198 protein-coding genes, 10 tRNA genes and 26 pseudogenes (1 of these 234 cut by a window edge) are annotated in these 230,686 nt (G+C 43.9%); 115 read left to right on the forward strand and 119 right to left on the reverse strand.

What is annotated here, in order from left to right; genetic code table 11:
• Positions 1-5: 5 nt before the first annotated feature.
• Complete coding sequence (locus V6N89_RS07515) at positions 6-674, reverse strand: cytochrome b/b6 domain-containing protein (protein ID WP_338517018.1); 669 nt, start codon at positions 672-674, stop codon at positions 6-8.
• Positions 675-903: 229 nt separating this feature from the next.
• On the opposite strand from V6N89_RS07515, the gene dapB reads away from it, so the two are divergent.
• From dapB to V6N89_RS07555, 8 genes and pseudogenes are all read left to right on the forward strand, one after another.
• Complete coding sequence (gene dapB / locus V6N89_RS07520; RefSeq protein WP_338517019.1) at positions 904-1,707, forward strand: 4-hydroxy-tetrahydrodipicolinate reductase; 804 nt, start codon at positions 904-906, stop codon at positions 1,705-1,707.
• A 364-nt stretch (positions 1,708-2,071) separates the two neighbouring features.
• Positions 2,072-3,202, forward strand: coding sequence for a glutamine-hydrolyzing carbamoyl-phosphate synthase small subunit (carA, locus tag V6N89_RS07525; protein ID WP_346993606.1), 1,131 nt, complete (start codon positions 2,072-2,074; stop codon positions 3,200-3,202).
• 13 nt (positions 3,203-3,215) lie between these two features.
• A pseudogene (carB, locus tag V6N89_RS07530) lies at positions 3,216-6,439 on the forward strand (carbamoyl-phosphate synthase large subunit).
• Between the two features lie 118 nt (positions 6,440-6,557).
• The gene (gene greA, locus V6N89_RS07535; protein WP_338517020.1) at positions 6,558-7,034 is read left to right on the forward strand and encodes a transcription elongation factor GreA; all 477 of its coding nucleotides are present in this window, start codon (positions 6,558-6,560) and stop codon (positions 7,032-7,034) included.
• Positions 7,035-7,405: 371 nt separating this feature from the next.
• Positions 7,406-8,845 carry a methyl-accepting chemotaxis protein gene (locus V6N89_RS07540; protein WP_338520238.1) on the forward strand — a complete coding sequence of 480 codons (1,440 nt, stop codon included), beginning with the start codon at positions 7,406-7,408 and terminating at the stop codon, positions 8,843-8,845.
• 53 nt (positions 8,846-8,898) lie between these two features.
• Positions 8,899-9,390 (forward strand): annotated as a pseudogene (locus V6N89_RS07545) (methyl-accepting chemotaxis protein); the annotation flags it as partial.
• A 175-nt stretch (positions 9,391-9,565) separates the two neighbouring features.
• Positions 9,566-10,105, forward strand: coding sequence for an NUDIX hydrolase (locus V6N89_RS07550; protein ID WP_338517022.1), 540 nt, complete (start codon positions 9,566-9,568; stop codon positions 10,103-10,105).
• A 76-nt stretch (positions 10,106-10,181) separates the two neighbouring features.
• Positions 10,182-10,568, forward strand: a complete 387-nt coding sequence (locus tag V6N89_RS07555; RefSeq protein WP_338517023.1) for a DUF3224 domain-containing protein — start codon at positions 10,182-10,184, stop codon at positions 10,566-10,568.
• A gap of 101 nt (positions 10,569-10,669) precedes the next feature.
• On the opposite strand, the gene V6N89_RS07560 is transcribed toward V6N89_RS07555, so the two are convergent.
• Positions 10,670-11,113 (reverse strand): Hsp20 family protein, encoded by a 444-nt coding sequence (locus V6N89_RS07560; protein ID WP_338517024.1) that lies wholly within the window; start codon positions 11,111-11,113, stop codon positions 10,670-10,672.
• A gap of 499 nt (positions 11,114-11,612) precedes the next feature.
• Between V6N89_RS07560 and V6N89_RS07565 the strand changes: the two are divergent.
• Both V6N89_RS07565 and pta read left to right on the forward strand, forming a co-directional pair.
• Positions 11,613-12,796 (forward strand): annotated as a pseudogene (locus V6N89_RS07565) (acetate kinase).
• Between the two features lie 58 nt (positions 12,797-12,854).
• The gene (pta, locus tag V6N89_RS07570) at positions 12,855-14,993 is read left to right on the forward strand and encodes a phosphate acetyltransferase (protein WP_346993608.1); all 2,139 of its coding nucleotides are present in this window, start codon (positions 12,855-12,857) and stop codon (positions 14,991-14,993) included.
• Positions 14,994-15,016: 23 nt separating this feature from the next.
• On the opposite strand, the gene lnt is transcribed toward pta, so the two are convergent.
• From lnt to miaB, 5 genes and pseudogenes are all read right to left on the reverse strand, one after another.
• Complete coding sequence (lnt, locus tag V6N89_RS07575) at positions 15,017-16,519, reverse strand: apolipoprotein N-acyltransferase (protein ID WP_338517026.1); 1,503 nt, start codon at positions 16,517-16,519, stop codon at positions 15,017-15,019.
• 138 nt (positions 16,520-16,657) lie between these two features.
• On the reverse strand, positions 16,658-17,515 hold the full coding sequence (corC, locus tag V6N89_RS07580; RefSeq protein ID WP_338517027.1) for a CNNM family magnesium/cobalt transport protein CorC: 858 nt from the start codon (positions 17,513-17,515) through the stop codon (positions 16,658-16,660).
• 122 nt (positions 17,516-17,637) lie between these two features.
• Positions 17,638-18,108: an rRNA maturation RNase YbeY gene (gene ybeY / locus V6N89_RS07585; protein ID WP_338517028.1), complete on the reverse strand. Its 471-nt coding sequence runs from the start codon at positions 18,106-18,108 to the stop codon at positions 17,638-17,640.
• Positions 18,105-19,225 (reverse strand): annotated as a pseudogene (locus V6N89_RS07590) (PhoH family protein). Before V6N89_RS07590 ends, ybeY begins: the two are co-directional and overlap by 4 nt.
• Positions 19,226-19,260: 35 nt before the next feature.
• Positions 19,261-20,693: pseudogene (miaB, locus tag V6N89_RS07595) on the reverse strand (tRNA (N6-isopentenyl adenosine(37)-C2)-methylthiotransferase MiaB).
• Between the two features lie 256 nt (positions 20,694-20,949).
• Between miaB and V6N89_RS07600 the strand changes: the two are divergent.
• Together V6N89_RS07600 and V6N89_RS07605 are read left to right on the forward strand one after the other, a co-directional pair.
• Positions 20,950-22,125 (forward strand): FAD-dependent monooxygenase, encoded by a 1,176-nt coding sequence (locus V6N89_RS07600; RefSeq protein ID WP_338517030.1) that lies wholly within the window; start codon positions 20,950-20,952, stop codon positions 22,123-22,125.
• Positions 22,125-22,301, forward strand: coding sequence for a hypothetical protein (locus tag V6N89_RS07605; protein ID WP_338517031.1), 177 nt, complete (start codon positions 22,125-22,127; stop codon positions 22,299-22,301). Before V6N89_RS07600 ends, V6N89_RS07605 begins: the two co-directional genes overlap by 1 nt.
• An 82-nt stretch (positions 22,302-22,383) precedes the next feature.
• Here the strand turns inward: V6N89_RS07605 and V6N89_RS07610 are convergent, their stop codons facing one another.
• The 6 genes and pseudogenes from V6N89_RS07610 to V6N89_RS07635 form a co-directional block, all read right to left on the reverse strand.
• Positions 22,384-23,637 (reverse strand): GGDEF domain-containing protein, encoded by a 1,254-nt coding sequence (locus V6N89_RS07610; RefSeq protein ID WP_338517032.1) that lies wholly within the window; start codon positions 23,635-23,637, stop codon positions 22,384-22,386.
• Complete coding sequence (locus V6N89_RS07615) at positions 23,630-24,433, reverse strand: tetratricopeptide repeat protein (protein ID WP_346993609.1); 804 nt, start codon at positions 24,431-24,433, stop codon at positions 23,630-23,632. Before V6N89_RS07615 ends, V6N89_RS07610 begins: the two co-directional genes overlap by 8 nt.
• A 218-nt stretch (positions 24,434-24,651) precedes the next feature.
• Positions 24,652-27,739 (reverse strand): annotated as a pseudogene (locus V6N89_RS07620) (efflux RND transporter permease subunit).
• Between the two features lie 2 nt (positions 27,740-27,741).
• Positions 27,742-28,245 (reverse strand): efflux RND transporter periplasmic adaptor subunit, encoded by a 504-nt coding sequence (locus tag V6N89_RS07625; protein ID WP_346993610.1) that lies wholly within the window; start codon positions 28,243-28,245, stop codon positions 27,742-27,744.
• The gene (locus V6N89_RS07630) at positions 28,181-28,840 is read right to left on the reverse strand and encodes an efflux RND transporter periplasmic adaptor subunit (RefSeq protein WP_346993611.1); all 660 of its coding nucleotides are present in this window, start codon (positions 28,838-28,840) and stop codon (positions 28,181-28,183) included. The genes V6N89_RS07625 and V6N89_RS07630 overlap by 65 nt, the downstream gene beginning before the upstream one ends.
• 14 nt (positions 28,841-28,854) lie before the next feature.
• On the reverse strand, positions 28,855-29,580 hold the full coding sequence (locus V6N89_RS07635) for a TetR/AcrR family transcriptional regulator (RefSeq protein WP_338517036.1): 726 nt from the start codon (positions 29,578-29,580) through the stop codon (positions 28,855-28,857).
• A gap of 283 nt (positions 29,581-29,863) precedes the next feature.
• Between V6N89_RS07635 and V6N89_RS07640 the strand changes: the two genes are divergently transcribed.
• Complete coding sequence (locus V6N89_RS07640) at positions 29,864-30,007, forward strand: hypothetical protein (RefSeq protein ID WP_338517037.1); 144 nt, start codon at positions 29,864-29,866, stop codon at positions 30,005-30,007.
• A 31-nt stretch (positions 30,008-30,038) separates the two neighbouring features.
• Positions 30,039-30,497, forward strand: a complete 459-nt coding sequence (locus V6N89_RS07645) for a hypothetical protein (RefSeq protein WP_338517038.1) — start codon at positions 30,039-30,041, stop codon at positions 30,495-30,497.
• Positions 30,498-30,620: 123 nt separating this feature from the next.
• Here V6N89_RS07645 and V6N89_RS07650 read toward each other — a convergent pair whose 3' ends face one another.
• The 3 genes from V6N89_RS07650 to V6N89_RS07660 are packed head-to-tail and all read right to left on the reverse strand — an operon-like array spanning position 30,621 to position 33,793.
• A complete protein-coding gene (locus tag V6N89_RS07650; RefSeq protein WP_338517039.1) occupies positions 30,621-32,402 on the reverse strand; it encodes an alpha-amylase family glycosyl hydrolase in 1,782 nt (593 codons plus the stop codon).
• 3 nt (positions 32,403-32,405) lie between these two features.
• Positions 32,406-32,828 carry a GlcG/HbpS family heme-binding protein gene (locus V6N89_RS07655; RefSeq protein ID WP_338517040.1) on the reverse strand — a complete coding sequence of 141 codons (423 nt, stop codon included), beginning with the start codon at positions 32,826-32,828 and terminating at the stop codon, positions 32,406-32,408.
• Positions 32,825-33,793, reverse strand: coding sequence for an aldo/keto reductase (locus V6N89_RS07660; RefSeq protein ID WP_338517041.1), 969 nt, complete (start codon positions 33,791-33,793; stop codon positions 32,825-32,827). Before V6N89_RS07660 ends, V6N89_RS07655 begins: the two co-directional genes overlap by 4 nt.
• A 134-nt stretch (positions 33,794-33,927) precedes the next feature.
• Here V6N89_RS07660 and V6N89_RS07665 point away from each other — a divergent pair, with 134 nt between their 5' ends.
• On the forward strand, positions 33,928-34,824 hold the full coding sequence (locus V6N89_RS07665; RefSeq protein WP_338517042.1) for a LysR family transcriptional regulator: 897 nt from the start codon (positions 33,928-33,930) through the stop codon (positions 34,822-34,824).
• Here V6N89_RS07665 and V6N89_RS07670 read toward each other — a convergent pair.
• A complete protein-coding gene (locus V6N89_RS07670) occupies positions 34,821-35,402 on the reverse strand; it encodes a TetR/AcrR family transcriptional regulator (RefSeq protein ID WP_338517043.1) in 582 nt (193 codons plus the stop codon). The two genes, V6N89_RS07665 and V6N89_RS07670, sit on opposite strands and share 4 nt — an antisense overlap.
• A 175-nt stretch (positions 35,403-35,577) precedes the next feature.
• Here V6N89_RS07670 and V6N89_RS07675 point away from each other — a divergent pair, with 175 nt between their 5' ends.
• Entirely contained in the window at positions 35,578-36,129 is a 552-nt protein-coding gene (locus tag V6N89_RS07675) for a carboxymuconolactone decarboxylase family protein (RefSeq protein WP_338517044.1), read from the forward strand.
• A gap of 46 nt (positions 36,130-36,175) precedes the next feature.
• Here the strand turns inward: V6N89_RS07675 and V6N89_RS07680 are convergent, their stop codons facing one another.
• Both V6N89_RS07680 and V6N89_RS07685 read right to left on the reverse strand, forming a co-directional pair.
• Positions 36,176-36,598, reverse strand: coding sequence for a hypothetical protein (locus tag V6N89_RS07680; RefSeq protein WP_346993612.1), 423 nt, complete (start codon positions 36,596-36,598; stop codon positions 36,176-36,178).
• A gap of 18 nt (positions 36,599-36,616) precedes the next feature.
• The gene (locus V6N89_RS07685) at positions 36,617-36,802 is read right to left on the reverse strand and encodes a hypothetical protein (RefSeq protein WP_338517046.1); all 186 of its coding nucleotides are present in this window, start codon (positions 36,800-36,802) and stop codon (positions 36,617-36,619) included.
• A 181-nt stretch (positions 36,803-36,983) separates the two neighbouring features.
• On the opposite strand from V6N89_RS07685, the gene V6N89_RS07690 reads away from it, so the two are divergent.
• On the forward strand, positions 36,984-37,157 hold the full coding sequence (locus V6N89_RS07690; protein ID WP_338517047.1) for a hypothetical protein: 174 nt from the start codon (positions 36,984-36,986) through the stop codon (positions 37,155-37,157).
• Positions 37,158-37,435: 278 nt separating this feature from the next.
• Here V6N89_RS07690 and V6N89_RS07695 read toward each other — a convergent pair whose 3' ends face one another.
• On the reverse strand, positions 37,436-38,479 hold the full coding sequence (locus V6N89_RS07695; RefSeq protein WP_346993613.1) for a hypothetical protein: 1,044 nt from the start codon (positions 38,477-38,479) through the stop codon (positions 37,436-37,438).
• A 284-nt stretch (positions 38,480-38,763) separates the two neighbouring features.
• Between V6N89_RS07695 and V6N89_RS07700 the strand changes: the two are divergent.
• A pseudogene (locus tag V6N89_RS07700) lies at positions 38,764-41,326 on the forward strand (TonB-dependent receptor plug domain-containing protein).
• Positions 41,327-41,603: 277 nt separating this feature from the next.
• Entirely contained in the window at positions 41,604-42,224 is a 621-nt protein-coding gene (locus V6N89_RS07705) for a flavin reductase family protein (RefSeq protein WP_346993614.1), read from the forward strand.
• A 24-nt stretch (positions 42,225-42,248) separates the two neighbouring features.
• Here the strand turns inward: V6N89_RS07705 and V6N89_RS07710 are convergent, their stop codons facing one another.
• A complete protein-coding gene (locus V6N89_RS07710; protein ID WP_338517049.1) occupies positions 42,249-42,596 on the reverse strand; it encodes a winged helix-turn-helix transcriptional regulator in 348 nt (115 codons plus the stop codon).
• A gap of 105 nt (positions 42,597-42,701) precedes the next feature.
• On the opposite strand from V6N89_RS07710, the gene V6N89_RS07715 reads away from it, so the two are divergent.
• Positions 42,702-43,490, forward strand: coding sequence for an SDR family NAD(P)-dependent oxidoreductase (locus V6N89_RS07715; RefSeq protein ID WP_346993615.1), 789 nt, complete (start codon positions 42,702-42,704; stop codon positions 43,488-43,490).
• Positions 43,491-43,513: 23 nt separating this feature from the next.
• Positions 43,514-44,170 (forward strand): cupin domain-containing protein, encoded by a 657-nt coding sequence (locus V6N89_RS07720; RefSeq protein WP_338517051.1) that lies wholly within the window; start codon positions 43,514-43,516, stop codon positions 44,168-44,170.
• Between the two features lie 80 nt (positions 44,171-44,250).
• Here the strand turns inward: V6N89_RS07720 and V6N89_RS07725 are convergent, their stop codons facing one another.
• The 19 genes from V6N89_RS07725 to lolB form a co-directional block, all read right to left on the reverse strand.
• Positions 44,251-45,657, reverse strand: a complete 1,407-nt coding sequence (locus V6N89_RS07725) for an alanine/glycine:cation symporter family protein (RefSeq protein WP_346993616.1) — start codon at positions 45,655-45,657, stop codon at positions 44,251-44,253.
• Positions 45,658-45,914: 257 nt separating this feature from the next.
• Positions 45,915-45,990: transfer RNA gene (locus V6N89_RS07730), tRNA-Gln, on the reverse strand.
• Between the two features lie 4 nt (positions 45,991-45,994).
• Positions 45,995-46,079, reverse strand: a tRNA-Leu gene (locus V6N89_RS07735).
• A gap of 35 nt (positions 46,080-46,114) precedes the next feature.
• Positions 46,115-46,191: transfer RNA gene (locus V6N89_RS07740), tRNA-Met, on the reverse strand.
• A 53-nt stretch (positions 46,192-46,244) separates the two neighbouring features.
• Positions 46,245-46,320 (reverse strand) — tRNA-Gln (locus V6N89_RS07745).
• Positions 46,321-46,322: 2 nt separating this feature from the next.
• A tRNA-Leu gene (locus V6N89_RS07750) sits at positions 46,323-46,407 on the reverse strand.
• A gap of 35 nt (positions 46,408-46,442) precedes the next feature.
• Positions 46,443-46,518: transfer RNA gene (locus V6N89_RS07755), tRNA-Gln, on the reverse strand.
• Between the two features lie 4 nt (positions 46,519-46,522).
• Positions 46,523-46,607 (reverse strand) — tRNA-Leu (locus tag V6N89_RS07760).
• A gap of 33 nt (positions 46,608-46,640) precedes the next feature.
• Positions 46,641-46,717, reverse strand: a tRNA-Met gene (locus tag V6N89_RS07765).
• A gap of 334 nt (positions 46,718-47,051) precedes the next feature.
• Positions 47,052-48,002: a peptidylprolyl isomerase gene (locus tag V6N89_RS07770; protein ID WP_338517052.1), complete on the reverse strand. Its 951-nt coding sequence runs from the start codon at positions 48,000-48,002 to the stop codon at positions 47,052-47,054.
• A gap of 139 nt (positions 48,003-48,141) precedes the next feature.
• Positions 48,142-49,233, reverse strand: a complete 1,092-nt coding sequence (gene ychF / locus V6N89_RS07775; protein WP_346993617.1) for a redox-regulated ATPase YchF — start codon at positions 49,231-49,233, stop codon at positions 48,142-48,144.
• A 41-nt stretch (positions 49,234-49,274) separates the two neighbouring features.
• Positions 49,275-49,856, reverse strand: a complete 582-nt coding sequence (gene pth / locus V6N89_RS07780) for an aminoacyl-tRNA hydrolase (RefSeq protein ID WP_346993618.1) — start codon at positions 49,854-49,856, stop codon at positions 49,275-49,277.
• 5 nt (positions 49,857-49,861) lie between these two features.
• On the reverse strand, positions 49,862-50,488 hold the full coding sequence (locus V6N89_RS07785) for a 50S ribosomal protein L25/general stress protein Ctc (protein ID WP_338517053.1): 627 nt from the start codon (positions 50,486-50,488) through the stop codon (positions 49,862-49,864).
• Between the two features lie 189 nt (positions 50,489-50,677).
• Entirely contained in the window at positions 50,678-50,944 is a 267-nt protein-coding gene (locus V6N89_RS07790) for a hypothetical protein (RefSeq protein WP_338517054.1), read from the reverse strand.
• Positions 50,931-51,149: a hypothetical protein gene (locus V6N89_RS07795; RefSeq protein ID WP_346993619.1), complete on the reverse strand. Its 219-nt coding sequence runs from the start codon at positions 51,147-51,149 to the stop codon at positions 50,931-50,933. The genes V6N89_RS07790 and V6N89_RS07795 overlap by 14 nt, the downstream gene beginning before the upstream one ends.
• 172 nt (positions 51,150-51,321) lie before the next feature.
• Positions 51,322-52,269, reverse strand: coding sequence for a ribose-phosphate pyrophosphokinase (locus V6N89_RS07800; RefSeq protein WP_338517056.1), 948 nt, complete (start codon positions 52,267-52,269; stop codon positions 51,322-51,324).
• Positions 52,270-52,302: 33 nt separating this feature from the next.
• A tRNA-Gln gene (locus V6N89_RS07805) sits at positions 52,303-52,378 on the reverse strand.
• Between the two features lie 33 nt (positions 52,379-52,411).
• Positions 52,412-53,284: a 4-(cytidine 5'-diphospho)-2-C-methyl-D-erythritol kinase gene (gene ispE, locus V6N89_RS07810; RefSeq protein WP_338517057.1), complete on the reverse strand. Its 873-nt coding sequence runs from the start codon at positions 53,282-53,284 to the stop codon at positions 52,412-52,414.
• Positions 53,269-53,898, reverse strand: coding sequence for a lipoprotein insertase outer membrane protein LolB (lolB, locus tag V6N89_RS07815; RefSeq protein ID WP_338517058.1), 630 nt, complete (start codon positions 53,896-53,898; stop codon positions 53,269-53,271). The genes ispE and lolB overlap by 16 nt, the downstream gene beginning before the upstream one ends.
• 143 nt (positions 53,899-54,041) lie before the next feature.
• Here lolB and hemA point away from each other — a divergent pair, with 143 nt between their 5' ends.
• The 6 genes and pseudogenes from hemA to kdsA all read left to right on the forward strand — a co-directional run bounded on the left by hemA (position 54,042) and on the right by kdsA (position 60,344).
• Positions 54,042-55,316 (forward strand): glutamyl-tRNA reductase, encoded by a 1,275-nt coding sequence (gene hemA, locus V6N89_RS07820; RefSeq protein ID WP_338517059.1) that lies wholly within the window; start codon positions 54,042-54,044, stop codon positions 55,314-55,316.
• Between the two features lie 15 nt (positions 55,317-55,331).
• On the forward strand, positions 55,332-56,417 hold the full coding sequence (gene prfA, locus V6N89_RS07825; protein ID WP_338517060.1) for a peptide chain release factor 1: 1,086 nt from the start codon (positions 55,332-55,334) through the stop codon (positions 56,415-56,417).
• Between the two features lie 2 nt (positions 56,418-56,419).
• Complete coding sequence (gene prmC, locus V6N89_RS07830; RefSeq protein ID WP_338517061.1) at positions 56,420-57,274, forward strand: peptide chain release factor N(5)-glutamine methyltransferase; 855 nt, start codon at positions 56,420-56,422, stop codon at positions 57,272-57,274.
• 105 nt (positions 57,275-57,379) lie between these two features.
• Positions 57,380-58,954, forward strand: a pseudogene (locus V6N89_RS07835) (DUF3369 domain-containing protein).
• A gap of 145 nt (positions 58,955-59,099) precedes the next feature.
• Entirely contained in the window at positions 59,100-59,471 is a 372-nt protein-coding gene (locus tag V6N89_RS07840) for a SirB2 family protein (protein ID WP_338517062.1), read from the forward strand.
• Positions 59,472-59,489: 18 nt separating this feature from the next.
• Entirely contained in the window at positions 59,490-60,344 is an 855-nt protein-coding gene (kdsA, locus tag V6N89_RS07845) for a 3-deoxy-8-phosphooctulonate synthase (protein WP_338517063.1), read from the forward strand.
• A 79-nt stretch (positions 60,345-60,423) separates the two neighbouring features.
• On the opposite strand, the gene V6N89_RS07850 is transcribed toward kdsA, so the two are convergent.
• Complete coding sequence (locus V6N89_RS07850; RefSeq protein WP_338517064.1) at positions 60,424-60,702, reverse strand: hypothetical protein; 279 nt, start codon at positions 60,700-60,702, stop codon at positions 60,424-60,426.
• 216 nt (positions 60,703-60,918) lie between these two features.
• Here V6N89_RS07850 and V6N89_RS07855 point away from each other — a divergent pair, with 216 nt between their 5' ends.
• The 6 genes and pseudogenes from V6N89_RS07855 to V6N89_RS07880 all read left to right on the forward strand — a co-directional run bounded on the left by V6N89_RS07855 (position 60,919) and on the right by V6N89_RS07880 (position 67,125).
• On the forward strand, positions 60,919-61,818 hold the full coding sequence (locus V6N89_RS07855) for a transcriptional regulator GcvA (protein ID WP_338517065.1): 900 nt from the start codon (positions 60,919-60,921) through the stop codon (positions 61,816-61,818).
• Positions 61,811-62,449 carry an alpha/beta family hydrolase gene (locus V6N89_RS07860; RefSeq protein ID WP_338517066.1) on the forward strand — a complete coding sequence of 213 codons (639 nt, stop codon included), beginning with the start codon at positions 61,811-61,813 and terminating at the stop codon, positions 62,447-62,449. Before V6N89_RS07855 ends, V6N89_RS07860 begins: the two co-directional genes overlap by 8 nt.
• Positions 62,450-62,519: 70 nt before the next feature.
• Positions 62,520-62,948: a DUF423 domain-containing protein gene (locus tag V6N89_RS07865; protein ID WP_338517067.1), complete on the forward strand. Its 429-nt coding sequence runs from the start codon at positions 62,520-62,522 to the stop codon at positions 62,946-62,948.
• Positions 62,935-64,031, forward strand: a pseudogene (gene rlmM / locus V6N89_RS07870) (23S rRNA (cytidine(2498)-2'-O)-methyltransferase RlmM). The gene V6N89_RS07865 and the pseudogene rlmM overlap by 14 nt, the downstream one beginning before the upstream one ends.
• A gap of 183 nt (positions 64,032-64,214) precedes the next feature.
• Entirely contained in the window at positions 64,215-66,302 is a 2,088-nt protein-coding gene (gene fusA / locus V6N89_RS07875; RefSeq protein WP_338517068.1) for an elongation factor G, read from the forward strand.
• A gap of 142 nt (positions 66,303-66,444) precedes the next feature.
• The gene (locus tag V6N89_RS07880; protein WP_338517069.1) at positions 66,445-67,125 is read left to right on the forward strand and encodes a hypothetical protein; all 681 of its coding nucleotides are present in this window, start codon (positions 66,445-66,447) and stop codon (positions 67,123-67,125) included.
• Between the two features lie 53 nt (positions 67,126-67,178).
• Here the strand turns inward: V6N89_RS07880 and V6N89_RS07885 are convergent, their stop codons facing one another.
• From V6N89_RS07885 to V6N89_RS07915, 8 genes and pseudogenes are all read right to left on the reverse strand, one after another.
• Positions 67,179-68,696, reverse strand: coding sequence for a S41 family peptidase (locus V6N89_RS07885; RefSeq protein ID WP_338517070.1), 1,518 nt, complete (start codon positions 68,694-68,696; stop codon positions 67,179-67,181).
• Between the two features lie 165 nt (positions 68,697-68,861).
• Positions 68,862-69,311 carry a cyanase gene (cynS, locus tag V6N89_RS07890; protein ID WP_338517071.1) on the reverse strand — a complete coding sequence of 150 codons (450 nt, stop codon included), beginning with the start codon at positions 69,309-69,311 and terminating at the stop codon, positions 68,862-68,864.
• 18 nt (positions 69,312-69,329) lie between these two features.
• Complete coding sequence (locus V6N89_RS07895; protein WP_346993620.1) at positions 69,330-70,571, reverse strand: serine/threonine protein kinase; 1,242 nt, start codon at positions 70,569-70,571, stop codon at positions 69,330-69,332.
• Positions 70,572-70,595: 24 nt separating this feature from the next.
• Positions 70,596-71,015, reverse strand: a pseudogene (locus V6N89_RS21725) (protein phosphatase 2C domain-containing protein); the annotation flags it as partial.
• A 278-nt stretch (positions 71,016-71,293) separates the two neighbouring features.
• Positions 71,294-72,146: pseudogene (locus V6N89_RS07900) on the reverse strand (formate/nitrite transporter family protein).
• 327 nt (positions 72,147-72,473) lie between these two features.
• Positions 72,474-74,513, reverse strand: coding sequence for a DUF3488 and transglutaminase-like domain-containing protein (locus tag V6N89_RS07905; protein WP_346993621.1), 2,040 nt, complete (start codon positions 74,511-74,513; stop codon positions 72,474-72,476).
• Positions 74,513-75,658: a DUF58 domain-containing protein gene (locus tag V6N89_RS07910; RefSeq protein ID WP_338517073.1), complete on the reverse strand. Its 1,146-nt coding sequence runs from the start codon at positions 75,656-75,658 to the stop codon at positions 74,513-74,515. The genes V6N89_RS07905 and V6N89_RS07910 overlap by 1 nt, the downstream gene beginning before the upstream one ends.
• A 41-nt stretch (positions 75,659-75,699) precedes the next feature.
• Positions 75,700-76,650, reverse strand: a complete 951-nt coding sequence (locus tag V6N89_RS07915; protein WP_346993622.1) for an AAA family ATPase — start codon at positions 76,648-76,650, stop codon at positions 75,700-75,702.
• 356 nt (positions 76,651-77,006) lie between these two features.
• On the opposite strand from V6N89_RS07915, the gene seqA reads away from it, so the two are divergent.
• The 11 genes and pseudogenes from seqA to V6N89_RS07970 all read left to right on the forward strand — a co-directional run bounded on the left by seqA (position 77,007) and on the right by V6N89_RS07970 (position 89,393).
• Positions 77,007-77,789 (forward strand): replication initiation negative regulator SeqA, encoded by a 783-nt coding sequence (gene seqA, locus V6N89_RS07920; RefSeq protein ID WP_338517075.1) that lies wholly within the window; start codon positions 77,007-77,009, stop codon positions 77,787-77,789.
• A 28-nt stretch (positions 77,790-77,817) separates the two neighbouring features.
• Positions 77,818-79,471, forward strand: a pseudogene (gene pgm, locus V6N89_RS07925) (phosphoglucomutase (alpha-D-glucose-1,6-bisphosphate-dependent)).
• Positions 79,472-79,689: 218 nt separating this feature from the next.
• The gene (locus tag V6N89_RS07930) at positions 79,690-82,167 is read left to right on the forward strand and encodes a glycogen/starch/alpha-glucan phosphorylase (RefSeq protein ID WP_338517076.1); all 2,478 of its coding nucleotides are present in this window, start codon (positions 79,690-79,692) and stop codon (positions 82,165-82,167) included.
• 297 nt (positions 82,168-82,464) lie between these two features.
• Positions 82,465-83,772, forward strand: coding sequence for a putative bifunctional diguanylate cyclase/phosphodiesterase (locus tag V6N89_RS07935; RefSeq protein ID WP_338517077.1), 1,308 nt, complete (start codon positions 82,465-82,467; stop codon positions 83,770-83,772).
• A 113-nt stretch (positions 83,773-83,885) separates the two neighbouring features.
• A pseudogene (gene astE, locus V6N89_RS07940) lies at positions 83,886-84,919 on the forward strand (succinylglutamate desuccinylase).
• Positions 84,912-85,313 (forward strand): HIT family protein, encoded by a 402-nt coding sequence (locus tag V6N89_RS07945; protein ID WP_338517078.1) that lies wholly within the window; start codon positions 84,912-84,914, stop codon positions 85,311-85,313. Before astE ends, V6N89_RS07945 begins: the two are co-directional and overlap by 8 nt.
• 12 nt (positions 85,314-85,325) lie before the next feature.
• Entirely contained in the window at positions 85,326-85,652 is a 327-nt protein-coding gene (locus tag V6N89_RS07950) for a heavy metal-binding domain-containing protein (protein ID WP_014949040.1), read from the forward strand.
• 159 nt (positions 85,653-85,811) lie between these two features.
• The gene (locus tag V6N89_RS07955; RefSeq protein ID WP_346993623.1) at positions 85,812-86,855 is read left to right on the forward strand and encodes a hypothetical protein; all 1,044 of its coding nucleotides are present in this window, start codon (positions 85,812-85,814) and stop codon (positions 86,853-86,855) included.
• A complete protein-coding gene (locus tag V6N89_RS07960; protein WP_346993624.1) occupies positions 86,777-88,225 on the forward strand; it encodes an alpha/beta hydrolase family protein in 1,449 nt (482 codons plus the stop codon). The genes V6N89_RS07955 and V6N89_RS07960 overlap by 79 nt, the downstream gene beginning before the upstream one ends.
• 136 nt (positions 88,226-88,361) lie before the next feature.
• Positions 88,362-88,817: a hypothetical protein gene (locus tag V6N89_RS07965; protein ID WP_338517081.1), complete on the forward strand. Its 456-nt coding sequence runs from the start codon at positions 88,362-88,364 to the stop codon at positions 88,815-88,817.
• A 120-nt stretch (positions 88,818-88,937) separates the two neighbouring features.
• The gene (locus V6N89_RS07970) at positions 88,938-89,393 is read left to right on the forward strand and encodes an energy transducer TonB (protein ID WP_338517082.1); all 456 of its coding nucleotides are present in this window, start codon (positions 88,938-88,940) and stop codon (positions 89,391-89,393) included.
• A 12-nt stretch (positions 89,394-89,405) separates the two neighbouring features.
• On the opposite strand, the gene V6N89_RS07975 is transcribed toward V6N89_RS07970, so the two are convergent.
• The 6 genes and pseudogenes from V6N89_RS07975 to V6N89_RS08000 all read right to left on the reverse strand — a co-directional run bounded on the left by V6N89_RS07975 (position 89,406) and on the right by V6N89_RS08000 (position 92,835).
• Complete coding sequence (locus V6N89_RS07975) at positions 89,406-89,600, reverse strand: DUF2897 family protein (RefSeq protein WP_338517083.1); 195 nt, start codon at positions 89,598-89,600, stop codon at positions 89,406-89,408.
• A gap of 33 nt (positions 89,601-89,633) precedes the next feature.
• Positions 89,634-90,326, reverse strand: coding sequence for a M15 family metallopeptidase (locus V6N89_RS07980; RefSeq protein WP_338517084.1), 693 nt, complete (start codon positions 90,324-90,326; stop codon positions 89,634-89,636).
• Positions 90,326-91,464 (reverse strand): annotated as a pseudogene (dapE, locus tag V6N89_RS07985) (succinyl-diaminopimelate desuccinylase). Before dapE ends, V6N89_RS07980 begins: the two are co-directional and overlap by 1 nt.
• A complete protein-coding gene (locus V6N89_RS07990; protein ID WP_338517085.1) occupies positions 91,458-91,805 on the reverse strand; it encodes an ArsC family reductase in 348 nt (115 codons plus the stop codon). Before V6N89_RS07990 ends, dapE begins: the two are co-directional and overlap by 7 nt.
• 137 nt (positions 91,806-91,942) lie before the next feature.
• Positions 91,943-92,440, reverse strand: coding sequence for a PTS sugar transporter subunit IIA (locus tag V6N89_RS07995; protein ID WP_338517086.1), 498 nt, complete (start codon positions 92,438-92,440; stop codon positions 91,943-91,945).
• A 5-nt stretch (positions 92,441-92,445) separates the two neighbouring features.
• Entirely contained in the window at positions 92,446-92,835 is a 390-nt protein-coding gene (locus V6N89_RS08000; protein ID WP_338517087.1) for an ACT domain-containing protein, read from the reverse strand.
• Positions 92,836-93,254: 419 nt separating this feature from the next.
• Between V6N89_RS08000 and V6N89_RS08005 the strand changes: the two genes are divergently transcribed.
• The gene (locus V6N89_RS08005) at positions 93,255-93,620 is read left to right on the forward strand and encodes a VOC family protein (RefSeq protein WP_338517088.1); all 366 of its coding nucleotides are present in this window, start codon (positions 93,255-93,257) and stop codon (positions 93,618-93,620) included.
• Positions 93,621-93,658: 38 nt separating this feature from the next.
• Here the strand turns inward: V6N89_RS08005 and hppD are convergent, their stop codons facing one another.
• Positions 93,659-94,732, reverse strand: a complete 1,074-nt coding sequence (gene hppD, locus V6N89_RS08010) for a 4-hydroxyphenylpyruvate dioxygenase (protein ID WP_338517089.1) — start codon at positions 94,730-94,732, stop codon at positions 93,659-93,661.
• Positions 94,733-95,062: 330 nt separating this feature from the next.
• A pseudogene (hmgA, locus tag V6N89_RS08015) lies at positions 95,063-96,356 on the reverse strand (homogentisate 1,2-dioxygenase).
• Positions 96,357-96,543: 187 nt separating this feature from the next.
• Here hmgA and V6N89_RS08020 point away from each other — a divergent pair.
• The 7 genes and pseudogenes from V6N89_RS08020 (at position 96,544) to V6N89_RS08050 (ending at position 105,271) form a co-directional block, all read left to right on the forward strand.
• The gene (locus V6N89_RS08020) at positions 96,544-97,029 is read left to right on the forward strand and encodes a MarR family winged helix-turn-helix transcriptional regulator (RefSeq protein ID WP_338517091.1); all 486 of its coding nucleotides are present in this window, start codon (positions 96,544-96,546) and stop codon (positions 97,027-97,029) included.
• A 118-nt stretch (positions 97,030-97,147) separates the two neighbouring features.
• Positions 97,148-98,225: pseudogene (locus tag V6N89_RS08025) on the forward strand (patatin-like phospholipase family protein).
• A gap of 200 nt (positions 98,226-98,425) precedes the next feature.
• Positions 98,426-98,502 (forward strand) — tRNA-Val (locus V6N89_RS08030).
• A gap of 1,202 nt (positions 98,503-99,704) precedes the next feature.
• Positions 99,705-100,574, forward strand: coding sequence for an alpha/beta hydrolase (locus tag V6N89_RS08035; RefSeq protein ID WP_338517092.1), 870 nt, complete (start codon positions 99,705-99,707; stop codon positions 100,572-100,574).
• Positions 100,575-101,325: 751 nt separating this feature from the next.
• Positions 101,326-102,792: a methyl-accepting chemotaxis protein gene (locus tag V6N89_RS08040; protein WP_338517093.1), complete on the forward strand. Its 1,467-nt coding sequence runs from the start codon at positions 101,326-101,328 to the stop codon at positions 102,790-102,792.
• A gap of 5 nt (positions 102,793-102,797) precedes the next feature.
• Positions 102,798-103,301 carry a DUF6436 domain-containing protein gene (locus V6N89_RS08045; RefSeq protein WP_338517094.1) on the forward strand — a complete coding sequence of 168 codons (504 nt, stop codon included), beginning with the start codon at positions 102,798-102,800 and terminating at the stop codon, positions 103,299-103,301.
• A gap of 11 nt (positions 103,302-103,312) precedes the next feature.
• A complete protein-coding gene (locus tag V6N89_RS08050; RefSeq protein ID WP_338517095.1) occupies positions 103,313-105,271 on the forward strand; it encodes an MHYT domain-containing protein in 1,959 nt (652 codons plus the stop codon).
• A gap of 532 nt (positions 105,272-105,803) precedes the next feature.
• Here V6N89_RS08050 and hmpA read toward each other — a convergent pair.
• Genes hmpA through V6N89_RS08070 form a run of 4 tightly spaced genes read right to left on the reverse strand, consistent with a single transcriptional unit; the run spans position 105,804 to position 108,555 of the window.
• Positions 105,804-106,988, reverse strand: a complete 1,185-nt coding sequence (hmpA, locus tag V6N89_RS08055; RefSeq protein WP_338520242.1) for an NO-inducible flavohemoprotein — start codon at positions 106,986-106,988, stop codon at positions 105,804-105,806.
• 25 nt (positions 106,989-107,013) lie between these two features.
• Complete coding sequence (locus V6N89_RS08060; RefSeq protein ID WP_346993793.1) at positions 107,014-107,709, reverse strand: NnrS family protein; 696 nt, start codon at positions 107,707-107,709, stop codon at positions 107,014-107,016.
• Complete coding sequence (locus V6N89_RS08065; RefSeq protein ID WP_346993625.1) at positions 107,654-108,256, reverse strand: NnrS family protein; 603 nt, start codon at positions 108,254-108,256, stop codon at positions 107,654-107,656. The genes V6N89_RS08060 and V6N89_RS08065 overlap by 56 nt, the downstream gene beginning before the upstream one ends.
• A gap of 14 nt (positions 108,257-108,270) precedes the next feature.
• Positions 108,271-108,555, reverse strand: coding sequence for a hypothetical protein (locus tag V6N89_RS08070; RefSeq protein ID WP_338517097.1), 285 nt, complete (start codon positions 108,553-108,555; stop codon positions 108,271-108,273).
• A 180-nt stretch (positions 108,556-108,735) separates the two neighbouring features.
• Between V6N89_RS08070 and norR the strand changes: the two are divergent.
• The 5 genes and pseudogenes from norR to V6N89_RS08100 all read left to right on the forward strand — a co-directional run bounded on the left by norR (position 108,736) and on the right by V6N89_RS08100 (position 113,157).
• Positions 108,736-110,321, forward strand: a pseudogene (norR, locus tag V6N89_RS08080) (nitric oxide reductase transcriptional regulator NorR).
• A 753-nt stretch (positions 110,322-111,074) separates the two neighbouring features.
• Positions 111,075-111,443 carry a response regulator transcription factor gene (locus tag V6N89_RS08085; RefSeq protein ID WP_338517099.1) on the forward strand — a complete coding sequence of 123 codons (369 nt, stop codon included), beginning with the start codon at positions 111,075-111,077 and terminating at the stop codon, positions 111,441-111,443.
• Positions 111,403-111,663 carry a helix-turn-helix domain-containing protein gene (locus V6N89_RS08090; protein WP_338517100.1) on the forward strand — a complete coding sequence of 87 codons (261 nt, stop codon included), beginning with the start codon at positions 111,403-111,405 and terminating at the stop codon, positions 111,661-111,663. The genes V6N89_RS08085 and V6N89_RS08090 overlap by 41 nt, the downstream gene beginning before the upstream one ends.
• A gap of 94 nt (positions 111,664-111,757) precedes the next feature.
• A complete protein-coding gene (locus V6N89_RS08095; protein ID WP_338517101.1) occupies positions 111,758-112,633 on the forward strand; it encodes a GGDEF domain-containing protein in 876 nt (291 codons plus the stop codon).
• A gap of 233 nt (positions 112,634-112,866) precedes the next feature.
• Complete coding sequence (locus V6N89_RS08100) at positions 112,867-113,157, forward strand: hypothetical protein (RefSeq protein WP_338517102.1); 291 nt, start codon at positions 112,867-112,869, stop codon at positions 113,155-113,157.
• An 88-nt stretch (positions 113,158-113,245) separates the two neighbouring features.
• Here the strand turns inward: V6N89_RS08100 and V6N89_RS08105 are convergent, their stop codons facing one another.
• Positions 113,246-114,193, reverse strand: coding sequence for a LysR family transcriptional regulator (locus tag V6N89_RS08105; protein ID WP_338517103.1), 948 nt, complete (start codon positions 114,191-114,193; stop codon positions 113,246-113,248).
• A gap of 171 nt (positions 114,194-114,364) precedes the next feature.
• Between V6N89_RS08105 and V6N89_RS08110 the strand changes: the two genes are divergently transcribed.
• A complete protein-coding gene (locus V6N89_RS08110) occupies positions 114,365-115,276 on the forward strand; it encodes an MBL fold metallo-hydrolase (RefSeq protein WP_338517104.1) in 912 nt (303 codons plus the stop codon).
• A gap of 84 nt (positions 115,277-115,360) precedes the next feature.
• Positions 115,361-116,596: an FG-GAP repeat protein gene (locus V6N89_RS08115; protein ID WP_338517105.1), complete on the forward strand. Its 1,236-nt coding sequence runs from the start codon at positions 115,361-115,363 to the stop codon at positions 116,594-116,596.
• A gap of 232 nt (positions 116,597-116,828) precedes the next feature.
• On the opposite strand, the gene V6N89_RS08120 is transcribed toward V6N89_RS08115, so the two are convergent.
• Complete coding sequence (locus V6N89_RS08120; protein WP_338517106.1) at positions 116,829-117,701, reverse strand: LysR family transcriptional regulator; 873 nt, start codon at positions 117,699-117,701, stop codon at positions 116,829-116,831.
• 134 nt (positions 117,702-117,835) lie between these two features.
• On the opposite strand from V6N89_RS08120, the gene V6N89_RS08125 reads away from it, so the two are divergent.
• From V6N89_RS08125 to V6N89_RS08155, 7 genes are all read left to right on the forward strand, one after another.
• On the forward strand, positions 117,836-118,300 hold the full coding sequence (locus V6N89_RS08125; RefSeq protein WP_346993626.1) for a class I SAM-dependent methyltransferase: 465 nt from the start codon (positions 117,836-117,838) through the stop codon (positions 118,298-118,300).
• A gap of 8 nt (positions 118,301-118,308) precedes the next feature.
• Entirely contained in the window at positions 118,309-118,473 is a 165-nt protein-coding gene (locus V6N89_RS08130; protein WP_346993627.1) for a hypothetical protein, read from the forward strand.
• Positions 118,474-118,903: 430 nt separating this feature from the next.
• Positions 118,904-120,424: an ISNCY family transposase gene (locus tag V6N89_RS08135; RefSeq protein WP_346993628.1), complete on the forward strand. Its 1,521-nt coding sequence runs from the start codon at positions 118,904-118,906 to the stop codon at positions 120,422-120,424.
• A gap of 252 nt (positions 120,425-120,676) precedes the next feature.
• Positions 120,677-121,027, forward strand: coding sequence for a DUF6249 domain-containing protein (locus tag V6N89_RS08140; RefSeq protein WP_338517108.1), 351 nt, complete (start codon positions 120,677-120,679; stop codon positions 121,025-121,027).
• 93 nt (positions 121,028-121,120) lie between these two features.
• The gene (locus tag V6N89_RS08145) at positions 121,121-121,558 is read left to right on the forward strand and encodes an RNA polymerase sigma factor (RefSeq protein WP_338517109.1); all 438 of its coding nucleotides are present in this window, start codon (positions 121,121-121,123) and stop codon (positions 121,556-121,558) included.
• Complete coding sequence (locus V6N89_RS08150) at positions 121,555-121,854, forward strand: hypothetical protein (protein WP_338517110.1); 300 nt, start codon at positions 121,555-121,557, stop codon at positions 121,852-121,854. Before V6N89_RS08145 ends, V6N89_RS08150 begins: the two co-directional genes overlap by 4 nt.
• Before the next feature lie 66 nt (positions 121,855-121,920).
• Positions 121,921-123,411, forward strand: coding sequence for a serine hydrolase domain-containing protein (locus tag V6N89_RS08155; RefSeq protein WP_338517111.1), 1,491 nt, complete (start codon positions 121,921-121,923; stop codon positions 123,409-123,411).
• A gap of 576 nt (positions 123,412-123,987) precedes the next feature.
• On the opposite strand, the gene V6N89_RS08160 is transcribed toward V6N89_RS08155, so the two are convergent.
• Positions 123,988-124,590: a glutathione S-transferase family protein gene (locus V6N89_RS08160; protein ID WP_338517112.1), complete on the reverse strand. Its 603-nt coding sequence runs from the start codon at positions 124,588-124,590 to the stop codon at positions 123,988-123,990.
• A gap of 138 nt (positions 124,591-124,728) precedes the next feature.
• On the opposite strand from V6N89_RS08160, the gene V6N89_RS08165 reads away from it, so the two are divergent.
• The 11 genes from V6N89_RS08165 to V6N89_RS08210 all read left to right on the forward strand — a co-directional run bounded on the left by V6N89_RS08165 (position 124,729) and on the right by V6N89_RS08210 (position 131,931).
• Complete coding sequence (locus tag V6N89_RS08165) at positions 124,729-125,307, forward strand: helix-turn-helix transcriptional regulator (RefSeq protein ID WP_346993629.1); 579 nt, start codon at positions 124,729-124,731, stop codon at positions 125,305-125,307.
• A gap of 12 nt (positions 125,308-125,319) precedes the next feature.
• Positions 125,320-125,463: a WYL domain-containing protein gene (locus V6N89_RS21730; protein WP_431189793.1), complete on the forward strand. Its 144-nt coding sequence runs from the start codon at positions 125,320-125,322 to the stop codon at positions 125,461-125,463.
• A gap of 291 nt (positions 125,464-125,754) precedes the next feature.
• Entirely contained in the window at positions 125,755-126,969 is a 1,215-nt protein-coding gene (locus tag V6N89_RS08170) for a serine hydrolase domain-containing protein (RefSeq protein WP_338517114.1), read from the forward strand.
• 50 nt (positions 126,970-127,019) lie between these two features.
• Entirely contained in the window at positions 127,020-127,250 is a 231-nt protein-coding gene (locus V6N89_RS08175; RefSeq protein ID WP_338517115.1) for a tetratricopeptide repeat protein, read from the forward strand.
• 157 nt (positions 127,251-127,407) lie between these two features.
• Complete coding sequence (locus V6N89_RS08180) at positions 127,408-128,214, forward strand: hypothetical protein (RefSeq protein WP_346993630.1); 807 nt, start codon at positions 127,408-127,410, stop codon at positions 128,212-128,214.
• Positions 128,215-128,262: 48 nt separating this feature from the next.
• The gene (locus V6N89_RS08185; protein WP_346993631.1) at positions 128,263-128,565 is read left to right on the forward strand and encodes an antibiotic biosynthesis monooxygenase family protein; all 303 of its coding nucleotides are present in this window, start codon (positions 128,263-128,265) and stop codon (positions 128,563-128,565) included.
• A gap of 169 nt (positions 128,566-128,734) precedes the next feature.
• A complete protein-coding gene (locus V6N89_RS08190; protein ID WP_338517118.1) occupies positions 128,735-129,415 on the forward strand; it encodes a DsbA family oxidoreductase in 681 nt (226 codons plus the stop codon).
• A gap of 32 nt (positions 129,416-129,447) precedes the next feature.
• Positions 129,448-129,825: a hypothetical protein gene (locus V6N89_RS08195; protein ID WP_346993632.1), complete on the forward strand. Its 378-nt coding sequence runs from the start codon at positions 129,448-129,450 to the stop codon at positions 129,823-129,825.
• Positions 129,826-129,829: 4 nt separating this feature from the next.
• A complete protein-coding gene (locus tag V6N89_RS08200) occupies positions 129,830-130,534 on the forward strand; it encodes a hypothetical protein (RefSeq protein WP_346993633.1) in 705 nt (234 codons plus the stop codon).
• 27 nt (positions 130,535-130,561) lie between these two features.
• Positions 130,562-130,969 (forward strand): hypothetical protein, encoded by a 408-nt coding sequence (locus tag V6N89_RS08205; protein ID WP_338517120.1) that lies wholly within the window; start codon positions 130,562-130,564, stop codon positions 130,967-130,969.
• A gap of 200 nt (positions 130,970-131,169) precedes the next feature.
• The gene (locus V6N89_RS08210; protein WP_338517121.1) at positions 131,170-131,931 is read left to right on the forward strand and encodes a type 1 glutamine amidotransferase domain-containing protein; all 762 of its coding nucleotides are present in this window, start codon (positions 131,170-131,172) and stop codon (positions 131,929-131,931) included.
• 293 nt (positions 131,932-132,224) lie between these two features.
• Here the strand turns inward: V6N89_RS08210 and V6N89_RS08215 are convergent, their stop codons facing one another.
• From V6N89_RS08215 to V6N89_RS08225, 3 genes are all read right to left on the reverse strand, one after another.
• On the reverse strand, positions 132,225-132,725 hold the full coding sequence (locus V6N89_RS08215) for a hypothetical protein (RefSeq protein WP_346993634.1): 501 nt from the start codon (positions 132,723-132,725) through the stop codon (positions 132,225-132,227).
• 95 nt (positions 132,726-132,820) lie between these two features.
• Positions 132,821-133,852, reverse strand: coding sequence for a threonine aldolase family protein (locus V6N89_RS08220; RefSeq protein WP_338517124.1), 1,032 nt, complete (start codon positions 133,850-133,852; stop codon positions 132,821-132,823).
• A 124-nt stretch (positions 133,853-133,976) separates the two neighbouring features.
• The gene (locus V6N89_RS08225; protein ID WP_346993635.1) at positions 133,977-135,071 is read right to left on the reverse strand and encodes an alpha/beta hydrolase; all 1,095 of its coding nucleotides are present in this window, start codon (positions 135,069-135,071) and stop codon (positions 133,977-133,979) included.
• Positions 135,072-135,237: 166 nt separating this feature from the next.
• Between V6N89_RS08225 and V6N89_RS08230 the strand changes: the two genes are divergently transcribed.
• Positions 135,238-136,455 (forward strand): serine hydrolase domain-containing protein, encoded by a 1,218-nt coding sequence (locus V6N89_RS08230; protein ID WP_338517127.1) that lies wholly within the window; start codon positions 135,238-135,240, stop codon positions 136,453-136,455.
• Between the two features lie 67 nt (positions 136,456-136,522).
• Here V6N89_RS08230 and V6N89_RS08235 read toward each other — a convergent pair whose 3' ends face one another.
• The 6 genes from V6N89_RS08235 to V6N89_RS08260 form a co-directional block, all read right to left on the reverse strand.
• Complete coding sequence (locus tag V6N89_RS08235; protein WP_338517128.1) at positions 136,523-137,413, reverse strand: LysR family transcriptional regulator; 891 nt, start codon at positions 137,411-137,413, stop codon at positions 136,523-136,525.
• 159 nt (positions 137,414-137,572) lie between these two features.
• On the reverse strand, positions 137,573-138,199 hold the full coding sequence (locus tag V6N89_RS08240) for an NAD(P)H-dependent oxidoreductase (RefSeq protein ID WP_338517129.1): 627 nt from the start codon (positions 138,197-138,199) through the stop codon (positions 137,573-137,575).
• 93 nt (positions 138,200-138,292) lie between these two features.
• Entirely contained in the window at positions 138,293-138,892 is a 600-nt protein-coding gene (locus V6N89_RS08245) for a DsbA family oxidoreductase (RefSeq protein ID WP_338517130.1), read from the reverse strand.
• Positions 138,893-139,283: 391 nt separating this feature from the next.
• Positions 139,284-140,495, reverse strand: a complete 1,212-nt coding sequence (locus V6N89_RS08250) for a saccharopine dehydrogenase family protein (RefSeq protein ID WP_338517131.1) — start codon at positions 140,493-140,495, stop codon at positions 139,284-139,286.
• Between the two features lie 132 nt (positions 140,496-140,627).
• Positions 140,628-140,972, reverse strand: a complete 345-nt coding sequence (locus tag V6N89_RS08255) for a helix-turn-helix transcriptional regulator (protein WP_338517132.1) — start codon at positions 140,970-140,972, stop codon at positions 140,628-140,630.
• Positions 140,936-141,667, reverse strand: a complete 732-nt coding sequence (locus tag V6N89_RS08260; RefSeq protein ID WP_338517134.1) for an AraC family transcriptional regulator ligand-binding domain-containing protein — start codon at positions 141,665-141,667, stop codon at positions 140,936-140,938. The genes V6N89_RS08255 and V6N89_RS08260 overlap by 37 nt, the downstream gene beginning before the upstream one ends.
• A 122-nt stretch (positions 141,668-141,789) precedes the next feature.
• Between V6N89_RS08260 and V6N89_RS08265 the strand changes: the two genes are divergently transcribed.
• The 6 genes from V6N89_RS08265 to V6N89_RS08290 all read left to right on the forward strand — a co-directional run bounded on the left by V6N89_RS08265 (position 141,790) and on the right by V6N89_RS08290 (position 145,712).
• Complete coding sequence (locus V6N89_RS08265) at positions 141,790-143,331, forward strand: flavin-containing monooxygenase (RefSeq protein WP_338517136.1); 1,542 nt, start codon at positions 141,790-141,792, stop codon at positions 143,329-143,331.
• A complete protein-coding gene (locus V6N89_RS08270; protein ID WP_346993636.1) occupies positions 143,328-143,906 on the forward strand; it encodes an alpha/beta hydrolase in 579 nt (192 codons plus the stop codon). The genes V6N89_RS08265 and V6N89_RS08270 overlap by 4 nt, the downstream gene beginning before the upstream one ends.
• Positions 143,857-144,102 carry an alpha/beta hydrolase gene (locus tag V6N89_RS08275; protein ID WP_346993637.1) on the forward strand — a complete coding sequence of 82 codons (246 nt, stop codon included), beginning with the start codon at positions 143,857-143,859 and terminating at the stop codon, positions 144,100-144,102. The genes V6N89_RS08270 and V6N89_RS08275 overlap by 50 nt, the downstream gene beginning before the upstream one ends.
• Positions 144,095-144,910 (forward strand): SDR family NAD(P)-dependent oxidoreductase, encoded by an 816-nt coding sequence (locus V6N89_RS08280; RefSeq protein ID WP_338517139.1) that lies wholly within the window; start codon positions 144,095-144,097, stop codon positions 144,908-144,910. The genes V6N89_RS08275 and V6N89_RS08280 overlap by 8 nt, the downstream gene beginning before the upstream one ends.
• Positions 144,911-145,214: 304 nt before the next feature.
• Entirely contained in the window at positions 145,215-145,430 is a 216-nt protein-coding gene (locus tag V6N89_RS08285; RefSeq protein WP_338517141.1) for a hypothetical protein, read from the forward strand.
• Between the two features lie 72 nt (positions 145,431-145,502).
• Positions 145,503-145,712, forward strand: coding sequence for a hypothetical protein (locus V6N89_RS08290; protein ID WP_338517143.1), 210 nt, complete (start codon positions 145,503-145,505; stop codon positions 145,710-145,712).
• A 40-nt stretch (positions 145,713-145,752) separates the two neighbouring features.
• Here V6N89_RS08290 and V6N89_RS08295 read toward each other — a convergent pair whose 3' ends face one another.
• A complete protein-coding gene (locus V6N89_RS08295) occupies positions 145,753-146,709 on the reverse strand; it encodes a GGDEF domain-containing protein (RefSeq protein WP_338517144.1) in 957 nt (318 codons plus the stop codon).
• 265 nt (positions 146,710-146,974) lie between these two features.
• Between V6N89_RS08295 and V6N89_RS08300 the strand changes: the two genes are divergently transcribed.
• Together V6N89_RS08300 and V6N89_RS08305 are read left to right on the forward strand one after the other, a co-directional pair.
• On the forward strand, positions 146,975-148,696 hold the full coding sequence (locus tag V6N89_RS08300; protein ID WP_338517145.1) for a sensor domain-containing protein: 1,722 nt from the start codon (positions 146,975-146,977) through the stop codon (positions 148,694-148,696).
• Between the two features lie 131 nt (positions 148,697-148,827).
• Positions 148,828-149,118 (forward strand): hypothetical protein, encoded by a 291-nt coding sequence (locus tag V6N89_RS08305; protein ID WP_338517146.1) that lies wholly within the window; start codon positions 148,828-148,830, stop codon positions 149,116-149,118.
• 5 nt (positions 149,119-149,123) lie between these two features.
• On the opposite strand, the gene V6N89_RS08310 is transcribed toward V6N89_RS08305, so the two are convergent.
• The 5 genes from V6N89_RS08310 to V6N89_RS08330 all read right to left on the reverse strand — a co-directional run bounded on the left by V6N89_RS08310 (position 149,124) and on the right by V6N89_RS08330 (position 155,192).
• Entirely contained in the window at positions 149,124-151,052 is a 1,929-nt protein-coding gene (locus tag V6N89_RS08310) for an EAL domain-containing protein (RefSeq protein WP_346993638.1), read from the reverse strand.
• Between the two features lie 223 nt (positions 151,053-151,275).
• Entirely contained in the window at positions 151,276-152,337 is a 1,062-nt protein-coding gene (locus V6N89_RS08315; RefSeq protein WP_338517149.1) for an MBL fold metallo-hydrolase, read from the reverse strand.
• 100 nt (positions 152,338-152,437) lie between these two features.
• On the reverse strand, positions 152,438-153,664 hold the full coding sequence (locus tag V6N89_RS08320) for an NAD(P)/FAD-dependent oxidoreductase (protein ID WP_338517150.1): 1,227 nt from the start codon (positions 153,662-153,664) through the stop codon (positions 152,438-152,440).
• Between the two features lie 53 nt (positions 153,665-153,717).
• On the reverse strand, positions 153,718-153,969 hold the full coding sequence (locus tag V6N89_RS08325) for a rubredoxin (RefSeq protein ID WP_431189774.1): 252 nt from the start codon (positions 153,967-153,969) through the stop codon (positions 153,718-153,720).
• A gap of 68 nt (positions 153,970-154,037) precedes the next feature.
• Positions 154,038-155,192 carry an aromatic ring-hydroxylating oxygenase subunit alpha gene (locus V6N89_RS08330; RefSeq protein WP_346993639.1) on the reverse strand — a complete coding sequence of 385 codons (1,155 nt, stop codon included), beginning with the start codon at positions 155,190-155,192 and terminating at the stop codon, positions 154,038-154,040.
• Positions 155,193-155,348: 156 nt separating this feature from the next.
• Between V6N89_RS08330 and V6N89_RS08335 the strand changes: the two genes are divergently transcribed.
• On the forward strand, positions 155,349-155,933 hold the full coding sequence (locus V6N89_RS08335; protein WP_338517154.1) for a TetR/AcrR family transcriptional regulator: 585 nt from the start codon (positions 155,349-155,351) through the stop codon (positions 155,931-155,933).
• 24 nt (positions 155,934-155,957) lie between these two features.
• On the opposite strand, the gene V6N89_RS08340 is transcribed toward V6N89_RS08335, so the two are convergent.
• A complete protein-coding gene (locus V6N89_RS08340; RefSeq protein ID WP_346993640.1) occupies positions 155,958-156,773 on the reverse strand; it encodes a LysR family transcriptional regulator in 816 nt (271 codons plus the stop codon).
• A 165-nt stretch (positions 156,774-156,938) separates the two neighbouring features.
• Here V6N89_RS08340 and V6N89_RS08345 point away from each other — a divergent pair, with 165 nt between their 5' ends.
• The 4 genes from V6N89_RS08345 (at position 156,939) to V6N89_RS08360 (ending at position 160,575) form a co-directional block, all read left to right on the forward strand.
• On the forward strand, positions 156,939-157,742 hold the full coding sequence (locus V6N89_RS08345) for a CmcJ/NvfI family oxidoreductase (RefSeq protein ID WP_346993641.1): 804 nt from the start codon (positions 156,939-156,941) through the stop codon (positions 157,740-157,742).
• The gene (locus V6N89_RS08350) at positions 157,735-159,072 is read left to right on the forward strand and encodes an aldehyde dehydrogenase family protein (RefSeq protein WP_338517159.1); all 1,338 of its coding nucleotides are present in this window, start codon (positions 157,735-157,737) and stop codon (positions 159,070-159,072) included. Before V6N89_RS08345 ends, V6N89_RS08350 begins: the two co-directional genes overlap by 8 nt.
• Positions 159,073-159,082: 10 nt before the next feature.
• A complete protein-coding gene (locus tag V6N89_RS08355; protein ID WP_338517161.1) occupies positions 159,083-159,907 on the forward strand; it encodes an oxidoreductase in 825 nt (274 codons plus the stop codon).
• A gap of 134 nt (positions 159,908-160,041) precedes the next feature.
• Positions 160,042-160,575: a peroxiredoxin family protein gene (locus V6N89_RS08360; protein WP_338517162.1), complete on the forward strand. Its 534-nt coding sequence runs from the start codon at positions 160,042-160,044 to the stop codon at positions 160,573-160,575.
• Between the two features lie 95 nt (positions 160,576-160,670).
• On the opposite strand, the gene V6N89_RS08365 is transcribed toward V6N89_RS08360, so the two are convergent.
• From V6N89_RS08365 to V6N89_RS08385, 5 genes are all read right to left on the reverse strand, one after another.
• Complete coding sequence (locus V6N89_RS08365) at positions 160,671-161,096, reverse strand: hypothetical protein (RefSeq protein WP_338517163.1); 426 nt, start codon at positions 161,094-161,096, stop codon at positions 160,671-160,673.
• 145 nt (positions 161,097-161,241) lie between these two features.
• Entirely contained in the window at positions 161,242-164,289 is a 3,048-nt protein-coding gene (locus tag V6N89_RS08370; protein ID WP_346993642.1) for an efflux RND transporter permease subunit, read from the reverse strand.
• A gap of 2 nt (positions 164,290-164,291) precedes the next feature.
• Complete coding sequence (locus V6N89_RS08375) at positions 164,292-165,425, reverse strand: efflux RND transporter periplasmic adaptor subunit (protein ID WP_346993643.1); 1,134 nt, start codon at positions 165,423-165,425, stop codon at positions 164,292-164,294.
• A gap of 135 nt (positions 165,426-165,560) precedes the next feature.
• Complete coding sequence (locus tag V6N89_RS08380; protein ID WP_346993644.1) at positions 165,561-167,492, reverse strand: monovalent cation:proton antiporter-2 (CPA2) family protein; 1,932 nt, start codon at positions 167,490-167,492, stop codon at positions 165,561-165,563.
• Between the two features lies 1 nt (position 167,493).
• Positions 167,494-168,138 carry an NAD(P)H-dependent oxidoreductase gene (locus V6N89_RS08385; protein WP_338517165.1) on the reverse strand — a complete coding sequence of 215 codons (645 nt, stop codon included), beginning with the start codon at positions 168,136-168,138 and terminating at the stop codon, positions 167,494-167,496.
• A gap of 217 nt (positions 168,139-168,355) precedes the next feature.
• On the opposite strand from V6N89_RS08385, the gene V6N89_RS08390 reads away from it, so the two are divergent.
• Positions 168,356-168,850 (forward strand): acyloxyacyl hydrolase, encoded by a 495-nt coding sequence (locus V6N89_RS08390; protein WP_338517166.1) that lies wholly within the window; start codon positions 168,356-168,358, stop codon positions 168,848-168,850.
• 68 nt (positions 168,851-168,918) lie between these two features.
• On the opposite strand, the gene V6N89_RS08395 is transcribed toward V6N89_RS08390, so the two are convergent.
• From V6N89_RS08395 to V6N89_RS08405, 3 genes are read right to left on the reverse strand one after another with little or no spacing between them, the layout of a single operon-like run.
• Positions 168,919-169,680 carry a hypothetical protein gene (locus V6N89_RS08395; protein ID WP_346993645.1) on the reverse strand — a complete coding sequence of 254 codons (762 nt, stop codon included), beginning with the start codon at positions 169,678-169,680 and terminating at the stop codon, positions 168,919-168,921.
• A gap of 12 nt (positions 169,681-169,692) precedes the next feature.
• On the reverse strand, positions 169,693-171,990 hold the full coding sequence (locus V6N89_RS08400) for a xanthine dehydrogenase family protein molybdopterin-binding subunit (protein ID WP_338517169.1): 2,298 nt from the start codon (positions 171,988-171,990) through the stop codon (positions 169,693-169,695).
• Positions 171,987-172,478, reverse strand: coding sequence for a (2Fe-2S)-binding protein (locus V6N89_RS08405; RefSeq protein ID WP_202265032.1), 492 nt, complete (start codon positions 172,476-172,478; stop codon positions 171,987-171,989). The genes V6N89_RS08400 and V6N89_RS08405 overlap by 4 nt, the downstream gene beginning before the upstream one ends.
• 250 nt (positions 172,479-172,728) lie before the next feature.
• On the opposite strand from V6N89_RS08405, the gene V6N89_RS08410 reads away from it, so the two are divergent.
• Positions 172,729-173,097 (forward strand): winged helix-turn-helix transcriptional regulator, encoded by a 369-nt coding sequence (locus tag V6N89_RS08410; RefSeq protein WP_338517170.1) that lies wholly within the window; start codon positions 172,729-172,731, stop codon positions 173,095-173,097.
• Positions 173,098-173,244: 147 nt separating this feature from the next.
• Here the strand turns inward: V6N89_RS08410 and V6N89_RS08415 are convergent, their stop codons facing one another.
• Both V6N89_RS08415 and V6N89_RS08420 read right to left on the reverse strand, forming a co-directional pair.
• Positions 173,245-173,517, reverse strand: coding sequence for a putative quinol monooxygenase (locus tag V6N89_RS08415; RefSeq protein WP_338517171.1), 273 nt, complete (start codon positions 173,515-173,517; stop codon positions 173,245-173,247).
• A gap of 121 nt (positions 173,518-173,638) precedes the next feature.
• On the reverse strand, positions 173,639-174,223 hold the full coding sequence (locus V6N89_RS08420) for an NAD(P)H-dependent oxidoreductase (RefSeq protein WP_338517172.1): 585 nt from the start codon (positions 174,221-174,223) through the stop codon (positions 173,639-173,641).
• Positions 174,224-174,713: 490 nt separating this feature from the next.
• On the opposite strand from V6N89_RS08420, the gene V6N89_RS08425 reads away from it, so the two are divergent.
• Positions 174,714-176,027, forward strand: coding sequence for a diguanylate cyclase (locus V6N89_RS08425; protein ID WP_346993646.1), 1,314 nt, complete (start codon positions 174,714-174,716; stop codon positions 176,025-176,027).
• A gap of 7 nt (positions 176,028-176,034) precedes the next feature.
• Here V6N89_RS08425 and V6N89_RS08430 read toward each other — a convergent pair whose 3' ends face one another.
• From V6N89_RS08430 to xdhA, 7 genes and pseudogenes are all read right to left on the reverse strand, one after another.
• Entirely contained in the window at positions 176,035-177,279 is a 1,245-nt protein-coding gene (locus tag V6N89_RS08430) for a urate hydroxylase PuuD (protein ID WP_338517174.1), read from the reverse strand.
• A gap of 15 nt (positions 177,280-177,294) precedes the next feature.
• Complete coding sequence (gene guaD / locus V6N89_RS08435) at positions 177,295-178,590, reverse strand: guanine deaminase (protein WP_338517175.1); 1,296 nt, start codon at positions 178,588-178,590, stop codon at positions 177,295-177,297.
• Between the two features lie 5 nt (positions 178,591-178,595).
• Complete coding sequence (uraH, locus tag V6N89_RS08440) at positions 178,596-178,928, reverse strand: hydroxyisourate hydrolase (protein ID WP_338517176.1); 333 nt, start codon at positions 178,926-178,928, stop codon at positions 178,596-178,598.
• A gap of 17 nt (positions 178,929-178,945) precedes the next feature.
• Positions 178,946-179,449: a 2-oxo-4-hydroxy-4-carboxy-5-ureidoimidazoline decarboxylase gene (uraD, locus tag V6N89_RS08445; protein WP_346993647.1), complete on the reverse strand. Its 504-nt coding sequence runs from the start codon at positions 179,447-179,449 to the stop codon at positions 178,946-178,948.
• Entirely contained in the window at positions 179,436-180,305 is an 870-nt protein-coding gene (gene xdhC, locus V6N89_RS08450; protein ID WP_338517177.1) for a xanthine dehydrogenase accessory protein XdhC, read from the reverse strand. The genes uraD and xdhC overlap by 14 nt, the downstream gene beginning before the upstream one ends.
• Positions 180,295-182,665: pseudogene (gene xdhB, locus V6N89_RS08455) on the reverse strand (xanthine dehydrogenase molybdopterin binding subunit). Before xdhB ends, xdhC begins: the two are co-directional and overlap by 11 nt.
• Positions 182,658-184,098: pseudogene (xdhA, locus tag V6N89_RS08460) on the reverse strand (xanthine dehydrogenase small subunit). Before xdhA ends, xdhB begins: the two co-directional pseudogenes overlap by 8 nt.
• A 520-nt stretch (positions 184,099-184,618) precedes the next feature.
• Here xdhA and V6N89_RS08465 point away from each other — a divergent pair.
• From V6N89_RS08465 to V6N89_RS08475, 3 genes are read left to right on the forward strand one after another with little or no spacing between them, the layout of a single operon-like run.
• Positions 184,619-185,263 (forward strand): TetR/AcrR family transcriptional regulator, encoded by a 645-nt coding sequence (locus V6N89_RS08465; protein ID WP_338517178.1) that lies wholly within the window; start codon positions 184,619-184,621, stop codon positions 185,261-185,263.
• Between the two features lies 1 nt (position 185,264).
• Positions 185,265-186,194, forward strand: a complete 930-nt coding sequence (gene puuE, locus V6N89_RS08470) for an allantoinase PuuE (protein WP_338517179.1) — start codon at positions 185,265-185,267, stop codon at positions 186,192-186,194.
• A 33-nt stretch (positions 186,195-186,227) separates the two neighbouring features.
• A complete protein-coding gene (locus tag V6N89_RS08475; protein WP_338517180.1) occupies positions 186,228-186,485 on the forward strand; it encodes a DUF3862 domain-containing protein in 258 nt (85 codons plus the stop codon).
• Between the two features lie 77 nt (positions 186,486-186,562).
• Here the strand turns inward: V6N89_RS08475 and V6N89_RS08480 are convergent, their stop codons facing one another.
• Positions 186,563-187,894, reverse strand: a complete 1,332-nt coding sequence (locus tag V6N89_RS08480) for an NCS2 family permease (RefSeq protein ID WP_338517181.1) — start codon at positions 187,892-187,894, stop codon at positions 186,563-186,565.
• A 281-nt stretch (positions 187,895-188,175) separates the two neighbouring features.
• Between V6N89_RS08480 and V6N89_RS08485 the strand changes: the two genes are divergently transcribed.
• Positions 188,176-189,174, forward strand: coding sequence for an adenosine deaminase (locus V6N89_RS08485; protein ID WP_338517182.1), 999 nt, complete (start codon positions 188,176-188,178; stop codon positions 189,172-189,174).
• A 117-nt stretch (positions 189,175-189,291) separates the two neighbouring features.
• On the opposite strand, the gene V6N89_RS08490 is transcribed toward V6N89_RS08485, so the two are convergent.
• The gene (locus tag V6N89_RS08490; RefSeq protein ID WP_338517183.1) at positions 189,292-189,654 is read right to left on the reverse strand and encodes an Hpt domain-containing protein; all 363 of its coding nucleotides are present in this window, start codon (positions 189,652-189,654) and stop codon (positions 189,292-189,294) included.
• Between the two features lie 184 nt (positions 189,655-189,838).
• Here V6N89_RS08490 and V6N89_RS08495 point away from each other — a divergent pair, with 184 nt between their 5' ends.
• The 5 genes from V6N89_RS08495 to V6N89_RS08515 all read left to right on the forward strand — a co-directional run bounded on the left by V6N89_RS08495 (position 189,839) and on the right by V6N89_RS08515 (position 195,265).
• Complete coding sequence (locus tag V6N89_RS08495) at positions 189,839-190,369, forward strand: response regulator (protein WP_346993648.1); 531 nt, start codon at positions 189,839-189,841, stop codon at positions 190,367-190,369.
• 43 nt (positions 190,370-190,412) lie between these two features.
• Positions 190,413-191,957 carry a putative bifunctional diguanylate cyclase/phosphodiesterase gene (locus tag V6N89_RS08500; RefSeq protein WP_338517185.1) on the forward strand — a complete coding sequence of 515 codons (1,545 nt, stop codon included), beginning with the start codon at positions 190,413-190,415 and terminating at the stop codon, positions 191,955-191,957.
• Positions 191,958-192,206: 249 nt separating this feature from the next.
• A complete protein-coding gene (locus V6N89_RS08505; RefSeq protein WP_338517186.1) occupies positions 192,207-193,127 on the forward strand; it encodes a GGDEF domain-containing response regulator in 921 nt (306 codons plus the stop codon).
• 132 nt (positions 193,128-193,259) lie between these two features.
• On the forward strand, positions 193,260-194,618 hold the full coding sequence (locus V6N89_RS08510) for a sensor histidine kinase (RefSeq protein WP_338517187.1): 1,359 nt from the start codon (positions 193,260-193,262) through the stop codon (positions 194,616-194,618).
• 8 nt (positions 194,619-194,626) lie between these two features.
• Positions 194,627-195,265: an ATP-binding response regulator gene (locus V6N89_RS08515; RefSeq protein WP_338517188.1), complete on the forward strand. Its 639-nt coding sequence runs from the start codon at positions 194,627-194,629 to the stop codon at positions 195,263-195,265.
• A gap of 47 nt (positions 195,266-195,312) precedes the next feature.
• Here the strand turns inward: V6N89_RS08515 and V6N89_RS08520 are convergent, their stop codons facing one another.
• The 11 genes and pseudogenes from V6N89_RS08520 to V6N89_RS08570 form a co-directional block, all read right to left on the reverse strand.
• Positions 195,313-196,398, reverse strand: coding sequence for a purine nucleoside permease (locus V6N89_RS08520; protein ID WP_346993649.1), 1,086 nt, complete (start codon positions 196,396-196,398; stop codon positions 195,313-195,315).
• A 71-nt stretch (positions 196,399-196,469) separates the two neighbouring features.
• Complete coding sequence (locus V6N89_RS08525) at positions 196,470-198,896, reverse strand: TonB-dependent siderophore receptor (RefSeq protein WP_338517190.1); 2,427 nt, start codon at positions 198,894-198,896, stop codon at positions 196,470-196,472.
• A 216-nt stretch (positions 198,897-199,112) separates the two neighbouring features.
• A complete protein-coding gene (locus tag V6N89_RS08530; RefSeq protein ID WP_338517191.1) occupies positions 199,113-200,555 on the reverse strand; it encodes a uracil-xanthine permease family protein in 1,443 nt (480 codons plus the stop codon).
• A gap of 252 nt (positions 200,556-200,807) precedes the next feature.
• Positions 200,808-201,173: an AraC family ligand binding domain-containing protein gene (locus tag V6N89_RS08535; RefSeq protein WP_338517192.1), complete on the reverse strand. Its 366-nt coding sequence runs from the start codon at positions 201,171-201,173 to the stop codon at positions 200,808-200,810.
• A 16-nt stretch (positions 201,174-201,189) separates the two neighbouring features.
• A pseudogene (locus V6N89_RS08540) lies at positions 201,190-202,424 on the reverse strand (allantoate amidohydrolase).
• Complete coding sequence (locus V6N89_RS08545) at positions 202,417-203,667, reverse strand: pyridoxal-phosphate-dependent aminotransferase family protein (protein ID WP_338517193.1); 1,251 nt, start codon at positions 203,665-203,667, stop codon at positions 202,417-202,419. The pseudogene V6N89_RS08540 and the gene V6N89_RS08545 overlap by 8 nt, the downstream one beginning before the upstream one ends.
• A gap of 10 nt (positions 203,668-203,677) precedes the next feature.
• Positions 203,678-204,498: pseudogene (locus V6N89_RS08550) on the reverse strand (sulfite exporter TauE/SafE family protein).
• Between the two features lie 66 nt (positions 204,499-204,564).
• Positions 204,565-206,146, reverse strand: a pseudogene (locus V6N89_RS08555) (gamma-glutamyltransferase family protein).
• 64 nt (positions 206,147-206,210) lie between these two features.
• A pseudogene (locus tag V6N89_RS08560) lies at positions 206,211-207,382 on the reverse strand (amidase).
• Between the two features lie 323 nt (positions 207,383-207,705).
• On the reverse strand, positions 207,706-208,269 hold the full coding sequence (locus V6N89_RS08565; protein WP_338517194.1) for a DUF924 family protein: 564 nt from the start codon (positions 208,267-208,269) through the stop codon (positions 207,706-207,708).
• Between the two features lie 156 nt (positions 208,270-208,425).
• On the reverse strand, positions 208,426-209,259 hold the full coding sequence (locus V6N89_RS08570) for a MurR/RpiR family transcriptional regulator (protein WP_346993650.1): 834 nt from the start codon (positions 209,257-209,259) through the stop codon (positions 208,426-208,428).
• Between the two features lie 368 nt (positions 209,260-209,627).
• On the opposite strand from V6N89_RS08570, the gene V6N89_RS08575 reads away from it, so the two are divergent.
• Positions 209,628-210,254: a CPBP family intramembrane glutamic endopeptidase gene (locus V6N89_RS08575; protein ID WP_338517197.1), complete on the forward strand. Its 627-nt coding sequence runs from the start codon at positions 209,628-209,630 to the stop codon at positions 210,252-210,254.
• Positions 210,255-210,310: 56 nt separating this feature from the next.
• Positions 210,311-211,435 carry a mechanosensitive ion channel family protein gene (locus V6N89_RS08580; RefSeq protein WP_338517198.1) on the forward strand — a complete coding sequence of 375 codons (1,125 nt, stop codon included), beginning with the start codon at positions 210,311-210,313 and terminating at the stop codon, positions 211,433-211,435.
• On the opposite strand, the gene V6N89_RS08585 is transcribed toward V6N89_RS08580, so the two are convergent.
• The 4 genes from V6N89_RS08585 to V6N89_RS08600 form a co-directional block, all read right to left on the reverse strand.
• Entirely contained in the window at positions 211,432-212,487 is a 1,056-nt protein-coding gene (locus tag V6N89_RS08585) for a DUF3080 family protein (RefSeq protein WP_338517199.1), read from the reverse strand. The two genes, V6N89_RS08580 and V6N89_RS08585, sit on opposite strands and share 4 nt — an antisense overlap.
• A 30-nt stretch (positions 212,488-212,517) precedes the next feature.
• Positions 212,518-213,267, reverse strand: a complete 750-nt coding sequence (locus tag V6N89_RS08590) for a pteridine reductase (protein ID WP_338517200.1) — start codon at positions 213,265-213,267, stop codon at positions 212,518-212,520.
• 90 nt (positions 213,268-213,357) lie between these two features.
• Positions 213,358-213,552 (reverse strand): fructosamine kinase family protein, encoded by a 195-nt coding sequence (locus V6N89_RS08595; RefSeq protein ID WP_338517201.1) that lies wholly within the window; start codon positions 213,550-213,552, stop codon positions 213,358-213,360.
• Positions 213,553-213,592: 40 nt separating this feature from the next.
• Complete coding sequence (locus tag V6N89_RS08600) at positions 213,593-214,246, reverse strand: fructosamine kinase family protein (RefSeq protein ID WP_338517203.1); 654 nt, start codon at positions 214,244-214,246, stop codon at positions 213,593-213,595.
• Positions 214,247-214,616: 370 nt separating this feature from the next.
• On the opposite strand from V6N89_RS08600, the pseudogene thrS reads away from it, so the two are divergent.
• The 4 genes and pseudogenes from thrS (at position 214,617) to rplT (ending at position 217,885) form a co-directional block, all read left to right on the forward strand.
• A pseudogene (gene thrS, locus V6N89_RS08605) lies at positions 214,617-216,534 on the forward strand (threonine--tRNA ligase).
• 121 nt (positions 216,535-216,655) lie between these two features.
• Positions 216,656-217,195: a translation initiation factor IF-3 gene (infC, locus tag V6N89_RS08610; protein ID WP_071814473.1), complete on the forward strand. Its 540-nt coding sequence runs from the start codon at positions 216,656-216,658 to the stop codon at positions 217,193-217,195.
• A 117-nt stretch (positions 217,196-217,312) separates the two neighbouring features.
• Positions 217,313-217,510: a 50S ribosomal protein L35 gene (gene rpmI, locus V6N89_RS08615; RefSeq protein ID WP_012518091.1), complete on the forward strand. Its 198-nt coding sequence runs from the start codon at positions 217,313-217,315 to the stop codon at positions 217,508-217,510.
• Between the two features lie 18 nt (positions 217,511-217,528).
• Positions 217,529-217,885 (forward strand): 50S ribosomal protein L20, encoded by a 357-nt coding sequence (gene rplT / locus V6N89_RS08620; protein WP_070174515.1) that lies wholly within the window; start codon positions 217,529-217,531, stop codon positions 217,883-217,885.
• 254 nt (positions 217,886-218,139) lie between these two features.
• On the opposite strand, the gene V6N89_RS08625 is transcribed toward rplT, so the two are convergent.
• Positions 218,140-219,549 carry a mannose-1-phosphate guanylyltransferase/mannose-6-phosphate isomerase gene (locus V6N89_RS08625; RefSeq protein ID WP_346993651.1) on the reverse strand — a complete coding sequence of 470 codons (1,410 nt, stop codon included), beginning with the start codon at positions 219,547-219,549 and terminating at the stop codon, positions 218,140-218,142.
• Positions 219,550-219,940: 391 nt separating this feature from the next.
• Here V6N89_RS08625 and pheS point away from each other — a divergent pair, with 391 nt between their 5' ends.
• The 5 genes from pheS to V6N89_RS08650 all read left to right on the forward strand — a co-directional run bounded on the left by pheS (position 219,941) and on the right by V6N89_RS08650 (position 225,269).
• The gene (gene pheS / locus V6N89_RS08630; RefSeq protein WP_338520246.1) at positions 219,941-220,921 is read left to right on the forward strand and encodes a phenylalanine--tRNA ligase subunit alpha; all 981 of its coding nucleotides are present in this window, start codon (positions 219,941-219,943) and stop codon (positions 220,919-220,921) included.
• Positions 220,922-220,935: 14 nt separating this feature from the next.
• Entirely contained in the window at positions 220,936-223,323 is a 2,388-nt protein-coding gene (gene pheT, locus V6N89_RS08635; RefSeq protein ID WP_346993652.1) for a phenylalanine--tRNA ligase subunit beta, read from the forward strand.
• A gap of 3 nt (positions 223,324-223,326) precedes the next feature.
• Entirely contained in the window at positions 223,327-223,626 is a 300-nt protein-coding gene (gene ihfA, locus V6N89_RS08640; RefSeq protein ID WP_131094149.1) for an integration host factor subunit alpha, read from the forward strand.
• Positions 223,627-223,740: 114 nt separating this feature from the next.
• Entirely contained in the window at positions 223,741-224,295 is a 555-nt protein-coding gene (locus tag V6N89_RS08645; protein WP_338517204.1) for a hypothetical protein, read from the forward strand.
• A 242-nt stretch (positions 224,296-224,537) separates the two neighbouring features.
• Positions 224,538-225,269 (forward strand): Npun_F0296 family exosortase-dependent surface protein, encoded by a 732-nt coding sequence (locus tag V6N89_RS08650; RefSeq protein ID WP_346993653.1) that lies wholly within the window; start codon positions 224,538-224,540, stop codon positions 225,267-225,269.
• Between the two features lie 15 nt (positions 225,270-225,284).
• Here the strand turns inward: V6N89_RS08650 and ybaK are convergent, their stop codons facing one another.
• Both ybaK and V6N89_RS21735 read right to left on the reverse strand, forming a co-directional pair.
• Entirely contained in the window at positions 225,285-225,752 is a 468-nt protein-coding gene (ybaK, locus tag V6N89_RS08655) for a Cys-tRNA(Pro) deacylase (RefSeq protein ID WP_338517206.1), read from the reverse strand.
• Positions 225,749-228,071: pseudogene (locus V6N89_RS21735) on the reverse strand (penicillin acylase family protein). Before V6N89_RS21735 ends, ybaK begins: the two are co-directional and overlap by 4 nt.
• 98 nt (positions 228,072-228,169) lie before the next feature.
• Here V6N89_RS21735 and nagZ point away from each other — a divergent pair.
• Positions 228,170-229,179: pseudogene (nagZ, locus tag V6N89_RS08675) on the forward strand (beta-N-acetylhexosaminidase).
• Between the two features lie 88 nt (positions 229,180-229,267).
• On the opposite strand, the gene V6N89_RS08680 reads toward nagZ, so the two are convergent.
• Together V6N89_RS08680 and V6N89_RS08685 are read right to left on the reverse strand one after the other, a co-directional pair.
• The gene (locus V6N89_RS08680; protein ID WP_338517211.1) at positions 229,268-229,783 is read right to left on the reverse strand and encodes a cob(I)yrinic acid a,c-diamide adenosyltransferase; all 516 of its coding nucleotides are present in this window, start codon (positions 229,781-229,783) and stop codon (positions 229,268-229,270) included.
• Between the two features lie 15 nt (positions 229,784-229,798).
• A protein-coding gene (locus tag V6N89_RS08685) for a CsiV family protein (protein WP_346993657.1) crosses the window boundary here: on the reverse strand, positions 229,799-230,686 show its 3' portion. Its footprint extends 108 nt past the window's final position; only the last 888 of its 996 coding nucleotides appear in the window; the start codon falls outside the window, past its right edge; the stop codon is at positions 229,799-229,801.

A 230,686-nucleotide genomic window follows, 5' to 3' on the forward strand; every position in this document is an offset into this window, starting at 1 on the left:
CTCACCTAAGCATCAGGTGTCGGTGGGTATACTTCTATTGCTACATATACCAATACCGCCGCAATAATGGCGACAATGAGCGCCAAGCGCACGCGAGAATGAAAAATGCCTAAGTCACGGGTTTCCTTGCCACCATCTATCATTGGTTGAACAAGGTTTTGCTTTTTATAAACGCCATAAAAGCTGATAGCCAGTATGTGTAGGCCAATAACATAAAGCAAAACGTCAAAAGCCAGGTGATGTATGGTATTCATCCATTCAAGTACATCTTCACTAGCAAGTTGTCTGTAAGGACCGTCAAGAAATACATCGTCGGTCATAAATAGGCCAGAAACAGCCTGAACGGCGACTAACGCTAGCATCACGATAACAAACCATCCGCCTAAAGGGTTGTGTCCGAGCGATGGGGGCGTATCGCGACGAAACAATGTTTTGGCGTATTGAAATACTGCTTTAGGGCCTTTAACAAAGCTAGAAAACTTCGCGTGCTGCGTGCCTACTAGCCCCCAAAGCACTCTAAATACAATGAGAAATAATGTGAAGTAGCCAATGTAAAAATGCCATTCAATAGCATTATCTAACCATTCGGCTGTAACATACTGAGCAAATAGGCTCAGCACTAATAACCAGTGAAAAAAACGAGTGGGTAAATCCCAAATAAGCACCTTATCCATAGCGAAATCTAACTTCTTAATATTACTTTTTAATAACCTTTATAGTACTTCAGAGTGCGCCAAAGTGCGCTGCAAGTAAACTGGTTTTACGAGCAGGTCTTCTCATTGTTTTATCGGTTTCCTGGGAAGCCGTGCGTCGCCCCAGGCAAATCATATATTCATTGCAATAGTTAACGTATTTGGCACAATGCCCTCAAGTTTGAAGGTTATATATAGTGTAAGAACAATAATGAAAGTAGGATTATTTGGCGCCAATGGGCGTATGGGAAGAGTGCTGATTGAAGCACTAGATTTAAGCGACAATGCCGAATTGAGCGTTGCTACTGTTCGTGATGATTCGCCTTGGGTTGGAATGAACGTTGGTGAATTAGCAGGAATTGGCAAAAAAACGGTCGATTGTAGCGCCGTGTCATCACTTTCTGGCAGTGATGCAGATGTGATGATTGATTTTACGCTACCTTCTGTGATTGAAAGCAATCTAGCTTGGTGTGTTGAAAACAATATGCCAGTGGTTATAGGCACAACGGGTTTAAATGAAGCGCAGCTAGCTGCACTTGATGAGGCCGCAAAACACATTCCCATTGTTTTTGCAGCAAACTACAGTGTAGGCGTTAACTTGATGCTATCTCTTGTGCGTCAAGCCGCAAGCGTACTGGGTAATACTGCCGACATCGAGATTACCGAAGCGCATCACAGATTCAAGCAAGACGCACCTTCAGGCACTGCAATGGCAATTGGTGAAGCTATTGCTGATGAGCTTGGCAGAGATCTTAAGACGTGTGCAGTCTATGGAAGAGAAGGTAAAGAGCCTGAGCGAGATCAAGGCACTATAGGTTTTGCTACTGTGCGCGCAGGTGACATTGTGGGTGAGCATACAGCACTTTTCGCCGACATTGGTGAACGACTAGAAATAACACACAAGGCATCAAGTCGATTAACTTTCGCAAAAGGTGCGGTTCATGCCGCACAGTGGTTGTATGGTAAGGAACCTGGTCTATACTCCATGGTGGATGTACTCAACTTAAAGGTGTAATGCGTGAACGTTTAAGACCTATAGACGGTGTCGAGAGCATGCTGTTCGATTTGGACTTAAACTAAAGTTGCACTATTAATGAGCAATAAGCCGTACTTTCGATGGTTCTGAGCAAAAAAGGTGATAAAAGCGTTATTTTGATAAATTATTGCAAATAAATTTGCCATTTTCGATGAGTGATGTATACTCGCCGGAATTTGCCAGAATTTCGTATTCTTAAGCCTTAAAAATGGCTGAAGAGTGCGGTTTTATTAGCTGCAAAGATCGTAAAACGGGATGTGTTGTTATCAATAACTCCCGTTTTTTGTGGGGTTTGTGCAAAAAACTGCACAAACACATAGTTATCCTTAATCTGGAGGTTGACTTGGCTAATTCTGCCCTTTTGGTGTTAGAGGATGGTTCTGTTTTTAAAGGTACGGCGATAGGCGCTACAGGCTCCGCCGTCGGGGAAGTCGTTTTTAATACTTCCATGACTGGCTATCAAGAAATTCTCACCGACCCATCCTACGCTGAACAAATCATCACCCTTACTTATCCACACATTGGCAACACCTGCACTAACGACGAAGACGTTGAAGCAGATAAAATCTGGTCAAAAGGTCTTATCATTCGTGACCTACCTCTTGTTGCTAGTAACTTTCGTCAACAGCAAACATTGTCTGAATACCTAAAAGCGAAAGGCGTTGTGGGTATTGCTGATATAGATACACGTCGTTTAACGCGTATCTTACGAGACAAAGGTGCACAAAATGGCTGCATCATTTGTACTGATGAATTAGACGAGTCGAGCGCATTAGCGCAAGCAAAAGCTTTCCCTGGCCTTAAAGGCATGGACTTGGCAAAAGTAGTTAGCATTACTGAGCCAAAAACATGGACTGAAGGTAGCTGGGAACTTGGTAAAGGTTATGTCACGCCAAGTGAAACAAAATACCACGTTGTAGCTTACGATTTTGGTGTTAAAAACAACATTCTTCGCATGCTTGCTGACCGCGGTTGTAAAGTAACTTTGGTACCTGCACAAACGCCTGCTGAAGATGTGTTAGCCATGAACCCAGATGGCGTATTCCTATCAAATGGCCCGGGCGACCCTGAGCCTTGTGATTACGCGATTAAGGCTATTAAAACCATTGTTGAGACTGGCATTCCTGTTTTCGGAATCTGTCTTGGTCACCAGCTACTTGCACTAGCAAGTGGTGCAACAACAGTGAAAATGAAATTCGGTCACCATGGTGCAAACCACCCGGTTAAAGACCTCAAGCGTAATGTAGTTATGATCACCAGCCAAAACCACGGTTTCGCTGTTGATGAGTCTAGCCTGCCAGATAACCTAGAAGTAACTCACATTTCGTTGTTCGACAAGTCGTTGCAAGGTATTCACCGCACCGACAAGCCTGCGTTTAGCTTCCAAGGTCACCCTGAAGCCAGCCCAGGTCCACATGAAGCGGCACCGTTATTCGACCACTTCATTGAACTCATTGAACAACACAAGCAGTAGGAATTAGCCCGCTATGCCAAAACGTACCGACATAAAAAGTATTCTTATCATTGGTGCTGGCCCTATTGTTATTGGCCAGGCTTGTGAATTTGACTATTCAGGCGCGCAAGCGTGTAAAGCCCTTCGCGAAGAAGGCTACCGTGTTATTTTGGTGAACTCTAATCCAGCCACCATTATGACCGACCCAGAAATGGCAGATGCAACGTACATCGAGCCAATTCACTGGGAAGTAGTGCGCAAGATTATTGAAAAAGAACGTCCAGACGCGATCCTTCCAACTATGGGTGGTCAAACGGCACTTAACTGTGCGTTAGACTTAGACAAACATGGTGTTTTGGAAGAATTCGGTTGTGAGCTTATCGGTGCGACGGCAGATGCTATCGATAAAGCGGAAAACCGCGAGCGTTTTGACCAAGCGATGAAAAACATCGGCCTTGAATGTCCACGTGCAGAAATTGCGCACAGCATGGATGAAGCCCATGATGTTCTTAGCCGCATTGGTTTCCCTTGTATTATTCGCCCGTCTTTCACTATGGGCGGAACCTATGGCGGTATTGCTTATAACATTGATGAATTCAATGAAATTTGCCACCGCGGCCTTGACCTTTCTCCTACCAGCGAACTGCTTATTGATGAGTCGTTACTAGGCTGGAAAGAATACGAAATGGAAGTAGTACGCGACAAAGCAGACAACTGCATTATTGTATGTACTATTGAAAACTTTGACCCTATGGGTGTTCACACCGGTGACTCTATCACCGTGGCACCAGCACAGACGCTAACCGACAAAGAATTCCAAATTATGCGTAATGCCGCCATGGCAGTATTGCGTGAAATTGGTGTTGAAACCTATGGTTCAAACGTGCAGTTTGGTGTAGACCCTAAATCAGGTCGCATGGTGATTATCGAGATGAACCCGCGTGTATCGCGTTCATCTGCGCTAGCGTCTAAAGCGACGGGTTTCCCAATTGCAAAAGTGGCAGCTAAGCTTGCGGTAGGCTACACGCTAGATGAGCTAGCTAATGACATCACTGGGGGTCTAACTCCAGCATCGTTCGAGCCGTCAATTGATTACGTAGTCACTAAGATTCCACGCTTCAACTTTGAGAAGTTCGCTTAGTGCTAACGACCGTCTTACTACCCAAATGAAGTCGGTAGGCGAGGTTATGGCAATTGGTCGTAACCAGCAAGAGTCTTTGCAAAAAGCCCTTCGCGGCCTAGAAGTAGGCGCAACGGGTCTTAACCCAATGGTTGACCTTGACGACCCGGAGTCGCGTAATAAAGTTGTTTACGAGCTACGCCAGCCTGGCGCAGAGCGTATTTGGTATATTGGCGATGCGTTCCGCATGGGTATGACGGTTGAAGAAGTATTCAACCTTACCAACATCGACCGTTGGTACTTGGTACAGCTTGAAGACCTTATCCTTCTTGAAGCTAAAGTGGCCGAACTTGGTTTACCGGGCATCGATGCAGACCTAATGCGTTCGCTTAAGCGTAAAGGTTTCTCTGATGCGCGTCTTGCTGAACTTACCAAAGTAGCAGAAAGTGATGTACGTGAAACGCGCCGTGGCTTTGGCATTTCACCAGTGTACAAGCGAGTTGATACCTGTGCGGCAGAGTTTTCGACCAGCACGGCTTACATGTACTCAACGTATGACGAAGAGTGTGAAGCAGCGCCAACAGACAATGACAAAATTATGGTATTGGGCGGTGGTCCAAACCGTATCGGTCAGGGTATCGAATTCGATTACTGCTGCGTACACGCGGCGCTATCTATGCGCGAAGACGGCTACGAAACTATCATGGTTAACTGTAACCCTGAGACGGTTTCAACTGACTATGACACGTCAGATCGTCTATACTTCGAACCCGTAACCCTTGAAGACGTGCTTGAGATTGTAGCGAAAGAAAATCCGAAAGGCGTTATCGTGCAGTACGGTGGTCAAACACCACTTAAACTAGCACGCGCACTTGAAGCGGCTGGCGTACCAATTATTGGTACCTCACCGGAAGCCATTGACCGTGCTGAGGACCGTGAGCGCTTCCAGCAAATGGTGAACAAGCTTAACCTTAAGCAGCCAGCTAACGCGACGGTGACTAACGTTGAGCAAGCCCTTGCGATGGCTGAAGAAATTGGCTTCCCGCTAGTTGTTCGCCCAAGTTACGTACTAGGTGGTCGCGCGATGGAAATCGTGTACGACATTAAAGACCTTAAGCGTTACTTAAACGAAGCGGTAAAAGTGTCTAACGACGCCCCTGTATTACTTGACCGTTTCCTAGACGATGCTATTGAAGTTGATATCGACGCGATTTGCGACGGTAAAGAAGTGGTTATCGGCGGAATTATGGAGCACATCGAACAAGCGGGTGTTCACTCTGGTGATTCTGCATGTTCACTGCCTCCGCACTCTCTGTCTAAAGAGATTCAGGACGTAATGCGCGAGCAAGTGAAAGCCATGGCGCTTGAGCTTGGCGTGGTTGGCTTAATGAATACACAGTTCGCTATTAAAGATGGTGAAGTGTATCTAATTGAAGTAAACCCGCGCGCTGCGCGTACTGTTCCGTTTGTGTCTAAAGCGACGGGTATTCCTCTTGCGAAAGTTGCGGCACGCGCAATGGCAGGGGTTAGCTTGGCAGAGCAGGGCTTGACCGAAGAAGTGATACCGCCTTTCTACTCTGTAAAAGAAGTGGTACTACCGTTCGCTAAGTTCCAAGGCGTTGACCCACTACTAGGCCCAGAAATGCGCTCTACGGGTGAGGTTATGGGTGTGGGCGATACATTTGAAGAAGCGTATGCTAAAGCTAACTTAGGCGCTAGGTGCTCCGCTTCCTAAAGAGGGTAAGGCTCTTATCTCGGTTCGTGATAATGACAAACCTCGTATGATTGAACTGGCTAAAGCACTTGTAGATGCTGGCTTCAAAATTGAAGCGACACGCGGTACAGCAACTACGCTATATGATGCAGGCATCATGAGCACTGTTGTGAATAAAATGTCTGAAGGTCGTCCAAACATAGTTGATGCAATCAAAAACGGTGAATACGCATACTTGATTAACACAACAGAAGGTCGACAAGCCATTACCGATTCGGTGTACATTCGTCGTGAAGCGTTACTTAATAAAGTAACCTACACAACAACCATGAACGCTGCATTTGCGACTATTCGTGCAAAATCGGCTGATGACCGCAATAAAGTGGCGTCTGTTCAAGAACTGCACGCCAGAATCAAACACTGATGACATACGCTAGGATACGAGGTATCCTAGTTGTATTACATTTATGTGAATGAATAAAAAGTGCGCCTACGCGGCGCACTTTTCAGTTTAAAATAACTAGCTAGGCGAGACTGTATTCATGAGTCAGTATCCAATGACTGCGCGTGGCGCTCAAATGCTGCGTGACGAACTAAACGAACTTAAAACTAAAACCCGTCCGCGTATTATCGAATCTATTGCTGAAGCGCGCGAGCACGGTGACCTTAAAGAAAATGCTGAGTACCATGCAGCTAGAGAGCAGCAAAGCTTCTGTGAAGGTCGAATTCAAGATATTGAAGGCAAGCTTTCTAATGCCCAAATCATCGACGTCACCAAGATGGAAAATACAGGTAAGGTCATCTTCGGTACAACTGTAACTATCCTAAATGTTGATACAGAAGAAGAAACAACGTATCGCATAGTTGGCGATGATGAAGCTGATATTAAGAACAACCTCATTTCTGTTAATTCGCCGATTGCACGCGGCTTAATTGGAAAAGAGCTTGATGATATGGTGAACATCCAAACCCCGGCAGGGACAGTAGAAGTTGAGATAATTGAAGTAGAATATATCTAATTCCACCACAACGTAACTTCATGCAAAAAACGCCACTAATTCACTATTAGTGGCGTTTTTTTATATTTATACCTAAATAAAATAATAATTTAATCATTCCATATCTCTCTTTTTAAATTACCGCCTATACTTTTTTAGTGACAAATAAGTGGGTTATCAACCGACTTACACACTTGGCGCTTCGTATTTGATGTGACAGGGAAAAATGAAAATAAATAACGAGAGCTTGGTGTTGATAGGTATACCCAGCAGTTATACCTAGCACATCGTCGAGCTTCTTGCGCATACAGCAGTTACTACTTTTTAGCCGTGCTCAACAGAGTCATCTAGATAACTTGCGCTTAGTCGAACAAAGGGAGGAGTATATTTTGATGCTCATTAATCGACTTTCTGTCGTCCAATTAACACTGCTTGGCACGGGGACGTTGTTTCTTTCTATTGCTTTTTTAGCATTCAAAGATATCAATCAATCAAGATATGAAATGGTTAATGCGCAGTTAGATACTGAACTGGTATCACTGGTATCTGCCGTAGAGCGCGTTGCTCATCACCATGCCGTTGAGCGGGGGTTAACAGCAGGTTTCCTAGGCAATCCTACTGAGGCATCCCGTTCAAAAGTAGCGCAACAACGGCAAAAAGCCGACGAGTCGATAAACACGTTGCGTGCGCTGGCTAGACAAGAATGGCCTGAAGAGCTTCAAATAAACAACATACTTAGCCCACTGAATAAATGGGAAAGCGAGAAGGGAAATGTTCGAGCACAAGTTGATGACCTCAATGGTAAGAAAGCGTTCGCCTATTACAGCGGGCTTAATAGCCGTGCATTGAATGCTGCAAATTCGTTTACTTTGTTGGTGTCTGACAGCAGCGCCAAACGCTACTTAACACAAGGCTTGTTACTTGCTCAAATGAAAGAGAAGTTGGGGCAGCGAAGAGGGAAGATGAATGCGGTACTGTCAAAGCGCGCCATCAGTGAAGCGGTGAGAGATGAAATAGAAAGCTATAGCCGTGATATTACTTACCTTACGGATAAATTATTGCTGAACCTAGAAGGTGCTCTACTTTCTCAACTCAATTCTCTCTCAACAAGCAGTGTGTCCACGCAAATTAATAATATAACTGATAGTGCGCTTCAGGATACGCCAGATTTTGATGCACTTCCTACAAGTGCGCAGTGGTTTGCGTTGGCCACAGAGCAGATTGGTCAAGTCGCCAAAATATTGGGCAGCGTTTTTGAACAAGTTAAGACTGATGCGGATGAAAAGGCTAATAACGCGTATACAGCACTGATCGTAACTATTGCAATGGTTATAGTGGTAGTGATCTTCATTGGTGTTATTTACAAGGCACTGATTGGTATTATTACTAATCAGTTGAGGGTCTTAGTGACAAACCTAGATAAAATTGCGGCGCAAGGCGACTTAACTATAGATGTAAGCATGAGCACCAGTAATGAGTTAGGTGAGATATCCCGTTCGGTTAATACCACCATTCTCGCTTTGCGTGATCTTGTGAAAGGCTTAGGCACATCAATAGCGACAAGTACGCGTTTATCAGGCCAGCTTGAAAAAGCCAGTAGTGAAATGCTAGGTGACGCTGGCCGAACACAACAATTGACGGCCAATATTGCTTCTGCCATTGAAGAAGTCGCGGTCACCAGCCGTGAGATTGCACGATCGTCGCTAGAAACGCTCAGCGCGAGTAAGCAGTTAGATGTATTGGCTAATCAATCGCTGAAAGCGAATGAAAACATAAGAAACAGCATGGAGATGCTCTCTGATGACATAAAGGGCGTGCAGCGAAATGCTTAAGCGAAATGGAAATGAAGGTTGGAGAAATTACCACCATACTAGAAACCATCAATACACTGTCTGATCAAACAAATTTACTTGCCTTAAATGCTGCCATTGAAGCGGCTAGGGCGGGAGAGCACGGACGGGGCTTTGCTGTAGTAGCAGACGAGGTACGTAAACTTGCTCAAAGCAGCCGAGAGTCATCAGATAAAATTTCAACATTACTTTCGAGTTTACGAGAAGCTAGCGTAGTAGTTGTCAATGACATCAATAAAAACGTTGAATCAATTACCAACTCAATGGAAACAACCGCCGAAGGCCGTAAGACCGCAGAACAAGTCAAAGAGGCTGCTGGAAACGTGGAAGATATGGCAAACAATATGTCTTCCGCTGCGGAGCAACAATCCGTTACCACAGAAGAAATTGCCAAAGAGTTGGTGACCGTTGAAGAAGCGGCCCGTCATGAAGTGGATATTGCACAGAACCTTTCAAACCTGTCTGGAGAGATGCAAGCGAATAATCAACTATTGCAACATACAATAGATGGATTTAAAGCCGACTAAGTTTACCGGGAGAGCGTGTTAACCTTTGCGTTAGCGTAGCGACAGTACTCTCTTGGGATTATTGAAACGTGCACAGAGAATGTCGACATGCTCTTAATGTGATACTAAGAAAGTATCGCATATCGTCTCATAATTCGTTAAAAATAGGGAAAGAGTTAATAGGGTTTGCAATAACATGGCTGATATCGAGACGTTAGAATCGAAGGTGGTATATCAAAATAAATGGCTAACTGTTCGGGAAGACAAAATACGCCGTAAAAGCGGTGCTGAAGGTATTTATGGCGTGGTAGAAAAGCCTGACTTTGCCATCATTTTACCAGTCGATAACGATACGGTGTACATGGTAGAACAATATCGCTACACCATTTCAGAACGCCAGCTTGAACTGCCCCAAGGCGCTTGGGAAAGCAATCCAGACGCAGATCCAGCCTTGTTAGCTGCGGGAGAGTTAAAAGAAGAAACCGGAATGACTGCACAAGAAATGATTTATGTAGGGTTTCAATATCTTGCCTATGGCTTTTGCAATCAGGGGTATCATATTTATGTAGCTAAAGGATTGAGTCAAGGTGAGCAACAGTTAGACGCTGAAGAAGAAGATTTGCGCATAGTGCCAGTACCGCTTGACGAACTTCGTGAGAAGATTATAAATGGAGATATAAAAGATGCGAGTACCTGTAATGCGTTCGGTCTAGCGTCACTAAAAGGAGTAATTTGAATATTCCTTTACACTTTTGGGTCTTTGCATTGTTTCAAAAGCAGGGTAGCATGGAGAAAAACTCAGGAGTTAAGTTGTGGAATATAAAGGACAATTTCTTGTTACAGGTTGGGATGAAAACACACTTTCAGAAAAAACTGATGGTGTTAAAACATCTCATGCATCCGTTTCACAGGCTTACTCTGGTGATATGGCTGGTGAGTCCAGCGTCGAATTTCTCATGAGCTATCAATCTCAAACTCAGGCAACTTTTGTTGGTTTTGAGTCGTTTGTAGGGGCGATTAATGGGTTACGTGGAACGGTAACGCTTCAACATAGCGGACAGTTTGTTAATGGTGTTGCAAGTAGTGAGTTTGTTGCTGTTGCATCGTCTGCCACGGGTGAATTAGTGGGTAAGGTTATTGCTGGCCATTTTCAGTCTGGTGAAAGTGGTAAAGCAAACTATACGCTTACACTTTCTTAGTGCTCTTAGAGGTAGAAAACATCTGCTTTGGCAGCACACAAAAATACGGCGCCTGTGAGGCGCCGCAAAAAGTTGGGAAACAATCCAAGAATATTCAGTTATTAGCTTTCAATTAGTCGAGAGCCTATTTCTATTTGACGTGGTTTCTTGGCTTCCGGAATGACTCGCTCCATATCGATGTGTAATAAGCCATTTTCCATATCAGCCGCCAGCACTTTTACGTGATCGCCAAGCTGGAATTTACGTTCAAAATTACGTTCAGAAATTCCTTTATGTAAGAACTTTCGTTCTGCACCTTCTTTTTCTTCAGCTTTCTTTGAACCCGTGATAGTTAACGTGTTCTCTTCAACCTGAATCGATACATCATCTTTGCTAAAGCCAGCAATGGCCATAGTAACGCGATATTTGTCATCGCCTAATAATTCGATGTTGTAAGGTGGATAGGTGCTTTGCTTCTCTGCGCGAGATGCAGCGTCAATAAGTGAAGCAAGGTGGTCTGAACCGATGAAAGAACGGTAAAGTGGAGATAGATCGATAGTACGCATAGTCATATCCTCAAAATAAAGCAATATGTTAAAAATAATGTGCCCCGACATTGCGGCGGCGTTTTTGTCGACCTGACCTTTCAGCGCCGACAAAGTATATATAGGACTGACAATTTTCTTTTCAATGTTAATTTCTTAAAAAAATGACAAAAAGAACGGTAAAAAATTTATGTCATTGATTTTATTTTGTTTTTGTTGGTCTAATTTTTTGTTTGCTATTGAAAAGGCTTTTGAACCACAAAGCTGCGGCACGTGAACGGGATTAAGACATGTTGTTAAATGCGCCTAAGCTAGCTTGAACTATTATAAAAAAAATGGTGCGACTGCAGATTACAAGAGGGAGCGAAAAGCCGCTCGGAAAGTGACAAAGACCTTAACAAAAACAAGTGTATGCGATGTTTTTTATAGAATATTTAGCATAACGTTAACCAACGTCTCTGATTATAAATGCTACAATTTAAAGCAAGAATATGTCTTAACACTTTGTTTAAACAGCCAAATGAAAAAAGAAGTTATCGTTTTAAATTGCGGCAGCTCGTCAGTGAAGTTCGCCATCATCGATGCAGACAATGGCGAGGCCTAGGTCTGTCAGGTATTGCTGAAAGTTTGGGAAACTCAGATGCAAGTGTTTCCTATAAGATTAACGGTGAAAAAGTAACACAGCCGTTGGGCGAAAACGCGGGCCACACTCAGGCGCTCGATGCCATTCAGCAAATCATTGCTAAAACGGGGGTGTCGCCTATCGCAATTGGACACCGCGTTGTTCACGGTGGCGAGAAGTTCAAGCAAGCCGCCTTAGTAAATGATGAAGTTCTCAGCGCGATAGAGGACTACGCTAGCATGGCGCCACTTCATAATATGGCTAACTTAAGTGGCATTGTGACTGCGCAAGCGGCTTATCCCGATCTGCCGCACGTTGCCGTGTTTGATACATCCTTTTTCCAAAGTATGCCGAAAAAAGCATTTGTCTATGCTCTGCCTATTTCGCTATACGAAGACCATGGAATCCGCCGTTATGGTTTTCACGGCACTAGCCACAAATTTATTCTCGATAGTACAGCGTCGCTATTAAACAAGCCTGTATCGCAAACAAGTATTATTAGTGCTCACCTTGGTAATGGTTGCAGTGTTTCTGCTATTGAGCAAGGTAAAGCGGTTGATACGAGCCTCGGTTTTACGCCCCTTGAAGGATTGGTGATGGGCACGCGCTGTGGTGATTTAGACCCTTCATTACCTGGTACGCTGCAAAAAAAGCTGGGTAAGACGGCGGAAGAAATAAACGACCTTCTTAATAAACAATCTGGCCTGCTGGGGATTTCTAACCTAAGTAATGACTGCCGGACGCTCGAAGAGGCAGCGCTTAACGGGCATGACGGCGCGAAGCTGGCTATTGAGATATTTTGTTATCGGTTAGCAAAATACATCTCAAGCTACATGATAAGTGTGCCAAGTCTTGATGCAATTGTGTTTACAGGTGGGATTGGTGAGAACTCTTCGCTTATTCGTGAAACGACAATGGCGTACTTTGCACATTTTGGTATTGGGTTAGACGAACAGTTGAACCTTGACGCGCGCTTTGGCAAAGGCGGTAAAATTTCGACTACCTCATCACCTACGTCAATCTTTGTTGTGCCTACCAATGAAGAATGGGTAATTGCGGCTGAAGCAGCTACGTTCGCTTAAATCTTTTAATACACTTTACGTGCCGTCTGCATTTCGCGCGGCACACGCAGGAGTAACTATGTCTCGCAGAATAATGCTGATACCTGTTGGTACTAGTGTCGGGCTAACTACGGTCAGCATGGGCCTTGTTCGCGCCATTGAAGAACAGGGTATTAAGCTAAACTTCTATAAACCTGTCGCCCAGCCAAGAAAAGGGGACAATGGAGAAGAGCGCTCAACGGCGATTATTTCACATCATGCGAGCGTGTCGCCAATCACGCCATTCTCTCTCGATTACGTAGAACGAATGATCAGCGGTGATAATACCGACGAGCTTCTTGAAGAAATCATTGAAAGGTTCGAGGCAAACAGCGAGCAAGAAGCGGTTACGATCATTGAGGGCCTTGTAACAACGCGGCACCACCCTTATGCCGAGCGCTTGAACTTAGAGATCAGTCGCGCGCTTGACGCTGATATTGTGTTTGTCGCAGTTCCTGGAAACGACAGCATCACTGACTTAAACCATCGTCTTGAAATTGTTGTCGATACATACGGCGGACATAAAAGTAAGAAAGTCGTTGGCTGTATCTTCAATAAAGTGAATGCTCCTTTTGATGAGCACGGGCGACTGCGCGCTGATATTGGTGCCATTGAATCTCCAGAACACGACGAAGCAAGAACACAAGCGCTTCGTGAACTGCCAATATTCAAGAAAGGTTTGAGCCTTTTGGGGACCATTGACTGGAGTGCAGACTTAGTCTCTCCAAGGGCGGCTGACGTCGCTAAGCATTTGAATGCGACATTGCTTAATGAAGGTGATTTAGCCGTTCGTCGCTTGAGCAGTGTTTCATTTTGTGCTCGTGAAATTCATAACATGACGCATACCCTAAAACCAGGGGCGCTGCTGGTAATGTCAGGCGACAGAGGGGACGTCTTCGTGTCTTGCTGCCTTGCGGCACTTAACGGTACAAAGCTTGGCGCCTTGCTGTTGACTGGTGGTTATGAGCCCGACGAAAACATTATGGCACTATGTAGCCAAGCTATGGAAACCGGGCTGCCTGTCATGCTTGTTAACACGAATACATGGCAAACTGCGCAGAGCCTGCATGCATTTAACCAAGAAGTCCCGGTTGACGATAGCCAGCGTATCGAAAAAGTAATGGTTCACACTGCCGAAAGCTTGGATGCTAGCTGGGTAACATCACTCACGCAAAAAGTGTCGCGCCAGAAAAAATTGTCACCTTCGGCATTTCGTTTCTACTTGACGAATCGCGCTAGACAGGTCAATAAACGCATTGTTTTACCTGAAGGTAATGAGCCCCGTACTGTTGTGGCCGCTTCTATTTGTGCAAATCGCGGGCTGGCACGTCCGGTCTTGTTGGGTGATGAAGTTGAAATTCGCCGAGTGGCTGAGCAACAAGGTGTTGTGTTGGGTGAGGGCGTCGAAATCTTATCACCGGACAATATCAAGCAAGATTATGTTGCTGGCTTGGTGAAGCTTCGTGGCCACAAAGGAGTGACAGAAGTGGTTGCCAACGAATTGTTGGCCGACAATGTTACCCTTGGCACTATGATGCTTCAGCAAGATGATGTCGATGGACTGGTTTCAGGTGCAGTAAATACTACAGCCAACACTATTCGACCTGCGTTGCAATTAATTAAAACTGCACACAATGCTTCGCTGGTGTCTTCAGTATTTTTTATGCTGTTGCCTGATCAAGTGTTGGTTTACGGTGACTGTGCTATTAATCCTGACCCTGACGCAAAACAGCTCGCTGACATTGCTATACAATCAGCCACTTCTGCTCAGATGTTTGGTATTGAACCTCGTGTAGCGATGATTAGTTACAGTACGGGTACGTCCGGAGCGGGGAGCGATGTTGAAAAAGTACGCGAAGCAACCAAAATTGCTCAGCAGCTTCGCCCTGATTTATTAATAGACGGGCCGCTTCAGTATGACGCTGCTGCTATTGAAAGTGTTGGCAAAAGTAAAGCGCCAAACAGCCCAGTAGCAGGCAAAGCCAACGTGTTTGTGTTTCCTGACCTTAACACGGGTAACACAACATACAAAGCCGTACAAAGAAGCTTTGACTTAGTTTGTATAGGTCCTATGCTGCAAGGTATGAGAAAACCAGTTAACGACTTGAGCCGCGGGGCCCTAGTTGATGATATTGTATTTACTATTGCCTTGACCGCGATACAAGCTGTAGGTGCATAGACCTTATGGCAGCTTTTTGGCTATTATGATTGGCGGCGTATAAAGAGGGCGCCGCCAAACAAAGCAATGACAAGCAACCACACACCTAAATCCTGAAGGTGGTAGTAAGGCGTAAGGCCAGTGGTTGCAACCACTGGTGCCGTTATGCTGCCCACTTCAAATTGAGGAAGCACATCAGTCACGTTTCCTTTGTAGTCAATAAAAGCTGTTATGCCGTTATTGGTCGCTCTTAACACTGGTCGTCCTAGTTCAAGCGCACGCATTTGTGCTATCTGAAGGTGCTGGCCAGGACCATGAGAGCGGCCAAACCAAGCATCATTACTGACAGTGATAATCATGTCTGTATCACTGTATACATTTGCCAGAACCTGTCTTGGAAAAGCAATTTCAAAACAAATTGCTGGGGCAAGCTTTATGCCGTTCGCCTCTAAATTTGGTTGAACAAACTTACCCCGTGAAAACGAAGACATGGGTAAGTCAAACAACGGAGCCAACGGCCGTAGCCAATCTTCAAAAGGTACAAACTCGCCGACTGGGAGTAGGTGGTGTTTGGAAAAGCGATTGTTATGAAAGTACTGATAGTCAGGGTAAGCGGCATCAGAACTGCGTTTACCCAGAACAATAAGGTTATTCCAAGCCTCATCGGTTTCCCAATTGTAATTAACAATTCCAGTTATAAGAGCGGTGTTCTCGTTGAAAGCTCGCTCGTTTACTTTGGCCAAAAAAGGCTGAGCAAGGGGCTCTAATTTCGGCACCGCCGCTTCTGGCCATATTATCAAATCATTGTCCCAGAGGCTTTCTGTCAAATTCCAGTAGGTTTGCATTGTCGGGGCATCTTGTTCTGGCACCCATCGCAGGCTTTGCGCAATATTTCCCTGAGCCATACCCACGGAGTAGGTGTGTTTTGGTACAACCCAAGCGTGCTGTTTAAGCACGAAACCTGCGACAAACAGACAGGTAGTGACAAGGGCTGCATTAAACAACGTGCGTTTAGTATGAGCTATTGCAAACAATGTGGCGCTTATAACAAGCAAGGCTGTAATTCCCGTCTCCCCTATAATCGGAGCAAACCCACTCAATGGGCTTTCAAATTGGCTATAGCCAAGGGAGAGCCAAGGAAAACCAGACAGCATCCAGCTTCTTAGCCACTCGGCTAACGTCCAAAAGAAAGGTAGCGCTAGGGGCCATAACTGTGGCGCAAAATACCTTGCTGTCAACTTGGTGGCTAGCGCAGGATAAAGCGCCAGATAGCCACACAGCAGTGCCATAAGGCCAATTGATGCAATGAGCGGTAATCCACCGAAGTCAGCAATGCTGACATGTACCCAGCTTACACCTGCACCAAACCAACCCGCGCCAAACAGCCAACCTGCCATAAAAGGCTTGTGCTTTAGCTTTAATACTTGGCGAAGCGCCAAAGCCAGAGCTGGGATAGTGAGCAGCCAGAGATTGAAAGGCGCAAATGCAAGGGTAAGGCTGGCACCACTCAAAATAAGAAGTAGGTGAGGAATAAAGCGTTTCAACATGATGGTAGGCACATACCTGTGTTTTGGGCGTTAAAAACGAGCCGAGTATAGATACGCAGTTAATGTAATATTTGTCTGGCAAAGACAACCCGCAATCACACTAAGCCGTGCACCTACTTGTTGTCTTGCCACAAATGATCACTCTAACGATGGTACAGATACTTTTAATTGAATAAGCCTGCGCTTGTCTGAGTTTGTCACCTTAAACTGAATATCGTTAATTGTAATCTCGTCGTTAGTCTCTGGCATATGACCAAACGCTTTCAGAACGATACCGCCTATGGTGTCGGCTTCTTCTTCGCTAAATGTACTTTCAAAAAACTCGTTAAAGTCGTCTACTGGCGTTAGCGCTTTTACTGAGTACGTTGACTTATTAAGAGGGCGGATGTCATCAGTGCCGTCTTCTTCTGTATCGTATTCATCTTCGATTTCGCCGACGATTAGCTCAAGAATATCTTCAATGGTGACAAGCCCTGATACGCCACCATACTCATCAACGACTATTGCCATATGGTAGCGCTGTTGGCGAAATTCCTTAAGAAGTACGTCTACGCGTTTGCTCTCAGGGACAATAACAGCGGGTCGCAAAATATCGCGAAGGTTGAACTCTTTTTCGGCGTTAAACGCAAACGACAAAAGATCTTTCGCAAGTAAAATGCCTTCAATATGGTCTTTGTCTTCACTGATTACAGGAAAACGAGAATGGGCAGATTCAAGCATAACAGGTAAAAATTCTTCTACCTTTTGCTCTATATCGATGGTGGTCATTTGAGCGCGAGGGATCATGATATCTCTCACTCGCATTTCATTTACCCCAATTACCCCTTCAATCATTTCACGGGTTTGTGGGTCAATGATTTCGTTTTGCTCGGCATCAGTGATCACTGATACCAACTCTTCTTTACTTCTCGGCTCGCCAGAAATTGAATTCTTTAGTTTATCTAACCAACTCTTGCCTGATGAGCCGTTGGTAGAGTGAGGATTATCGTCGCTCATAATGTCCGTTTATTTGTTAGGTCAACGCCAACGTTAAAATGCTTCGTGCTGGTCGTCAATAATTTATTGTTATTAAGTGTAAAACAACTTGTGATACAAAGAGTTATAAACTTTTGTAACACTCATATTTCATAGGGGTTATCTATACCCAACTGCGCGAGGATAGCAATTTCTTTGCTCTCCATTTCTTGTGCTTCGGCATCTTCCATGTGGTCATAACCCAATAAATGCAACACCCCGTGCACCGTCATGTGAGCATAATGGTCACGCACTTGCTTGCCCTGTTCCTTCGCTTCGCGGCTAATAACAGGCGCACAAATTACGAGATCTCCTAGTAAGTTCATTTCAATACCGGGAGGCGCTTCAAAGGGAAATGACAGAACATTTGTGGGCTTGTCTTTCCCTCTATACTCACTATTTAAACTTTGGCTTTCGTCTTCGTTGGTAAAGCGAACAGTGACTTCTTGATCGCTAATTCCTTCGTGAGATAGCACCGCATTTGCCCATGCTTCAACTTCAGCAGGCAAAGGAATTGCGTCTGCAATGTCCTGTTCGCCTTCGAACGCTTGTTGGTAATCTACAATCGCGCTCACGATGGTTTATCGTCTTTCTTAATTGTGTTGGCACTTTCAGCAGCGGGTTGTGCAGAAGCTTCTCGCGCGGCGTCACCTTCAGTCTGTTCGCGTTGTGCAAGCAATGCTTGTTCCTTGCGTTCTCTACGAAGGCGCTCTTGTTCAGCATCATGTATTTCATACGCACGTACAATACGCGCAACTACAGGGTGACGCACAACGTCTTCAGCTTTAAAGAAATTAAATGAAATGTCGTCTACGTCGCTAAGTACTTCAATTACGTGGCGAAGGCCAGACTTCACTCCACGAGGTAAGTCAACCTGCGTAATATCACCTGTGATCACAGCCTTAGAGTTAAAGCCAATACGGGTCAGGAACATTTTCATCTGTTCAACCGTGGTATTTTGGCTCTCATCCAAGATGATGAAGGCATCATTAAGTGTACGACCACGCATGTAAGCTAGCGGTGCAACTTCAATTACGTTGCGTTCCATTAGCTTTTCAACTTTTTCGAAACCGAGCATTTCAAAGAGAGCGTCGTAAAGTGGGCGTAAGTAGGGGTCAACTTTTTGCGACAAATCCCCAGGTAAAAAGCCGAGCTTTTCGTAAGCCTCTACCGCAGGGCGCGTCAGCAAAATACGTCGAATTTCTTGTCGCTCAAGTGCGTCAACGGCTGCTGCTACGGCGAGATAAGTCTTACCTGTACCAGCAGGTCCAATACCAAATGTAATGTCGTGATTGACTATGTTGGCCACATATTGTGCTTGGTTTGGATTGCGCGGCTTAATCACACCGCGCTTTGTCTTGATGTTCACTTCTTTGCCATACCCGCCACTCGCATCTTTTTCGATGACACGGGCCTCTTGTATAGCAAGGTGTACCTGTTCGGCTTCAAGCTCGGGAACACGGCCTTTAATTGGCTGTGTTTCAATATAAAGAAGCTTGAGAAGTTCAGTAGCACTTTTTATTTGCTGCGGTTCGCCCAATACTTTGAACGCGTTGTTGCGGTAAGTGATTTCAACACCAAGCCTGCGTTCTATTTGTTTGATGTTGTCATCAAAGGGGCCACATAAACTCGACAAACGTTTGGTATCTGCTTAGGTTCTAAATCAAATTCATTACTTACCAATGTACTCAAGCTACTTTATTCCTCGCTTTACTTATTTTGTGATTTTAGGCTGGGTTAAACTGACCCACGCCCAAGTCGTCTGGCAGATCTGCCTGATGCTTTGCCATAATAGATTGGGGCGAAACTGCTACACGCAAGCCCATCTCGTTTTCTCTGCGCACAACTTCACCACGCAACGAATTTGTAAACACATCTGTGATGTTTACGTCAACGAACTCACCAATCATGTCAGGTGTACCTTCGAAATTCACTACGCGGTTGTTTTCAGTACGCCCAGACAGTTCCATTGGGTTTTTCTTCGATGGACCTTCAACCAAAATGCGCTGTTCAGTGCCAACCATATGGCGAGCAATGCGCAATGCTTGTTGCGTAATGCGCTGTTGAAGCAGGTGTAGTCGCTGCTTCTTGGTCTCTTCACTTACATCATCAACGGCGTCGGCCGCAGGCGTACCTGGGCGAGCGCTGTAGATAAAGCTAAAGCTCAAGTCATAGTCAACGGCTTGAATAAGATCCATTGTGGCTTCAAAATCAGCATCTGTTTCACCTGGGAAGCCGATAATAAAGTCACTCGACAAACTGATGTTTGGACGAATTTTTTCAATTTGCGCATCTTTGACTTGTACTCAAGTGCCGTATGGCCACGCTTCATCAGGTTCAATATGCGGTCTGAACCACTTTGAATGGGAAGATGTAAGTGGTCGACAAGCTCAGGAATAGAGGCATAGGCGTCAATAATGTCGTCTGTAAATTCCACAGGGTGAGATGTGGTGTAGCGAATACGGTCAATACCGTCGATAGCCGCAACCAACTCAAGCAATTCAGAGAAGCGGCAGATAGTGCCGTCGTAATGCTCGCCCCTAAATGCGTTCACGTTCTGGCCTAGTAGGTTCACTTCACGAACCCCTTGACCTGCTAGCTGAGCAATCTCAAGTAATACGTCATCTACCGGACGGCTTACTTCTTCGCCTCGAGTATAGGGTACAACGCAGAACGTACAATACTTCGAGCAACCTTCCATAATTGAAACAAACGCTGTTGGGCCTTCAGCGCGAGGCTCTGGCAAGCGGTCGAATTTTTCAATCTCGGGGAAGCTTACGTCAATAACCGACTTCGCGCCGCCTTGCAATTCATTGATCATTTCTGGCAGGCGGTGCAGCGTTTGTGGACCGAAAACCAAATCAACAAACGGCGCGCGTTGGCGAATAGTGTCGCCTTCCTGTGAGGCTACACATCCACCCACACCAATAATGAGTTCTGGCTTGTCTTGCTTAAGCGTTTTCCAGCGTCCAAGCTGGTGAAACACTTTTTCCTGCGCTTTCTCGCGAATAGAGCAAGTGTTAAGCAAAATTACGTCGGCTTCCTCAGCGCTTTCTGCAGCACTGTAGCCATGTGTTGAGTCAAGTAAGTCTGCCATTTTTTCTGAGTCATACTCGTTCATTTGGCAGCCCCAGGTTTTGATATACAGCTTTTTAGTCATAACAACTATTCGTTAACCTGATTGAGTTCCAAGTAAGTGGCGGCACAGTATTTGATAGCTTACGCCGATTATCGCGCAGCGCTTATTACCGGAAGATGTTCAAAATAGCCGCATATTTTACCTGTAATACACTCATATTCCCAGTGTATTGCGATGATTCATTGATATTTGATCTGAGGCAACCCTATTCCACGTTTTACTTCACACGGCGCAAGGTTTTGCGACATAATGCAAGTGCGTGATTTAAGGAGTGTAAATGGTCGATTTTTGTATCAACGGCGGCGGTATGGTAGGCGCAGCATTAGCATTAGGTCTTGCCCAACAGCAATACAATGTTGTGGTGATAGAACCGTTTTTGCCAAAACCGTTTCACGAAAATGATGGTCCAGACCTTCGTGTCTCGGCAATAAGTGATGCGTCAGTTACCTTATTGAAGGCACTAGGTGCATGGCCGCACATCGAAACAATGCGGGTTAAGCCCTACGTGGGATTGAGCGTATGGGAAGACCCTCAGCATCGTACCGATTTTACCGCAGACAGTATTGCGGTTTCGCAGTTGGGCTTTTTTGTTGAAAACAGGTTGTTGCAGCTTGGGTGTTTGGAAGCGTTAAAGCACTACGACAATGTTAAGGTGATTTCTGGCACTCGCGTGGATAGCATATCGTTAGGCAGTAGTGCACATGTACAGTTAGCTGACGGTAGTGACGTAAAAGCAAAGTGGTTAGTTGGTGCTGATGGCGCGAATTCTCAAGTCCGGCAAGCGGCAGGTATTGGCAGCACAGGGTGGCAATACGCGCAGCAAGCGATGGGTATTACCATACAAACGGAGAAAGCCGTTGAAGCCATAACGTGGCAGCAATTTACGCCTAGCGGACCAAAAGCCTTTTTGCCTATGTATGACAATTATGCCTCATTGGTGTGGTACAACAATACCGATGAGCTTAAGCGACTTAAAGGGTTAAACAATACGCAGTTGGAGCAGGAAATCGTTCATGCGTTTCCTGAGGAGTTAAACCAAAATGGCAATAGGTTTTCAGTTGTTGATAAAGCAATATTTCCTTTAACTCGCTCACATGCGCATCACTACGTTAAAGGTTGTTGCGTCATTTTAGGTGACGCTGCACATACTATTAACCCTCTTGCTGGACAGGGCGTTAATCTAGGATTCAAGGACGTAGAAGCTTTTCTATCGGTTACGTCAAAACAGACTTCGTTGGCGTCTGAGGACTTTAAAACGGCATTGAAACAAGATTTCGAAAAGCCGCGACGTCGTGATAATGCCATTATGATGACGGCCATGGATGGGTTCTATACCTTGTTTAGTAATCGTATTGCCCCCATTAAATGGATAAGAAATCAGCTTCTTTCTACTGCACAACGCATTGAGCCTGCAAAGAAAGAAGTGCTTAAATATGCGATAGGGATGCGATAATGGAAGTACTTATTTTACTGGCCGTGTTGTTTGGTGCTCTGGCACTCATAGTGCCGCTTATTGAACGTTCTAAAATGCGTATAAGTAATGAAGACGCCTCAAAATGGGCGAAGTGGATTTGGCCATTGATGATCATTTTGATTGTTGCGCAATTGCTTAGGCTGGCATTTTCATAATGGTCAGCCAGGCGATTTCCATTCGCCGTTGAAGCCTGGTAATGACATCATTTCCGTGTTTAAGAGTCTAACACGCCAACCGCTAAGGTTTGTACGACAGCACTATCTTGTCTTCTTTTGATAGTGCTTTCAGTTCATCAAGTGTCGTGGGAAGCGGCAAAATACTGCTGTCACTAATATCAAGGGAGCCTACCCACTGATTGCGACCAGCAGCCTTGGCTGCATAGAGACAATGGTCGGCGACATTGAAAATAGTAGACATATTGCTCTCTTTTACAGCACCTTTTGAGAAGGGAAAGCAGGTAAATCCAACACTACAGGTTACGGTGTATTTTTCTTTGTCGTTAAGTAAAAACGGCGTATTTTGTATATCATCGACAATGCGTTTAGCCAGCAAATCAGCATTTTCTCTACTGATAAAGCGCGCTAAAGCAACAAACTCTTCACCACCCCAACGCACGACATAATCAGATTCACGAAAAATAGCCTTTAAACGATTTGCCGTTTGCTGGAGCACACTATCGCCTGAAGCATGGCCAAAATTATCATTGATGTGTTTAAAGTAATCTAAATCGATGACAAAAAGGCATAAATCGGATTCTTTTAGCTCATTCGCATTTTGCGCCTGTCGGTGTTTCCGTACAACGCTGGCGATGTCTGCATCGATATGGCTCTCAATAAATCGTCTGTTTTTTAACTCAGTTAGCTTGTCGGTGAGGCTTAACGCTGACAACTCTTCATTCACCCGCTCCAACTGAACAGTTCGCGCTCTCACCTCACGTTCAAGATTTTTTGTGTATTTTGATTGAGCTCGGCGAGCGTAAATTAAAAAGCCAATTAACAATAGAAATACAAAACCAAACAACGCGTTTCTTCGTTGCTCACGCTCATTGTCTGATTGAATTTCTTGAAGTGCTTTGTGTTGCTCTAGCAACTCAATTTGGTTGGCGCGCCTTACAAACTCAGTTTGCGCTTGTGTCGATGCAATAGCATCAAGCCTGTTTTGGTCAAAAAGTAATTCATCAAGTTGTTTTTGATGCTTAAGCGCTTCGAATGCACCTGCTATGTCGTCAATACTCTCTAACGCCTGAACTTTGAGTGCAAGTAGTTGCGATACTTTATGGCGCTCGTTCATATCTTTAGAAAGCGTAATTGCATCGTCTATAACCGCCAGCGCGTCCTCATAGCGTTCCTTTTCAAGTTGAATATCGATAAGGGTTTGATAAGCATCTAATAGTAAACTCTTATACCCATTTTTTTTAGTTCTTGGGATGATATCCGTTATCATGGCTTCAGCTTTAGACAATCGCCCTTGTTGAAATGCTAAATCAGCCAAGTTTAGTGAGTGCCCAATCAATATCTCGCTTAGCGCCAATTTCCACAAAAAGTGCGTGTGCGCGCTGCATATACTTTTCAGCAATAGCGTAGTTGCCTATGCTCATATTGACGTAGCCTACTTTGTAGCAGCTATAAGCGATATTTTTTCTGTTGCCGCTTGCTTCATCAATGACAAGCGCCTGCTCAAAGTAATCGAGTGCTAGGGCATAATCACCAAGCAGTCGGCGAATATCTGCTAGGTTGTACAGGTCAGAAGCTATGCCTGTTGCATCACTAAGTTCATAATGAACTTCGAGCGATTGTTGGTGATAGTGCGCGGCATCATTAAATTGCCCCATCTTTTCGAGTACGACACCAATACCACCGTGAATTGAGGCGTTATCGCTTTTAGTTCCTTTAGTTTGGAAAATAGCGAGGGCTTTATAAAGGTACTCAAGTGCCGTTGGGTAATCGGATTGATAGCGATAGACAGCGCCAATTTCGCGATATGTTCTGGCTATCGACAGTTCGTCGCCTAGCGCTTGATAAACTGTATTGGCTTGAGAAAAATACTGGTGGGCATTAGGATATTCATTGCGCTCCATCGCATTGCGACCCAGTTCATAAAGCGTATCTGCTCTTAGTGCGGCATCATTTTTTTCGATAGAAAACCGTAGAAGTGTTTTCGCTTTTTCTTCTGCTTTCGCTAGGTCTCCAGCATTGCGCAAGCTAACAATGTCGTCGATGGGTGACGCTGACGCAACCATCGAGCCAATCATCCAAAAACACACAAAAATGAGGGGGCGTAGAAACAACGTTATTCCATCAATAAAAACTAATTGGATTAAGTATAAGGCGAATGGAATGACTTAACTACTTTTTGCGCTGACTTTATATTGAAGAGCTCAAGGTGAAGTAGCAAGAGCAAGCATGTCTTTAAAGGGCTGCCACTCACTCACACGCAAATAGACATTGTTTTTACTATATACTCCGTATCGGAGCGTTTTCCTTTTTTAATCAGTGTAGCCGTTAGCTATGCTGCGTGTTGCAGGGGCTCTTCTACAGCGTGAGGTGGCACTCTATGGTTAGATGCTAGTTTTTCATAAAGTAGTGGCAGCACAATGAGCGTGAAAAATGTACCTATCAGCATGCCCGCAACAAGAATAATACCAATGCTATTTCTTGCCTCAGCGCCTGCACCGCTTACCAACACCAGTGGGAAATGCCCTAGCACGGTTGCGCCTGTTGTCATAAGAATAGGGCGTAGACGCGTTGCTGCCGCTTCTTTTACCGCCTCTAGTTTGTTTTTGCCTGAAAGCTGAAGCTGGTTGGCAAATTCAACAATCAAAATCCCGTTTTTTGCAATCAAACCAATTAATGTAACCAGTCCAATTTGGCTGTATATATTAATGGTGGTGAGGGATACAAAGGGAAGCATAAGTGCACCCGCAAGCGCGAGTGGTGCGCACCCAAGAAGCACGACAAGCGGATCTCTAAAGCTATTAAACTGAATGGTTAACAGAAAGTAGACAATGATCAAAGCAACACCGAGTACGCCTAGCATGGTGTTACCTTCTTTACGCAGCTGTCTTGATTCACCTGCATAATCCACAGAGTAGGTTGCGGGTAACACGTCACCTGCAATTGCCTCAATTGTGCTTAGCCCTTGCTCTTTCGTGATATGGGGCAAAACACCCGCTAAGATCCTAAATGAACTTTGCTGGTTAAACGAGCCAAGCACTCGTGGGCTGGTAAACGTATCAAGCGTGGCAAACGATGACACCGGAACTAAGTCGCCCGAATCGGTGCGAATTTTCATATCTAAGACTGCTTCGGGGTTGTAACGGCTGTCATCATTCACAATAGGTATCACGCGATAGGCTTTACCTTCTTTATTGAAATAGTTAACAAAGTTAGTCGACATCAACACGCTAAGCTGATTGTTCACCTCTTGTACCGTTAGTCCCAAATCGGCCAGCTGTGCTTTGTTAATATTTAGCTCAGCTTGAGGTAAGTCTATCTTTAAGTCTGTATTCACAAACATATAGTTGCCAGAAGCATTCGCTTTTTGAATGATTTCGTCGGCATACTTTTTCATCGTTACTGGATCATCTGTGGTACGAAAAACCACTTCTACGTCAAATTGCCCAGCGGTGGGTAATGAAGCAGGTAGCACAGGAAATAGGGTAAGTCCTGTAACACTGCCAAGACGCGCGTAAAGGTCGTAAATCATATCGTGGACCGATTGATCGCGTTTTTCAAACGGAACAAGTTCTACACCACCAAATCCCGCAGAGGAGGTCAGTATTTGCCAAGTAAATTTCGCACCTTCAGATGCATTGAGTACTGCAACCGTGTCGTTCATTTTTTCAGACGTATAGGCTTGAGAAGACTCTGGAGGCGCTTCTACGACAACGTTAATTGAGCTCTGGTCTTCGGTTGGAGCCAGCTCTTTTTGAGAAAATAGGTAAAAAGGTACGCTCAAAAGCGAGAATACAACGGCGATAACGGCAATTTGTGCGCGCCACTCAAAACAACGGGCAAGCCCCCGTTGATAGGTAAGCTGTAGCTTGTCAAAATAGCGGTTTACGCGGCGGGTGAAAGGGCCTTCCTTACCGCCCTCTGGGTTCACATAGGCACTCATAATAGGCGACAGTGTGACCGCAACAACGCCGGATATAAGCACTGCTATTGCAAGAGTGAATGCAAACTCTCTAAAAAGAAAACCTGTAAGCCCTTTTAGAAAACCAATAGGGGCGTACACAGCCGCCAACGTCAGCGTCATGGCGATAACCAAGCACCAGGAGTTGCCTTGAGCTAATAAGCGCCGCCTTTAGGCGTGGCTTGCCTTCTCGCATATGTCTTGCAACGTTTTCTACCACTACGATGGCGTCATCGACTACCAGTCCCACAGACAAAACAATGGCCAAAATGGTAAGAAGATTAAGTGAAAATCCGATCACAGATATTACGGCAATGGCACCTAAAACAGAGATCGGGATAGTGACTAGGGGCACAAGAGCGGTGCGAAAAGACCCCATCATCAGTAAGATAACAATGCCAACTAACAGAACGGTTTCTATGAGCGTAGTGAAAATTTCTTTGATGGAGTCTCGCATGTAAAGGGTACCATCGTATCCAGTGGTGATGTGCATCCCTTCCGGTAGCGTTGCATTTACTGCGTCCAGTTTCTCGTATAACGCGTCGCCAATATCAATCTCATTGGCGCCGGGTAATGCCCATACAGCTAAAAAGACGGTGGTTCTGTCATCTAAGCGGGCAGTGACAATGCCTTCTGCTTCTCCCAATGTGATATCTGCAACGTCGGCTAGCGTTAACTGACTGCCAGCATCGTCGCGAATAATCAATTGCTCAAAATCAGCCACTGTGGCAAGGTTAGTATTTGCCATTAGGTCAATGCGCTGGCGATTGTTTTCGCTGTACCCCAGCGTCGCTATGGTATTGTTTGACTGCAGTGCGCTAAACACATCAGTGGCGCTTAATCCGTAGACAGCAAGCTTTTTGGGGTCAAGTAAAATGCGCATTGCAGGGTTACGTCCGCCTTCTAGCGTAACTTTTTGCACCCCATTTATATCGTTCAGTACAGGTACTACATTGCGGATGAGATAATCGCTCACTTCACTGCGCGTATCATTTTTCGCCTCAACGTCGAGATAAAACACTGCGTAGGGGCTATCGGCCCTGACAATATCAATGGCCGGGTCTTCAGCACCTGTGGGGAGCTCAAATTTTATTTGATTCAGCTTTGTCGTCAAATCTGCCAGGGCGTCGGTTGTATCGTGATTTAGTTCTAACCATGCCGTCACTTTGCTCAATCCAGCCGTAGTGACTGAATCGACATAATCAACACCGGGTACGGTTGATGTCACCCGCTCGATAGGCTCAGTAACATAACCCTTAACGACTTCTGCAGACGCGCCAGTATAAACGGTATTAATGACAAGAGATGCACTCTTGATTTTTGGGTACTGCTGCACCGAGATATTGTTTGCAGCATTCAGGCCTGCGAGCAAAATCAAAACTGAAAGTACAATCGCGAGCACGGGCCTGGTTACAAAAGCATCCATAATCGATGGCTTGTTATCATTAGGCATACTCATGACTACTCTCCATTTTCGCGAGATACGCTAGGGCTTTGCGTATACACGAGTAAACCTTCAGAAAGCTTAAACGCGCCTTCAGTCGCGATAAGCTCGTCACCCTGTAAGCCACTTTTAATAACTTGATTGTCTTTTTCTCGTTTGCCTAACGTGACTTTAATTGGATGCGCACGCCAATTGTCTTGGTCATCGCGTTTTAACTCATAAACGTAATCGCCAGTATGGTCGCGATAAATAGCATTGGTAGGCACAATGATTTGAGCGCTATTTGGGCCGTCAACGGTTACTCCAACCATTTGATTTGGGCTAATAAGGCCTTCTTTATTTGATAATGAAGCGCGATACCTTATTTGTCGTGAGGTACTTTCAACAAGTGGGTTGCGAGCGATTATAGTTGCTGTTAATGCTTTAGAGGACTGTCCAATTAATGTAACTCCGATGCTATCGCCAATGGTAGGTTTGCAACGCTGTCTGTGGCAAGGCAAAATCAATCCAGATTTCGTCATTGGTTCCGACTATCTGCGTTACTAACGTGTTGGCATCTAGCATTTGACCTGTTTGATAATCTTCTAAGCCTACTGTGCCATTAAAAGGCGCTATCAAGGTCTTCTTTTGAATAACCGATGACAGATTTTCCACTTCTGCTGCGGCGACCGACATCTCTGCTTGCGCTATATCAACTTCATTTTGACTAGTACGCTGCTGTTTAACGAGTGTTACCTGCCTTTCATATTGTGCCTCAGCAAGTTTTAAACGCGCTTTTGCCGCATTAAGGTTTGCCTTCTCTATTGCGATATCTTGACGCAACAAAACTTGACCTGCGGTTACGGTATCGCCAGGTGCAAAGCCAACGTAAGTTATGGGACCCGCATACTCCGTTGTTAACGGAAGCAGTTTAACGGCCTTAGCCTCACCAATAACTTCAATGCGATTGGGCAATTGTGTGGTTTCTACCACGGTACTTTTGACACTACCTGAAGGCTCGGGAAAGGACTCGCCAAAAGCAATAGCAGCTTGAATTTGTTGAAATTTCACGAAGCCTAGCGATGCAATGACAACAAAGATAAGTGCAATACTAATAACCCAGCGTTTAATATTCATGGTAATGGTCTCAATTAGCGAAAGTGTAGTTCGGTGAGCAACGACACGATGCGCGCTAGCGCCTGCTGTGTCAGCGGATTACGCCATGGGTAACTGTTTATAAGTCTTACCATGCTGCGGATAAGTGGGTCAGTCACATCAAGTGGTGCCAAGATTGAAGCTGTGCCCTCAATGATTTGGCGTGACTGCTGTACGCGCAACACCTGCTCGTAGCCAACGTTCATAGCCCAACCGCTGACCGTTATTTCTTCAATAAACTCGTCGACATTGACCACTTCACTAAATTCGTCAGCGGTGATACCGCTCGATAATCTTGCTTTAAATGTTGCCTCGCAGTGGGCTCCAGCTTCTATCATTTGTTGCGTCCAACGCGGCGATGCTTTGCGTATGACCGCGCCATTGGTTGCAAAAGACTCAAGTTCGTTTGCAAACGGAAAGCACTGCAGCTTTTGTGGAGACAAAAGGCAAATGGCAATCACTTTCTCAGGCGTTGTTAGTGCCAAGCTAAGTACACGCTCGAAAATAGACGATATATGAGAAAAAGATTGGTGCGCAAGCGCCATAACAATGTCTTCTTTACATTGAAAGTGCTTATAAACAGAGCCCATAGAAAGCTCTGCCTTTGACGCGACCTTGGCCATAGTAAAGCTAGTAACTGAAGAATCTAAAATACATTTTATTGCAGCATCTAGAATTCTTACTTGCTCTTCTTCATGGCTGTACTTAGGGGCTGGAGGCATACAATATCCCAAAAATAGTTTTTTGAATCTTATTCGAATGTTATTCGAATGAGATTCGTAAAGTATAGAGCATCTTTTTATAAAGTCACTTAAATTTTAATTTAATGTGCTGATAAGGTATGTAAACGCGGTCGGTTTAGAGAGCAAATACACTTTCAAGTGATGCTGGAAGTAATTAGGAAATTCCTAGCAGGTTTCAAATTTTATTTTTCTTAGTGCAAAGCTGGAGCACAAATTGCTATGCATACTGCTAAGTGGCAGTACGTTTAACATTGAAAAAATAATGAATATTTCATCATCACTAAGCTTATTAGATTACCTCAACAACCCTGAAAAAGGGCGAACCTTTTTAGAAAGTCAGACCTCTCGTGCGCTAGGTTCAGGCTGGCCTGCAGGAAGAGATTTCGCAGTTTTCTTCACATATTGATACTTCTGACATAGATGCACTCATTGAAAAAATGGAACGAGGAGAGTCTTCTCTTTCGTTGTCAACGTTGACCAATATGCGCGACTATTATGCACAGAAAATAAACAAAGAGATGCAAACTCTTGCCGCTCGTTTCAATGTCAGTTTGCCCGTTGAGTTAAATGTAACAGACAGTGAGTGGAGTGCTGAACCATCTGATGCAAATGATGAGCGTTCTAGGCTAGATTCCTATCTCTCAAAGGATCAACGTTTGAGTAACATGCTGTCCCAATTTATGCGCGTTTCAGATACGGTAGAAGTGAGCAAATCGAGAGAATTCGCTAATCAGCTAAAAGCTGAATCAACAGACGATGAAACAATTGTGAACTACTTACAGGGCGTTAAAAACGCCGTATCCAATAACTCTTCGTTGAGAATTGCAAACGAAGGAATTCAATCAACAACATATGACGTGGCAAGCACTGCATTTAAAGAAGCTACGTCTGACTAAACAGCATAGACAGTAGCAAGCATGAAAATTGAAATGACGACTCTAAAATGATGAGTTTCCTACCTTCTGCTGAGCGTTTGGTGGAAACTCATCAAATGTGAATAGCGGCAATTGTCTATCGGATTAGGTTTTATCGAATATACCAAAGCTGAGTGCTGGAAGCATGATTGTCGTGCCGTCTGTCGTTGTTTCTACGACAGCTTCTCCAAATTGTAAGGTATATCCATCGTATATGGCATCTAAGGTTACCGTTTGCGCTTTGTTCGATAGGTTAAACGCAACAAAAAGCGGTGGTTTGTGCTCACTTCCTGAGCGTGTAAATGAAAATATCTGTTTTTCATCATCCACATAAGCCGTCTTCATTTCACCGAATTGAAGTCGTGGATGTTGGCGTCTAACTTCGGCGTAAGATGCGATAGCGGTATACAAAGGGTGTCCACTGTTAAAGTTGTCCTTTGCCGTTGTTGCGTCTGAACCTAACAATGTGTTGTCGTTGTAGCTGTCAACTGCCGACGGCATCATGTCTTCTCTAGCATCGACATCGTAGCCATCCCCTGTAAAACCTTGTTCGTCGCCATAGTAGACTACTGGCACGCCGCGCGAAAAGAACATAAATGCATGGGCAAGTATGCTTCGCTTTAATTTTTCAGCGCGTGTTTTATTGGGAAGCGAGGTATTGATGAAATATCCCGGCCTGCCCATATCGTGGTTACCTAAGAAGGTCAGTAGTTGATTAACATGACTGTCATCGTCATTGTAAAAATGGTCTTGCTTAAATAACGCGGTTAGTTTGTTTACGTTGTCGCTATCGAAAAAGACATGGCGTACCGCGTCCTGAAAGCCAAAGTCTAACACTGAGGGGAGTTTACCTTCAGTGGTATATCGGCTAAGCGCAGCGGGAGAAGGGTCATATACTTCACCAAAGATATGAAAGTTGGGAATACCTTGTTGTTGAGCGTGTGCCAAGATGGCAGGCGAGAAAGTCTGCCAGAATGGGAGCTGCACATGCCGTACAGTATCTATTCGAAAGCCGTCTGGTTTAAATTCAGTGATAAGGTTTTTATAGATATCAACCATACCTGACACCACAAATGGGTCTTCTGTATTGATATCATCAAGTCCATTAAAGTCGCCAAAAAGACTGTTCTCGCCCTCAAACGTCGTGTCTCCTTGATTGTGGTAGTAGGCTGGGTCATTTAACCATTCTGGCGATTTGGCACTAGACTCGCTATTAAGTACAAATGGCGAGTATGTGCCATTTTGCGCTACGTTTTTGAGCGTGCGATAGGCGCAACGGGTTAGGCCTTCGCGGTGTATACCCGCACTGTCGTGACATTCCTCGTATTTTATAACATCGGCTGTATGGTTGGTTATGATGTCAAAGAACACCTTGATATTACGTTGATGCGCTGCACGTATAAATTGCTTCAACGATTGATTGCTGCCAAAGTGTGGGTCAATTTCTGTGAAATCTACTATCCAGTAACCGTGATGAGCGACGCCATCTCCTTGAATGGCTTTATTTCTGAGTATAGGCGTCATCCAAATAGCGGTAATTCCAAGGTCTTCCAAATAAGATAGTTTTTGCTGTATCCCAACAATGTCACCCCCGTGAAAGGCCCATTTGGACGTTGGGTCATAACCGCCGTGAGAAATAGAGCCTGCAGGGGCACCTGCATCATTGGTGGTGTCACCATTATGAAATCTATCAGGCATCACAAAGTAGAAAATGTCTTCTTCAATGCTTCGCTGCAGATATGGTGTTGAGGTTGACGGTGTTTTTATTGTGTTATTGACGACAGTCGTACGTTGACTGCCATTAGTATTGAGTAGCACTTGCCAAGCGCCAATGCATGCGGCAAAGCCAGCAAAGGCAATAACATAAAAAGTTGTACGGCTTTTCACGACTCAGTTCTCCCTGCGTGATGACAAAACGTATTCAATAGAGCGTTGAGCTAATTTTTCATCTTCAAACTCATCCATTCCGCTAATGCCAAGCCCTCCGATAACCAGCGATTTAGCATCTGCTATCGGTACGCCTCCAGCCATGCCGGTAATGCGCGCATCGGTCCAGAAATTAATCGTTTTATTCGTGCTCAAGGCCCACTTGGCGAGGTCACTTGTTTTTTGCCGATCACGCGCGGCAGTGTAGGCTTTGTTTTGGGCCAGCAAGCAAGTTTGCGGGCTACTCGCGTCCATTCGATTAAACGCAATTAGTTCACCTGCAGCGTCGACCACGGCTACCGCAATCGTTTTTTCATTGGTAGTTGCCCAATTGATGGCATAGTTAATTAACGACTGCGCATCATTGAGTGAGAGTGTTGAAATCATGGCAGCTCAGCTTCTCTTGCTAGGACGTAAAGCGAATACCAGTCTTCGCGAGACATCTGAATGGTTGTTGATTGCGCTGCACCTTTAATACGAGATGGGTTGGCAGAGCCCACAATGGGCTGAAGCTGGGGGTTAAATCGCATCAGCCAAGCAAGGACAACAGCGTCAGCTGAGACGCCGTATTTTTCAGAAAGCACGCTTACAAAGTGCTTGGTTTTCTGTTGCTTTGTCGAAAGCGAAGATGGCGCGCCTGAGAATTTTCCTTGGCTTGCGCTTCCCCATGATTGCATTTGAATACCATGCTGTTTGGCGTACTCAAGTGTGCCGGGTGTGAAGTTTACAGAAGCACCCTCAGGGTTACCTACTAACACACCTTCTTCTATGAATTGTAAATTGGTGAGACTCATCTCTATTTGATTAATAATAAGCGGTCTGTCTGAGTAGTGCTGTAAGTGATTAAGTTGATGCGCGTTCATATTCGATACACCAAAGTGTTTGACCTTTCCGCTGGTGTGGAGTATGTCTATCGCTAGTGCTATTTCACTGGCATCCATTAATGGGTCTGGTCTATGAAGCAGTAATATATCTAGATAGTCAGTGTTTAACCGCTTAAGTGAATTTTCCACACTAGCAAGGATCCATGTCTTTGAAAGATCGTAGCGCTTAGGCCCGTTGTCGTCTTCAAACCTGATCCCACATTTTGATTGGATGACCATGTCGTCGCGAAGTGATGGTGTATTTGCCAAGACTTTTGAAAAGGCCTGTTCTGCCTTGCCCATTTTATAGATGTCGGCGTGATCAAATACAGTAATGCCAGCCTCGAGAGCAGTATTGACGGCTAATTCGGCGTGAAGTTGCTCTTCATTTGATAGTGGTGACAAATCCCATTGACCACCAATTGCCATACAGCCATACACTAATTGACTGGCGTGTGGAAAATACTGCTGAATTGGAAGTGTTTGCATACGTTAACTCGTTGTTGGTTTCTGTATGCAGTTTATCTTTCATTGTTGGTTGTATCAGCGCGCTTAAGTGAAATCATTATGTGGTATAGTGAATAATGTTTTTTGATATAGACAGTTATTTGGTGTCACGTACAATGAAACAACATAAGAAACTAGAACGTTTGATTTTGTTTAATGCTGTTGCCGAAACATTAAATTATGGTGTTGCAGCGGAGCGCCTTGATATTTCAAGAGGATATTTGTCTGAACAAATAAAAGCGTTAGAGAGCGCACTGGGCACTAAACTATTGCAACGTTCTACCAGACATGTGCATCTCACGTCTGAAGGCCAGAGAGTGTATGCGGATACTCAAAAGATAGTTCGATCGCTTGTGTCCATCGAGCAAAACTTAATAAAGGAGCAAAGTCAGTTAAAAGGCAAAATCTCATTGACTGCACCAAACCTCTTTGCGCATTTTGTGCTTGGTGAATGCTGTTATGCGTTTATACAAAACAACCCTGAAGTATTGATGCATATTGATACTAGTTATCAACGTCACGATTTGAATAAAGGGCATTTTGATATTGCTTTTCGCGCTACCAGTAACCCGCCACAAGACATGGTGGCGAAGCCTCTATTTAACTACTCTCACGTTATCGTAGCATCGCCTGACTATAGACGTAGCAAAGGCGTGGTAAACGAAATAAACGACTTTACGAATCACGCGTGCTTTATGGGACCAGATCAAGAAAGTTGGACACTCAATAAAAAGCGCGTGCCCGTTTCTGGCGCACTTAAATTGAATGATAACTTATCGCTAATTGAACACGTGCTAAAGGGGAGGGGCGTTTGTCGGTTACCAACGTACGCGGCTGCGAAATATATAAAAGAAGGAGCGCTTGAAGTCATTTTTAAAGAAGAACAGCCTGCGCGCCATACACTCTACATCATTCATCCTCAACGATTACACCAGTCGATGCGCATGAGAGCATTTATCGATACGCTCGCTTCGCTTGACGTTGACGGCTGCGAGAATTTGTTTTCCCACTAGGTTGGCCAGTTGTGCTTCAAATCCAGTAGTACTTTGTCAATCATCTTACGGATGCTGTTGGCGTCATCGTGCATTAGTGCGAACGTGCGTAAACCCACAAATTGGTTCTGTAGCCAATCTGCTGCAAGTTGCTTAGGCGTTGTGTCGGGCAACTCGTTCTTATCAATTGCGGCACTAACAATATGTTCAAAACACGTGTTTAATTTCTGCATACCGTCAATTACCGATTGTTTTGCCACGGTACCTATTTGGTCAAGCTCGGTCATTGATTTGATAAGCAAACATTGTCGCATAAAACGCTGATCGTTTGGGTGCATAAGTGCTTCTTCAAAAAAAGCCCCTAGCGCTTTAAGTGGAGATTCCGCTTCAATGACATGTGTCAATCGCTGCTGACTATTGTCGGCATATTTATCGACGACCAATTTAAACAGCCCCTCTTTGCTTTGAAATCGAGCATAGATGCTGCCAGGTCTCATGTCTAAGGCTTGCTGAATATCACGCATCCCCGCACCTTGAAAGCCTCGCTGCCAAAAAAGGGCAGTGGCTTTATCTATTACTTTGTCGCGATCATATTTCATTGGCGTATACCTTATGCACGAATGTTTTGAACACTTGTTCAATTATGTCTTGAACGATCGTTCAAGTAAACCTATTATGATATCAAGCTAGCTTGAGAGAGGTAGCACGACTTTACAATTTTGTAGATTTTTAATTCGTCTTGCAGTTTTTTGTTCACACCCATAGGAGAGTGACATGAGCGATTTTACGTTACACACCAAAGAAACAGCCCCTGAGGCAGCAAAGCCTCTATTAGATAATTCACAAAAAGCGTTTGGCATGATCCCAAACCTACACGCAGTGATGGCTGAGGCGCCTAGCTTACTTGAAGGTTATCAAGTGCTACATAAATTAGCGCAAGACACATCATTCAATGCCGAGGAACTGACCGTAGTATGGCAAACCGTAAACGTGGAGCATGCCTGCCATTATTGCGTTCCAGCACATACGGGAATTGCAAAAAGCATGAACGTACGTGATGACCTAATCGAAGAACTACGCAATGACGAAGTATTGTCAGATGAGAAATTAAATACGCTTAAAAACACCGTGCTCGCTGTAACACGTGGAAGAGGCCACATTGAAGATGCGCAATTGGATGCATTCTACGCTGCTGGATATTCGCACCAACAGTTGCTAGAAATTATTCTTATTCTGGCGCAGAAAGTAATGAGTAATTACACCAACCACGTTGCTCATACTCCGCTTGATGAACCATTCAAAAAGTTTGATTGGTCGCCGAAGTAAGCTCGCAATTATTGCTATAAAAAACGGAAGCTTAGGCTTCCGTTTTTTATGTGTTTCTCTTTGACGAAGCGGATGCGACTTGTTGCAGTACCCACGATTTAGCTTCTGCCACATCATCGAAAAATGCCACGTTGTCGTAAACCTGTTGATAAATACTGCCAATATGATTTTTAGCGAAAGTGGGGGAGTCACATAAACCGATGACTAGCGCTGACGCAACGCGCCCATTTTTGATGTCGTGTTTGACAAGGTCGATAAGACGGCCTTCAGCATCAGGGACATGAATGGGTTCGCCATAAACAACCATAACCACCGCCCACGGCTGGCCATAAAGATCTCGTAAAATATGCTCAGCAGCCTGCTCTGAACGCTTAACTGCCTCCAAATTCCACGGACCACGACCTTCAATAACCATGGTTCTGCCTTCACGGGTTACGGAAACTTCACCGTGAGGAACAAATTGTGTCACTACGTACTCCTTGGGTTTTTACTGCTGTACCCAATTCAGCTGAGAACGTAATTCATTAACAGTATCGACAGTCACCATATCTTCGTATCCCTTTTCTTGAAGCAAGGTTTTAAGGTCTTCACTGCTAGTGCAGTGAACGTGTTTCGCAATGGCGATAGCTTCAATAAAACAAGATAGGTGAGATGAAGAGTCGGAATTGATCATAAAAAACTTCTTTAACTGCTTATTAGGTTTTCACTTTGGCTAATCCAAAAGACAAATGCATTACATCAATATTACGTTTTTATGAATATCGGAAACAGTTTGAAAAATCAATACTTGATTTGTATATACATTAGCTATACTTTTTATATACAGGGTGAAGGGTTGTCAGCAGAGGTCTTTGATGTCTGAGAAAAATAACAAAAAGAAGAAAAAGAATAGTCAGATGATTATTCGTATTAACGACCAAGAGCGGGCCCAGTTTATTGAGCTGTGTGAAGAGCTTGATACGTCTGCGGCACGCGAGGTGAGACGCTTTATCCGAGAGTTTATTGCTAAACACAATGAACAAGAGTAACGATAAATTTAGAACAACGTAAAATAGAAGGAAGAGACAATGGCGAAAGTTAAAAAGCTAAAGAAAGAAATTAAAGTAGCGAAAGCAAAAATCTCTAAGCAAGAAAACAAGCTGAAAAAGCTTAAGAAGAAACTTAAAAAAGCGAAATAGAACATTATTTTGTATCGAAAAAAAGAGAGTGCAAATGCACTCTCTTTTTTTCGATGACGATGGCTAGCCCACCTTTTTGTTAGCTTACGCTAAGACTCGCGAAAAATTCCTTAGCCAAGTATGCTCAGTTAACACGGTTTGCTGACCTTTGGCGACGGCATCTTTGTATGCTGCATCGCTGACATTGGGCAAGGCACTATCAAAACTAAACACGCCTGCATTGGCAAATGCGGCTTCGGCAAAATGTGCATCATAGGACAAGACGCGGTGCCTGAGGAAAGTGAATACACCACGCGCTCATGCAGTCCTTGCTCAAATCCAGGAGATTGATGTAGTACAAAATTAGACTGAGACATCAACAATAGTAGTTCTGGAAAAGGAACACTTTCACTGTAGTGATGAAAATCGCATAGGGTCTGATAGCGAGCAACGTCACGTCCTATAACGGTGAGTTTATAGTCCCGCGTTGCGCAGTCGAGAAGGCACGTTTCACGCGCTTTAGCACGCAAATATTTGTCTACCACTGCCGCTATTCGCAAAATCATTTCATTCAGCTGTGTCCTTGCTGGCCCGGCTTCAGATGGCATAACGCCAATTCGCTGCAAAAAGTCGGTGACATTGCGGCTGGCCTCGATTACGGGCCCAAGTTTCTGCCAAACGGGTGCCAGTTCCTTCATGAAGACATGTTTATCAATAAATGAAACAGGAAATAAAATAGAAGTAGCTGCTTCCTGGTGACTGCTGCCTTTTTGCGGCATTGCCCAGTTTGAAGATACCGCGTGAGGGAAGTAGTGTGCTTCCACCCCACAGGCGCGTAAAAAGGTAACGTGTTCTTGTGCAACGCATAATAGTTTCACGGGGTGCCCGAAAAACCTGAGCATGAGATGCAGTGGATTGTCCACACAAAATACGAAAAGTGGTTTCTGCTTAGCATATTCCAGTGTATTCATCTCATCGGACAAGGGCCCTAAACCTACCGCATTAAAGCTCAATATCATGGCGTAATCATCAAGTTTGCCTATGCGAGTGAGGCCGTCTTTAATATTGGCTACATTTTCTACGTTGAGGAAATCAACATCGTAGCCAAGAACGGTGAGATCATGGGCAATGCCATCTAGAAAATGAGAAACAACCTGATATTGGTTTTGCCCGGTTAGCACTAATGCTTTCATTTATTACCCAACGTTAAGATTTTATTACAACTTTAGTATTGTATCTGCAAATTCATTTATGGTTAACTGCGGCTTGGCTGCTAGTTACTACTCTCTTCTAACAATAATAAGTCTATTCAGACACGTCTAGCACAAAGCATATTCCATCGACAGAAAGTTAAAGACCCTTGGTTTGGCTTTTTTACGCGTAAAGCTCTAAGTGTTTTCGCTAAAACCAAGCTTTTCAGGCACACACGCGCTCGTGCGCTGGTGCAAATGAACACTCAACATTCAGGAACATCACAATGCAACAGGCAAAATTCAACGCTTCTGTTTTCAAGTTTTCCTTAATTGCTAGTGCAATGGCGGGAATGCCGTTTTCTTCTTCTGTTTTTGCTCAAGAGCAAGCTAGTCTAGACGAACAAGATGTTGAACAAATTCAAATTGTTGGTTCTCGTCGCGTCGGGCGCACTGTTAATGATTCCCCGGTACCTATCGATATCATTGATGCGTCCTCAATAGAGGCAACGGGTCTTACTGAAACAAACATGATCCTTAACACCTTGCTGCCTAGTTTTAACTTTCCTCAACCGTCTATAACCGATGGTACGGACCACGTGCGACCAGCCCAACTTAGAGGGCTTGCGCCTGATCACACGCTCGTACTGGTAAACGGAAAACGCAGACATACGTCGGCGCTACTCAACCTAAACGGCTCTGTTGGACGCGGCTCTTCTGCGGTTGACCTTAACGCTATTCCAGCCAATGCAATAAAACGCATTGAAGTATTGCGTGACGGCGCGGCGGCACAATATGGCTCAGACGCCATAGCTGGCGTTATCAATATTGTCTTAAAAGATACCAGTGAAGGCGGCGATGTTTCAGTAACTTATGGTGCAAACGTGACTACCATGGACGGCGTGCCAAGCCTAAACGGAGTTAGCGTCGGTGCTGACGGCAATCTTGCGTTTGATACAGGTGCCGACCGTGAGTTAACTGACGGACAGACACTTACGCTACGCGGTAATATGGGGCTAGAGTGGGGCGATGACGGCTACGTTAATGTCTCTGCTGAATATAGAGACCGCGGTCAAGCTAATAGGGCAGACTTTGACCCGCGAGAAAATTATGCTCGAGACGAAAACGGCGCTATCGACCAGCGCGAGTTAACCATAAACCGATATAGCCACGTTTTCGGTAACGGTGAAGTTGAAGACTACGCATTGTTTATCAATGCGGGCAAATCGGTGTCAAACAGCACCGAGCTCTATGCAACTGCCGGGTTCAGTTCACGCGATTCATTGGGCGGCGGCTTTTACCGCCGCGCAAGAGATAGTCGCAATGTGATTTCTATTTACCCTGATGGTTTCCTACCAAGCATTCAAACTGATATCACCGACATGTCTCTTATTGCTTGGTATAAAAGGCTATGGCGATGTATGGAACTACGATTTATCTGTCACTCATGGTGGCAACGAGCTTGAGTATAGCGTGGTCAACAGTTTGAACACGTCATTGGGCCCAACTAGCCCGACACGTTTCGATGCAGGCACACTGGAGTACACGACAACGTTGGTAAATGCTGATGCCTCAAGACTGGTTGATACTGGCCTATTTTTTGGCGAAATGAATTTTGCAATGGGCGCTGAATATCGTCGAGAAAGCTACGAAATTACGGCTGGCGAAGAAAGCTCATACATACGCGGTACGTTTGGCCCAGGCGGCGCGGTAACTGACCCTGTAAATGGCCCTTTTGGTGCCGCGGGTGCACAGGTGTTCCCAGGGTTCACACCAGCGTCGGCAGGCGATAATAGCCGCCACAATTATAGTGCATATGTAGATCTTGAAGCCGATGTTGTAGAAAATTGGAATGTCGCTGTTGCTGTGCGCTATGAAGACTACTCTGATTTTGGCAGTACCTTTAACTGGAAAATGTCACATCGCGTAACAATTACCGATGCGCTAGCGCTACGTGCCTCGGTATCGACAGGCTTTAGAGCACCTTCACTACAGCAGCAATACTTTACGTCTATTGCGACGGTATTTGTTGATGCCGTTCCCACAGAAACAGGCACCTTTGCGCCATCCAGCGATGTTGCTCAAGCATTGGGAAGCCCTGGACTAGATGCGGAAGAGTCAGATAACTTCAGCGCAGGTTTTACTTATTCTCCTACCGCAGACTTTAACCTAACGGTTGATTTCTATCGCATTGATATTGACGATCGAATTGTACTGTCAAACAACCTTTCTGGTGATGCCATCGAAGCATTGTTGGCGGGTACTGGTGCTAACCGTGCTCGCTTCTTCCTAAACGCAATTAATTCGCGTACTGAAGGGGTAGACATTGTTTCAACGTATACGCTAAACACATCAGACTATGGTGCATTTAACTTTAATGCAGGTGTTAACTTCAATGATAACGAGGTGACCGATATCCTTGAAGCGCCAGAGGTGTTAAGAGGGGCTGGGTTTGACCAAAGCAACCTGTTTAATGATGTCGAACTGCGTCGCTTTGAGACAGCTTCGCCCGAAAGCAAAGTTAATTTGGGCGTAACCTGGTCATATGATCGCTATAACGCTACCTTGCGCACAACCCGTTATGGTGAAGTAGAAGACCCAAGCTCTATTGAAGCACGCAACGAGATTATTCCTTCTGAGTGGATCACGGATCTTGACGTTCGAGTGGCTATCACGGATGGATTAAGCGTATCGGTTGGTGCAAACAATGTCTTTGATGTATATCCAAAAGCGACGCGAAATTCGGTCGATGAAGTGACAACCTTTTCAAACATTTTCCCTTACTCAGGTTTCTCCCCCTATGGTTTTACAGGGCGATTTGTTTACGGAAAAGTGAGCTACACTTTCTAATCAACACGAGCAATAAGCAAAAGGCCGATACCTTCTATCGGCCTTTTTCATTATGCGCTAGCGAAAGAGGGGACCATGAGCTCGGTAAGACGAGTTCGTGAAAATGCGACGGTTCTTGCGTTCATTGATCTCCTTGAATTTAAATGAATTAGCGTACATATAAGTTCAGTATAGTATTACAGTAAGCACGACATGCGATATGTTTGCAAATAACGTAAAACGCAAATTGACGACCTCGCATCTTATTTTTTGGTGCATTTATCAGTAAGGAGTTTTCTTGGCTAATTTTCACTTTTATGAACCGCAGCTTGGACACGGATTAGCCCATGATCCATTCAATGCCATCATTGCGCCGCGTCCAATTGGCTGGATTTCAACACAGTCCAAAGCAGGCGTGCTTAACCTGGCGCCATACAGTTTTTTTAATGCCCTTAATTACACGCCTCCCCTGATTGGCTTTTCCTGTGTGGGAGGAAGAAAGGACTCTTTAGTCAATGCACAAGAAACCTATGAGTTTTGTTGGAACTTGGTGTCAAAGCCTCTGGCAAGCGCAATGAATCAAACAAGCAAGCCCTTACCCCCTGAAGAAAGTGAATTTTCAATATCTGGGCTTAAAACAGTTAACAGCAGGGTCGTATCTGTACCCCGCGTAAAAGAGAGCCTTGTTAGCATGGAATGTAAGTTGACCGACATTGTTCAGCTAAAAAATGCGCAAGGTGAGGCTGTAAATAGCTGGTTTATCATGGGCGAAGTAGTGGGCGTGCATATCGATAAATCGCTGATTGAAAATGGCGTGTATAAAACACTAAAAGGCGAGCCCGTAATGCGCGGTGGTGGTGCAGGTGACTACTATACCATCAGTGAAGCAGATTACTTCGAAATGCTTCGGCCACAATAGTGGCGTAACACTTGGCAAAGATAGTTAATTCTCGGCAGTACTTGTGAGGTCTTCTTGTAAGGCCTCAATCTGTTCTAGTACTGATAAAAAACGTTCACCAAAAGGCGTAACCTCATATTCCACTCTAGGTGGTAACTCGTGGTAGACCTGCTTTTTAAGAATGCCAAAATCAATATTGCGCTTTAAACACTGATTTAGCACTTTTGTACTTAGCCCTTCAACCGAGCGGACCATTTCCCCTGGCCGATTGACGCCATTAGCCAACAATTGATATACCGTAAGCGACCATTTGCAGCCGTAAATGGTTTCGACCATGCGCGCGCTATCTTGTGGCGGCAACTTTCTTTCAATTTGTTTTTCTTTAGTATTCATAAAGATGTACCAAAAAGTACCTACCGTACCAAATTATACTTACTATTCATTGGCTTATCTGAAGCGTAAGGTTACCACGAATTTTCAAATTGAAGGACAGTTATTATGACGTTTTCATTCAGTGGTAAAGCTTTAATTGTAGGTGGTTCAAGTGGTATTGGTTTAGCCACAGCTGTCAGCTTAGTTAGCAGCGGTGTAAGTGTGACCATTGTAGGTAAAAATACCGAAAAGCTTCAGCGTGCTGTCGCAAAGCTCAAAGACGCAGTTCAAGATAGTCGAGTACATGTAGACTCATTGAGCGCCGATTTATATAAAGAAAGCGATGTAGAAGCGTTAATTTCACATGTAAAAGCGCAAGCCACACCGTATCAGTATTTGGTTAATGCAGCTGGCTATTTTAATCCTACCGCCTTTGCGCAACATACGCCAAGTGACTATGATCAATACCATACACTTAATAAAAGCGTGTTTTTCATTACGCAAGCGGTGGCTATTGCAATGCAAAATGCGGGTGGCGGCAATATCGTTAATGTAGGCTCTATGTGGGCAAAGCAAGCGGTTAAGGCTACGCCATCGTCTGCGTACTCAATGGCAAAAGCAGGTTTGCATGCGATGACGCAACACCTTGCTATGGAGCTCGCTGAGCACAATATTCGAGTTAACGCTGTTTCGCCAGCGGTGGTAAAAACGCCCATTTACAATGCCTTTATTCCAGAAAATGAAACAGATGAAGTACTCGCTTCTTTTGACGCTTTTCATCCAATTGGACGTATAGGTACACCAGACGATGTCGCCAGCAGTATTGCTTTTCTATTGTCTGACCGAGCAAGTTGGACGACAGGCGCCATTATCGATGTAGATGGCGGCGTGATGGTAAGAGAAATTAAGTATTAACAAGTTAAACGAGAAGGTAGCTTATGCTAAACATGAATTTTGACATACGACTCGCTATTGAAACACAAAGTGAGTCATGGCAGGCGTCGCCGTCAAGTACGGTTTGGCGTAAGCCCCTTGAGCGCGAAGCGAAAGAATCAGGCCATACAACTAGCGTAGTAAAGTACGAAGCAGGTGCCAGTTTTAAACAACACAGCCACCCGTTAGGGGAAGAGATTTTTGTGCTTGAAGGCGTGTTTTCTGACGAACATGGAGACTATCCCGCAGGGACTTATATTCGCAACCCTCCTGGTAGCAAGCACAGCCCTTTTAGTAAAGAAGGGTGCGTAATATTGGTGAAGCTTAATCAGTTTGATAAGCGCGATCTTGAAGAGGTAAGAGTCAATACCAATACGACACCATGGCTTCAGGGGCAGGGTGGTTTACAGGTGATGCCTTTGCATCAGTTTGAAAATGAAAGTGTAGCGTTGGTAAAATGGCCAGCGAATGAAGTGTTTAAACCTCACCGTCATTTTGGTGGCGAAGAAATCTTTGTGCTGTCTGGCACGTTTAAAGATGAACATGGTAGCTACCCTCAAGGTACGTGGCTTCGAAGCCCACATATGAGTCAGCACCACCCCTTTGTTGAGGAAGAAACGGTTATTTTGGTTAAGACTGGGCACTTGCCAGTCGCGCTGTAAACTTCCGCCTTTTTTAGACGATAAGTCCTGAAACAAAAAAGGAGGCGTTTGCCTCCTTTTCTCGTCTTTACCAAACCGTGTTAATCCCACACCCCGTCTTCAGACTTACCTTGAATGTCACAATCGCCCGCTTTGTATTCCACTTTCTCGCCACTGTCTTTTTTCTTGAAGTAGTCTTTACTGATAGAAACAATCGTGGGCGTCATCCACACAATAGCGATAATATTAATCACCGTCATTAAGCCTAGCGCCATATCTGCCATTGCCCATACTTGTGGAAGCGCTGCCTGCGCACCCCAGTAAATCATTCCTAAATAACCAATGGTGTACGCAGCGCGTCCAGCGCGGTTATCTAGCTTAAACATGTGCAGGTTACTTTCGCCATATGCGTAGTTGGCTACCACAGAAGTAAACGCAAATAAGCTGATGGCAGCGGCAACAAAATCTGTTCCGCCTTCACCCAAATGGCTGCTCATGGCGTCTTGCGTAAGGCGAATACCTTCCATTTGCTCTGAACTTGAGCCGCCAGCAAGTAAAATAATAAATGCAGTGGCGGTACAAAGCACCATGGTGTCCAAAAATACGCCTAGCATTTGAATATAACCCTGAGAAACAGGGTGGTTAGGGTTAGGCACTGCACTTGCTGCAGCATGAGGTACAGAGCCGCTTCCGGCTTCGTTAGAGTACAAACCGCGCTGAATACCATTTTTAATCGCCGCGCCAAGCGCACCAGCGCCAGCTTCTTGTAAACCAAATGCTGATTTAACAATATCGAGAAGCATAGCTGGCAGCTCTGATATATTGATAAACGTGATAGCAAGTGCCACTAACACGTAACCTATACCCATGAAAGGCACAACGAATTCGGCGAAGCGCGCGATACCGCGTAAACCGCCTACAACGATAAGTGCTGCCAAGGCAATAATAGCGACACCTACATATTCACTTGGAAATGCATAGGCGTTGTTAAGTGCATCTGTAATGGTATTAGCCTGTACAGCGCTAAATACAAATCCATAGCCGAAGAAAAGGCACAAAGAAAATGCGACAGCAAGCCAGGTTTTATTTAAGCCTTGTTTGATGTAATAAGCAGGACCGCCACGAAATTCACCGTTTTCATCGCGCACTTTATAAAGCTGGCCTAGCACACTTTCGGCAAAGCCCGTTGCCATACCTAAAAGTGCAATCATCCACATCCAAAAAATAGCGCCAGAGCCACCTAAAGATATGGCAACGGCAACATAAGCTAAGTTACTGGTTCCAACCCGAGCGGATAGGCTTGTACAAAGCGCTTGAAATGAGCTAATGCCGTCTTTTGTTGCTGTATTACTGCCTTTTAGCAGAGAAAACATATGGCCAAAGTGTCGCAGCTGCACGCCGCCAAGCTTTACCGTAAACCAAATACCACACGCCAGAAGCATGATAATGAGTACTTGGCCGTCTCCCCACAAAACGTTATTTACAATAGAAACGAGTTCGTTGATCACGCATTTTCCTTTGTTATTGTTATTAGGACTCAGACAACACATCGCAGCAAATTAATACTGTCGTACCTGCACGGTAGGTTCGTGTAGTTAAATTGCCGATCTGGTATAGAAAAGAGTAGGTCCATCAGTCATAAAAGCTCAATACTAGCATGACATTATCAAAAATGGGGGAAGAAAAAAGCGAGTGGCTATTAAGTTTTGAACTTGTTTATAGCAAAAAATAAAAAACCGCTCAAAAGAGCGGCTTTTCGAGAATATGGCTGGGGTAACAGGACTCGAACCTATGAATGGCGGGATCAAAACCCGCTGCCTTACCAACTTGGCTATACCCCAATATTGGTGCGGAAGGAGAGACTTGAACTCTCACGCCGTGAAGCACTGGAACCTAAATCCAGCGTGTCTACCAATTCCACCACTTCCGCGTATGTAGACTTTCCAATTAAGGAAATATAAAAGTTGGTGGCTACGGCGAGATTCGAACTTGCGACCCCATCATTATGAGTGATGTGCTCTAACCAACTGAGCTACGTAGCCTTACACTTTTATTTTCAATAAAAAACCGCTCTATGAGCGGTTTCTCAAGAATTTGGCTGGGGTAACAGGACTCGAACCTATGAATGGCGGGATCAAAACCCGCTGCCTTACCAACTTGGCTATACCCCAATTGGTGCGGAAGGAGAGACTTGAACTCTCACGCCGTGAAGCACTGGAACCTAAATCCAGCGTGTCTACCAATTCCACCACTTCCGCATAGACATTAACTGCAATATTCTTTTAAAAAAGAATGGCTGGGGTAACAGGACTCGAACCTATGAATGGCGGGATCAAAACCCGCTGCCTTACCAACTTGGCTATACCCCAGTCGTGGTGCGGAAGGAGAGACTTGAACTCTCACGCCGTGAAGCACTGGAACCTAAATCCAGCGTGTCTACCAATTCCACCACTTCCGCGCAGCTAATCTTTCCTAAGATTATCGAGAAATATGGTGGCTACGGCGAGATTCGAACTTGCGACCCCATCATTATGAGTGATGTGCTCTAACCAACTGAGCTACGTAGCCTCTTTATTTCTCTTCCCTCTCAGGAAGTGGCGCGTATTATGCGTATATGACTGGCAACCGTCAACCCCTTTTTTACTAACTTTTTCTAAATGCTTATTAAGTGTTCGCTGGGGTACGAATAACACTCAAAAAGTGGCGAATTTGAACAACTTGAGAGATTCTTACCGCATAGCATTACGGTTTGTCATTTGCTAAAAGCGCAGTGGTTGGCAGCACCAATAAAGCACGGTGGACAAGTTTTATACAATGTTTTAATGCTAAACCGCGATGTACAAATACGGCCTCGTACTTTTGAAACCGTATTTTAATTCCATGCCAATCAAAATAATTGAGTTTATGGTGTCGTCGTCGCTTTGGTTTGGTGATAGCACACGTCGATTGGGCGAGGGCCATAACTGTTATCGTGAAAAAACGGGTTGTCCAGCGTTCTACCTATGTGAATGCGCTGTTTAAACTCTTCATTGTTGGTAGTCTGTATAAAGTACGGGGTATCTTGGGGCTTATGTACTTTTGCGCTAACAATAGTGCTGTTTTCAACCAGTGTATCGAGTACACCGCCATTCGCAAGATTTCCTCTCGGTAGTTTTTGTAATATATCCATGCCTTTAACAACACGGCCGACCACAGACATATTTCGGTCTAAGTGTCGCGGCGCTTGACCAATCACAATATAAAACTCAGTACTCGCGGTGTCTTTTTCGCTGTTACGCGCAAAAGCAACCACACCTGGACAATGTAACCCCCACATTTGTTGTTTATCTTTGTCGATGCCCACAGCAAACCCGTCCAAAAAACCGGTCTCAGGGGCAAACATATCTTTGTTTTCAATTGATACAACGTTCCCAGAAAGTGGCAGCGTAAATTCAGCGTCAATATTGGACAAAAGTGCAGGCTCGAATTTAGTAGCATCATGGCTGTCATTACTTCCTGCTTGTGCGACAAAACCATCAACAACGCGGTAAAAATGTTGATTATCGTAAAATTTAGCATTAATCAACGCTTTAAACCGAGCGACATGTTTAGGTGCAAGGGCTGGGTGTAGCGCGATAACCACATCACCTAATGGTGTAGTAAACGTGACGGTTTGTTGTTGAGCTACTTCAAACCATTTATCGGTGTTACTGTTTACAGTGGATTGGCTTGTTTTTGCCAACTTCTCGCTAGGTTCAGAAGCAAGCGCAGGTAGCGTTGCTATTGGCACGCCCAACGACATCAGAATAAGTGTTTTTAGCGTAAAACGCTTAATGGTGGCTGCTTTTTTGTCAGATACGGTGTTTCTACTCATTTCGCTTCCGTTGATGAGACGTGAAAACACTTTTATATCAGGGTGTTTAGGTTTGCTCAAACTTAAAACAAAAAAGCCACCTGAACAGGTGGCTTTAAGCATAGTTTGTCATTGATGCTCACACATCAAGGTAACGCTTTTATACATTAAAACGGAAGTGGATAACGTCGCCGTCTTTTACAATGTAGTCTTTACCTTCTAAACGCCATTTACCCGCGTCCTTCGCACCTTGTTCGCCATTAAACTCTACATAATGGTCGTAACTTACGATTTCTGCACGAATAAAGCCTTTTTCGAAGTCGGTATGAATTTTACCTGCAGCCTGAGGTGCTGTAGAGCCTTCAGGGAATGTCCATGCGCGCACCTCTTTTACACCAGCAGTAAAGTAGGTTTGCAGAGTCAGAAGACTGTAACCTGCACGAATAACGCGGTTAAGGCCTGGCTCTTCTAAGCCCATGTCTTGCATGAATTCTTCACGCTCATCATCTTCAAGCTCAGCAATGTCTGCTTCAATAGCAGCACACACTGCCACTACCGTTGCATTTTCATAAGCGGCAATCTCGCGCACTTGATCAAGATATGGGTTGTTTTCAAAACCGTCTTCGTTAACGTTCGCGACATACATGGTAGGCTTAAGCGTAAGCATGTTCATGTAGCTAATTGCAGCAAGTTCTTCTTTGGTTAGTTCAAGTGAACGCAGAAGTAAGCCTTCATCTAGGTGCGGCTTAATTTTCTCAAGTACTTTCATTTCGTACTTGGCGTCAGCGTCACCACCTTTAGCACGTTTTGCTACACGGTGAAGGGCTTTTTCAGTCGTTTCAAGGTCAGCAAGTGCTAACTCGGTATTGATAACGTCAATGTCGTCCTTCGGACTAACGCGACCAGCAACGTGCACGATGTTTTCATCGTCAAAGCAGCGAACTACGTGGCCAATTGCGTCAGTTTCACGAATGTTAGCCAAGAATTTGTTACCAAGACCTTCACCTTTAGACGCGCCTTCAACTAGCCCCGCAATGTCTACGAATTCCATGGTGGTAGGAATAACGCGCTGAGGATTCACAATTTCAGCTAGCTTGTCCAAACGAAGGTCTGGCACAGGTACTACACCAGTGTTCGGTTCGATGGTACAGAAGGGAAAGTTAGCCGCTTCAATACCCGCTTTAGTTAATGCATTGAAAAGTGTTGATTTACCTACGTTCGGTAGGCCAACAATACCGCATTTAAAACCCATGGTATGGATCCTTGTCTGGAAAAGTAATCACTGTTAATCGGTTACGCTTTATGCGAGTGTAACCTGTTCTGCGCTTGCTTTAGGTCTTCTTTAAGCAGAATTTCGGTGCAGCGAACCGCTTCATCAATCGCGCTTTCAATTGCTGCTTTTTCATCTGCAGGTGGTTTACCTAGCACGTGCCCTGTTACACGGCTTTTGTGGCCAGGATGCCCAATGCCTATACGCAAACGTAAAAAATTCTTGTTGTTACCCATTTTAGCCACAATGTCACGCACGCCGTTCTGACTAGAGCTGCCACCCACCTTGTATTTTGCTACACCTGGAGGTAAATCGAGCTCGTCAAACGCAACTAATATTTGTTCTGGTTCAATTCGGTAGAAGTTAGCAAGTGCTGCAACCGCTTGACCACTCTTATTCATAAAGGTGGTGGGGTAGAGCAATCGAATGTCTTTGCCTGCAATTGTAATGCGAGCCGTTTTACCGAAGAATTTTGTTTCTGGTTTTAGCGGGGCGTTATAGGTGTCGGCAAGTTGGTTTAGAAACCATTCACCTACATTGTGTCGGGTATTGTCGTATTCGGGGCCTGGATTACCCAGACCCACGATAAGGCGAATATCAGCCAAGAGGATTATTCCTCAGTAGCTTCTTCTTCGCTGTCTTCAGCTGCTGCGCCTTTAGCAGGCTTAACAGTTACAACCGCTAGGTCGTGTGCTTCGTCGTTCTTAGCAAGTTCAACAGAAGCTACACCAGCTGGAAGTGTTAGGTCAGACAAGTGTAGTGTTTGACCCATTTCAACGCCTGCCATGTCTACTTCGATGAACTCTGGTAGATCTTTAGGCTGACAAGTCACTTCGATTTCTGTTAGGTGATGCTCAGCAACACCGCCAGCTTTAACCGCTGCAGATGACTCTTCGTTGATGAAGTGTACTGGAACGTTAGTGTGTACAGCTTGACCAGCGATTACACGTTGGAAATCGATGTGCATGATCTTTGGCTTGTACGGGTGACGTTGCATATCTTTAACAAGAACTTCAACTGCTTTACCGTCTACGTTCAAAGTAAGAACGTGAGAGTAAAACGCTTCAAATTCAGAAGCTTGAAATACTTTGTTATGAGCAAGAGTGATAGAAACTGGCGCTTCTTCACCACCGTAAATGATACCTGGAAGCTTATCTTCGCGACGTAGGCGGCGGCTCGCACCTTTCCCTAGGTCTGAACGAACAGATGCGTCTAGGTTAAAAATTGCTTCAGACATTGTCTGTCTCCAATTATAAAGTCTAATGGTGTAGGTTTTTGCGACCAAAACCTACTGTTAAATCGTGTTAGTCCGTGATAAAAAAGCACGTCTTTACACCACCCCGAATTTCAAGGGCGGCGAATTCTAACACCACAGCATCAAACATACAATTGATAGTGAGCAAAAAACGCCAACCGAGAGCTGGCATTAATGTGTGGGTTTGTTCTCTATAACCTTACTGGAATCGAGTACTTTTATGTCTTTAACTTGCAAGACGGTGCCAAATTGAGTGAAGGTCATCACATCAGGCTTGGTTACGCCATTCACTTCGACAATTAAGCCGTTTCTCTGGTGCGATTCATCCAGACCGTGAAGCGTGTAGCGATCGCCATTTTCTGCAATAAACGCAAAAAAGCCGCCTTCTAAATCTTTATAGATAATGCTTCCTGTTAGCGTAACTTCATTTTTTTCCATAGATTCTGTCGCCGCTGCTTGTTCTACTAGGTTCCGCAATTAACGTTTTAGGCATTTCTTGATCAGGTGATGTTTGTGCTTCTTGGGCTGACATCGCCTCTTTGTCCACTTGCTCGCTTGTGGGTGTTTCATCATTGTCACTACATGCGCAAAGTAGTAAAGATGTGGCTAGGGTGGTAAGTAAGTAGCGCTTTTTTGTTTTCATTTTTCGTCCTTAATACTAGGTGTCCGAGCCTGTCAACACAGTGTTGTGTGACGCACAATCGATAAAAGACGAGTATAACGCGAATTTGAGAGATGGGAAGTTGCTTACGATTGGGCAAGCAGACAAATAAAAAAGGTGAGCATGAAGCTCACCTTTTTCTTTAGCATTTATTTTAGTATTCAAACATGGCCGAGATAGATTCTTCGTTACTGATACGTCGAATCGTTTCTGCCAGCATTTCAGATAAAGTAAGCTGCTTTACTTTACCCATTTTCTGCATGTCGGCGCTTAGCGGTATTGAATCTGTCACGATGATTTCATCAATCACAGATTCTTTTAAATTGTTTACCGCGTTACCTGAGAAAATAGCGTGTGTTGCATAAGCGTAGACTTTACGAGCACCATGTGCTTTTAACGCTTCTGCCGCTTTTGCTAACGTACCACCAGTATCAATCATGTCGTCAACAATAATACAATCACGGTCTTTCACATCACCAATAATGTTCATCACCTGAGCAACATTGGCTTTAGGGCGACGCTTGTCGATAATGGCTAAATCAGTATCGTTTAACAATTTGGCCGTTGCGCGAGCTCGTACAACACCACCAATGTCAGGCGACACAACAACCGGGTCCACAAAGTCTCTTCTTACCATATCAGCAAGAAGGATAGGTGTTCCGAACGCATTATCAACAGGAACATCAAAGAACCCTTGAATCTGCTCGGCGTGTAGGTCGATGGTAAGAACGCGGTCAACACCAACATTAGATAGGAAATCTGCCACTACTTTCGCAGTGATAGGCACCCTAGCTGAACGAACACGACGGTCTTGACGTGCATAACCAAAATAGGGAATAACCGCCGTAATACGACCAGCAGATGCTCGACGCAGTGCGTCGATCATCACGATCATTTCCATTAGGTTATCGTTAGTAGGCGCACAGGTAGACTGGATAATAAAAACGTCCGAGCCACGGACGTTTTCATGAATTTCTACGCTGATTTCACCGTCACTGAAACGGCCAACTTTGGCATTTCCAAGTTTGGTATAGAGGCGATCGGCAACTTTCTGGGCAAGTTCTGGTACGGCATTACCTGCAAAGAGCTTCATATCTGGCACAAGTGGTTCCTCAGTGCGTTGATAAAAGAGGTTTGGCTGGGGTAGCAGGACTCGAACCTACGAATGGCGGGATCAAAACCCGCTGCCTTACCAACTTGGCTATACCCCAATTTTTAAGTTCTTGTCCGATGTGGCGTACACGCTATTTTTGTTGTTCTAATTTATCTAATAGTGGTGAGCGGTTTACACCTTTTGCAACAAAACCCTGCCAATTGTCAGGCATTTCAGCCTGAACTTGTTCAGCAACAGCGCGGTCGGAAAAAGTGGCAAACACGCAGGCACCTGTGCCCGTCATTCGCGACGGTGCGTAGTGTACCAACCACTGTAATAATTTTGCAACTTCGGGATAGCGATTCGCGACTAATTGCTGACAATCGTTGTGAGTTTTTTCGAATTTATAGTCTTGCCACTGAATTGCAGGCGTATTTCTTGGCAGCTCAGGTGCTGTGAACACTTCCGCCGTACTCACATGTACATTGGGGTTGGCAACTAAATAGTACATTTCAGGTTGTGGCGCGGGGCTAATCTCCTCTCCAACACCGCCAGCAAATGCCGTTAAACCGCGCACAAAAATAGGCACATCGGCACCAAGTGACAACCCCAATGCTGCCAGCTCATCTTCACTTAAACCCGTGTTCCATAGGTGATTAAGGGCCACTAAGGTAGTTGCTGCATTTGAAGAACCGCCACCTATTCCTCCCCCCATAGGGAGGCATTTATCAAGAGTTATCGTCGCGCCAAGCGTACATTGTGTCTTTTCGGCCAGTAAACGTGCTGCTTTTATAATGAGATTGTCGTCATCGGCTACGCCAGAAAGCGGTGCGCTCATTTTAATGGTCGAATTTTGTTCTATTGTAAAGGCTAGTTGATCGCCATGGTCGAGCATTTGAAACAAGCTTTGAAGCTGATGGTAGCCATTGTCGTATCGCCCAAGAATATGAAGAAACAAGTTAAGCTTGGCCGGAGATGGCCACCAATCAAATGTTGGGTTTAGGGTTTTCACTGAAGTGTCCATTCGTAAATTTTTATTTTTAATTGAGTTTTCGGCGTTTCAGATGTTTCAGGCTGAGTGAGTGTAATATTGTGCGGTAGCCATACACTCTCGCCATTGCTGGTTTCCACACTGCCGTAATTGCCATAGCTCACGCGCCAGTTTCGGCAAAGTGCGCATTGGCTTTTAAGTGTATTCACCAGCCCCTTTTCCGTAAGCGTATAGGTATCGTCTCGAAGAGGAAGCCCTTTAACCCAAGAGAGCAATGAATTCACGGGAATAATCATGCCAGTAATTTGATATATCAGTGGTTCAGGTTCGGCATCTATATAGGTGTTTCCGTCAGCCTCTAGCACGGATTGCGAGGCATCGACGTTTAAATCCACCATGCTTACCCCAAGAAAATTCGCTAATCGAAATTCAAAATTACCGGAATCGTTTTTCCATACTAGATTTAGACTTGCTGCCTCTTTACCCTGTCTAAATGCAATCTTGCCGCGCATTTGCCATTTTTGAACTTGTGCTACTTTTTGTAGTTGTGAAGTTAGATTAACCGCAGTGTCAGGCCCAGTAGGTAGGGAGGTACATGCGCCTAATGCAAGGGCGATGGTTGTACAAAACAGGAAAATACGAATCATTTCAGTGGTTTTACCTAATAGTAAAATGAATGTAACGAGAGCTTAATGTTTAATGACAATATGGGAACACAGTTTCACCAACACTTTCAATCATTTTGGCTTTTTCGTACAATGCCGCTCCGACGTTGCCAGCACAGATTTTAATGACTTTACTCGCCCTTGGTATTAACCACAAAACAGCCCCAGTCGCATTGCGTGAAAAAGTGGCCTTTACACCAGACTCTTTGGTGGAAGCACTTGCGAGCTTAAAAAAGTTAGACGGGATTGACGAGTCGGTTATTGTTTCAACCTGCAATCGCACAGAGTTGTATGTCAATACTCAAGATGAAAGTGGACAGAAGTTACTTCAATGGCTGAGTGACTTTCATCATCTCGATGTGACGGAAATAGCCAATAATAGCTATGTACTGGCCCAAGACGATGCGGTTAAGCATATAATGCGTGTAGCCAGTGGCTTAGATTCTTTGATACTAGGTGAACCTCAGATATTAGGACAAGTTAAGCAGGCCTACGGTGATGCTAAGCATTCGGGAATGATAAACAGCGAATTTGACAAACTGTTTCAACATACATTTTCGGTGGCAAAGCGGGTTCGAAGCGAAACTGATATTGGTGCAAATGCTGTCAGTGTTGCATACGCAGCAGTACAATTGGCAAAACATATCTTTGCCGAGCTACCTAAACGCTCGGTCTTGCTCGTTGGTGCGGGGGAAACTATAGAATTAGTGGCACAGCACCTAAAAGAGCAAGGTGTTGATAAAATTGCGGTCGCCAATAGAACGGTCGCACGAGCTGAAACTCTCGCTGAAACCCTGGGTGCTACAGTCTATACACTCTCTCAAGTGCCTGAGCACTTAAAAGACTTTGATATTGTGATCAGTTCTACCGCCAGTCAGCTACCCTTAATAGGAAAGGGCATGGTAGAGAAGGCGTTAAAACAGCGCAAGAACATGCCCATGTTCTTAGTCGATTTGGCTGTGCCGCGAGACATAGAATCAGAAGTTAACGAGTTAGGTGATGCCTATCTATACACTGTTGATGATTTGCAGCACATCGTACAGAAAAATTTAGAAAATCGAGAGCAAGCCGCTATTGAAGCTGAAAAGCTTATTGATAGGCAAGCTGGCGATTACATGACATGGAAGCAGTCACAACAATCCATTGATTTAGTAAGGCAATACCGTCAAAAAGGCATGGCGCAGCGTGACGATATTGTCGAAAAAGCCAAAACACAGTTGGCTGAAGGTAAAAATGCCGAAGCGGTATTAGAAGAAATGGCGTATAAATTAACTAATGCGCTATTACATCCAACCACGTTGGCGTTGCGCGAAGCAGCCATGCACGATGACCCCGCGTTAAGTCGCTGGATGGGGCAAGCATTAGCATTGTCTGACCATACGTCAGAAAATAATAAATAAGGTAAAAAGACGAATATGAAAGAGTCGGTAGTAAGAAAGCTCGAGCACCTCGTTGAGCGTTTCGAAGAAGTTCAGGCCCTGCTTGGTGATCCTGAAGTTATCGGCGATCAAGAAAAGTTTCGCAATCTGTCAAAAGAGTTTAGCCAATTAGAAGACGTTGTAGCAGGGTTCAATGCCTATCAACAGGCACAAGAAAACCTATCATCTGCTCTTGAAATGCTAAACGAAGACGATGCAGAAATGCGTGAAATGGCGCAAGAGGAAATGAAGGAAGCCAAGGCGGACATCGAACGTCTTGAGACTGAGCTTCAGGTACTCCTATTGCCGAAAGACCCTAATGACGATAACAACTGTTTCTTAGAAATCCGTGCTGGAGCGGGTGGCGATGAAGCCGCTATCTTCGCTGGTGACTTATTCAGAATGTATAGCCGTTATGCTGAAAGCCGAGGCTGGCGCGTCGAACTTGTGAATGCCAACGAAGGCGAACACGGGGGCTACAAAGAAGTTATCGCCAACATAAGTGGTGATGGTGTTTATGGTGTTATGAAATTTGAATCTGGCGGTCACCGCGTTCAACGTGTGCCAGAGACTGAGTCACAAGGCCGTATTCACACCTCAGCGTGTACTGTGGCGGTATTACCAGAAATTCCAGAGTCAGAAGCCATTGAGATAAACCCGGCTGAGCTTCGCATTGACACATTCCGTGCTTCTGGTGCGGGTGGTCAGCACGTTAACAAAACGGACTCGGCTATTCGTATAACTCACTTGCCTTCAGGCTTGGTAGTTGAATGTCAGGATGAGCGTTCACAGCATAAAAACAGAGCAAAGGCGATGTCTGTTTTGCAAGCGCGACTGAACCAGATTGAAGAAGAAAAGCGAGCCGCTGAAGAGGCTTCTACCCGTAAAAGTTTGGTGGGTAGTGGTGACCGTTCAGAGCGCATCCGCACATACAACTTTCCTCAAGGTCGCGTAACAGACCATCGTATTAACCTTACTATCTATCGCTTAGATGAGGTGGTTGAGGGTGACTTGAAACAGCTTATCGATCCTATTTTACAGGAGCACCAAGCCGACCTTCTTGCCTCGCTTTCTGACGAGTAAAGATGCGTATCGACACCGCCCTTGGCTGGGCAATCTCTCAACTTGAGGGCGGTGAGTCGCCCTCGGTTGACGCTAAAGTCTTGTTGGCACATATTCTCAATCAGTCCCAGACATACCTATTTACATGGCCAGATAAAACACTCTCGCCGCAGCAACAGCAACAATTCGAGCACGCCGTTAAAGAAAGGCAAGCAGGTAAGCCCGTTGCTTACATTATTGGCCAACGAGATTTCTGGACACTGTCGCTTGGCACATCGCCACATACCTTGATTCCTCGTCCGGATACCGAAGTTCTTGTTGAGCGTGCACTAGCCTGGTTGCAACAACCCAGTCAGTCGCACTTAAACCATGAGCTTGAAATATGTGATTTGGGCACTGGCACTGGTGCAATTGCATTATCACTTGCTGCTGAACTGCCAAAATGTAGAGTCATTGGTGTCGATTTTCTTGACGAAGCTGTTCATCTCGCGACGTCCAATGCTAAGCGCAACAGCATAACAAACGCGACCTTCATACAAAGCGATTGGTTCAGTGCGCTCGATGGATATAAATTTGATGCCATTGTGTCAAATCCTCCGTATATAGAAACAACAAGCCCCTATTTGTTGGAAGGTGACGTGAGGTTTGAACCATCGTCAGCCCTGACCTCTGGTGTGGACGGTTTGGACGATATTAGGCACATTATTCATAGCGCCCCTAGCTTTTTAAAGGCTAGTGGGATGTTAGCGTTCGAACATGGCTTCGACCAAGCTGAGCAAGTCCAGCAACTTTTGCGTCAAGCTGGATTTATTGATGTGGTGTCCTATAAGGATTATGGCGGTAATGATCGAGTGACCCTTGGACAAATTAGTGGTTGAAAAATGTGCGAGCTTGCTTATATTGTGTAAAGCGTAAAGATTCAACGCTCGATAAAAACAAAAAGTGTAAAGCTAAACAATCTCTTACCTTACAGGATGTATTAGATGAACGATGATTTTCTATTCGCAGACGATGACGATGACAAAGAAATAGATGATCTGGGTAGCTGGAAAGTTCTCATCGTTGACGATGAGCCAGAAGTACATGCCGTCACTAAACTTGCACTCAATGACTTTAGTTTGAATGGCAAAACACTCGAATTTGTAAGTGCATATAGTGGAGAAGAAGCACGTCAGTGTTTCCAAGATCACGACGATATCTCGGTCGTGCTACTTGATGTTGTGATGGAAACTGACGATGCAGGCCTTCGGGTTGCTGAGTTTATTCGCAATGAAATGGACAATCACTTTACAAGAATTATTTTACGTACTGGCCAACCAGGGCAGGCGCCTGAAAAAGACGTTATTATCAATTACGATATTAACGACTATAAATCAAAAACCGAACTTACAGCACAAAAGCTTTTCACCGTAATCATTGCTGCCTTGCGTTCCTATCGCGATATTATTGTTATTGAAGAAAATCGCCGTGGTCTTGAAAAGATTATCGATGCATCGGTAGATTTGTTTTCTTCTCGCTCGCTTGAAAAATTCATGCAGGGAATTATCCAGCAGCTCGCCTCTATTTTGGGGTGCTCGAAAGATGCGGCCTATATCACTACCGCTGTGGCGACAACGTCAAGGACGCTAAATAATTTTAATAGTGCTATGGGCAAAGATGAACTTTATGTCTTTGCTGGCAATGGCGAATATGCCAACAAAGAAGGCAAAGCACTAAAAGAAGCAATCAGTGCTGAAGAATATGCGCTTTGCGCTCAGGCTATGCGTGACAAGCGAATCGTGTATGCCGAGGATCACGTGGTAGCATACTGTAATAGTAAGTCGCATAAAGGGGCGCTACTTTATTTGTCGGGCCTTCCACGTCGGATTGGTGAAAGTGACAGGCACCTCGTTAAGCGCTTTTCAGACAGTGTACAGCTTGCTTTCGATAACGTGTTAAAAACCGTGGATGTTGAGGCTACACAGCGTGAAATTATCGAACGCTTAGGAAAAGTGTTAGAGCACGATACTGAGTCATCAAATCATATCAAACGTATGGTTGAAATGTCGGCTCTGTTAGGACAGAAAGCTAGCTTGAACGAAAAAGAAGTCAATGCGCTTAAGCTTGCTATCCCGCTTCATGATATTGGGACATCGGTCGTTCCAAAGTCGATTCTTCATAAATCTACTCCACTTACCGAGGACGAAATTTTTGAGATTCGTAAGCATGCAGAGTTTGGTTATCAAATTTTAAAAAGTTCTAGTAGGCCAACCATTCAGTTGGCAGCAACGCTCGCAAAGGAACATCACGAGCGCTGGGACGGTAAAGGCTATCCCGATGGAAAGGCTGCAATGGGAATAAAAGTTGAAAGCCGAATAGCGACTTTGGTAGACGTGTTTGATGCCCTTATAAACGCACGTCCGTATAAGTAGGCGTGGACGATAGATAAAGTAGAGTCGGTCATACAAGAAGAAAGCGGAAAGCACTTTGACCCCGAACTGGTTTCGCTATTACTTAATGACCTTCCGGCATTTTTGGCCATACAAGCGCGTTATCCTGATGATGAAAAGCAGGCGTAGTTGGCAACCCTGTTTGATAATCATACAAACAGAGCAGAAACTGAAGAAAAGCGTAACGCGATGCGCTTAAATTGACGATAATTACAGGTGCATTTGCACCTGTATTTTTTTATATAAAACAACAAACAAAAATAGGACATTTTCCATGTATATAATGGCGAAACATCTTCACTTGACGGCAGTTGCACTGAGTATTCTATTTTTCATTTTTAGGTTTATATGGTCACAGTTTAATGCTGAGGCTTTGTCGAAAAAATGGGTGAAAGTACTGCCGCACATCATTGACACCGTTTTACTTGCCAGCGCAATTTGGCTTTGTGTTATTCTTTCACAATACCCATTCGTAAACGCTTGGTTGACTTTTAAAGTCATTGGCGTGGTTTTATATATTGTGTTTGGTTTGTTCGCGCTCAAAAAAGCCAAAACAGCGATAGGTCGCTGGAGCTTCTTTGTAGCAGCGCTTGCAGTGTTGATGGCGACTGCTATGGTTGCCGTCACCAAACAGCCTCTTTTTTAGATAATTTTGGATACAAACATGTCTGAATCTCAACAGATTATTCGCGTTGGTGACGTAGAAGTTGCTAACCATTTGCCATTTGTACTTTTCGGTGGCATGAACGTACTGGAGTCTCGTGATTTAGCAATGCGTATTGCTGAGCACTACGTTGAAGTAACGCAAAAATTGAATATTCCCTATGTATTCAAAGCGTCATTCGATAAAGCAAATCGCTCGTCAGTGACCTCATATCGCGGGCCCGGTATGGAAGAAGGGCTGCGCATTTTTGAAGAGATAAAATCTACCTTCAATGTTCCACTTATTACCGATGTACACGAGCCTCATCAAGCGGCACCTGTTGCAGAGGTGGTTGACGTAATTCAACTACCCGCGTTCTTGGCGCGTCAAACTGATCTCGTTGTTGCTATGGCCAAAACGGGCAATGTGATTAACGTTAAGAAACCTCAGTTTTTAGCACCACATGAAATGCGCCATATCATTGGTAAGCTTGGTGAAGCAGGCAATGACAATGTTATTTTATGTGAGCGCGGCAGTTGCTTTGGGTATAACAATCTCGTGGTTGATATGCTAGGTATGGATGCCATGAAGGCCTATGCGCCTGTTATTTTTGACGCTACACATGCACTGCAAATGCCTGGTGGTCGTGCTACATCTGCTGACGGTCGTCGTGCGCAAGCAGCGCAATTAGCGCGAAGCGGAATGGCGTTAGGTTTGGCTGGTTTGTTTATTGAAGCACATCCAAATCCAGATGAAGCTAAATGCGATGGTCCTTGTGCTTTACCGCTGGCAAAACTTGAACCTTATTTACAACAAATGAAAGCGTTAGATGAACTTGTGAAAGGGTTTGAAGCGTTAGATACAAGCAATACGTAATGTATATTAAATATGGCGGATAAATTGATGGCGTATCTTAGGTGCAAGCATAAGCATCCGTATCAGGTGTGAGAGTGGCTTATTCGCTTTCGGCGACGTTGACGCTCTCTTCACGCTTGCGCATAGCAAGAAGGTTTTCGTGTAACTTCACCTGTGTTGCTTCTGCTAATATTGCTTTAGATTGCTTTTTTACAAGAATATGTGCGTCGTTTTCAGGAAGCACGTCTGCCATTTTTACACTCGTCATGGCAGTGTTGATTAGTGATTGAAGATTGATCTTTTCTGGTTGTGCGTTAGCATTTGCAGCGGCACTTGCGAATGCCATTACAGACACGCTAGCTAGTAGTAATTTTTTCATTTTCACACCTAATAAAAATAATTAAAAATATGTTTTAAATTGTTAAAATGTTTAACAATTGAGCTGTATAAAACTCTGAAATTCAATGCTCTTTTTAAATTTCGAGCAAATAGTAGTCAGTATTGGTGTAAAAATAAAACGAGTTAAAGTATGGGTGGTCATTAGAAAAACTAATGATTATATCATGCGACGGTCACATTGGATTAAAAAATAATTATGCACCGACGTTTACCCCCACTAAATGCGCTGAAAGCCTTTGAAGCTGCTGCCCGACACTTGAGTTTTACAAAGGCTGCGGATGAGCTTTTTGTTACGCAGGCTGCGGTGAGTCACCAAATAAAAGCGTTAGAAGATTTCTTATCAATGAAATTGTTTCTACGTCGTAACCGCACTTTGCTTCTAACCGAAGAGGGTCAGGCGTACTTTCTCGAATTGAAAGATATTTTTAAACACCTTCAGGAAGCGACGGAAAGGTTGTTAGCAAAAGGCAGTAAAGGCGCCATTACAGTAGCCATGCCGCCTAGTTTTGCGAGCCAGTGGCTAGTGCCGCGTATACACAAATTTAGTTTGGCTCATCCTGATATCGATGTGCGTATCAAAGCCGTAGACTTTGATGAGGGTTTTTTAGAAGACGATGTAGATGTCGCTATCTATTATGGAAAAGGCCGATGGAGTGGTCTACAGGCCGACCAGCTTCATAGAGAGTTCTTGACCCCGTTGTGCTCGCCATTGTTATTTCAAGGCCCCAAACCTTTGTCTGACTTGTCAGACTTGCGTCATCATGTACTTCTACATGACTTAAGTCGCGCGGCGTGGAAAAACTGGCTTAAAACGGTTGGCGTCGCGGGCGTGAATGTAAATCAGGGGCCGGTTTTTAGTCACTCAATGTTAGTGCTTCAAGCTGCTGCACTGGGGCAGGGTATTGCCCTGGGCAACACTGTGCTTGCGCGTCCTGAGATTGAAGCTGGGCGACTCGTAATGCCGTTTGAAGAGCGTGTAGAAAGTAGGGATGCTTTCTATTTAGTGTGCGAGGAATCACAAGCAGAGTTGGGCAAAATTGCTGCCTTTAGAGATTGGATTTTAGCGTTAGTCGAGGAAGAGCAAGACGATGTTTGATGTTGAAGTGCACAATGCCACCAACCCAGTGGCTAGGCTCATATTGGCTCATGGTGCGGGTGCGGGCAAAGAGCATGAGTTTATGCAAACGGTGGCACAAGCGTTAAATGCACATAGTATCGAGGTTGTTTTGTTTAACTTTCCCTATATGCAAGTTATTAACGAGACAGGGAAACGTCGACCACCGGACAAAGTTGAAAAGCTGCTTGCGCATTTTTCAGACGTTGTTGCTCATGTTTCCCAGACGTGTGAATCACTGCCTACTTTTATCGGTGGGAAGTCGATGGGTGGGCGGATGGCCACAATGTTGGTAGACGACGTTGAAAGCGTGAAAGGTGCGGCAGTTCTTGGCTACCCTTTTCATCCGCCAGGAAAACCCGAAAAGACAAGAACAGACCACCTTGAAGCTATAGCGAAACCCGTACTTATTGTACAAGGAGAGCGCGATACGTTTGGTACACGAAGGGAAGTAGAGGCCTATGCGCTTTCATCATCAATTCGTTGTGAGTTTCTTGTTGACGGTGATCACAGTCTTAAACCGCGAAAGGCTAGTGGAAAAACGCATCAAGAACATATCGAGCATGCTTCGACACTGATAGAAGCCTTTATCAAAAATACGATTCAACGCTAACGCAGTAATCGCGTTACAACATCAAGCGCTACCGAGCAAACGTTAGCAAACAGTGCTAAAAGAGTGTCAAATGAGTTTAGAAAATTACAATAAGTCGTCCATGGCCCCCATGTTGCTTGCCGCTGGCGCTATAATTGCCGGAACAAGTGTTGTGCTTGGCGCATTTGGTGCTCATGGCCTAAAAAGCTTTCTATCTGCGCAGATGCTAAATACTTTTGAGGTTGGCGTTCGTTACCAGATGTACCATGGCCTTGCTATTTTACTACTTCCAGTTTTGTCCACTTATGCAGAAGTGAAATGGCTTAACCGCGCAGCAATGTGTTTTGTGGTGGGGTGCATTTTGTTTTCGGGAAGTTTGTATGCGTTGGTACTCACAGGCATAAAATGGTTTGGACCGATTACGCCTTTGGGCGGCCTATTCTTCATTATGGGGTGGGCAGTGCTTGCGTTCACTCTAGTACGTGGCCAGCGCGCCATTAAGGTAAATAATGACAACTAGTATTTTAGCTTATTGTAGGCCGGGTTATGAGAATGACACCGCCAATGAATTAACAACGCGTTATGGTGAAGCAGGGTACTATGGTTACCCAGTATCGAAGAAAAACAATGGTTATGTTAATTATCATCTCTACGATGCTTCACAATTAGAAGCTACCATTACGCAGTTCGCGGTTAGCGAGAGCATTTTCCCTCGCCAACTGATAGCTGTGTTTGCAAACATGGTGGACATCGAAAAAGAGGATAGAGTGGGGCAGGTATTAGATGCGCTTAGTGACATAGAAAAGCCGTTTGCATTATTTGGCGCAGTCGATGTTGAATATCCTGATACCGAAGAAGGGAAGACCCTAGCAAAGTTCTGTAGAAAGTTTACTGTTCCTTTGCGACAAGCGCTTCGCAAAGCTAATTGGCTTAGCGCGAAAGAAAACGCAGGAAAGCCCAAACTACATATTTTCTTTGAATCATTTGAAATTTGCCATATTGGCTATACATTGCCCAATTACGCAAGTGCCGATCATTTGGGGATTTGTCGTCTAAAATTCCCAAGCGATGCGCCAAGTCGTTCAACGCTAAAACTCGAAGACGCATTAGTGAACATGCTGAGTGCAAAACAGCAGGAACAAGTGCTTCGAACGGGCGGCCGAGCAGTTGATTTAGGGGCATGTCCGGGGGGTGGACATATCAACTCGTTAAGCGCGGAATGTACGTCGAGGCTATCGATAATGGTCTTGTAGCAGACAGCTTAATGAATACAGGGTTAGTAGAGCATCATGCTGCAGACGGATTTACGTATCGACCACAATTTGGTCGTGTAGATTTGCTTGTATGTGATATGATAGAGCAACCCGATAGGGTAGCAAAGTTGATGGGGGATTGGCTGGTCAAGCACTGGGCGACCCACGCCATTTTTAACTTAAAGCTACCTATGAAACAACGCTATGAAACTGTAGTCGAAGCCATGGCGTTGCTAAAGAGCCGTTTAAATGCCTTAGATGATGCATTCGCGGTTAAGGTTAGGCATCTCTACCACGACAGAGATGAAGTTACAGTAACAATTGTTCGCACTTCAGCTGATGAGGTGTGATTTTGTTATTTTTCAAAAAAGTGTCATAACATATTAAGTTGTTGATACTTATAGAAAAGAATTGATGCTGGCGCGGATTTTGACAAGCGAATTTGAGGTTTATGCTAAAAAAGGTGTAAATCTGGTATAGAAATCCTTTATAATCCGGCCGTTTTTTTACTCTGAACCAATGAAAGTGAACTAATGTCAGACTTATCTTTATACAGAAACATTGGTATTTTCGCCCACGTAGACGCGGGTAAAACTACCACAACAGAACGTATCTTGAAGCTTACTGGTAAAATCCATAAAACTGGTGAGGTTCACGATGGTGAATCAACAACTGACTTCATGGAGCAGGAAGCTGAGCGTGGTATTACTATCCAGTCAGCGGCAACAACCTGTTTCTGGAAAGATCATCGCATGAACATCATCGATACTCCGGGACACGTTGACTTTACAGTTGAAGTATATCGCTCACTTAAAGTACTAGACGGCGGTATCGGTGTATTCTGTGGTTCTGGCGGTGTTGAGCCTCAGTCAGAAACTAACTGGCGTTATGCTAACGAATCTGGCGTTGCTCGCTGTATTTTCGTTAACAAACTAGACCGTATGGGTGCAGACTTCTACCGTGTTGTTGGCCAAGTTAAGAAAGTACTTGCTGCTAACCCACTAGTAATGACGCTTCCAATCGGTATCGAAGACGACTTCAAAGGTGTTGTTAACCTTCTAGACATGAAAGCGTACATCTGGGACGATTCAGGTCTTCCTGAGAACTACGAAGTTGTAGATATCCCAGCGGACATGGTTGACAAAGCGAACGAGTACCGTGAGCAACTAATCGAAACTGCTGTTGAGCAAGACGACGACCTAATGATGGCTTACATGGATGGCGAAGAGCCGTCTCTAGAAGACATCAAGCGTTGTATCCGTAAGGGTACTCGTGACCTAGCGTTCTTCCCAACGTACTGTGGTTCTGCATTTAAGAACAAAGGTATTCAGCTAGTTCTTGACGCAGTTGTTGACTTCCTACCTTCTCCAACAGAAGTAGATCCTCAGCCACTAACTGACGAAGAAACTGGTGAGCCTACTGGCGAAGTAGCAACAGTATCTGTTGACGAGCCGTTCCGTGCACTTGCGTTCAAAATCATGGACGACCGTTTCGGTGCCCTTACGTTTATCCGTATTTACTCTGGTAAACTAAACAAAGGCGACACTATTCTAAACAGTGCAACAGGTAAAACTGAGCGTATCGGCCGTATGGTTGAAATGCACGCTGACGAACGTAGTGAACTTACTTCTGCACAAGCTGGTGATATCCTAGCTGTTGTAGGTATGAAGAACGTTCAAACTGGTCACACGCTATGTGATCCGAAGAGCCCTTGTACACTAGAGCCAATGATCTTCCCTGAGCCAGTAATCTCGATTGCTGTTAAGCCAAAAGACAAAGGCGCTAACGAAAAGATGTCTATCGCTATCGGTAAGCTAGTGTCTGAAGATCCATCTTTCCAAGTTGAAACTGACGAAGATTCAGGCGAAACCATCCTTAAAGGTATGGGTGAGCTTCACCTTGACATCAAAGTAGACATCTTGAAGCGTACTTATGGCGTTGAGCTAGAAGTTGGTCAGCCTCAGGTTGCATACCGTGAAACTATCACGCTACCTGTTGAAGACAGCTACACGCACAAGAAGCAGTCTGGTGGTTCTGGTCAGTTCGGTAAGATCGATTACCGCATCAAGCCAGGCGAAACTAACTCTGGCTTCAAGTTCACATCTACTGTTGTGGGCGGTAACGTACCTAAAGAATTCTTCCCTGCAATCGAAAAAGGTTTCGCAGGTATGATGGAAGTAGGTCCTCTAGCTGGTTACCCAGTACTAGACGTTGAAGTTGAGCTATACGACGGTGGTTTCCACGCAGTTGACTCATCAGCAATCGCGTTCGAAATTGCAGCGAAAGGTGCATTCCGTCAGTCAATGCCAAAAGCAGGTCCTCAGATTCTTGAGCCTGTGATGAAAGTTGACGTATTCAGCCCAGAAGACAACGTTGGTGACGTAATCGGTGACCTTAACCGTCGTCGTGGTATGATCAAAGACCAAGAAGCTGGCGCTACTGGCGTTCGCATCAAGGCTGACGTACCTCTATCTGAGATGTTTGGTTACATCGGTCACCTACGTACTATTACATCTGGTCGTGGTCAGTTCTCTATGGAATTCAGCCACTACTCAGCATGTCCTCAGAACGTAGCTGATAAAGTAATTGAAGAAGCAAAAGCACGTAAAGACGCTAAGTAATTGGCACAAGCGTGACTGTTAGTTAACTAACAGCTTTAACATTTAAAAGCCAGTCTTTGTGACTAAGCTTTTTTGTATTTATGGTTTACGCATAGCATTAATGTGCTAATAAAGGTTTACTCTGATATGGCGAGGCAACTGCTTGATAACTAGGAATGCCGGAGTTCGCGGCGGTATCTATGCACTTATATGTGCTTCGTGCTTTTTGCTGGGCGTGGTTACGCTGAAATGGCTAGCGCCAGACATTTATGACTTTCCGGATGGGCGCTTGCGCATCATCATGGAGTACGGTTGGTGGTTGCACCTGTGGCACTTCATTGTCTTCCCGCTTTTAGGCCTATGTGTGTTTTTATTAAATCGGGTTCTCACAAGACAAGACCGAAGTAAATTTGAAGGCTTAGTTATACTGTGCACTATTGTAAGCTTCTTAACGCTATCCCACGACACAACGATTTTTATTATTGAGATCATGTCTAATGAATTAATCATTCGGCAAGAATTTGATAGTAACTACGAACAAGCTCAGCTAACGTTGGAAGTGTATGCGATATTAAACAAGTTAAGAGCAAGCACAGAGTGGGGGATTGATTTGTGGATTTGTCTTATCAGTGTCTTGTTGTTTTTACGCGGTCGCTATCATGTGCTCATGCATGCATTAGGTTTCAGCGTGGGTGTGCTAGGCATCGTAGTTTTGAATGACGACTTTCACCATCTGTCCTTCGTTTACTTGTATGCAATGATAGCGTGGTTTTTCATTACAGGGTTCGCATTGCTTATTGAGGCTAAAAATAGGCCCAAATTGCATGAAGGGGTTTACCAATAGTATGCCGCCACGCAAGCATTAACTATGCGTGGCGACGACAGAGTTGAATCATCTTAATTGAGCAAATGTGCCGCTGCCGCTTCAATGCCCAAATCAATACCTTGTTCACGTTGCTCTCTGGTGAAAAATGGCACTTCAATATCGACAGGAATGCCTGTTCCTTCGTACCATTCGCCGTCAGGTGTAAGGTAAAACTCATTTGACATACCTATATTGAAACCGTTGGGAAGCGTCCACTCCAACACGTTTGATAACGCACCGTGTGTAGCTTCACCAATGAGCGTAACGTTTGGCATTTCGTTCATGATCATGGTAAAAGTTTCTGCAGCCGATACGGTACTCGAGCTTGTCAAAACAACGATTGGACCCACATAGTTTATCTCTGAGCGAGGCGCGATATTGACGTCCAATAGTTCAGTTCTGCTGTTACCATCTCGGGCTTGCTTGCTAAATGCATGAAACTCTTCTTGAGCAAAGCGACTGGCGATAGCCATGCTAACGTAATCGAATCCACCGTCATTGGTTCTCACGTCAATGATAAGGCCGTCCACATTTTGCAAATCGAGCAAAGCTTCATCAAGCGCTGCATCTACTGCTGCTAGCGTGTTACGACTAAAAGTCAGTTCATCTTGTGCACTTTCAGCATAGCCCAGCATGGTGCCGATGAACAGGTAGCCCAACCCGTCGTTTTCAAACCAACGTATTGCGTCATTAGCCGTAGATTTAATGTCATCGACCTCTTGTGCATAACTAGTCACAATTTGCCATTGCAGCGACAGATTATCTAACAAAAAGCCTTCTAGCTGAGCAATGAGCGTTGGCGTCACTACATCGCCGGAAATGGGAAAGTCTAAGTTATTGTCCTGTGCAAAATCTTCCACTAAACGCTCAAGCATTGTTGGCTTAGTGGTCACCTTGTATTCTAAGCCCTCTGGTGAAGTAACGTAGTTATGCCCATCTGCTAATGGCTCAAGTGCAAAGGCCATGGCCTCAAATAATGCTTCACTGCTTGAGTTAGCAGTAAGCTCTGCTCCAGTGCTTTGCACTACATCAGACCAGTTTACGTTCATTCGCTCGAAATCAACGTAGTACTCATCAAATATTTGAGCATACATATCAAATAGTTCAGTGGTGTCGAAGTCATTGTCGAACGTGGGAGAGATTGATATCGGGTTTTGTTCACAAGACGCGGGTAATGAGGACATCTTGTCAAAACGGTAGCCTGGAGGGCCAAAGGTATCCGTTCCTGTACCTGTATACCATTCAAGAGTGTCTATGCTATCAGTCAAGCGAACGATACGCTCCAAAGATGTAGTGTCGACATCGGTTTCGTCGGTCATAACGAAACAATAATCACTGGTATATTGATACAGCGTAACTGTGCTTGCACCCACTTCTAAACTTAATCCATACCCAGGCGCCTGCCAATAACCTTGATAGTCGGCTGAGATAGCATCCGCTATTGGAAGCGGAGAGATGCCGTTATTGCTGTCATTATTTGAACCACAACCCACCAGAACTGAGGCTGCCAATATAGACAGCCCAAATGTAATTACCTTTTTCTTTTTCATAAATCCCCCTCACAGTAAAAGTTAAGTAGCTAAACAAGTGTGAGCGAGATAGTAGACGAAGAAAGGTGAACGAAAGGTGAAGGAATAATGAAGGCAAAGATAAGCTTTACCTTTGCATTATTCCTTTGTGAAATAGCATTAGCAGTAACAGTGTTACTGTTATTGCTAGTACATTTTGTAGGGCAAAAACTTTCCAGACATGACTACGCTCACTCGGTCGCCTTTTGGATCATTTTCACGTTGTAAGTCCATGGAAAAGTCTATTGCGCTCATGATACCGTCACCGAATTCTTCGTGAATTAACTCTTTAAGCGTTGTGCCATAGACATTCACTAATTCGTACCAACGATAAATAAGCGGGTCGGTAGGCACTTCTGTAGGCAGTGAACCTTTATATGGCGCTACTTGAAGCCATGCTATTGCTTCGTCAGACAGTGCTAATAATTCGCCTACATCTTCTGCCTGCGCTTTTGTCATGGCCATTTGTCCAAGACAGGCCGCGGTGCTCCATTCCTTAGATTGCCCGACAACTTCGGCGATTTGTCGCCACGTGATGCCCTTAAGTATTTTTGCTGATTGAATCATTTCAGTAACTTGTGTGCGTGATGTAATCATGATGATTCCTTGGTTGGGTTAAAGAAGTAATAGGGCGGTCATTACGTTGGTAAACGTAAGAATAAGCGCTAGTGTTTTATAAAAAGCGAGAGGGTGACGCTTTACTAATGGTAAAGGTTGCGCATATTGATGTGGTGTCGGGTAGCGAAGTGCATAAATAAACTCGGATAGCGCTGTGAAGCGCTTTTCCGGATTGATGTGCAGCGCGCGTTTTAACGCTCCATCCAGCCATAGTGGGATATGCGTATTCCCATCAATTGCACTTTGATACTTGAGTTTTTGCTGGTTTGCGCGGGTGTGACAGTGGGCAAGCTTGGTACCGTAAGGATGGCGTCCGCACAACAGCGTGTAGCACAGTACTGCCAGCGAAAACTGGTCCGATTGTTCTGTGCCTACATCGCCAATAAAGTATTCCGGTGCGGCGTATAATAAGTCTCCGGGGATTGGCGTGTTATTATAAAGTCCCGGCGCATCTATTAGACCTGCGGCACCTAAGTCGATGATGGTGCAATGCTCTTCATCATTGATCATAATGTTTTCTGGTCGTATATCTCGATGCAAAATTCCCTGTCGATGCATAGCCTGAAGGCCCGCAGCAACCTGCTCAACAATGCAGCGGACTTTTTCAAGGGGAGGCAAAGGGTTATCAGTTATCCATTGCGCTAACGTTTGCCCCTCTAGATATTCAGTTAAGCAATAGGCTGCACTTGGTAAATGTGACAACCCAAGGCTAGAAAGTGTGGGATACCTTACGACGTGTTCAGACTGTATGCGCCGCGCTAGCCAAGTTTCCGTATATTGTCTCGTATTGTCTTGAGCATAATCTCGCTCATCGGAAGATAGTAAGTCGGTGGCGAGGACTTTTAATGCCAATGTGTTACCGCTACACGTTTGTTGACCTGACGAGGATATGTCTTTAGGTTTGGCGATATATATATGGCTTCGCGCTGATGCGTAGAGTTGTCGCTTCAAGGTTAGTCCGTCAATCACATCACCAACTCGCATTAGTGAGTGGCCATCGAAGGGGGCGGTTACAGAAGTGTTTTTTTGTACGGGTTTAACCGTGGTGGTACTATTCTGGTGATTACCTTGTTGGGGCGTTAGCTTTATTAAGATAAGCGTTAGGTTATCATCACTACCGTTATTGAGCGCCTGGAACACGTATTTTTGCGCAGTGTCACTTAATAATGCACTACTGCTGCGTATATCTGTTAGTACTTCAGTCATATTGATAAAGTCATGAACTCCGTCTGAGCTCATCGCGATAGTATATGGCGCGTCTAAAGTGTGTTCGGTATGGTCGATATTGATATCTGCAGTTACGCCAAGAGCATTAGTAAGATAGGAATGCCGAGGCTGCTCGTCGCATGCTTGACGATGCGCTTGAGTAAGACACGCATTGAATGTCGTACTACTCAGTCTTACTTCACAATCTCCAACGTGAAAAACATGAAGTCTATCGCCATAAATGATAAGTACCGTGAACGTGCATACATACCCTTTTTCAGGCGTATAACAAAATACACTTTGCTGATTTCGCGTGTAGAGAAGCGCGTTGATCTCCTTAATAAGTACCGATGCGGTTCGCTTTATGTCCCACTGTTCAGGTGCGAGCTCAAACAGTGTTACGAACCTCGCAGTGGCAAAGTCACTAGCAACTTGACTTACCGTGCTGCTACTTACGCCATCAGCAATAACAAAAATACTGGCGTTGCTTAAGCAGTGCTATGCGCTTTTGGCGTCAAAGGAACGTCGTGGTGTGTTGAAATGCGGTAATCAAAAGCATCCTGATTAATGCTCTTTCTTCCGGATGTCGAGTAGGCGCTTATGTCTAAACACAGGCTTTCATATGAAAAACAAGGTGTGTCAATTGGCTTATTCATAAGCATCCACTTTGCCCTCATTACCTACCAATAGATACGAAGGTTGATGTTAATGGCGCTATAGACTCTACGAGCCGCTAGCGCCAATGAGCGTCAACATTAAACAGGAAGCGTTTCTGTCGCTGCTGTTTTGTTTACTGGAATAGTGCGCTTTGGTAACGTTTTAACATGCGTGGTGTAAAGCGTAAGGCCAGTGAAGGCCAAGCCACCGACGAGGTTACCCAGTGCGGTGGGGATTTCATTCCAAATGAAGTAATCCATAATAGAAAAATCACCGCCCATGATAAGACCGAAAGGGAATAAGAACATATTAACTACAGAGTGTTCGAAACCCATGAAGAAGAACAGCATAATGGGCATCCACATTGCGAAGACTTTGCCGCTTACATGCGTTGATATCATTGCACCTACTACGCCAAGTGATACCATCCAGTTACACAACATGCCGCGAATGAATATTGTTATCCAACCTAAGCAGCACCATGTTCGGCATAACCAAGCGTTCTCGCTTCACCAATACTCGCAACTTTAGTCGCAATGGCGCCACCGTCTACGTTGTAGCCCATGGTGAAAATGAATGACATCATAAAGGCCACCGTGAGTGCGCCGCCGAAATTGCCTAAAAACACTAACCCCCAGTTACGTAAGATTTGTTTAGGCGTTACACCAGGTCGTTTTGCTAGCCAAGCGAGTGGCGTTAAAACAAATACGCCAGTTAATAAATCGAACCCCATAAGATACAACATACAGAAACCGACAGGAAACAAGACTGCGCCAATTAAGAACACCCCTGTTTGAACTGCGATAGTGACGGCAAAAACTGCAGCCAGCGCTAATATGGCACCTGCCATGTATGCTCGAATAAGCGTATCGCGTGTAGACATATATATTTTTGCTTCACCTAAGCATCTACCATTTTGGTAGCGAACTCGGCGGGTAGTAGATAAGCCATGGTTTCACCCCTTGTTGTAATAATAACGTTGAGTCGTCATGCAATCTAAATGATCAAAAAAAGGCGTCCGCAGCGCTCTTGTGAAAAAGTGCTGGGGACGCCTTTGTCCAAATCTTTCAAATTGTCTATGACGCTTTTGATAGTGCCAACAACCCGAACTATCAAAATATGCATTGCATCGTCATCAAAGCGAGAAAAGTGCCAAGTCTTGCTGCTGTTTACTATGTATCTGTTTGTATTGGTTTATTTTATGTTTTCGGTGTTGTTAAGGCATTTCGACTGAGCGCTACCTTTGATGTGCATTGCACACAAACGGGCAACGTCGCACTATTTAAGTGAGCGTTTCAGAGATTTGTAGCCTTGTTTCATTTTGTTGTTTGTCTCTTTTTCATTGGCTTTCTCTTGGTAACTGCGTGCGGCGTATGCCTGGTGCATGTCGTTGATTATGCTAAGTGACGCATAAGATAGTTGGCTTGACACCCGTGTCGTGAAGGAAAGCGGGCTCTCGTTGCCTCGCAGTGAGTGCGTTTGTTTCTCTATTAACGCCAGTGACTTGATGTAGTAGCGTTGATAAGGGGAAAGCGTACGAAGTGGGTTTGAAGGAAAGAAATAGACCAACAGCATAACGCTGATTATGCCGAGCACACTCAAAAAGACCAGCGTCATTTTTTGCGTGCTAAGCTCGCCAAGAAGCTTTTCAAGCATATCGCTTTGGCTGTTGGCATCGAAACCTAAAACCCATTTACTCCATGAGTAGTCCAGCTGACGTAACCAGCTTTGAACTTGGGTAAAAAATGCAACCTGACTTAGATCATTAAACAAACCTTCATCGCGACGCTCGCCAAAATCTAGCAATGCTTGTTCTAACCCATAGGCTAATCGAGATGGCGCAACCATGCTAGTTGGATCAAAACGAACCCACTCATCTGCTATCAGAGCCTCTACCCAAGCATGTGCGTCGTACTGCCTCACTTGAAGTACATTGTCATTCAGTGCCTCACCTCCGTGATAACCTGTCACCATACGCGCGGGTATATCTGCTGCTCTTAACGCATAGGCCATCGCTGAAGCATAATGCGCACAAAAGCCTGCTTTCTCTTCAAACAAAAATGTATCTATAGGGTCCGCTGGCATTGCATTAGGCTCAAGCGTGTAGCGAAAAGACGTATTGGCAAAGTGCTGCATTATCGCTTTTGCTATATCTTGAGGCGACGAATATCGCGCCTTGAGAGATGCAGCCCACGCTTGCGTTCGTGAGTTACTGCCTATGGCAATACCAAGGTTTAGGCTACGTTCAAAACCAGCAATACTATTGGTGATAGGTTGTGATGGAAGATACCTTAAATGGAAGACCTTTTTACTGGTAAGCGGTATGTCTGTCCTCATGGTATGGTCAAATTGGGTTCTCACAGGGAGTGTATTAATCGCGTTATTCGGCGACGACGCCTCTAGACCAAAAAGCCAAGTTTGATGCGTCGGTTCGACAATCATTTCATAGGGAACGGCGTTGTCACGCGACGATAGCGAAGAGAGCGGCGCTAGTTTATTCATAATATAGAGCTGTCTTTCTGCTAAGCGCCGTTTGTTGCTAATAGACCATGTTTTTCCATCAAAGTCCTCCATGACCATGGCTCGCCAATAGCGCGCAGTAATGGGAGGAACATCTTGCGCGTCTCTAAACGTTGCGGTAAAAGCCAGCTCTGATGATTTTGCCAGTGAAGCAATGTCACCAGGCGTCACAGATTCTGATAGTCCCGTTTGAGATGACTTCGACGTTGGCATTTGCCATAACGGTGGAAGTTGGGGCAAAACCAGAAATAAGAGAGCGGCAATAGGTAAGCCTTGGAGAACAAGCAACACAACGAACTTAACGTTTTGCTTAATCGGTAAATTTACGCCGTGATACGCAACCGTTGCTAAAAGCAAAAGCATTAACACACCTAAATAGCCAAACCACGCTAGAATGCTTAGTGACGAAATAAAGCCACAGCCAATCAAAAACAAACAGGTGCAAATCAGTAGGTGAAAATCTCTTTTCTTTTCGACCAGCATTAGCTTGAGTGCGCATGCAATTGCTAAAAGATTGATCATGCTATCTAGCAGGCCAACGGTTAGTCCGAACCAGGTCAAGGCAAATACCGCTAAGACGGCAAGTAAATTTACAGTTCGAGCCTTGGGTAAACTGTACTGTTGTTTGAGGGCGACAATTCTTACTGTGCAAGCACAAAGACCGAGTACCAATACCCACGCCATGAGTGCATCGGTCAGGGTAAACAGTAATATTGAATAAGCAAAAGCCAGCAACAATATAGGTATTTGTTTAATACGCGTCACAGACTTCAGTGCGCTGTCAAGAAGGGCCGCCATCACCGCACCCCATGTGGAAGGTCAGACTGACTCACAGTATCGCCATCGATATTGGCAGTACTTCTATAAGCGCTTTTAGAACCCCGCACTATATGCGGGGTTTCTGCTGAATTGCGATTTTCAACAACGGCGAGTGCTTCAAGGCAAGCTAATAAGTGTGCGCGACCGTTACTAGGAGGAATATCGATAGAGCGATATTTGATCCCATAGGTTTTTTGTTGACCATGAAGCAATAGTACTTGATGCGTCAGGATCGAAACTGCCTCTTCCACATTAAAGCTTGGTGGTACTGAAACGATGTGGTTGTCACTCAATGAGGTTGTAAACTGTTTTATAACCCAACTTCCGTTCTTTGCGACTTGTTTCCACGCGACTCTGTTGAGTGGCTGTCCAACTTCATAATCGGTTAGGGCGTAAAAGTCGGCGGTGCCTGACAACGATGGCGCTAATAACGATTGCTCACCATCGGCTTCTTGTTGGGCCACGTTAACACGGCCTTCCAACGGTTCGGGATAAACCGTTACCCAGGCTTTAAAGTCAAGGTGCGTCCAACATTTAAAAAGGCCTAAAGGAAAGTCGCAAGCGATAGTGAGACGAGGTAAATAATATTTGCCTCGATGCGCGATCGACAAAGGTATATCTAAGGTGTCGCGCTGCCCATTACTTCTACTCACATCACCGTTGAGTGGAAATTCATAGTAAATTTTTTTAGCGTTTGGCGCTTGGCTTGTTGATAGCAGCCACGATATTTGCAAAGTACCATAACAGCATTTACCTGGATGCTCATTGTGCGAAACAACCTGTAGAGGAAACTCGCCTTGCTCATTGCAATGAAAACCTTTTATATGCTGAACTTTTAAGGCCAATCGTGCAAAGTTTTGGTGACTGTAAAAGAGAGCCAGAAGCATGATAGCCAGCATAAGATAACACAGTAGCAGCATAAGGTTGTTTTGATAGTTGGTCCCCAATAGGAATAGGCAAAATGCCATTACGATAAATGACCATCCAAACCCTGTCGGCAATATAAAGATGGAGTTTAATGACAATTGCACAGATTCATCAGGAGGAATGCGTTTATCTAACCATGTCATCCAACGACGTTTATAACGTTGTTTGAACCATGCAAGCGGAGACCTGTTTACCACGTTTACTCCTTAAGCATTCAGCCTAAACAAAAAAGTCGGGTCTACGCTGCAAGTGGGTCAATGCTATTGAGCAACTGCTTACTTAACGCTTCACCAGCGAGTAGCTGGCTGTGCGTGCTGCTAGCAGCAGCCCCTGAATCGGAAGACACCAACCGGTGTGCGGTAATCGCCACAAATACCGCCTGAACGTCTTCTGGTGTCACAAAGCCCCTCGCATTGATGAATGCCCAAGCTCGAGCTCCTTGTAATAGTGCTCTGGTTGCCCTTGGCGAAAGTGGGTTGGGGTATTCGCCGCTATTTCTGCTTTCACTGACTAGGCTAAGAATGTAATTGATAATTGCATCACTGGCATGGACGTCATTGACTTTACGCTGCATATACAGAAGCTGAGATTCCTGAATAAGCGTCGGCAGAACACTGGTTACATCTTTCTGCAGTAGCATGGCTTTCTCCGCTTCCCATGCAGGATATCCGAGCGATATGCGCATGAAAAATCGGTCTAGCTGAGACTCAGGTAGTGGGTACGTACCAGACTGGTAACTTGGGTTTTGTGTGGCGATAACGAAAAAAGGTGAGGGTAGGGAGTGCGTCACGCCATCAATACTGACCTGTCGTTCCTCCATTGCTTCAAGCAGGGCACTTTGTGTTTTAGGGCTTGCACGGTTTAGTTCGTCAGCTAACACAACTTGACTAAAAATAGGACCATGCCTAAAGCTAAATTGTTTTTCATTGTCTGTTTCATGACTATGAAAAATGTTGACACCTAGCATATCAGAGGGCAGCAGGTCAGAGGTGAATTGGATTCGAGCATAGTGTAACCCAAACACTTGAGACAGTGCGTGCGACAATGTCGTCTTGCCCATACCAGGTAAATCTTCAATTAGCAGGTGACCATTAGCAAGCAAACACGTAATGGCGAGCTGCAGCTGATGCGACTTTCCAATAATTTTTTCACCTAGTGCGTGTTGAACTTTCAGGATATCTGAATGCATATATTTTTCGCTACGTTTAACTCTTGTGTTACGCGCAGTGGGCAATAAAAGTAATTGCGTTTGCTACACGCTGTCTACCAATAGATATAGCGCATTATGCGCTAAATGCGAATGAAGACGTGCCGCCCTCAAACTGATACTAACAAGAGCCACAAATAGCTTTCTTTTATTGTTTTATACATGGGTATATTTAGGGGAGCGGAGAAAATTCAGCGTTATCAGAATGTGTTAGGGCATAGTTAAGTTTTTTGGCTTGTGACATATTTTTTTATGTGAACCTTGAAAACAACCCTGATTTAGTGCTGCGTAGTTTGGCAGTGTTGTCTATAATGGAGCATCTTAAAAAGGAAGTAGTTATGAAAAGCATTGAAATAGATGACGATTTATATGCCTTCATCGCCAGCCAGACTAAGCACATTGGTGAAAGCGCATCACAAATTTTAAGACGTTTGCTGTTACCCGAAGATGGTGCGGTTTCTAATAGCGTCGCGCCGTCAACAACGCCAGTAAAAAGCGCAGTTGAAAACACATCAGCAGAACCGACAAAAAATGTGCAAGCGAGTGAAGTTGAAACAACCAACACCGTGACATTGAGCAGTGACAAAAAGCCACAGAGCAAGCCTGCTCAAGCTGATTCACAAACTGTTGCCAGAACTACATCACCAAAGGCATCAACGAAAAAAACAACCACTAAAAAAGCGCCTGCTTCGCGACCCGCTGTGGCAGCAACAAAGAAGGCTTCAACAGCGAAAGCGGCTGCCGATACCGTAACCGCAACTCATGACAAGCGCGATATACTAGACGCAGTGTCAAAAGATGCATTGAGTACATTTTCAAAACGCGTTGATCAGTTTTTGTTTGTATTAAGTGCGGCGCATAAACTCAATGCAGACTCATTTGCAAATGTAGAGAGCATAAAGGGGAAAAACCGTACTTATTTTGCTACGAGTAAAGACGCGCTTCTTGAAAATGGCAGTAGCACCAACCCTAAAGCTATTCCAGATAGTCCGTTTTGGGTGGTGACCAACAATAATACTGCTAAAAAAACCAATATGCTGGAACAAGTTTTGCGTAATCTAGGGTATCAACCTGATGTAATTGAAACAGTAGTTGCACGCTTCTCATCTGAAGGTAAATAAATAAGACTTCTCAAATAAGGATTTTTTCATGGCATTACATCCGCAAGCTGGTCAACCCGCGGCAAAAGAACAACTAATTAACGTTGCGCAACTAGTCAGCCAGTACTACAGCTTTAAACCGGATATAAATGACCCAGGCCAAGCGGTTTCCTTTGGCACGTCTGGTCATAGAGGCACGGCATCAAACTACACGTTTACAGATATGCACATCAGTGCCATCTGTCAGGCGTTAGTAGAGTATCGTCAGCAAGAAGGGATTTCTGGTCCACTTTATGTGGGTAAAGATACGCATGCATTGTCAGAGCCCGCCATGATTACTGCTATTGAAGTTTTGTGTGCGAATGGCGTCGACGTTGTTATCCAACGCAGTGACAATGAAAGTATGGGGTACACCCCAACGCCTGTAATTTCACGTACCATTATTCGGCACAATCGCGCAGAAAACAGCGCGCAAGCAGATGGTATCGTAATCACACCATCACACAACCCACCTTCAGATGGCGGTTTTAAGTATAACCCTCCTCACGGTGGACTAAGCTGATAGTGACGTTACTAAACAAATTCAAGAACGAGCAAACCAACTTATCAGAGACGACAATAAAGCCGTCAAGCGCGTCGATATTCGCCAAGCACGAGAGAAGGGCTTGGTTCGCGAAGACGATTTTATGGTGCCCTACATTAATGACCTTGCCAAGGTTATTGATATGCAGGCCATTGCTGATGCAAAGTTGAAGTTAGGTACAGATCCCCTTGGTGGGGCTGGCGTTGGCTATTGGTCAGTTATTTCAAAAACGTACAGACTTGATATAACCGTGGTTAATGATGCAGTGGATCCCCAATTTGGATTCATGCGTCGGGACAAAGATGGCAAACTTCGCATGGATTGCTCGTCAGCATATGCAATGGCTGGCCTAATCGAACTAAAAGATAACTTTGACCTCGCTTGGGGCAATGACCCAGACTTTGACCGACATGGTATCGTGTGCAAAAGCGCCGGTTTGATGAACCCTAACCACTATTTAGCAGTGGCAATCAATTACCTTTATACTCACCGCCCACAATGGCCTGAATCCTTGAAAATAGGCAAAACGCTAGTATCGAGCAGCATGATTGACCGTGTTGCTGATAGCCTCCACAAGCCACTTGCTGAAATGCCTGTGGGCTTTAAATGGTTTGTGGAAGGTTTGTCTAGCAGTACTATTGGGTTTGCAGGTGAAGAAAGTGCTGGAGGTATTTTCTTAGAACGCGATGGCAGCACGTGGGCGACTGATAAAGACGGCTTTATATTATGCTTACTTGCAGCAGAAATTCTTGCTGTTACCGGCAAAGATCCCGGTGAGCATTATCAAGCGTTAACAGAAAAGTTTGATGCGCCTGTATACAGCCGTGTCGATGTTGCGGCCACACTTGAAGAAAAACAAAAACTATCAGCGATGGATGCGTCTGTCGTCAAGAGTGATATGTTAGCCGGAGAAGCGATTACCGCAGTGCAGACCCATGCGCCAGGCAACAATTCAGCAATAGGTGGCGTTAAGGTGTCGACTGAGAATGGTTGGTTTGCTGCCCGCCCTTCAGGTACTGAGCAAATCTATAAGATTTACGCAGAAAGCTTTAAAGGTGAAACTCACTTACAAGAACTCATTGGTGAAGCTGAAAGCTTAGTTGGTTCAATTATCAAATAAGCTTAAAAAACAACCAATCCAAAATAAAGTCTGTAAACAAAATGTTAAAAATCGCATGAATGCATACGAATTCATGCGATTTTTTGTAATTTTAACAAAACTTTTACAACATAATCGTTTAAGCACTGCTATATTGCTGTCATATTCTTAAGATATTTTGTAATTAAATTACGCTTTCTGGTGTATACGCACCCCTTTAATTAAGAGTGAGACGCAAAATGAACGCAAAAGCGACCAAGACGCAACCCTCTCCAGCGATAAACAAAGCAGACTTTAAAGCTGCAGTTATCAAGCATCTTCATTGCACACTAGGTACTGACGAAAACAAAGCTAACAACCACGCCTGGTGGAAAGCAACATGTGCTGCTATTCAAGAACAAGTACTAGAAGGTCTTCGTAAAACACAGAAGAGCCATTACTTAAACGACACCCGAGCAGTACATTATTTTTCTGCTGAATTTTTGATGGGACGATTGCTTTCTAACAACCTACAAAACTTTGGTTTATTTGATGTTGCAAGTGGCGCACTAAAAGAGTTAGGTGTAGAAATTTCAGATATTCTTGAAGAAGAGCCTGATATGGCACTAGGCAATGGTGGTCTTGGCCGTCTTGCTGCTTGCTTTATCGACTCTCTTGCCACTATGGAATTACCTGCAATTGGTTATGGTATTCATTACGAGCACGGTCTGTTTCGTCAAGAAATAAAAAGTGGTGCGCAAATTGAGCGCCCTGATAGCTGGCGTGATTACGGTAACCCTTGGGAAATTTGCCGCCCAGAATCAATTCAAGAAGTATCACTTTATGGTTATGTAGAGACGAAATACGGTGAAAACGGTCGCGTTCTTAAAGAATGGCATCCGGGCTCTATTGTTAAAGGCGTGCCATGGGATATTCCAGTAGTTGGATATGAGGGCAAAACCGTAAATGTATTGCGTTTATGGCAATCTGAAGCGTCTGATTACTTTAACTGGGATGTATTTAATGCGGGTGGTTACGTAGACGCACAGCGCGAAAATGTGTCTGCTGAAACAATCTCGAAAGTACTTTATCCAAATGATGAGACTGAGGCTGGTAAAGAACTGCGTTTAATTCAGCAATATTTCTTCTGCTCATGTTCACTTAAAGACATTATTCGTCGCTACAAGCGTGCACACGGTGATGACTGGAGCCGCTTTGCCGATCAAGTTGTTATTCAGCTAAACGATACTCACCCTGCTATTGCTGTACCTGAGTTGATGCGCATTCTGGTCGATCGCGCTGAGCTTGGTTGGGATGAAGCATGGGCAATTAGCACTAAAGTGTTTGCCTATACAAACCATACGTTGCTTCCAGAAGCATTAGAGAAATGGCCAGCGCGTATGATTGAAAAAATTCTACCGCGCCACCTTGAAATCATTTATGAAATCAACCACCGCTTCATGGCAGAAGTAGATAAAAAGTGGCCTGGCGATAATGCCATGAAAGCTAAGCTTTCTATTATTGAAGAAGGCAACGAGAAGATGGTTCGCATGGGGCATTTGTCAGTCATCGGTTCATTTGCCGTGAACGGTGTTGCTGAAATGCATTCACGCCTCGTTAAGTCATCGCTTTTCCCAGAGTTTGACGAATTGTACCCAGGTAAGTTGACTAACGTTACGAACGGCATTACACCTCGTCGATGGTTGAAAGCCTGTAACCCAGCGCTATCTAAACTAATAGATAAGAAAATTGGTGAAGACTGGCCTAAAGACCTTGATAAACTTCAAGGGTTGGCAAAGTTTGCGAACAATAAAACGTTCCAAAAACAGTTCATGAAAGTGAAGCTGGAAAATAAAGAGTTACTTGCAGAAGAGATTCGAAAGTCTTTGGATTTAGACGTAGATGTGAACGCTATTTTTGATGTTCAAATCAAGCGCCTTCACGAGTACAAGCGTCAGCATCTTGCTTTGCTTCACATTATGGCTCTGTATCGTCGTATCTTGGAAAACCCAGACTACGATATGCATCCGCGCGTGTTTGTTTTCGGTGCTAAAGCCGCACCTGGATACAAGCTGGCGAAAGACATTATTTACGCCATCAATAAAATTGCAGACAAGATTAACAACGACCCGCGTGTTAACAATAAGATTAAAGTGGCGTTTCTACCTAACTACCGCGTTTCTCTTGCTGAGAAGATGATCCCAGCAGCCGATGTGTCAGAGCAAATTAGTACTGCAGGTAAGGAAGCTTCTGGAACCGGTAATATGAAGCTAGCGCTTAACGGTGCAGTGACAATAGGTACATTGGATGGTGCTAACGTTGAAATTGCTGAGGAAGTCGGTGATGACAACATCTTTATTTTTGGTCTGACGGTAGAAGAAGTAAATGAGCTAAAAGCGAAGGGCTACAACCCTTACGACTACTACTACAAAGACCCAGAAATAAAGGCTGTACTGGATTGGTTAGAGACGGATTACTTCACACCAGGAAAGCCAGGTGCATTGGTATCAATCAAGCAAAGCTTACTTGATAATGGCGACCCATACATGGTGTTGGCTGATTTTAGAGCATACTCAGATGCGCAAATTCAGGTTGATGCAGCGTATAGAGATAAAGAACGCTGGGCTGAAATGGCTATCATTAATACGGCGAAAATGGGTAAGTTCACTTCTGACCGTTCAATCCGAGATTACGTCGAGCGTGTATGGAAGCTTTCACCTTGTAAGATCGAAAGCTAATCGCACATCAAGTTAAGAAATAGCCCAGCAGTGTTACACTCGCTGGGCTTTTTTAATGGTGATCACATGTGGTTTGATACATATCTTAATTGTTTAACCTAGCTTAAAGTTGAATGGTTTTTTACTTCGAGAAAGCGGTATAGTTACCATGACGGACTTTTAGGTCGAAGTTGTCAATAATAATAATAGGGTATACAAACTGATACGTTACCGTCGTTGCACCTCTCTATGCACCATGGTTTTATATAAGTAGTTGTTTATTTGTACCTAGACGCGTTAACGCTGAAGGAAAACACCATGAGCCAAGTTCACACATCGCTGGCAACCATCCCAAATCGATATGCATTCATTGATAGCATTTCTCGAGAGGCGTCTCAGAGCCACTCTCTATCTTTGATGCTAGTAGATGTGGTTCGCTTTTCTGATGTGACTACAAGTCTTGGCATCCACATCGGCGATCAATTTTTACTCGAAATAGCAAATCGAATTCAAACGCTTTTTGGTGAACGGGTTGCACTAGGGCGGATTAGCGGCGACGTTTTTGGGATTGTGTTTCCCAATGAGAGAAGCGAATCTGTCATGCGCCAAATGTTTGAGCGCTTGGTAGAGCATTTTAAATCTCCGATGCATCATGAAGAAACAGCGTTTATTGCAGACTTCAATGTCGGTGTGGTTTGTGGAAGCTGCAGCCGCTTTGATATCACGGCGTTTGTATCGAAGGCCGAGACAGCCTTAAAACAGGCAAAAGAAAACAAATACGAAAATTACTACGCGCTGACGACGTTTGATAAAACAGACACCGGGCGTAGTTTGGCTTTAAAAGCTGACTTAAAACGCGCGATCGCGAACAACGAACTAGAGCTGTATTACCAACCAAAGGTCGACCTAAATTCATTAGACATCGTGGGCGGAGAGTGTCTTTTGCGTTGGAACCATCCACTCGACGGCGTATTGTTTCCCGGGCCACTTATAGAAGCGGCAGAATCATACAATATGATGAATGAGCTTGGATATTGGACTCTTGAGCAAGCATTTAGAGCACTTTCTGAGTTCGATGCGCTAAAACTCTCGCTTTCACTTTCCGTCAATATTTCTCCGACGCAACTTTACGACAATCAGCTTATTCCGACGCTCACTATGCTAAGTGACACTTACTCGATGCCGTTGGAACGAATTGAATTGGAATTAACAGAAGATGTAGCACTTTCTAATTCATTGATGGTGAAAAAGCAGCTTGATCAACTCAGAAGTTTAGGTGTATCTATCTCGGTAGATGATTTTGGCAAAGGATATTCGAATTTGGCGTACATTCGAGACCTTGACCTTGATGCCATTAAGATCGACAAATCTTTTATTATGGAATTAGAGCTGCACCCGGTGAACCGAGCCATAATAGAGGCGGCCAAAGTTATTGGAACGGCGAAACAGTGCGCCGTGGTTGCTGAAGGAGTTGAAACCATGGCGCAACTGCATATTCTTCGCGAAATAGGTGTTAAAGAGGGGCAGGGCTACTTGTTTTCAAGAGCAGTACCGCTACGCGACTTTATCGCACTCACACAAAGAGAGATAATGGTAGGTGCTTCTCCGCGCCGGGCGAGAGCCTAACCTTCGTGAAAATGTGGTAGTTTACAGTTTACCAACAATATTCATTACCACCAGATGATTTTAGACGTCGCTATCGCTACACTATAGCCATTCTCTAGTAGACTGGTTAAAACATGCAGCAACTTATCGACAACGGTCAATTTCTTTCACTTTCTCGCCGTACTCCTGACATCTTCGAAACACCCGTTCATTTTACGTTAGAAAACGGTACGCAGGTGAGCGTAACCGCACCAGGCATAATTAGCTTTTTCCCTCAATCAAGCGCAACCCCCAAAAAGCAAATAGTGCTATCTTGTGGCGTACACGGTAACGAGACTGCGCCAATTGAGATTTGCGATGAACTGGTACAACGCTTACTAAAATGCGAGCTTTCGCTGTCACATAATGTTTTGTTTTTATTTGGTAATTTACCAGCGATGGACATTGCCGAGCGCTTTGTTGAAGAGAATATGAATCGCTTGTTTAGTGGCGCACATTCTAAAGGTGAAGGCTTGGTTAATGCCGAGCGCATTAGGGCGAAAGCACTTGAGGATGCGGTTGCACAGTTTTTCGAGAAAAATGAGGGCCCTCGCTACCACTATGACTTGCATACAGCAATTCGTGCCTCTAAAAACGAAAAATTTGCGGTATACCCTTACTTACATGAGCGTAAGCATAGCAAAAGCCAACTCGCGTTTTTGGCGGCGTGTGGTATCAAAACAATTCTACTTTCTGAGAGCGCGACAACGACGTTTAGTTATTTTTCCTCATACCAATTTAACGCACATGCTTTCACCGTAGAACTAGGCAAAGTACGCCCATTTGGACAAAACGATATGAGCCGTTTTGAGGATGCGAAGCGTGCAATTACCGCACTTATAAGCGAAGACGACTATTCTCCTACTGTTGATGTGGAAACACTTGATATTTACCGTGTGAATCAGGTGGTGAACCTAAGCACCACGAAGACTTTATGCTTCATTTTGATGAAGATACCCCTAATTTTATGGATTATAAAGCAGGCACTGTGTTGGCGTCTGAACCGAACAAAGAATACGTTGCTACACAAGACGGTGAAGCCATCGTATTTCCCAATGCCAAAGTAGCGATAGGCCAACGCGCACTCTTGACGGTAGTTCCAACCACATTGGAAGATTTAGATGTTTGAGTTAGACAGCCGTTTACACAATGATACATTTTTTGTCTGCGATCTCTCGCTTTCTCGTGTACTGTTGATGAACGATAGCCAATTTCCTTGGCTTATTCTTGTGCCTAAAAGAAACAATGTATCTGAGATTATTGAATTAACGGAGCAAGAACAGCTTGTGCTTACCCGTGAGTCAGCACAGGTTTCAAAGGTCATGCAAAAGATGTTTTCACCACACAAACTCAATGTTGCAGCACTAGGCAATGTGGTTAAACAGCTTCACGTACATCATGTTGCTCGCTTTTCAACGGATACGGCATGGCCAAAGCCAGTGTGGGGTAACCAACCTGTCGTGCCCTATACACAAGAAAAAGCCGAATTGTTAGTAGTATCACTACAACAAGCATTACTTTAAAAGGAGTCACACATGATTGTATCTACAACCCCTACATTGGAAGGTCATAAAATAGAGGCCTACTACGGTATTGTCGTTGGTGAGGCTGTTATGGGCGCCAATGTCTTTAAGGATCTTTTCGCGTCAATTAGAGATATCGTAGGCGGACGCTCTGGTTCATACGAAGAGGAGCTTACCACTGCACGCAAACTTGCTTTCACTGAACTTGAGCATGAAGCTCGTAGTATGGGCGCAAACGCGGTTGTAGGCATCGACCTTGATTACCAAGTTATTGGCGATAAAGGAAGCATGCTAATGGTCAGTATTAGCGGCACGGCGGTCAAGACAACGCCGCTTTAAGACGATGTCAGCAATACATAAAGCTTTATTTCAGGTGGCATAGTTCAACTATGCCATTTTTGTTAATGAGCATTGGGTCTCGCAGCTTGCAGGGGTCTGTATAGCGTTAGGCCACTTCCTAATCAACATAAACTACCTCAAATAAATAAAGGACTTAACATGCTGAGAATGTGGATAGCTATTATCTGCGTGTTTTGTGCAAACTCGCTCTTTGCACAAGATGCACTTCAATACCAAAAACCATCAAAAGAGATTTTAGAGCTCGTGGATGTGACTCTTGCGCCAGCTACCTTGCTTGATGATAAGCAAGAAAATATGGTGCTGATTTTTCGTGATAACTACAAGTCAATCGATGACTTATCAAAAGAAGAGCTACGTTTAGCAGGCCTTCGAATAGATCCTGTGACCAATATTGGTAGTCGTGTAACCTATTACAACAAGCTTGAAATTCAGCGCGTTGGCAGAACGGAAAGTCTCGTCGTTAAAGGGCTTCCGTCGTCGCCTAAACTCGCAAACTTTAAGTGGTCACCTAATCAGCGTTATATTGCCTTTACTCATACCACTAAAACGCGTGTTGAACTATGGGTGTTGGATATCGAAGCAGCCTCAGCAAGGCGTCTTTTTGACAAACCATTGAATGCCAATATGGGGGATGTCATCAGTTGGGATGCAAAAAGTAAGTCACTTCTAGTAAAAGTGGTTCCAAGTGATAGAAAAGCATTAATCGATACTAGTTTAGCGGTTCCTACTGGCCCAACGATTTCTGTAAGCGATGGCAAAAAAGCGCAAAATAGAACCTATCAAGATTTGCTGAAAAACAAAAACGACGAAGCAAATTTTGAGCAACTTGCGCGTGCGGAGATCCATCGCGTTTGGCTTAAAGGTGATAGTGCAGTATGGCGTAAAGCCGGCATGTATGGTGAGGTAAGCGTATCGCCAGGCGGTGACTATGTAATGGTACAAGAGTATCAACGCCCTTTCTCTTATCTAGTGACTTACCGCCGTTTTGGCCATACCGTTGATATTTACAACATGGATGCCAAGCTAGCTAAGACCATAGTTTCAGTTCCTCTTATTGAGGATCTACCGCAAGGGTTCATGGCGGTAAGAACCTACCCCGAGACGTGCAGTGGCGAGATGATAAGCCAAACACTATTGTCTATGCAGAAGCATTGGATGGTGGAGACCCAGAGGTTGACGTAACGCACCGCGACAAGTTAATGCAGCTTAGCGCCCCCTTCAAAGGAGAGCCTTCAGAGCTCTTGAAAACAGAAGACCGTTTCTATCAGTTTATATGGAAAGACGACGGCTTAGCGATTGCCCGAGATTACTGGTGGAATACGCGTAATACAAAAACCTATGTGTTCAGTCCTGATCAAACACAGCCTGTACGCCTTATTTCAGACCGCAGTTATCAAGACCGTTATAGCGACCCGGGCAGCTTTGTTACCCAGAAAAACGCTTACTTTAAAGATGAGTTGGTAGTGAAAGAGGGTAGCGTCTTCTTATTAGGGGATGGATTTACACCGCAAGGACAATTTCCATTTTTAGATAAGTTAAATCTAGAAACGCTAGAAACCACGCGACTTTATACTTCTGAACTTGAAGGAAAATATGAAGACCTGCGTGAATTCAATCTAAACGAAAACCGCTTGCTAGTTCGCATCGAGTCAAAGCGTGACTACCCTAATTACTACTTCAGAAATTTAGATGATAAGTCGCTTAATCAATTGACCGATTTTGACAATCCATTTGAGAGTATTCAAAACGTCAAGAAAGAAGTGATTACTTATCAACGTGACGATGGCCTTGATTTAACAGGGACGCTTTATTTACCTACAGACTATGTTGAAGGTGAACGTTACCCAATGATTTTATGGGCCTATCCAAGAGAGTTTAAAGATAAGTCGAGCGCGGGCCAGAATACCCAAAACCCCAACACGTTCACGTATCCTTGGTACGGTTCTCCTATTTACTGGGTAACGAAAGGTTATGTTGTGTTAGATGATGCATCTTTCCCAATAGTCGGTGAAGGCGACGAAGAGCCTAATGATACCTTTAGGCCGCAGCTGGTCGCTAACGCAAAAGCCGCGATAGATGCGCTGGATCAGAGAGGGCTTATTGACCCCGAGCGTGTAGCCGTGGGTGGGCATAGCTACGGTGCATTTATGGTAGCTAACTTGCTGTCACATTCTGATTTATTTGCAGCCGGTATTGCGCGTTCTGGGGCGTACAATCGCACACTTACTCCGTTTGGTTTCCAGTCGGAAGAGCGCCATTATTGGGATGCGCCTGATGTGTATTACACTATGTCTCCTTTTATGCATGCAGATAAAATGAAAACGCCTTTACTGTTAATTCACGGTGAAGCTGACAATAACTCTGGAACATATCCCATGCAGAGTGAGCGTTATTTCAATGCACTTAAAGGGCTAGGTGCTGTGACGCGGTTAGTCATGTTACCTAAAGAGAGCCATGGTTATCGAGCAAAAGAAAGCGTCTTGCATACATTATGGGAGCAAGATCAATGGCTTGAAAAGTATGTAAAGAATAAAGATACCAAAGCACAGTAAAAGCACGACTTGGTTTTAGAAAAAGGGAAGCTGTGGCTTCCCTTTTTTAATGACAATTACCGCGCAAAACATCGACACACTCTCAAGTGGTAACTATACTTTCGTATAATGGAAGCAGTACTAAGGAGGTTGTGCTTTGGATAGAAGTCAGTTCAGTGCGCATGGCGAAGTGAAGGCGGCGTTTGATGAACATCAGAAAGTTTTGTTTATCGATTTAGTCGGACCATTTAATCTCGAGTTTATGCGCAAATACGAAATGGTTGTTGGTGCACAAAGAGCAAAAATTACCTCGCCTTGTTGGGGAAGTCTTGTAAACATTAATGGTTTGGCACTTGCCCCAATGACTGCCACGTCAAGTGCCCATGCCATTGTAGACAAAGCCGTTGCCAAAGGCTTGGTTGCGACCGCCATTGTGTTTAATGAAACAGAAGGGGAAGAGTTACAGAAAAAGTTTTGGACTCAGCTTTATGAAGGCTCCACCTTACCATTTGCCTTTTTTTCATCGCGAGGCGATGCAATAGAGTGGCTGTCTGAACATATCTACACGTGTATTGAAACCAATAGCGCATGTTACTCCACCACATCACTATAATTCATAGCACTTCGCACATCAGTAAAGCAATTAAGTGCTAGTTATTGTTCCTTAACCTGTGTTTAACTAATTGAACATAAATAATAAATTATTCATTGTTTCGATAGGAAAGGACCTGCTATGACATTTATGATTTCCAAGAGGAAAGGACAAGCAACTAGATTCAGAAATGCTTTGCTAGCAGCTATGGTTACGGCAACGACAACGCTGGCATTGCCAATATTACCAGCTAACGCTAATGACAGTGTCAGTGCGCCAGAGAGTAACACTGCGTCAGTCATTAAGCGTGCTTTGCCTAAATATCCGAAATATGCGGTAAAAAATGGCATCGAAGGTGCCGTGCTAGTTAACTTCAGTATTGAAAGCGATGGCAATGTATCAGATATTGAAGTTGTCGCATCAGACCAAGATGGCCTTTTTGATGCAACGGCCATTCTCGGTGTACAAAAGTGGCTCTACACCAAACCTCACCATAAGATCCGTAACAACTACGTGGCAATTGAGTTCGCATTGACTGATGCACCTAAGGCCTCACAGTTTAGTCATGTAGAGAAAATTCAAGTTCGACCTGACTAGGTCGTGTAAGCCTCACCAGTCCTCTTCATCATCAAAACCGTTTTTCTTTTTCATTTGCTTGTCAGCATTTGATGTTCCATCGGGGTGATCTGACGGTTTTGTTGGTGTTGGGAACTTAAACTTGGCACTGTACTTAAGCAACGTAATATTACCCACTACGACACCAAGAACCAAAACAATAACGACGATTAACCAGCTTAAATCCATTGTGTTTTACTCTTGTTTAGACTGCCTGCAGCCTTAATCAGCACAGGTATTGCCATTATTCAGTACATATCGGTCGTAAAGCGAGGGGAGCATTGCAATAATAACGTCTTTACCCGCCACCTCACTGTTACTTATTGCTCTGTGCAATGCGTGAAGGTTTCTAGCCTTTTCAAACTGCGTTGCAGTTTTTCTATGACTTAAATGCCAAGGTTCGCGGGCAACGCCACCATTGCTTTTGTTAAATGGGCGAAAGAAGCCAAACGACGCCATATTGGCCTCAAGCCAGCATGCCAGCGCATAACATGGACCGTTAATTTGGTACTCGCTTTCGACTAAATTGAACTTGCCAGTGTAACTTGCCACGGCTGTTTTATCATAGACATCAAAATCTGTCCCCCAATGATGCCTGCTACCGCCTGGTAAGGCCGACCACATTAAAATGGCATGCAGTTTATCTTCGTCACTCAGCGAATCATGTTGAAGAGGCTGACTATTCTCATCAAGAATAGGGACTTCCCCCCGCCATTTGCGACTAAAGATTGCAGCTTGACGTGCAAAGTCCCTGTAACTACTGACAAGCTGTAAATCTAGCCCATCCTGCGCCGCGGCATTTTGCATGGCAAAAAAGTCTGATACCACTTCTGGGTGCAGCCTGTGGTTAGCACCTGCATCAACTAAGTAGTCATTCTGCAGGCCTAACCAATGTGCGTCCATTATACGTGGCATTAGCGAGCCAGTAACCTTTCTAAAATGCCAAAATACATATCTGTAAGTTGCTCAAGGTCAGCCATTTTTACGCACTCGTCAATCTTGTGGATTGTTGCATTAACTGGGCCTAGTTCAATAACTTGTGCGCCAGTTGGTGCAATAAAGCGCCCATCAGAGGTACCACCTAAGCAGTGGATAAAACGGTTGGCTTTCCTTTTACTGCGGCAATAGCACCTTGAGTTGCCTCAAGTAATGCGCCCGTATCGGTTAAAAAAGGCTGACCGTTGAACGTCCATTTAATGTCGTAGTCCAGCTCATGTTTATCTAGTATAGAGGTAACTCGATCAATCAATAGCTTATCGGTGACTTCTGTCGAAAAGCGGAAGTTGAAACATACATGAAGTTCACCGGGGATAACATTTCCAGCACCTGTTCCACCATGAATGTTTGAAATCTGGAAGCTGGTTGGTGGGAAAAAGTCATTGCCGTTATCCCAATGTGATTTCGCTAATTCATCAAGGGCAGCAGTCGCCATATGAACAGGGTTCTTAGCTAAGTGAGGGTAGGCAACGTGACCTTGAACACCTTTCACAACTAAATCACCTGTTAATGAGCCTCGACGCCCATTTTTTACGATGTCTCCCACTTCATCTGTTGAAGAGGGTTCACCCACAACACACCAGGTGATTTTCTCATTGCGCGCTTCTAATGTATCGATTACACGTGTTGTTCCGTTAATAAACGGACCTTCCTCATCGCTAGTAATAAGGTAGGCAATACTGCCTTTGTGGTCTGGGTATTTATTCACAAACTCACGAGTGGCAACTAACATAGCGGCAAGACTGCCTTTCATATCAGCTGCGCCACGGCCATGAAGATAACCATCAAATTCTGTAGCAACGAAGGGAGGCGTTTTCCACGCATCTTCAGGTCCACTTGGCACTACGTCAGTATGCCCGGCAAAGCAAAACACAGGGCCTTCTTTCCCTCTGCGAGACCACAAGTTTGTGGTGTCTTCAAACACCATGGTTTCATTATCAAAACCCAGTGCAGCCAAAAATGTCTTCATCGCATCTTGGCAGCCTGCGTCTTCGGGCGTTACCGAACGACGATTTATAAGATCTTTGGCAATCTCAATTACAGAATCGTTTAACAAAATATGCCCTCGTATTGAGCGGGTTTAAATCCAATATAAAAACTATCACCATTTAGCAAAATAGGGCGCTTGATCATGGCAGGGTACAGCTCTAGAAGTGCAAGCGCCTTGTCTCTATCAATAGTGGCTTTTTCTGCATCATCTAGCTGACGGTATGTTGTACCGCGCTTGTTAAGCATTGCTTCCCATCCCAATACTGCTTCAGCTTTTAATAAAAATGCTTGGTCGATACCATCTTTTCGATAGTCGTGAAAAGTAAATGCGACGTTGTTATCTGTTAGCCATTTTTTTGCTTTTTTAATGGTGTCACAGTTAGGGATACCGTAAAGGACTGTACTCATAAAGAAAATTCCATACTGCTTGTTATCATATTTAATAATGCTCGAATAACATGATGTTGTACGCCAAAGTGCTGATGAAAGATGACAGCTTGCGTTCGCTTGTTTAATGCAATCACCACTTTTACTAACCTAATACATTAGGCAAACAAAGTAAGGAGCGCATCTTCGCTCGCTTCTACGTACTTTTTATTGGTCGCCATAACACCCAGCAACGCTTGGGCATTTAACACGGTCATTATACAAATATTTGCCACGCCTTGTTGCTTCAACCAGGCTGAATTTAACGTGAAAAGTGGTGTGTTTGCAGAAAACGAATCGCCTTTTTTCAACGAACAACTAAATTGAGCGCCATGCAAGTGCAGGGTATCAAAACCATACTTTATTTTGCACTTAAGTCCTACAGACGACTTAATTTCAATAGCATAATCGAGTGGTTGAACGCCGAGCACTTTGCCATTAAATGGTGCAAAGACAGTGTTCGCACTAGAGGTAACAGCAGCCCCAGGTCCATGAAAGCCATGCTTAAGGAGCGGATCTTCCAAATCATCAAGGTGTGTCACCTGGCCTGATAATGGACTTACTATGTCAAACCGCTTGTTAAATACTTCCGGAGGATAATGCAGTAACTTACCCATAACCGCTATTTATCCTCGGTAACGGTGTAACCTGCCTTTTTTAGCGCGGCAATCGCATCTGACAATTTATTGCCTTTGACTAGAAAGAAATCAGTGTCAAAAGTAGATACAACGAAAATAGGAACTTTGGCTGCGGCAAGTACTTGGCCTATTTGAGCCATTATTCCTATTAGTGACAAGTGAAGCGGCCCCAAAAGTTCCAGAGCTCTCCAGCCTTCATCGCAATCTAGAGATGAAACTTCCACCGAGTTTGGAACAACAATAGAAAGTTCTTCTTCTGTTTTCCCCAAGAAAAAAAGCGGGCTTTTAAGCACAGATGCGGGTATGTCGCTATCTGGATCCAGGCTGTGAATTGTAAATAAAGACTCGTGTACTAAGAGTGTTTGTTTTGGCATGAGAAACCGAAAAAATGAAAACTTCGAAGATATCCTCATTAAACCACTAACTGTGGTTAAGTGCTACGTGTTATCCACTTAATCTGTGGATAAGTTTGTTGAGTAGTTTGGGGAGTTGTCGTAAGTATATGATTTAAGAGGATTAAATAAACTGTACAAACAATGTTCAGTGGATAACATTATCGATTTTGCAAGCATTATTCACAGGCCTTGTCTACAGGCAAAATAAAAAATGTTTAGTTTTTTTGCAATTTCTTACCTTGACATTGGCGCTATCTCTTTGCGGTTTTGCGTACTTGAACGTTGCAAAAACGCTACATTACTTTCTTCAACCAGTGTTTTATTGCGTTGAATTGTTCTACATTTGTTAACACGCTCTAACAGGTTCATTTTCTAAAACCTCTTCAAGGAATTGTCTTATGTCTGATTCATCTTGGTGCGATATCACAGCAGAGGACGCTGATTCTCTCGTCACATTTTATGAAACCGTAATGGGGTGGAAAAAAGACCCCGTTGATATGGGAGGGTACAACGATTACGTTATGCTAAAACCTGACGGTACCCCAGTGGGTGGAATATGTCACAAAAGAGGTGTTAATGCGTCCCTTCCTGGCGGGTGGATAAACTATTTTACGGTAGACAACTTAGAAGATTCGCTGGCCGCTGTGAAAGCCCGCGGTGGAAAGGTAGTAGGTGACGTTAGGCATCATGGTAATGATAGCTTTTGCGTAATTGTGGACCCATCTGGAGCCGCTTGCGCGCTTTATGAAAAAGGCAGCGGTTAAGCTGCCTTTTCGTGAGCATGAGCGTATTGATTGGGGTGTTATTTGTTCAACACGCCACGGTTAACTTGGTCACGTTCAATAGATTCAAAGAGTGCCTTGAAGTTACCTTCACCAAAACCTTCATCTTGTTTGCGCTGAATAAACTCGAAGAATACCGGGCCAAATACCGTCTCAGAGAAAATTTGCAGCAGCAAACGCGGTTCGCCATTCTCTGTGGTACCGTCTAACAAAATACCGCGCTTTTGAAGCTCATCGACATTTTCGCCATGACCTGGCAAACGCTCTTCCAACATCTCGTAGTAAGTGTTTGGAGGCGGTGTCATAAATTTCATACCACGGGCTTTTAACTTATCGAGACACTCAATTAAGTTGTCACAGGCAAAAGCGATGTGCTGAATGCCTTCGCCGTTATACTTCATTAGGAACTCTTCAATTTGACCGCCCCCGCCAACGGCTTCTTCGTTTAGCGGTATGCGAATCTTGCCATCAGGTGCAGTCATGGCTTTAGATAGCAAGCCAGTGTATTCACCTTTGATATCAAAATAGCGGATTTCGCGGAAGTTAAACAACTTCTCATAGAAGCCTGCCCAAAAATCCATGCGACCGCGATAGACGTTGTGGGTTAAGTGGTCAAGCGTGTGAAAGCCACAGCCCTTAGGATTACGATCAACACCTTCAATCCAATTAAAGTCGATATCATAGATAGTATTGTCGCCTTGATATCGGTCAATAAGGTATAGCATAGCACCGCCAATTCCTTTAATGGCAGGTAGCTTAAGTTCCATTGGACCAGTCTTTGTGTCCATCGGTTGTGCGCCACGCTCCAACACTTCTTTGTAAGCTGTTTGCGAGTCTTTTACTCTAAATGCCATGCCGCACGCAGACGGACCGTGTTCCTCTGCGTAATATGATGCATGGCAATCTTTCTCGTAGTTGCTTAGAAGATTGATGTCACCTTGGCGCCACAGCTCAACATCTTTTGACTTATGGCGCGCTACTAGGGTGAACCCCATTGCTTCAAAAATTGGCTCTAACATGCCTTTTTCAGGCGCGGTGAATTCTAGGAACTCAAAGCCATCTAGGCCAATTGGATTTTCAAATAAATCTGCCATGGAGATTCTTCCTCAACGTAATACTGATTTTGTAATTGTGAGCTGATTGTAAGCGCGAGGTAAAAATGCAGGCAATAGGCTACATTCAGACAAGTCATGCCTTATGGAAAGACCTTGTGTAACGTTTTGTTTTCGCTGGTGCCATATTTAAACAGTAGAGGAGACGTGCGGCCTGTTAAGTGTATGAAAAATATATTCATTATGCTTATTTTGTGGCAGGTTTAAGTGTTCAAAAAAGCGTACACTTAGTGTCGCATGTGAATTGGTGCGTACATATCTAACGTAATGCGCAATGTACACACCAAAAACGATAGCGAATCAAATGAGATACTACTTTGCTCCGTCGTAATATTTCTTCAGTCCATTCCAACAGGCGAGATAGTTTTGCTGACGTATGTCTGCGCTCATAGCATACTGCGTTGGTGCGATGGGATAGCGCGACTCGAACATAAACGCCAGCGTATTTTCGTAGCGCTGAGGCTCGAGTTCAGCATTGGAGGCTTTTTCAAACACTTCCGCTTCAGGGCCATGAGGTGTCATACAATTGTGTAAACTCATTCCGCCAGGCACAAAGCCATGTTCTTTTGCATCATAGGTACCCTCAATAAGCCCCATAAATTCACTCATGATGTTGCGGTGGTAATAAGGCGGACGGAAAGTATTTTCTGCAACCATCCAGCGGGGGGAAAATAACGAAATCAACATTGGCTGTACCTTCAAGATCAGAAGGCGACGTCAGTACAGTGAAGATTGATGGGTCGGGATGATCAAAGCTTACCGTGTTCATTACATTGAACAAAGAAAGGTCGTACTTGTATGGTGCCGAGTTGCCTACCCACGCGACGACATCAAACGGCGAATGATCGAGGGTTGATGAAAATAGGTTGCCACAATACTTATTAATCATGACATGAGGCGTATCGTTATCTTCAAACCACGCCGTTGGGTATTTGAAATCACGTTGATTTGCATAGCCATTTGCACCAACAGGCCCCCGTTCTGGCAATACAAAAGGATGTCCGTAGTTTTCACAAACATAGCCGCGAATAACTTCATCAATAGGTGTCACTGAAAAGCGAACGCCGCGAGGGATCACTAAAACTTCTCCAGGTGACACATTTAGTTTTCCAAACTCAGTTGTGACGAGCATTTTGCCAAGTTGGGGGACGAAAAGCATTTCTCCATCTGAGGAGTAAAAGACTTTGTTTTCCATGGGCTTGTTCGCGACATAGCAGTGTATGCCAATGCCAATTTGCCCTTTAGCATCACCATTGGTTGCAATAGTGACTAGGCCGTCAACGAAATCGGTTTTGGACGTTGGCAAGGCGACAGGGTCCCAACGCAAGACGTTTGGCGGGCAGGGGATTTCAGTTTCTGGCGCCGTGCGAAGTAGGCCATTGTCGATTGGCGTAAAGTCGCCCATCGCAATAGAAGGCCTTATGCGGTATGTCCAGCTACGACGGTTTGAGGCGCGAGGCGCGGTAAACGCGGTGCTGCTAAATTGTTCTGCATAAAGCTTATAGTTAACTTTTTGCGGGCTAAATTGCCCCTTAGGTAAGGCATCGGGCAAAGCCTCAGTTTCGTGTTCATTATTAAACCCACACAAATACGTTAAGTTATCCATAAGCTAATTCCAGCGTTAATTTAAAAAAGATATTTAGTTGCAAATGAAACTAATTGTTTTAGGCTAGAGATAATAGAGGTGTAAATCAATTGTGAACGTGAATGCGCTATCGCGTATTTGAATTGGGAGCGTCTCATTTTGTTTACACAAAAGCGCGTTATCCGTATCGCCAAACGCGGAGTAACGCTTGTCTCACTGGCAGCAGCGCTACAACGAAGAGGTGTTCATGAAGCTTGAGGAGATGTTGGCCTATAAGGTCGCGATGCTTTCTGCAAATGTAAGTAATTCCTTATCGGCAGTTTATGTCAGTCATGGCCTTACCATGGAGCAGTGGAGGGTAATGGCAACGTTGGGCTCGCTATTTAATTCAGTGACAAAGAATTCAGAAGATACAGTAAATAGTATGACGGCCAAGCAGCTGGTTAACGCAACACAACTAGATAAAGTCAAAATTACTAGAGCACTTCAACAAATGGAGCATACTGGCCTTGTAAGAAAAGTGCCTTGTGTGAGAGATGGTAGAGCGGTAAGCGTGTCGCTATCGGTAAAAGGGCAGCAAACATATGATGAAATTATTCCTGCGGTTATGCGGTGGCAGAAAGAAAAGTTGTCCAATATCACTGATTTTGAGTATGAAACATTTCAAAAAGTGATAGATAAGTTGATGGCTTAAAAAATGCGCTAATACCTTGTGCAGCCTGGTCTGACAAGCCTGCCATTCTATCTTCAAAGGGTTACTTTTAACGGCCTAACTGTTAAATTGCCTCGAAATGGCAAATTAAGGATATTCAGTGGCACCTCTTGACGTTTACGCAGGGAAAACTGCACGTGAAACCATCATGAAGCACGGGTTTACTCCCGAGTTGTTTAGTTATTTCTTAGGGGCTTCTGGCGGCCCGAAGTGGTTTTCTCTTGCTTGGTCTTGACCGCGTTCTCTTTCCAGAGTATTTCGCTAATGTGTCTCACCAAATTCATGTGATAGGCTCTTCTGCAGGCGCATTTAGAACAGTTTGCGCTGTACAGGATGATCCACTCGGTGCAATTAACCGTCTTGCGGAGTCTTACTCTACGACGACTTACAGTAGTGATAAACCTACACCCAGGGAAATTACGGAAAAGGCGATAGACCTATTGAAGGTGATGGTTAATGACGAGGGTAAGCAACAGGTTTTAGCTAACCCTCGTTTTAAAGCTCACCTAATTGTTGCTAAGTGCCTAGGCGCAACGCGCTTTGAGAGTAAATTTAGGCAGTTGTCAGGCCTGGCGATGAGTGCTGCTATGAATACAGTAAGTCGCAGAAATCTCTCTCGTCTATATACGCGCTATGTGTTTTCAACGCCAGGTAGTCAGTTAACTATCAACGACCCTTACCATTTACCCACGCAATACCACGATCTTACCCAAGGCAATATACATAACGCGCTTCTTGCTTCTGGCTCTATTCCTGTCGTCATCGAAGGTGTTTCTGAAATTGAAGGTGCGCTTATGGGTATGTACCGAGATGGTGGCATTATCGACTATCATTTTGATTTATCATTTGGCCCCGATGAAGGACTGGTGCTTTACCCTCATTTTTACAATAAGCCTGTTCCGGGCTGGTTTGACAAAGGCCTTAAACGCCGTGTGCCCCACCGCTCTAGCTATGACAATGTTGTTATGCTTGTTCCTTCGGCGTCTTTTGTTGCCAATTTACCGTATGGAAAAATACCCGACCGAAAAGACTTTGAAGTATTAGACGCTGAAACACGCATAAAGTATTGGCAAACTGTTCTAAGCGAAACCGATAGGTTGGGCGAGTACTTTATGAAAGCAGTAGCGGATGGAAGCTTAGTTGACAGTATTAAGCCGCTACCGTTTAAACAGGTGTAAGAGAATAGACGAGGTTAGTCTTTGTTGGTAACGCATTAATCAGTACCAGCATGAAAGGGTGTACAATGTTTAAACATTGCTGACTAATTAAGCACTTAACCTAGATATTATTAACTTTTCCTTGCAGGCAAGCCGAAGCGTAAGTATTATACGCGCCGTTGCCACGACTTATTTGTCACTCTTCTATTGGCAACATCTATGCGTCTATAGCTCAGTTGGTTAGAGCGCTACCTTGACATGGTAGAGGTCCCCTGTTCGAATCAGGGTAGACGCACCATCTATTTTTCTTCCAAAAATTTTTCCACCCCCATTTTAAGAATATCTAAAGTTCCTAACTCACTGTCAGCATTGAATTAATCGGTTTTACGCAGTTTTTTTAGAATTTCTGCTTCCTTTTGTTTTTTCCTTTAAGAACAGATGAATACTGTCAGGATGGTCACGAGTGGTTACAATTCGTGACCAAGTCTAGATTTCACTCCCTTGTTATTTGCCGTTAAAAGTCATAGAGATTTCCTCTTATGGCATTTTGTATTTAACAAAGTCGTCCGACAACTTTTCCCAATTATGTTTCGCACAACCACGCATTAAATTATGTAATGCAGTTTTTTCATAAGCTTTTAGCGAAGTGGCGTTATCAAATAATATGCTGGTTGAAAATATGCCGTAATCGTTTGTCGCGGAGTTCATATTAAACAACGTGAGCCCATCAATCGATGCAAATGCAATATATTCATTACCTCCAGTATTTCTGAGGAACAAATGCTCGCGAGCTTGATTATCTAAAAGTATCACGTGGCAATCAGTAGAAAATAAGTCATCTTTTAACCGTAAAAATGGATGAACGCACAAATTGAAAGGGCGGCGGAAGTAGCTATGCCCTGTTAAAAGGGGTATTTCTTCACATATATAAGCTCTAAATAGCCATTTTTGAATGTTGAGAAACGCATGCTTTTTTAGACGTTGAATTCGATTTAGATGGATGCATTAGAATACTAAGTATTCGGTCACGACTGCCGCTTCTGATAGGGTGGGCCATTTCTTCATTTTCTCAAGCATTCGCCCCCTAACACTAGCTATTTTTGATGCTTAAAAACTTAAGGTTTATTGATAAGAATTCGGAAATGGTATGGTGCAAACAGTTTGCACTTCAGCCAGTTTTAACACCGTAGGTTAGGCGGAGGGTAAATCTATTGTTCTTTCGATAATAAATTCTAGTGCATCGATAGCGAGGAACATAAATTAGATATTGATGATGTCCATTATGCTTGGCAGCCGCAAGCTATAAATTGGTTGCGAAAATTAAAGCTGAACCAGCATAAACTGGTGGCGTCTCAGCTTTGCGAGTATAAGCGAATCAAACAATTGGAAAGAGGAACAGGCTATCCTACGACAGAACTTAAAGTAAAAAAGTATATAGTATTCACCCCAGCTTCACCTCGCAGGGCTCACTGTTGACTCCCATTTATACAGGAGCCTGTTATGTTTAAGTTTATCCAATTCGGCGTATTTATCGCCTTGTTTACATCATTTACAATACTTGCAAATACACAAGTGGCTGATAAATTTTCTTCGGAATACTTAGTTGATCATGTGCCCACTTTGTCCATGCAAGACGATAACGAGCACTTCAGTTTTACCAGTTTCGATGGTCAAACCGTAAACGGGCGTTTAAGTTATCCAAAAGTAAAACAAGATCGCTACCCAGTTTTGATTGCGATGCATGCAATGGGGCGTAGTTTCCCACGTTGGTGGAATGCAAATTTAAAAGGGTCGCCAACTGTTACTCAGGCACATAAAGTTCAAGCAATGGCAAGTCATCAAGGTTTTTCAGTTATCGCGTTGGACGCTAGGCACCATGGTACGCGAAAAGTTCCAGATTATTCATTGTTGACTATTTTGGATAAGCTAGAAGCTGGCGATAGCAAGGCCTATGAAGCGATGATCCAAGACACTGTAAAAGACTACAAAGTCATCCTTAATTGGATATCTGAACAAAGCCAGTTTAAGGATTCGCCCGTTTATGTTGTCGGTTATAGTATGGGCGCACAAATGGCGTTATTACTTGCAGCTTCCGATCAACGAATCGACAATGTTATAAGTATCGTACCACCGCATGTCGAAGATTCGATGCCACATATTTCCCCCCACTTCAATGCAGCACGCATAACGAATGCAGAAGTGTTATTACTTACAGCGAACCAAGACGAATATGCGACTAATGCCCAGTTTGCTAACCTCTTTGAACAGTTATCGACTCAATCCAAGCGCCAGGTTGTTTTCAATTCAGGCCACATTCTTCCGGCTAATTACACAGAAGTTCTTGAACATTGGTTCGCAAAAGCAAACTAATTCGCCAATACTCAGAGAATGGTAAGTGTTTGGCTCTATACTGATATCCCCAAGCTTTGGAGATTTAAGGGCTAGAAGCGTTAGTGCGTAAATCATAGTACGCACTTAACGTATTCAAGGATATTACAACTCCACTTCGTGTGTCGGGCGAGTATTTCTTTTAGGATACAACTTTCAATTTCATATCCAGCGGACCAATAAGCTTTGTAACGTAGAAGAGTGATATGCACTACTCTAAACAATAGCTAAGCGTGTTTTTACTAGGAATCATACCGAGGTCTGCACAGACGACGTCATTTCGAGTAATCGGGATGTCTTTTAAGCTAATTTATTCAGCATATTAACAAGAAGAGTGTGCAGTCACGGGTATCGCGGTGATTGAAAAGTGTGAATAGTGTTAAAATGCGTAAAAAAGAAACGAGGTGCATGAATAAAACAGTTAGATGTACTAGATCAGCGCTTAATTAAATAGTATCCCGCCAAATAGATATCGCCATTTCATAAATGTTTTATAAGTAAAGGGTTTGTGAGGTTTTTACCAATAAATCATGTCCAAGCAATTTGAATTGATCGTTTCATTTTTCAGTTGATTAGGTTCATCAATCTGAATCGACAGTTACTCTTCAATTAAATTCCTATAAAAACTTCACCAAAATTTTACCCTAAAGAGCTCAGAATTTCGAACATAGGTTGATCAGAACCAACATGTATAACTCGTCCACTTACTTAGCTGGTTAGTCAAGAGGTAGAAATGACTAAAGTAAACAATCTTTTTAGCGTAATTTTTATATCCCTTTCTGTAGAAAGTTTCGTTTTGGGTTTGGTGTACAACAGTTTTCTACCGTTTCTCTTAGTCGGTTTACCAACTACGCTTGCTCCTCTTTACTTTTTCAAACAGGCTCCCGACAGTGCGCTGACGAAGCACGTTGTGGCAATTGCCCTAATGATTTTTGCGGCCCTACATATCCATCAGGCTGAGGGACTCATTGAAATTCATTTTGAAATATTCATTCTAATGGCGCTTTTAATTATTTATCAAAATTGGTCTGTCTTTGTGACTGCATTAGTGGTAATCGCTTTACACCACGCGACCTTTTTCATCATGCAAGTTAATTCAGTGGAAGTTATGGTTTTTGATAAATCGAAGCTAACAATCAGTATTCTCATAATTCATGCATTATACGCAGCGCTCGAAGCTGTTGTCGGAGCATACATAGCTATTCTTATGAAAAAGCAAAGCCGTACAGGGGAAGAGCTAACAAGTTTAACTAATTCAATAGTTGCAGACCCTGAAAGAATAAATCTTAAGGTTCAATCAGGAACCAAGAATGACGCAACATTAGCATCATTCGATTCACTCATTTCAATACTTGCTATTCTTATCGGCACGATTAAGCAGCAAGTAGAAGACTTACGTAATAGTTCACTGAGCTTAGAGAAAACAAAGCATCGCTTTCAAAAGTCATCTAGCGAACGGCAAGCCGAAATAGAAGTTATCGCCACTGCAGCTGAAGAAATTTCGGTGACAATATCTTCGATTTCAGAGGAAACCCAAACTCTTCATGAACAAATGCACCAGGCCAACACACTAGCGCAAAACACAAATTTAGACATGGAGCAGGTAGCGAAGCATAGTAATTATCTTACTGAATCAATCAATGAAACAGCAGACCAAATGCATACGTTAATTCAATCTGTAAATACAATATCAGGAGTGCTATCTGAAATAACCAGTATAGCTGAACAGACTAATCTACTGGCGTTAAATGCTGCTATTGAGGCCGCAAGAGCTGGTGATGCGGGTAGGGGCTTCGCTGTAGTGGCAGATGAAGTACGTGCCCTAGCAAATTCAACTACTCAAAGCACACAAAAAATATCCGAAATAATCGGAAATCTCCAACGTCAATCAAGAGCTTCAACAGAGTCGATGGAAACAAGCCTCAAGGTTATTACGACTGTAATTTCTGATACAGAGCAAGCAAAAGAGAAAATTATGGAAACCTCTAATCTTGTGAGCAACGCGACAAATATATCGGTCACAGTAGCAGCAGCCGTAGAGCAACAAGCTGTTACTATGGCCGGGATTGCTGAAAGCTCTGAATCATTGCGTAAACGAACAGAGTTTGACAATCAAGTTATGAAGGAGTTGTCAAAAGACGCCCTAGATCTTAAGAGGTGTTCCGCAGAGCTTGAAGAAAATGCATCAAAATTCCGTTAAATAGCATGAATGAAAAGGCTCCTTATGGCTTAGCGGTGATCGTAGTGTGGTTAAGTCTTACGTTTTACGGTTTTTACTATATGCAGTATGAGAAATTGCGGCCATTCGATCCTGAAGGAAAACTTGAGAAAGTTAACGTTGAAAAACTCTCAGTTCGCATTAATGAAGCTTTTGACTTTTCGAAAAATACCGTAGTTCATTTTGTAGATGAGAAGTGTGGATGTAATTCGAGCAGCCAAAAACATTTGACAAAGCTTTCTTCCGAAGCGTTTGCAAATGGTTACAGCGTTAAGTTCATAGAACCAAAACACTTTCCAATGGTACCCGCAACACCTTCTACGGCAATAATAGGTAGTGACAACAACTTGGTTTATTTCGGGCCGTATGGCGCAGGAATTCTTTGTTCTGATACTAGTGGTTTTGCCCTGACGGTTTTCAGAAACCACTTAAAAGGTTTCGATGCAAATTTGATTGTTTCTGATGTAGACGGATGCTATTGCAATACATGAAAGTTGAGTAAATGAAAAATACATATCCTTCTACCAATATCGCGCAAATTTTCAGCCCTGAGTTTGATTTATCTTTCTCGGCCTTTTCATTTGTTATAGCTGTGGCGGCTAGCTATGCGACATTAATTCTCAATGAATATATCATTAAATTGAAAAGACACGATGCTAAGACTGTTTTGGGTTTTAGACTATTGACAGGGTTTACTCTCGGTTTTGGTATTTGGGGGATGCATTTTATTGGCATGGCTGCTATGAAACTGCCATTTGCGATTTCTTATGATTTATTTCTCAGTGTTGTGTCTTTTATTCCTGCACTTATCTGCGGTGCTTTAGTTTCTAGATATCTCGCTATGTCCATCGTTTCAAGCTCTCAATGGGCTGTCTACAGTTTTTATTTAGCGCTAGGTATTTCGGCTATGCATCATATTGGAATGCAAGCATCACTGTCAGACGCGGTAGTTATTCACGACCCAATACTCATGGTAATCTCTTTATGGATATCGTGGCTGCTGTCTTGTGCAGCACTAAAAACCCAAAAAGGCGTTTTCTTATTTCTAAAAAAAGCAACCAAAAACCAAATAGCACTTCTAAGTTCATTAACTCTGGGCGCAGCTATATCAGCAATGCATTTTATTGCAATGCAAGCTAGCGAATATTTTTACATTCCAGGCAGCCAAACTAAAATTGGAGTTAGCGTTGAGCATTTTGTTAGCGTCATCTTTGCAATATCAGCTTTAATAGCTTTATTTTTGTCATTTACGTTAGCATTTAAGAAAAACAGCCTAACTCTGAATAAAAAGATTGATTCTATTTATGTTCAACTTTCAGATTTAGTCGAAAGTTTTGGTGAGCCAACTGTTTTAGTAAAGGATAATGGAATAATAGCGCATGCAAACAATACTTTTTTTCAATCATTTTCAGAGTTTACCGAAGAAACGTTAACACAAATGCCCATGAGTAAATTGTTAACCCAACTTCATGGTCAAAGTCATTTTTCATTTAGTGATAATTCAAACGAATCGGACTGTATGCAACTCGGTGAAGACGTGTTGGCGCTAGGTGGGCAGTACTGGGTATATAGAACTAAGAGATTGGTCAACGGGGGACAAGTCCACACTTGGACGAACGTATCTAGTGAATTAAATCAATTAAATTCTCAGATAACAGAAAAAACGCAAGCGCTGTTGCATTCTGAAAAGCTAAGAAAAAGAGGAAAAGAAGAAGCTGAGCTTTCACAGCTTGAAGCCCTTAATAGATTACTTTGTACCTTGTCGCATGAAGTAAATACGCCTATAGGTATTATTTTAACGTCACTGACTAGTTTGACGAAAGAAAAACACGCTATAAATGAATGTATCTCAAGCAATAAAGTAAGCAAGAGTAAATTAGTAAAGTTCATGGACAACCTTGAATCCTATGAAGCTTTGATCGAGCGCAGTACAAGAAAAGCGATAAGTGCCCTAGAAAAACTTAAGGTTATTCCAGAAGAAAACTACAGGTCAACTAAGAAACGCTTTCAACTCCGTACTCTTTTACAAAATATTCTCTCCAATTTAAGTTACATGAATACCACTATGTCGCCGTCGGTATCTTTGGTATGCAGAGATAAAATGTTTACCGTTATTTCACAAAGAGCACTGTACGAGGTTTTAAAACACCTATACGACAACGCTTTAGCACACGCATTCGAATCCAACGCTAATCCACTGATCAAAATAGAGGTCGTTGACACACTATCAGAATGTACAATCTATTTCGAAGACAATGGGGACGGAATAAAACCCTCACTGATTAAATCATTATTTGAGCCGTTTGTTTCTTCAAAGGTTTTTAAAGGGCATTTTGGTCTCGGTTTATATATGGCGAAGCATATAGCGAGATATCAGCTCGGCGCTGAATTGGTTTTGCATAAAACTGGTCCCAGCGGAACAATCTTTAAGCTCACTATCAGAAGAACAAGAGGTCTTTAGGTGGCATTTCTTGTGCAAAGCGAGTTTGAACTAAGACTTTTTTGTGCGCTGCAATTAGCATACATAATCGTCGTATCGAATTTGCTTAAGTCTGAAGTACGAAATGAGCATTATCGATACTTCCACCAATTTGCAGTGTTCTACTTTGATTCACTCTGCCATTTTTTCCTCAAGGTAATGATTAACTGGCTAAAAAATGTTGTTATCGTTTTACTATGTCTGAGTCGCAATGTTCGTAGAAGTCGGCTGTGATGTGTGTTTCTGGTTCTAGTTCTAGTAATTCGAGCTTGCGTCAGTGCCGGGGTACGGAACTATGCTTCGGTTATATGCTATTTCGGCTACTTGTTGAGCATTGCCGCGTCTTTCAAGGAATTCATAAAATTTAGAAGAACCTTTAAGTGCGCAATTTTTAACGTATACACTCGCGTTTGTATTGTGTTTACTTCTCCGATGAACGATTTTAGGAGACGCTCAGAAAATAGCGGCAACCTTGCGGTTACACGCTATAGTAAGTATCTGTGATGCTTTGTTTTTAAAAACTAGCGTGTGGGCCAAATACCTCGTAATGTATTCGTTCTTCAGTTACCCCGTGGCTTAATAGTTGCTCTTTAACAAACTTCATAAATGGAACAGGGCCGCATAAATAAAAGTTGGCGTAGCCGAATGGTAATTTAACGCGGTCAAAGTCCATAAAGCCTGGCAGGGTATTGGCAGAAGTAGCGTGGTGAAGGTCAGCATACCAAGTGTAGGCATGCCTGTTAGTCTCTTGCGTAAGCTGCCGTGTGCGGTGAGCAAAGGAATGCTGGCTCTCATTTTCGCAAGCATGTAGGTAGTAAACATCATGTGGATACTTTTCAGCTGAAAGCTTTTCTAGCATAGCCTGCATAGGCGTTACGCCTACACCTGCTGAAACTAGTACGACAGGTGTATTTCTGTCTACCAAGAAGAAATCTCCTGCTGGAGAATGTAGCTTTACAATGTCACCCTCATTTATGTTTTTATGCAAGTAATTTGATACTACACCTGGCACGCCATGTGTTTCACGTTTAACAGAAATTCGATAAGTTTTACCATTTGGCTTGTCTGACAAAGAGTACTGACGAATTTCAGTATATTCATGGCCCTCAGGGTTTACCTCTAGACCAAGATATTGTCCTGCTTGGTAATCAATTACGGGCCCGTTATCTCGTGGTTCAAATACAAAGCTAATCACTAGCTCTGACTCACGAGTTTTGCTTTTTACAACAAAGTCTCTGCTACCAATCCAGCCACCTGTAGTGGCTGCCCTTTGTTTGTATAAGTCACCTTCTCGGTTAACAAAAACACCTGCAAGCAGCTGGTACGCTGCAAGCCACGCTTCTTCTACTTCTGGAGTAAATAGATCTCCGGTTAATTCACGCAGTGTTTCTGTTAGGTGGTAACCTACAATATCGTACATTGCTGGCTGTATATGAAAGCTGGTGTGCTTCTGTGCGATACGTTCAACAGCTGTTTGTAATGCAGGAAGATCGTCGATATGTTGCACATATCCTGCGATTGCCGCGAATAAAGCTGCTTTTTGTGCGCCAGACTCTTGGTTACTCATATTAAAGATATGTTTTAATTCTGGATTATGCTTAAACATTCGACCATAAAAGTGATCTGTTAATGCTGGACCCGTTTCGTGTAATATCGGCGCTAGGCTTTTAATAATGTTTATATGCTTTTGTTGTAACATGGTCATACCTCTTTCGTTTCAACGATTAATAACAGTTAAGTAAATTGTGCAGGTTAAATCCTGCCGCTTTGACGGGGGCGATTAGTATTGGGGTATAAACACACAAGAAAATAATGCTTGCCAATACCCAAGATGCAGTACTCAATTGCCAGCTAAGCTGGAATAGACCTATAAGCGGCAATAATGATCGAGTCACTGCCGCTATAATCATTAATGCAAACGCTAAGCTGACAATTGGTTTTGGTTGTAATAGTCTGCCTGTGTGGCCAAGTGATACACGGCTCATCATAGCGAGTATCATCAACCCCATAGCGCCTATGGTCAGTAAGTGCAAAGCTGCGCTAAAGGTAACACTGCCTATTAGGTAACTTAAGCCGAGTAAAATCAGACCTATAGCTAGTGCCAGATAAGATAAGTGCAATGACCAAAGCAGCGGAATGCGTAGTGTTTTATGGCTTTGCCAAAAAACTAATCTAAGAAGGTGCAGTATCCCAGCGGTTAGCATTAACCAAGCTGGCGATAGTGGTAATTCAAACAGACCGCTGCTAAAGAACACTAAAGCGCCAACTACAGATACACAAAATATTGTTTTGTCTAACAACTTAGGGTGCGATACATGAGAAAGTCTTGCTCCCACTTTGGTAAAAAATGGGATAACACGCCCGCTAACAATAGCCATCAGTAAACAAAACAGCAATACCATGGTACGGCCAGAATGCATTGCCAATGACTTGTAGCTTGGTAACATCAAGTATTAGGATGCTTAGCTCTAATATCATCATCAAAGTAAAAATTATGATGAATATGTAATTTCTACGGTTTTTTGCTTTTATAACGAGTTGTGTGTAGTAACCGATAATCAGTAACCACCAACTGCTCTGCAAGACGATTGCTAGCGCTATGGTTTCCGCGCCGTTGACAAAAAACAAAACTCTAGCTGATAGCCATAAAGCCAGCAAAGCAAGTAAAGGTAAGCCTTTTATGCTTGGCCTACCTGTCCAAGTTTGAACTGCTGTAAGTACAAACCCAGTTGCTATGGTCGCACCATAACCAAATAACATTTCATGAAAGTGCCAAGTTGTAGGCGTTAAACCTGAGGAATTTAGCTGCCACCATGCATTTAAGTATCCAAGCCAAAAAACTAGCGCGATAATTGATGCCATTGTCGCAAATAGAAAACTCGCTCTAAATGCTAGTTGTAGAAACGGGTGCTGCGCGAGCGTGGCACTCTCATTAATACTGCTAATTGGGTTTTGGAAATTCAGCATTTTTCTTAATTCCGTTAAACTTCTAGGCCTAAACCTTTGATACCGACGCATCGCACCACATAGCCTATTTTGATAAAACCAGGGAACACCATAGTGCCGATATGACCTGCAACTTGTTGAGGAATAGAAAACAGTTCAGCAAATGGGTAACTTACTAAGATGCTTAATATGAAAAGTGCACATGACATACTGAGTACCCAGTTCCCAATTTTTACACTTTTGTGATAATTATTTTTCGATGCACTGTTTATTTCTCTAAATACAGTGATGTTTTGTTCGGAGCTAATTCCGCTGTGCATTGTAATAGCCTGGCTTTGTTCAACTACCTTGCCTAAACCACTTTTTGTGCCAGTTTTATTTAGTTGATTTTTATCAATAGTTTACGTTTTTTTAATTCTTTTGACTATTTTTGTAGTCATATTGACATACTTTAGATGTGTGTCATAATGACTCTTTAATGTCTTATTTTTGAATTAATAATGACCAACGTTAAAACGCTTCTTGAATTTGCTAAGGCACAGGTGGCCTGTTTGGATAACAAAGATAGGTTTAGCCGTTTATTAGATACGTTAGCCTTTGTTATTGATTGCGATGCAATCGTGCTATTAGCCTTACAACATGAAGTGTTAAGACCTTTGGCTATTAAAGGTTTAACACAGGACACCTTAGGGCGTCGCTTTGTAATAAGTGAGCACCCAAGGTTTGAGGCGATATGCCAAGCAAAAGCGCTAGGTTAGATTTTCTGCTTCGAGCCCTCTACCAGATCCATACGACGGCTTGCTTTCCGATTTCAGTGGAGATCTACCTATTCATGCCTGCATGGGTTTACCCCTGTTTTTTGCTGAAAAATTAATAGGGTTACTGACTTTCGACAGTTTAGAGCTGAGCGGCCTTTGACGATTTAGACCAAGAAAACTTAGATACATTAGCGGCTATTGCTGCAGCGACGCTAAAAATTGCGCTGACACTGGACGAGCTAGAACAGCAGAACTCTCGAGCACATACACTCATGGCTGAGCTTAATAAAGACACGCTGGCACGTGGTGGCCATGAGTTGATCGGTGAAAGCCACTGCATGCTCAGGTTAAAAAAAGAGCTCAACCTTGTTGCCGCTTCGCCGTTTAGTGTATTGATTCAAGGTGAAACCGGAGTCGGTAAAGAGTTAGTTGCGCGCGACTTACATTTACGGTCAAGCAGAGCAGAAGAGCCTTTGGTTTATGTAAACTGTGCGGCACTGCCTGAAAACCTTATTGAAAGTGAATTATTTGGCCACGTTAAAGGTGCTTTCACTGGGGCAGATAAAGATCGAGCGGGTAAGTTTGCCCTTGCCGATGGCGGCACCCTGTTTTTAGATGAAATTGGTGAGTTACCCTTAGCGGCACAGAGTAAATTGCTTCGCGCGCTGCAGTCAAACGAGATCCAGCCTGTAGGGCAAGATGAAATTCAGCATGTTGATGTAAGAGTACTTGCTGCGACAAACCGAGATTTGGCTAGTGAAGTGAGTGAAGGTAGGTTTAGGGCTGACCTTTATCACAGGCTAAGTGTTTATCCTGTGCAAATCCCCCCACTGAGACAAAGGCATGGTGATATCGGCTTGTTAGCTGGCTATTTTATTGAGCAATCTCGCCGTAAACTAGGTGTACAGCAACTGAAAATGGCTGATGATGTAATTGATTTTTTAAATGCATATGCTTGGCCTGGAAATGTGCGTGAGTTAGAGCATGTTATTAGCCGCGCAGCGCTGAAAGCATCAGCTAACTACAACTCGCATTCTATCGTCAAAATAGAAATCCAACATTGTGGAGAGTTACTAGCAGAAATCGATGCACCGCCAGTTAAAGCTAAAGAAATGAAGCCTTCAGATCAAGCCGGAGCTACTCAAATTGATAGCTCTCTGAGCTTGAAATTAGCGACTGCAGAATTCCAACGTCAACGTATTCGGCAAGCTTTGTCGCAGCATGAGGGAAATTGGTCTGCTGCGGCACGAGAGTTACAAACAGACAGAGCTAATTTAGCACGCCTTTCTAGACGCTTAGGTGTAGGTGTTAGTAAGCAAATCTTTTAGCCTCGGCAGGCCGTTTTGTATACATTGCAGAAGTCATTTGCGCTGAACAAATCTAAATGGGATAGGTTACCATAGTGCTCTTCGTTTTTTGCCGGAAGTGTTTGCAAAGAGGCCCGTTTGTTATTCTTACAGAACTTAACCTCCTATCCTGTCATTATCTGAGAATCCACCCTCCAATTCGATTCTCGATATCACTCTACAGAAAATTATTCGGGCGGCCATGCCCTTCTGTGGTTCATCGACCTCCTTTTCTCTTTATAGCTTTTTTAACTTTCAGAGGGTGAGCCTAGATATATAAAACAGACTGCGAACTAAACGCTCGTTATGGATTTCTTTGAAATGCTCTATCTACTTAAAAGGCCTGTTTAAGCTTTTTGATAGTGGTGTCGTAGTTTATTAAAAACTATCTATATGTTTCGCACTCTCAAAATATAAATGAAAGCGGACAATTCGAGTGGCAGTATCCAACAGGGCGAGCATTCTCTAAATCACCAAAAATAGATAGGCTGAAAATTCACCTGTTTTTCACTCTAATTTTTTATAGTAATAGTAAAGGGTCAAGTCAGCTATAAAAATTGGTATAGCTTGAATGTTTAGAAAAGACCTTTAAGTACTTCTGATAGAAGATAATCGCGCATTGGACAGTCAAATTTTCGGGTTCTTGGAGGGATTGGGGGCCTGGATTATGCGGCTTGTGGCAACGATAGTATCAATTAAAGTAAACGGTTTAGCTTTGACGTTATTGTATTAGACTTGAATCTACCTGATGTCGATGGTTTACAAGTATGCGAAAGTATTAAATCAAGTCAAAAAAGTATTACCCCTATACTTATGCTGACAGCTCGGGATGCTTGTGAGGATAACGATAAAGGTTGTGTAACCGGAGTAGGTGACTATCTCACAAAACCTTTCGACTTGAGAGAACTAACATTGCGTTGTGTAGCGCTCGCTAGGAGGCCTAATCTTCATAGTGAAATAGCCTTAGAAAACGGTCGGCTAAAAATAGATGCTCGCAACCAATTAGTAACGTGGGCAGGTACTCTAATAAAGCTTATTAATACCGATTTTAAAAATTCTGAGTTTGTTAATTACGCGCTACCCATATCCCGTAACACGCAGTGACATTTCAGATTTATTGTGGGGTGATACGCCTCTCGAGAGTAGTTTTTTAAAAACGCATATATACAATCTGCGTAAGGCATTAGAACCTAAACTTTTCACCATAGGTAATGTTGGCTATCGGTCTAAAGAGCTACAACAGAAGAAAGAGGTTAATATTTCAGCATCAAAAAGAATAGAAATTTATGCGTCAGTATCTGTAAGAAACAAAACTAAAAAGTAATTCTCTTTAGTAGACAGATAATCACTTTGCATTGAAGTGATATTCCTAGTGCTATCATGATTAAATGCATAGTGCTTCATATTGGAGGTGTCTTTTGAAATCATCAAAAAGCCTGGAGTCGTTTTACGAAGAAATTGTTCGTAAAGCAAACGACGCAGTTGTTATAGCTGATTCGAACAGTCATATCGTATTTTGGAATTTAGCGGCAACTCGCATGTTTGGTTTTACGGAGGAAAATGCGCTAGGCTGCGATATGCACGATCTGATAACGCCTCCAGAATTCAGGGAAAGAGCGAAGGCTGCATACATCAATTACGTTGCTACAGGTGAAGGTCAATTGATAGATTCAACAAAACTAGTCCCTGCAGTTAAGGAAAATGGCGAAAGGATATATGTTGAGTTGTCGATATCACGACTACAAACGGAAGGCTCTTTTTGGGCGTTTGCATTTTTAAGAAATGCAACTGATAGGGTAGAAAGAGAGAGGCTGTTAGAAAAACAAGCACTAAAAGATCCATTAACTCAGCTAAGCAATAGGCGATGTTTCCAACAATTTGTTGAATCAATTAATATCTCAGATTTTGTCGTATGCTTAATTGATGTTGATAACTTCAAAACATTGAATGATAAGTTCGGGCATGATGTTGGCGATGAAATTTTAATATCATTTTCAAAATTATTAAGTTCTGAAACAAAAAATGCAAAGCACATTGCTAGAATGGGAGGAGAAGAATTCGCCATTGTAGCCAACCAAAATGACTTCGGCCACTTGATAAGAGAGTTAAAATATATTAACCAGTATTGTCAATCGGGAGAACTTGACGTACCTGAGTTTAGTTTTAGTTGTGGTGTTTGTAACGCAGCAGAATTTTCGAGCATACGAGATACACTGTCAGAAGCAGACAAGCAATTGTATAAAGCCAAAAGTGGTGGTCGCAAAGCGATTTACTACAAGTCAAAAGCGCTTTAACATTGAAGACTACTAACCAGTCATACTATTTCTGTTGGTGTAAAAATAATTGTATGAGTAGCGTTTTTAGTCTGAAGTGACAGAATGTCAAAACAGACAAATTTTACGACCATGTTTTAAAGGTTGCAGCTTCGCCAAATGCATCTTCCAAAGCCGAATGACTTGAGCAGCTCAACGGTTCAAAAGCTCGACTTATCTAATTGTATGCTCAACGAGAACTTTCCTAGAAAAACATGAAAGGGCTTGAGACTGCAGACCGTTGTTTTACACAGTCGAAAGACACCATAGGAATAATAAAGAAAGTCAACGCTAATGTCGCTATGATCGCTGACCTATCTACTCAAATATCAACAGCTGCGGAAGAGCAAAGTGCGGCCTCGGAAGAAATCGATAGAAACGTGGCGAACATTAACAGGGTGGCAGCAGATAGTCTTTCACTTGCAGGCGATGTGGCTACTCATGCTGGAGCTATAAAACGACGAGCTGAAGCACTTACTTCTTTACCACTGAGTTTTAACGAATAACGGAAACGTATTGTCTTTTCAATGGGGGAATGACTTTATGTTTGACATGGTAGAGGTCCCCTGTTCGAATCAGGGTAGACGCACCATTCTATTTCTCTCGTGAATTTATTGCATTCAAAACAGTTTCAATTTTATGTGCTCTTTGCTCTATTAATATCCGCTTTATATGATTTCGCAACCAAATTAACCCTTTGTCACTACTTTGTCGTTTATGCCATAACATCGAAATAGATGAATGAGGAATATCTAGCGGTGGGTGAGCGACCGTAATCTCATTGTTCACGAGTTCGTTGTAAACAAGGTCAGTAGGTAAAATCGCGATAACATCAGTCTCTTTGATGATCGGTATCGCGGAAGAGAACGTGTTGACCGTTATAGCAACCCGCCGTGTTAATCCCAGTTGCTGTAAAGCTTGGTCTGTCGGACTAGTCGTATCACCTGATAATGAAATTAAAAGATGATCTGCCAATGAAAACTCTTCAACAGTTAGTCGCTTTTTGTTTAAACGATGATTTTTCCTCATGGCGCAGACATAGCTTGTATCAAACAAATGCTCTGTACAGACATTCTCCAATGAGCGGTTACTTTGACCAATTACAAGGTCAACTTCAGAAGCGTCCAACATTGGTTTGGCACGAGAAATAGTATAAGGCACAGCATGTAAGTTGAGGCCCGAAGCTTCTCTCTCAAAGAGTTTTCTTAAATCTAGCCACAGTGAATCGAGAACAATATCGGGTAAAGCAACCCTAAATGTCCGCTTTGCATTGTTAGCCTCAAAATCATCAGGTTCTACGGTTTGCTTGATATTTTGTAGAGAGTCTCGGACTTTTTCCCAAAGGTTATTTGCATAGGTAGTGGGCTGTATCCTTCGACCATCAGGAACAAACAACTCATCTTTCCACAATACTCGCATTCTCGACACTGCGTTAGATACAGCGGGCTGTGTCATTGACAGTCGCGCAGCTGCTTGTGTAATTGATTTTTCTCTCATTATCACATCAAAGATAACCAAATATTTTAACTCTTGAGGCTTCACGAATCGTATCCTTGATTAGAAATTTAAAATATCACATATTTGTATGAAAGGGCGTCTTATGTGTGGTAATCATCATAAAACATGATGAATATGATGCCATAATAAAATTATTTTTTCTGTCGTTATCTTCTTAATATGTCAAAAAGTGAAATACAGACGACGAGTATGCAAGTGAAAAAACTAACTCAGCTAACGGCAATCCTTCTTTGGTGCTCTTACGCAAGTGCACACAATCACGACGGCGACAAAGGTTTTGATATTAAGGTACAAGATCTTGGAAGTAATATTTTTGAATTAAGAACAGACCGCTCTGGCAACGTAGCAGTGTTGATTGGCGAAGACGGTGTTTTTATGGTCGACACACAAATGGAACACTTGGTTGAACTTATTGACACGACACAGAAGCAATTATCTGGCAACCGAGAGGTCAATCTAATCTTAAACACCCACTTTCACAGAGACCATGTCAGGGGCAATGCGTACTTTAAGAAACGTGGAGCGACTATCATGGCACATCCAAATGTTCGGGCCTATTTTGACAACCCCAAAGCACTTAAGATGCTGGGCCGCGATGCGCCCTCGTTTGCACGGGAATACTACCCAACAGTAGACGTTACAGATGAAACCTCAATTAATATGAATGGTCAGAGCATTGCGCTTTATCATACCCCGAAAGCCCATACTAACAGTGACCTCTTTGTTTTATTTGAAGAGGCAAATGTAATACATGCAGGTGACCTGGTTTTTAACCGCCGTTTCCCATTTATTGATATCGATAATGGAGGGTCTGTAGCGGGCTTTATTGAAGGTGTTAAAAAAATACTTTCAGTAGCAAACTCAGAAACAAGAATTATTGCAGGGCATGGACCGACGGCGACCGTCGCTGACTTGGAGGCGACTATTGCGATGTTATCTGAAACTCACAGTATTGTAGAAGGTTTAGTTGAACAGGGGCTTTCACTGGAAGACATTAAGGTCTTAAACCCTCTAAAAAGCTATACAGAAAAATGGAGTTGGGCATTTATCAACACCGAGAGAATGGTGACGACACACTACTATGACATAACAGGAAAACTTGAATAGAAAGCAATCAGTGTTAACAACACATCACGTCATTTGTACTTAAACTTTGATAGTAAAGCACTAAACATACCCTGGAGTACGCTAATGAATATTACGAAAGGCGCTCAAATAAGCCTATGCGCTGTGCTCGCATTAGTGGCGGCCCAAAGCTTAGCCGAGCAAAACATTATTGTTGCTAAAGATAGTAAAGCGATGGATTTATTTGGTTACCATGCAGCGATTAGCGAAAACACACTGCTCATTGGAGCACCAAAAGTTGATGGTGAAGGAAAGGCGGATACAGGAGCAGCGTATGTTTTTGTGCTTGGTGAAAATGGCTGGTATCAGCAAGCTAAGCTCGTTGCTGAGCCTTCTTTCGCTGAAGATATGCTTGGTGGCAACGTCGCATTAAGCAACGATATTGCTGTCTTGGGTGTGATGAGAAGGGATGATAAAGGAAAAAACTCAGGTGCTGTCGCTGTATTTGAGCGTCGCTTTGAGCAATGGGTTCAGACGCAAATGATCACTGCCCCGGATGCCAAACCGGGTGATGCTTTTGGCCAAAGCGTTTCACTCACAGATAATCACCTTGTCATCGGCGCTCCGAGACACGACGCAGGAGGCGCTGATTCAGGTGCTGCTTATGTTTACGAGAGAGTTAGTGATTCTTGGGTTTTTCAAACCAAAATCGAAGCGAGTGATGGCGCAGCTGGGGATGTTTTTGGAATAAGTGTTGCGATTGATGATGAAACCGTTGTTGTCGGTGCTGACTTACACGATGGGAAAGCAGAAAATGCTGGGGCTGCATACGTTTATGTTTTAGACGGTGAACAATGGAAGCAAGAGGCTAAACTTACAGCGGTTGATGGTGCTGACACCGATTTATTCGGGGTAAGGGTATCAATTTCTAATGACACTGCATTAATAGCGGCTAGGCGTGATGATATAGAAGGTATTGGTGTAGATGCTGGTTCTGCCTATATTTTTGAGCGCAATAATGGCAAGTGGGCACAAAAAGTTAAACTGATATCGCCAGATGGAAGAGCGGATGACAGGTTTGGACGTGGTGTTGCGTTAAGCGAAAACATGGCACTTATAAGTGCTATGAACCATGATGCTAATGGCACTGATACTGGAGCGTCTTACATCTACAAGAAGGACGATGCTGGTTGGAAATTCATGTCAAAGATTACTGCGAAAGAGAGTTTTCCTAACGACAGGTTTGGGTGGAATGTAGGAATGGCTAACGGAATGGCTGTTGTTACAGCACCGAATTATGATGGTAAAGGCGAGGATTCGGGGGCGGTACTCATACAATACTTGAATAAGGCTTCAAATTAGTATGCAGTATTTTTGTTCAATTTAGGTTTAAGCGATGTCTTTGATGGGGTCTTTAATTTAAATGATTGTTTGTTCATCTTTTAATATTGGACGAAGAATCTATGGAAAACGCGGTACCTTGATTTGTCGAAAGCCCAATGGCAGAGCGTTAACAACTGACAAAGCTAACGTTCTCACGGAGGAGGAGCTAATGTAAATGCTCAGGCAAGAGAGAATAATCTGGCCTATTGGGTCATTGAGTCGATAGTTGTGTTGACAAAAAATCATAAACGAAGCGTATTCGCTTGTTTTTACGGAGTTCTGAATGGCTAACTAACCATGAACTGTATTCATATAATGAACGGCTATCAGGGTATAAACACTCAAGTTCACTTATTGTTTCGTGAAAATTAACGGGCAGTAAAATAAAACCTAAGCCACATTTTGCTAATTCAATTTGACTAAGCTGAAAATCACTTATTGATACATAGTCAATCTGCTTCTCGTCTAGACCTCCAGTCACTAAAATCTGTGTCATAAAGTCAGTATCGTTAAAGCCAATAATAGGAACTTTTTGTCCATTTAAATTGGCGCTACGAAATGCCTTACACAAATTTGGAGCCCCATAGAGACTTACTTTTCTATTACCTATTTTACGAATGATTAGCGCTTCTTCTTCTGGTCTATAATGCCTTACCGCGATATCAGCATTTCTGTGTAGTAAATCGGCGGTGTCATTTGAAACTTCTAATTTTATCTGAATTGTCGGCTCCAGTTTTTTTAGTTCAGAAATTATCGCAGGCATGGTGAAAACTGCATCAATTTCGCTGACGGCAATGGTTACTATTCCAGTGTGAGATGACGTAGCTCCTTTAGCTACTATGATAGTCTGACTCGCGACTTTCTCCATTCCTTGCAATACCTCAACAATTTGCTCTCCTTGCGGTGTCAGGAATAGATTGTTCTTGCTACGCTCGAACAATACGATCCCTAAGTTTTTTTCCAAAGCGGAAATCCGCCTGCCTACAGTTGGCTGGCTAGTGCGTAGTATCTTTGATGCTGCCGTCAGAGAACCTGTCTCAGCCGTGCGCAGAAACGCTTTAGCATCGTTCCAATCGAAATCCATATGTGATCCTCTCACCGCTTACTAATTCCAGTATACATATTTGTATACTGAGTCAACACGGAAAAAAAGAGCATCTGGCCGGAGCGAATGCTAATTTCGACGACATCAGATTTATCGAAGAGTGAAGTGGCTATATGCAGACAAACGTCAAAGCAGCGAATTTTTGGAACCGGATTTCAAAAAGGTATGCGAAGAAAGCTGTGCCTAACGAGGAGATTTATCTGCGCAAAGTAGCGCTTACCCAAGCTTATCTTCTTTCCACTGATTCTGTATTAGAGTTTGGCTGTGGTACGGGTAGCACTGCCATTATGCACGCTTCAAAAGTAGAAAGGGTTGACGCAACAGATATCTCGCCTGCAATGATTGAAATAGCCAAAGAGCGCGCGCGTGCCGCCAATGTTTCAAATGTATCGTTTGAAGTAGGTGTGTTGGAAGATTTTAAGTTTAAACCTGATTCTTACAATGCTGTTTTGGGGCTAAACATTATGCATTTAGTTGAGAGTCCCTCGTCTACTTTGACCGAGATACATAGAGTATTAAGAGAGGGGGCGTTTTTGTCTCAAGCACACCACTTATTCAGAATGAATTTGTCATCGTGAGGTGGCTTGTGAAGTTTGTTCAATTTATAGGGCTAGTGCCGAAAATACACTCCTTCACGAGAGATGAATACCTCGATTTGGTTTCTGAAGCCGGGTTTGATGCAGTTTTGGCATGGACTCCAAGTGAAAACAGTATTTTTGTGATAGCAAGAAAGTTAGCACCAAAAGACTAAATAAGTACTCATGTTCAAAACTTGGATTAGTCAAAACTTTATCTAGCAATCTGACAGATAGAGGTGAACCAAGTCTGTCGGTCTTGTTTGTACGTGAAGCAGACATTTTACTCTTCCACTGAAAGCGCAAAATATGTTTTCAGTAGAAACAGGTGTTACTATGAAGCCCCTCTAACAATTCCTTAAAGGCGGCGTTGACCTTTCGCTCCTTGTCTTTTGTTGCCTGTCAGGTTAAGTCGATACTGATGAGCCATAATGTCAGACAGGGTATGCGCTACTACAACTACATCTGTTAACACCAAGCGACTTTGTCGTATCTTAATTACCAAGCGATTCTGTCGTAATTGCTAATTACCAAGGGAATTTGTCGGTCATTTTTTTATGTGCCTGTTAGTGTTCATTTTTTTGAATATTAGAAGGCATGTTGAGGATGATTGTGATGGACTCTAAAGCTCAACTCACTGTTGATATCATTGCTAAGGTAGTCGAAGGCAGAATAACAATTGCCAACGCTGCAAAATTACTCGGTAAGTCTCGACGCACCATTGAACGCTACGTAAAGCAATATCAGCAAGTCGGTATTCAATTCGCTATTCATGGTAATAGCGGTAAAACCCCGCCAAACAAAACGCCAGTATCAATTAAGAAAGCAGTGCAGGCTTTGATTAAAGATAAGTATTTCGATTTGAACTTGTTGCACTTGGCTGAGCAGTTGGCCGAAAACGAAAACATTGTTGTGAAGCGCGAAACACTGCGAGGTTGGGCGCATGATATTCACCATGTTAAACGAGCTAAGCGCAGGCGCAGCAATGTTCGTAAACGTAGAGAGCGTATGGAAGCAGCGGGCTTAATGATGCAAATGGATGGCAGTCCGCATCGCTGGTTTGGGGATAAAAAGCACTGTTTAATTGCCATGATTGATGATGCTACCAGTGAAGTATACGCCGAGTTCTTTCCTTCAGAAACGACGGTAGGTTGTTTGAAAGTGATGCGAGATTGTATTGAAGCCAAAGGCGTTTTTAAAACGCTTTATGTGGATAGAGCCGGTATATTCGGTGGCCCTAAACGCTGCAACTTCTCACAGATGCAGAGGGCTTGCGAGGAGCTAGGCATTGAAATCATTTTTGCCAATTCACCGCAAGGCAAAGGCCGTATTGAGCGAGCATTCGATACCTTCCAAGACCGTCTTGTTCCCGAGCTAAGGTTGAACAATATCAATGATATTGCTGCCGCTAATGCCTACCTTAAACACGTCTTTATTCCGCAGTTCTGGCAAACCAAAATTCAAGTTAAATCAAAGCAAGTACCTGAATTTACGGCTCTGTCGAAACACATCAACCTTGATGATATCTGCGTCATTAAAAACCACCGTAAAATACGTAACGACCATACCTTCAGTTATGGCAACAAGTTCTATTTAATAGATTCACCGCTCAAGCACTCCATTGCCAATCAGAAAATCGAGATAAGGAACACGAGTAAAAAAGAGTTTACCGCTCACTTCGCTGGCCGCAAACTCAATATCTCTGAAGTTAATGAACCAAGCAAACTCGCATCAGAGGACTTGGCAGTACAGAAGAAACTTAAAGTATTAGCGTTAATCGAAAAACTCGGAAGCGTCAGCGCTGCATCACGGCAAAGTGGCGTATCACGGGACACTATTCATCGACACTTAAGACTGGTTAAACAAGGTGGCCCCGCTGCATTAAAACGCCAAGAAACACCTAATCTGCGGCACAAAAACTGTGTGGATAAGGCGATAGAAGACGCCGTTGTGAAATTCTCAATTGAACACCCTCACCTTGGTCAGCAGAAAGTCGCGATGAAGCTCAGTAAAGCCCTAGGTGTCGATATTAGCGCGGGCGGTGTGCGTAGCATGTGGCTAAGAAACAATATGAATACCACCGAATTGCGAGTCGAAAAATCTAATGCTTTAGCTGAATCGGCATAAAAGATAGCCAGTTTAGCAACTGGCTGATATGCTATTTACGACAAAGTCGCTCGGTAATTAGACCGACATAATCCCTTGGTAATCACACTACTACAACTACATCAATATAGTAGTCATGCCGCTATAGCTTATCTCTAACCTTTCATTCAACAAAATCACTGTCGAAGTTATTTTATTCCTCAACGTTGCATCTAAAACTACAATTCATTGTGTCTAAGATAAAACATCATTCTTAAATTATGAGGAATTTCTATGTCTGAACTTTGGATACCTATTATTGGCATCATTTGCATAACGCTTGTTATCGTTTCAAACCTGTATTTAACTTCGCGCGATAAGCAGCGTTTGCACACAACGCTGCAGTTACACCTTGAAAAGGGAGGAGAGTTGACTCCTGCTTTGTTGCAAGAGCTAGGTGCAAATTTTGACCAGTCAAAACACGACCTACGCAAGGGATTATTACTTACAGCGATTGGAATTGCCTGTTTTGCGGCTGGCTCTGCCACAAATAACTTTATTGTCGGCGCTGTATTTGGCGTTTTTCCGCTGTTTGTTGGGTTGGCTTTTTGCGGTATCGCGCAGTTAAGCAATAAAGATGAATGATAAAGCGCTTATCACGCGAGTTCTAGTCAATGATGATCAACACGCGTTCACTACACTAGTCCGAAACTATCAGCAGCCAATACGCCAATTTCTATGCTTAGGTTAACCCAGGGTAACTGGCCTCTTGCAGACGATATTGCCCAGCAGGTTTTTATAAAACTATACGCTAATTTGGCAACTTTTCGCGCTGAATCTAGCCTAAGTACTTGGCTCCACAGTGTTGCGTACAGAACCTTTTTAAATGAGGTTCGAAAACCTCATCACCTAAAAGAGACAGAGCTTGAGGGTTTCGAACAGAATAATATTGTTGCGAACAATGCTGATAACGAAATTTTGGTAGAGCAGCTTATGGCGATGTTACCTATCTCAGAACGAGCATGTTTAACTCTGGCTTTCAGTGCTGGAATGAGTCATCAAGAAATAGCCACCGTCACGGACTATCCATTAGGTACCGTAAAATCTCACATTAGTCGCGCAAAGCAAAAGCTTTCAACTTGGTTGGAAGAGACTCAGGCAAGGAATGAAACATGAACCATTCATCGAAACAAGACATTGCAAAATTAGTAGCTTATAAAGATATGCCAAGTGAAGATGCATTTGTAGAAAAAGTTGTTGAAAAAGTTGGTGCTAGGCGCAATTTTCGCAAACGCATTCTTTCGCTCGTAAGTGTAAGTGCAGCTTTGATATCACTGTCACTTGTAGGCGTTTCAAGTAACTCGAATTGGCAGTTTATTTCAAACTTCGTCAGCCAGTCTCCGATGTTGCTTTCAGCTGTAGTAACAGTATTTTTGTTAAGTGGCACGCTATTGGTTTCGGAGTCAAAGTAAGTTTCTGCATCTAAACCACGCATTTGAGGTGTCTAACAATGAGTAGTTAACTCAATTGTAGAGGTTATGATGAACAAACTGGTCTTAATGGCTGTTTTAATGGTAATGCTATCGCTTAATGCTTCAGCAAAGGTTGTAAGTGAGCAAACAAAACAGAGAATAGAAGAAACGCTGCCTGGAAAGTTAGAAGGGCTTTACAATAAGTTTGAATTGAAAGGCGACTTTTTGCTCGCTGTTGTCGATGCAGAAGGGCTAAAGTATTCATACACGTTAAATACAAAAGGAAATGATTCTATTAAAAACGGGTTGAATATCGATACGCCGTTTTTGATAGCGTCGCATACCAAAGCTTTCACTGGGACGTTAGCTAATGTCTTAGCATCCGAAGGCGACCTCGTGCTCAATGCGCCGATTGAAATGTATTTGAAAGATGACGTTACTCATCCAAGTATTCCAATTGACCAAATCACTGTTAAACAATTACTAAATCATACTGCTGGTTTTACTAGCATAATGCACACGTTTAAAACCGCTTTTCTTGGTTTTGAAAACAATAGTGAATTGGTAAAAGCGCTTAATACCAATACGATGGTTGCGCCAGTGGGAAGTTTTCGATACTCAAATACTGGGCCTATTTTGGCTGCACGCGCCATGGAGAATGCCACCAAAAAAAGTTGGAAGACGTTGATGCAAGAAAAACTATTTCAACCGCTCGGAATGCATAATACACATTCCTCATTTAGCACTTTTCCAGCTGACGCTGTTTTACCTAGTATCGAAATTGGTGCTAATGGCGAAGTCTTAAGAGAAGGGCTTTTTAAATCTGACAACACGTTGCATGCAGCAGGTGGCAACATTTCTACATTAGCTGACATGGCTAAATGGATGCAATTTAACTTAGCTAGAGGACAAGAGCTTTCTAACGACACTAATTTTTTTCGGTTGTTACACGAGCCAACCACAGTACAAGACAAAACATACTATACATACAAGCGGACCGGGTATAGCTTAGCGTGGGATATTGCGACCTACCAAGACCATACCATTCTTACCCGTTTTGGCAGCTATGCGGGTGTCAGTTTCCATGCCTCTTTTATGCCAGAGGAAGGTATTGCTGTGATTGCTGTATTCAATGACCATCGAGGGTATGTACTTCCGCACCTTGCAGCAAACCTTGCATACAATTTGGCTATTGAACCTGATTTGGCGTACTCACGCTATGACCATGAAGTCAAAGGGCTTGAAAAGAGTATCGAACGTGAGCAAGCAAATGCACTTAACGTATTAGATCGCGTAGAGTATTCACCAACATGGGCGCAAAAGCTTGGCAACTATGTAAATGTTGATGGGTGGCCTCCGATTACGCTTAGCGTATCGGATAACCAGGTTTGGCTATCTACTGGAGAACTAGAAGGGCCTGTGTACTTGAACCGTGAAAAAGAAGGCAGTTATATTGTTAACCTAGGCTCGATTCGCCGGACAATAACATTCACTAGCTCTGAAGATGGTCAATTAACATTGAAAAATGGAAGCTTACAATACTCAAAAGCAACGTAAGTCAACGACAGCATGACGTACTCGCTCATATTGAGCTTCGCTTCTTGTAAACTAACAATTGGCACTATCCAGTGCTAGACGTCTGCCTATACTCTCAGAACTTTAGAATTTCGCTAATAGTTCTGAGAGGAACTAATGGTTTAATCAATCAACGTATTGTTGAGTACTCACTAATAATAATCAGCATTTTACTGGCTCTGTAAAGTGCTGATTGCCGTGGCAGTCCAAGCAATATGCGACTTTGTTGTCCTTTCAAGTGAACGTCATATGTTTGTCTCAAGGTGCCTTTTAATCCATCAGGCTGCTCCGTGTTTAAAGTAATCATCAAGCCTTCTGTCCATTTACGGGCGTAGCCTGATGTAATAAGCAGTTATACAAAGTTTGTTAACGCAATCTAAATACATACATCACAAGATGTCGTTTAATAGAAATGTCGGAATGGTAGTTAGGCAGATAAACAAAGAACAGCAGACTTTCTGATAATCGAAAGGCGAAGTATATTACGCCAACCGAGCGTTGACGGCTTTTAAAAGCCGTCAATACAGAAAAAACATCACTAATGATGCATTAATGCGACTATGGCATTGACTCACCAAAATGCTTATGAGTTTCTATGTATGCTGGCCTCTGTTTGATTCTGCTTATATATGCGGAAACTTTGGGTGATGGAGTCAGCGTTCCAAAGGTTAGCGCAGAATCGAGTAAGCCACCGAAAACCACGTCTGCGGCTGTAAATTCATCACCTAGCGCCCACCCTTCGTGTGGAGTCATCGCTTCGATAGTTACTACGACTCGGGCTCTATCCCCCCATCCAGCTGTTGATGAATCAGGATGCTCTACATTTGCAGCAGCTAAAGTTAACGCTGGCTCAATGGTATTTCCGGCAATGAATAGGTAGCGGTAATATTTTGCTCGTTGACTAGATGTAATGGCAGGGGCAAGCTTATTATCCGGGTATTTGTCACAAAGATACGCACATATCGCGGCTACTTCTGTGACAACGTTTCTACCATCTACTAATACAGGCAATTTACCCATTGGATTGATAGTTTTCAGCGCGTGAAGTTCAGGTGAATCTTCTGAAAGATTTATGCTTACTTGTTCATGTTCAACGTCGAGTTCCTTTAGCATCCAGTCAGTTGTCACCGCTCGGCTAAAAGGATTGTAATAATGTTTCATCTTGTCATGCTCATTTTTTGTGGATAATTTCACTAGTTTAAATGCGGTAAAATTGGTTGAGTGTTTCAAAAGTAATTGACTCTAACCGCTGACTAAAAGTGTATAGTAATAATATGCCAATAAATGACATATTAGATTGTGACAAAGACAAATTTTAAACATCGTGTTGACAGGCGAAATCGCTTGCTTGGGTTGCTTCGCTCTGAACAGCATTGGACGACATCTGATTTACGTGAACATTTAAATGTTAGTCAGCGAACCTTGATGCGAGAGCTAGCAAGTTTGAGAGAAGAAGGCTACCCAATCGACGCAGATAGAGGTCGCGGCGGTGGCGTTCGTTTAGCAAGTCGATGGGGCATTGAGCGCCTAATTTTAAACCATAAAGAGGTGATTGAATTATTACTTGCACTTTCACTGGTTGAGTCACTACCGTTACCCTTCATGACAAATAATTTGAAAGAAATTAAGCAGAAGTTATATCAAGTATTTCCTGAAAGTGAGCGCTCCAGAATAAGTCAGGTTCGAAAACGAATATTTGTTAATACACATGTTAGTAGTATAGCGCCCTATCAACCTGTAGAGACTCACATCGATATATCACAGGCCTCATGTGAAGCTTTCTTCGAACAACGCTGCTTGAATATCAAATACGTCTCTGAAAGTAAGACGTTCTCGTCGAGAACTATAGAGCCCCATTATCTTATGCTTGCTTGGTAGGTTTGGTACACTATCGCTTGGGACCATCTGAGAAACGACGCTAGAGTCCTGCGTATAGATAGGATAAAAAATGCCGAGTTGACATCGAAGCGTTTTAAACTTCGGCCGGAATTAATTGCGAACGACCCCTATGAAAAGTTTTTTGCGCCAGTTTAGCCCGTTAAACTGTAGTAAGTAACAATTTACGTTTGGGACTAAGCTCAAGTAACGATACAAAGATCTGAGCGTCAGCACTTTGTAGTCTATAAGCTCGTGTGTCTTTTATAGATGCATTACTATGAAACCATCTAAAAGTTCAATAATTTAACACTGTTTTATTCATTAATAATCTGGCCGCTATGAGCATATAGTACAACCTCTCTCGCCCAAGAGTGCTTTGCACCTTTTACATCAGAATGCTGTGGGCGAGAACTTTTTATAAGTTAAAAGTATAAATGAGAGGTCGTCATGATTAATCGTAAAACAAAAGTTGGATTTCCGTTAATTGTCGCGGCCACTTTATTGTTGCCCAGTGTTTTCGCAAAAGCAGAGCAAACGCATACTGAGTTTGATGAATACTTAATTGAGTGCGAGCGAATTCGCATATGTAACGGTGTTTTTCTGATATCTGATTCAGGCTCGGTAGTACACCACAAAGCCTATGGCGTGGACGGTAGCTCGCAAAGTCTTAAGCTTACAACGGATCACAAATTCGACATCGGCTCCGTAAGCAAACAGTTTACCGCAGCAGCAATAATGAGGTTACGAGATAAGAACAAGCTATCTTTTGATGACCCCCTTAATAAATACATTCCTGAGATTAACTATCCTGGCGTCACATTACGGCATCTTTTAAACCATACATCAGGTGTCCCTGACATCATGCGACATTTCAGAAGGTTGTTTAGAGGTGGCAAAGTCGATAGACCGATTGATAATCAGTTCATGCTTTCAGAGATGGTAACAAACTCAATGCCATCAGAGTTTAAAGCTGGCCAAGAGTGGAAGTACAGCAATACGGGTTATTACCTTTTAGCGAACGTAATAGAACGCGTTTCTGGTAAAACTTACAGTGAATTTATGGAAAGTGAGTTTTTTAGACCGTTAGGGATGAATAACACTTTGGTTTACGACACAAAGACCAGTAAACAATCGGTAAATAATCGCAGTTTTGGGTTCACAGAACGATACGACGGAAAGATTCATCAAAGAGACCAAATTCCTAACTTCTTCTTAGTTGGAGCTGGCGGTATTTACTCAACGGCCGAGGATTTGATGGCGTGGTCAGATGCAATAGTTGATGGGAAGCTTTTTTCGAACTCAAGTTGGGAGCAAGCCTTACAGAACACGAACTATGGCGATGGGCAAACCAAAGACTATGGTTTTGGGTGGGGACTTAAACCATCAAAGTATGGCCATAAAGTCCTGAAGCATTCGGGAGATTGGCGTGGCTTTTCATCTGGTTTTGCTATTTATCCTGAACAGGAGCGGACAGTTATCATGCTAACTAACAACAATATTCACAGAGAAATAGACGGCGTTTATTCAGCGATTGAGGATATTCTAGAAGGGCACAAGCCAGAGCGACTTCGCGAAAATCTTAGTCGTGTACTTTACCAAGCCTCTACTTCTTCGGATGACGATGCACTTGAATTAATTGCCCGTGAAGTTCTGAACACTTAAGCAGCGAAAACTACTCGGTCGATGTAAAACCTATTAACCATCTTGGGTACATGCTACTTGAACGAAATGAACATGACAAAGCGCTAACAGTGTTTGAACTAAATAAAGAATTGAACCCAGAAATACCAAACACCTTCGATAGCTTAGCCGAAGCGTATTATCTTAGTGGAAACAAAGAGGCAGGGAAGGCTTTGTTTACTGAAATGTCTCAAAAATTCCCTGATTTTATGGACTATGAAAATCGACTTAAAGAAATTGAGCAAGAGTCAAATAAAAGGTAAGAGGCTGTTTTTGCGGCCTGTTTGATACAGAAGTATATAACTATATTCATATCAAGCAGGTCGTTTTTTTAATTGGTGTGGTTATTTTTTAGTAATGTTTTTTCAATTTTTAATTGCCACCTTTTTCTTTTCGTAATGGCAATTTAGGAGAGCTTGTATGTTTTTTTTAAGAGTGTTTTTGTCGTTTACAATTTTAGCTTTGTCGCTACCAGCTTTATCAAGTTCGATAGAATCAAAAGGCCAATTGGTGCTTTCATTTAGTGATGGAAGGGCTTCGGTATCTGGAATAAGTGACGTTAACAAGTATCTTATGAACGTAGGGGTGAGAGTGTCAGAAACGCCTATCCCTAAAAGCACACTGTCAATTATTAAAAAGTCAAAAGAGAGAGCGTTAAGACCAGACGAGCACTCGGCATTGATTGAAGCATTCTCTTTAAATCGAGAGGGCCTACTCGAGCAAATTAGTTTGGCAGGGCGAAAACCAGCGGTAGCACATGGCGGCTATTTGACGACATCAGAGCCCAACGTAGCGCCTTATCCCAAAGTATACGACATGATGTCGATGACTGAAGAAACAAAACACTATCTTCAACATAAATTCGGCAAGCTTCATGTGAATAGCTCTGAAAACGGTCAAGGCATTGATGAAGTCATGACCATTATCTCTGGAGGTCACTGGACATGGTTCTTTGTCCTGGCTGATGGCGTAGTTGGTAAATTGACACTTGGGTATGTTGATGAGGACAGCAAAGCGTGGAGAATCTCTTACCCTGGTATCGTTGCCCATGGTGGCTTCTTTGATTCCGCGCATGGCCTTGTTGTAGCTTATGCTCATGGCCCAGAACAATTCATAATGAGATACCAAGATGAGTCAGTGGATTGGTCGGAAACACTGGGTGGGAACCCATGGATAGATTTTTCTGAGAAGACGCCTTTGTTATTGTCAGAGGTTTCTAGAGACTAGCGCTTATCTTTGTAGTTCAGAGAGCTTTTTTACGGTATAGGAGGTGATATGTTTACTGTTGTTTACGAGTTTCAAATTACTGATGGTAGCGATGAGCGCTTTAGAGAGGCATGGAGAAAGCATACCGAGTTTGTTAGCTCAACGCGCGGAAGTTTGGGGTCTCGACTCCATACAATAGGTGCACCGAACACTTATGTAGCATATGCTCAGTGGCCTGACAAAGAGCGTTGGGCTGAAACTAGCATGGCTTATAAAGATGCACAGCCTGATACACTTCAAGAAATGAAAAAGTATCTTATCAAGTCTTCTGTATTAAGAGAGCTAAATGTTTGCGACGATATGCTCGAGTAAGTGGAATGTAGCATAAAGCTAAATTGGATTTGGCGAATTCCATTTAGACACTGAAGTGACCAGCAAATTAACGATGAATTTCATCGTGGTTGAAACGTGATTTATATCATTTTAAGCGTCACGAAAATAAATCTAAACTCGGCTTTCTAGAAACTTAGGAAGTAAGAGTATGACGACAATAGAATTTTTTCATGATGCAGTTTGTGGGTGGTGCTATCTTCTATCACCCCGTTTAAAACAAATGGCAAACGAGTACGAAGTCACTATTGTACACCGAGCTTACGTTTTACAACGAAACAATGATGAGATCGCGACAAGATTTGGTTCTCTTGAATTGGCAAAAAGTGAGATTTTACGGCACTGGCAGCAATGTAAGTCACACGCCGAAGATCCCAGTAGAATCAACATCGAAGGGATGAGAGCGGCTAACTTTACTTATCCGAGTGGTTTTAACGCCGCGCTAGCAATGAAAACGGCCGAGGTAATAGAGGGACAGTCGGGGCACTGGAGGTATTTCGACGCAGTGCAAGACGCCCACATGAAAATGGCTAAAAACATAGCAGATATCGAAGTGCTGCTTGATATTGCAGAGCTACTCGGTTTTTCCCGCTTGGAATTTAAAGAGGTAATGGAATTAGATTCGACGTTTTATGCCGTGGAGCACGATATTGCTACAGCAAGAAATTTGGGAGTACGTAGTGTTCCTTCAATGCTGATAAATGGGAAACGGTTAATAAGTCAGACATTGACATTGGACCAACTGAGAGCGCTTTTCTATCAACTTGGTATCGCCCCTAAAGCCAAGAGCAGATCGTTAGTCAATGACCAGCATCACTATAACTTTAAGTGAGTGAGGCAAATTTAGAAGTAAAGGGAATAACAATGATTTCAGGTATTCAGCTAAGCGATGTATCAATACAAAAACTGCAACAGCGCAACATGGGCGAAGAAGATATAAATGCTTTCTCAAACCTTTTGTTAGAGGCACAAGGTAGACAAAGCAGTGCCTTAGACTATCTGGGAAGCCTTAGTACAGCTGAGCTTGAAATCTTGCAAAACGCCCACTCTCTTGCCGACCCCATAAACGTATCCGTTCTTAGTGAAGAAGGTGCAAGGAACTTACTTGCACAGCCTGATGACCAAGGAAAAGTGGACTTAAATAATGATGGCATAGTTGAGGTTGGTCTCGCCAAAACAATTCATTTTCCACCGAGTAAATGCTCCACAATTTGTAAAGGATGCATGGGAGAAGGCGACTGAGGGGATGGCAGAGTTTGATAAGGCTTTCTTGCAATTATCAATGCATCACTCCATTTATGGTACGGGTATCAATATTGATGGTGAGCAACGCCCCTTAAATGAAAAGGCGCTTTCACCTTCTCAGCAGTGGAGTGCGCTTGGCATTGAGAAACTGATGGATGCTAGGTATTCCAACCTTGAGTTTCGTGTAGCTCATGATGGATGGACAGACCAAAATAAAATGCTAAAGCAATTTTATGAGCAGTTTGAAAATGAGCTCAGCAAGGGAATAAGCAGTGCTCGGGTCACGCTCGCGAGCTCTAGGCATGCTTTAACTGCTCCACAGCAGACAGTTTTCTCAGAACAATCAAGTTATACAACCGACAAGCGAGGTAACGAGAACGCGGTAGAACAATCTCAATCAACATCTCTAAATTCGCTTGTAATAGACGCCAGAACCCGGCTGTACAGGCAAAAGTTAGAAGAAATCGATGCTGAAATAGAAACCGTTAATCGTGCTTCGACGCTATCTGAGAAAGAACGACATGATAAATTGATGGCATTGCACGCTGATAAAGAAAGCATTATCGAAGCGGCTAGAGAACAGCGCACAGAAGACGAGAAAAGAAAGTTCACGCTGACGAGATCCCAAAGACTGAGCGAAAACCTGAGGGAGCGTGAAATTAAAAACAGTATACATGGCTATAACAACACTACTCTGAGTGATTAGTGCGGCTGTTAAAATGAGAAGCGTAACATGGATATTAATTCAATAAGCGGAACAGCCTTTTATGGTCAGACCAATACTCAGATGGGTAACGCTGATGTTAACAATAAGAGAAACAGCGCAAATGTCGAGCAAGTTGTTGAAAGTGAAAAGTTGATTGACCCCAATTCAATTTCGCTGAACGAAGTCAACGCGTTGATAAAAAGTGGCTCAGATCAACTGCTCAATGTTGTGCCTTTTATACCCCCAAATACTATTTCGGATATTGGAACAGTAGCTGCCAGTGAGCTGAAAGTAGACTTACTTCACCAAGTCGAGACGATGATAGCGTTTAAGCGTAGCAACGGTGAAAACACGTCTTATCTTGAAGAGGTAGAGAGCACTTTGAGTGGGCTAAGAAATCAACCATTCCCCAAAAGGGTCAGTGAGTTCGTTTAAACTTATCTGTGAGCGCATATTCAAACGACGGGCGCTAGTGAGCCCAGTATTTTTTAACCTATCGTAAGTGTTGCCAGTCCACGCAGGTAAGTTTTTTGGAAAAAGTACCTTTTCTCAACCTATGTTAAGGAATCACAACTTGGCGACCCATATAGTACGGGCATCTTAAATACATTAAATGTCTAGTCGGAGAGATTAAAGTGAAAACAGTCATTACCTACGCAATATCATGTGTTATGGCGCTATTATTGTTCGCTCATTTCGGTGCAGGGGCTGAAGAGTCAAAAAGTAGAGTGCTAATTGTATTAACCAGTCATTCTGATTTAGGTGACTCTGGCCAAAAAACAGGTTTCTGGTTACCCGAACTAACTCATCCGTATTATGAATTCCTCGACGCGGGCTACCAGATTGATATCGCAAGCCCTCAGGGAGGAATGGCACCACTTGATGCTAAGTCGTTGTTAGAGCCTGATGAATACAGTGACCGCTTCTTGGAGGACGCCACGTTAATGGCGAAAGTAATGACAAGTATTCCGCTGTCACAAATCAACCCAAATGATTATAGCGCGATCCTATTTAGTGGTGGTTCTGGACCCATGTGGGACTTTCACAACAATGCAGATATTGATCGAATTGCGACGTCAATTTTCGAGCAAGGTGGGATAGTCTCAGCGGTATGCCACGGCACGGCAGCTTTGGCTGGAATTACGCTAAGCAACGGTAACTATTTGGTGGAAGGTCGAAAGGTAGCCGCATTTACACGCCAAGAAGAAATAGACATTCAGCAATTAGACATCATTCCTTTTCTGCTTGAAGAAAAGTTGACTTCTATTGGCGCGACGCACATACCTGGTGCACCTTGGGAAGAGAATGTCGTGGTAGACGGCAGGCTGATGACTGGGCAAAACCCTAACTCTGCAAAGAAACTTGCTCAGGAAGTCATTAACGCTCTGGAGCAATAGTTAAGCTTATCCATTGGGATTAACGGCCTTGCTGCTCCACACAATATTGGCGAGCAAGGTTGTACTATTAATGGCTGCTATGGGAGCAGTGCTGTCATTGATTAGGACACGGTTCTTGGGGGAAACTGTCAAATATTTTAAGTTTTTAACAACACTAACGCTACCTCATCACCGATACGTTTTACGTCTAATTTTACCTGCAGTGATAGAAACAAACGTGGATAAAAGTCGGAACTAATAGCCGTAGTGGATATTGGGGTGAAAAGCTAATCGTAAATTCGGAAGGGAAATTATTAGGTAAATTCAGATACTGATTCATACACGCCTGCAGAATTTTCCATAGATTTAGCGCCAACGACGTTTTTTTCATTCGCTCTTTCATTGGCTTGACGAAGTAATTCCTTCAAGGCGTCTTCTAATCTTTCTAATTTCTCTTTCAAGTCTTCAAGCTGCTTTTCTTGGTCATCGTTGAGTGGTTTTTGGTTGTTAAGTGTGTCGATATCTTTTTCAGTCTGTTCGATTTCTTCCTTGAGTTCATCCATTTTTCCTTGATCAATACCTAACCTGTTCAATCGAACCCGCTCGAAAGCCTCCTCTAAAAAACTTTTTGGTTTCAGAGCGTCATCAGTGGGGCCACTCTTAGCGTCGCTTTCTGCCATATTAATGGCAATAGATTGCCCCTTTTCTGGCTCATCGCTTTTTTCATGGCTTGATGTTTCTTTTACTGAAGACTTCTGGCCACGTTCGCTGGACATAGCCTGCCATAGGTCGAAGTCAGCTTGAGACACGATCATTTTTTATCCTTCTCGATTAATCAAAATTGATGGACCAATATGAATTTCTTTATAGCTACGCAATCAGGATGTCAGTCATAAACTGTCGACGCCGCCTATACGATTGGATTGCCCGCGGTAATCAGACTGCTACAATTCAATCTATAAGACCTTGCAAGAAAAATAATTTCTTCGAAAGCATCAATTACTTGCTCATCGCTCCATTCGTTTATTGCATTTCCTATTTGTATTTCAACTCTACAACCAAAATTGTCATGAATCACTCTATCAAACAGCCATACGTTATGTTTCTGTGCATATCGGATAGATGCTTTTTCTACACATTCTTTGCTTTCCAGAAACTCGAAAATAAAAGCGTTAGTTTGCACCGGATAAGGTATTACATGTCTACCAAAGTGCTTTGACAACGCGGTTGCAAGTGCTTTGGCCCTTTGGCAATAAATGGGGATATTTGGTAAATGTTCTTTAATACCTTGAAGTGCGCTCAATACATATGGAAATACGGTATAGATGTCCCCAGCAAGACGCGTTTTCCAAGGCAAGATGCTTTCAATCAGCTCGCGGTCTCCCGCGATGATCCCGCCAGCCATACCTCCCAGTGTTTTGTAAAGAGAAACATAAACACTATCTCCAATTGCAGCTACTTCACTATATTCTTTGTTCCAATATGCAGCGGATTCTAATAACCGGGCACCATCAATGTGTATAAAGTGACCATGTTCTCGACAATGTTGCTTTAGTTGAACTAAACAGCTCCAAGATGGAAGTAAAAAGCCTGCATGCCTGGTTGGAAGTTCTACAGAAACCGCGGCTAGATCACTAGGCAGTGCGGTAATATCAAGCGCTGTGAACGGGCTTGTTTTGTCTCCATAAAAGTGAGGCACTAATCCCATTACTTTTTTGTATGCGAGCCCCTCATCTTGTTCGATGTGTGAACATGAATGAAGCGCTATTTTATTGAACCCTGATAGCTCAGCGTAATGTTTGAGTACGCTAAGTTGTCCCATCATGCCTTTGTGAACAAACACTGCTTTTTCTTTACCCAGTAAATCGGCCATCGTTCTTTCGAGCGCTTCTAAAGCAGGTCCTGAGCCAAAACAATCAATTGAATAATCAACCTCAGGCATAGATAGCACACTTTCGAGCCACATTCGTTGACTGAATGGCTTATGCCTTGTTAGAAACTTTGAACATTGATGACGTAGTGGGTGATTGAAATTAAGAGGTTGTTCCATGTTATAAAGCGCCTCACTAGTAGCTGCCATGATGTTCTTTCATATTGAGTACCCACGAAGAAATGGACTCTAAAAAGCCATCGACTGGTTGACTATCTTTTGCGGCCTTGAAGAAATGGTCTGCATTGCCAAAAACAATCGTTTGAAAAGAAGTGTTGGATGTAAGCAATGCCATTTCAATACGGTCTTTGTTAGGGTCCAGTTTCACTTGATTGTCGAGCCCACCATGAAGGCTTAAAACTGGCACTTTTGTGGCACTTAAGTCTAATGTGGGGTTTACATACAAAAATGATGTTAAAGCTGGCAAACCATAATTAGTAACATATGTTTTCACATCGTTGCTTAGTCTGTCTTCAAACTCTTGCTCTGACAGGGGCTCATCTTTCAAACTGTTCTTGAGGATAGGTGTATAGTGTTCTTTAAACTGCTTTTCGAAATTTTCTGAGCTTCTCTGAGTCGCCGTTGCGTGCAGCAAGCGGTTGTTTGAAGAAACAAACTTTTCAAGCTCTTCAACGGAGTTCGCATCGTTGGCAAACTCATTTCGAGACTGTGTTAATACTAATTCAGCAATAGTCACGCCCGGCGAGCCCGCCAAAACGAGGCCTTTGATTTTATCATTTTCTGTAGCGACCCGCGTAGCGACTATTCCGCCTTGACTATGGCCAAACAGAATGAAGTCGGTAAATTGCTTCTCTTCTAAAGTGCTAAAGTGCCGTGTTATGTCATGTACGTCTTTGGTCAAATCAACCATAGTGCTGTTTACAAAATCATAGGTACTGGTGCCAACCCCTCTATCGTCGTACCGAAAACTTGCAATGCCTTCTTTGGCTAAGTGTTCAGCAATAATCTTGAACATGGGGAAACCATAAATAGTATTATCTCTGTCTTGCCAACTACTCCCTGATATAAAAACAACAAGTGCAGTAGATTGCAATTGCTTGGGCACCAGTAGCGTCCCACCAATATTGACATCATCGGTTGAAATCAAAACCTCAGTAGTCAAAGCGTCTCTTGATTCGTTAAACGAGTTTCCAAGCGCACTGAATGAGAAAAAGGTGAGTGCTGCAAAAATAATCGCTAGTGTTTCAAATCTAAAATTGAGTTTTGTCATGGGCTGGAACCTAACATGAATAAATTGGTTGTTTATTAATCTAAGTGAGTCTGTCCTTCGCGACCAACAAATAGTTTTCATGTGTTAGCGTCATTAAATTCATTATTAAAGGGAACACATTTGGACCATATTTCTTAAGTCCATTCCTGCCTCTTGGGAGAAAGAAATGCGTGTTCTTATTCTGATAATGGTTCTGTCTGTGGTCTCTGGTTATTTCATTCTCAGAGGTTTCGCCACGAGCAACTTTGAAAGGGAAAATTGCGAATTTAACAAATGTATTGAGGGCATCATGTTGCAGTTTGCTATTCCTGGTATGGCATTAGCTAAAATCAATCAAGGGGAGATCGAGTTCACAAAAACTTTTGGATTTGCCAACGTGGCAAAGGGAGTCGAGGTAAATGAGGATACGTTATTTCACGTCGCATCGATTAGTAAACCCATTATGGGGCTCTCACTCTTGCAACTGGTCGACAATGGACTTCTAGACCTTGACGAGGATATTAATTCCTATCTCCCTTTTGAGGTCATAAACCCACTTTTCAAAGATGAAAAAATTACGTTGAGGCACCTTGCTTCTCATACTTCCGGGATAAAGGACTTCCACGACCCTACGACTTTTATTGCAAACAAAGACCCCAAGATTTCTCTGCATCGCCATTTGCACTCTATGCTTTCAATTGGCGGTGAGAAATACGAGGGTGGTTCATATTTCTTCAAACAACCCCCAGGCTATTTTAGAAGCTACAGCAACTTGGCTTCGGGTTTAGCGGGGTTGCTGGTTGAGTCAGTAACTCAGATGCCTTTGTCACAATACAGCGATGAATTTACCTTGAAGCCTCTGGGCGCAGATAGAGCGTTTTGGCGTTTGAATGACACAGATTTCGACAATATTGCTGTACCTTATGAGTTGAACGTTTGCTTGCCTGATACAGAAATATGTACGAATGGGGACAACCAAGAACTCAATGATTTCATAAACGAATACGTGGACTTTTCGCCATCGAACATAAGGCTTATTGCGTACCCGCATTGGGGAAATCCGCAATATCCTGAAGGAGGATTGAGAGCTAGCATAGACAGTTTGGCCCACTTGATGGTGTCGATTTTAAATAACCAAAAAGCGAATGGTGATATGTTTTTAAGTCCAGACACCTATGCTGAGATGTTTCATAGCCAGCCGAATGAAAAACTGGCCCCCCGTCAGCGCTTTTTTTGGCGAGAGAATAGTAGTGGTTTGATAGGGCACATGGGGTCAGATTTAGGAGCATTTACTGCATTCTATTTTGATCCACACAGCAAAGATGGGTTCATTATCTTGATAAACAGGAGTTCTGACGAGCGACTAGCTGCTGCAATGACACTAATTGCAAAGTTATTAGCCTAAACTGGCTTGTACATGGGACCTTGGACTGGCTTCGCTGAACTGATAAGTTACGAGTTGATAGCGTTAACTAACTCTTTGAATCAGAATGAGAGATTTTCTGGGATAAGTATCTCGTAAACGTTGTCACTACAGCACTCGATGCAATTTCAGGCCTTACAGCTAATTGCATTGCTACGGTTCTGACATGTCCTGTTTTCAGGCTTAGCATTGAGATGTTGTTTGATTGTTGCTCTTGAATGAACCAAAGAGGAAGCCAGGCAAAACCAATATTATTCTCAAGGCTATTCCAAGCCTGATGAAAGTTACTCACAGTCAAGCGACTAACAGAGCCTAGCCAGCCAGAATTAACATTGTTACGTAGCCCTGCGTCACGAATTACCACTTGTCTAAACTCTTCCAATTCATTCAGGGGAATATTGTCGCGTCCAGATAATGCATGCTTTACATTTGCGACAGCACACAGGTCAACAGTAGTAATCAAGTTACTTGTAAAACCTGTTGGTGATGTACTAGCGATACCTATATCAGCAGTCCCGTCCTCCAAAAGTTCGCTGCATCGAGAGAGTGCTGTCTCGTAAACTTGAATGTTGAGTTCAGGAAATTCCTGCTCTAGCAAAGACAATGATTGCCAAAATATTTTTTGTGGGAACAAAACATCCACTGCTACATTGAGAGATGATCTAATTTCCATTTGTTGTGAAATGGCATCATGCTCCAATAAGTCTGCATGACTAACCAAAGTGCGAGCGGCGTTTAGTAAACTCTCACCGTAATCAGTTAGGATTGCCTTACGACCTACTATATCAAATAGGGGGTTGCCAATAGTACTCTCTAGCTTTTTTATACCGTGGCTAATAGTCGACTGGGTCTTATAAAGCGCATCTCCTGCTTGGGCGAACCCGCCATTGTCTACAACAGCTATAAACATCCTCCATTGTTCTAGGGAAATTTTGTGCATAGCTGACTCCAATTCATCGTGGTTGTAGAGTAGATATTGTTCAACTTTGTAGCTTGTAAAAAAGCGAAAGAAATTACATGGCCAAAATTGGTAACTTCTTTCGCCAAGCACTAAGTTAAATGCTAGCTTTTTGCCGTTCTAATCATGTTATACTATAGCTTATATCGACATGCTGAAATCACTAATAGGCAATCGAACTTTTTTATCATTTCTACTAGCATCACTGTTTGACCTTTCACCTAGCGCACAGATTACGGAGCTACTCAGTCCGTTCTCGTTCAGTTTCAAAACTTCATCAAACCCCTTTTTATCGAAACCAGCCATTGGACACGCATCAACTTGTTTGATGGCAGCGGCGGTAAGAAGGTTTCCTAGCGCAATGTGGATCTGACACTCCGCCCATTGTTCTAATTCAGATACGGTCATCCACAATAGCGTCTCTCGAACATGGTCTTTAAAGCCTGACAGTGAGCCAGGTGAAAGTCCACGCTCCTTCTCGACTCTTGTAAAGTGACTATCAATAAATCGACCATCTATGTCATTCAATCTCGCTAACACAAATAAGTGAGAGCATTCATGCACTTTTGTTTGCCCCATTGCATGCGGCAGCAATGCACGCTTTGTTTCTTCACTCTCTATAGTTATTAGTCTGTAAGGCTGCAAACCATAAGAAGATGCGCTAAGGCGAGTACATTCAATTAACTCATTGATGATAGAAACTGGTAGTTTCTTTTCACTAAATTCACGAACGGCATAACGCCAATTTAAAGCTTCAATTAGATTCATGTCTAAACCCTTACTGATAATAAAATTTAACGAGTTGAAATAAGATAGGCCCTAAACTAAAAAGCTAATGAGCATTTCTTGAACAAGTGAGCATTAAGTCGTCACTCGAAACTGCCAAGAACTGCCACTTATATTTGCTGTATTAGAATTCCTATTTTTGACATAGTGAAACAGAGTCTTTAAGTGCTGCGACGTGGAAAAAGAGTCTATAACGTATCGTCCATCTACGATTACTGCTGGAGTTGAGCTTATTCTGAAATCGTCAGCTCTTTTCACGTCACTCCTAATAGATTCTCTTAGTTCGCTCAAATAAAGGGCTGCAATCAGCTCTAAGTGATCAACTCCTAAAGACCAAGCGATTTGATTGAGCAGTCTGGCATCGCTTATATTTTTCGATTCGCATATAAAGGCGTTTTGAACCGCGTCATAAAAATCCCAGTGAGCTTCTTGACCTTGAATACGTTCTATTGCTTTAGCATATAGTGCTGCCATGTAGCCCTTAGAGTAGTCGAGATCTTCGTCACTTAACGAATAAGCGCGTTCTTTTTTCGTCCATGTTTTAAAGTCTCGGTCTTTTATAAGTGTTCTTTGAATGATCTTCACATTGTGCTCTTGCAAACTGCGCCTGATATGGGGAGAAAGCAAAAAGCACATAGAACAATAGGGGTTGTAGAAATACTCGATAGTTGTCACGTTTTCACCACTATTTCACTTTGTCACCCTCGATATTAGTTTCAAATCGAGACACAAAATAATGAATAAAAACTTTGTAAATGAATAAAAAAATTCATGGTGGACTTGATAGAAATATATGTTGTTTATTGAATAGCTAAATCTTTGTCTCAGACTAATTGGACATAGCTGGGGAGCTTAAAATGAAACGGCGCTACAGCGAAGAATAGAGCGCTTTGATATGAAGGGACATTAAACTAGTGATTTGGCGTTATTATATGTAATGCGGGTAATAGAAGTTTTCTCGCTAGTGTTAAGGATATGCGATGGTAAAAGTCATAAGCAAACCTGTCGCACCTCCAAGGATATGCGACACCAATACACATAGTTTCTTCTTAATGCGCTAAATGTTTTATGCCGCTGATACTTCCTCGACAGTAACTCCAGCATGTTTTGCCAGTCGTGCGATTAGGGCTTCGTTAAGTACTGACGCAGGTGTCCAGAACCCACCTTTTGCGTCTGGGATGTCATGGGCGATACATAAACCTGATTGAACAATCATTTTTGCCGTCGAGCCGTAGCCGGGATCCCTGTCACCTTCTACTTTGACTTCAATTTTTTCACCGTTGATCAGCGTGCCATAAAAACGCATGTCATACATTCCATTAAGTTGTTCTTTTTTACTTGGGCCTTCCCCTGGCTTTGGAAGTACAAATTTTTCTAAGAGTGCACGTAGCGGTGAGATATTCGCCGCTACCATAAACGCACCTAAGCCAAATGTAGTCTTTTTCGCGATACTCTTGTTCTTCGCTGACATGGCCTCGTCATACTTGAAGTTTTCACCGTACCTATTGCCTAGCAATGCATTGCTGCGATGAACCACCCGTTCATTGATAGAAGCCATAACAAATGGCATGGTCCACATTTGCAATTCGTCATCATACTCAGCACTTTTATGATTTTTTTGGCGAACAGAGAACGGGTGTCCATCTGGACAAAGCACATAAGGGTTCACCAATGCTTTACGCAGAGCTGGGTCGTTTTTAGCCTCTTTTAATACATTGAGAAGACTCGCGACGGTTCCTCCTGATGCGCCACCGCGAATTCGACGAACGCGCATTTTGATCTGGGAGGCTGGTTGGTAGGTTCGTTCTATTGCTAGTTTCTGCAGGTGATATACCCCTAAATCAGAAGGAATAGAATCGAAACCAGTACAATTGACCAGTCTAGCGCCACTATCTTGTGCTGCGGCATGATATTTATCTACCATACGTTTGATCCACTGAGGCTCGCCAGTTAAATCACAATAATCTGTTCCACTTTGTACGCACGCTTTCACAACGCTCTCGCCATATAGCGCATACGGTCCAACTGTTGTGATCACCACCTTAGTTTGTTCACACATGGCAAGCAAACCGCTTTCATCATCCGCAGAAACCACGATATGCGGGACGTCCAAGCCAATACGCTGTTTGACTTCGAGAAGTTTTTGCTCGCTTCTGCCTGCCATGGCCCATGAGACGTCTTCGCCTTCATACGTTGCCAGATATTCGCACATGATTTGGCCAACAAATGATGTTGCACCGTACAAAACAAAGTCATAAGTGGGTTGATTGCTTGCCATAATGGTTCCAGGTTGTTGTTTTTATAAAAAATCTTGCATGTTTACGCGAAAATGCGCAACGTCATTCGCATTTTATTTTTCTATCAGTGAATATAAACATTGAAAAGACTACTGCAAGACAAATAGATAACACTATAAGCTTGCGTTGCGCGCACGTTGTCGATATTTCTTCGGTGTTACTCCAGTCCACTTTTTATACGCTTTTACAAATGTGGGAGAATCTGCGTAACCAAGTTGCAACGCGATTTCCAGTATTGTGTTATTTTCATTTTGAAGAAGCGCTTGTGCACGATTGCGCTTGTGCTGTTCAGTGATACGCCTAAAGCTGGTCTTTTGGTCAGATAAGCGTCTTCGCATGGTGCTTTCGCTGACACCTATTTGTGCAGCTACGTCTGGTTGGCTTGGATAAGGCAGTTCATTAAAGCCATCTAATATAAGATTTATTTGCGTGCGCATATCACCTGAATCGGAATACATTTGATAGACCAATTCTTGAGCTTGTGTTTTGTAGAGCTTATGAGCCAATGCGTTGCTGTGCTTAAGCTTTTTAACGTCATCATTTTGGTTGGGATACGAACCCAGCTATAGGCTTGCTCAAATTGCGGCGAGCTTCCTAATAGGCGTGTGAATGCGTTTAGTTTGTCTCTTCCCGGGTGTTCTCTTGCGATACCACTGACGATTGTCAAACTTGGTATATCGCGCGTGATTTCTCGAATGAATGCTGCCGTTCCAGCAAAATCATAATCTACAAAGTAGGTTTTTAACCGTTTGTCAGGAAGCTGAGGAAGCGTTTGGCGCAACTCTAGATAATCATTTACGTAGTGAACGCTCACAGTACATATGTTTAGCGACAGCCTTTGAAATTGCACTGCACAGTCAATCATTTGTTTAAGCGATGGCGCGCTAAGCAGTAACATAGCGAACAAGCCATATGACGTCATTGTCACTTGCTCACCCAGTGTAATGCCTAAAATGGGATCATTGATACACCGCAGCGACTCCCTGGTTATTTCTGTATACGTATGAAAATCGACCTTGCTGGTTGCAGATAATTTCTCAAGTTCTAACCCGTGCTTTGCTAATAAAAGTTCAAGCTCTGTTCCTTGGTCCTGCAGCGCGCTAAACAAAGGAAGCAAGCTCATAACGGGAATGGATTTTTCAAACGGTGGCAAGAATATATCCTTTGTCGGTCATTGTGACTGAAATTGACAATTATTGGTTGATATTACCATATCGAAATTCAAGAGGTAGCGATAATGTAATAAAAGTAAAATAGATGTTAATAGGTGGTTGGATGCAATCTATAGGTGAAAATACAACAGATCATTTAGACGTGCTGATAATAGGAGCGGGCATATCGGGTTTAGGCATGTGCTATACGCTCAAAAATCAGCGCCCTAAAGATAGTTTTGCCGTGATCGAAAGTAGGGATAACTTTGGTGGAACATGGGACTTTTTTAAATACCCGGGACTTCGCTCTGATTCTGACATGTACACCTTTGCGTATTCGTTTAAACCATGGACAGAGCGAGAATATATAGGCTCTGCTGAGCGTATAAATAATTACCTTCGTGAGCTAGTCGAAGATGAGAAACTTCTAGACTACATAAGGTTTCGTCAACGAGTCGTAAAAGTAAGTTGGAGTTCAAAAGCCAATCGTTGGACGTGCACGGTTAGAAAGTCTGACGGCGTTGAGTACAGCATCTCGTGTAAGTTCTTGGTGTCTTGTACTGGCTATTACAACTACGAGAATGGGTATTTACCAAAGTTTGAGGGGGCTGAGGAATTTCAAGGGGATATCATTCACCCTCAAAAATGGCCAGAAAACTATAACTATAAAAATAAACGCATTGTGGTTATTGGCTCAGGGGCAACTGCGGTCACGCTTGTGCCGAAACTGGCGCTAGAGGCTGACCATGTTGTCATGCTGCAACGTTCTCCCACGTATATCTACAATCGACCCGCGTCAGACGGACTGTATCGCTTTCTATCCTCATTCATGCCTGCAAAACTGACTAATAAAATCATGCGGGTTAAGTACGTGCTAATGCAGCAAATTACTTACTTTTTGTCTAAGCAATTCCCGCAATTTATGGCAAAGGTCATTCGAAAAGAGACAGCAAAAGCGTTAAATGATGAAATTGATGTGAATACGCATTTTAAGCCTAGCTATAAGCCTTGGGACCAAAGAGTTTGCATGGTCCCTGACGGTGACTTATTTGACAGCTTAAACAACGGTAGCGCCTCAATTGTGACGTCACAAATCGCGAAGTTTACTGAAAACGGTATCCGGTTAAAAAATGGCGAACACATTGACGCCGATGTCATTGTTACAGCAACAGGCCTAGAAATTCAGCTGTGGGGTGGCATGGCGATAGAGGTTGATGGGCAAAGTGTCATTCCTAATAGTTTGACGAACTACAAAGGAATGATGTTTAGCAATATACCCAACCTTTTGATGATTTTTGGTTACACCAATTCCTCTTGGACGTTAAAAGCAGAACTTACTTATCAATACATTTGTCGCTTGCTTAACCTTCTCGAAGAGAAACAGTACAGCAGTGTTTATCCCTACCTTGAAGACGAACAGGAATCTGAAGGAATTGTTGATCTAAACTCTGGCTATATTTTGCGCGCAGCCCCTTTTTTACCGAAGCAAGGTTTGCATTTTCCGTGGCGAAATAAAGACTTCTACCTCAAAGACCTAATGGCAATCAAATACACCGATATCGAAGACGGTGTTCTGCGCTTTGATGATACGGAACACCTTGAAAAATTTCACAAAAAAGCCGCTTCAAAGCGTCAAAAGATAAAACAAAGCGGCGAAAAAACATGAGCCAAAAGATAGTATTGCTTCACGGTATGTGGAGTACATCGGAAACATTGTACCCCCTAAATGAAGTCTTAACGGCAGAGGGTTTCGATGTTCATGCTGTTGATTTACCTGGGCACTTGCCTAAAGGTGAGATGGACGCTGCCGCCCAAAACAGACTCTCAAAGATGGGCGTAAACGACTATGTGAACGCAGTCTGTGATTACATTAATAATTTACAGGGTAAACCAATAGTAATAGGACATTCGATGGGAGGGCTAATTGCTCAACTTGTGGTGGGTAAGGTCGAATGCAAAGCGCTTATTACGATATCGTCTGCGGCGCCTGCCGGAATCAATGGGTGGTGTTGGTCAGCAATTAGAACATTAGGGCGAAATTTGTTTAGATTTCCTTTGTGGCGACATCTCACCGCTTTGAGTTTGAACAGTGTTCGCTACGGTATCGCCAATACGCAATCAAGCCGATGTTCAAGAATCAATTTACCAAAACGCGACTTACGAGTCTGGTTTGGCTTCATGGGAAATAGGGATGTGGTTTCTCTACCGCAGCCCTCCCACAGCGGTAGACTATCAAGCTAGTCATTGCCCAGTGCTTGTGATTGGAGGGCTAGATGACAAGGTAACGCCTATTTCAGTTCAACGGAATATCGCCAAGCGCTTTGGGCGAAGAGCAACGCTTGTGGAGTTGCCTGGTGTATGCCATTGGACGGTAGCCAATTTGCACCTGCCAGCTGTGAGCAAAACCGTTATTGAATGGATTAAAGACTATGAGTGAGTGGAAAGATAAAGTAATTGTCATTACAGGTGCTGGTTCTGGCATAGGCAAAGCGTTAGCTGAACATTTCGCTGTCAATCAGGCAAAGCTGGTACTAACCGATATTAACAATGAAAACTTGCAGGTGGTGTGTGGTCAACTCAACCATTGCGTGCTGTGCTCGCACGCGCTAGATGTGACTAGTACAGAAGGCTGGGAAGCGCTTAAAGCAATGCTAGTCGAGCAAGTGGGTTATGTTGATATCGTGATTAATAATGCGGGTATGTCAAATTTTGACTACTTTACTGAGACACCACCAGAACAGTTTGATCGCGTTCTGGATGTTAATTTAAATGGTGTTGTCTATGGTTGTCGCTATATGTTGCCTTTGCTGCTAAATGCCAAGTCAGGACTCATCGTTAACGTATCATCTATTTTTGGCGCTATTACAGTGCCTGCGATGACCGCTTATCACACGTCAAAATTTGCCGTAAGAGGCTTCAGTTCAGCCCTGCAGCAAGATATGAAATATCAAGGTTTTCCTATTAAGGTAGTGTGTGTCATGCCTGGTGGAATTAAAACGAATATTGCGCGAAATAGCCTCTCGGAGAATCGCGATTTCGATAAATATGTGCGTCACTTCGACAGTGTTGCTTACACCACGCCAAAGCGTGCTGCACAAATAATTGCAAAGGGAATGAGAAAACGAAAACCTCAGGTCTTAGTTGGGCCTGACGCTAAATTTGCCAATTTTTTGCAATGGTTACTTGGCGATGCATATCACAGAGTCACCAACGCATTATTGGGCGTAAATAACATTTTGAAATAAAGAGTATCGTTAAAACGTTTCCGTTTTTAAATATGTCAATCTACTTAATAGTATTATAAAACAGTCCTCTCATCCGGGGATTTCTGTAAGCCGTTGCACTTCATTAATTAATTTTTACAGCCAAATTTTTCCTAACAGAGTGCTTTATCGGCTTCAAGAAGAATTCTCTCAAAACTATCCTAAGAAGCAGCTTTAAAGTAAAAAAAGAGCAGTAGAGTAAGTCCTAGGCGCTTGGGCGAAGGAGCAGTATCAATGCGTCTGACTTAGAATTAATGACGTAAAACAAACTATCAAGGAATAGAAAATGAAAGAGTTAGATATTAAAGAGCTAGACCGTGTGTGTGGTGGAGTAGACGATAACTTGTCCGTCGCAGGACTGACCATTACGGGAATAAGGGCCGGATTGACATTTGGTGCAGCAACAGCAGCAATTGGAGCTGCTGGTTCAGTTGGTTGGGGAGTCGGGAGATGGCTTGCTGAACATACTGGCATTGACGAATGGTTGGCCGATAAAGCGTAGGAAATTTTGAACTAACATAACTTTAACTTTGTGGCGCATGCCATGCGCCACTTTTACTTTAGGAGAAATTCCATGGTGCATAATCAAAAAAAAGCATTTATTACCATGTTCATCATGTTTGTTTGCTTTATAGCGTTTATCGGCAATGTCTCTGGCGTTTTTCAACAAATAGATAAAAATGGATTAATGCTGATTGGACTATTCGTTTCCTTTTGTGCCTTCCCGTTTTATTTGTTTGTAAAAACCAACAAAGATTACATTGACCGCTTGTATAAAGATTAAGACGTAATTTGTGCAGAGTGTAACTAAACCGTAAAGCGGGCTATGAAGCCGTGTTTATGGTTGGCGATTTGGCCAAGTCATTATACACCGCTATGCAATTTCTACCGCTAGATTTTGCCTTATAAAGCGCTTCATCGGCTTCTGTGAATAAGCTTTCAAAGCTATCAGGTTCAAGTCTGCTGCTTATTCCAATAGATGCCGTTACACTTATAGCGTTGCCGTCAACAACTGTGACGCTTTGAGCCAGTGTTTCGCGTATACGCTCGGCAACGTCTAGCGCAATGTTGAAGCAAGCTTCAGACATAAATACAGCAAATTCCTCGCCCCCCAATCTGCCGACAATGTCATATTGGCGAGTAGATTTTCGCAACACTGCAGCAGTGTCTGTTAGCACGCGATCGCCTGCCAAATGCCCGTATGTATCATTAATACGTTTGAAATGATCTAAGTCGATTACCAGCATGGTTGCTGACATGTGATTTCGCTGAACACGAGAAAGTTCTGTTTCAACGGCATCAACAAAAGAGCGTCGGTTAGCGAGCTGAGTGAGTTCATCGGTGAGAGCCAATTTCTTGATCTGAATAAGAGACCGCTGCAGCGTGCTTTCGGTCACTTTCTGCTTAGAAATGTCCTTGGCTTGAACCAGCATTTCGCCTGACTCAAGCAATTGCTCTGAGAATAACATCCAACGACCATTGACCAAGTCGACTTCAAACATACGGTGAGCCCGTTTTCTTCTTACCGTTCTCACATAGTCAAGCCAGCTTTCTATGTGGTCAGTTTCAATGTTGATACCTCGTTTTTGTTTATACGCATGCCTAACAAGTTGTTCAAAGCTCCAGTATTCAACGCTATCGTTTGTTGCACAAAAAATGTCAAGAAACACATAATTTCCATAGAGAAGCTTGTCGTCTGGGCAGAATATGGCGTAGCCGTCTTTGCTCGTTTCAATGAACGACTGAATTAAATGGTTAAAATTACACGCCGACGATATCACTACACGCTTTCCTACTTTTAATAGCTCTATATAAACGTAGTTTAATTCTTCAAAAATTGCCCTTGATGGTGAAAGTTTTTAATGGAGGAATAAATGAATCTACAAAGGAACGGACATTAGGGAGAGCGATTCTTTACAGCGTTTTCCTTGGTCTCTGTTTTAGAAAGGATTTATTTGCGCAGTATCGAACTTTTGTATCTATACTTTGAATACGTCTTTTGACCAGAATCGCTTACATTAGGCTCTGTAAGCGCAAGGGAGTGGTATGAACGTAGAGAAAGGAAACCGCCATCATGTTGGTTCGCAATATGATGGTGGTGAAAAACGATTTTTAGAGCTTATCAGTGCGCTCTCAAAGGTTTCTGTCCAAGGCTATGACAGAAATCGTAACGTTATTTACTGGAACAAATCGAGCGAAGATATTTACGGTTTCTCTGCCCAAGAAGCGCTTGGAGCTAAACTTGAAGACCTTATCATCCCCAGCGAGATGAAAGACACGGTTATTGCTCTTCATCAGCAGTGGCTCAAGCAAGGTATTCCCATTCCATCTGAACAACTTCCTCTAAAACGAAAAGACGGCTCAACCGTGCACGTTTTCTCTTCTCACGTCATGCTGAAAGAAGACACCGACTTTCCAGAAATGTTTTGTATTGATGTCGACTTATCAAAAGAAGTAAGTGCGCTAAAAGAGTTAGATCGAATGGCATCGACTGACTTGCTAACAGGACTACCCAACCGACGTTTCTTATATAGCCAGCTTGATAGCATGTTAGAAAATGCCGCGCTTAATGACGAGCCTTTCGCCATATTGTTTATCGATTTAGACATGTTTAAAGAAGTAAACGATACGTTAGGCCACACATGGGGTGATAAGCTTCTTCGCGCTGCGGCAGTTCGACTGACCGCAAGTCTTTCAGATGACGAAGTATTGGTACGGTTTGGTGGGGATGAATTCGTTGTATTATTGAAAGCAGCCCACAGTGAGGAACAGGCGGCTATTATTGCGAAGCGACTTGTAAGTTGTTTTGAAACTGGCTTCGATTTAGACGGCGAGAGCGTGCGTGTAACGATGAGTGCGGGTATCAGTCGATACCCCAAAGATGGGCGAAAACCCGATGACTTGCTTAAAAATGCCGACGTGGCAATGTATCAAGCTAAAGCGGAGGGGCGTAATCAATACCAATTTTTCAATGTTGCGCTATCAGAGCGTGTTGCTTTGCAGCGTACTATTGCGTCACGGCTTCACGAGTCGCTTGAAAAAGGGGAGTTTGAACTGGTTTATCAGCCGCAGTTTGATTTAAAAGACCAGAGCATTGCCGCATGTGAAGCCTTACTTCGATGGTGCCCTAGCGACACAAGTAAGAGTGTGCCCCCCAACGTGTTTATACCAATTGCTGAGCGAACGGACTTAATCATCAAGATTGGACAGTGGGTGTTGAAGCAAGCTTGCAGTCAAATACAACGGTGGAAATCACTTGGCATAAACATGCGCGTAGATATCAATATTTCTGGCAAAGAGCTCGTCCAACCCAATTTTTTTAGCCATCTTGAATCAGTCAAAAAATATTATGGTCTTGCGCCTCAAGACTTAGGCATTGAACTCACTGAAAACTTGTTGATTGATTCCAGTGGCGACGTATTAAGCGGCTTGCGCGGGCTTAGAGACAGCGGTGTAGAAATCTCAATTGATGATTTTGGGGTAGGGTATTCCTCTTTAAGTTACCTTAGACAGTTCCCAATAAGCCATCTTAAGATAGATCGCTCCTTTTTGAAGCATGCGCCAGAGGATGCTTATGACGGTGCGTTGCTTGAGGCCATAATTAATGTTGGGCATAAGCTTGACCTAAACATTGTTGCAGAAGGTATTGAAACGATAGAACAAGCTGAGTACTGCAAGAAACTCAAGGTTGAATATGCTCAAGGCTACTTGTTTTCTAAGCCAATACCAGCTCGTGATATTGAAACGTTATTTGAAAACAATAGCTAAAGGCTAGGCTACAGCTAAAAAACGGTCACTGAACAATAATTATGCTTTTTGATTATCTTTTCGGAACTTGTTGCGTTAGTGTACAGTCTACAAGAAAGGGTATTTAGCATCTAATCGATATAAGAGAAATTATGTCTACCACAAGAATCTACTCAGGGAATAAACTCATTGCGGTCATAGGTTTAGGTACAGCGTTACTTGCGATTAACGGTTGTGCAAATGCTGATAGACTTGCATATACAGGTGCGCTAGACCGACAAACCTGTAATCGTTTGTTAGCACACGGGATAGATTGCAAGAATGATCATTTTCTAGTGAGTGACGCGCGAGCGCATGTGGAGTATTTTCAACAGGCACTTCCTATTCACGAACGTTGGGACGTCGTGAATGGAGAAATTGAAGTGTGGGAAAGAGAAAAATAACCAGCTTAGTACACCATCCACAATGTCGGTTTTGCAAAATAATAACCTTGTTGAAAAGTAACGTTTAGATTTTCTAAAGCGATTGACTCTGCTTCGTTTTCTACCATTTCTGCAATAACCTCAATGTGCAGGTTACGTGCAATACTCAATAGGCTACTGATAAAAAGTTGATTATCTTTTTGTAAGTGGATGCTTTGTGTTAAACGTCCCGATAGTTTGACGAATTGAGGTGATATTGCTCTTAAGCCTGCAAGAGATGAAAAATTGTCACCAAAGTGTTCTACAGTGACTTGCGCACCACACTGCATAATCTGTTTGCACAGAGCTATTGCATCGCCACTGTGATGGATAAGAGCCGAGTCCTCTATTTCAAAAACGAGCCTGCGGCACACTTCTTCTCGTTGTCGCAACTGACCTAAAAGCCATTCCCTAAACGACGCATTAGAAATGGACATGTTGCTTAAATTGATCCCAACCTGATGAGACGTGGCCGACAGTTTCTTAAATACCATGCTAACGACGAGTTTGTCTAATTGAGGTATTAACTCTAGCCTTTCAGAGGCCGGAATGAGTTGTGACATTGGAATAACCGTATTGGTCTCGCTATCTTTAAATCGGGCGAAAATTTCGTGATAAGCGGGAGCATTTTGCTCAATATTCACAATGGGTTGTATGAGAATGTCGGCATATTGTTGTTCAACAATATAGGTCAACCTTTCTCTCCATTTCGCGCTGCTATGAACGTGCTGGATGTCCGAGGCAAACTGCCAGCCTTGCTCTAACTTGGTTGCAGCAATTAGCGCATTGTCTGCCTTCTCTATGATATGTGGCAGTATTTCATTAGGGCTAAACCTTGCTACACCGATGCTTACCGCTTTCTTTTCATCTTGAAGAGGATATACGTTGGTGATGAGCCGCACCAGAGAGCGTAGGGTGTTTTCATGTTCGTCGCGGGGAAGGGGATTTGAAACGATTGCAAAGTCTCCACCAGAAAAGCGAAATACAAACGCATTTTTGTATGTGTCTTGCGCATTTAACTGAAGTATATTGGCCACACCCACTACATAGCTGTCTCCTGCAAGCGAGCCAAGCTGTGCATTTACACGCCCCAGTTGCGCTAGCCTTACAAGCGTTAGGTCCATCTCTTTTGTGCTGCTTGTCGAGAGCAGCGCTTTCATATGTCGCTCAAATGCACTTCTGTTGGCTAAACCAGTAAGCGCATCTTTGCTAGCGACTTGCTTAAATTGCTCTGACTGTTTTGAAAGTTGGGTAAAACGCCTCTCAAGTGATATCGCGAGGCTGTTCACTGCATTTGTCAAATAACGGTATTCTTTAGTGAATGATGAAAGGTTTGGCAGTGAATAGTTATGATTCTCAAGGGCTGTTAACTGCTTTGTAGAGCGTTTTATTGGGCGTATCGACAGCGCACTAATACCGCTTACTATCACCATGCTCAGAATTAACAATATAGAGGAAATTAAGGTTTGTTTTACCAATACAGTCCAAAACAAAGCGTACGCGTAAGCTGAGTTCGACGATAAGGTAACGACATCACCTTCTTGGTTTACCACTACTCTTTTATTGATTTTTTCAATAGGTATAACAGAGGTAAGCCAAGCAGGATATTCGAACGCGCCTATATTTTTTGAACTGATATCGTCACTGTTTTTGCTGCTTTCAAATCGAGCTTGCGTAATATAAGGCGTAGCTGCAACCGTTTCAAGAAGACTTCGGATGGTTAGGCTTTTGTCTTGCTCTGACGTAGTTTTATTTGCCAGAGTATCGTTGATTGTTGAAGCCACCTGAGCAGCATGGTCGTCTATAACTCGGACTTGGTTTTGACGTAACGAGCTGAACTCATAGAAAGTCGCGACAAAAAACACTGCGACAATTAGGCAAGTTAGGCCTGTAATGAACTGACTAGATAACTTCATGTTTAGCAGTTAACTCCTTCACCGCTTTACAACCATGTCGACTAGATAGTCGATTTCCCTGTTTATGGCGAAAATATTATATATTTGCCATTAGCGCGATAAATGTACAGCAAAACATGAAGTTATGCTAGAGCATGTTTATCTTTGAAAAACGATGCACCGAAAACGACAACGCACTTTAGTGGGTTCTTACTGTCTGAGATTATTTGTTAAGTATGTTTGATTATTCCAGCCACCATGTTTTGTTAGGCGCTTCTGCTGCATTTGCGATTGGAATAATCTCGCCAAAAATTGGGGTACTCATTGGCACTCGTTGTTTTTCAGCAAGGGCGGTTATTTTAACCAGAGGTTCATTCCAATTATGCAAAGCCAAGTCAAACGTACTGTTATGTACTGGCATCATTACGCTAGCTTGCACATCGATATGGGCTTTAAGACATTGATGCGGAAGCATGTGAATGTCTGACCACAGTTCGTTGTATGCTCCGGTTTCAATAAGTGACAAGTCAAATGGTCCATATTTTTCACCAATGTCTTTGAAACCATCAAAATAGCCAGAATCTCCGCTGTAAAACACGTTTGTGGTGGTACTACGGATTACCCAACTAGCCCAAAGTGTTTCATCTCTATCAAACAGTCCGCGTCCAGAGAAGTGCTGAGACGGCGTTGCAACTATCTCGATACCACTCAATATTGTTTTTTGCCACCAGTCCAACTCGGTTATTTTGCTATTCTCCACGCCCCAATCGCGCAAGTGATTTCCAACCTTAAGCGGCATGACAAACTGCTTTGTTTTATGTTTAAGGATTTCTATGCTGCCCTTATCTAAATGGTCGTAGTGATCATGACTAATGATAACCGCCGCCAACTCGGGAAGTGCCTCTACATTAATAGGGGACGCATGAAAGCGTTTTGGTCCCATCCACTGCACGGGAGAGGCACGTTCACTGAAAACAGGGTCTATAAGAATGTACTCGCCCTTTACCTTAATCAGCGTAGTTGAGTGTCCAAGTTTCACAATGCTGTCTTCCTCGACCGCATCAAGCTTGTCGATATCAAGCGGAACAACCGGAATTTCAAATGTGGGTGTTGCTGCCTTTCTGTTGTCGCGCCAATAGGCTTTCAGCACCTTCCACATGTCACCTAATGATGTTTGGTATGTAATGTGTGTATTGCTGAATTTTTCAGGCAGTGGGGCATTCTCAGCAATGGCGTTTGAGCAACCACAAAACGACGTCATAAATAAAACTCCAATAAAAAAGCTGGTGCGACGATAAGCAAGCATGATCTCACCTTAATAAAGGTAAACTGCTTAGTGTAATTTTGGGTGTCCTTGAATCGGCATAGCCATTTACCAGCGCTTTCAACGCTTCCGTGGAGATAAGTTAATCGCAGTTAGGAATAAGGGTGATGTATGCGTTACTACGCTCGTTGGTTACGTATTTGCCTGTCAACACATAGCCGATGGTGTTGAACTTATTATCGAGTAACCTTGCACTAACGCCGTCACTACCTTGTGCTTCGAATACCCATCTTTTGTGGCCAGCTGGCGTATGAATGGGAAGTACCATGTTGATAGGGTGGGAGCTGGTTTTCACAACGATTGGCATTATTGGGTAAGACAAATGCACGGTTTTTTCCCCATGCATTTTCTTATTAGCCAAGTTTAAGGCTAGTAACTTAACTTGGTTTAACAGTGGCGCGACATAGGGCAGAACTACACCAATCTGTTCGGCATTCTCTTTGTTGGGGCTTGTATCATCACCAGCAGCAACGCGTTGCGTTGAAACTTGGGCACAGTCTCCTATGGCAAACACATCTTGAACCGATGTTGCTAGCTGACTGTTAGTTAAAATACCACGCTGGCACGGAATATCAGAACGCAGTGCTAACTCGATGTTGGGTTTTACGCCAATTGCCGATAGTACAAGATCGCTATTAAAGCGCCGTCCGTTGGCAAGTATCACCTCTGTGCCCAGTTCGCGATTATCCACACGCGACACCGTCGTATCAAAATGAAAATCAGCGCCTGCTTCTGCTAGAGCCTGAGTGAGTGAAATCGACGCTTCACTGGGCAGAAGAGAATAGAGCGCACTTGGGTTGGGGTCAACAATGCTAACGCCGAGTCCTGCGCGAAGCAGGTTATCTGCAAACTCACAGCCAATTAGGCCTGCACCCATAATAGTAACGTGGCGCGCATGTGCGGCTTCAGTGACAAACTGCCCGTAATCACTTAGGTTATTTACAGCGCGAATTTTGTGGTTTGCGTTACCTTCAATAGAGGGGTTGATTGCCGATGAACCTGTGGCTAGAACTAACTTATCGTAAGGTTGTTCACCACCTCCTTGAAGTAAGACACATTTTGTTTGTGTATCTATACGTTCTGCCAACGTATGAGTAAAAAACCTAACGTGATATTGGCGCGAGAACTCCATGGCTGAACTTTGGGTAAGTGCGTCAACACTTTTTTGCTGCGCATAGGCATTAGACAGCATAGGCTTGCTGTAAATCGCGCCATCATCTTTACAAATTACAACAATAGGCGTGTGTTTATCGTGTTCACGAAACGATTTTATAAAGTTAACGCCCGCCATGCCCGAACCAATAATCACGATGGGAGCATCGCTTGCGTCGCTTTGCTGAGTTCCTTTGCTGGCTAACGGCTTTATGCCTGCAAGACTATCGCTGTGAAAGAGGGGCGCGATGCGTTTTGGGTGTTCATATGTTCAACTTCGCTCGTGTCAGCCACCTGTTTCATTTGAAAATCACGTTTATTAATGCCACATTCTGGGCAGCACCAATCGTCAGGAATGTCTTCCCATTTAGTTCCTGGGCGCAAACCTTCTTCTGGGCAGCCTTTTTCTTCATCATAAAGCCAACCACATGCCTGACATTCCCAAATTCTATACTGCGACATAAACTCTACCTCGTCGAACTAATTAGTTTTTAAGCACCCAAACCCGATTTTTTACACGGAAAGAGTCACTACACAGCAAGAAGGGCATTAAGCTCTTCATTAAAGTCGTGTAAAGCCCATTCATTTTTGCCATATTGGATGTAGGGCAGTGCACCGCTTTCTAATGATGATTGAATAGACTCTCCCAATGCCCAGTCTTCGTTAAGCGTTGTGTTCGTGATATCGTGATTTTTTTGCCAGTGGCGAAGCTGACTAACATCGTTAAGGTCAGTGCTATTGGGGATTAACGTCGTGACAGTTATTTCGGTTTCACCTGCACTTAGCGGACGAAAACTTATAAATTCCACATGCTCTTTTTGTATAAGCAGCGCTGTATTCGGAAGCAGCATAAATAGTGTATGGCTATAGTCGTGCAGCGATAAATTATCTGTTGCTTGTGCCGCTTTAGACGACAGGTTTTTTGTGGGCATGACTACCCTGTAGTGCATATCAACCTTGTCTATTACTGCCACATTGTTGTAGAAAAATGGCGCTATGGTGTCTTTGTGTGCAAATGCAAAGTGATAGGTCTCTAGTCCGCCCTCAGAAAATAGTTTCCAATTACCTTTCCATACCTTGGTAAAGCGTTTGAAGTGCGTCAACTTATCTGCTTTTAGCCAATCAAGGTGGGCGTTCATTCCTGCTAGGTGCTCGGTTAAATGAGCTTTAATATCTTCATTTTCAGCAACGCTTGGGCATATCCAAATAAAACCATACATTTCAATACTTGGGAGTGCTAATAAGCCATTGTCCGACTTATTGGTGTTAGGAAAGCAGTGCTGGTGGCCAGGAATGTTATTAAGTGCGCCATCTGTAGTATACGACCATGCGTGATAGGGGCACACAAACTGCTTGGTGCACCCTGAACCTTCTACCAATTTCGCTCCTCGATGCTTGCAAGCGTTTCTAAATACATGCACGTGATTGTTGGAGTCTCGGCTAACAATTAAGGAGCCCATGGTTGTCTTAACTTCTTTATAGCTATCAAGCTCTCTCACTTCAGAGGCGTGAGCCACAATGGTAGGTAGGGTATTGAACACCTTTCTTACTTCATCGTTAAATCGAGATGGACTGGTATATCTGTTGGTATCGGAGCGCACCTCAATATCACCTAGTGAGGTAGTTTTATTCGCTACATTTTGTTTTGCGCTCTTTATCAACAACTTTTCGATATCGGTATTCATGATGTCACTCCTAAAACGGGAAGCGTACGTTTTGGTTATTCAAACGCTTTATACATTTCTTAAGGTAACTTACCACTTGGTAGGTTTTTTACAAAATACCTACCAAGTGGTAAGCTGTCAACATTGTATTAACACTTTTGGCGTTGGAACGACGAAGTGAAGTTAAAAACGAAAGACAAGTTATTGAATACCGCCACTATTCTTTTTTCGAAAAATGGTTTCTATGGCACGAGTATTAACGACATTGCCGCGGAGGTGAGTGTAAGTAAGCAGGGTTTGCTTCATCATTTTCCATCAAAAGAAAAGCTTTACGCTGCTGTGTTAGCACAGGCGGCTAATCATCTTGTCGACCTGATAACGGAAATCAAAACTGAATCTGACGATTCGCAAACACAGCTATTTGCACTATTTGAAAAGATGATAAGCGCTGATGAAGAACGACTAAGGGTGATCATTTTGCTCATGCGAGAGTTACTCGATAATCGCGAACGCGCTGAACAAGCAAATAAGTGGTTTTTGCGCCCTTTTCTTGATGAGATTGTTGCCATTGTAGATAGCGGGCAGCAAAAGGGGGATTTTGTAGGGCACTCACCGCTTGCTTTTGTGTACCACTTGTTGGGCGCAACGCAATACTACGTCGTTTCCCGCCCTACGCTCGATAAGCTTTATACGCGCGAAGAACGGAAGCTACACGAACAGCAACACATGTCGATGTTAAGAGAGATCATCTTTGATACATAGCCATTCAGCATTAGGCGTTGATTATTAACTATTGGCTGCATCGCGAATGATACCGCGTATCCACTGAGTTAAGGGGTCGCTGGACAAGCGCTGGTGCCAGATACTAATTACATCAAATTGAGGAGGGAGGGGAGCGATCTCTATCATTTGAAGGCGAGAGTCGGGAAGCAGGGCGCTTGGAATAAATCCGCACAGGTCTGTACTGTGGATAGCTGCTATTGCCGCAGAAAAAGTAGGAAAGGTCATCATAACATTGCGAGGGTGGCCTTGTGATTCAAACCAGTGCTGTATTGCCCCACTAAAATCACCTCTTGAGGGAGACACAACCACCTGTGGAATGTTGGCAATACTTTCAATGCTCATTGACGATGAAACCTGATCATTTTTTGATGAAGCTACACAGGTATACTGTTCATTATAAAGTGTTTCGCATGGATAGTGGCTCGGCGCAAATGCGGGGTTGGTGAGAGCAACATCTACATCACCATTTTTCAAATCAGCAGCTAGCGTGTCTAGCTCTAGTTTTTTCACTGCAATCTTTAAAAAGGGCGCTTCTTTTCTAATAACACTAAGTACTTTGGGAAGCAGCGAAACTTGCTCAAAGTCGGTACAGCTTATTGTAAATGTAGCTTTTGTCGATGCAGGCAAAAACGTGTCGGGTTTAAGCAGGCCATCTACCGCTTCAATGGCCGCAATTAATTTTGGCTGAAGCGCAACAGTAAACGCAGTGGGCTCTACACCACTGCCACTTCTAATAAATAACCTATCGTTGAATGCTGAACGCAATTTTTTTAAGTGTTCACTCACTGCTTGCTGAGACATGCCTAATTGCTCGGCCACTTTCGATAAATTCTTTTCCTTAATTAGGGCAAGTAATATCTTCAGTTGTTTGATTTCTAAAGGTTTGCTTGGTTTCACTTGTATCAGTTACATAGGTTACTTGATTTTATTGTATCACCTCGGGCTTTATCATTCACTCATCAAAGCGATATTGAGGAATGAATCATGTTTTCTGTAAATTATGTATTACCCCAAGGTACATTGGAATACGACCAAACCTATCAAGGGCCTGGCGCTTCGGAATTGACCACATCAATTGATAAGCGAAATATCGATATCACTGATATGCGTGAAAGCAAGCGCGAGTTTTCAATTGATACAAACGGTTTTGAAGTCGTGAGATTTGCACCTATTTTCAATCACTTTGAGAATGACGAAGCAGTGATAGCGCAGCTATACCCTTCTGTAATTACATTTTTGCAGCGCAAGTTTGATACCAAACATGTTCAAATTTTCGATCATACTTACCGCTCTACCACGCGCACTGAGAAAACCACCCATAACAGAGCCCCAGTAAAAACGGTACACAACGACTATACAAATACGTCAGCTGAGCATCGTATGCTTGCAGAAACAAAAGACAAGCCACAGCTTCGAACACGCAACTATAAGCTGGTCAATTTGTGGTTACCTGTACACAGCGTGGTTAAATCATCGCCTCTTGCAATAGTTGATTTAGCAACAGTGCAGCAAAGTGATTTTCACCGTTTAAAACTTATTTACCCCGACAGAGTTGGTGAATTAGCGGCGATTAGTTACAGCCCAAAACACCGCTGGTATTACCAATCTGATATGGCTCCTGGTGAAGGCTTGTTATTTAAGGTGTTCGACTCGACGCTTCCAGAAGGCATGTTTGGTGTTCCTCATTCTGCCGTCGAAGTTATAAACAATCAGCAAGGAGAGTTATTACCACCGCGCACAAGCATAGAGATTAGAGCAATTGTATTTTCAGGAGATAAGAATGAGTAATCCACTGGTATCGACTAATCCGCTTGATGGTAAGGAAATTGGGCGCGTAGAAATTGCGAGTAGAAGTGCGGTCGAGGACACGGTAGGCAAAGCGCGCATAGCACAACAGGCTTGGCGTAAGTACACCGCTCAGCAAAGGGCAAGCATAGTCAAAGAAGCCTTCAGCGCCCTTGAAAGTGTAGCTGAAAAGCTAATCTTTTTGATTTCACAGGAAATGGGAAAAGATAAACGCAGAGCAACTTATGAAGTAATGGGGGTAACGCAAAGCGCAGCTTACTTTAGCCAAGAAGTGGTTCAAGCGGTAAGCCCGATTAGAAAGCCAAGTGGAACACAAATCTATTATCGTCCGCTTGGCGTTGTTGGCATTATTTCGCCGTGGAACTATCCCTTAGCCATGGCGAATAACTTGCTTGTACCAGCATTGGTTGCGGGTAACACGGTAGTGCTGAAACCCTCTGAAAATACGCCTTTGGTTGCAGATCTGTTTGTGAGCACGCTGAATCGCGTTTTACCTGAAGGGGTACTGAATATTGTTCATGGTGACGGTGAAGTCGGAAAGGCTTTGGTGCAAAGCAACATAAATATGGTCGCTTTTACAGGCTCCGTTGAAGCGGGAAAACACATCATGCAAACAGCCGCACCCAAACTTCATCGCTTGGTTATGGAGTTAGGAGGTAATGACGCCATGATTGTGCTTAACGATGCTGACATCAATGCCGCGGCGCGTTTCGCCGTAGCCAGCTCGTTTGAAAACTCCGGGCAAATGTGTACGTCTACCGAGCGTATCTACGTTGACGAAGCTATTTATGATGAATTCTGTGAGCGGGTGGTCAACATTGCCGCTCAGTACTCAGTCGGACCTTGGGACCTAGCGGGTGTCAATATTGGGCCCTTGGTTAATGAAAAACAGCATCAACACGTGATAAGACACCTGATTGATGCTAAGCAACAGGGCGCTAAGTTTTTGTTGGGAAGTGATGATTATCATCCACCGTTCATTCAGCCAACCGTTGTTGCTGGGTTAACACAAAGCATGTTGATGTCAAACGAAGAAACCTTTGGCCCTGTGATCGCCATGGCCTCATTTAAGGACGTTGATGAGGCAATTGCACGTGCTAACAATTCTAGTCTAGGTTTAGGCGCGGTTGTATTTGGTCGTCAAAACGCCAGTTATGTGGCTGAAAAGATGGAAGCCGGTATGGTGGGTATTAACGCTGGTGTAGGAGCGGGAGATGCACCCTGGGTAGGAGCGAAAGAAAGTGGCTATGGGTATCACGGCTCTCTAGATGGGCATAGACAGTTTACCCAAGTGCAAGTAATAAGCGCATAGGAGACTAGAGATGAAAGAGAACTTTTTCGTTATTGCACGTGAGCCCGGAGCTCAAAACCCTGCTATTCCTACATGGGCGGCGAAACGCGACAACGCCTTTTTACTTGATTCAGTAGACGCTGGAAAAAGCGTAAATTTTGACGCGGATTTAAGCGAGGCTAATGCAAAAGCAGACCAAGCCCTCTTGGCAACACGCAATGATATCGCTGAAGTGCCAGGTGCATACCAATTGCTCAATGTTTTCAGTGAGGCCGAGTGCAGCCGCTTTATCGAAACATCTGAAGCGTTGGGCTATCTGAAAGATGCCGCTGTCTCGCTTCCTCGCGAGATTCGTCATAACGACAATGTAACTATTGTGGTTGACGATGCGACAGAACGTCGTATATGGCAACGCGTATCTGCGCTGGCAGAGCAACACTTGTCGATATTTGATGGTAAAAAGCCGCTAGGTATTAATACTCGGTTTCGTTTTTATCGCTATCAAGAAGGTGATTATTTTAAATTTCATATTGATGGAGATTGGCCAGGATCAAAAGTTATTGGCAATAATTTGGTCACCAATGCTTACTCAGACAGATACAGCAAAATGACATTTCTTATTTTACTCAACGATGATTTCGAGGGAGGTGAAACACAATTTCTTGTTAATGCAGATAAGCCGGGTGAGCCTGCTCGACGCGGCGACAAGCAAGCTCATGTAAATGTTAGAACACCTACTGGGGGAGTACTTTTATTTCCTCACGGGCGACATCCTTTACACTGTTTACACAGCTCAACGCCAATAACCAAAGGCGTAAAATACATTATACGTACCGATATGCTATTTGAACTTTAAGGGAGGCTCAGGGTAGTTACAAAAATGCTACTCATTGTATTAGTGCTAAGACTCCCTAATATCATACACAGGCGCTATGTTTGGCAACATCAGCCATAAAATGCCTCAGCTATTAATCGATTTGGAGAAAACAAATGTCAGTTAAATTAAATGCAGGTGATGCATTTCCGTCTATTGAAGTAACAGACAGCGAAGGTAATCAAGTTACCTTAGGTCAACCACGTGATGGCTTTACGTGGCAAGCGGTTTTTGTATACCGCGGTCGTCACTGCCCGTTGTGTACACGTTATCTAAATCAGCTTGCAGAATACAAAGAGCAGTTTGCCCAAGCTGGCGTTGACATTATTGCCGTGTCGGCTGATTCTGAAGCGCAAATGCGTCAGCAGTTAACCCAAGTATCGGTAAATTTCCCTGTCGCCTACGGTTTAACAGAAGCGCAAATGAAGGCGCTTGGTGTCTACATCTCAATACCGCGTTCTGAGCAAGAAACCGATCATAATTTTGCCGAGCCAGGCCTGTTTGTAGTGAATGAGCAAGGCAACCTGCATGTTGTCGATATTTCTAATAACCCATTTGTCAGACCCGAACTTGGCGCCTTGGCAAATGGTTTAAATTGGATACGCGATCCAAACAATAACTACCCAATTAGAGGTACATTTGCTTATTAAAAGGTGTGCTGTAAACGTCAACGTTTAGAACGTATAGTCGGCGTAGTGCCAAAGCGAGCGATAGGCATAGCCTGAAGTTCGCTTTGGTCTGCTATTTATTGCAGTGACGATAATACATCTTTTATCTCTACACGCACTTCGTCAATGGCTGCGACGACGGTTGTCGCTGACGATTCTGTAGTTGGAAGCAATTCCCAGTTTTGTCCCCATTGGGTTTTCAATGCATTTGCTTTGCTCTCAACCTTGGGGGCGATAAGAACGCTCAGGTCGGAAATTAACCCCACTTGTACCCAGCCCTCTCTAGGGTTTCCTTTTATAGAGTCTTGGTCGTAGTGTGCGGCAAATACATTGCGTTCTAGTTCCGCTAGCGCTTTAAGTACTTCAAATGACGCAGTACGCACATTGTTATTACTCTCAGACACTTCCATGCGCCATGCGTTGTACGAAAAGCCAATAACAGCAAACAATAGGCTAACGACCGCTGTAAAATAATAGCCTTTTAGTTTGGCGAGTTCTCTCATAACTTTTTCCGTTACCACTGTGTAGTTATCCAACAAAATCAAATAGTAAAAAGCCAGCTTACGCTGGCTTTATTGGCTTATAGTATGGCACTTTGCTTTTCGAGGCTAGTGCTCCTTCTTGCACACATTTACTTGAAATCGGCGTCTATTGGTCTGCCTTAATACCGTGGAAGGTACAGTGCAACACAGGCAAAATAAGCAGTGTGAGCACCGTTGCAACCGTTAAGCCAAATACTATTACCACCGCCATAGATGCAAAGAAGGCATCGGAAAACAGCGGGATCATCCCCAAAATGGTGGTAATTGCTGCCATAGACACCGGTCGTACACGTGATACTGAAGCGTTGATAACAGCAGTAAATGCATCATCATCACCTCTCGATTGCACGTTTATTTCTTCCATCAGTACGATGCCATTTTTAAGTACCATGCCAATAAGGCTTAAACTGCCTAACAGAGCCATGAAGGTAAACGGCGCACCAACAAGCACTAAGCCGCCAATAATACCGATGGTGGTAAGAGGGATAACCCCCCAAATGGCCAACGCTTGTCGCAACTTACCAAACAGTAATACGGTAATGATAAACATACCGATAATGCCAATTGGCATACTAGCGAAAAGCGCTTTTTGTGCATCGCGAGACGTTTCATATTCGCCGCCCCATTCAATGCTATAACCGTCTGGTAGCGTTAGTTCATCTACCAATGGGCGTACTTTGGCTTGCACGCTGGCGGCCGTTTCACCGGATAAAGGCAAAGGTTCGGCATAGACCGCTAACATCCTTACTCTATTTCGGCGTTTGATAATGGGGTTATCCAGGCTAACGTCAACATTACTGATTACATCGGCCATGCTAATGTATTTACCTTGCTCTTGGCTCCACACATTAAGCGACGCAAGGTTGTCTATGTCGTAGCGCTGGTTAGGGTCGTTACGCATGACAATGGGTATTAAGTCGCTTCCTTCGCGATATAGGCCAACGCTTTGCCCCTCGTTGTTAAGTAAGAATGCCGTGTGTACCGCATCTCTGGTAACGCCAATTCGGCGAGCTTGCTCCTCAAGAAAAACAGGCTCCACAAAAGGCACCTTGTTGCTCCAAGATAGCCTTACGCTGTCCATAGTTTGCTCAGCGTTAAAAATGGCTTCGATATCGCTGCTTATCTCTCGTAGCACTTCTGGCTCTGGGCCATAAATACGCGCTTCTATTGCCGCTTTGGCAGAGGGGCCAACTTGTAATGCTTTTACTTTGTATTGCACGTTAGGGAAATCTTTTCTAACGAGCTCAATAATTTCGCGCATGCGCGCGTCTCGTGATTCAACCGTATTGGTTTCAACAATTAGCTGGCCGTAACTGGCGTATCTGTCTTCCGGGGCATAGGTAAGGGTTAGTCGCTGTGCTCCACCTCCAATTACGCTGGTAACATTAGCAATGTCTTCCATCTGCATAACGCGGTTTTCTAAACGGCGTATAGACTGCTCAGTGGTAAGCACATCGCTACCCTCAGGTAGCCACAAATCAACAAAGAAAAGCGGGGTTGACGAGTCGGGGAAGAAGGCATTTTTAACGAATTTGCTAGAGGCAACACCTCCCACCAATGCAAGAAGTACAATGACAATAGTGACGTACCTAAAATTAATTGCCGCCGTCAAAAAGCGCTTGTAAACGGTAAATATAATCCCCTTGTAAGGATCGTCATCTTCACTGCTTCCTTGTTCTTTCTCAGTTTTGAATAGCAAATCGAAAAAGAAAGGCGTAATAGTGAGTGCTGTTATCCAGCTTAAAAATAGTGAGAAGCAAAGCACCCAGAATAGCGATCCGACAAATTCACCAGTGGCATCAGGTGAAAGCCCTATAGGTGCAAAAGCGGTAATAGCTATAACGGTTGCACCTAAAAGCGGTAGCCCGTTTTGCGATACAACATCTTTCGCTGCTTGTAGCTTGGTTTGCCCCTTGCGAACGCCAATAAGCATGCCTTCTGTAACCACAATTGCGTTATCAACTAGCATGCCCAACGCAATAATAAGGGCGCCAAGGGAGATTTTTTGAAGCTCGATGCCTTTTATGGACATCAGAATAAAGGTACCAAGAATGGTGAGCACCAAAATGAGCCCCATCAATACGCCGCTTCGCCAGCCCATAAACAAGAGCAATACGAAGATAACAATGGCGACAGCTTCTACTAGGTTGATGAGAAACCCTGTGACAGAGTCATCGACTACAGTGGGTTGGTTGTAAACCGTCGTTAATTCCATGCCAAGAGGCATGCGCGCTTCTAGTTCTGCAATTTTTGCCTCAAGGCGTTTACCTACATCTACAACATTGACCGCTGAAGCAAAAGATACACCAATGGAAAGGGCTGGTGCGCCGCTGCTGTGATACAAAATAGACGGGGTATCATTCAGCGTGCGCTCAATGGTGGCAATATCAGTGAGCCTAATTAATCCGCTTGCGGGCGAGCCAATAACCACTTGGCCAAGGGCGTCTAAATTGTCGAACTCGCCGGTAGGCTGAATAGAAAGTCGTTTGCCCTGAACTTTAATAGAGCCCGCATTTCCCACGATATTTTGTGCTGTCAAAAGCCCTGCGATAGCTTCCGTTGATACATTTAAGGCTTTCATCTTGTCGTGGTCTAGTGAAACAATAATTTGCTCGTTAACCGTGCTTGCAATAGAAATCTTTTTCACCCCTTTTACAAGCTGAATTTCTCGCTGCATTAAATCAGCAAAGTCTTCCATTTGCTTCTGCGTATAGTCTTCACTTCTAAGGGTCATCAACAGGCCAAATACATCGCCAAAATCATCGTTTACGATAGATGTGCTGGTGCCTGGGGGGAGGGATGCCTGGGCATCACCTATTTTTCGTCGAAGATTATCCCAATATTGTTCTAGATCTTTTTCTTGAACACTGCTCTTAAGCTCAACGGTTATTTGAGACGAGCCAACCATGTTGACCGAGCTTACGCGCTTAACATTGGGTATGCGCTGAATGGCCTTCTCTAATTGAAGGGTAACTTCTTCTTCAACTTGCTCAGGAGTTGCCCCTGGGTATTGCGTAATAACCAGCGCGTTTCTAATGGTGAATTCAGGAAACTCTAGCTGCCCCAACCCAAGGAAAGTGACAATGCCACCCAGTCCTAGGATGATAGCCACCATCCAGCTAATAACTTTTTGGCGAAAGAAATACTCGACCATGGCTACAGGCCTCCTTCTTTCGTCCACTCCGTAACTTGCTGTCCGTCTTTTACAAGATGGGCACCTGCTGCGACAATTCTGTCATCATCGTTTAACGGACCTTCTACTAATAAGCCGTTAGAGATACCTCGCGTGATCATGACTTCAACTGGCTCCACAGTGCCTTTTTGGCTATTATCACCCTCTGGTTTGAAGCGCCATACAATGGCTTTATCAGGCTCAGCATTGTCTGTGACCACTGCGCCAAAAGGCACTAACCACAATTTCGCGTCTGACTCGATGAGCTTTGACATATCAAGCAGTACGGTGGCACTCATTCCCGCCAGAACATTGATATCATCTGGTTCTGGTAGCGTAAGGGTAACTTCATAGCTCAGTTCGCCTTGGCGAGTGGTACTTTCATGATCTTTGTACATTGCGCCATAACGCTTCTCTGGCATACCAGAGAAGGTCACCCAGGCAATTTCAGAGCTACGGTTTGCTTTTGCTCTTGAGCGGTCAATCATACGCATTTTTTGTTCAGGTAGTTGAAATGTCACGTCAATTGCCCCTGGCATATGAAGTTCAGCAATAGTTTGCTGCGGCACAACCACTTGGTAGTTTTCAACGGGAACAGATGCAATAAGACCTGCGAACGGAGCTCGAAGTTCGGTATAACTGAGCTGATCTTCCGCGTTGGTTAGACTGGCTTTAGCGGATAAAAAATTCGCTTTTGCTTCATCGAAGGTAGAACGACTTACTGCGCCTTTTTCCACCGATGCTTCCATGCGTTTAAACATGGCAGATGTCACATCAAATTGAGACTGTGCATTTGCAAGCTGTGCTTTTGCATCGCGGTCGTCTAAGCGCGCAATAAGTTGATTTTCGGTGACTTCTTCACCGGCTTTGACCAGCAGTTCTTGCAGTTTTCCGCCAACTCGAAAAGATAAGTTTGAGTATTCTGCCGCTTCAACCTGACCGGGAAACTTTGCAATAGTTTCATCTGAATGCTGCACCTTGTATAACGTAACTGGTGTTGAAGATACGGCCTTAGGTGGAGCAGGCGCATCTTCACAAGCACTCAAGCCGCAAAGAGCAACGATGGCGAGACCTATGGATGTTACGGTATTTGGGAAACTACCCTTAAAAAGCGGCATGATAACTCTCCGTATTGGTGATGTGTGTAATTGCTGCAAAGCAACACGCAAAAGCATAATGTAATTACAGTTATAGCCCTTAGCGGTGGTTTCGATCAGCTTTTTATATGCAAACTTCAAAATATGTGCGTAATCTTATTTATCGTCTGACATTTCGTCGTGCTCAAGTTTTTCAGCGTAGCCCTTCGGCGGTGGTGTCCAGCCCCGCATTTTTGAGTGTTTGTCATGCAAATCTGCTTTCAATGCACTTTCAATTAACGACTCGAGTTCAATAAACAGTTTAAGGTAGTTATTGTCAACGCGTTCACCGCTGGCATCGTCAATCCACGCGTGATAAAGCACATCGTTTTGCTGGTCTTCAATATTCTTATACGCCATTTTTTGGCGTTCAACATGAAAGGGATGAATATTCAGTGAACGCAGTGCTTCTGCACCCATTTCCAGTGCGGAATGATATGTTTCTGACACAACATAATCGGCACCCAGCTGGCGCAGTCGGTATCCGTGACCACGGTCGAACGCGCGAGCAAGTACCTTAACATTGGGGTAGGCATGCTTAGCGTACTTTACCATTTCAGCTGCCGTGTCCTTATCATCGATGGCGATAACCAATAAAGAGGCGTCATGAGCACCTGCTGTGTGCAAAATATCCGGCTTAGATGCATCACCAAAATAGGCTTTTGTACCCACACGCCTAATCAAATCAATCTGTTCTGAGCGAATATCAAGGACCACGGTTTTTACATCATTGGCCACCAGTAAACGGTTAATAATTTGACCAAAACGCCCTATACCGGCAATAACAACCGAGCCTTGTTCTTCTATGGTGTCTTGCTGACGTTCTGTTTTACTGCCTTTATAGCGAGGCATAATGGCCTTGTCGAACAAGATGAAAAGCCCAGGGGTCAAGAACATAGAAATGGCGACAACCAAAGACAGAACAGAAATAATATCACTGGGTAGTACATAGTTTTGCGATGCAAAACTCAATAATACAAAGCCAAATTCCCCCGCCTGAGCCAAGCTAAGCGTAAATAGCCATTTATTGCTATCGCGTAACTTAAATACGACGGCAATCACATATAGCACTATGGCTTTTACCAGCATTACCGCAAGAGTAAGGCCAGCTATCAATGCTGCATTGTCCGACAGAACCCCAAAATTAATGCCTGCACCGACTGTGATAAAAAACAGCCCAAGCAGCAGACCTTTGAAAGGCTCAATATTTGCCTCCAACTCGTGCCTAAACTCGCTATTGGCAAGCACAACGCCCGCTAAGAACGCGCCTAGGGCAGGAGAGAGGCCTACTAAACCCATCAGAGCGGCAATACCGATAATCAGCATCAGTGCCGTCGCCGTGAAAATTTCACGTAAATTTGATGAAGCGACAAATTTGAATAAGGGGCGGCTTAGGTAGTGACCGCCTACGGTGACAAAGGCGACAGAGCCAATGATGACTAAGCCGTAGCCCCACGGCGGAAGCCCCTCAACTAGGCTCAAGCTATCGTGGCTTTCGCCACTTGCTCCGTGCTCTGCTGCACTGGATGCCAGCTCAGGAATAGCCAGTAGCGGGATTAACGCTAACATAGGGATAACGGCGATATCTTGAAACAAGAGTACCGAAAACGCGCTTTTGCCTCCCTCTGTTTGCTGTAACCCTTTTTCTTGAAAGGTTTGCAGTACAATAGCGGTAGATGATAGAGCAAAAATGAGCCCTATTGTCAGAGATATCCCAAAGGGCTGACCCAGTGCAATTGCGGCGACGGTTATCAGCGCTGTAGTCAGTCCAAGCTGTAACCCACCTAGGCCTAGAAGCTTTGACTTCATGGCCCACAAAGAGCGGGGTTCAAGTTCTAATCCGACCAAAAATAGCATCATCACCACACCAAATTCGGCGAAGTGTTGAATGGTTGTAGTTTCGTCACCCACAAGTCCGAATACAGGGCCAATTATTAGACCTGCAATTAAATAGCCTAGAACCGAGCCAAGCCCTAGTCGCTTAGCGATAGGAACGGCAATAACAGCAGCCACGAGATATATAAATGCATAAAGAAAATAGCCTGTCATCTTACTCTCCTGACTGCGTGCACAAATCGGCTAGGTTTTCGATGTTCATTGCTTTTTCCATATTCAGTTCGCCTTTGACGAGTTTATTGAGCAATGTCGTCCATTTTCGACGGTGATCGCTAATACGATGTTCTTCCTGCGCGGTGCGAGAGCCAAATAATGCAAAAGGCGCAAGGTAAGTCATATGGGTAATACTTGCCATTTGTTCAAGCGGTTGGAGAAGTTGACGGATAGTGAAATGATTGAAGCCGTCAGTTTGATACGCTTCTTCTTTGCCGCCAGCGCTTATGGCACATAAAAACTGTTTACCCTTGAGTGCCGTACCTTCGTGACCATAGGCAAAGCCATATTCAAGCACGAGATCTTGCCATTCTTTTAAAATTGACGGTGTTGAGTACCAATATAGTGGATACAGAAAAATAACGATGTCGTGATCGACAAGCCGCTGTTGTTCGCGTTCTATATCAATATTGAAATCGGGATATTCGGCATATAAGTCTACCGCGGTGACATGCTTGTTAGCTTGTGCATCTGAAAAAAGTGGAACGTTAACTTCAGAGCGTGTCTGCGCAGGGTGAGCAAAAAGCACTAAAACCTTTTTACTATTCTTATTTTCATCAATGTCGCTATTTTTATCGCTATTCATACACGTTTTCCAAGCAAGCTTAGTGCTGCTTTTGTTTTTTATTTCTGAATTTTAGTTGATGTTAAATCAATTTCGAATTTCTATTTCTTCAAAGTTATAAGGTTACTAAAGTTTATTAGGTTGAAAAAAGTTACTTGATTACCATTATTCACCCACGGATGAAAATAATGGATTTGACGGAACGTTACTTCAACACTTTGCTAAGAACAGTATAACCATGAAAACACACCTTAAAACACTTGCAGTTGCACTATCAGCAGTTTCTTCTTTAATGACATTCTCCGCTTCTGCACTTCCACAAGGCAGCGAACTTAAAGTTGGCGGTGCGGTATGGAACGTATTTGACGAAGCCGATCGTTACGCCCTGCATACAGCTTATATCCATAAACCATTACAAAATTACTACGGTTTGCGCCCTACCGTGTTACTTGTTACCGCAGACGAAGGTCAGCACTACTTTGCTGCTGGTGTTGCTAAAGATGTTTACCAGCAGGGAGACTTCACAGTGCGTGTTGCATTTCACGCCGGTATCGTAGATGAATCAGAAGAGCTAGGTGACTCTATTGAATTTTACTCTTCACTGTCTGGCCTCTATCGATTGAACGAGCGCATTTCACTTGAAGCTGAAGTTGGGCATATTTCAAACGGTGGCCTTGGCGATGTTAATCCGGGTTCTGAGTCATTTGTATTAAGTGCACACTATCATTTTTGATCATCATTACGCTTCGGCAATGTTTAAAAACCGCGCAAATGCGCGGTTTTTATTGGGCCATCGTTTAATTATGATTGAATGGGGCAGGGAGCACCTGCGTCAATCCAAACTGACATGGCATTGCCAAAGTCTTCGTGGGTGCCTGGCGCTGGCGTGCGCCCTGGACCTGGTGCCCAAGCCCATCGGACGAGAGGGTCGTCTTTAACGTGATGTTCAAACTCTTTTTTGAAAGTTTTCATATCATTACGTCCCCCCCGCTGTGCCAAAAATGAATTTAGCTGCGGATTTAACCAGTTATTGCACAGCTGCACAGGCGTTACGTCTCGCGCAATAATCATGGTGGGTGGCGGCATATGCCACACGAAACCAGGCATCAGGTCGTTTGCCGCGCCGGGTGGACGACCTGGTTCATCCGCATTTTCATCTTGGTGACAACCACGACAATTAACAGGGTTAGTTTCACCTACCTGAACAAATTTTCCATCTTGGACTGCCATCTTAAGATTATTAATGGAAGTGATGTTCATTGGGTGATGCGTACGGTTGTCACCAACCGTTGGGCGATGTGCGCCGTTTTCAACCACACCATGACAGTTCACACACCGTGGGCTGGTGGCCACATCAAACAGGTATGCAAATGCAGTCTCTGCATTCGGTTGTGATTTATAAGCCGTATAGGCCGTGGTTACTGTTGCAACATCCTTTGGCAGCGGTTCGCTGCTAGCTTTTGTCACGCTACTGTTATTTGTGCATCCTGTTACTGACAGTGCTAATAGTGCCACAACGCTCGTTAGGCTTATCATTAGCCCAGACTTAAATGATATCTTCATAGTGAACACTCCTTATACTTTTAGCGCATCGGTAACATGCGAGGCCAGCATTGGCAGGTGACGAAGTCGTACGCCAACGGCATCGAATACAGCGTTGCCTACAGCGGGCGCAACACCAATAACGCCAGGTTCACCAAGCCCAACCGGAAACTCGTCACTCTCAACAAACTCAATATCCATTTCTGGTACGTCGTTCATACGAAGTGGTAAGTAGGTATGCAGGTTTTTCTTGGCAACATAGCCGTCCTTAATTTCGTTGTGCTCAAACAGTGCAAGGCTGGTGCCCCAAAGCAGCGAGCCTTCCATTTGTGCCATTGCGCCATCGGGGTGAACGACAATACCTGCATCGGCCACCACCCACAGTTTTTTCAATGTAATTTTGCCAGAGCGCTTATCAACGTGAACCTGAGCTGCTGTCGCTAGCCATGCTGGCATGGTTCGTTCCTGTCCCGCCGTTACGCTGTAGCCAATACCTTCATTATCGCTAAGCACCACACCCGCTGTTTTTTTCTTGAGTATTTCAAGAGTGTTCGCGAGTCGCTTAGCGCCGCCCACACTTTCTGGTGCTTTACCTGCTTGTTTACCCTTGCCGTCCAACATAGCAAGACGGAAGTCCACAGGGTTCTGTTTTGTTTCATGAGCAATTTCGTCGATAAAGCTCTCTAGCCCCCAAACTATCCATCCTTGGCCGACAGAGCGCAACCAGCCAGGAGTAAAGGTGTCTTGCGCGACTTTGTTGTTGATAACGCGAGCTCTGTGATGCTCCATGGTGTACCAGTGATCGGCACCTGATGCTGAAAATGGGTCAACCTTGCCTTTGCCATCAACGCCATCAGGCATAAAGCCGGGCGCCATTGCCAAGGTCGGCCAACCAGCCGCTAGCGCATGCTCCATACCAGTAAATTTGCCCGACCCATCAAATGAAGCATTAAATAGTGATGTAGATGCTGAGCGAGGCTGATCAAACATGGTATCGTCAGGGCGCATAAACAACATTTTCACAGGCTGACCTGCCGCTTTTGCGGTCAAAAGTGCCGGAATTATCCAGTCACCAAATAAGCGACGTCCAAAGCCGCCGCCCAAATAGTATTGATGAATAACTACATCCGAATCTGGTACTTCAGCGGCTTTTGCTACAGCTGGAAGGGTAAGGCCTTGCCACTGATTACCCGTATGAATGTGCCACTTGCCTTCTTTAAATTCAGCAATGGCATTTAGTGGTTCTAATTGAAAGTGGCTTGCTGTAGCCGTGGTATACATTGCCTCAATACTGCTAGCCGCATTTTCTTGTGCGAGTGCAACATTGCCTTCATCAACAAAAAGCGTCCCTTCACTGCGGTCGCGACAAATGCGCTCGCCTTCTTTTTGAATATCGGCTTCGCTAACATTTACCGTCTTACCTGCGTTGTAACTTACTTTAACTTTATCAACCGCTTTTATGGCAGTTGGATAGTCGTTGGCAAGAACGGCAACCCATCCTTCAACAGTACCTGAAGGATCGGTTAATATTTTAAAACCTTTGTAACCAGGAAGTGATTTGGCTTGGCTGTCGTCAACATTAGTGACTGTACTCCCATAACGTGTTGGGGGCAAAATAGGGCGCGCGTACAGCATATTTTCTACTTCAACATCAATGCCGTATACGGCACTACCGTTAGTCTTAGGCGGTATATCTAGCGCTTTATAATCGTTGCCTATACCGATGAGGTGACGTTTGTTGCCAGGTTTAATAGCGAGTGCACCTAATTCATCGGCGGAATAGGTTTTATCCACATTTCCTTTTGCAACAATATCTCCGTAACTAATTTTCTGGTTACCAGAAACAATGAAGCCTTGTTGTGCTTTACAGCTCGATGGGTCGACGCCAAGCAGTGTTGCGCCAGCGTTTATAAGCACTTGGCGACCAGCGGCTCCTGCCTGAGACATGGGCTTATACGTTTGGAAAATGGACCATGAACCTCCTGTTACCATGTAGCCCCATTTGGGGTCGGTATCTACATGCACTATAGACACTTTGTCCCAGTCACATTCCAGCTCGTCTGCCAGAATACGAGCAATTGCCGTACCCACATGTTGCCCCATTTCGGCTTTGGCAATGTTCACCACAACATTTCCTGCAGTGTCCATTTCAAACCACACATTGGGCGAGAACGTCTTGCTCGATAAGGCCTCTTTGGCTGACAAAACTGAAGGAATGGCTGACGCGCCAAACGCCATCAGCAGTGTTGTGTTTACTGTACCCACCATAAACGAACGACGAGAAAGGTTTATGTTGTCTTTTTTCGCTTGGCTTAAAGATTTCATGCTCATGCGTTTTCTCCCTCAGACGTGGCGCGTGGGTCAAAGATTTCTACTGTATTAGTAGAAGCGCGCTTTATGGCCTTTTTAATGCGTACATATGCCATACAGCGACAGTAGTTAGTACTCATGTGGTTCACGATATCTTGGTCACTTGGACTAGGATTTCTATCAAGAAGCGTCGCTGCCTGCATGATTTGCCCTGACTGACAGTAGCCACATTGCGGGACTTGTTCTTCTACCCATGCTTTTTGAAGAGGGTGCTCATTGTTAAAGCTTTCAATGGTATTTACGACTTTTCCCTTAACCAAAGAAACAGGATAGGAGCATGAGCGAACGGCATTGCCTTCAACATGAACCGTACAGGCACCACACATAGCAACACCACAGCCAAATTTTGTACCTTTTAAACCAAATTCGTCTCTTATTACCCATACGAGAGGGGTATCTTGTGCTGCATCGGTGCGCACTGTTTTTCCGTTTAACGTAAATTCAATCATGGTATTATTCACCGTGTGATTAGTTGGTTAGTGATGCGCTCGCCAGCCAATTGAAGGGATATGCTTGTCTGTATTAGCCTATCAAATTGACCTTGCGGTGCCCTTTTGAACCTGCAGCCATTGATTATAGACTAATGAATTAATGCCTATATCTGTAGCTCGATTACGACGTGTGGTATAGTTTAGTTACCTTGTTCAGCAAAGCAATTAGTATACTTTTAGTTACTACTGCTTTTTCCAGAGGACAATAATGAAAAGTGAAATAAAAACAGACGCTAAGGGTAGAAAAACAGTTTTAAATACGTGCAATGAGCCGTGTGCTATTGAACGTGGAATGCGCTTAATCGGTGGGAAATGGACAGGGTCCATTATCTATCATTTGAAAGATGAGCCAGTGCGCTTTAATGATTTGTGTCGCATGTTAGGTGGTGCAAGCAGAAAAATGGTCGACCAGCGTTTGAAAGAGCTAGAAAATAACGGCATGGTGGCACGCAATGTTATTGAAACGCGGCCTATTGCGGTAGCCTACAGCCTGACAGACTTTGGGCGTTCGGCGCTTGATATCCTTGAACAGTTACGCATATGGTCAGAAAGCCACAGCGAGGACAATGCAGCATAGCGCTTACTAGAAAAGACAAAATAGGGGCTTAACTAGAGCGTGTTGACCTTTGCCGTACGCTTTTGCAGCAAAGTGTACCGAAAAGGTCAACACGCTCTAAATAAAAGAAGCATAAAAATGCCCCTTTTATCTTAAATGACGAAGTCGTTATGCAGTTTTTGGTAGGCGTACGACGCTGTCAATCAAGCCTTCTGAGGCACGTTGAAAAGAAGTAAAATGTGGCGTTGCTTCATGAGCATCAAGCAGTTTTTGGTTTTGCCACTTTTCTGTGATCACAAAAAGTCCTTCCCCAGAGGCATGTAAGTCATACATAACCGCCCCTTCTTCTCGCTGGCTAGCTTCGACCAGTGGTTGCAAAACATTTGCAAGTGCCTCTGTTTGACCTTCTTTTGCCGACAATAGCACTGAAAATTCGGCCATATAACTCGTTTCCAATTGTAAGGTTTAATATGTTTCGTTAGAAAGCAATGCTAGGTTATTCGCGAGGACTGCGTAACCAAAAACCGCTGGCTACGCAAATCTTTGCGTTAAAAGGCATGCGCTAGAAGGTGTTTTCGATATGTGCTTTAAAGCGTTTAAAGTCGTTTTCCACGTCAGCATTTTTCATCACGTCAAAAGCGGCGAAGGTTGGGAGGGCCTCCATGCCGAAGAACCTAAAGTTCGCATGCATAGGAAACAAGAGGTCATCTACGCTCTTGCCTTGAAACAAATACTCACTGTCATCATTAAACGATTCTTCAGGTGCGTTAAAGGTGACTGACATCATGTATTTTTTCCCTTTTAGCGTGCCACCTGTGCCATAGCCTTTTTTAGGCTCATCAGCAGAGCGACCGTCTCCGTTACAGAGCGCTCCACCCATTCCTGCTGTGTAGACTTCATCCATATACTTCTTAAAAGACCAAGGAACCCCCATCCAATTTATAGGCGATTGTAAAACAATGATATCTGCCCACTGGTGTAATTCTAACTGTTGCTGTACGTCTACCTCATCAAGCATATTCACATGGCGAGTATCGTAGCCCTTTTGAGTTAAAAGTGAGGTTGCTTGATCAACTAAGCTACTGTTAAGACGACCTTCAGAAAAAGGGTAGTATTGGTGCGCATTGATAATTAAAACGTTTTTCATAAAAACTCCACATTAGTATTTGTTGTGGTCTATTTTAGTGACTAAGTTTATATAATCAATTAGTGGTTTTTTAGTTACTACCTATTAAATATCTACTTTGCCCAGAGTTTCTCAGAAGTTTTCAGCATGTTATGTAGGCATTCTATCCGCCGTTTTCTATCAACATTTTGAATTTGTCTGGCTCTTTTCAACCATCCTGACGCATGGGCTTATAGGTGTCTTTGCCTAAAGGAAAATGTGCGAGCGTCGCTTCAACAACGCTTAATGGAATAGCAGGAATATGTTTGCCGTCGGATTTTATGGCGATTTCTAATCCTTTTTCCTATTTTCACACTTAAATGTATGAATACGTCAATTGTGTACTAATATTTAGAGTAGAAACTCCTAGGTATATGAGGAAAGTGTATGTGTACAGTGCACTCCCTCAAAACATAATTAAAAAACAACATTGAGGGCGATGGAATGCAGTTGTTACCGAGGGCGCTGGCCCATGTTTGAAAAAACCTTTCTTTATTGCGCTGTAGGGCTCGCTCACGTGGGCTTAGATGGCGGCTTTATACGTGTCAACGAGAAACTGTGCCAGTTTCTAGGCTATACCAAAGAAGCGCTCACCCAGCTTAGCTTTCAAGAGCTCACGGCTCCCCAATGTTTACAGGAAGATTTGGTTCAACTAGAGCGACTATTAAAAGGCGAAATAGAGAACTACGCCATAGAAAAGCAATACGTGAGAAGCGATAGTGTATTGGTGTGGGGCAGGCTGACAGTGTCATTAGTCCGAGACGAAAGTGGGCAACCCGAGTATTTCATTTCGGTAGTAGAAGACATTGACGACAAAAAAAGGATTGAAACTGAGCTATTTAAGGTAGATGCACTTTTTAGCAAAATTGTCAGTGCGTTTTCCGATCGCACATTTATTTGGGTTGCTACGCCAACACTGGAAAAGCTTCATTACGTCAACGACGGTTACGCCAATATATATGGTCGGAATGAGTACGAGCTTTATTGCAGTCCCGTAGCCTTTATTGATCATGTCTTTGAAGAAGACCGCGCTAGAGTCCTAAAGGTTTTTAACAAACGCCCCCTACAAAATTGGGATATTCAATATCGCATTGTGGATGCCTCAGGCAACATTAAACACCTTCATGATAGAGGTAGCCTAATTTACGATTCTAGCGAACAGCAGACGTTGATATTAGGCACTGCCGATGACATTACAAAAGAAAAAGCACAACAACACGCATTAATGAGCGCCGTAGCGAAATTGGAGATGCTGTCAAAAACAGACGCGTTAACAGGGCTTGCAAATCGTCGTGAAATCCTATGCCAATTGGGTAACGAGATTAGCCGTATGGAACGCGGTCAAAAGGTGTCTACGCTTGTCTTTGTTGATCTCAATAACTTTAAAACAATTAACGATGACTATGGGCATAAAGTTGGCGACTTAGCGCTATCTTTTTTTGCAAAAACCATGGAGAGCCTACTCAGAGATAGCGACAGATTTGGGAGAATTGGCGGAGATGAGTTTGTCGTTCTGCTCTACGGAACGGATGAACGCGAGACAGAAGCGTTTTTTGAAAGAGTGGAGAAAAATGAATTCTGCCTTACACTGGACTGCGGAAAAACCATTCCCATTTCCTTCAGCTTGGGATGGGTAGAGTGGGATCACGGAATATCGTCGGTGCAGGAGTGGTTGGATCTCGCCGATGAGGCCATGTACTCGAAAAAAGGCAGCATAATTGCGACGAAGAAATGGAAGATGTGGGCTAGGGTGAAGGCACACTTAGTGTGCCTTCACAATGTTTAAATACCCGCTATTTATCCTTAGCTGCAAACCAATCAGCAAGTAATTGTCTTTCCTGGTCAGTCATACCTGTTTTATTCAAAAATGGCATGTCTTTCGTAACACTTGCTCGTCTTACAATTTGCGGCGCAAAGCGCTCAATGTCATCCCACGTATCAAGCACTACTCCGACGGGGGCAACTTTGAATATATCATCAGTTGGTGTTCTCGAGTGACAGCTAACGCAATGAGTAGAAACGATTGATGTAACTTGCTCTTTGGTAACACGAATGTCGTTTTCTTGATGTGTATCGCTATCAGAATTTAGCGAACTTGATACATCGTGCGCGCCCGTGATGGGGCTATTAGCTGCGAGCTGTGGCATTGAAACCCAAAACGTAATGGCAAGCATGGCCGCAGCCCCTGATACTAATATACTGGGCTTTGTGATGCCTACGTGTCGAAGATTAAAAAAGTGCCTTATCCATGCGGCAGCTGCCATAATAGCGATAAGAACAAGCCAACTTTGAGAATGCTGATATGTCATGGGATAGTGATTCGAAATCATGATAAACAGCAGCGGTAGCGTAAAATAATTGTTGTGTACTGAACGCAGTTTCGCGCTTGCTCCCCAGCGTGGGTCGATGTCTTGTTTTTCTGCAACCGCAGCGACCATTTTGCGTTGGTTTGGCATTATATTGAAAAACACGTTCCCCGCCATAATCGTACCTATCAACGCACCAACGTGAATATACGCGCCGCGACCGCTAAACCAGTGCGTAGACAAATAAGCAGCAATACATATCAGTGCAATTAGACCTATGCCAAAAGCAAGGGGGTACTTGGCTAAAGGGCTGCGGCAAGCGAGTTCATAAAGCGTCAATCCACCAAAAATTAACGCCAACCCCAATAATATGGCCGTGGAGGGCGACATAGCGTTTATTGATGGGTCTATCAAATAGGCCGAAGCACCAAAATAGTAAACAATAATGAGCAGTGCGAAACCAGATAGCCACGTGGTGTACGCTTCCCACTTAAACCAGTGGAGAGTTTGCGGCATTTCTTCGGGGCCGTAAGCGTACTTGGCGACTTCATAGAATCCACCGCCGTGAATGGCCCATAAATCGCCTTTGATCCCTTTGTCTTGCTTCCATTTAGGTGGCGTACGCAAGTTATTGTCTAACCATATAAAATAGAACGACGCACCAATCCACGCCACACCAGCGACAACATGAAACCACCGAACAAAAAGACTTAACCAATCGAGCCACGGCATTATTATTCTCCTTATCTACTGTAGCAGCGTGTTACGATAACGGCATTCACCGCTCACCCACGTTTGCGCGATAGCGCGGTCGTCACCCAAAATACTCAATGCAAAAAAGACATCGTCAAACGAAGCTTCTGGTTGAATGCGAAGTGACGTAAGTTCATCAAATCTGGGCTCTACAACAACAAAATCTGCAACGGTTCCCGCGTTTAGGTTACCAATTTCACCGTCGAGCCCGTGTGCATTCGCTGCACCTTGCGTCATCAAATAAAAGCCTTCTAGGGGGCTGATAGGTGCATTGCGTAATTGACTTACTTTGTATGCATCACCATAGGTTTTTAACATATTAAACGTTGTGCCAGCGCCTACATCGGTAGCTAGTGCAACATGAACATTGTTGGCTCGCGCTGCAGTCATATCAAAAAGGCCGCTACCTAAAAACAAATTGGATGTTGGACAAAATGCAATGGTGGCGTTTGCATCCCCCAATCTTGCCCATTCATTTGGCGTTAAATGAATTCCGTGCCCAAAAACGGCACGTTCGCGGACCAAGTCAAATTTGTCGTATACATCCAGATATCCCTCAGCCTGAGGAAACAAGCTCTTAACCCACGCTATTTCATCTAGATTCTCAGATAGATGCGTCTGAATAAAGACATCGTCGTATTGCTTTGCTAGTTCACCCAATGCGGCAAGCTGAGCTTCAGTGCTCGTAGGGGCAAAGCGCGGTGTAAGGGCGTATTTGTTACGGCCTTTGTTATGCCACTTTTCTATCAACGAAGCGCAGTCTTTTTGCGCTTGTTCTGCGGTATCTTGCAGCGATGTAGGGCAGTTTCTGTCCATACACACTTTGCCTGCAATCATTGCCATATTGATGTCGCTTGAGGCATGAAACAGCGCTTCGCAACTGTCTTTGTGTACCGTACTGAATACTAGGCCTGTCGTGGTGCCATTTTTGAGTAGCTGCCTTATAAATACATTCGCAATTACACTGGCATGGTCACTATCTGCGAACTGCATTTCTGTAGGGAATGTGTAATTCTCCAGCCAGCTCAGTAGTTGTTCGCCATAGTTGGCAATACTTTGAGTTTGAGGATAGTGAAGGTGGCTATCGATAAGACCCGGTAAAATCCACTTCCCTGAATGATCTATAACATTGGCGTTGGGGTGTTGCGCGCTGATTGCATTAAAAGTACCTATGGCAACAATACGTTGTCCGTCAATCAACAAGCCGCCATCTTGATACACAACGATATCATTTTCAAAGTCTGAAGTGTGCTTAGGGAAATGCGCAATACTTGCACGAAATAGCTGCATGTTTATTAGCTGCCTCTGTAGCTGCTGAAACCGAAAGGTGAAATTAAAAGCGGCACATGATAGTGACCGTCGTTGTTTTCAAGCTCAAACGCAATGTCGATATGTGGATAAAAACTTTTGCCATGCTGACGTTCTAAATAAGACTTACAATGAAAACGCAGCGTGTAAATGCCTGCGGGAAAACCATTTTCGTTATTCGCAGCCCATTGGTTAAATCTGCCGTCGCCGTCAGTCTCGCCTTTGAGCGTTTCGCCGCTAGGGGTCGTTAAAGTAAGTGCAATACCTTGTGCAGGCTTGCCAAGGGTAGTGTCTAACACATGGCTAGAAAGCGTATTCATAATAGTGTCCTTAATACTTACGCTAATGCTTTGTTAAGACGCAAAAGCGTAATTTTAATTTGTTGTGCTGCCGCCGTTTCAATTTCTTGCTCTGTCGTATTGGGAAGTCGAATATTAAGTTCATGTAGCATAGTGTCGGCTGAGAGACCTATTGCACAGATAATAAAAATAAAGCCGTGCTTGTCTAAATAAGCCTTATTCGCCGCTTTTAATTGCTGAAGTACTTCTTCGGAGGCCACCGAAGTACCGGATTGTTCACCTGCAGCGATAGCTTTCGTGTTTGCAAACTTCTTTCTCAGAGAGTCTACGTCTCCAATCATAGGGTGGGCTAAAAACGCCTCTAAATAATCTTGGTTATCGCATCGACTCCACGCATTTACGGCTGCTTGAGTAACGCCGTCCACATCTTTGAAAGGGCGAGCTTTAACCATAAAATCAATCCAAGTCGAAGAAGCACAACACTGTTCAAACCATCGTCGTGCTGAAGTAATGTCAGCAATATTGAGCTCATTTAGTGTCATGGAGATACTCCTTTTCTTCATTCATGTTGCGTAACCTAGTGGTTTGCGCTTTATCCTGCTGATTTTCTTTTTGCTGATGCAGTCGCTCAATAAGTTGCGCTGAAATAGACACCGCTACTTCGATAGGAAGCTTGCCCGGCACATCAGGGTTACCAATGGGCGTATATAAACGCGCTAGGTCTTCTTTACCAAACCCACGATGCGCTAACTTGGTCGTAAAGCGTTTAGCTTTGGTATCAGAGCCAATAAGGCCAATAAACGGCAGTGACGGATAATGCAGCGCTTTTTCTGTAATACGATAATCCAGTTGGTGATCGTGAGTGAGTACAATAAGCCAGCTTTCATCCGCAAGGTGAGGAATTTCAGTTTCTGGCTCATCTTCAACAACTTTACTCACATTTGCAGGCAAGCTTTCAGGGAACAGCGCGTCTCGATTATCAATCCAGGATATGCGAACGGGAAGCTGTGCCAGTATTGGAATAAGCGCCTTAGCTACATGGCCCGCCCCAAAAACAGCAATATGCTGTTGGTGCATATTGCATACGTCGAACAGCACTTTTACTGCACCGCCACAGCACTGCCCAAGCGAGCTGCTTAATGGATAGCTGTGTAGGTGCGTGCTTGCTTGTCCTTTGGACAAAAGTTCTCTTGCTCGCTTTATCGCGTCATACTCAAGGTGCCCGCCACCAATGGTATCAATTGCCGTATCTGCGGTAACCACCATTTTACTGCCAGCTTCGCGAGGCGCTGAACCTGCAGTGCCCACAACGGTGACCAGAACATAGGCTTCGTTACGCTGCTGGCAGCGCTCAATGCCCTCATACCATGTTTGTGGGCGATAAGCATTAGCTTTCATAACCAACGCCTTCAGTACTTAACGCTGTTTGCATATCAATAACCGCGTTTAAAACGCGCTCAGGTGTTGCGGGGGTATCAAGCTGTGGGTCTTGCGTATAGCCCGACAAGCTTGAGATAGCGTCTTTTAGCGCGCACCACACCGAAATGGCCAACATAAAGGGCGGCTCGCCAACGGCCTTCGAATGGTAAATGCTGTCTTCTGCATTTTCTTTTCCGTATAAGGAGACATTAAATGCAGGTGGCGTATCGCCAATAGCGGGTATTTTATACGTCGCCATATTCTCGCTGATGAGCTTGCCATCGTCATTCCACTTCAAGTCTTCGGTAGTTAGCCAACCCATGCCTTGAATAAAGGCACCTTCTATTTGCCCAATGTCTATAGCGGGGTTGAGGCTATTGCCAACGTCGTGGATAACATCAACCTTGTCTACGGTATATTCGCCCGAAAGCGTATCGATGGATACTTCGCTCATTGATACGCCGTAAGCAAAATAGAAGAAGGGGCGGCCTTCACCTGTGTCGCGGTTGTATTGAAGTTTAGGCGTTTTGTAGAAGCCACTTGCAGACAGCGAAACTCGCTCAAAATAGGCGGCTTGCACAAGATCTGAAAATGCTATTGTCGCTTCACCTAGTACGACTAGACCATCAAGAAACAGGACTTGGTCGGCGCAATCTGGCTGATTTTGAGACTCAGCAAAACACGCTGCTAAGCGTTTTTTTAGCGTGATACAGGCGTTTTGCACTGCTTTACCGTTTAGGTCAGTTCCACTTGAAGCCGCGGTTGGCGATGTGTTTGGCACTTTATCTGTGCGTGTGGCGGTTACTTCAATCATATCAAGCGTTACGCCAAATTCATTTGCGGCTATTTGACCAATTTTTGTATGCAGTCCTTGGCCCATTTCCGTGCCGCCATGGTTTACCTGAATACTGCCATCGGTATAGATATGTACAAGCGCACCTGCTTGGTTAAGGTGCTTAGCGGTAAATGAGATGCCAAATTTAACCGGTGTTAGCGCAAGACCTTTCTTAATAACAGGGCTGGTTCGATTAAAATCAGTAATCGCTTCTCTTTGCTGCCAGTAGTTTGCTTTTGTTTCCAATTCACTGATCATCTCTGGCAACAAATTATGCTCTACTTCCATGCCGTAAGGCGTAGTTGTGCCCGTAGACGACCCGTACAAATTCCGTTTTCTGATAGAAAGAGGGTCGACACCAAGTTCGCGAGCCACTTTGTCCATCATAGCTTCAGCCATTATCATACCTTGTGGACCACCAAAACCTCGATAGGCGGTATGCGATACCATATTGGTTTGCAGTCGGTGTCCAACAATGTCGCTGTCGCCTAAGAAGTAACCGTTATCGGCGTGAAACATCGCTCTATCGACAATGGCATCTGAAAGGTCAGGGGAGTGGCCACATATGCCGTTTATATCCATTCGGGTAGCTTCAATTTTTCCTGTGGCATCAAATGCCACTTCAAACTGGTTCTCAAAAGGGTGGCGCTTGCCTGTCACGTGCATATCGGTAAAACGAGGTAGCCTAAGTTTTACTGCGCACTGGTTTCGTGAAGCGAGCAGCGCAGCAATGCATGCCCACTGTGCAGCTTGAGTTTCTTTGCCGCCAAAGCCTCCTCCCATTCTTCGCATATCCACCATAACGCGATGCAGCTTAACATTTAGTACTTCTGCGACCAGTTTTTGCACTTCACTAGGGTGCTGAGAAGACGTATAAATTTTCATGCGATCTTCTTCATCTGGTATGGCAAGGCTAACCTGACCTTCAAGATACATGTGTTCTTGACCACCAATAGATAAAGTACCGCTTGTTTTGTGAGAAGCGTTATCTAGCGAACTTTGGACTTTATCGCTGTTTTGCCCAAAGCGATGCAGAGGACGTACAAACGTTTCGTGTTTATGTGCTGTCGAGGCATCAAGTACCGCATGATTGTGTTACAACCTCTACTTGCCCTTTTTGCGCGGCTTGTCGCGCCAGTTGTACAGAGGTAGCCAATACGGCAAACACAGGTTGCCCGAAAAACTTTATTTCTTGATTGGCAAGCAGTGGGTCACCTTCAAATACTGGCCCTATATCTTTGTGGCCTGGTACATCGTCGATGGTAACTACGTCAACGACTCCCTCACTTGCCTTAACCGCATCTAAATCTATTGATGAGATAATGCCTTTGGCACAGCGACTTAAGCCTACTGCTGCGTAAAGCGTACCCTGCGGCTCGACAATATCGTCAACGTAATTCGCACTACCTTGCACTTGTCTAATTGCACTCTCATGTTTAGACGAAACATGAACAACTGGCGCCTTTATTTGTGTTGCGTTTGCGGTGTCTATTAATTTACGCATGCTGCACCACCCGAGTTTCAATGTTGTTTTGTGACTGGTTTTCTAGCCAAAAACGATGCCACAGATTTGCCAATACCGTTTTACGATACTGGGCACTGGCGCGCACATCATCAATAGGCGTAAATGCATCAAATAAGATTTGTTTGCCAACGCTCATCGTCTCGTGGCTTGATAGGACCTTACCTTTTAGTGCGTTGTGTAATTCTTCACATTGGATTGGCGTTGCGGCCACACCACCAAATCCGCTAGATACCGACGAAATGATGCCATTGTCCAAGGTTAACTTGAATACCGCACAGACCGCTGAAATATCATCTTCAAAGCGTTTTGAGATTTTATAAGCTGCCAATTGCTGATTGTCATGTAGTAGGGGAATTTCTATTGCTGAAATCCATTCACCGTGAGCAAGCTTGGTTCTCCGATAGCCTTCAAAGAATTCACTTATCGGTACTACTTTTATCGAATCGCCATTGTCGATATGCAGACGCGCTTCTAATGCGAGTAACAACGGTGGCAAATCGCCTATGGGAGACGCGTTAGCGACATTTCCGCCCATAGTAGCTTGATTGCGTATAGGTAATGAGGCAAACCGAGTAATAAGCTCTGCCGCCTGTGGAAAATGTTCTAGAAGCAATGGGGCCGCATCATTGATAGGTAATGCTGCACCAATAACAATAGAATGCTCATTTTTGGTGCATTGCTTTAATGAGTCAACATGAGAAAGGCTAATCAATGTATCAACGTTTTTAAGCTGTTGGGTAAACTGCAAACTCAAGTCGGTACTGCCTGCAACAAGCTGAGCACTAGGGTGTTGAGCAATCGCATCTCGAAGTGCTTCGCGACTTGTGGGCATTAGAATATGTTCCGTGCCGATATTGTCTGCGGTTATTGATTCAAGACGGGAAAGCGTATTTGCTTCGCGTTGCGTGAATTGGTCGTCCGCTTTCTGCTCACATGCTTTTAGCGTGGCATCAATAATGGGGCGATAGCCAGTACAGCGGCATAGATTGCCCGACAATGCGTGTAATACATCTTCCCGATTGGGTTGGCTATCGGTGTGATATAGCGCAAACATCGACATAATGAACCCCGGGGTGCAGAAACCACACTGCGAGCCGTGATGGTCTACAAGTGCTTGCTGAACGGGGTGCAGTTTTTCTCCTTCACATAAATGTTCAACCAAAATCAATTGCTTACCATGAACAGCGCTCATTAATGTAATACAGCTATTTACCGTACGATAGTGCAAACTAGCGGCATTGTCGTTAGCTTACTTCGGCCAGCACTACAGTGCATGCACCGCAGTCACCAGCGGCACAGCCTTCTTTGGTACCTGTGTTTTTTCGATATTCTCGTATGTATTGCAGAAGAGTGAGATCGGCTCTCGCTTCATTTAATTCAACGATGTCTTGGTTAATAAGGAAGCGAATCATACCCACACCTTCCAGTTATTGTCTTTTTTGTATTCATTAATATAGCTGTATTTTTATCATAAAAGTAGACCAAGTGGTCAATTTTTTGCTTATAAAAAATGGCCTGTACTGCTAAGGCCATAATTTAGATGCACAAATGTTTGACGTTAAGTCAAAGACGGTAGTGCAAAAGGTGTAACTAATGTTAGTCAGCGCACTGTTGATAAAAACCATACTTCAGTGCGCTGGTGTGCAAGCTACCTAGTTAAGCAATTTACACTAAGCAATTTACACTAAGCAATTTACATGCAAGCTTTTTTAAACTTATTCGTTATCGTTATCTCAAGACAACCGAAAACACTGAAAAAGCAATATTGCCGTGTAACTGCAAGGTTCAAAGAAAGTATTGGCAAAATTCATGCTAATGTAGCAATAGGAGCTTGCTCAGTAGCGTTGTATACTTTTGAAATGCGCGTGTTCTTGTTATAAAGACGTTGTAGGTGCGCTTGCAAAACAACATTGCAAAGGAATTTAAATAATAATGATGAAGGTAAAGAGCGCTGACGCTGGTGTCGGTGCTATGAATAGAAGAAAGATTCTTCAAGCCGCAGAAAAGTGCTTTGCACAATTTGGCTTTAAAGGGACAGCGGTGCAAAAAATTGCAGACGAAGCTGGCTTACCTAAAACAAACGTTTTGTACTACTTCAAAACAAAACAAGAGCTATACGTTGCTGTACTTGAAGAGACACTGTCTCTATGGAACTCACACTTTGACAAGGCGACGGTCGACGATGATCCAGCTGAAGTATTAGCGACATACATTGCAGAAAAAATGGAAGTGTCTCGAACACATCCAATGGCTTCAAAGATTTTTGCAATGGAAATTATCAATGGTGCACAGAACCTAAGCGGTTATTTTGACGAAGAACATGCGCTATGGATGAAAGGCCGATTAGAATTGATTGAAGCGTGGATAAAAGCAAATAAACTGCCGCCTATCGAAGGTGAGTACTTGCTTTATACAATATGGGCGAGCACACAGCATTATGCCGACTTTTCAGCACAAATAACGCGACTTCGCGGCAAGAAGATGACAAAAGCTGATTTTGAACAAGCAACAAAGCAAGTCGTTAAACTCGTATTGGGTGGCTGTGGTTTGGCTGTGCCTGCGCGGTTCGAGGAGTAACATGTCACAAAGTCACTACCCAAGAGATCTCATTGGATATGGCAGCAAGGTACCACATGCTCAATGGCCAGAGGGCGCCAAAATTGCGGTGCAGTTTGTTTTAAATTACGAAGAGGGCGGTGAGAATTGCGTTCTCCATGGTGATGCTTCATCTGAGGTTTTCCTATCTGAAATTATCGGGGCTCAAGCATACAACGACCGTCATTTAAGTATGGAGTCGATATATGAGTACGGTAGCCGTGCTGGCTTTTGGCGCTTACATAAGCTATTTAACCAGTATCAAGTTCCGGTTACGGTATTTGGTGTAACCATGGCATTGCAGCGCCATCCTGAAGCAGTGAAAGCAATGCTTGACTCTGGGTGGGAAATAGCTAGCCATGCAATGCGTTGGGTGCATTACCAAGATATGGATGAAGCCGAAGAGCGCAGGCAAATTGATGACGCTATAATCTTGCACGAACAACTAACGGGCAGTAAGCCTGTTGGTTGGTACACGGGAAGGACTAGCCCCAATACACTAAAGCTGATTGCAGAGCGAGATGATATTCTTTACTGCGCTGACTCCTATGCCGACGATTTGCCCTATTACGACTGCCATTATAGTAAACCTCTTCTAATGGTGCCTTATACGCTCGATACTAACGATATGCGCTTTGCAACGCCTCAAGGTTTTAATAGTGGAGAGCAGTTTTTTCAATACCTAAAAGACGCGTTTGACGTGCTATATGAAGAGGGTGATGACTCACCAAAGATGCTCTCTATTGGCTTACACAATAGAATTATCGGTCGACCCGCGAGAATGGCTGCCCTAAAGCGATTTATTGAATACATACAATCGCACGATAAAGTATGGCTAGCAACGAGAGAAGATATCGCTCGTCATTGGCTCGAGTTTCATCCTAAAGACGATAGTGACAACTCGGCACAATAGCGTACAGTTGAAGAAAACGAAAAGGACACGAAAATGAAAGCAAAATTAATCGCAGTAGTATGTGGGGCATTAGCGCTGAGTGCTTGTTCTAAATTGACAAAAGAAAACTATGACAAGTTAGAGATGGGAATGAGCCAAGAAGAGGTGGAAGCAGTGATAGGCTCTGCTGATAACTGCGGTAAAACCATGGGAACGCTGGCTTGCACATGGGGTGATGAAAACGCTAAACACGTAAAAATCGTTTTTATGGGCGATAAAGCCATTACCTTTAACTACGACGGTTTAGAATAGCCTTAAACTATTTTGATAAAAAGGTGGCCATTTGATGCCACCTTTTTTGTTGCTAGTGTTTATCGTTCCCGCATTTATTATTTTAAATCCAGCACATAGCGAAGCAGGAATATAAGTGCCAATGCGTAGGTGAGTGGAGTCACTTCTTTGAACCTTCCTGTTCCAACTTTTATTCCCACGTAAGTAATAAAACCCAGTGCAATACCTTCGCTTATACTGAACGTAAGCGGCATAGCGATAAGGGCTACTGATGCTGTAGCAAGCGCACCCAGGTCGTCAAAGTCAACTTGGCGAATAGATTCCATCATTAATATTCCCACCATTAACAAGGCTGGTGTGGTTGCCATCAGCGGTATGACTTTCATCAGCGGTGTCAAAAACAGAGACAATAGAAAGCAGATAGAGACAACGACAGCTGTTAGGCCTGTTCTACCTCCTGCGGATACACCTGTCGCCGACTCCACGTAACTTGTTACTGGCGAGGTACCAACTGCTGCACCTACCACGCTTGCGGTCGCATCAGCTGTCATGGCAGGGCCAATTTTTGGCAGCTTACCTTCCTTATTTAGTAAATTGGCTTTGCGAGAAACGCCAATCAAGGTGCCTATCGTGTCAAACATATTCACAAACATCAGTGCAAAAATAAGATCCCAGGTTTCAGCGATATGGTCAATTGGGTACCAAAAGTCCATGGCTAAAAAGGTATTTGATATTGATTCAGGCATGCCGACAATGGCGTCAGGTGTAGCGGTCAACGAGCCATTTTCTGTTGGGATGAACGCACCAATTACCGTAAGGGTCACAATAGAAATTAAAATAGCGCCAGTAACGCGCTTAACCATTAGCACGATTGTAAAAATTATACCTGCCATCGCAAGCATTACTGCTGGCTCAGACAAGTCACCAAGTTGCACGAACGTCGCAGGGTTATCTACTATTAGCCCCGCGTTCTTTAAGCCGATAAAGGCGATAAACAAGCCAATACCGCACTGCACACCAACTTTCAACGAAGGAGGGATGGACTCTGCAATTTTTGTTCTAACGCCAGTAAGTGATAACACCAAAAACAAAATGCCGTTCCAGAATACGATCCCGAGGGCTGCCTCCCAGGGGATTTCTCTGCCTAAACAAATAGTGAAGGCAAAAAAAGCGTTTAGCCCCATGCCCGGCGCTAATGCTATAGGGTAGTTAGTCATAAGCGCCATCAGTAGCGTGCCAAGGCAAGCCGCCAACGCCGTTACGGTTATCAAACCCTCAACGGGCATGCCGCTAAGTCCAAGAATGCTTGGATTTACGACCAAGATATAGGACATGGCAGCAAATGTAGTTAAGCCTGCAATAAGCTCTGTTTTTATTGTAGTGCCATGATTTTCTAGCTTAAAAAGCCGCTCAATAAGGTGGTTGGACATGCATTTATCTCTTGGTGTTATCGAATTTTTGTACTTTTAGATTTAGCTAAAGCAATAAACTGACCAAATAGTCAACTTGTTGGTGCGTTTTGTGCTACTTTTACATAGCCAGACGACACAAAGTCAGCAAAACGGTACTTAGACAACAATATTGATGCTAAAAAACCGCCAATTAAACCTAATTGAGTGTTTAACACTCGTTAACAGATAGCATTAGAGATAAACTAGTTTGCACCATATCAATGCCTTGCATCTTGATGGTGCAAAATAAGTGAGGGGCCATGTCGTTATCTTCCATTATAAAAAATATTCCCAAGGCTGAACTGCATCTGCACATAGAAGGTAGCCTAACGCCGGAACTCATGTGGCGCCTAGCAGAGAAACACAGTGTATCACTTCCTTATCAAAGCGTGGAAGAAATTGAAGCGGCTTACAATTTTAAAGACCTTCAAAGCTTCCTCGACATCTATTACGCTGGTGCTGGGGTATTGATTGATGAGGATGATTTTTTCGCATTAATGTGGGAATACCTCAGCAAATGCCATCAAGAGAATATTGTCCATACCGAAATCATGTTTGATCCCCAAACTCATACCGAGCGAGGCATTGGATTTGACGTGTTTATGCCAGGCTTTCTAAAAGCGATGCAAAAAGCACAGGATGAATTCGGAATAAGTAGCTTTCTTATTATGTCGTTCTTGCGTCATCTACCAGAAAGCGCTGCATTTGAGACGCTCGCTGCCGCAGAACCCTATTATGAACACATTAAGGCTGTGGGGTTAGATAGTTCTGAACTTGGTCATCCGCCTTCTAAATTTGAGCGCGTATTTAAGAAAGCAAAGCAATTGGGTTTCAAAATAGTTGCCCATGCAGGTGAAGAAGGACCCGCGTCATATATTTGGGAAGCGCTAGAACTTCTCGGTGTTGACCGCATCGACCATGGTGTTAGGTGTCAGGAAGACGAAAAGCTCATGGAATACTTGAAAGATAAGCAAATCCCGCTAACCGTTTGCCCTTTAAGTAACCTAAAACTTTGCGTAATCGATGATATGAAGCAGCACAACATTGTTTCTTTGCTTGAGGCAGGTTTGTTAGTTACCGTTAATTCAGACGACCCTACCTATTTTGGTGGTTTTTTAAATGCCAACTTTGAAGCGCTGGCAGATGCGTTATCTATTTCTGAGGAAACAATTAAAAAGCTCGCCGTAAACAGCTTTAAGGCAAGCTTTTTGAGCAATGCAGATAAAGATAAGCATATCGATAAAGTGGTTGCTGCCTGACGCTGACTTCTAATAGAAGGCGTTTGTTTCACCTAATGGCATAGGGTGGCGAAAGTGCGCGAGATAATTAAATAGTTTTGAGTAATCAAGCTTATTTGATTGACTCGCGGCTTAGTCTTATTGTTGCATGAGTAAGATGGTCGAGCTAACGAGCACATTTAATTGCGACATGTGGTCTGGCATATCTTCCAAAACCCCTAAATTTGCAAGCTGTTCCATTTCAGCGGCTTTTGTTCGTAATGCATCTGCGCCAACATCTCCGGCTATACCTTTAATCGAATGACTTTGAAAACGAATGGCCTCGCCATCATTTGCTCGTATTGCACTTTGAAGCGTTTCTTGCTTTTGCCCAATTTGCTCAACAAACATGTCTACTATGCGAGCGAGCAAAGCTTCATTGCCTGCAAGTCTGCTTAATGCTGCCGTTTTATTCCATAGTTCGCTGTTTGAATATTGGTTAGCAAGTTCATCTGGCGTCATGGTATTTGCCTATTGAAATTTCCATTATCTTAAGTCTACACCATTCTATGTTGTTCAAATAGAACATAATTTTTTTCGCATGTTCATATCGAACCATAGTTGCTTAATAGACTAAAGGCTAATTTTTTTTTCGTCAATTGTGGCAATACTTGGATTTGGGGTTAGCAGCAAAGTGGATCCTCTCATGGACTATGAGACACAAAAAGTGGTCATCATCGATGATGAACAAACGACGCTTTTATTGTTAGAGCATGCAATAGCACCTATTGCACAGGTATTGACGTGCTCAGACAGTTCGCAAGCACTGGACGTCATTTCACAGTCATTGCCCGACTTAGTTTTGCTTGATATCAATATGCCTGGGGTCTCGGGATTCGAGCTATGTGAAACGCTAAAAGCATCAACGCACACAGCACACATACCTGTTATTTTTATTACGTCCCACAACGATATAGACAATGAGCGAAATGCACTGACTCTTGGTGCTATTGATTTCATTTCCAAGCCTATCGATGTAGAGCTCTGCCGATTACGGGTTAATAACCATCTTGTTATGGCTAAGCAAAAGCGCATGCTTGATAATCTTAACCAGGCCATTGAGAAAGAAAAACAGCAGCTCGCAGTAACGCTACGTTCAATTGCCGATGGCGTAATTTCGACCGATGCAAATGGTCTAATTACATTCATCAACCCCGTAGCACAAAGGCTTACCTAGCTATTCAGAAAAGGACGCGCTTGGTAAACCAATTGACACTGTAATGGACCTACGTGATGTACAAACCTCAGATGTGATGCTCAACCCTGCCTTGTACGCACTTGAGGTCAAACGTCCTGTTGCTATGGCATATAACACAACGTTAGTGAGTCGCCATGGTGAGGTTTTTCGTGTTGAAGATACTGCCTCGCCCATTATTGACGACCAAGGCAATCTAGTTGGTTCGGTTATTGTTTTCCAAGACGTTTCTGAAGCGGTAGAAATGGCAGTTCGCATGACTCATATTACTAACCATGACCAGTTAACCGGGTTACCTAATCGAGTCCTTTTGCACGATAGGTTAGTACAAGCTATTTCTCGAAGCCAATTCACCAAAAAGAGTATTGCTCTACTTATAATTGACATAGACAATTTCAAATACCTTAATGATAGCCTTGGCCATCGCGTGGGTGATTCAGTAATTAAGTCGATTGCTGAACGACTAAAAGCGATAGTGGGTAACACCGCCACGCTTGCTCGCGCTGGGGGGGATGAATTTGCGTGTTTATTGCCTGATGTTGGTACTGGGTTTGGCGCTGACAGCATTGCAATGGCTTGTTTGCAAGCAGGGCGTGAGCCTATCGAATTAAACGGAACTATGCATCAGCTAAGCATAAGCATTGGCATTAGCTTATATCCTCAAGACGCAGTCAATGCTGAGGAAATGATGCGCCACGCAGATACAGCCATGTATCGCTCCAAAACAAAAGGCAAAGACACCTTTAGTTTCTTTTCCAAGGATCTTCAGCACGCGATGCATAGAAGGGTTGAGCTGGAAATTCTTTTGCGCAAAGCCATTGAAAACAGTCAAGTGTCTATATATGTGCAACCCAAATATGATTTTAGTGGCAAAAAGATTGTAGGGGCAGAAAGCTTAGCAAGGCTGTTTGATGATGAGGGCAATCTAGTTGGGCCAGATGAATTTATCCCACTCGCTGAAGAGACTGGGCTAATACATCAATTGGGCCGTCAAGTTCTTGAGAAAAGTTGTGCTTTGGTTGCAAAGTTAAACGCAAAAGGCCAATCGATTAAGCTGGCGGTAAATGTTGCAGCAAAGCAATTAGAAAACGTACATTTTGCAATGGAAGTAGAGCAAGTCATTTTTGACGCAGGTATAGATGCTGCCTCCATCGAGCTTGAAGTAACAGAATCTGCGTTAATGCAAGATTTTGAGCAGACTAAAGAAATGCTGAATGCTCTATCAGCTCTTGGGGTAAGTATTGCGCTTGACGACTTTGGTACAGGGTATTCCAGCCTTTCCTATTTGAGGCAGTTTCCACTTGATGTGCTTAAAATTGATAGGTCGTTCGTTATTGATATGGATAATGAACAACAGGCGTTTGATATTGTTAGTGCAATCGTCCATTTGGCGCACAGCTTAGACTTGTCTATCGTTGCTGAAGGTATAGAAAACGAAGCGCAGTTTAATGCGTTACGAAAGTTGGGATGTCACTACGGACAAGGGTATCTTATGTGTAAGCCGATAGCCGTAGTTGATTTTGAAACCCGCTTTGTCGAAAACCAAGCGAATCAAGAGGCGACTGTTTAGTTTAGCCACAAAGTGCGTTTGTATATAATGTAAATACAATCAATAGCTTGATGTTAAGCACGTTGAAACACAACGACATTTAAAAAGGAACAAAACTTCTTTTAAGCAAACTAAATTTCCCATGTATTTCTTTGCTAATGATTGCTAGACTCAAAGAAAATACGATGCACAATGTGTGTATATCTTTCTCCTTGTGCCATCGTCGTCGTGCCCTACATTAGCCGCTAAGCTATTGAGAATTAGTAATTAATGAATCGAAAAGAACTCAAACCATTTTCTGAATGCAGCGTGCTTATAGTTGACGATGAGCCAATGAGCCGGATGCTCTTGGAGTCAATCTTAAATACGGTATTTCATTGCTACACAGCACAGTCGGGTCAAGAGGCCATTACGTTTTGTAACGACAAGACGCCCGATTTAGTGTTGTTAGATATGAATATGCCGGATACTGACGGTCTTGAAGTATGTAAAGCACTCAAAACCAATACAACAACGTCTGATATCCCAGTCATCTTCGTTACCTCGACACTTGATATTGACAGTGAAAATGCTTGTTGGGAGGTGGGTGCGTCAGATTTTGTCATGAAACCTGTGAATGCATCTACACTCACTCATAGAATGAAAACTCACCTTTTAAATAAGCTCAGAACTGAGTTCTTAGAGACCATGACATACCACGACCAGCTAACGGGTCTCTACAACAGGATGTATCTGACTAAAGAAATTCCGCTGCTTATTAAGCAAGTTGCAAGAGATAACGGGAGCGTGGGGGCGATCATGATTGATATCGATCACTTCAAGCGCTTTAACGATACCTACGGGCATTTGGAAGGTGATTTGTGCCTGAGTAACGTTGCACAAGTTGTAGCAGGTGTAATGAAGCGGCCTAAAGATGCAGTTATCCGCTTTGGTGGCGAAGAGTTTTTGGTTATTTTACCGTATATAGATGACGCAGGCATTTCGCTATTGGCTAATAAGCTAGTTGGGCTCGTCAGAGACGCTGGACTTGTGCACGCTCACGGTATTGAAAATAAAGTGTCGATTAGTGCCGGATACACAGTGTGGCAGGCTACGGAAATTATAGAAGAGGGCGTCGAAGCGCTTATCGAGGCCGCTGATGTCAAGTTGTACGAAGCAAAAGAGCGAGGGCGAAACCGCGCAATAGGGTAGTTGCCATAAAAACTAGCCTAATGTTTAATATTTTGTTTTCTCGACACCGACTACACTCTACACAAAATAGTACAAACATGGACGCGAGCTATTGGTCTGTTAACGCTCTGCGCTTAGTCATTAAGGCACGTTATGGCGTTTTTTGACGAACAGTCTAATTTAAACATCAAACTTGGATACCAACTTAAAGATGCCCTTGGTGCGCTTGTTCAGCGAGGGGGCGAATCACTTGGTGTTTTTCAGTGCGTGCTATTGCAGTTAGAGGATGACAACTTAAGCGTGTTGGCCAGGGCGTCGTCAGCGTACGCTCCTCATTTTAAGTCTATCCCTTCATTTGCTCAAGGCGACACCAAAGAGCAGCAGCTCCCATCAAATAGCGACAAATGTTCAATAGCATTTAAACAATGGTTTTCTACCTACTTTAATTCTGAATCTTTTATTCGGGGTGAGTTTCATCAATTTGATAGCAAACCAATATGTTTGGTTTTTGTCAGTGCATCACCAAATGAGCCCACAGCTTTGGATAAGGTAGAGCTTATAGATGAATGGCTCGCAGTAACGCTTGAAAAATATGCCATTGAAAAGAAGAGATCAAAACAAAACACGTTGTTTGAAAAGCTTCAAAACGTTGCCAACATTGGTACGTGGGAAGTCGATCTTGTTGCAAACAAGCTGTTTTGGTCATCGCAGACCAAACGCATTCACGAAGTTGACGACGATTATGAGCCGAATCTTAAAACGGCGATAAACTTCTACAAAGAAGGGCGCAACAGAGACGAAATAACCAAAATTGTTGAGAATGCGCTTAATACGGGGGAACCCTGGACAGCAACGCTTCAGCTAGTCACTGCCAAAGGTAATGCTGTGTGGATTGAAACGCACGGTATGGTGGAAATGCGGCAGGGCGAATGTGTTCGCTTGTTTGGCACCTTTCAAAATGTCGACAAGGCGGTGCGAACAAGGCTTGAAATCGAAGAGAAGCGTAAAGAAGCTGAGAAAGCATCATTTGAACGAGGATTGTTGTTATCGCGAATTAGTCATGAGCTGAAAACACCGCTCAATGGCATCACAGGCATGCTCCAAGCCATAAAGTTTGAAACAAAAGATAACATTAGAGTGCGCAAAGCTGATATCGCGCTTCACAGTGCAGATAGACTGCTTTCATTGATCAACGACGTACTTGACTATACTGCAATCATTAATGGTGAACTTTCTCTTCAATATGATGACTTTTGTATTCGCTCGCTGATTGAAGATGTCGTAGATGATTTTAAGTCCAAGTGTTCTGAAAAACATTTGCGTTTGTTTGCCGTGTTATCATTTGATGAAAATACGTTTGTTCATGGCGATGCGTCGCGCATTGGTCAAATACTTAGTAACTTGTTATCTAACGCGGTGAAGTTCACCAATACCGGGCATGTCTCTATACAAGTTACCCTTAAGCATCAAGGCGACGTACCTGTGTTGCTAGCGTCGGTTGAAGATACCTAAGCACAGGTATGAGTGATGCCGTATTGTCTCGTATTTTCGCACCTTTTCAAAATGATGCAAAACAAGCTTCAGAAGAACTCAACGGAAACGGTTTAGGCCTATCAATTGTGAGTCAACTGGTAGATAGGATGGACGGAGAATTAGAAGTACGCTCCCGTGTTGGCGAGGGAAGTTGCTTCGATGTTGTTATTCCTATTGAAATGGCTTCAAACGAAAAACGCGGTCAAGATGATATCAACTTATCTTCAGAGCTGCTGGACACGCCGTTGAATGTACTTGTGGTTGATGATAACGATATAAATCGCTTCGTGCTTGCCTCTATGCTAGAGCAGTTTAACTACACACCTGATGAGGCAGAGAACGGAGAAGTAGCGCTCCAAAAGTCTAGACAAAAGCTGTACGACATCATATTCATGGATTGCGCAATGCCTGTACTTGACGGAACAAGCGCCACCCGCATTATCATACAAGAGGGGCTACTTGCGCCCAATGGCGTTGTAGTGGCGGTGACAGCTAACACCACCCCTGAAGATAAAGCCGTGTGTAGCGACGCTGGTATGGCAGACTTTATATCAAAGCCAATTGTTCACAACGATGTGGCTGTACAGCTTAAAAGAGTGCTATCTGCGAAACGCGCAAACGCATAACCTTTAGCGCGCTACCTTGCAATTTAGTTTTACTACTAAACTGTGCACTAACGCGCTGACGGCGGTTTATTTTTTACTACTTCCCACTGCTCAACAAGGTAAGAAACTACCTGTGATCCTACCTTATAAGCCGCTTCAATAGATGCATTCATTGCGGCGTAGCCCTGTGAACGCTCTAGTCGCAGGTTGTCTGCGGCATTGAGTGAGTGCGGTTGCATAGTGAAGTTGCTTGCAGTCCTTAAAATCAAAACCCTTTCTTTATTTACACGGCCTGCGTTCGCAAGATAAGTTAAACTCTGTAGGGTTGCCGAGTCTTCCATTCCAGAAGTGACAAAATTGCCTTGGCTATTGGTCCAGTGGTCAACCCATTCATTAGCCCATTGATTTAACAACGTTCCATGCCAAAATGTTGAGGCTGATAGGTGCGCGCCTTTCACTACAGACGGTTTGGCTCGTGCGTTAGGAAAGTGTTTGTACTTTGCTCTTAGGCTATCCATTGCTGGGGTATTGAAAAGCTCAGTATCCTTTGTGTGTTCATAAGCCCACTGCGTGAGCGAATGATTTAACGCATACACCTCGCCATTTGGGCTTTGAGAAATATCTGTCAATGGAGGGGGATTATTGGGGCTATCGGTAAATAATGGAAAGTAACCCGTATTCCAATCTTTGGGAATTTCTCTTGCATCAATGTGATGGGCAAGATCGCCATCGACTACATAATCAGTCCAAACCGCACTGCCTATGGTGCTATCATTGGGGTCAATCCCCGCAATACCTGCAACAAGCCAATAAGCATCAGTTAAGTCAAAACGTTCATCTAACCCCAACGCCATAATCGCCGCAGACGCACGAGCAATGCCCATTCCTGTTACTATGCCCACTACACCAGTTTCGGTATTGGCATAGATATCGTGAAAAGCGTGAGGCAGGGCATAACGAGTGGTTAAGTGCTGTCTTGTTTTCCAAAGCTGAAATTCACCGGGAGTATCACCCTCGTCTTCGCCAATCTCAAACATACTGACAATCACAACTTTTACTTTAAGCGGAGTTTCGTCGGCGTAAGATGGCAATGATAGGCCTAGGCACATTAAAACCGGTAATAAGACGCTTCGGTATAACCGTTGTATTTGCATAATCTGTCCTTATAAAAAAAAGGGTAAACCCATATTCGAATTTACCCTTCCTTAACTTTACATACTAACTATTAGAATTTGTATGTGAACTTAGCATTCCAGTGACGTGGTAATTCAGGTAACACGATTTGGCTACCGAATAGGTCAGGGAAGTTAGAGCGGAAATAGCGCTCGTCAGTTAGGTTTTTAACGGTAAGGTTAAACGACCAGTCTTCTGCTTCGTATGACATTCCCGCGTTTACCAGTGTATAAGAAGGCAAGGTTACTGATGCAGAGAAGCCTGATGCCACTTCATCAACATCAACAACACTAACGTTAGCCGCATAGCCGTTCTGGAAGTCGTACGTTGCCGTTAGCGTATAGATGTTTTCAGGAATACCTGCTTTACGACCATCTGTGTTGTTGAAGCCCTCACCAATAAGGTTTAAACCAATTACGTTACCACCAAATACGAGTGATGGGTCGGTAAGGTTAACAAGATCTTCAGCACCTAAGAAACCAAACTGATTGCCATTTTCAAGGGCAGTTAAGTTGATTACTTTAATGTTTGTGTAGCCAGCCGACACAACTAGGTTTTCATTTACTACCCAACGTAGTTCAAACTCCGTGCCTTTGTTGTTGGTCGTGTTGTTTGTCACTACGTTTTGCGTGTTGAAGTCAGTACGTTCTTGCTCAAAAGCAGAAAGTGCGAAGTAAAGAGTATCGTCTAGTAATGACCCTTTAACACCGTATTCGATAAGCTCAGAGGTATCAAACGCACCACTTGAGCCTGGTTGATTTAGCTGACCAACACCAATTTCAGCACCTTGACCAGCAACCAAAGTGGCTTGTTCAGCAGCGGTGATATAAGGAATAAGTCCAAACTCAAACTCATACGAGATACTGGCATTCCACGACCAACCGTCTACGGTTTCATCAGCAGAAATCGGGGTTTCATCGCCTGTAGCGCCTAGCAATAGATCAGTACGAGAAGTACTTTCTATATCAATAGTATCGTAGCGCACGCCCAATACTAAGTTTAAACCCCAATCCCACGTTAAGTCGGTCATGGCTGCAATGCCTAAATCTAGGTAATTACCCACATCATAGTTATCGTAGTTTTTGCCTGAACGAGTAGACAGCAAGCGGCGGTCTAGTGCTGATGAAGGCATGGTCAAGTCACGACGGTTGAAATATTCAAATGTGAAATCGTCACCATGTTCAAAGTCAGTGTAGCGAATTGAAGGAGAAAACTGGAATTGTGCAAGTAAGCTATCTTGTTCAATTTCAGTAGCAAAAATAACTTTATCTTCAATTACCCAGCTGTCGTGAAATTGAGAGAATCCATACGCGTTTTCATTGATGTTCTCATAGGCATCATAGAAAAACTGGTTTCGAATTTCCCAGTTGTCTGAATAATAAATAGTATCAAAGTAAAGCGTAATAGCTTCGTTACCTAACTGATCGTCAGGAGCAACAAGTACTTGGTTGGCATTAAGAGTTGTAGTGCCTACATTCTGCAACTGCATCAGTTCGGTTGCTTCGTCATCAGTAAATGCACTTGCAGGTACATAGAAGAAGCTATTACCTGCAATATTTACGGCACCGTATTCTTCATGACTGATTTGACCGTCACCATCCGTATCGAGTGGAAGTGCAGTACCTGTGATGTAAGTACCGTTGTCAACTAAGTCTTGAGTAAGTCGGTTCCAACCCGCAACTTGGTTACCATCATAATCATGGTACATACCACCAAACTCAAAGCGCAGGCTGTCTGTAACATCGATATTGAACGACGCTTGCAAGATAGTTTGATCGGTTTGGGTGTTGTCGTAGAAGCTATCAGAATTTTCTAACTCTCCATATAAGTAGTAACCCATATCTTTTCCGCCAATGGTAGACGGACCACCAACTTCAGCAGTAAGAATACTCTTATCCCAAGAGCCTGTTGTATAGGAAAGTGCACCTGTAGGTGCTTTTAAATACTGTCCTGACGACGCACGAGCTGATTTAGGGTTAAAGTTTAGATAACCACCAATTTTCGATGGACCGTAAATTGGAGATGCTGGGCCGCGAACAATATCAATTCGGCTTGAAGCGCCAATAGGAGTTGGGTAGTTACCTGGGTTATCAAGGCGTTTTACACCGCGAAAATACGTTTCACCTGGCGTACCGCGTACATCCAATGAGCCTGCAACACCAAAGAAAGACTGCGTAAAGGTACCTGGGGCAAATGCAACAAGTTCATCAATGTCTGATACGTTAAAACGCTCCATCTGCTCTTGGGAGATAGTTGATGCTGAACGTGGAGTTTCAAGAATGGACTTGCCAAAACCGAACACGGACTCAACGTCTTGACCAGGCAAGCTGCCTAGTGAACCCGTTACCTCAATTTTTTCAACGTCAGCTTCGTTAACTTCATTCTCTTCTTGCGCGATAGCATGTGTTGATAATGCAACAGCCGTCGTAACGGCAAGTGCTTTCGCGAGAGGAGATAATTTGAATGTAGTGTTTTTCATGTTTTCCTCAGTGTTTTTAGTTGCCCTTTTTTAGGGCTTTATGTACGCAAATTTCGCCTTGCGCCTTTGTAATAGCAGGATGGATGCCAACTTCCTGTCCAGTTGGTCAACTTTTGAACTGCTCATAAGTCGCTGAATTATATGGATTAAAAAATATAATGTTGTTCTTATATTGTTGTTTTTGTGTTAATCAGGACAAATGCGCGCAATGTTGCACTAAATCGGTGACTTTGCGTTCCTTTTTGCACCAGCAGTGCTTAATGCGGATGATGGCGTTTGAAACATTACAGCCGAGTTTGGTGTGGTTCTGCTCTTTGGCAAACACAGGTCTAAAAAAACGGCAGTGATCCCAGCTGCTGATACAGGGGAGAGGAGAATGTTCGCTAGCCACTGGGGCAACTGGCTTAGTGCCTCGGGTACCATCATTACGCCAATGGCCATACCTAAAGCACAGGCGGTAACAAGGCTGCTTCGTCTATCTAACGCATAATGCGCGAGTAATTTTAAGCCTCCTACTGCCACCATGGCGAACATAACTAAGGTAGCGCCGCCTAATACTGGCTTGGGAATGGTTTGCAGTATGCCGCCAACTATGGGGAAAAGGCCGATGATAATGAATAAAACAGCAACATAGAGTCCAACTTTGCGGCTGGCTATTCCTGTAAGTTGAATAACACCGTTGTTTTGCCCAAATGTGGTGTTTGGGAATGTATTTAGCATACCAGCAAGCAGTGAATTAATGCCGTCCCCCAAAATACCGCCTTGAATACGCTTAAAATATACCGGGCCTGAGACAGGCTCTTTGCAAAAAAGGCTATTGGCGGTCAGATCGCCCGCCGTTTCAATAGCACTAAATAAGTAGATGGTTGCTATTGGCAAAAAGAGGGTGATGTCGAAATCGATGCCAAACTTGAAGGGGGAAGGCAAAGCTACGGTTGGTAGTGATGCGAGATGAGAAAAGTTTAACCCTTGCGTAAAAAACACATAGAGTGACCCAACAGTCATGCCAATAAAAATGGCACTTAGTCTTAGCCAATGGTTTTGGCTGGCATTAAGAAATACAATGATAAGTAGGACACCAAGGCCAACCACGAGATTATCAGTATTGGCAAAATCATCCGCGTGAAAGCCTCCTGCCAAATCTGTCATGCCAACATTGATAAGAGACAGGCCAATTGCCGTTATTACAATGCCTGTTGTAAGCGGCGTTATAATGCGTTTTAGGTGCTGCACAAAAAGGCTGAACATAATTTCAACAAGTGCACCAGCCATGGTAAGGCCAAATAAAAGTGCGAGTATTTCTTCAGGTGTACCACCTTCAGACTTGACCTTACTACCTGCTAAAATAAGCGCGCCAATAAATGCAAAGCTTGTTCCCTGAATTGCAACAAGACCGCTACCTACAGGGCCAAATCGCTTTGTTTGAATAGCCGTTCCAATACCACTTACCATTAATGCCATGCTGATTAAAAATGGCGTGAAGGCACCAAGCTCAAGAGCGGAGCTAATGACGAGAGTGGGCGTGATAATGCCAACAAAACTCGCTAAAAGATGCTGAATTGCTGCCGTAAGTGCGGGTAGCGTGGAAGGCTTGTCATATAGCCCATACAGAAGGTCGCTACTTCTATTATCACCCTCTTTTGAATAGCTTTGTTGCATAATTTGCAGTACCAAGTTAATGACATCATAAATGATGAATGGACAGTTATACGGCGTAAATGCAAAAAACTGACCGAGTGGTCATGTTGTGGGGTTTCGGTCTATCTGTTTGAAAATACTGAAGATAGTGTGGATTTGTTGAGGGTGGGAAGTAGAAAGGAATAAAAAGTGCACTTTGAAGGTGCGAATTGGCATCTCGGTGGTGCGTGTTGGACATGCACAGCCTCATTGAGGCTGTGCATGAAAAAACAGCTAGAGCACAGTATCGTTATCTAACGTGACAAAAATTGAGTGTCTAACTTCGTTATACATGGCCTTAGAGCAGTGACCTTCACCTTCTGTGTCTTCAAGTAGCAGCACATCGCCTGCACCGAAAACATGTCGCTCACCGTTGGAAACAGTAAACTCTGCGCGCCCTTTGATAATGAAAAGCAGTTGACGTGCAGGGGCAGGGTGCCACTTAAAATCGTAATCAGCGGGAGTTTCTCTAAAAATGATCTTATCAGCGCCAAACTTCTCTGAAAGCATGCCAATCGGGCCGCCATCCTTTAACGCAATTTCGACTTCGCCAAAGTGACTTTTTCCTTCAGCATCGTTGTAAATCCTTGTTATTTTCATCCGGTTCTCTAATCCTCTAATTGTGTTTTAAACCGCTGATGGTTTTGTGCAAGACGCTCAAACTTGCTGCAACATCATCCAAGGTAATCGACTCTAATGGATGGTGGCTAATACCGCCTTTACAGCGTGTGAATAGCATGGCGACGGGACAAATTTCTGCCATTGCCATCGCGTCATGTCCTGCGCCCGAAGCAAGTACACGAGGTGAAATACCGCTGGCTTGAACACCGTCTACCAACGCTTGTTTGAGGCTATTATCACAGTGTACCGCGGGAGCACTATGCGTTTGCTCTACAGACAACCCTACCTTTCTTTTATGCGCAATGTGCTCAAAACTTTGCAAGATTTCAGCCAGCACAGCGTCGCGCAAGTTATCGTCTTCACTTCGAATGTCTAAAGAGAAGGTCGTTCTGCCTGAAATAACGTTAACACCGTTGGGACCGTTAACTATTTTACCCACTGTTGCCACCACACCTGGGCGGTGTTGGCTAATGTGCTCAACGGACAAAATCATTTCGGCAGCTGCACTTAGTGCATCAACACGCATTGACATGGGGACCGTGCCTGCGTGGTTACCATGCCTTCAACACTTAGGTTGAAACGCTTCGCACCAGCAATAGCGCTCACAACGCCTACCGGCAGGTTTTCCTGCTCAAGTACCGGGCCTTGCTCTATGTGCAGCTCTAGATAACCAAGAATATCGGTGCGCGAGATAGCGGCGCTTGCTATTGCATCGAAATTCAAACCGAAGCTAGCCATGGCTTGTTCAAGGCTAATGCCGTCGACATCTTTTAAGTAACGCCAGCTGTCTTGCCATTGGCCAGTGAGTGCTCTACTACCTAACAATGTTGTACCAAAACGCGTGCCTTCTTCATCGCAAAACCCTACGATATCGATATGAAAAGGGAATCGCGATTGGGTGCCGTCAAACATGGCGACAAGTGAGATAGCAGCAACAACACCTAACATACCGTCATATTTGCCGCCGTTTGGTACAGTATCAAGGTGACTTCCAATAATCAGGCGTGGTGCGTTGGGGACACTTGATGTATAGCGTCCCCAAATGTTGCCTACGGCATCTTGCCAGGTCGTCATGCCAGCTTCTATCATCCAGCCAGAAGCTAACTGATTGGCAAGTTTGTGCTCATCCGTTAGGTAACGCCTATCGAGACATTGTGGGTCTTGACTCAGGTCTCCTAGCGTTTCACAACGTGCCATAACCTGCGTAGCAAGTTCGGTGAACTCACCCATTCATAGCTCCTGCTGCATTAGCGTCTTCAAAAACTTTAAGCGCAGCATCAACGCCGCTTCCGGCAGGCAAGGCAAAGCCTTGCATTCTTAGTACAGTTTCTAATGACTGAAGCGTATGCAGTACCGCATCTTCTCTTGCGTTATAACCCATAGTACCAATGCGCCAAATTTTGCCCTTAAGCGGGCCAAAGCTAGTGCCTATTTCGATATTAAAACGAAGTAGAAGTGTTTCCCTGACTTGCTCGCCTTCAACGCCCTCTGGAATATAAACACCTACCACGTTGTACATTTTATGTTTAAGGTCGCCAAAAGGTTGCAAACCCATTGCTTGCACACCTGCTAACATGGCATCGCCTGCTACTTTGTGTCTTGCAATAACGTTATCTTGCCCCTCTTCTAGGTGCACCCGTGCACACTCTCTGGCACAAAACAACATACTGGCCGCTTCGGTGTGATGGTTTAAACGTTCCTCACCCCAGTAATCCATGATCATGGGTAAGTCGAAATAGTTAGAGCGTATTTTGGGGCCACGAGCGGCCTCGTGATGTGCATCGCGTATACCTGCTTCTACGTGATGACGGGTACGCACTTGCTTTACAAATTTTTCGCTTAATGTAACCGGGGCAGAGCCTGATGGACCACCCAAACACTTTTGCAAGCCAACGGAAACCGCATCGAGTTTCCACGCATCGACCTCTAGCGGGTTACCGCCAATTGATGCCGTTGCATCGCAATAGAAAAGTACGTCGTGTTTTTCACAAATATTGCCAATATCAGCTAGAGGCTGCAGCATGGTAGTTGAGGTATCGCCTTGTACAATAGCAAGCAATTTGGGCTGCACGTCTTTTATCGCTGCTTCAATTTGCTCAGGGGTAAAAACCTCACCCCATGGCACTTCGATAGTATGCACTTCAGCGTCAGCGCGTTCCGCAATTTCTGCCAGTAAATGGCCGAAACGACCAAAAATAGGTACTAGTACTTTGTCACCAGGCTCAATAGCAGAGACCAACACGGCTTCGATACCAGCGCGAGATGTGCCATCGACCAAAAAGGTCTGCTGATTATTGGTGTTAAATACATCGCGATAAAGCGCCATGACTTCATTCATATACCCTGTCATCACCGGGTCATATTGCCCAACTAGCTGCGTAGCCATAGCGGAGAGCACCCGTGGATAACAGTTAATGGGGCCCGGGCCCATGAGTAAACGAGGTGGTGGAGACAACGGTGAAAAATGTTGCATGAATGAACTCCTAGATAAGAACCTGCGCAAGCATGCGCACGCCTGTAATGATGAGAACAACCGCGAAGATCTTCTTTAGAAGCCCCGCGTCGAGTTTATTGGCAATGCCTGCGCCGACAGGTGCAAATAGCACCGTGAGCGGCACAATACACGCAAACCCTAGTAGATTTACGTAGCCGAAGGTGGCGAATGGCGCATCGCTTGGCGTTGCACCAACGAATAACAATGTTAAAGCAGCGGGTAGCGAAATAATGAGGCCGACCGCGGCTGCCGTGCCCACAGCTTTGTGAGCGGGATAGTTGCAAAAGGTGAGGGTAGGGACGGTTAATGTGCCCCCGCCAATGCCAACCATAGAACTAAACAAGCCAATACAGCTGGCCATAATCGATTGGCCTACTCGCCCGGGAAGGCCGTTGAATAACGCATCTTTTTTGCCGATAAGCATATTGAGCGCTGACAAGGTCGCGATCGTACCGAATAGCAGTGTTAGATAGGTAGGGTTAACCACCGTAACTAAATAACTACCTACAAGCACACCCGCAAGAATAAAAACGGCCCAGGTTTTTAGTAGGGCAAAATCAACGTTGCCTTTTGCGTGGTGGGCACGAATTGAACTTACTGACGTGGGCACGATTGTCGCCAAAGACGTTGCAGTGGCAATGACCATGGCACTTTCTGGTGATACTCCTAGTGCTTGAAACAAGAAAAACAACACCTAAGCACGATAACAATACCGCCACCTACACCTAACATGCCTGCTAGTAGTCCGGCAAAAACGCCCGTGCCAATTAATGATAAAATGACCGTTAGGTTATCTAGTAAAAACTGCATTTATGATTCTTCTCTTTTAATTATGTGTATGAGTAGTGAATGCTGACATTCCGCGCTCAAATAGGCTTATCTCTTGTGCCCCGTATAAGCCTTACCGTCACTACGAGGGTCGCTCGCACCACTGACTGCACCATCGGTTTCACGGATAATGGCACCCGCATGACCCATGAGTTCATTACACGGGGCTACGGTAACCATGTCGTGTCCTCGCGCTACTAAGCTTTCGCCTACATATTCCACAAGGTCGCGCTCAGCCTTTAAGTTGTGGCTTTCATCACCCCACGTGCGACCCAGTAGCCATCTTCCAAGTGAGATAGCCTTATCAATAGGCTGGTTGTGATAAACGTGGCGTGCAAAAAGAGCGGCTTGAGTTTGCGGTTGCCCTTCGCCTCCCATCGTGCCGTAACTCATGCGGCGGCCGTCGGCAAGTTCAACAAACGCTGGGTTAAGGGTATGAAAGGGCTTCATGCCTGGTGACAAATATTGATTGCTGTTAGGGTCAAGCGAAAACGACGTGCCCCTGTTGTTCCAAACAATGTAGGTTTGCGGGCTAACCACGCCTGAGCCGAACTCCCAATAAAGCGATTGAATGTAGCTCACCATGCGCCCCTCGCTGTCACAGCAGCCCATCCAAATGGTATCGCCAGGCTTCGCAACATGCGGCCATGGCTGTGCTGTATCGAGTTTGATGTGTTTAGTCATATCATCTAGCACATCGTTACTTAGCAAACTTTGCAAGTCGACTGGCGTGCGAGAAGGGTCGGTGACATAGGCGTTCCGCGCAATAAAGGCCTGTTTAGTGCACTCGATAAGTAAATGCACCATATCAGCATCGCTTTTACCAAGGTGCGCAACGCGGTCATAAAGTGCAAGAATGATGAGCGACGCTACACCTTGGGTAGGCGCAGGCAGGTTATAGATTTTTCCTTTGCTCGTGTCTACCGAGAGCGGCGTTACTATTTTGGCCTCGTAATTATGGAAATCTTCAAGGCGAATAGGTGAACCTAGCAGCTTCTAAATCGTGTGCAAGCTGCGTGGCAAGCTCACCCTTATAAAAATCATCTAAACCGCGCTCAGCAAGCTGTGCCAAGGTTTTTGATAAGGCGGTTAGTTTGAGGATCTTCCCTTTCTTTAAGGCGTTACCTTTTATTAAAAACGGTGAGAAATGCTCATCAGCGGCAAGGTCATCAAAGGTTTTGTTGCTAGCATCTGTCAGGCTTTGTGTAACTTCAATTCCCCAGTTTGCTTGGCTGATTGCGGTATCTAGCAATGTGCGAAGCGCAAGGGGCTGTTGCCAGCTTTTGCTAATATCAAGTGCCGCTTTCCAACCTGCAACTGCGCCAGCCATGGTAAGCGCAGCTTTACCGCCACGGCTTGGTATCGCGCTATGGTCTGCATAAAATTCAGGAGTCGCGCCTTGAGCAGCAACGCCTGACGCATCAATACCAACGGGTGCTTTCCCTGGTTCGCTAATAAGCCAAAAGCCATCGCCACCCAACCCATTCATGTGAGGGTATTCCACGGCTATTGAAGCTGCTGCGGCGACCATCGCCTCTATGGCTGTGCCGCCTTTTTCAAGGATATCTAATCCTACTTGAGATGCAGCAAAATGGGGCGCAGTAAACGCGATATTCGGTTTTTTACTCATTGTAAATTCCTTCGAAATAACAGTAGCGTAAAACGCATTTGTAGCTAATGGTGTAGCTATTGCGTTATGACAGTCTTGCTGTTAGTGCTTTTGCAAGAGAAAGCAAAGCAAGATCGCTACCTTTTTTGCCCACCAACGATAAACCGCATGGGGCATTGTGTAGGGTAAATAATGGCAAATGTAGCTGCGGCAGACCTGCTAGCCCTGCAATGGCTGTTAATGCTAGCAGCGTGTTTCTATCATTTGCCAAGGTTGTTTCATCAGCATCACAACGTGGTGCTATGCCGGGTGTCGTGGGTATCACCAATACGTCGATGTCTAAAAACAAGCGTTCGAGATGGTCAATAACCACTTGCTGTTGCGTTTGTGCTAGGTGTACGTCTTGTTGTGTAATAGTTTTACACCAGTTCAAACGCAACATGATGTCATCAGCAATATCAGGCTGATGTGTCGTGATCCATTCTCCGTGTTGCTGCCAAATCTCAGCACCTTGGAGTGTTCTAAAAGTTGCAGCAGTTTTCAGTTCATTTAAATTCAACTGCTCGCTAGTCAGAAAAGTACACGGATAAGCACTTTCTAACTTTTGAACCCAATCAGCGCACATTGCTTGATGTGCTACCTGAGAGAATATTGACGTTGCAATGCCAAAACGAGGTTTGCTCGTGAAGCTCGCGCACACCTTGTCCCTAATAAGTACGTCGCTGACCTTGGCAAGCGTATCGAGATCTCTCGTCATCCAGCCTACAGTGTCAAATGATGGTGCAAGGGCAACCATATTATCGCAGGGAACTAATCCGTGCGTTGTCCTTAAGCCCCACAACCCCTGATAGCTTGCAGGGACACGAATTGAGCCGCCAGTGTCAGTGCCAAGCCCAATGTCAGCCAGTTTTGCTGATACCGCTACCGCCGAACCAGAAGATGAACCGCCAGGAATATGTGACGGTGCAGCCGGATTAATAAGTGGCTCATAGTGCTTGTTTTGGCCATGAAGGCTATAGGCAAGCTCATCAGTAATAGTTTTACCTGTAAAGTGAGCGCTTAAGCATTGAGTAACGCTGACACCGTTTCGTTTGTCGTGTCAGGAACGGTATGTGTTGCCAACCAGTCTGGGTTACCTGCACCCGTTGGAAGCCCTTGCATATGGAACAAGTCTTTTACCGCCAATCCAAGTCCTGAAAGTGGGCCACTATGTTTTGGGGTCGGGATGAACTCTTCGGGCGCCTCTTCAGGCGCAATGACAAAAGGTGTACTCACAGCGCAATAATATTGTTGTTGTTCTTATGCATCATGAAACAATTGTTTCACTTAAATGTCAATAGAAACGTTTGTTACTTTTTTTATTGGCGTTACTTACAGTGACTATTAACGCTCTATGCGGTTATCTATCTAGTACTGCTTTAATGATAAACCCCTGTTTTGGGTCGAAACCTAAAAGCCTATATGTGAAAAGATAAGGAGCTATTTGTTTGTAGCTGTACACCTTAAAGAAGTGGTATTTTCAAAGCATTAAGCCGTACCTTAATTACGAGTTGTGTTTTAACCTTGGTGGTAAGTATTGTTTAGAATCCGTCTGGGTGGCTTTCGATAAACAATAGTTCTTCGACGGTGGAGTCGCGACCTAATAGGTGGTTTCTGTGAGGGTAGCGCCCGAAGGTTTCGATAACCTGTTGATGACGCTTTGCAAAAGTGAATTGTTGCTCAAGTCCTTCTTGTGAGAAAAGCTCAAGCGCAATATCGTGTATAGCAAGAGATTCACTGTGCATAAAAGGCATATACAGAAAAGCGCGTTGCTGTGTCGTGAGTGTTTTGTCTGCCTCAACGCTGAGTGCTTCTTGTGCGAGTACTAGCGCCATACCATCGGTACTAAATGCGACAGGGCTGTTTCGGTAAATGTTTCTAGAGAACTGATCTAGGATAATAATTTCGGCCAAGCGCCCCATAGGGGTCGCGCGCCATGGCCATAGCTCGCCGCGAGAGGCCGCATCACGTAAATCCCAAAAGCGTGTTCTAATGGTTTTATCTAAAGCATCATTTTGCGCAAACCATTGCGTGTCGTCTAACTCGCTAAACCAAAATTCAATGACTTCGTTTGCTTCTTCCATGACAAACCGCGTTTTATCCATTGTCACTCCATGTATTGTAAAAGCGCCGCGCTAGTGTATTGATAATGTTAGAGCGTGTTGACCTTTGCCGTACGTTTTTGCAGCAAAGCTTACCGAAAACGTCAACACGCTCTTGTTATCGACTTCAGCTGCTCAATCTTTAAACAAAGCTAAGACTTATCGTTTAGGGCTCTCTAATTCATCCATTTGAATATAAATGTCGGTAATGGCTTCAACCCTATCGCTTGCGGCATGACCAAGTTCGTCATACGTTAGGTTGCACAAGGATGCGACTAAACTCATCGGTGCTGAATAGCTGTCAAAGGGAAGTTCGCTGCCAATATGGGAAACCAGCAAATGGTCAACATGATTTCGATAAGCTTGCCCAGTGGGATCCGTTATCAGCACAGTGGTGCAATGCCCAATGCTGTCCAACACATATTTGAATTGGCGTGTTCTACGCCTAAAGCCGAAAAGTATCACAACATCGTTTTCAGTTAAGTCGATGATGTCTTCACTTAACGTTTGCCCTGGTTGCGGTAAAACGCGTACAGAAGGCCGTATCTGCTTGAGCTGCTGTCTAAAATGAAGTGCGATAGGGTAGGCGTTTCTAAAACCTATCAAGGTGACTTGTTTAGCACTTGCCAGCAAACGGGCAACTTCCTTGAGCGTATTTAACGGGATCCCGTCAAATGTCAACGCTAGGTTTCTCACTTCATTTTCATGCTGCGCAACATTACTAGAAGGTGCAACAACAGGTACGCCTTGTTCACGAAGTTGAGCAAGTGCATCTTTCGCTTGTTGATGAGAGTCAAATCCGAGTTGTCTAAAAAAACGGCTGACAGTCGCTTTCGATGTCGCGGTTTTTTCTGCAATGAGTGAGGTGGATTGACTTAACACAGCAATGGGGTTTTGCTGCAAATAGTGCGCTATGGCTTTTCCAGAAGGAGAGAGGGACGCATAGTGTTTTTCTATTTGTTTAAGTACGTCGTTGGGGCTCTTTTTCGCCATTTTTACCGCCTTTTATCCTCTCGTACATTGCTATGCGATTCGGATGTACTGTTGTAGTGCAATTATTTCACGACTTTTGTGGGATATACAAATTTAACTACACGTTAAGCGCAATCGATATTCAATTTCGAGTGGGGCATGTTAGGTAAACTGGCAAACTGATGATGGCCTTAAGAATGAAGATGTCCTTAGCAATAACTGTATCCTTTTCATATGTTTAGTGTGCGAGTCGTGCCTGCTGTAAAATGCCAGAATTTTGATGCCATCACACATTAGGCTAAAGTTGCATAAGGAAAATGTCTCATTTCTTCATTATTGGCACTACAATTTCATAAAAGTGTCATTGTCAGGTAATAAAGGGGTGGGTTGTGGTAAAGCTTTGGTCAGAGTTGATCATGCTGTTCGTTGTACTTCCTTTTGCTGTGCTTTACTGGATAAAACACTTTGCAAACTATCTTATGCCCATCCTCGGGTTTATTGGTGTGTGCTGTTTGGTAATTTTGTTAGCAGATAAACAGTTTATGCGCATTAAGCTATGGCACTGGGAAGACTACAGAACGCATTTTATTAGCACACTGAAATTATTTGTACCTTGGGCATTTTTACTTGCTCTGGGTGTGTATTTTTTAAAGCCAGAATTGTTCTTACACTGGCCAATGAACGAACCTTGGATGTGGATAGCTACACTTTTAATTTATCCTGTCGTGTCAGTTGTTCCTCAAGAAATCATATTTAGGACGTACTTTTTTCATCGCTATAAGCGCATCTTGCCGTCTAAATATGCGCGCTGGATTTTGAGTACCTTTGTATTTGGACTTGCGCATTTGGTTTATGGCAACTGGGTGGCGGTAGTTATATCTTGGTTTGGTGGCGCTATTTTTGGGTATCGCTACATGCAGACTAACTCAACACCCGTTGTTGTTATTGAGCATGCGCTGTGGGGCAGTTTTTTATTTACAATTGGTCTAGGATCTTATCTGGTCATTGCACAGTAACAAGTAAGAACAGATTAAATACTGAGTACAACTAGCGTACTTTACTAAGGAATGAGATGATAGATGGATACCTAGATAGCGTCTTACTTTCGGAATATAGCAGTGACGTGTTCATCGACTTCCTGATAGCTCCGTCAAAGGTTCTCCTCTCAGAAAATGGCGAAGAGCTTACTAGTCTTGTGGAAGCTCAGTCGCTTCTTGCTCAGCTATGGGAGGGCTTTTTGTTTCGCCTCCCTGGAATCGCAATTGGCATTGCCATTATGATCATTTTCATTGTTTTAGCTTCGCCACTTTCTAGGGCTTTGGTAAAGCCGCTTACACGTACTTCAACTTCTCCGCTACTCAGATCAGTTTTCCAGCGATCCATAAGTGTTTTATTTGTGGTGTTTGGTATTTATATTTTTCTATTTCTTGCTGGACTAACTGGCTTTGCAATTGCTGTTGTCAGTGGTACTGGCGTGGTTGGACTAATTTTAGGCTTCGCGTTTAGGGATATTGCTGAGAATTTTATTTCAAGCTTGTTACTTACTGTACAACGGCCGTTTAGCATTGGGGATATAGTTCAAATTAATGAGTTTACGGGCATTATTCAAAAAGTGACGGCAAGAGCTACAACGCTAGTCGACTTCGATGGAAACCACATCCAAATACCCAATGCTACCATTTACAAAGGTGTCATTAAAAACCTCACGGCAAACCCATTAATGCGAGGAAGTTTTGTAATAGGCGTTGGTTACGATGCAAGTGTCAAACATGCTCAACAGCTTGCACAATCGGTCATAGCCCAACAAACTTACGTTCTAACCGATCCAGAGCCGTTGATACTTATTGATAATTTAGGGCCTTCTACATACAACATTAAGGTTTATTTTTGGGTTAATGTGGAGGAAACCAGCGTTATAAAAATGTCGTCATTGCTGATGAGAGAGATTGTATGCGCTTTTGATGACGCTGGTATAAGTATGCCAGACGATGCAAGAGAGCGAATCTTTCCACAAGGACTCTCGTTAGAGAGAGAGAAAATATCAAGCTCTCCTAGCCAACAAAACGGAGTTAAAACAACAAAGTCAGTTAATACCTCGTCAGGCAATACGATTGACGATGTCGCTACAGAAGCGCATGACATCAGGGAACAAGCGCGCCGTTCAAGAGACCCTGAGGAGGGGCAAAATATACTTTAAGCCCCTGTAGGTGCAACTGGAGATAGGTTGCAGCGTTTGAGAAATGTTTGCCACAAGGTTACATGGGTTTGTACTGCTTGGCTGTATGCCGTGAAGTTTGTTTGACTCTGGGTGATAATGTATTGCTTGAAGTCGGAATGAAATGAAGCGTCTTCTAGCCACTTTTGCCACAATGGCACCAGCTTATAATGATATTGGTTTATCAAGCTTCCTACAGGCTGTATTTCTTCAATAAAAAAAAGATAGAACACATTTCTAAGTATTTTGGCCTGTTCGGTGGCGCGTCCATCTGGACAGGACACCTTTTGTAACTCAGATGTGAGTGCCGTACTCAGTGCGTCTAAGTTGTGTGCCACCACATGCTGTGTTCGCCATAGAGAAGCAGGTAGTCGAGCAGACTGGATTATTTCTAACTGCGCCTCAAGCTCTGCGCTGTTAATCGGTCGGATGTCAGCCTGAGAAGCAATTTCTTTGACGCCATCAATGTAGAAGAGGCTGTTTATGCTTGCATTGGCATTTTTGGGTGTGGTGTCTGATATCAAACGCTCTGGTGTATTTAGAGCAAGTCTGAGTTCTTTGCTGGCTTGGAGTAGGTTGGCCCAGCTTTTGACATAATCTTTGCGTTTTTGTTCCTGCCATTCACCCAACGTATCGGCCAGTTTGGGGTTAGACTGTCGAATGGCGTTTTCACAACTTGAAAGCACAGACAAGAGTTTGCTTTCATAAACCAGCCTTTGTGATGGAAGTTGGCTTTTCCCCAGTGAGGTGTTGCGCTGAGCGACCACGCGACCTAATTCACAATCTTGTAGGGCATAGAAATCGCGCAAATTTATACTCAACTCTTCAATATCGTGTTTGATACTTGTAGATGCTGCCAGCGCGGGTAGTGAGGGTGATATTATCTGGGGAAAGTCTGTATCTAGCACATAGGCTAAGCGTGCATTATAGTCTTCTAGACTGTCTACTACAGTGCGCTCGCCAAAGCACCCGCCAAGAAGCATAACCATTAACGCTAAAAACAAAACGCGCGCATCAACACATATTTTTGCCATTAATCACCTTTTAATCCATCTACCAAAGCGCTATGCCGAGGCGCTTGTATATAGACTACGTCCACCATCAACATAAAGGATCTGTCCGGTGATGTAAGGTGCGTTGATGAGAAACCAAACTGTATCTGCGATGTCCTCTGGTGAACCTAGAGTGCCTAGTGGAATAGTGTCGATGAGTTTCTGCTTTTCTTCCTCTTCCATGTCTCTCTCGGGCCATAATATGGCGCCAGGCCCAATACCGTTGACTCGTATATTAGGTGCCAATTCTGTCGCTAGAGAACGGGTTAATGATGCCAGTCCGTTCTTAGCAATAAGATAAACACTGTGACTGGGTAGCGGTCTGTCGATATGCATATCAACCATATTTACGATACTTCCAGAACGCGCTTTTAGGGCTGGTGCTAGGGCTTGTGTCAGAAAAAGTGGTCCTTTTACATTACTACCTACCAATGACGACCAGTCACTATCGGTAATGCCGCCAATGGGGGTTGGATAAAAGCTCGACGCATTGTTAACTAAAACATCGACATGACCCCACGAAGCAAGGGCTTGCTCTGCGAGGCTATCAATCATGGAGAGGTTGCATAGATCGGCGCTGAGGCTGGTAGCTGAATTGGAACGTGTCACGTTTAATTGATCAACCAGCACATTCGCTTTATGCATTGAACGGTTGTAGTGAATGATGACATTGAAACCTTCAGCATGAAGCTTTTTTGCTATCTGTGCACCAATGCGCTTCGCTGCACCTGTTATTAGGGCAACGGGAGCTGAATTTCCCATATAATTACTCTTAGTTATTTCATGTATTATTTACAGAATGCGCGTAGTGCTACCTTGTGGGTTAGTGCTACTCAATGCAGATTCGCTTCATTACATTTGCCTTTGGATGTCGCTAACAATCTGTTTGGCTTGCGTTATGTAATGCGCACCGAATAATAACCCGTGGTTTAAAATATGGTAAAGCTGATAAATGGGTTTTCTCTGTGAATAGTTTTTTTCTACAGGTGAGGTCGATTGGTAACCTTCAAAGAATGGAGCAGGAAAACCACCAAATAACTCTGCCATGGCAAGGTCTGTTTCTCCATCACCAACGTACACTGCAGGATCAAAGAGAACCTAGCCCTTTTTTACAAAAGCCAGCATTTCCTGCCCACAAGTCACCGTGAAGAAGAGCGGGATGAGGCTGGTGCAAACTAAGCAGGTTTCTACTCAACTCTACGATGCTGTCTATATCACCATCGGTGTGCTGCCACACCCCCGTTGATGCAAGTCTCTCCAACATACTTCCTATCCGTTTTTCAGCGAAAAAATCTGCCCATGATGCTGTTCTTCCGTTTGTTTGAACGTTGGCTCCAATGTAGTTATCGTGAGGCCAGCCATAGCTGGTATAGGCATTAAGCGAATGCAGCGAGGCTAGGTGCTGGCCAAGGGTAAAATAATCATCGAGGGAAGGCTCAACAAAGCGAATGTGAGAGAGTACGAGGTACTCGATATTCGGTGAACTGTCTTTGGTAATGCCGTGGCAGATGACGCTAGGGACAAGGATTACCTCACTGTTGCTCAGCGCATTAAGCCCTTCTGCTTCATGGGACAACTGTTGCGTATCATCATATTGTCGCGTTTTGACAAAATAGCGGCGAGTTGTGTCTTTAATAATATAGCTTTCGTGCGTATCACCACCACTTACTGGGTCTGCGCGTTGACAGCTAAAAAATGTATTGGTTGTTTCAGAAATATGTTCGCTAATAAAGTGCCACATCTCGTACGCTCCGTAACGTGCCTATTCCTTTGGACGACGATGAATAAGTGGAAAAACGTGGAAAAAACGTCAACTCGACTTCAACTAGAAGTATGGAGTAAATTTCCACAAATGCACAATTAATGAGAATAATTTGTGTTAATGCAAAAATGAATTTGGAGGTTTATTTCAGATAAAACGATTTTGATTATTGAAGTTGACTATACACTCGCTATAATCCGTGCTTCGCTTTTCGCGTAATGCGATATTTTTCAAAGCCTAGCAAAGCAAAAATGGCTAAGCGAATAGTTCATGGCGTGGTCACTTCACGCTGCTATTTTTTAAAATGCAAGTGGCGCAGAGTAGGCGTCACCACTGTAAAGGAATTAAAATGCCTGTTATTACCCTTCCTGATGGAAGCCAACGCGCTTTCGACAACCCTGTTTCTGTATTAGATGTTGCAAATGATATTGGCCCTGGTTTAGCCAAAGCAACCATTGCAGGAAAAGTGAACGGTGAGCTTGTAGACGCCGTTGATATGATTGAAAGCGACGCGCAACTTCAAATTATTACCGCAAAAGACGAGGACGGTTTAGAGATTCTTCGCCACAGCTGCGCTCATTTATTAGGGCATGCAATTAAGCAGCTATGGCCAAACACCAAAATGGCAATTGGTCCAGTTATCGACAATGGTTTCTATTATGACGTCGATATGGAAGAAAGCCTGTCTCAGGAAGACCTTGTAAAGCTTGAGAAGCGTATGCTTGAGCTAGCAAAAACGAACTACAACGTAGTAAAAAACAAGGTGAGCTGGCAAGAAGCACGCGATGCATTTGAAGCACGCGGCGAGACATACAAAATGGAAATCCTTGACGAAAATATCAGCAAGGATGACAAACCAGCACTTTATCATCACGAAGAATACACTGACATGTGTCGCGGTCCTCATGTACCAAACATGAAATTCTGTCATCACTTCAAACTGATGAAAGTGGCCGGAGCATACTGGCGAGGTGACAGTGACAACAAAATGCTTCAGCGCATTTACGGCACAGCATGGGCTGATAAAAAGCAGCTTAAGTCTTATCTACAGCGCTTAGAAGAAGCTGAAAAACGTGACCACCGTAAAATTGGTAAAGCGCTGAACTTGTTTCACTGGCAAGAAGAAGCACCAGGCATGGTGTTTTGGCACAACGATGGTTGGTCTATCTACACAGAACTAGAGAGCTTTGTTCGTAAAAAACTGCGTGAGTATGGATACGATGAAGTGAAAGGCCCATTAATGATGGACCGTACCTTGTGGGAAAAGTCAGGCCACTGGGACAAGTACGCTGATAACATGTTCACCACTGAATCTGAAAAGCGTGAATATGCAGTTAAGCCAATGAACTGTCCAGGTCACGTACAAATATTCAACCAGGGCTTGAAATCGTACCGCGATTTACCACTTAAAATGGCTGAATTTGGATGCTGTCACCGCAATGAACCGTCAGGTGCACTTCACGGCCTCATGCGTGTTCGTGGCTTTACGCAAGACGATGCACATATCTTCTGTACAGAAGAGCAGATCCTTGAAGAGGTGAGCAACTGTATAAAGATGGTGTATGAGACGTACGCCGCATTTGGTTTTGAAGACATCAAAGTTAAGCTGTCTACGCGCCCTGAAAAGCGTGTTGGTGCAGACGAAATTTGGGATAAATCCGAAGCTGCATTGGCTGAAGCGCTAAAAGCTAATGACATTGAGTTCGACTATCAGCCGGGTGAGGGGGCATTCTACGGCCCTAAAATTGAGTTTACGCTTCACGACTGCCTTGACCGTGCTTGGCAATGTGGAACCGTTCAACTTGACTTCTCTATGCCAGGCCGTTTGGGCTCAACGTATGTAGCGGAAGACGGCGAGCGTAAAGTGCTTGGTAATGATTCACCGCGCAATCTTGGGGTCGCTTGAGCGTTTCATCGGTATTTTGACCGAAGAATTTGCAGGTTTCTTCCCACTTTGGTTGGCGCCTCAGCAGGTTGTTGTAATGAACATTACCGATAAACAAGCTGATTACGCCACAAATTGTGTAAAAAAACTGCAAGATTTAGGATTTAGAGCAAAGTCTGACTTGCGAAATGAGAAGATCGGCTTTAAAATCCGCGAGCACACTTTGAAGCGTATTCCATATATGCTCGTTGTGGGTGATAAAGAAATGGAAGCGGGCGAAGTAGCAGTGCGTTCTCGCCGCGGTGACGACCTAGGCAAAATGCGCCTGGAAGACTTTATTGCCATGGCTCAACAAGAAGTTGTTGAAAAGACAATTAAGTAGTTGAGCATTTTGTGTATAATACACAGCAAGGTGTCTGCTTTTGGTTTTATTTTTAGGTTACTTATTTAGGTTAAACCGCCCAAAAGCAGACAAAAGAATTAAATGTTTGGAGGAATAGCACATTAAAGGCGCTAACAACAAGGCTCAGGGCGATAAAGCCCGCATTAACGATGAGATTAAAGCCAGAGAAGTAAGATTAATTGGCAAAGACGGTGAACAGGTTGGTGTAGTTTCGCTTGCAGAAGCTACTCGTAACGCAGAAGAAGCGGGCCTAGATCTAGTAGAAATCAGTCCGAATGCCGAGCCGCCAGTCTGTAAAGTTATGGACTATGGCAAATTCCTCTTCGAAAAAAGTAAAGCTCAAAAAGAGCAGAAGAAAAAACAGAAGCAAATTCAGGTCAAGGAGATTAAATTTCGCCCTGGCACTGATGAAGGCGATTACCAGGTCAAACTGCGCAACCTGCGTCGCTTTCTTGAAGGTGGTGATAAAGCCAAAGTCACGATTCGTTTCCGCGGACGTGAAATGGCGCACCAAGACATCGGTATCGATCTACTAAATCGTGTTAAAACCGATTTAGAAGACATCGCTACATGCGAGTCTTTCCCACGCCGTGTGGAAGGCCGTCAGATGATCATGGTGCTAGCCCCAAATAAGAAGTAGTAATGGTCTAAAGTTTTCAGGAATCTGCACCCTGAAACACCTTGCTGCAAACATTAACCGGTACTAGGTGACTGCACACCATAATGTATCGATATTAAACAATGCGGAGTTTTAGCAATGCCTAAAATGAAAACTGTAAGCGGTGCCGCCAAACGTTTTAAGAAAACGGGTTCTGGCCGCTTTAAAAGCAAACAGTCTCACTTACGTCACATTCTGACTAAGAAGAGCTCTAAGCGTAAACGTCACCTTCGTGGCAAGAAACTGGTTCATGACTCTGATACCAAATTGGTTCAGCGCATGTTGCCTTACGTATAAGACTTAGGAGACTGATTAATGGCTAGAGTAAAACGCGGCACTATCGCACGTGCTCGTCACAAAAAAGTCCTCAAGCAGGCAAAAGGTTATTACGGTGCTCGTTCACGTGTTTATCGCGTAGCGGTACAAGCCGTAACTAAAGCTGGTCAATATGCTTACCGTGACCGTCGTCAGCGCAAGCGTCAATTCCGTCAACTATGGATTGCACGTATCAACGCTGCTGCACGTCAAAATGGTATGTCATACAGCCGTTTCATTAACGGTTTGAAGAAAGCGTCTGTTGAAATCGATCGTAAGATCCTTGCCGACATCGCAGTACATGACAAAGCAGCTTTCAGCGCACTAGTCGACGCGGCTAAAGGCGCATTAGCTTAATTATTAACTAATTAAGTTTAAGTTCTTTCGGAAAAGGCGAGCAGGATGCTCGCCTTTTTTCGTTCTATTAACAATATCTCTCTTCCCTTCACATTCAACCAGAACCACCAAAATAGACATTTGTTGCTTCTTATTTCAATCAAAAGCATGCAATGAAGTAGGGCAGTTGCATTAGAAGATACAAAAAAAGCAGAGTGCGACTCTGCTTTTCAATTCAAACAAATGCCTTTCACAAGGCCAACCAAGTCGGTTGACTATTTTTTCTCAACACGACCATATCTGTCAGAGAAGCGAACAATATCGTCTTCACCCAAATAAGCGCCAGATTGTACTTCGATTAGCTCTAGCGGAATTTTTCCAGGGTTCTCTAATGCGTGCACCGCACCAATTGGAATGTATACAGATTCATTTTCTGTTACGAGTTGCGTATTGTCATTAATAGTGACATTGGCACTCCCCGATACGACAATCCAGTGCTCAGCGCGATGGTGGTGCATTTGTACAGAAAGCTTTTCTCCGGGCTTTACAGTAATGCGTTTAACTTGAAAACGATCACCGCTGTCAATAGAGTCATAACTTCCCCAAGGACGATAAACCTCTCGGTGAAATTCAAACTCAGGACGCTTTTCGGCCTTTAGTTTGTTGACCACATTTTTAATACTTTGGGCATCATCCTTATGCGCCACCATAACAGCGTCTTTGGTCTCCACCACTATAACGTCTTCAAGCCCAATAACCGAAACAAGACGCTGCTCAGCGTTTACATAGCTGTTCTTAGTATTCTCTAAAATTGTGTCACCCACGCTCACGTTGCCATCGTCATCTTTGTCAGCGGTTTCCCATAAAGATGTCCAGCTACCAACATCACTCCAGTTGGCATCAAGAGGGACCATTGCCGCACTGTCTGTTTTTTCCATAACTGCATAATCGATAGAATCATCAGGGCAGGTTGCAAAAATATCGTAATCTACACGAATGAAATCGAGATCAGGTGTTTCAGTCGCGATAGCGCGTTTGCAAACCTCGAGCATTTCAGGATTATATTTAGCCAATTCTTCTAAATAGCGACTTGCTTTAAACATAAACATGCCGCTGTTCCAGAAATAATCGCCTGATTCAACATACGCTTTCGCTGTCTCAAGCTCTGGTTTTTCAACAAACTGAGATACTTTAAATCCGTCGCCGATAGATTCACCAGACTTTATGTACCCGTAGCCGGTATGAGGTTGATCTGGCACGACACCAAACGTGACCAGTTGTCCTTGTTCTGCCAGCTTTTCAGCCTTCTCGATTGCTTTATGAAATGCTGGTTCGTTCTTAATAAGGTGGTCTGCAGCAAGCACTAGCAAAACGGGGTCTTCATTATTTTGCGTGGCGTGCAACGCAGCAAGGGCAATCGCGGGTGCAGTATTACGTCCCACTGGCTCAAGCAAAATGCCGCCGTGTTGAATGTTTTTCTTTCTTAATTGCTCTGCAACCAAAAAGCGATGTGCATCATTGCAAATAAACACTGGATGTGAAGCGTTGGTGCCTTTCAACCGAGTAATGGTGTCTTGCAACATAGTGTTATCTGAAGTCAGTGATAAAAATTGCTTAGGCAGCGCCGCGCGAGATTTCGGCCATAGACGGCTACCGGTACCGCCTGCCAATACTACTGGTTTCATACTGAAATCCTTGTCTCTTCTTATAATTCGATTATTAAGATTAATGACCACTAATATAGCACCATTAATGCGGTGGTTTACAGCACAAAGCGGGCTTAATTGCCTACATACCGCTAACTTGATTCTTTAAAACATTATTAGAGCGCAAAAACAAAATTACATCAAAATGACGTGTTTACCTGTTAACACTTGCCAAATAACGAAATCAATACTGCTGACCGCATAAATTTGAAGAATTGGACAGTAAAAATCTGCCATTATCAGCCATATAGGGTAGCCGTAACGTCTTGCTGTCGTGTAAACTACTGTCTTTATTTCAGGCAAGCCTTAGCGCACAGAATTAATCTCACAATGCTTTGGCCATGCAGTCATCATGTATATTGAGGAAAACATGGAGCTTGACGCTATTATCAATCAGGCACAGAGCCAGATTGACGCTGCAGAAGATGCAGCCACACTTGACCAGGTTAGGGTCGAATTCATGGGTAAGAAAGGTAAGCTTACCGACTTACTTAAAGGACTTGGAAAGTTATCAAACGAAGAACGTCCTGCCGCGGGCCAAAAAATTAACCAAGCTAAGCAGGTTATTCAGCAAGCTATTTCAGCAAAAGGCGAGTTGCTGCGCACGGCTGAACTTAACAAGAAGCTTGCGGAAGAAGCCGTTGATGTAACGCTTCCTGGTCGCACAGAAAAGCCAGGTAATTTGCATCCGGTGAGCCGCACTATTGCGCGCATTGAATCGTTCTTCGGCGAACTTGGCTTTTCAGTCAAAACCTACCCTGAAATTGAAGATGGTTTTCACAACTTTGATGCGCTGAATATTCCTGCGAATCACCCAGCACGTGCGGACCACGATACCTTCTATTTTAATCCTGACATGATGCTACGCACACAGACTTCTGGCGTACAAATTCGCACGATGGAAGCAGAAAAGCCGCCACTGCGTATAATCTCGCCTGGCCGTGTATATCGTAATGATTACGACCAAACTCACACGCCGATGTTCCACCAAGTGGAAGGCTTGATGGTTGACAAAAACGTGAGCTTTACTGACCTTAAAGGCATTCTTCACGACTTTCTTCATCACTTCTTTGAAGAGTCGTTAGAAATCCGTTTCCGTCCGTCATATTTCCCTTTTACTGAACCATCAGCCGAAGTGGATGTAATGGGCAAGAACGGCCAGTGGTTAGAAGTACTAGGCTGCGGCATGGTTCACCCGAATGTACTTAAAGCAGTGGGTATCGACCCAGAAGAATATACTGGCTTTGCCTTTGGTATGGGCGTAGAGCGTTTAACCATGCTTCGTTATGGTGTTAACGACTTGCGCGCGTTCTTTGAAAACGACCTTCGTTTCCTTAAGCAGTTCAACTAAGGCAGAGAGTAAACATGAAATTCAGTGAAAAATGGTTAAGAGAGTGGGTTAACCCATCGCTGTCGGCACATGAGCTGTCTGAACAGTTGAGCATGGCTGGCCTTGAAGTAGACGGTGTAGAGCCAGTAGCAGGTGATTTTAAAGGCGTGTTAGTCGGTGAAGTAGTAGAATGCGGTCAGCACCCGAATGCCGATAAACTTCGCGTAACTAAAATTAACGTTGGTGGCGATGAGCTACTTGATATCGTTTGTGGTGCGCCTAACTGTCGCCAGGGCATAAAAGTAGCAGTTGCTGTCGTTGGTGCCGTATTGCCAGGCGATTTTAAAATTAAGAAAGCAAAGCTTCGCGGCGAGCCGTCATTCGGCATGCTATGTAGTTTCTCTGAGCTGGGTATTAGCGATGACCACGACGGTATTATTGAGCTTCCAGCTGATGCACCTATTGGTGCGGATATTCGCGACTACCTTGGTCTAGACGATAACGCCATTGAAGTAGACCTAACACCAAACCGCGCAGACTGTTTAGGTATTCGCGGTATTGCCCGTGAAGTTGGCGTACTTAACAACCTTGACGTATGCGAGCCTGAAGTCGTTGCAGTAGACGCAACAATTGACGATAAACTGTCAATTACGCTAAGTGCAGATGATGCTTGCCCACGTTATTTGGGCCGTGTACTTAAAGGCGTTAACGTTAAAGCTGCATCGCCATTGTGGCTAGTTGAAAAGTTACGTCGTTGCGGAATTCGCAGCATTGACCCTATCGTTGATGTGACTAACTTCGTACTACTAGAACTTGGTCAGCCAATGCACGCGTTCAACCTTGCTAGCATTGAAGGCAACATCAATGTGCGTATGGCTAATGAAGCCGAAACGCTGACATTATTAGATGAAAACGAGGCTAAGTTGCAAAGCAATACTTTGGTAATTGCTGATGATAACAAAGCGCTAGCGATGGCAGGTATTTTCGGTGGTTTACATTCAGGTGTAACGGCTGAAACACAAGATATTTTGTTAGAAAGTGCATTCTTTGCGCGTGATGCCATTATGGGGCGTGCGCGTCAATACGGTTTGCATACCGATGCCTCACACCGCTACGAGCGTGGCGTAGACCCTCAGCTTCAACGCAAAGCCATGGAGCGCGCTACTGCACTGGTACTTGAAATTTGCGGTGGTGAAGCAGGCCCTGTTGTTGAAGCTGTGGCTGAAGACAAATTGCCTAAGCAAGCAACAGTAACGCTTCGTCGCGAACGTTTAGCTCGTGTACTAGGTATTAGCATTGATGATGCAAAAGTAACAGAAATGCTTAACCGCCTTGGTTTAGACGTAACGCAGACCGAAGCAGGCTGGGAAGCGGTTGCACCTAGCTATCGTTTCGATATTTCAATTGAAGAAGACTTGATTGAAGAGATTGCGCGCGTATACGGTTATAACAACATTCCTAACGTGGCACCAAAAGCCACATTAGCAATGCTGCCTTCACAAGAAGCTAAGTTGCCGTTAAATACAATGAAGTCGTTGCTACTTAGCCGCGGTTATAATGAAGCGATTACTTATTCGTTTGTTGACCCGAAAATTCAAAACGCATTATTTCCAGATGTGAAGGGCATGGTTTTACCACACCCAATATCCTCTGATATGTCAATAATGCGCGTCAGTTTGTGGCCGGGTTTACTAGGTGCAACTGCGTATAACCAGAAGCGTCAGCAACAGCGAATTCGTTTGTTTGAAACAGGATTACGCTTTATTCCTCAACAAGATGCGCCAAATGGTGTATTGCAACAGCAAGTAATTGGTGGTGTAGTAGCAGGGCGTCGTAACGAAGAACATTGGGATTTGGGCGATAGCCCAGTTGATTTCTTCGATGCCAAGGCTGATGTTGAGGCGTTGCTTGCGTTAACCGGAAGAACGGGCGAGTTCCAGTTCGTCACGGGCGAGCATAGTGCATTACATCCTGGTATGACTGCAAAAATTTTGCTTAATGATGAAAAAGTTGGCTATATTGGTGCTATACACCCGCAATTTACAAAATTGCTTGGTGTTAACGGCCGCGTATTTGTGTTCGAGTTAGTGGTAGATGCCATTACAGACCGCAAACTACCGTCTGCTGTACAGGTATCGCGCTTCCCATCAAACCGCCGTGATATTGCTATTACGGTTAAAGATGAAGTGCGTGTAGGAAATGTACTTTCTTACATAGAAAAAATTGGCGTAAATCAACTAGTTGCTCTAAACTTGTTCGATGAGTACAAAGGCAAGGGAATTGAACCTGGTTACAAGAGCCTTGCTTTGTCTCTTCATTTACAAGATCCGGATAAAACCTTAGAAGAAGCTGAGATTCAGCAAGCGGTGGATACTGTGGTTAAAGGTCTGGAATCTGAGTTTGGGGCCGCGTTAAGAGAGTAAACTATGGCATTGACCAAAGCCGAGATGGCTGAACACCTATTCGAGAAATTAGGCATCAATAAACGTGATGCAAAAGATCTGGTAGAGCTTTTCTTTGAAGAAATTAAAAGCGCTCTAGAATCTGGTGAGCAAGTAAAACTGTCAGGTTTTGGTAATTTTGACCTGCGTGATAAAAACGAACGTCCTGGCCGTAATCCAAAAACGGGCGAAGACATTCCTATCAAAGCACGCCGTGTGGTAACGTTCCGCCCGGGTCAAAAACTTAAAAGCCGAGTCGAAAACTCAGCACCCATCGATCAATAATCAATTGGTCGTTACAATACAATGAAAGAGCGGGTTATCTCGCTCTTTTTGTATTGCCTCATTTTTTCAGTGCAGTCGTGCTGACATTCATATGCATCAGTTTTGGAGTAAAGTGTGAAAAAAGCGCTCGTTATTTTTGTTGTTGCCGTTTTTGCTGTATTGGCTTGGATAGTATACCTGTCGTCTGAAGCTGATAAACGCGACCAAGAAGCAGCAAAAGTACCGCTAATTACCGTAATGGAAATTCTTCATGCAAGCGATCTGCAGCAAGGTATAAAGCAAGCCGTTGAAAATAAGAACGAAGGCGCTGTTGATGAATGGATGAAACAAGCCATAGCTGTAAGTGAAGCGGCGAACCTTTCGAAGCAAGATTTAGATTATCTTATGTCTGAAACGGCAAAAGATTATGTTGTTTTTAATGCTAAACGCCAACTATTCAACGAAGCCTTTGAAGCGCGATATTATTCACTAGAAGAAGTTGAAAGCCTTAAGCAACAATATCCTGAAGCAAAGGACTTGTTCGCTCGTACTGACGTGCTAATAAGAAAACGTGACGCAATTATCGAGCAAATAGCTAAAACACTTTCAGGTTCAAATACGGTGGACGACGTCTCGCTAAATAAAGCCAGGCAGCAATGGCGTGAACAAGCTGAAAAGTTAGAACAATAGTCTAACTATATTGGCCCAACACAACGCCTCTTGTGATGGCCAATGGCATACTTCTAATATCTAGCCAGAAAATCCATTTTTGTCGCAAAATGCTTCGCAAAAAGCAAAAACTAATAGGAGTCAGCAGCCTGTAATATTGATGTTTTCTGAATTAATTCAATGTAAACAATGTGTTGCGGTTTTGGCATGGCTATAGCTATCTAAGGTTAAACGTTCTGTGTTTAACAGCCTTGGAGCTAAAGATGAAAACCATTGTTGCTTTGTTTGCGTTAAATTTGTGCCTTTTCTCATCGCCTCTTTTTGCAGGGCTCATTTTTACGCTGTCTGACCCTGATATTGCGGTAGGCCCTGCTGGCGCGTCGAGCGTTGAGACTTTTGATAGACAGTCAAGGGGAAGAATATCAGATAGTATCACTACTGACTTTGGCGTATACCGCGTACTTCAAGGCGGTGTTCGTATAAACGGCGCGAATACATGGGGTGGGGCAGATGGAAATGGAAACTATTTGTTTATTCCCGCTGATGGAGAGATAGAGCTTACATTTAACAACCCAGCAGGCTATTTCGGGTTTTGGTGGAGTGCTGGCGATGCAGGAAACAAACTTACAGTAAACACGGTGTCTGAAACCTTAGAATTTACCACTTCTGACATTCTTAACTCTCCAGCGCTCACACCAGAGCACTTTGGCAATCCATTTTGGGGAAATCCTGACTCACGAGACGACTACCACGCTTCATGGGAACCTTTTGCTTTTGTAAACCTTTTCGCAGAAACAGCAGCAGATGCGTTAACGTCAATACGCTTCTATGGCAGTAATTTTGAAAGCGATAACCACACAGTATTAAACACGCTACTGCCAAGCTCAGGGGCGTTTATTTCAAGAGTGGGAATACAATCAGTACCAGAACCTAGTACGTTAGCGCTATTCTCGTTCGCGCTATTGTTAATGTACAGAAAGACCTATAAGCGTTAAATCGCAGCGGCCAAGCTAAGCAGTGATATCGGCAAAGGCTGCCTGCGTTAGCATCGACAGTGAAGTAGGGGAAAGAGAAAGCTCTAATCCTCGTTTTCCCGCACTCACATAAATGGCTGACAGTGCTTCGGCACTGTCGTGTATAACAGTAGTAAGTCGCTTCTTTTGTCCTAGTGGGCTTACCCCACCAAGCACATATCCTGTTGAGGTAATAACGTCTTCACTTTTTGCCATCACCACTTTTTTTGTACCAAGGGCTTTTGCCATTTTCTTTTCACTGAGTTTGTTGTTAACAGGCACTATGGCTACCGCAAGCGTGCCTTTATCAGTGCTGACGACCAAGGTTTTAAACACGCAATTGGCGTCTAGCTGCAATTTTTCAACAGCCTCTAGTCCATAGGAAGACGCCGATGCATCGTGCTCATATTTGAGCACCTTGTGCTTGATGCGTTTTTTGGTGAGTAAAGTGATAGCAGGTGTCATTCGTTATCTTTTTGGTAAAACATACGGGTATGCTCAACGGCACCGGGTAGCAGGGGAGTTGCAGCTTGAGTCGCATAATCGTCAAACCCTGCCGTGAAGTAAGGCGAAAGCGGGTGCCCGGACTGTCCACCTGGCAAAGTTAAAATAGCATCGTTTAAATGACCAGGGCTTACAAATAACCGCTGTGATGCTCCAAATTCAGAGGCTTGGACTGCTGGCATATAAGTGTCACCAAAACCTTCTATGCGCGCCATATTCAGGTGCTTGCCAATAAATGGAATCTGGGAAGCAAATGGGTGTTTTACGGTAAGTGCGTTGACGTTACCCCAGCGCAGTGTTTCCAAATCGGCCTCGACCGGTGAATGAATATCGAGTAATTTGTGCTTGGCTCTTCGATAAGCGTCAACTAAAAGTTCGTCATAATTTTCTGTGTCTGACGGTAACCAGTCATCGGGTTGTTCATGAATAAGTTGCCATGCTGCTGGCTCTATCTGGCGAAGCAAGGCTCGGCTATTTACGCCCTTCCTATCGATTGATGTAAGAATGCTGCCAAACAGCGTTTGAATAACTTCACTGCGAAAATGCTTTACTAGTGTGTAGCCAACTGAGTCTTCACAGGCGCAAGCGTCCCAGGTGTTTAAATACGCTAAATCTTGTTTGAACTCGACATTTTGTACATTAAGCAATCCTGACAAAAGCTTGTGCCATGGCATTAAAAATTGCGCATGGTTATCAAGCTGAATGGCATAAAAATCATTTTCGGTAAAGGTGTCTTTCTCAAACAGTCGGTCGCGAATTTGCTGACCTCTTGCGCCCAGTGCATATCCGCCATCGCCTAATTGTGGGACATCGTCGGCTGAGATAACACGTGCGTTTGCTGTCCAGATGCGCCCGTGAGACGGGTTGACTACCGAAGGTAGTTCTTGAGCTCGTCTCGGGGGATTTTCTTTCATCTGTGATTCTGTAATAGCAACATACGAGGCCTGCTCTCTTTGCATTACCGCACCACCAGGCAACCACGCGCTGTTACCTTCTTTATCAACAATAACAAGGTTTTGAGTTGGAATAGCCACTGTTTTACCGATCGCGATGGCGTCGTTAACATTTTGGGCTGTTCCCATGTTGACGATCCCCAGATTGACTGCAAACGGGTGATGAGCGGCCCAATTGAGTGCATATCGCTTACCGTCAACGTTGCGAACAGGACCATATTGACTTACTTCAATAGTATACTGGTGGTCACCCTCAGGTAGCGAGATACGTCGTGTGTATTGCTGTGTTGGCGTATCATCGTTTAGTTCAACCCAGTCTACATTATCAAGGTTGGCATTGGTAAAACCCCACGCTATATGGTCATTCGTCCCTACAACAATTCCAGGTAAGCCAGGAAGTGAGACTCCTGTCACTTGAACTTTTTCACCTAGCCTCTTGATAGTTAAGCTGTGCGCGGTACCAAATAACGGGCACTCTCAAACTTAGGTGCATATCATTAGCAAGCATTGCTGAACCCGTGTTGGTAAGTTTGCCGCTCACTGCCCAGTTATTGCTGCCAATATCAGGTAATTCAGTTCCCATGTAGGCAAGCCGCATGCTGGCGTCGAGATTGTTTTTTGCAAGACTTTGTGGGTATGGTGGAACAGGTTGGCTATATGGGGCGATTTCGCTTGCGTCTAGCGCAGCTTGGAAATGGCTAGGTTGTGTCATAAAGCCATATACCGCGTCGCCATAGAGTGACTTAAGCATGGTTCGCGCCATATCAAAGCTTATCTGTGCACCTTGTAGGTCAAGGTACATGCTATATACAACTAATATGCTGTCAGTAGGCCGCCATTGCTCAATATCTACACCTGCAGCAGTGTACTCAAAAGGTGGTAGCGTCATTTCATCGAGTGCATCGTTGACGCCATGGGCATATCGAACGAGCAACTCTTGCTGTTTTGTAGGCAAGGTGTCAAATACCACGCGAGCGCGCTGCTCGAACTGATGAAAGCGAATATTCTTATCACGCTCTAAGGCAATCTTACCCACCCATTGAGACAGGTTACCAGACGCCGAACGTCGCTGAAGATCCATTTGAAAAAATCGATCTTGCGCGTGAGCGAAACCAAGGGCGTACGCAGCATCAAAGATATCATCGGCTTTGACAATTGCCTGACCATAACTGTCTCGGCTAAGTTCAGTCGGTGAAGAAACATGGTAGGTAGTCTTGTTACCATCTAGCGAAGGTAAACTTAAGCGAAGGCCTGTGTAGAGAGCAATGGCTATTAGAGCCAATAGTGTCACAACGCCGATCGCAAGCCATTTAATCCAATTTATCACGTGTAAAGCTCCCCTTTTTTCTCTATCCTAACCAGAGATTTACGAAATTTGAAGTGATGTTTTATGACACTACATAAGGGGGCGTTGTGGGCCCTTTAATGCTGGACTGCCAAGCAGAAGAATTAGCGCAAGAAGAAAAAGAAAAGTTAGCCCATCCCGTGGTGGGTGGCGTGATCTTATTTACACGTAACTATCATGACAAACGTCAGCTTCGTGCGCTGGTAGAGAGCATCCGTGAACATGCGAAAAAGCCCGTCCTTATTGGTGTTGATCACGAGGGGGGCGCGTTCAACGATTTAGAGAAGGTTTTACCGCGTTACCTGCGATGGGGGAGATCATCAGGCAATCAAGAACGCGAGATGAAAGCGAGACCTATGCGAAAGCGTGTGGGCTGGTGTTGGCGCATGAGCTTAAAGCGTTACATATCGACTTTAGTTTTGCACCAGTGTTAGATATCAATGGTGTATCACAGGTAATCGGCGACAGGGCATTTGCTGATAATGCGCAAGATGTCATTCAGTTAGCAACTGCGTTAATTCAAGGTTTGAAGTTGGCAAACATGCCTGCGATAGGGAAGCACTTCCCCGGCCATGGAAGCGTAGCGCCAGACTCTCATATTGCGCTTCCGGTCGATGAACGTGAGTTCCAAGAAATTCATCGTACCGATATGGTTGTGTTCGAGCGACTTATAGAGCGCGATTTATTGGATGGCATTATGCCTGCCCATGTAATTTATAAGCAAGTGTGTGACAAACCAGCAGGATTTTCGTCACACTGGTTACAAGATGTGTTGAGAAATACGCTTAAGTTTAACCAGGCTGTTTTTTCTGATGATTTGTCGATGCATGGTGCGAGCGTGGCGGGAGACTACCTAGAAAGAGCTGAAGCTGCGCTAGATGCCGACTGCGACATGGTGCTGGCTTGCAATAACCCAAAAGGTGCAGAGCGCATACTCGATGGATTGGAAGGCAGGGTAGCTCAGCAAACGCCAAGTGACAGCGACAAGCGAGCACGAACTATGGCGCTATACGGGCGTTCTATGGGAAAACAGGCCAGTCTCGAATATGAATCATCAGTAAAACTCATCCAACGATTGAATGAGAGCTAGATTTGGCTCTGCCACCTTGCTTGGCACCTTTCGGTTCTAAAGCCCACTTTCCAAAAACATATAGTGCGATTTGACCTAGCAGATCGCGCTATACTGCTACCTCATCTACACCAGCTTCAATATTCAAAAACCGTGCAAACGTGAATAAGAAATCACTCAGTCTATTTAAATAAGCGTGCACGACTTCAGGTACATCATAGTGTTTTGATAGGCTAATTACAGCGCGCTCCGCACGTCGGCATACTGCTCTACATACGTGTGCCTGCGCTGCAGCACGACTGCCGCCGGGTAATACGAAGGAGGTATTAGGGGGCATTTTGTTGGTTAACGTGTCTATCAATGATTCGAGATCATCTATGTTTTTTTCGGTGAGCGTTGAGCTGGCCGAAATAGCAAACCCCGCCTGAAACAAATTGCGCTGAATATCGTGAAGCATTGGCTTGTGTGAGGCTGACACCGTAGCAGCAAGCAAACCAATATTGCTATTTAACTCGTCAATATCACCATAGCTTTTTACCACTAAATCGTCTTTCTCGACCCGAACGGCTTTGTCAGCGTAAATTTGGGTGCTTCCTTTGTCACCAGTACGTGTATAAATTTTCATTCAAATACCTATGGTCTATTGTTCTGTCTCTTCAAGCGCTGGGCGTTGGTAACGACGAATCTGCACAATGAAACCAAACAGAGGGTGGTCGAAGTAATGCAATTGCGTGCTAATTACACGGCGCTGTTCTGCCAAAGGAACAGAAGCAAGCCGATACTCAACCTCAGTTGCTGCGCCGTTGTCATTATCTGCGGAGTTAAGCGCAATGGTTTGATTAATCGCGTCAATATCGCTATTGGAAAAATAACTTAAAGGTACAGGCTGACGGTAAAACAACGCGCTATCAATATGTAAATAGGGCACACGGTTAATGTACTTTAAAAATACCTTCATTGTGCCGTCAATTTCCCAAATAGGCGTGCGCAATGCGTTGCTGACGGAAGCATTATCGTTGTCGTCAAACATCTCTGGTAAATCTAGCGCTTTGAATGCTTCAAATGAAATAGGTGCTGGCGTCGATAGCTTTTGCTCAAGCTTGGTGAAAATATCTGGTGCTGAAACAAGGCTTGGACGTTCGGTATTGGCATTCTGGCCCTGATTGTCCTGACTACTGTCATTCAGTTCTGCCTGTTGGGCTTGAACACCAGTTTGCGCTTCATTAGCACCTGTTAACGACGCTGACGTCGTGGAATCTAAGTTTAGGGCTCCGCTAAACAAATTATCGATTGCTGAAATATTCTGTAACTCAGACAATGTCATTTTCTGTGCTCTCGGTCGCTGTTCACCGCTCAACTCATACTCGTCTGAGTAATTTCTTCCACCGTAAAGACGCACATTAAATGCGTTGTCTTTGCCAAAAGCGACAGGCTGCCGCCACGTCGCATGAAATAATCGCTCTAAATCCCTGTTACTGCGAATTTGTCGTGATATTGAATTTAGTGACTGCTGTTCACTTGATAATAA

It is taken from the genome of Alteromonas gracilis, from assembly GCF_036870955.2.
Lineage (GTDB): Bacteria > Pseudomonadota > Gammaproteobacteria > Enterobacterales > Alteromonadaceae > Alteromonas > Alteromonas gracilis_A.

What these genes read in the sequence shown, in the direction of transcription:
- V6N89_RS07515 (WP_338517018.1), bottom strand. Translation starts at nt 674, where the DNA reads ATGGATAAGGTGCTTATTTGGGATTTACCCACTCGTTTTTTTCACTGG.
- dapB (WP_338517019.1), top strand. Translation starts at nt 904, where the DNA reads ATGAAAGTAGGATTATTTGGCGCCAATGGGCGTATGGGAAGAGTGCTG.
- greA (WP_338517020.1), top strand. Translation starts at nt 6,558, where the DNA reads ATGAGTCAGTATCCAATGACTGCGCGTGGCGCTCAAATGCTGCGTGAC.
- V6N89_RS07540 (WP_338520238.1), top strand. Translation starts at nt 7,406, where the DNA reads ATGCTCATTAATCGACTTTCTGTCGTCCAATTAACACTGCTTGGCACG.
- V6N89_RS07550 (WP_338517022.1), top strand. Translation starts at nt 9,566, where the DNA reads ATGGCTGATATCGAGACGTTAGAATCGAAGGTGGTATATCAAAATAAA.
- V6N89_RS07560 (WP_338517024.1), bottom strand. Translation starts at nt 11,113, where the DNA reads ATGCGTACTATCGATCTATCTCCACTTTACCGTTCTTTCATCGGTTCA.
- pta (WP_346993608.1), top strand. Translation starts at nt 12,855, where the DNA reads ATGTCTCGCAGAATAATGCTGATACCTGTTGGTACTAGTGTCGGGCTA.
- lnt (WP_338517026.1), bottom strand. Translation starts at nt 16,519, where the DNA reads ATGTTGAAACGCTTTATTCCTCACCTACTTCTTATTTTGAGTGGTGCC.
- corC (WP_338517027.1), bottom strand. Translation starts at nt 17,515, where the DNA reads ATGAGCGACGATAATCCTCACTCTACCAACGGCTCATCAGGCAAGAGT.
- V6N89_RS07600 (WP_338517030.1), top strand. Translation starts at nt 20,950, where the DNA reads ATGGTCGATTTTTGTATCAACGGCGGCGGTATGGTAGGCGCAGCATTA.
- V6N89_RS07605 (WP_338517031.1), top strand. Translation starts at nt 22,125, where the DNA reads ATGGAAGTACTTATTTTACTGGCCGTGTTGTTTGGTGCTCTGGCACTC.
- V6N89_RS07625 (WP_346993610.1), bottom strand. Translation starts at nt 28,245, where the DNA reads ATGACGAAATCTGGATTGATTTTGCCTTGCCACAGACAGCGTTGCAAA.
- V6N89_RS07630 (WP_346993611.1), bottom strand. Translation starts at nt 28,840, where the DNA reads ATGAATATTAAACGCTGGGTTATTAGTATTGCACTTATCTTTGTTGTC.
- V6N89_RS07635 (WP_338517036.1), bottom strand. Translation starts at nt 29,580, where the DNA reads ATGCCTCCAGCCCCTAAGTACAGCCATGAAGAAGAGCAAGTAAGAATT.
- V6N89_RS07640 (WP_338517037.1), top strand. Translation starts at nt 29,864, where the DNA reads ATGAATATTTCATCATCACTAAGCTTATTAGATTACCTCAACAACCCT.
- V6N89_RS07645 (WP_338517038.1), top strand. Translation starts at nt 30,039, where the DNA reads ATGGAACGAGGAGAGTCTTCTCTTTCGTTGTCAACGTTGACCAATATG.
- V6N89_RS07655 (WP_338517040.1), bottom strand. Translation starts at nt 32,828, where the DNA reads ATGATTTCAACACTCTCACTCAATGATGCGCAGTCGTTAATTAACTAT.
- V6N89_RS07660 (WP_338517041.1), bottom strand. Translation starts at nt 33,793, where the DNA reads ATGCAAACACTTCCAATTCAGCAGTATTTTCCACACGCCAGTCAATTA.
- V6N89_RS07665 (WP_338517042.1), top strand. Translation starts at nt 33,928, where the DNA reads ATGAAACAACATAAGAAACTAGAACGTTTGATTTTGTTTAATGCTGTT.
- V6N89_RS07670 (WP_338517043.1), bottom strand. Translation starts at nt 35,402, where the DNA reads ATGAAATATGATCGCGACAAAGTAATAGATAAAGCCACTGCCCTTTTT.
- V6N89_RS07675 (WP_338517044.1), top strand. Translation starts at nt 35,578, where the DNA reads ATGAGCGATTTTACGTTACACACCAAAGAAACAGCCCCTGAGGCAGCA.
- V6N89_RS07685 (WP_338517046.1), bottom strand. Translation starts at nt 36,802, where the DNA reads ATGATCAATTCCGACTCTTCATCTCACCTATCTTGTTTTATTGAAGCT.
- V6N89_RS07690 (WP_338517047.1), top strand. Translation starts at nt 36,984, where the DNA reads ATGTCTGAGAAAAATAACAAAAAGAAGAAAAAGAATAGTCAGATGATT.
- V6N89_RS07695 (WP_346993613.1), bottom strand. Translation starts at nt 38,479, where the DNA reads ATGAAAGCATTAGTGCTAACCGGGCAAAACCAATATCAGGTTGTTTCT.
- V6N89_RS07710 (WP_338517049.1), bottom strand. Translation starts at nt 42,596, where the DNA reads ATGAATACTAAAGAAAAACAAATTGAAAGAAAGTTGCCGCCACAAGAT.
- V6N89_RS07715 (WP_346993615.1), top strand. Translation starts at nt 42,702, where the DNA reads ATGACGTTTTCATTCAGTGGTAAAGCTTTAATTGTAGGTGGTTCAAGT.
- V6N89_RS07720 (WP_338517051.1), top strand. Translation starts at nt 43,514, where the DNA reads ATGCTAAACATGAATTTTGACATACGACTCGCTATTGAAACACAAAGT.
- V6N89_RS07770 (WP_338517052.1), bottom strand. Translation starts at nt 48,002, where the DNA reads ATGAGTAGAAACACCGTATCTGACAAAAAAGCAGCCACCATTAAGCGT.
- ychF (WP_346993617.1), bottom strand. Translation starts at nt 49,233, where the DNA reads ATGGGTTTTAAATGCGGTATTGTTGGCCTACCGAACGTAGGTAAATCA.
- V6N89_RS07785 (WP_338517053.1), bottom strand. Translation starts at nt 50,488, where the DNA reads ATGTCTGAAGCAATTTTTAACCTAGACGCATCTGTTCGTTCAGACCTA.
- V6N89_RS07790 (WP_338517054.1), bottom strand. Translation starts at nt 50,944, where the DNA reads ATGGAAAAAAATGAAGTTACGCTAACAGGAAGCATTATCTATAAAGAT.
- V6N89_RS07795 (WP_346993619.1), bottom strand. Translation starts at nt 51,149, where the DNA reads ATGAAAACAAAAAAGCGCTACTTACTTACCACCCTAGCCACATCTTTA.
- ispE (WP_338517057.1), bottom strand. Translation starts at nt 53,284, where the DNA reads ATGGACACTTCAGTGAAAACCCTAAACCCAACATTTGATTGGTGGCCA.
- lolB (WP_338517058.1), bottom strand. Translation starts at nt 53,898, where the DNA reads ATGATTCGTATTTTCCTGTTTTGTACAACCATCGCCCTTGCATTAGGC.
- hemA (WP_338517059.1), top strand. Translation starts at nt 54,042, where the DNA reads ATGACTTTACTCGCCCTTGGTATTAACCACAAAACAGCCCCAGTCGCA.
- prfA (WP_338517060.1), top strand. Translation starts at nt 55,332, where the DNA reads ATGAAAGAGTCGGTAGTAAGAAAGCTCGAGCACCTCGTTGAGCGTTTC.
- prmC (WP_338517061.1), top strand. Translation starts at nt 56,420, where the DNA reads ATGCGTATCGACACCGCCCTTGGCTGGGCAATCTCTCAACTTGAGGGC.
- V6N89_RS07840 (WP_338517062.1), top strand. Translation starts at nt 59,100, where the DNA reads ATGTATATAATGGCGAAACATCTTCACTTGACGGCAGTTGCACTGAGT.
- kdsA (WP_338517063.1), top strand. Translation starts at nt 59,490, where the DNA reads ATGTCTGAATCTCAACAGATTATTCGCGTTGGTGACGTAGAAGTTGCT.
- V6N89_RS07850 (WP_338517064.1), bottom strand. Translation starts at nt 60,702, where the DNA reads ATGAAAAAATTACTACTAGCTAGCGTGTCTGTAATGGCATTCGCAAGT.
- V6N89_RS07855 (WP_338517065.1), top strand. Translation starts at nt 60,919, where the DNA reads ATGCACCGACGTTTACCCCCACTAAATGCGCTGAAAGCCTTTGAAGCT.
- V6N89_RS07860 (WP_338517066.1), top strand. Translation starts at nt 61,811, where the DNA reads ATGTTTGATGTTGAAGTGCACAATGCCACCAACCCAGTGGCTAGGCTC.
- V6N89_RS07865 (WP_338517067.1), top strand. Translation starts at nt 62,520, where the DNA reads ATGAGTTTAGAAAATTACAATAAGTCGTCCATGGCCCCCATGTTGCTT.
- fusA (WP_338517068.1), top strand. Translation starts at nt 64,215, where the DNA reads ATGTCAGACTTATCTTTATACAGAAACATTGGTATTTTCGCCCACGTA.
- V6N89_RS07885 (WP_338517070.1), bottom strand. Translation starts at nt 68,696, where the DNA reads ATGAAAAAGAAAAAGGTAATTACATTTGGGCTGTCTATATTGGCAGCC.
- cynS (WP_338517071.1), bottom strand. Translation starts at nt 69,311, where the DNA reads ATGATTACATCACGCACACAAGTTACTGAAATGATTCAATCAGCAAAA.
- V6N89_RS07895 (WP_346993620.1), bottom strand. Translation starts at nt 70,571, where the DNA reads ATGAGCTCAGACGGAGTTCATGACTTTATCAATATGACTGAAGTACTA.
- V6N89_RS07905 (WP_346993621.1), bottom strand. Translation starts at nt 74,513, where the DNA reads ATGGCGGCCCTTCTTGACAGCGCACTGAAGTCTGTGACGCGTATTAAA.
- V6N89_RS07915 (WP_346993622.1), bottom strand. Translation starts at nt 76,650, where the DNA reads ATGCATTCAGATATCCTGAAAGTTCAACACGCACTAGGTGAAAAAATT.
- seqA (WP_338517075.1), top strand. Translation starts at nt 77,007, where the DNA reads ATGAAAAGCATTGAAATAGATGACGATTTATATGCCTTCATCGCCAGC.
- V6N89_RS07930 (WP_338517076.1), top strand. Translation starts at nt 79,690, where the DNA reads ATGAACGCAAAAGCGACCAAGACGCAACCCTCTCCAGCGATAAACAAA.
- V6N89_RS07935 (WP_338517077.1), top strand. Translation starts at nt 82,465, where the DNA reads ATGAGCCAAGTTCACACATCGCTGGCAACCATCCCAAATCGATATGCA.
- V6N89_RS07945 (WP_338517078.1), top strand. Translation starts at nt 84,912, where the DNA reads ATGTTTGAGTTAGACAGCCGTTTACACAATGATACATTTTTTGTCTGC.
- V6N89_RS07950 (WP_014949040.1), top strand. Translation starts at nt 85,326, where the DNA reads ATGATTGTATCTACAACCCCTACATTGGAAGGTCATAAAATAGAGGCC.
- V6N89_RS07955 (WP_346993623.1), top strand. Translation starts at nt 85,812, where the DNA reads ATGCTGAGAATGTGGATAGCTATTATCTGCGTGTTTTGTGCAAACTCG.
- V6N89_RS07970 (WP_338517082.1), top strand. Translation starts at nt 88,938, where the DNA reads ATGACATTTATGATTTCCAAGAGGAAAGGACAAGCAACTAGATTCAGA.
- V6N89_RS07975 (WP_338517083.1), bottom strand. Translation starts at nt 89,600, where the DNA reads ATGGATTTAAGCTGGTTAATCGTCGTTATTGTTTTGGTTCTTGGTGTC.
- V6N89_RS07980 (WP_338517084.1), bottom strand. Translation starts at nt 90,326, where the DNA reads ATGCCACGTATAATGGACGCACATTGGTTAGGCCTGCAGAATGACTAC.
- V6N89_RS07990 (WP_338517085.1), bottom strand. Translation starts at nt 91,805, where the DNA reads ATGAGTACAGTCCTTTACGGTATCCCTAACTGTGACACCATTAAAAAA.
- V6N89_RS07995 (WP_338517086.1), bottom strand. Translation starts at nt 92,440, where the DNA reads ATGGGTAAGTTACTGCATTATCCTCCGGAAGTATTTAACAAGCGGTTT.
- V6N89_RS08000 (WP_338517087.1), bottom strand. Translation starts at nt 92,835, where the DNA reads ATGCCAAAACAAACACTCTTAGTACACGAGTCTTTATTTACAATTCAC.
- V6N89_RS08005 (WP_338517088.1), top strand. Translation starts at nt 93,255, where the DNA reads ATGTCTGATTCATCTTGGTGCGATATCACAGCAGAGGACGCTGATTCT.
- hppD (WP_338517089.1), bottom strand. Translation starts at nt 94,732, where the DNA reads ATGGCAGATTTATTTGAAAATCCAATTGGCCTAGATGGCTTTGAGTTC.
- V6N89_RS08035 (WP_338517092.1), top strand. Translation starts at nt 99,705, where the DNA reads ATGTTTAAGTTTATCCAATTCGGCGTATTTATCGCCTTGTTTACATCA.
- V6N89_RS08040 (WP_338517093.1), top strand. Translation starts at nt 101,326, where the DNA reads ATGACTAAAGTAAACAATCTTTTTAGCGTAATTTTTATATCCCTTTCT.
- V6N89_RS08045 (WP_338517094.1), top strand. Translation starts at nt 102,798, where the DNA reads ATGAATGAAAAGGCTCCTTATGGCTTAGCGGTGATCGTAGTGTGGTTA.
- V6N89_RS08050 (WP_338517095.1), top strand. Translation starts at nt 103,313, where the DNA reads ATGAAAAATACATATCCTTCTACCAATATCGCGCAAATTTTCAGCCCT.
- hmpA (WP_338520242.1), bottom strand. Translation starts at nt 106,988, where the DNA reads ATGTTACAACAAAAGCATATAAACATTATTAAAAGCCTAGCGCCGATA.
- V6N89_RS08060 (WP_346993793.1), bottom strand. Translation starts at nt 107,709, where the DNA reads ATGCATTCTGGCCGTACCATGGTATTGCTGTTTTGTTTACTGATGGCT.
- V6N89_RS08065 (WP_346993625.1), bottom strand. Translation starts at nt 108,256, where the DNA reads ATGCTGAATTTCCAAAACCCAATTAGCAGTATTAATGAGAGTGCCACG.
- V6N89_RS08070 (WP_338517097.1), bottom strand. Translation starts at nt 108,555, where the DNA reads ATGCACAGCGGAATTAGCTCCGAACAAAACATCACTGTATTTAGAGAA.
- V6N89_RS08100 (WP_338517102.1), top strand. Translation starts at nt 112,867, where the DNA reads ATGAAAGGGCTTGAGACTGCAGACCGTTGTTTTACACAGTCGAAAGAC.
- V6N89_RS08115 (WP_338517105.1), top strand. Translation starts at nt 115,361, where the DNA reads ATGAATATTACGAAAGGCGCTCAAATAAGCCTATGCGCTGTGCTCGCA.
- V6N89_RS08120 (WP_338517106.1), bottom strand. Translation starts at nt 117,701, where the DNA reads ATGGATTTCGATTGGAACGATGCTAAAGCGTTTCTGCGCACGGCTGAG.
- V6N89_RS08125 (WP_346993626.1), top strand. Translation starts at nt 117,836, where the DNA reads ATGCAGACAAACGTCAAAGCAGCGAATTTTTGGAACCGGATTTCAAAA.
- V6N89_RS08135 (WP_346993628.1), top strand. Translation starts at nt 118,904, where the DNA reads ATGATTGTGATGGACTCTAAAGCTCAACTCACTGTTGATATCATTGCT.
- V6N89_RS08140 (WP_338517108.1), top strand. Translation starts at nt 120,677, where the DNA reads ATGTCTGAACTTTGGATACCTATTATTGGCATCATTTGCATAACGCTT.
- V6N89_RS08145 (WP_338517109.1), top strand. Translation starts at nt 121,121, where the DNA reads ATGCTTAGGTTAACCCAGGGTAACTGGCCTCTTGCAGACGATATTGCC.
- V6N89_RS08150 (WP_338517110.1), top strand. Translation starts at nt 121,555, where the DNA reads ATGAACCATTCATCGAAACAAGACATTGCAAAATTAGTAGCTTATAAA.
- V6N89_RS08155 (WP_338517111.1), top strand. Translation starts at nt 121,921, where the DNA reads ATGATGAACAAACTGGTCTTAATGGCTGTTTTAATGGTAATGCTATCG.
- V6N89_RS08160 (WP_338517112.1), bottom strand. Translation starts at nt 124,590, where the DNA reads ATGAAACATTATTACAATCCTTTTAGCCGAGCGGTGACAACTGACTGG.
- V6N89_RS08170 (WP_338517114.1), top strand. Translation starts at nt 125,755, where the DNA reads ATGATTAATCGTAAAACAAAAGTTGGATTTCCGTTAATTGTCGCGGCC.
- V6N89_RS08175 (WP_338517115.1), top strand. Translation starts at nt 127,020, where the DNA reads ATGCTACTTGAACGAAATGAACATGACAAAGCGCTAACAGTGTTTGAA.
- V6N89_RS08180 (WP_346993630.1), top strand. Translation starts at nt 127,408, where the DNA reads ATGTTTTTTTTAAGAGTGTTTTTGTCGTTTACAATTTTAGCTTTGTCG.
- V6N89_RS08185 (WP_346993631.1), top strand. Translation starts at nt 128,263, where the DNA reads ATGTTTACTGTTGTTTACGAGTTTCAAATTACTGATGGTAGCGATGAG.
- V6N89_RS08190 (WP_338517118.1), top strand. Translation starts at nt 128,735, where the DNA reads ATGACGACAATAGAATTTTTTCATGATGCAGTTTGTGGGTGGTGCTAT.
- V6N89_RS08195 (WP_346993632.1), top strand. Translation starts at nt 129,448, where the DNA reads ATGATTTCAGGTATTCAGCTAAGCGATGTATCAATACAAAAACTGCAA.
- V6N89_RS08200 (WP_346993633.1), top strand. Translation starts at nt 129,830, where the DNA reads ATGGCAGAGTTTGATAAGGCTTTCTTGCAATTATCAATGCATCACTCC.
- V6N89_RS08205 (WP_338517120.1), top strand. Translation starts at nt 130,562, where the DNA reads ATGGATATTAATTCAATAAGCGGAACAGCCTTTTATGGTCAGACCAAT.
- V6N89_RS08215 (WP_346993634.1), bottom strand. Translation starts at nt 132,725, where the DNA reads ATGATCGTGTCTCAAGCTGACTTCGACCTATGGCAGGCTATGTCCAGC.
- V6N89_RS08220 (WP_338517124.1), bottom strand. Translation starts at nt 133,852, where the DNA reads ATGCCTGAGGTTGATTATTCAATTGATTGTTTTGGCTCAGGACCTGCT.
- V6N89_RS08225 (WP_346993635.1), bottom strand. Translation starts at nt 135,071, where the DNA reads ATGACAAAACTCAATTTTAGATTTGAAACACTAGCGATTATTTTTGCA.
- V6N89_RS08230 (WP_338517127.1), top strand. Translation starts at nt 135,238, where the DNA reads ATGCGTGTTCTTATTCTGATAATGGTTCTGTCTGTGGTCTCTGGTTAT.
- V6N89_RS08235 (WP_338517128.1), bottom strand. Translation starts at nt 137,413, where the DNA reads ATGCACAAAATTTCCCTAGAACAATGGAGGATGTTTATAGCTGTTGTA.
- V6N89_RS08240 (WP_338517129.1), bottom strand. Translation starts at nt 138,199, where the DNA reads ATGAATCTAATTGAAGCTTTAAATTGGCGTTATGCCGTTCGTGAATTT.
- V6N89_RS08250 (WP_338517131.1), bottom strand. Translation starts at nt 140,495, where the DNA reads ATGGCAAGCAATCAACCCACTTATGACTTTGTTTTGTACGGTGCAACA.
- V6N89_RS08255 (WP_338517132.1), bottom strand. Translation starts at nt 140,972, where the DNA reads ATGTATTCCGATTCAGGTGATATGCGCACGCAAATAAATCTTATATTA.
- V6N89_RS08265 (WP_338517136.1), top strand. Translation starts at nt 141,790, where the DNA reads ATGCAATCTATAGGTGAAAATACAACAGATCATTTAGACGTGCTGATA.
- V6N89_RS08270 (WP_346993636.1), top strand. Translation starts at nt 143,328, where the DNA reads ATGAGCCAAAAGATAGTATTGCTTCACGGTATGTGGAGTACATCGGAA.
- V6N89_RS08275 (WP_346993637.1), top strand. Translation starts at nt 143,857, where the DNA reads ATGTGGTTTCTCTACCGCAGCCCTCCCACAGCGGTAGACTATCAAGCT.
- V6N89_RS08280 (WP_338517139.1), top strand. Translation starts at nt 144,095, where the DNA reads ATGAGTGAGTGGAAAGATAAAGTAATTGTCATTACAGGTGCTGGTTCT.
- V6N89_RS08285 (WP_338517141.1), top strand. Translation starts at nt 145,215, where the DNA reads ATGAAAGAGTTAGATATTAAAGAGCTAGACCGTGTGTGTGGTGGAGTA.
- V6N89_RS08290 (WP_338517143.1), top strand. Translation starts at nt 145,503, where the DNA reads ATGGTGCATAATCAAAAAAAAGCATTTATTACCATGTTCATCATGTTT.
- V6N89_RS08300 (WP_338517145.1), top strand. Translation starts at nt 146,975, where the DNA reads ATGAACGTAGAGAAAGGAAACCGCCATCATGTTGGTTCGCAATATGAT.
- V6N89_RS08305 (WP_338517146.1), top strand. Translation starts at nt 148,828, where the DNA reads ATGTCTACCACAAGAATCTACTCAGGGAATAAACTCATTGCGGTCATA.
- V6N89_RS08310 (WP_346993638.1), bottom strand. Translation starts at nt 151,052, where the DNA reads ATGAAGTTATCTAGTCAGTTCATTACAGGCCTAACTTGCCTAATTGTC.
- V6N89_RS08315 (WP_338517149.1), bottom strand. Translation starts at nt 152,337, where the DNA reads ATGCTTGCTTATCGTCGCACCAGCTTTTTTATTGGAGTTTTATTTATG.
- V6N89_RS08325 (WP_431189774.1), bottom strand. Translation starts at nt 153,969, where the DNA reads ATGTCGCAGTATAGAATTTGGGAATGTCAGGCATGTGGTTGGCTTTAT.
- V6N89_RS08330 (WP_346993639.1), bottom strand. Translation starts at nt 155,192, where the DNA reads ATGAATACCGATATCGAAAAGTTGTTGATAAAGAGCGCAAAACAAAAT.
- V6N89_RS08345 (WP_346993641.1), top strand. Translation starts at nt 156,939, where the DNA reads ATGTTTTCTGTAAATTATGTATTACCCCAAGGTACATTGGAATACGAC.
- V6N89_RS08350 (WP_338517159.1), top strand. Translation starts at nt 157,735, where the DNA reads ATGAGTAATCCACTGGTATCGACTAATCCGCTTGATGGTAAGGAAATT.
- V6N89_RS08355 (WP_338517161.1), top strand. Translation starts at nt 159,083, where the DNA reads ATGAAAGAGAACTTTTTCGTTATTGCACGTGAGCCCGGAGCTCAAAAC.
- V6N89_RS08360 (WP_338517162.1), top strand. Translation starts at nt 160,042, where the DNA reads ATGTCAGTTAAATTAAATGCAGGTGATGCATTTCCGTCTATTGAAGTA.
- V6N89_RS08365 (WP_338517163.1), bottom strand. Translation starts at nt 161,096, where the DNA reads ATGAGAGAACTCGCCAAACTAAAAGGCTATTATTTTACAGCGGTCGTT.
- V6N89_RS08370 (WP_346993642.1), bottom strand. Translation starts at nt 164,289, where the DNA reads ATGGTCGAGTATTTCTTTCGCCAAAAAGTTATTAGCTGGATGGTGGCT.
- V6N89_RS08375 (WP_346993643.1), bottom strand. Translation starts at nt 165,425, where the DNA reads ATGCCGCTTTTTAAGGGTAGTTTCCCAAATACCGTAACATCCATAGGT.
- V6N89_RS08380 (WP_346993644.1), bottom strand. Translation starts at nt 167,492, where the DNA reads ATGACAGGCTATTTTCTTTATGCATTTATATATCTCGTGGCTGCTGTT.
- V6N89_RS08385 (WP_338517165.1), bottom strand. Translation starts at nt 168,138, where the DNA reads ATGAATAGCGATAAAAATAGCGACATTGATGAAAATAAGAATAGTAAA.
- V6N89_RS08390 (WP_338517166.1), top strand. Translation starts at nt 168,356, where the DNA reads ATGAAAACACACCTTAAAACACTTGCAGTTGCACTATCAGCAGTTTCT.
- V6N89_RS08395 (WP_346993645.1), bottom strand. Translation starts at nt 169,680, where the DNA reads ATGAAGATATCATTTAAGTCTGGGCTAATGATAAGCCTAACGAGCGTT.
- V6N89_RS08400 (WP_338517169.1), bottom strand. Translation starts at nt 171,990, where the DNA reads ATGAGCATGAAATCTTTAAGCCAAGCGAAAAAAGACAACATAAACCTT.
- V6N89_RS08405 (WP_202265032.1), bottom strand. Translation starts at nt 172,478, where the DNA reads ATGATTGAATTTACGTTAAACGGAAAAACAGTGCGCACCGATGCAGCA.
- V6N89_RS08410 (WP_338517170.1), top strand. Translation starts at nt 172,729, where the DNA reads ATGAAAAGTGAAATAAAAACAGACGCTAAGGGTAGAAAAACAGTTTTA.
- V6N89_RS08415 (WP_338517171.1), bottom strand. Translation starts at nt 173,517, where the DNA reads ATGGCCGAATTTTCAGTGCTATTGTCGGCAAAAGAAGGTCAAACAGAG.
- V6N89_RS08420 (WP_338517172.1), bottom strand. Translation starts at nt 174,223, where the DNA reads ATGAAAAACGTTTTAATTATCAATGCGCACCAATACTACCCTTTTTCT.
- V6N89_RS08425 (WP_346993646.1), top strand. Translation starts at nt 174,714, where the DNA reads ATGTTTGAAAAAACCTTTCTTTATTGCGCTGTAGGGCTCGCTCACGTG.
- V6N89_RS08430 (WP_338517174.1), bottom strand. Translation starts at nt 177,279, where the DNA reads ATGCCGTGGCTCGATTGGTTAAGTCTTTTTGTTCGGTGGTTTCATGTT.
- guaD (WP_338517175.1), bottom strand. Translation starts at nt 178,590, where the DNA reads ATGCAGCTATTTCGTGCAAGTATTGCGCATTTCCCTAAGCACACTTCA.
- uraH (WP_338517176.1), bottom strand. Translation starts at nt 178,928, where the DNA reads ATGAATACGCTTTCTAGCCATGTGTTAGACACTACCCTTGGCAAGCCT.
- uraD (WP_346993647.1), bottom strand. Translation starts at nt 179,449, where the DNA reads ATGACACTAAATGAGCTCAATATTGCTGACATTACTTCAGCACGACGA.
- xdhC (WP_338517177.1), bottom strand. Translation starts at nt 180,305, where the DNA reads ATGAAAGCTAATGCTTATCGCCCACAAACATGGTATGAGGGCATTGAG.
- V6N89_RS08465 (WP_338517178.1), top strand. Translation starts at nt 184,619, where the DNA reads ATGATGAAGGTAAAGAGCGCTGACGCTGGTGTCGGTGCTATGAATAGA.
- puuE (WP_338517179.1), top strand. Translation starts at nt 185,265, where the DNA reads ATGTCACAAAGTCACTACCCAAGAGATCTCATTGGATATGGCAGCAAG.
- V6N89_RS08475 (WP_338517180.1), top strand. Translation starts at nt 186,228, where the DNA reads ATGAAAGCAAAATTAATCGCAGTAGTATGTGGGGCATTAGCGCTGAGT.
- V6N89_RS08480 (WP_338517181.1), bottom strand. Translation starts at nt 187,894, where the DNA reads ATGTCCAACCACCTTATTGAGCGGCTTTTTAAGCTAGAAAATCATGGC.
- V6N89_RS08485 (WP_338517182.1), top strand. Translation starts at nt 188,176, where the DNA reads ATGTCGTTATCTTCCATTATAAAAAATATTCCCAAGGCTGAACTGCAT.
- V6N89_RS08490 (WP_338517183.1), bottom strand. Translation starts at nt 189,654, where the DNA reads ATGACGCCAGATGAACTTGCTAACCAATATTCAAACAGCGAACTATGG.
- V6N89_RS08495 (WP_346993648.1), top strand. Translation starts at nt 189,839, where the DNA reads ATGGACTATGAGACACAAAAAGTGGTCATCATCGATGATGAACAAACG.
- V6N89_RS08500 (WP_338517185.1), top strand. Translation starts at nt 190,413, where the DNA reads ATGGACCTACGTGATGTACAAACCTCAGATGTGATGCTCAACCCTGCC.
- V6N89_RS08505 (WP_338517186.1), top strand. Translation starts at nt 192,207, where the DNA reads ATGAATCGAAAAGAACTCAAACCATTTTCTGAATGCAGCGTGCTTATA.
- V6N89_RS08510 (WP_338517187.1), top strand. Translation starts at nt 193,260, where the DNA reads ATGGCGTTTTTTGACGAACAGTCTAATTTAAACATCAAACTTGGATAC.
- V6N89_RS08515 (WP_338517188.1), top strand. Translation starts at nt 194,627, where the DNA reads ATGAGTGATGCCGTATTGTCTCGTATTTTCGCACCTTTTCAAAATGAT.
- V6N89_RS08520 (WP_346993649.1), bottom strand. Translation starts at nt 196,398, where the DNA reads ATGCAAATACAACGGTTATACCGAAGCGTCTTATTACCGGTTTTAATG.
- V6N89_RS08525 (WP_338517190.1), bottom strand. Translation starts at nt 198,896, where the DNA reads ATGAAAAACACTACATTCAAATTATCTCCTCTCGCGAAAGCACTTGCC.
- V6N89_RS08530 (WP_338517191.1), bottom strand. Translation starts at nt 200,555, where the DNA reads ATGCAACAAAGCTATTCAAAAGAGGGTGATAATAGAAGTAGCGACCTT.
- V6N89_RS08535 (WP_338517192.1), bottom strand. Translation starts at nt 201,173, where the DNA reads ATGAAAATAACAAGGATTTACAACGATGCTGAAGGAAAAAGTCACTTT.
- V6N89_RS08545 (WP_338517193.1), bottom strand. Translation starts at nt 203,667, where the DNA reads ATGCAACATTTTTCACCGTTGTCTCCACCACCTCGTTTACTCATGGGC.
- V6N89_RS08565 (WP_338517194.1), bottom strand. Translation starts at nt 208,269, where the DNA reads ATGGATAAAACGCGGTTTGTCATGGAAGAAGCAAACGAAGTCATTGAA.
- V6N89_RS08570 (WP_346993650.1), bottom strand. Translation starts at nt 209,259, where the DNA reads ATGGCGAAAAAGAGCCCCAACGACGTACTTAAACAAATAGAAAAACAC.
- V6N89_RS08580 (WP_338517198.1), top strand. Translation starts at nt 210,311, where the DNA reads ATGATAGATGGATACCTAGATAGCGTCTTACTTTCGGAATATAGCAGT.
- V6N89_RS08585 (WP_338517199.1), bottom strand. Translation starts at nt 212,487, where the DNA reads ATGGCAAAAATATGTGTTGATGCGCGCGTTTTGTTTTTAGCGTTAATG.
- V6N89_RS08590 (WP_338517200.1), bottom strand. Translation starts at nt 213,267, where the DNA reads ATGGGAAATTCAGCTCCCGTTGCCCTAATAACAGGTGCAGCGAAGCGC.
- V6N89_RS08595 (WP_338517201.1), bottom strand. Translation starts at nt 213,552, where the DNA reads ATGGCAGAGTTATTTGGTGGTTTTCCTGCTCCATTCTTTGAAGGTTAC.
- V6N89_RS08600 (WP_338517203.1), bottom strand. Translation starts at nt 214,246, where the DNA reads ATGTGGCACTTTATTAGCGAACATATTTCTGAAACAACCAATACATTT.
- rpmI (WP_012518091.1), top strand. Translation starts at nt 217,313, where the DNA reads ATGCCTAAAATGAAAACTGTAAGCGGTGCCGCCAAACGTTTTAAGAAA.
- rplT (WP_070174515.1), top strand. Translation starts at nt 217,529, where the DNA reads ATGGCTAGAGTAAAACGCGGCACTATCGCACGTGCTCGTCACAAAAAA.
- V6N89_RS08625 (WP_346993651.1), bottom strand. Translation starts at nt 219,549, where the DNA reads ATGAAACCAGTAGTATTGGCAGGCGGTACCGGTAGCCGTCTATGGCCG.
- pheS (WP_338520246.1), top strand. Translation starts at nt 219,941, where the DNA reads ATGGAGCTTGACGCTATTATCAATCAGGCACAGAGCCAGATTGACGCT.
- pheT (WP_346993652.1), top strand. Translation starts at nt 220,936, where the DNA reads ATGAAATTCAGTGAAAAATGGTTAAGAGAGTGGGTTAACCCATCGCTG.
- ihfA (WP_131094149.1), top strand. Translation starts at nt 223,327, where the DNA reads ATGGCATTGACCAAAGCCGAGATGGCTGAACACCTATTCGAGAAATTA.
- V6N89_RS08650 (WP_346993653.1), top strand. Translation starts at nt 224,538, where the DNA reads ATGAAAACCATTGTTGCTTTGTTTGCGTTAAATTTGTGCCTTTTCTCA.
- ybaK (WP_338517206.1), bottom strand. Translation starts at nt 225,752, where the DNA reads ATGACACCTGCTATCACTTTACTCACCAAAAAACGCATCAAGCACAAG.
- V6N89_RS08680 (WP_338517211.1), bottom strand. Translation starts at nt 229,783, where the DNA reads ATGAAAATTTATACACGTACTGGTGACAAAGGAAGCACCCAAATTTAC.